The organism is Synechococcus sp. MU1642 (assembly GCF_020514115.1).
Lineage (GTDB): Bacteria > Cyanobacteriota > Cyanobacteriia > PCC-6307 > Cyanobiaceae > Parasynechococcus.
In genome coordinates, this window is sequence record NZ_VTKZ01000003.1 from 57,672 (window position 1) to 243,672 (window position 186,001).

Sequence of the window (186,001 nt, forward strand, 5' to 3'; positions counted from 1 at the left end):
TCGACCAACTGGTGGGCAAGGTGAAGGAGTTCATTTATTTGTTGGAAGACCTCACCCCCGAGCAGGTGCAGGGCCTTGGGATGGAAGAACTTAAGGCCTTCTTGCAGGAACAACTTCGCAATGCCTACGACCTCAAAGAAGGTCAGATCGAACAGCAGCGTCCAGGCTTGATGCGGGAAGCTGAACGCTTTTTCATCCTTCAGCAGATCGATACTCTCTGGCGAGAACATCTTCAGGCCATGGATGCCTTACGCGAATCGGTGGGTCTGCGTGGCTACGGACAGAAAGATCCTTTGATTGAATATAAGAATGAGGGCTACGATATGTTCCTGGAGATGATGACAAATATGCGACGAAATGTGATCTATTCAATGTTTATGTTCCAGCCTGCCACTTCGTCTGGAAAATCTGCTCCTAATGAACCTGCTAATTGATTTCTCTTATTTTTGAGTGCAAGTCATTTTTGTAGGTTGGCCTGATTTAAATGAAAAAAGAATTTACTGTTTTTTTTAGGACGTCGAGGCGATGCGGCAAAAATCCATTTGCAAGAATTGATAGTTCTTTAACTCTTAAATCATTACTCAAAAGCTTTAAGGATTCGGAAATAGTATGCATTTGTGATAATGTTAGCGATGCTCAGTATGGATATTTTGCATCAACTCTTCCATTTGTTTATAGAACATCTAGGGGCAATTGTGGCTCTTTTCGTCTCTCTCTGAGGCTTGCGTCCTTGCATCCCGCAAAAATATTTTATTTCGTTGAAGATGATCATCTGCATCTTCCTGGACAAAAAAAGTGGCTTCGGCAAGGTTTGAATCATTTTGATTTTGTAAGTCTTTATGATCATCCTGATAAGTATCTTGCGGAAATGTATGCTGGTCTAACCAGAAGAATCGTTCTTACCTCTGTAGGGCATTTTGCAAGTGTTCCAAGTACGGTAATGACTTTTGCGTGTCGTGAAAAGACCTTGGCTTCGTCTGCAAAAATTATGCTCAAAGAAAAGTTTACTGGAAATGCTTTGTCTTGGCCTAATGATCATGATTTGTTCTTGGAGCTGAAAAATAGGGGGTATACTCTTGGTACATCTATACCTGGACGCTCTACGCATTGCGAAGCTAAATTACTGTCTCCTGGGGTTGATTGGGATTCATACCTTGATGCGCTTCGTTAGTGCGTATTGAGAATTATCGCTAGCGCAAGATTTTTTCGAGTAAAAATTAAATAGTTTTAGCTTCGATTCGTTCGTTTGGTAGTTAAATAGGAGTTATTATTTTACCTTGAGAGTGATTTTTATCGTTGTCTTGTTTTATGTTCAGCTTTGCTCCCCTAAAAACTCAAGGATCTCCCGGTCTTTGAGGCTCTGGGCTTTGCCGCTGCGTGCTTCGCTCAGAGTGCTCCCGTTGGCGGCGGCCATGGTTCTGAGGTTGTCCTGAAGGCTGCGCACCTGGCCCTCCAATTGGTCGATGCGTTCCATCAAATTCCGGATCACATTGGCTTCGGTGTCAGGGAGTGCCGAATGGGCCAGAGGATTGATGCGCACTCCGCTCTGGTGAATCACGCGTCCTGGAATGCCCACTACCGTGCAGTCGGCTTCGACGTTGCGCACCACTACGGATCCCGCTCCCACACGGGTGTTGGCACCCACGTCAATTGCACCAAGCACCTTGGCACCAGCTCCGATGACCACATTTTTCGCGAGTGTGGGATGGCGTTTGCCGTAATCTTTTCCTGTTCCCCCCAAGGTGACGCCCTGGTAGAGCAGGCAGCGATCGCCCACTTCGGCCGTTTCACCGATTACGACACCCATGCCGTGGTCAATGAACACCCCTTGCCCGATCTTGGCGCCTGGGTGAATCTCTATGCCAGTCAGGCTCCGGCCCAGTTGGCTTAAAAGCCGGGCTGGCAGCTTCAGGGGGAGCCCTGAACGCCATAGCCGATGACTGAGGCGGTGCAGGGTCAACGCCTGGAAGCCCGGATAGCAGAGAAGAATTTCCAGCGGCCCACGGGCAGCAGGATCACGTTCGCGGATGATCGCGAGGTCAGCACGGATGTGAGCAAACATCGCAGAGAGGGTCAGCTGGCGGCCGCTGGGGTCTGCAGGCCAATTTCCTTACGGAGCAAATCGATCGTATCGGCGCTGAGGTAACTCTCGGCGCAATGAACCTGGGGCATGCGCATAAGTTGGGCCCGGTTCTGACGCAAGCTCTGCTCCACCAGGGGCAGGCTGGGCCGGTCGCAGAGCACGTGGCTGGAGGCCCGCAGCAGGGCCAGTAGCCGGCTGCCCACATCTGGTGTGGCGGTCATTAGCAGCATTTCATTGCCGCGCATCGAGTGGAGAATTACCTCCGCAGCTCGCAGAATGCCAGGGCTGATGCTCACCAGGCCCACGCAGCTGCCTGGTCGCAACTCTTTGAGCATGGCCAACTCTTGGCGGAAGTCGTTGAGGTCAACAGCTACGGCGCGAACGCTGTGCTTCTTGGCGAGATCCTCCACCGGTTGGAGGAAATAGCGGCTGGTCACCACCGTGCCGTTGCTTGAGTTCTCCAGAACGCTTTCCAACTCTTCCATCGGCACCACCTCTACCGGCACGTCGAGGCAGGGTTCCAGTTCCTCGGCGATCAACATCGAGGCGCCGATGTCTTCCCGGGGGGTGCTGACCAGCACGCGCGCGCCGCAGCGCAGGCGCCAGTCGATCTCTCGGGTCAGCAGCTCGCGGGTTTGCTGCAGGGTGCAGCCCGCATTAAGCAGGCCGTCAACGCATTTGCGGACTTCACGGTCGAGGTCGGTGACGCCCCGATTGCGGATGTGCGGCGGCGTCTTGATTTCCCGGGGTTTCTGCTGGTCGCGCACGTAGATGCCGGAGCCGGCCATGGCCTCCACTACGCCATCGGTTTCCAGCTGGCGGTACACCTTGCTGATCGTGTTGCGATGCAAGCCGGTCTGCATGGCCAACTGGCGCGTGCTTGGCAATCGATGCCCCGGTGGGTAATGACGCGCTGCGATGGCGAAACAGATCTGGTTGTAGAGCTGCGTCGATGCCGGTATGTCGCTTTCCTGTTGGATATGGAATCGCACGCCGGTGGGACAGGTTGGAATGCGGCCACCATAAGGAGCGAATTGCCTGGTGACAATTGGGGGTGTGTCCTGTGGACTTGTGACAATTTCCAACTCCCCCTCCTCTGACTGGGTTGAGCTCGCCAATGGTTATGTGCCACTGCGCTGCTGGTGCGCGGAGCCGCAGATCAACGCGAACGATATTGAATTGAAATCGTTAATAAAACGTGCATATATCGTGCTGCCTGAGGTCTTCGGTGTGAATGCCTGGGTGCGCAGCGTCGCCGATCGCTTGGCCGCCAAGGGTTATCCGGCTCTGGCTGTCCCCTTGTTTGCCCGCACGGCGCCAGATTTGGAGTTGGCTTACAAAACATCCGATCTGGCCCAAGGGCGACGCCATAAAGAGGCAACCACTGCCGATCAGATCCTTGCTGATGTCGCCGCAGCGCTCACATGGTTTCAAGCCTGTCACCCACAAGTGGCTATTCATGTGGTGGGGTTCTGCTTCGGTGGGCACGCCGCGTTTCTGGCAGCCACGTTGCCTGGGGTTGAGAAGGTCTTTGATTTTTACGGAGCAGGCCTTGTCCAGATGCGGCCCGGGGGCGGTCAGCCCTCTTTAAACCTGTTGCCTGAGGTCCAAGCGCAGCTCACCTGTGTGTTCGGCACGGCTGATCCCTTAATCCCAATAGAGGACCGAGAGGCGATTCGTGAAGCCCTGCGCAATGCCGATCCTGCTGGCCAGCGCTTGCGATTTGTGGAGTATGCCGGAGCCGACCATGGCTTCATGTGCGAAGCCCGTAGCAGCTTCGATCCTCAGGCCTCAGCCCAGGGATGGCGTCTGCTGCTTGGTGAAGCTCCTTTGGTTTAGCTGTGGGGGCTGGCCATCTTGTCGGCGGTAGGCCGCGGCGGTGAAGGGATTGTGCGCACAGCCTTGTTGGCGGCTTGTTCCTTTTCCTCCTTCTTCACCAACGGTGTTTTGCGCGGGGTGAGGAACATGATCATGTTGCGGCCCTCCCGCTTGGGCGCCTGCTGAATCTCGGCCTTTTCCTCTAGGTCCTTGGCCATCCGCCGCAGCAAGGTTTCCGCCAGCGCCGTGTGCTGAATCTCGCGGCCGCGGAAGATCACGGTGCACTTCACCTTGTCGCCCGCCTTGAGGAAGCGTTGAGCCTGACCGATACGCACGTCGTAGTCGTGCTGGTCGATCTTGTAGCGCATTTTGACCTCTTTAACTTCGGTCTGGTGCGACTTCTTTTTGGCTTCCTTCGCTTTCTTTTCCTGTTCGAACTTGAACTTGCCGTAGTCCATGATCCGGCAGACCGGCGGATCAGCCTTTTCGCTCACCAGCACCAGATCAAGTTCCCGGTCACTGGCCACATCCAGGGCTTCTTCGCGGCTGATCACGCCCAGCTGAGCGCCGTCTGAGTCGACCACCCGCAACTGGGGGTAGTTGATCCGGTCGTTGATGTTGGGCAGCTCCCGAACCGGGGCACGACGGTCAAAACGGGGACGTGGTGGCATTCAGGCGGTAACGGGGACAAGTACAGACAACTTCGATCAATACAACGTCTGCATCTTTCACATTAGATGTTGCTCGATCAACGTCATCGCATCCGTCAGCGTCGCCTGGTCGGCCAGCCAGTGGGGATTGTGCTGACGCCGGAACCAGGTGCGTTGGCGTTTGGCGAACTGACGGGTGCGTTGGCTGGTGACCCGCACTGCATCGGCTGGAGTGAGGCTGCCGGCCATCACCTGCAGCGCCTCGCCATAGCCGATGGTCTGGAGCAGAGGCAGATCAGCGCCATAGCGCTCGCTTAGGCGCCAGGTCTCCTCCACCAGCCCATCGCGGTAAAGCTGCTCGGTGCGTTGCTGGATTCGCTGGCGCAGGTTGGCAGGGTTGAGGCCTAATTCCAGCACCCGCCAGGGCGGAGGGTTGGCTGTGGCCTGGCGGCTCATCGGTTGCCCGGAGGCATAGAGCACCTCCAGGGCGCGCACGGTGCGCACCGCATCGGCTGGGGCGATTTTGGCGGCGGCTTTGGGGTCGGCGGCTTGCAGCAGAGGGTGGCAGATGCTCTGGCCCAGTGCCGTCAGCTGCTGGCGCAGTTGCGGTTGGGGCGACACGGCCGGAGGCTGCAGGCCACTGGTGAGGGCCTTGAGGTACAAACCGCTGCCGCCCACCAGCATGGCCACGCCCCGCTGCTCCAGAGCAGCGTTGATGCAGGGGGTGGCGATCGCCTGAAACTCCTGCAGCGTGATCGGTTCATCGGGCGTGCGCAGGTCCAGCAGATGGTGCGGCACCCGCGCCTGTTGCTCCGCCGTCGGCTTGGCGGTGCCCAGATTCATCTCCTTGTAAAGCTGGCGGGAATCCACGTTGATCACCGCTAGATCCAGTTGTTCAGCGATCTCAAGCGCCAGGGCGGTTTTGCCGCTGGCGGTGGGCCCGAGCAGGCTGATCACCAGGGGATTGGAACTGTTCAAAAGGGTGAGGGGGGGGTGCAGCCCGGCTTGGAATGGGCGCTGAGAGGCCACTGCGAGCCTCTATAGACAGCCAGTGGTAGATTGACATTGTCAGGTGTGGTTTAAGGCCGTTGCGCCCGCCAATGACCCGGTTTCCTGGCTTGAGACTTTCTGAATGAGCGACGCTTCCAAGGTCCAGAACGCCTACGGCGCCGAGCAGATTCAGGTGCTGGAGGGGCTTGAGCCCGTTCGCAAGCGCCCGGGCATGTACATCGGCTCCACCGGGCCGCGGGGCTTGCACCATCTGGTGTACGAAGTTGTTGATAACTCGGTTGATGAAGCCCTTGCGGGCCATTGCGACCGCATTGTTGTGATTCTCGGTGAAGACGGCTCCGCTTCGGTGAGCGACAACGGCCGCGGTATCCCCACCGATGTTCACCCCCGCACAGGTAAGAGCGCTCTAGAGACAGTGCTCACCGTGCTGCATGCCGGCGGCAAGTTTGGTGCCGGCGGTTACAAGGTGTCCGGCGGTCTGCACGGCGTTGGTGTCTCGGTGGTCAACGCCCTGAGCGAATGGGTGCAGGTGACGGTGCGCCGACAGGGCCAGGTGCATCGCCAGCGTTTTGAGCGCGGCGCGGCCATCGGTGCGCTGGCGTCGGAGTCGCAGCCCGCAGCGGAGTCCGGCGCGACCGGCACCACCGTCTGTTTTAAGCCCGACCTTGAAATTTTCACCGGCGGCATCGTTTTCGACTACGCCACCCTCTCGGCCCGTTTGAGGGAGCTGGCCTACCTCAACGGCGGCGTGCGCATCGTTTTTCGTGACGAGCGGCAGTCTGCCCGCGATGAGGAGGGGAACCCTCATGAAGAGACCTACTTCTATGAAGGCGGCATCAAGGAATATGTCGCTTACATGAACAAGGAGAAGGATGCCCTTCATCCAGAAATCATCTATGTGAATTCCGAGAAGGACGGCGTTCAGGTGGAGGCGGCCCTGCAGTGGTGCTCCGATACCTATTCCGACAGCATCCTTGGCTTCGCCAACAACATCCGCACCGTGGATGGCGGCACCCACATCGAAGGTCTGAAGACGGTGCTCACCCGTACCCTCAATGCTTTCGCTAAGAAGCTGGGCAAACGCAAGGAGTCCGATTCCAATCTGGCAGGGGAGAACATCCGCGAAGGCCTGACGGCGGTGCTCTCGGTGAAGGTGCCGGAACCGGAATTTGAGGGTCAGACCAAGACCAAGCTCGGTAACACTGAGGTGCGGGGCATCGTCGACAATCTGGTTGGTGAATCCCTCAGCCAGTTCCTCGAATTCAATCCCTCCGTGATTAGCCTGATACTGGAGAAGGCGATCCAGGCGTTCAACGCCGCTGAAGCCGCTCGCCGGGCCCGCGAACTGGTGCGACGCAAGAGCGTCCTGGAGAGTTCAACCTTGCCCGGAAAACTGGCTGACTGCAGCTCCCGCGACCCCGGCGAATCCGAGATCTACATCGTGGAGGGCGACTCCGCTGGTGGCTCTGCCAAGCAAGGCCGTGATCGTCGCTTCCAGGCGATTCTGCCGCTGCGAGGCAAGATCCTCAACATCGAGAAGACCGACGACGCCAAGATTTACAAGAACACGGAGATCCAGGCGTTAATCACCGCCTTGGGCCTGGGGATCAAGGGTGAGGACTTCGACGTGAAGAACCTCCGCTACCACCGGGTCGTGATCATGACCGACGCCGACGTGGATGGCGCCCATATCCGCACCCTGCTGCTCACCTTCTTCTATCGCTACCAGAAGGAGCTGGTGGAGGGCGGCTACATCTACATCGCCTGCCCGCCGCTCTACAAAGTGGAGCGCGGCAAGAACCACACCTATTGCTACAACGAGGGCGACCTGCAGAAAACACTGCAGGGCTTCGGCGAGAAGGCCAATTACACAATCCAGCGCTTCAAGGGCCTCGGCGAAATGATGCCCAAGCAGCTCTGGGAAACCACTATGGATCCCACCACCCGCACGATGAAGCGGGTGGAAATCGAAGATGCCCTCGAGGCCGATCGCATCTTCACGATCCTGATGGGTGACAAGGTGGCGCCTCGCAGGGAATTCATCGAGACCCACAGCGCTGAGCTGGATATGGCAGCCCTTGACATTTGATGGGGCCTGTTCTGCGGTGGAGTTGGCTGCTGGGGGTGGCGCTGATTGCTCCAGCCGCCCTGCCCGCCGGTGGAGCTGATCGACGTCAACCTCAGCCCCGTCGCCGTGTGGCCTCTGGGCCTTTGCACACTAGTTCCGAACAGCCCCTGCGCCTCAGTCCGCTGGCCGTGGCACCGAGGCTGAGGACCCTCAAGGCGGGCTCATCCTTGCGATTGTTGCGGCATTGGTCTGCTGCCGATGGTCAGGATTGGCTCCACGTGCAAACCCTTTCCGGAGAGCAACGCCGTGGCTGGCTCCGTGCCTGAAGCGATTTTGGTGGGTCTGGGGGCGATCCCCGGGGCTTGGTTGCGCTTAAAAGTGGTGAACCACTTTTATCCGATGGTGCCCAAGAAACATTGGGGCACCTTCCTTGTGAATGTGGTGGCCTGTTTCGCCCTGGGTCTGGTGTTGGGGCTCAATGAAACCTGTTCCTCCAGCACCGGCATTGCCTTGCTGATGGGGGTGGGCTTTTTCGGCAGCCTCAGCACCTTCTCCACCTTTGCTGTGGAGCTGCTGAACGAGTTGCGGGCTGGCCAGGTCCTGATGGCATTGGTGCTGGCGCTGGCCTCGATCGGGTCGGGTTTGCTGGCCTCTGCTGTGGGTTACGGACTGGGGACCCATGCTTGAAACCAAACCCAGCCTGCGTTTGGAATTTCAGGAGCTGTTGCTCGTTGGTGTGGGCGCCGTTTTCGGAGCTCTTTTGCGCTGGCAGCTGGCACTGCATCTGAGAGATCAGAACCTGTTGGTGAACGTTCTGGGGGCTGCCCTATTGGGCTTGCTGACCGGATTGCCCGCGGCTCCGCGGCGCCAGTTGCTTATAGGCATCGGCTTCTGTGGCTCGCTTACCACCTTCAGCAGCTGGATGCTGGCGGCAATGAAGCACCTGAGTTCAGGTGATTGGGCAGCTGCATTGGGCTTGATCGGGCTGACCCTCGGGCTGGGACTTGGTGCCGCAGGGCTTGGGCTCTGGTGCGGTCGCCGCCTCAGCAACTGAACCGTTCTGGATGTTCTTTTACGTCGATCACACGACGCGCTTTGCCCACAACACAGGGATTCAGCGCTGTGTGCGACTGACGGCTCGGGCCTTGCTCGAGCTGGGCATTCCGTTACGGCCGGTCTGCTGGCGGCCTGATCAGGGCTTTGTGCTGGCGACTCCAGCTCAACTCCGACATCTGGAACGTTGGAACGGTCCGCCTGCTCATGCATGGACTCTGGATCTCGACACGACCATTGAGCCTGCCTGGCTCCTTGTGGTCGAACTGGTTCGAAGCCGTGTCGGGCCATCCGTCGCTGAGTTGACCCGGTCAGCAAGGACGCTTGGTCTCAAGGTGGCATGGGTGTTTCATGACGCCATTCCCATTCGTTTGGCCCATCTCTATGGGGGTCAGAACTCAATCGCCGCACGCTCCCATGCGGACTACATGCGCGGCCTGGCAAGTGCTGATCGGGTTCTGGCCAATTCCCACACCACGGCTGAGCATCTCCGCAGCTTCCTCAACCAGGAGCAGCTGCCCTTCGCCCACGTTCAGGGGCTTCCTTTGGCCCAAGCCTGTCCAGGGACTCAGCGGGTTCGACATATGGACCCTCATCAATCGGAGCCTCCTCTGCGACTCCTTTGTGTTGGCTCCTTGGAGTCGCGCAAGAACCATCGCACGATGCTGAAGGGCTTGGCCTGGCTGCTGGCGTTCAAGGAAAGGGCTGTGGATTTGCGAATCGTTGGATGGGCGAACGACCCTTCTATCGCAGCGTTGGTGGAGCGTTCGATCTCCCTGGGGCTTCCTGTTGCCTGGATTCAAGATGCTGATGATGAGCGCCTCAATCAGCTCTATGCATGGGCGCAGTTCACGGTTTACCCCTCCATCGAAGAGGGTTTCGGTCTGCCCGTTGCTGAGAGCCTCTGGCATGGCCGCGGCTGCCTTTGCAGCGGTAATGGCGCCCTCGGAGAACTGGCCGTAGGGGGTGGATGCCTGACGGTCGACACCCGCAGCTGGCGATTGTTGGCGGAGGCCATCGGTTTCCTTGTGGCCTCTCCGGATCGCGTTGTCAATTTGAATGAAGCTGCTCAGCAACGAGTGCTTCGAACCTGGTCGGATTACGGCCAGCAGTTGCTGGCCGCATTGGATCTGTGCTGATCAGGCCGCCAGAGCTGCCTCAATTGCGGACTTGAGGTCTTCAGGGGTGACGCCGCTCTTGAAGCGTGCGATCACCGTGCCGTCCTTGCCCACCAGGAATTTCTCGAAGTTCCACTCCACATCACCGGCAGGGTCCATCTGATTGAGGGTGGTGTAGGGCTCGGTGGTGCTCCCCTTGGCATGCACCTTGTCGAACAGTTCGAAGTCAGCGCCGTAGGTGGTGGAGCAGAAGCCCTTGATCTCGTCCAGGCTGCCGGGTTCCTGTGCGCCGAAGTCGTTGCAGGGGAAACCCAGCACCGCCAGGCCTTTGGCGGCGTAAGTCTCATTCAGGGCCTGTAGGCCTGCGTACTGCTTGGTGAAGCCACAGCGGCTGGCCACGTTCACGATCAGCAGCACCTTGCCGGCGTAGTCGCCCAGGGATTTGCTGCTGCCGTCAGGGGTGGAGACGGAGACGGAGCTGACGCTGATCGCCATGTCTTAACAGGGAAGGAGCGCAGAGGTTAACCGGCTGTAACGGCCATACACTGGGCTCCCGGCCGGAGGGGGCATGACGGAGGCATCGGGGCTGAGCAGTGCTGGCGTAAGCGTGGAGCCCGACTTGCTAGCGGAAGCTGTCTCTCAGGAGCTCGCCGCGATGCTCCTGGTGGGCAACTACGACACCGTGAAAATGCTGCTGGAACCGGTGCAGCCGGTGGACATCGCAGAGGCGATCGGCAGTCTTCCCGCCAACCTGCAGGCGATTGCCTTTCGTCTGCTCAGCAAGGACGAGGCCATCAGTGTTTACGAATACCTCGACACCGCCACCCAACAGAGCCTGCTGAGCCTGCTGCGTTCCGGCGAAATGCGGGAGGTGATGGAGGAGATGTCCCCGGATGATCGGGCCCGTCTGTTTGAGGAGCTGCCCGCCAAGGTGGTGCGACAGCTGCTGAGCGAGCTCAGCCCTGATGAGCGCAAGGTGACCGCTGAGTTGCTGGGCTACCGCTCCGAGACGGCCGGTCGCTTGATGACGACCGAATACATCGCCTTCAAGGAAAACCAGACGGCGGCTGTGGCGTTGGAGATCGTGCGGCGGCGTGCCCGCGACACCGAGACGATTTATTCCTTGTATGTGACCGATGCGGAGCGACGCCTCACCGGCATCCTGTCGCTGCGGGATCTGGTTACAGCAGATCCTCAGGCCCGCATCGGCGATGTGATGACGGAGGAGGTGCTCAGCGTCAGCACCGACACCGATCAGGAGAAGGTGGCCCGCACGATCCAGCGCTACGACTTCCTCGCGGTTCCCGTGGTGGATCTGGAACAGCGTCTGGTGGGGATCGTCACCGTGGATGACGTAATCGATGTGATCGAACAGGAGGCCACCCGTGATCTCTACGCCGCAGGGGCTGTGCAGGCCGGTGACGACGACGATTACTTCAGCAGCAACCTGTTCACCGTTGCTCGCCGCCGCGTGGTCTGGCTGGCGGTGCTGGTGCTGGCCAGCTTTTTCACCTCAGAGGTGATCGCTGCCAATGAAGACGTGCTCCAGCAGGTGGTGCTGTTGGCGGCGTTCATTCCCTTGCTTGGTGGCACCGGCGGCAACGTGGGGGCCCAGAGCTCCACGGTGGTGATCCGTGGTTTGAGCACCCAGAGCATCTCCAGCCTCGGACCTATGCGGGCCATTGGCCGCGAAGCCATGGCGGGGGCGTTGCTGGGGGTGTTGATGATGCTGCTGGTGGTCCCCTTTGCCTGGTGGCGCGGCGAAAGCGCTTTGGTGGGCCTCTCAGTGGGGATGAGCTTGCTGGCGATCACCACCCTCGCGGCCACAGCGGGTGCAGCGTTTCCACTTCTGTTTGACCGCATGGGTCTGGATCCAGCCCTGATGTCCACGCCCTTCATCACCACCTGCACGGATGTTGCTGGCACCCTGATCTACTTGAAGACTGCAGGGTGGCTGCTGGTCCACCTGCCGCAGCTGGTGCAAGCCACAAGTATTTCTACCCATTTCTTTGTTTTAGGCGTTTTCTGAGAGTCCGTTTACGTTTCTTAGGAGTACGCTTCACATAACTCAAAGAAGCACTCCATGGCCCCGGCTGCGACCGCTGCTTCCAAGCCCAAAACTGCTGCGAAAGCAGTAAGAACCGTCACGGCAGACGTGGATCTGGTTCGTTCTTACCTGCGTGACATCGGTCGTGTGCCCCTGTTGACCCACGAGCAAGAGATCACCTTGGGGCGTCAGGTTCAGGATCTGATGGACCTCGAGACGCTCGAATCTGAGCTTGAGAGCAAGGTGGGTGAGAAACCCAGCCGTGATCAGCTAGCGAAGGCGTCAGGGCTGTCATCAATGCAGCTCAAGCGCAAGCTGCAGAACGGCCGTCGCGCAAAGGAGCGCATGGTGGCGGCAAACCTTCGCTTGGTGGTGAGTGTGGCCAAGAAATACACCAAGCGGAACATGGAACTCTTGGATCTGATCCAGGAAGGAACCATCGGTTTGGTGCGAGGTGTGGAGAAATTTGACCCCACCCGTGGCTACAAGTTCTCCACCTATGCCTACTGGTGGATTCGTCAGGGCATTACGAGGGCCATCGCCGAGAAGAGCCGCACGATCCGGCTGCCGATTCACATCACCGAGATGTTGAACAAACTCAAAAAGGGGCAGAGGGAGCTGAGCCAGGAACTGGGACGCACCCCCACCGTCACCGAGTTGGCCGAGTTCGTTGAGCTTCCGGAAGACGACGTCAAGGATCTGATGTGCCGTGCCCGTCAGCCGGTGAGCCTGGAGATGAAAGTCGGGGATGGTGATGACACCGAACTGCTGGAACTGCTTTCCGGCGATGGTGATCTGCCCAGCGATCAGGTGGAGGAAGATTGCCTTAAGGGAGATCTGCGCAGCCTCTTGGGCCAGCTGCCCCATCTGCAGGAGCAGGTTTTGCGGATGCGTTACGGCATGGATGGGGAAGACCCGATGAGCCTTACTGGCATCGGCCGAATTCTGGGCATGAGTCGTGACCGTGTTCGCAACCTGGAGCGGGACGGTCTCGCTGGTCTGCGTCGGGTGAGTGATCAGGTGGAGGCTTACGTCGCCTGTTGAGCTGTTTTTGTCTTAATTAGCCTTTGCAGCACTGGATTCACCTGATCTGGAGCTTCGTCGTGGGGGCAATGGCCTGCTTTTTCAATCACTGCTAGTGATCGAACGCAGCTCAGTGTTTGTTCCCAGCGCTCGGCCTCAGCGATTGGTTCCCATGGATCCTGTTTGCCCCAGATCAGATCAACTGGAAGATTTAGCTCTTCCATCAACTGTGGGGCCAAATAATCGTCGAATAGGTTGATGAAGCCTCTAAAGGCTTCGGGGGCACCGTCGCGTTGGGTGGGTTGGAACAGAAGTTCCACCAGTGGCTCATCGATGTTGGCACCGCTGGGGTAGGCCTGCTTCAGCACGCTACGGATCACCCCAGGGCGTGCTGCATTGCGGAACAGAGCGGTGCTGAGCCAGCGCTGCCGCACCATTGTTTTCAGCAGCGGCCGGATCCAGGCCATCCAGGCGGGTTGCTTGGCCAGTTGCTTGTCGTCCATCAAGCGCTGAGCGCAGTCGATCAGCACCACACCACTGCATCGTTCTCCCAGCAGTTGTGCGGCCCGCAGGGCCACAACACCACCGATCGAATTGCCCACCAACAGCACGGGCCGTTGCACCACCGCATCGCAGAAGTCAGCCACCTGCTGACCCCAGAGATCAAAGCCGTAATGAACGGAATCGTCTGCAGTGGGTTCATCCTTCAAGCGGGCCCGGGGTTGATCACTGCGCCCGAAGCCGAGCAGATCGATGGCGTAGGTGGGCAGCAGTTCGGCCAGCACCGGTTGGTTGAAACGCCAGTGGCTGGTGTTGGCCCCGAAGCCATGAATCAGCAGCACGGCCTCTTTGGCATTGGGGTCGCCCATCAGGCTCCAACCGATTAATCGCTCGTTCCAGCTCCAGAGGTTGTTGCTTGGGCTCACGCTTTGGCTTGCTGCGCCAGTGCATCCTGGCGAGCCACCCGCTTGGATGGACGGTAGTTGCCCGGGCCCCGTTCTGATGCCAATGGCGAACCCATGGACGCGTTGATCGAGACCGATGCAGCGGTTCTGTCGACAGCCTTGCTGGCCTGGTGGGAGCGCCATGGCCGCGGCGGTATCCCCTGGAAGCAGTTGCCTGGTGGTGTGCGTCCAGCGCCGGAGCAGGACCTCGATCCCTATGGCATCTGGATTGCCGAAGTAATGCTGCAGCAGACCCAGTTGGCCGTGGCGCTCCCCTATTGGATGCGATGGATGGAGGCATTTCCAACTGTGGAAGAGTTGGCCGCGGCGTCCCTGGATCAGGTCCGTCTGCAGTGGCAGGGCCTTGGCTATTACTCACGTGCCCGCCGGCTGCATGAGGCGGCGCAGCTGCTGGTGGGTCGAGCCTGGCCCCACACCTTGGGGGAGTGGATGGTGTTGCCGGGCATCGGCCGCACCACTGCTGGGAGCATTTTATCCAGTGCCTTCAATCTCCGCTTGCCGATTTTGGATGGCAACGTCAAACGGGTTCTGGCGCGATTGAAGGCTCATCCGCGCCCGCCGGCCCGCGACGACGCCTTGTTCTGGTGCTGGAGTGAGGCTCTGCTTGATTCGGTTCGGCCACGGGATATCAACCAGGCGTTGATGGATCTAGGGGCCACGCTTTGCACCCCCCGCCAGCCGGACTGCCACCGCTGCCCCTGGCAATCCCACTGCGCTGCTTACGCTGCCGGCGATCCTCGCCTTTGGCCCGTGACCGAAGCCCTCAAGCCCCTGCCCTTCCAGGCGATCGGTGTGGGAGTCGTGATCAACGCGGACGGGGAGGTGTTGATTGACCAGCGCCTGGAGGAAGGTCTGCTGGGGGGGATGTGGGAGTTCCCCGGTGGCAAACAAGAACAAGGCGAAACGATCGAAACCTGCATTGCCCGCGAGCTGAAGGAGGAGCTCGGCATTGCGGTGACGGTCGGCACTGAACTGATCACTGTGGATCACGCCTACAGCCACAAGAAGCTGCGCTTTGTGGTTCATCTCTGCGACTGGGTCTCGGGAGAGCCGCAGCCCCTTGCCAGTCAGCAGGTGCGTTGGGTGCGGCCGGATGACCTAGGGAACTACGCCTTCCCATCCGCCAATGCGCGAATCATTGAGGCGCTGCTTGGCAGCTTGGAAAGCTCTGCCCACTCTTAGGGAGTGTCAGGATGCGGTCGGATGGCGCTTGGTTCCGTTGTCGTCTGTCTCGGTGAAGCCTTGATCGATCGGCTTGGGCCGCCCGGAGGTAATCCCGAGGTGGATCGGCCGGTGGACGACCGTTTGGGAGGAGCGCCAGCGAATGTGGCCTGTGGATTGGCCCGCTTGGGGACCCCCGTGGCCTTTGTTGGTCGCTTGGGGCAGGACGCCATCGGCGAGGCCTTTTCCAGATTGTTTGCTGAGCGTGGTGTCGATACCGAGCTGCTGCAGCGGGATGCCGAGCGTCCCAGTCGAATCGTGTTGGTGCGCCGTGCGCTGGATGGGGAACGGCAGTTTCAGGGCTTTGCCGGGGATCAAGGGGCTGGTTTCGCCGACCAGGCTTTGGAGCCGGCTGCGTTGCCTCAGGTCCGATGGTTGCTGATTGGCACACTGCCTTTAGCAGCACCAACGTCGGCTTCGGGCTTGTTGTCGGCCGTGCGCCAGGCCCGGAGCCAAGGAACGGCGATGGCCCTTGATGTGAACTGGCGCCCCACTTTTTGGGATGTCACCGCTGATCCGGGGGCAGGGCCGTCCTCAGCAGCGAAGGCTGCGATTCAACCGCTTCTGGACCAGGCGGCTCTGATCAAGTTGGCGCGGGAGGAAGCGCTTTGGTTCTTCAACACTGACGATCCCGGCGCGATTCAGCAGGCTTTGCCCCAGCGGCCGGATGTGGTGGTGACCGATGGAGCGGCCCCCGTGCGCTGGCAATTGGGTGCTGACTCAGGTCAGCAGTGCGCCTTTCAGCCCTCCGCCGTGGTGGACACCACCGGTGCCGGCGATGCCTTCACGGCCGGGCTCTTGCACTGGTGGGCCGCCGCGCCCCCTGAGCGCATCCGTTTTGCTGCCGCCTGTGGTGCCTTGGTCTGCGGCGGTGCCGGTGCTATTGATCCGCAGCCCACGCAGGCTCAGGTGGAGGCCTTCCTGGGAGCGGTGAGCTGAGCGAGCCGGCCTTCGTCCTGGTGAATCAGCTCGAGCCTCCAGGCTTCCGGCAGATCAAGACCCAGCCGTTCCGGCCACTCCACGGCCATTAACGCTCCTGCCGCGCGCGCCTCTTCTTCTTCCTGCAGAAACAGCTCATCGGCGGCGGCCGGGTGCTCCAGGCGATAGAGATCGAGATGCACCAGCTGCGGTGTTCCCTGGGGATAGTGCTGCGCTAAGGCAAAGGTGGGGCTAGTGATCGGCTCGCTGATCCCGAGGCCTTCGGCCAGCCCCTGCACCAGCGATGTTTTGCCGGCCCCCAGGGGGCCACTGAGTAGAAGAATTGCTTCCCGTGGAAGTTCGCGAGCGAGGGATCGGCCTAGGGCCTGGGTCGTCTCAATGGTCTCAAGAGCCCAGACATGCCCTGTAGAGTCCGGCTCAAGCGAGCCCGAAGCCTCGGCGTCTCTGCAGAGATTCAACTCCACGTTTGCTTTAGGGAGCATTAAAACCATGGTGGCAGCGCCCACGTCCCCGGCTGAGCTGAAGCTCGGCGTCGATTGCGTCATTGCCGACATCAACCAAGCCGATTTCGGCCGTAAGGAGCTCGACATTGCCGAGACCGAGATGCCCGGTCTGATGGCGTTGCGCGAGAAGTACGGCAGCGAGAAGCCCCTGCAGGGTGCCCGCATCGCTGGCTCTCTGCACATGACGATTCAGACCGCGGTTCTGATCGAGACCCTGGTGGAGCTCGGAGCAGAAGTTCGCTGGGCCTCCTGCAACATCTTCTCCACCCAGGACCATGCCGCTGCGGCCATCGCCGCCAAGGGCATTCCGGTCTTCGCCGTCAAAGGCGAGACCCTGGAGGAGTACTGGGACTACACCCACCGCATCCTTGAGTGGGGTGACGGCGGTTCACCCAACATGATCCTGGACGACGGTGGCGATGCCACCGGTCTGGTGATGCTGGGCAGCAAGGCCGAGCAGGACATCACCGTTCTGGACAACCCCGGCAACGAAGAGGAGACCTTCCTTTTCGCTTCGATCAAGAAGAAGTTGGCCCAAGACCACAACTTCTACTCCCGCACCAAGGCCCAGATCCAGGGCGTGACCGAGGAGACCACAACTGGTGTAGCGCGTCTTTACAAGATGCAGAAAAGCGGTGAACTCCCCTTCCCTGCCATCAACGTCAACGACTCGGTCACTAAGAGCAAGTTCGACAACCTCTACGGCTGCCGAGAGTCATTGGTGGACAGCATCAAGCGCGCCACCGACGTGATGGTGGCGGGCAAGCAGGCCCTGGTGATCGGCTATGGCGATGTGGGCAAGGGGTCAGCCCAGTCCCTGCGTGGTCTCGGTGCCACTGTCTGCATTGCGGAAGTGGATCCGATCTGCGCGCTGCAGGCCGCCATGGAGGGCTACCGCGTGGTCCGTCTCGAGGACGTTGTTGAGGAGATGGACATATTCGTGACCGCCACCGGCAACTACCAGGTGATCCGAAACGAGCACCTGGTGAAGATGAAGGACGAGGCCATCGTCTGCAACATCGGCCATTTCGACAACGAGATCGATGTCGCCTCCCTCAAGGCCTACGAGTGGGAGAACATCAAGCCTCAGGTCGACCACATCACCCTGCCCAGCGGCAACAGGATCATCCTGTTGGCGGAAGGCCGCCTGGTGAACCTGGGCTGCGCCACCGGCCACCCCAGTTTTGTGATGAGCAATTCCTTCACCAACCAGGTGTTGGCCCAGATCGAGCTGTTCACCAAGGGCGACGAGTATGGCAAAGAGGTGTATGTGCTGCCCAAGCACCTCGATGAGATGGTGGCTCGCCTTCACCTCGGCCGCATCGGCGCCAAGCTCACCGAGCTAAGTAAGAATCAGGCCGACTACATCAATGTGCCCGTTGAAGGCCCCTACAAGCCCGACCACTACCGCTACTGATCACGATCCAGCGGATCGAAATCTGATCCTCACGGCCCCATGGAAGACTTGCGCCATCCAGCGCAGTCTCCATGGGGCTTTCTGATTTGATCACACAGCTGCCGGAGTTGATCGGCCAGGCGGTTGAGGCGAACCAGTGGCTGGGTTACACCGCGATTTTCGCGGCGATGTTTCTCGAGAATCTGTTCCCGCCGATCCCGTCTGAGCTGATCATGCCCCTGGGGGGCTTTTATGTGCAGCAGGGTCAGCTTGACCTTGTGCCTGTGGTCCTGGCCGGTTTGCTGGGCACGGTCCTCGGCGCCTTGCCCTGGTATGGCATCGGACGGTTAATCAACGAGGAACGGATCGAAGCTTGGTTGCAACGTCACGGTCGTTGGATTGGCATCAGTGCCGATGAGTTGGCCCGCAGCCGCCGCTGGTTCAGCCGCTATGGCACCGCGCTGGTGTTCTGGGGGCGTCTGGTTCCTGGCATTCGCACGCTGATCTCAGTGCCGGCAGGCATTGAAATGATGTCGATGGCGCCGTTCCTGGTCTGGACCACTGCCGGCAGCCTGATCTGGACGGTTCTGCTCACCGTGGCAGGCATGGTTCTCGGAGAGGGCTACAGCAACGTTGAGATCTGGATTGACCCTGTCTCCAAAGCAGTGAAGGTGCTGCTGGTGGTGTCGGTGCTGGCTGGCGCGATTTGGGTGGGCCTGCGCATCTGGCGCCGGCGTCAGTCCTCCGACTGATCACCGGCGTGGGGGCCTCCCTCTGGCCGGGGGCTCAGAAGGGGATGTCCTCATCGGAGGCCTGGCCGCCAAAGCTGCCGGCGGCCTCCTGGCTGTCGCGTTTGGAGCCGAGCAGTTCGAGCCGGTCAACACGCACCACAGGCTTGCTGCGCTCTTCACCGCTGGCACGGTCGGTCCAGCGATCAAGCTTGAAGCTGCCAATGATGCCGAGTAGGGATCCCTTCTTCACGTAGTCCGCGGCGACCTGAGCCTGCTTGCCCCAGATCTCAAGGTTGAACCAGTCGGGCTCATCGTCGCGGCTGCGACGGTTCACCGCCATGGTGAGGTTGGCCACCATGCTGCCTGATTCGAAGTAACGCACTTCGGGATCGCGGCCGGCACGGCCGACGAGGGTGACTGAATTAACGCCCATAGACAATTCATCTCCGGAATTTGGACTCATGATGCGGCACCGGTTGAGTGACTGCTTTTAATGAGTTCCACCCAAGCCGCTGGGTGTAACAGGCAAGTGCTCAGAACGCCCTTATGATCCGGCGACCTGACTGCGGTGTCTGTGTTCTTCCGTCGTTTCCAGCTGTCGCGCGACATCGGCATCGACCTGGGCACCGCCAACACTCTTATATACGTTTCAGGACGCGGCATCGTGTTGCAGGAGCCCTCCGTAGTGGCTCTCGACCTCGAGCGAGGCACCACCATGGCCGTGGGCGATGAAGCCAAGTTGATGCTTGGGCGTACCCCCGGAAACATCCGGGCTGTCCGTCCGCTGCGCGACGGGGTGATTGCGGATTTTGATGCCGCCGAACAGATGCTCAAAACCTTCATCACCAAGGGCAATGAGGGGCGCGGAATCATGGCGCCACGTCTGGTGGTGGGCATTCCCAGTGGCGTGACTGGCGTGGAGCGGCGCGCAGTGCGAGAAGCCGGTATGGCTGGTGCCCGTGAGGTACACCTGATCGATGAACCGGTAGCGGCAGCCATCGGTGCTGGTCTTCCGGTCACCGAGCCCGTCGGCACCATGATTGTGGATATCGGTGGCGGCACCACCGAGGTGGCTGTGTTGAGCCTTGGCGGAACGGTGCTGAGTGAATCCGTGCGTGTAGCCGGCGATGAAATCAGCGACTCCATCGGTGTGTACCTCAAAAAGGTGCACAACATGGTGGTTGGCGAGCGCACGGCTGAAGAGATCAAAATCCGCATTGGCTCCGCCTTTCCGGACGACGAATTCGATCAGCAGTCCATGGATGTGCGGGGTCTGCACTTGCTCTCTGGTTTGCCGCGCACCATCAATCTCAAGGCCGGTGATCTGCGGGAAGCGATTGCAGAACCTCTCAACGTGATCGTCGAAGCGGTGAAGCGCACCTTGGAGCGCACGCCCCCCGAGCTAGCGGCAGACATCGTTGATCGCGGCATCATGCTGGCCGGCGGTGGCGCCCTGGTACGGGGCATCAGCGACCTAATCAGCCATGAGACCGGCATCTTTGTACACATCGCCGAAGACCCCCTGCTCTGCGTGGTGAACGGTTGCGGCCAAGTGTTGGAGGACTGGAAGCGTCTGCAGCGGGTGGTTGATACCCCGGAATTCGTCCGCTCCGCAGCAGGCGCCTGAAGCCATGGCCCCAACGCTCCGTCCCGGCAAGAGCCGCTGGCGTGGATTGGGGCAACTCATCCCCTGGCTGCTGTTAGTGGTGGGACTGTTGTTGGTGCGCTTAAGCAAGGGCGCTGGTTTCAGCGATGCCTACGCCTTGCTCAGCCGACCCTTCTGGCCTGGCTCTGCCCAGCGGGAATGGGTCACGGCTGCGGCGGATCTGGAGGAGCGCTCCCGTCTGCAGCTGTTGGAAAGAGATAACCGGCGCCTGCGCGGTCTGCTGGAGCTGCAGCAAAAGGGATTGGCCGATGGCGAGGTGTCAGCTGCTGTGATCTCCCGCTCGCCGCGGGGATGGTGGCAGCAGCTGCAATTGGGCAAGGGTTCGCTGCAGGGGTTGGGCCCGGGCGATGCTGTTTTGGGCCCTGGAGGCTTGGTGGGTCGCATCGCCAGCGTCACCCCTGCTACCGCTCGGGTGAAGTTGCTCACCGCGCCCGGCCACGAAATCGGCGTTTGGCTTCCCCGCAGCCGTCGCCATGGATTACTTGTGGGCCGCGGCAGCAGTCGCCTGTCGCTCCGTTTCATCGACAAGGATCCCGATGTGCGTCCGGGGGATCTCGTCGCCACTTCGCCGGCCAGCACCCTGTTGCCCCCCAACGTGCCGGTAGGGGTGATTCAGTCGGTGGATGAGCAGGCGGTTCCTGCGCCTACGGCGGTGGTGCAACTGATCGCAGCACCGGAGGCGATCGACTGGGTGCAAGTGCAGACGCGTTGAGATGAGAACCACTGACATGCCTCGTCTGCACCGACAACCGATCTGTGTGGCCTCAGCCCTGGTAGTGCCGTTGCTGGCCTTGGCGTCGCCGCCTTGGTTGGCCATCGATGGGGTCGGTCCTGCCTGGGCCGTGCTTTGGCTGTTGCCCTGGGCTCTGGTCGACGGTCCTGTGTCGGGGGCATTGGCGGGTGTGACTTTGGGGCTGGTGCTGGATGGCCTCAACCTCGGTGGTTTGAGTCAGGTGCCGGCCTTGTTTCTGCTGGGCTGGTGGTGGGGCCGGCTGGGCCGGCGCGCAGCACCGATTCAACGCAGTCTGAATCTGGGTTTGTTGGCCTGGCTCGGTTCGGTTGGTCTTGGCTTGTCGTTGATCCTTCAGCTCTGGTTGCGTCAAGGCGGTGCATTGGATCCCCTCACCCAGAGCTGGGGTCTGCAGACTCTGTGTTGCCAGGCCCTGGTGACGGGTTTGTTGGCACCGTTGTTGGTGTCGTTGCAGTTGTTGCTCTGGCGAAGGAGGGTTCCCTCATGAGGCTCACCCGTCGGGATCTGCTGCTGGGGGCAGCGGCTCTGGGACTCACGGCCTGCGGTCCGAAGAACCCAAGGACCAGGGCATTGGAGTTGTGGACCCTGCAATTGGCTCCAAATTTCAACCCCTACTTCGCGGATGTTTTGGGGGATTGGAGCCGCCTCAATCCGGGTGCCCCTGTGCGCTGGACGGATCTGCCCTGGGGGTCGGTGGAACGCAAGTTGCTGGCGGCGGTGTTTGCCCGCACGGCCCCGGATGTGGTGAATCTCAATCCGCCTTTTGCGGCCAACCTGGCCAGCAAGGGTGGACTGGCCGACTTGACCCCGCTGCTGCCGGCGGACGCCGCTGGCAGCTATCTGCCATCTGTATGGCAGGCCTGCCATGACCCCAATGCTGGCCAGATCGCGGTGCCCTGGTATCTCACAGTTCGACTGAGTCTGGTGAACCGGGCCCTGTTGGATCAAGCCGGGATTGCGGCACCGCCCACCGGCTGGGACCAGGTTCCCGCTTTCGCCCGCCGCATCCGCGAGCGCACGGGCTGCTACGGCCTCTTCCTCACCACCGTTCCGGATGACTCGGCCGAGCTCCTGGAAACTTTGGTGCAGATGGGGGTGACCCTGCTGGATGACCAACGCAGGGCTGCCTTCGACAGCCCTGCGGGGCTTCGGGCCTTCCGTTTTTGGACTGATCTGTACCGGGAGGGGCTGTTGCCCCGCGAGGTGGTGAGCCAGGGGCAACGCCGGGCGATCGAGTTGTTCCAAAGCGGTGATCTGGCGCTGGCTGCTACTGGGGCGGAATTCCTGCGCAGCATTCAGACCAATGCGCCAGGGGTGGCCGTGGTGACGGAACCCCATCCCCCGGTGACCGGTGCAGATGGCACCGCCAATGTGGCCTTGATGACCTTGGCGGTGCCGCGTCAGAGCCAGCGCGCCCAAGAGGCCGTGGATCTGGCGCTTTTTCTCACCAATGCTGATCAACAGGCGCGCTTTGCAGCCGAGGCTCGGGTGTTGCCGTCGTCGCTGGAGGCCCTTGCCCGGGTGCGTGAGGCGTTGGAGCAGGAGGTTCCCGGTTCAGCCGCGGAGCGTCAGATTCGCCAGGCCCGTTTGTTGTCGGCCAGCACGTTGGACCGGGCCAGGGTGTTGGTGCCGGCGCTGCCGGGTATCAAGCGTCTGCAGAAAATCATCTACACCCAGCTGCAGCGGGCGATGTTGGCCCAGGTCAGCCCTCAGCAGGCTCTAGCAGCTGCCGCGTCGGAATGGAACAGATATGCCCGTTCTCGCTGGCCTGAGGTTGCCGGCAATTCTTAAAACAATCGGTAAACCACCTGCGCGCCATGGTGTTTGCGTCGATCTCCATGTCCTGACAGGTAAGGTTGCACCTCGTTAAAGATTTTATTCGGATGACGGGCAACCTGCCCTCACAACCGAAAGCGACCATTCTTGTCGTTGATGACGAGGCTGCGGTCCGACGCGTTCTGGTGATGCGCCTGCAGCTGTCGGGCTACCGCGTCATCTGCGCAGAAGATGGTGAGCAGGCTCTGGAGATGTTCCACAACGAGTCGCCCGATCTTGTGGTGCTCGATGTGATGCTGCCCAAGCTGGATGGCTTTGCGGTATGTCGGCGCCTGCGGGCAGAATCCTGCGTACCGATTATTTTCCTATCCGCTGTTGAAGCGATCTCCGAGCGAGTCGCTGGATTGGATCTTGGGGCTGACGACTATTTGCCCAAACCTTTTAGCCCCAAGGAACTGGAAGCTCGTATTTCAACAATTTTGCGCCGGGTGGGTCGGGGCAATGCTGTCGTTGAAAGCCGTGAATTGCCCACGGGGCAAGGTGTTTTGCGGCTGGGCGATCTGGTGGTGGATACCAACAGACGCCAAGTCACCCGAGGTTCAGAGCGGATCAACCTCACTTATACGGAATTCAGCCTTTTGGAGTTGCTGTTCCGCGATCCCGGTCACGTTGTGCCGCGGGCAGAGATTCTTGAGCAGCTTTGGGGCTATCCCCCCCGCCGTGCGGCAGACCTTCGCGTAGTGGATGTTTATGTGGCACGGTTGCGCGGAAAACTGGAGCCTGACCCCCGCAATCCCGAGTTAATCCTGACAGTGCGGGGTATTGGTTATGCCTCCCAACGTATGGGTGAAGCTTCGGCAGCAGGTTGATTAACCCGCGGGCGGGCAGGATGGCGCCCGACTGACCTGCTTCTGTGTCTGAGCTGCGCGACACCCGTCTGGAAAAGGCGAAGATATTGGAGGAGATGGGGCAGGGTCCCTATGCCCTCACCTTCAACCTCAGCCACCGCATGGCTGAACTGCAGGAGACCCACGCCGATCTACCCAAGGGGGAAGAGCGGGACGTGCGTGTTTCCGTGGCGGGACGGGTGATGACCCGCCGGGTGATGGGAAAGCTGGCCTTTTTCACCCTGGCTGATGAGACGGGCTCCATCCAGCTGTTTCTGGAGAAGGCGGGTCTGGAGGCCCAGCAGGAGGGATGGTTCAAACAGATCACCGCGTTGGTGGACAGCGGCGACTGGCTGGGGGTGAGCGGCACCTTGCGTCGCACCGATCGCGGTGAACTGTCGGTGAAGGTGAGCGACTGGCGCATGCTCACCAAGGCATTGCAGCCTCTTCCTGACAAGTGGCATGGTCTGGCCGACGTGGAGAAGCGCTACCGCCAGCGTTACTTGGATCTGGTGGTGTCTCCCGACAGCCGGGAAACGTTCCGGCGCCGGGCTCGCCTGGTGAGTGGCATTCGTCGCTGGCTCGATCAGCGCGATTTCCTCGAGATCGAGACCCCCGTGCTTCAGAGCGAACCTGGTGGTGCTGACGCTCGACCGTTTGAGACCCATCACAACGCCCTCGACCTGCCTCTCACCCTGCGGATTGCCACCGAGTTGCACTTGAAGCGCCTGGTGGTGGGTGGTTTTGAGCGCGTGTATGAGCTCGGCCGGATCTTCCGCAATGAAGGGGTCAGCACCCGCCATAACCCCGAGTTCACCTCGGTGGAGATCTATCAGGCCTACAGCGATTACCTCGGGATGATGGAGCTCACCGAGCAGATGGTCAGCGCGGTGTGCCAAGAGGTCTGCGGCATAACCACCATCACCTATCAGGGCACCGAGATCGATCTGGCACCCCCGTGGCGGCGAGCCACGATGCATGATCTCGTGCAGGACGTGACGGGGCTTGATTTCAACAGCTTCAGCAGCCGGGAGGCTGCGGCGGCGGCGATGGCCGCTAAAGGCTTGCACGCCCCTGAGCTGGCCGACTCGGTGGGCCGTCTGCTCAATGAGGCCTTTGAGCAAGCGGTGGAGACGACCTTGATTCAGCCCACCTTCGTCACCGATTACCCGGTGGAGATTTCGCCCCTGGCTCGCCCCCATCGCAGCAAGCCCGGCTTGGTGGAACGCTTTGAATTGTTCATCGTTGGCCGCGAGCACGCCAATGCCTTCAGTGAGCTCACCGATCCCGTGGATCAACGCCAGCGCCTTGAGGCCCAGCAGGCGCGCAAGGCGGCGGGTGACTTAGAGGCCCAGGGGTTGGACGAGGATTTCGTCACGGCCCTGGAGGTGGGCATGCCCCCCACCGGAGGTTTGGGGATCGGCATCGACCGGCTGGTGATGCTGCTCACCGATAGCCCTTCGATTCGGGACGTGATCGCCTTCCCGCTGCTGCGGCCGGAGTCCCGCAAGGGAGAACCACCCTCAGTGGAATAATGGGAGAAGTGGCATGGTTCTATCCCCATGAGTGGAGAACGCGTCGGGTTTCGCTTCAAGCACGCTGATGCCGTGGTCAAGCGGAATCCCCAGGGCCGTTCCCGCCGGGGATGGGTGATGGAGCCTGTGGAGCAGACCACCAGCCGTGGTACCAAAATGCCCGCCTACCGCATCCGCTGGCGCGACAGTGAGCGCCCGGAAATCGTGCTTCAGCACATGTTGATCGCTGATCCGGATCCCACACCTCCGCCCGAGGGGGTCAGTCTGGAGCCACCCGCGCCCAAGGCCTGACTTAACTCAGCCCAGCGTCGCGGCGTAGTTGTTCAAGCTCCTGTTCTGCTTCAAACAACGCCCAGTCTTTTTCCAGTGTTGAAGGGCTGGGCGTTTGCTTTTGCTGGTGAAGCTCCTGCAGCTGTCCCTCCACCTCGTTGAAGCGGCGTCCCAGATCCTCCAGGTCGGCCCAGAGGGCACGGCCCTGGTTCATCAGGCTGGTGAGATGTTGTTCGGCTCGCCCGGCTAGATCGGCTGCGCCGGCTGCCTTGGCACGCTCCACCCGGCTGCGCCAGGCCCGTACGTCCTCGGCCAGCCTCAGCAGCTGCTGGCGTTGCTGCATCGCTTCGCCCTGCAGTTGCTGACGTTGCCGTTGCAAGGCTGCCGCCCGATCATTCAGGTGCTGTTCGCTGAACAGGTGCTCCTGGACGGGATTGTTGCGCAGAAAGGCGGAGAGCCGGGCGTCCAGTTCTCGCTCCAACTGCTCCAGCCAGCTGCTCATGCCTCGCCTGGGGTGGTGATCACCGGTTTTTCGATCTCTTTCTCCAGGGGTTCGATCGCGGCCGTTTTGGAGTTGAGGATCATCTGGGTGAGTTGCGCTGCTTTCACTTCTCCCACTTCACCTTCCAGTTCTCCCAGGCGATCGAAGGCCGCCATGTAGACCGCCTCTAGGTCTTCGATTAGCTGCTCACGCTGTCCTTTGATGGCCTGACGCCGTTCGTCTGATTTCATGCCGCCTGAGCTCCTGGGAGCAATGTCTGGGCTCAGTTTGCCGGCAAAAGCAGATGCAGAGCGATCTGCTGGTGTGGATCGGTCCAGCGTCGTTGGATCCGCCAGCCGGCCTGGGCTGCGAGGGCGGCTGCTGCGTCCGGGGAGTATTTGACGCTGTGTTCGGTGATCCAGGTGTCGCCCTGGCGAAAGAACCAGGCCTCACCGCCCAGCTGCACGGTCTGGTCCTGCGTGCTCACCAGTGCCATTTCAATGCGCTGTTGCTTTGCCTGCCAGTGGGCCCGATAGCGGAATTGCGTGGGATCGGCATCGCCCTGGAGTTCGCGGTTAAGCCGCTGCAGCAGGTTGCGGGCGAAGGCGGCGGATACGCCTGCGGCATCGTCGTAGGCGGCCTCCATTAGGGCCGGCTCGCGGGGTTGATCCAGCCCCATTAGCAGCGGCCCTCCAGCCAGCAGCTGCCGGGCATTGCGCAGAAAGTCAACAGCCTCCTCTGGAGTGAAGTTGCCCAATGAGCTGCCAGGAAAGAAGCCGATGCGTCGTTGGCCGTCCAGGCCGGGATGCTGCGGTAGCTGCTCCAGCCGGGTGTGGTCACAGCAGATACCCACCATGGCGGTGTTGGGGTGCCGGGCCGCGAGGCCGGAGAGGGCCTCCTTCAGGGCGCTGAGGCTGATGTCCAAGGCGGCGAAGACGCTGCTGCCAAGAGCTGTGAGCAGCGGATCCACTTTGCGGGCGTTGCCGATGCCGAATTCCACCACCATCCCGGGGCCCGTGGCGGCGGCGATGGTGGCTGCGTTGTTTTCTAACAGGGCGATTTCGCGTTGGGTGAGCGTATATTCCGGCTGCCGGCAGATCTCGGCGAACAGCCGTGATCCCTCGGCGTCATAGAGCATCCAGGCCGGCAGTTGGCGAGGGCTGCGCTGCAAGCCATCCCGAACCAGGCGCTGTAGATCCGCCGGGGGCGGGTGGAGGTTGAGCAGGCTGATGCTCATCGGGCCAGACGGATGCCGGCCGCCATCCAGCGGCTCGCTGGCGGGAAAAAATTGCGGTAGCTGTTGCGCTCGTGGCCCGGGGGCGTGAGCCAGCTGCTGCCGCGTAGCACCATCTGGGAGCTCATGAATTTGCCGTTGTATTCGCCGATGGCCCCTTCCACTGGGCGAAAGCCGGGATAGGGGCTGTAGGCACTGGCGGTCCACTGCCACAGCACCCTGTGGGCGTGCTGCATGGCAGCGCCATGCAGGCCAAGGGCGTGTTCCCATTCCGCTTCGGTGGGGAGCCGGGCACCGCTCCAGCGGGCATAGGCGTCCGCTTCGAACCAGCTCAGATGGCGCACCGGTGCCTTGGGGTCGTGGCGGCGGCGGCCCGCCAGGGTGAATTCGTGGTTGTACCCCCGCCAGTAGCGCGGCGCCTGCCATCGGTGCTGTTGCACCAATGCCCAGCCTTCACTCATCCAAAGTTCGGGCCGTTGATAGCCCCCATCGGCGATGAAGCCGGCGTAGCCGGCGTTGCTTACCAGACAGCTGCTCAGCTCAAACGGCTCCATCCACACCCGGTGCCGCGGCGTCTCGTTGTCAAAGTGGAACCCCTCGCCCTGGTGGCCGATCTCCGTCAGCCCGCCGGGGCAGGCCAGCCACTGTTCCTCCTCCAGGGTCACAGTCAGCTCAGCTTCAAGGTTGTAGACGGGTTCCAAGGGCTGGCGGTTGAAGCCATCCAAGAGGTCCATCAGCAGCAGTTCCTGGTGCTGTTGCTCGTGCTGCAGGCCGAGCTGCACCAAGACCTCAACTTCTTTAGGCGGCTCCTGCAGCAGTACCTCCAGACCGGCATCGACTCTTTGGCGCCAGGCCAGCACCGCGCCGATGGCCGGACGGCTGAGCAGCCCTCGCTGCGGCCGGGGGTGACGCGCTCCGACGGCGTCGTAATAGGAGTTGAACTGATAGCTCCAGAGCGGGTCGCAGGCCTGATGTCCAGCTGCATGGGGGTGCAGCACGAAGGTGTCGAAGAACCAGTTGGTATGGCCCAGATGCCATTTGGGTGGGCTGGCATCGGCCATCCCCTGGAGCATCAGGTCTTCAGGTTCCAGAGGTGCGATCAGTGCTTCGCTGCGGCGCCGCACCGCCAGCAGAGTGTCCAGCAGCACGAGCCCGATCCATCCTTCGCGGACCCTAGGGGGTGCAGCAAACCATCGGTACCATCAGCCCTCCATTTATTTGCGCTCGTGCCTGAGCCCACAAATTCGCAGCGAACAAGCCGTGCGCAAGCTCGCGCGCAGGGAGCGGAGGGTCGTCTCTGGCCCGTGGTGATCGCTCTGGGTCTTTTGGCGCTGGTGGGTTCCGCGATTGGATGGTTCCTGCTTCCCCGCAGTTCACCCGTCGACACTGCGCCTGATCGTGCGGTTCAGCAGCCTGCCGTCAGATTGCCGTCAGAGGAGTTTGATCAACGTGAGCAGCTGTACAGCCGCTTGCGGATGCTGCAGGTGGATCGCAGTTGGTTTATTGAGCTTGTTGATGCCAGCCAGCTCAGCACGGAGTCGCAGCAGGATGCGCCGTTTCGCAGGGTCTGGACCGAGCTGGCCGAGCAATGGCTGGCTCGGATTGCCTTGCTGCCGCCGGCGATTCGGGCCCAGTTGGGGCGTCTGAGGGCAGGGGACTGGCAGCAGCCGCGTCAGGCGCTGTTGAAACAGGGCGTTCATCCGCGGGTCGTGGAGCATCTTGTGAGTGCTGGAGCCCAGGATCTGCTGCCGGTGACCATGCGCGGCCGGAAACCCGCCGACCCCTTCCTTCAGCTCTGGATTGCAGCGGCGCTTCAGAGCCTTGATGAAGTCGAGATCGTGCGGCTCAGTGCGCGCCCGCTGGAACCCACCAACACGTCGTTGCGTATCTCGGCCGGTGGCGCGCGTTTGGTCCTGGTGGAGGCTCCAGCAGGTAATGCCGTGGCCCTGGGCATCAACGGCACACCGCTGATGCAGATGATGGTGTTCGGCGTCAATGGGCAGGTGGCGGAGGAGAGTGGCCCCCTGCGGGTTGCTCGGATTGCGCCGGACGCGGGCTCGCCGCTGCAGGTGTTGGTCACCAACCAAGGGGTCTCTTCGAGTCTGTTCACCCTGTCTTGTCGAGCGGACCCGCTCGATCAGTAGCGCTCCATCGCCGCTTTCACATCCTTTTTGGATTGCTTTTCCTTTTCGGCGGCGCGCTTGTCGTGCAACTTGCGACCTTTGCCCAGACCAATGGTGAGTTTGATCCAGGACCCCTTTAGGTGAATGTTGAGGGGGATCAGCGTCAGGCCTTTCTGATCCACCAGGCCGCGCAGTTTGTCGATCTCACGGCGATGGGCCAGCAGTTTGCGGGTGCGCAGTGGGTCGTGGTTGAAGTAGCTCCCGGCGTGGGTGTGGGGTGAGATGTGCACGTTGTGCAGCTGAAGCTCTCCATTGCGGATCAGGCAGAAGCCATCGCGCAGGTTGGCTTTGCCGTTACGGATCGACTTCACCTCGGTGCCCACCAGCTCGATGCCGGTTTCCAGGGTTTCGAGAATCTCGTACTGGTGCCGTGCCTGTCGGTTGTCCGCCAGCATCCTATTGGCGGCGGCCCGTGCTGCGGCTGCGGCTGCTTTTTTCGCTCCTCCCTTGGCCATGGCTGCGGCTGCGTCTTCCGACCCTATCCAGGTCTGGGTACCCTGCCCGCATGGCGATTGTCTCTTCCAGTTCAGGTCGCAAGCCACCACGCCGCCCTGAAGCGCTGGTGGACTCCCAGCCGGCTCCTGAAGAGGCGGTGAGTCGGCCGGAAGATCAGTTGAGGCCTCAGCGCCTCGACGACTACATCGGTCAGAGCGAACTCAAGCAGGTGCTGGTTATTGCGGTGCAAGCGGCGCTTGGCCGCGGCGATGCTCTTGATCATGTTCTGCTCTATGGCCCGCCGGGTTTGGGCAAAACCACCATGGCCATGGTGTTGGCCGGGGAAATGGGGGTGCAGTGCAAGGTCACCAGTGCACCGGCCTTAGAACGCCCGCGCGACATCGTTGGTTTGTTGGTCAACCTGCAGCCACGTGATCTGCTGTTCATTGACGAGATTCATCGCCTGAGTCGCGTGGCGGAGGAGCTGCTCTACCCGGCGATGGAAGACCGTCGCCTTGATCTCACCGTGGGCAAGGGCAGCACAGCACGAACCCGTTCCCTCGACTTGCCGCCGTTCACGCTCGTAGGTGCCACCACCCGTGCCGGATCGCTGAGCTCCCCGTTGCGGGACAGGTTTGGCCTGATCCAGCGGTTGGAGTTTTACGGCCAGGATGATCTGGAAGCGATCGTGGAGCGTACCGCCGGGCTGATCGGGGTCACCCTCACACCGCAGGCCCGCAGCAGCATTGCGGCCTCCTGCCGCGGTACGCCCAGGATTGCCAACCGCCTGCTGCGCCGGGTGCGGGATGTGGCCAGCGTGCGCGGTGGTAGCCGTGGCGCCATTGATCAGGCACTGGTGGGAGAGGCCTTGAGCCTGCACCGTGTTGATCATCGGGGCCTCGATGCCAGCGATCGGCGCTTGCTGCAGCTGCTGATCGACCAACACGGTGGCGGCCCAGTGGGTCTGGAGACTCTGGCGGCTGCCCTTGGCGACGACCCCGTCACTTTGGAGACTGTGGTGGAGCCGTTTTTGCTGCAGCAGGGGTTGCTGATGCGCACTCCCCGCGGCCGGATGGTTACGGATGCGGCCCGCAGTCATCTGGCCGAGACAGCATGAACTGGTTTCTCGTCCTGGTGCTGAGTCTTGTGCTGGCCCTGCCGGTGCAGGCCCTCGACCTGCAGGGTCTCTATGAACAGGCGCTGACAGCAAGCCGTCAGGGGGATTTTGTGGAGGCGCTGCCCCTGTGGGACCGCTTTCTGGAGCAGGCCCCAGAGGACGCAGCAGCGCTGAGCAACCGCGGCAATGTGCGTCTGGCCCTGGGGGATGTGTCTGGGGCCATCAAAGATCAGAGCGCTTCGATTGATCTGGCGCCTGAGGAAAGCGACCCGCATCTGAACCGGGGCACGGCAGAGGAAGCGCTTCAGGACTGGTCTGCTGCCGCGGAGGACTATCTGTGGATCTTGGAGCGTGATCCGCAGGATGCCTCAGCCCTCTACAACCTGGCCAATGTGCGCGGCTCGCAAGGGGACTGGCCTGGGGCGCGAGAGCTTTATGGCCAAGCGGCCTTCGCTCGCCCCGGCTTCGCCATGGCTCGCTCAAGCGAGGCCCTGGCGGCCTGGCAAGGGGGAGACCTCGATTGGGCGGAGGCGGAATTGCGCAAACTGATTCGTCGCTATCCCTTGTTCGCCGACGCTCGGGCGGCCCTTAGCGGCCTGCTCTGGCGTGAAGGATCCAGTGGTGAAGCCGAAAGCCACTGGGCCGCGGCGGCCGGGCTGGATCAGCGTTACCGCCAGGCCGACTGGCTGCAGCAGGTGCGCCGCTGGCCACCGCAGCCGACGGCGGACCTGATGGCGTTCCTGGCCTTGGAGGCGTCTTGAGATGACCCAGGTGGCGGCCCTTTCCGATCGACTCAGCCGTGAGCTGCCTGAGCTGCTGGAGCTGCGCCGGCATCTGCATGCCCACCCTGAACTCAGCGGTGAAGAACACCAGACGGCTGCGCTGGTGGCCGGTGAATTGCGTCAGTTGGGTTGGCGTGTGCGCGAGGGTGTTGGCCGCACGGGGGTGCTGGCCGAATTGGGTCCTGACCACGGCCCCACGGTGGGCTTACGGGTGGACATGGATGCCTTGCCGGTGGAGGAGCGCACCGGTCTGCCCTATGCCTCCACCCGCCAGGGCTTGATGCATGCCTGCGGCCATGATTTGCACACCTGCACGGGCCTGGGGGTGGCGCGTTTGCTGGCCCAGGAGCCGAGTTTGTCGGCTCGGGTGCGCTTGCTGTTTCAACCCGCCGAAGAGCTGGCCCAGGGGGCGGTGTGGATGCGGGATGCGGGGGCGGTGGAGGGCCTCAATGCTTTGTATGGCGTGCATGTGGTCCCGAATCTTCCGGTGGGCACCGTGGGGATCCGGCGGGGCTGTCTCACGGCGGCGGCCGGCGAGCTGGAAATCCTGGTGCAGGGAGAGGGCGGCCATGGTGCCCGTCCCCATCAGTCGGTGGATGCTGTTTGGCTGGCTGCTCGGGTGATCACAGAGCTTCAGCAGACCATCGCCCGCCGCTTGGATGCATTGCATCCGGTGGTGATCAGTTTCGGCAAGGTGGAGGGTGGTCGTGCCTTCAACGTGATTGCCGATCAGGTGCGTTTGCTGGGCACGGTGCGCTGTCTGGATCTGCAGCAGCACGCCCTGCTGCCGGACTGGATCGATGAGACGGTGCAGGGAATCTGTGCCAGCGGCGGTGGTTCGGCTGTGGTCAATTACCGCTGCATTGCACCACCGGTGCACAACGACCCGGAGCTCACGACCTTGCTCGAACGTTGTGCAGTGGATTGTCTGGGCCGCGACAAGGTGCTCCCCGTAGAACAACCCTCCCTGGGGGCCGAAGACTTTGCTGAGCTGCTTCGGGATGTGCCGGGAATGATGGTGCGGCTGGGGGTGGCTGGGCCCGAAGGGTGTGCGCCGCTGCATAACGGAGCTTTCGCGCTGGAGGAAGACGCCCTCGGTGTTGGCATTGCGGTGCTCACAGCCACCGTGCTGGCGTGGATCAAGGAGAACACCTCGGCATGAACCAACGTCGTGCGCTGATTTGGGTTTCTCTTGGGGCTCCGTTGCTGGTCCTGCTCGCGTTGCTGGCCACAAACCAGCGTCAGGGTAAGGACCGGGTGCAGGTGCTCCCTGCGGTGCTTGTGGGTTCGGGTCTCATCATTAGCAGCGCCCTCGGTCGGCAGCGCCGCCGCGCCAGGCTGTTGGCCGATCTTCAGCGGGCGCGCATCCCCGGCGGCAACCCATGAGCGAGACCCATCCGCAAAGTCCTAATCTCGAAGAGGTTCGCCAGGCCATTGCCAGTGGTGATCCCGTGAAGGCGATGCCCGCGATCACTCAGCTGCGCCATTGTCCCGATGCTGAGGCGGTGCCGTTGTTGGTGTTGGGCACCGAGCAAAAGCCCTTTCTGGTGCGCTCCTTGAGTTGCAGCGGTCTTGGCTACAAGCGCACTGAGCAGGGCTGGAATGTTCTGAGTGCGTTGGTCAGGGCTGATGAGGACCCGAATGTGCGGGCTGAAGCGGCCAATGCCTTAGCCAGCTATGGGGTGGAGCGGGCCTGGCCCTTGCTGCGCTTGGCTTTTGAAGCTGATGCCGCCTGGTTGGTGCGCTGCAGCATCTTGTCGGCCCTGGCAGAACAGCCGGAGATCGATCTCACCTGGCTGCTGGAGCTGGCCACCATGGCCATTGTTGATGCTGACGCCATCGTGCGGGTCAGTGGAGCCGAGATCCTCAGTCGGATTGTCCGGGAAGGGGGCAGCGACCCCATCGCGGTGCAGGCCAGAGGCCTGTTGCACTCCCTGCAGCAGGACAGCGATCACCGCGTAGTGGCTGCCGTGCTCAATGGTTTGCAGGTCAGCTGAACGCGGCTGGGCAACGCTTGCTAGCGTTCAACCATCACTAGGGGTGTCCGGGTTTCATCATGAACTTGGACTGAGATCACACCCTCCGAACCTGATTCCGGGTCATGCCGGCGCAGGGAAGTGTCTGAGCGTGATCCACGGCCAAACGTCGACCCCTGGGCTGTCCGTCGCACCTCAGATCATGCGCGCTTCCTGGGTTGAGTCCCGTAAGGGTCAGGCCAACGTCTCTCAGATGCACTACGCCCGCCAGGGCGTGGTGACTGAAGAAATGGCCCATGTGGCGAAGCGGGAGAACCTGCCCGAGTCGCTGGTAATGGAAGAAGTGGCCCGGGGACGGATGATCATCCCGGCCAACATCAACCACACCAATCTGGAGCCGATGGCGATCGGCATTGCCAGCAAGTGCAAGGTGAACGCCAATATTGGCGCCTCTCCCAATGCGTCTGATGCTGCCGAGGAGGTGAAGAAGCTGAAGCTGGCGGTGAAGTATGGCGCCGACACCGTGATGGATCTCTCCACTGGCGGCGTCAACCTCGATGAAGTGCGCACCGCGATCATCGGTGCATCTCCAGTGCCGATCGGCACCGTGCCGGTCTATCAGGCCCTCGAGAGCGTCCACGGCTCGATCGAGAAGCTCGATGAAGACGACTTCCTCCACATCATCGAGAAGCACTGCCAGCAGGGCGTTGATTACCAGACCATCCACGCAGGCCTGCTGATTGAGCACCTACCCAAGGTGAAAGGCCGCATCACCGGCATCGTTAGCCGTGGCGGCGGCATCCTGGCCCAGTGGATGCTCTATCACCACCGTCAGAACCCCCTCTACACGCGGTTTGACGACATCTGCGAGATCTTCAAGCGCTACGACTGCACCTTCTCCCTCGGTGATTCGCTGCGCCCCGGTTGCCAGCACGATGCGTCTGACGCCGCTCAACTGGCTGAACTGCACACACTTGGCGAACTGACGCGTCGCGCCTGGAAACACGATGTTCAGGTGATGGTCGAAGGCCCTGGTCATGTGCCCCTCGATCAGATCGAGTTCAACGTGAAGAAGCAGATGGAGGAGTGCAGCGAAGCGCCTTTCTATGTGCTCGGTCCCCTGGTTACAGACATTGCCCCTGGTTACGACCACATCACCTCAGCCATCGGCGCGGCCATGGCTGGTTGGCATGGCACGGCGATGCTCTGTTATGTGACGCCGAAGGAGCACCTCGGTCTGCCCAACGCTGAGGATGTGCGAGAAGGCCTGATCGCCTACAAGATCGCTGCACATGCGGCCGACATTGCGCGACACCGTCCCGGCGCCCGTGATCGTGACGACGAGCTCAGCCGGGCCCGCTACAACTTCGACTGGAACAAGCAGTTTGAGCTGTCCTTGGACCCAGAGAGGGCCAAGGAATATCACGACGAAACCTTGCCTGCTGATATCTACAAGCAGGCTGAGTTCTGTTCCATGTGCGGACCGAAGCACTGTCCGATGCAGACCAAGATCACCGATGAGGATCTCGAAGGTCTGGAAAAGGTGCTCGAAACCAAATCTGGCGCTGCAGAGCTCACTCCGGTCAAGCTCGACAAAGCTGATTGATTGCGTTGTCTGAATTCAGCTGTTGGCCCGGCGTCCTCTTGGACGTCGGGTTTTTTGTGTAAGGCCATTGGCTTATGGCATAAAAAAAGACCCCCTGCCGAAGCAGGAGGCTTTGTCGTTGAAGTGTTCTGGTGATCAGCCGAGCAGAGCCTTGGCTTTGGCTACCACGTTCTCTACCGTGAAGCCAAATTCCTTGAGGCAGGTGCCGCCGGGAGCTGAAGCACCGAAGCGGTTCATGGTGACGCTGTCGCCATCGAGACCGATGAAACGGTGCCAGCCAAAGGATTCAGCCGCTTCCACCACCATGCGCTTGCGCACGGCGTTGGGGAGCACCTCTTCCTTGTAGGTGTCGGTTTGCTCGTCGAACAGTTCGACGCAGGGCATGGATACCACGCGCACTTTCTGGCCTTCGGCGGTGAGTTGCTTGGCGGCTTGGACGCAGAGGTCAAGCTCTGTGCCGGTGCCGATCAGGATCAGATCAGGGGTGCCTGCGCAGTCCTCGAGCACGTAACCGCCTAGTGCCACCTTTTCGATCGAGGAGTTGGCCTGGTTGGCCATGCCCTGACGGCTGAGGCAGAGGGAGCTGGGACGATTTCGGTTTTGGATCGCCACCTTGTATGCACCACTGGTTTCGTTGCCGTCGCCAGGGCGGAACACCAACATCCCTGGCATCGCGCGGAGCGATGGGATGGTTTCGATCGGCTGGTGGGTGGGGCCGTCTTCGCCGACGCCGATCGAGTCGTGGGTGAGCACGTAAATCACACCCAGCATGCTCAGGGCAGACAGGCGCATGGAGCCGCGCATGTAGTCGGCAAACACCAGGAAGGTGCCGCCGTAAGGGATCAAACCACTGTTGTGATACGCAATGCCGTTGAGGATGGCCGCCATGGCGTGTTCGCGCACACCGAAGTGCAGATAGCGCTTTTCGGGGCTGCTGGCCTGATAGGAGCCGGTCTCGCCCTTGATGTCCGTGTAATTGGAATGGGTGAGGTCAGCGGAGCCGCCAATGAGTTCGGGCAGGTTGGGACCCAATGCACCCAGGCAGATCTGGGAGTGCTTGCGGGTGGCCAGGCCACCATCTTCCGGGGTGTAGGTGGGCAGGTCCTTGTCCCAACCCTCGGGCAGCTCACCGCGCAGCATCCGCTCGAATTCGGCGGCTTCCGTGGGGTACTTGGTGCGGTAAGCAGCCAGGGTCTGGTTCCACTCAGCCTCGAGGCTGGCGCCGCGGTCGATTGCCTTGCGGAACTGGTCGTAGGCGTCCTGGGGGATTTCGAAGGGGGCGTAGTCCCAACCCAGTTGCTGACGGGTTAGTGCGGCTTCCTCTTCACCCAGAGCAGCACCGTGAACACCCGCGGTGTCGGCCTTGTTGGGGGAGCCGTAGCCGATGATGGTGGTCACCTTGATGATCGATGGCTTATCAGTGACGGCCTTAGCGGCTTCGATCGCCTTGGCGATGCCATCCACATCAGTGTTGCCCTCGGCCACGTGCTGCACGTGCCAGCCGTAGGCCTCGTAACGCTTCAGAACGTCCTCTGTGAAGGACACATCGGTGCGGCCATCGATGGTGATGCTGTTGTCGTCGTAAAGGGCGATCAGCTTGCCCAGCTTCAGGTGGCCGGCAAGGGAGGCTGCCTCTGAGGAGACGCCTTCTTGGTTACAGCCGTCACCCATCACCACGTAGGTGTAGTGATCCACCACGGTGGTATCGGCCTTGTTGAACTTGGCGGCTAGATGGGATTCAGCGATGGCCAGACCCACAGCGTTGGAGATGCCGGCACCCAGGGGGCCGGTGGTCACCTCAACCCCGGGGGTTTCAAAGGTTTCGGGGTGACCGGGAGTCTTGGAGCCCCACTGGCGGAACTGCTTGACGTCTTCGATCGTCACCGAGTCGTAGCCAGTGAGGTGCAGCAGCGCATAGAGCAGCATGCAGCCGTGGCCAGCCGAGAGCACGAAGCGGTCGCGGTTGAACCACTTGGGGTTCTTGGGGTTGTGCTTGAGGAACTTGTCCCAAAGCGCGTAACCCATGGGTGCGCAGCCCATTGGCAGGCCGGGGTGGCCGCTGTTGGACTTGTTGATGGCGTCGACAGCCAGCATCCGAATGCTGTTGATGCAGAGCGTGTCGAGTGACGCGGGCGCAGCGACCATGGTGTTAGAGGGAAAAGTTGGAGCGATTTTGACGCACGGCGTGAGCGCGGAGGCTCAGCTGGCGCGTTTGAAAGCCAGGCAGACGTTGTGGCCGCCGAAGCCGAAGGAGTTGGACAAGACGGTCCCGAGTGTCTGATCCCGCGCCGTATTCGGCACGACATCCAGATCACAGTCGGGATCCGGGGTGGTGTGGTTGCTCGTGGGGGGCACGACGCCGTGTTGCAGCGCCAGCACACAGGCCACGGCCTCGATGCCGCCGGAGCCACCCAGCAGGTGACCGGTCATTGATTTGGTGGAGCTCACTGGAATCTGTAGCGCTCGGTCGCCCAGGGCGCTCTTAATCGCCGAGGTTTCGTTCTTGTCGTTTGCCGGGGTGCTTGTGCCGTGGGCGTTGACGTAGTCAATTTCCGAAGGATCAATGCCGCCATCGGCCAGGGCCAGGCGCATGGCCTCGGCACCACCCACACCACCCGGTGTGGGTGAGGTGATGTGGTGGGCATCGCAAGTCATGCCGTAACCCACAACTTCGCCGAGGATCGTGGCGCCACGGGCCTGGGCGTGCTCGAGGGTTTCAAGCACCAGCACGCCGGCACCCTCCCCGATCACAAAGCCATCCCGCTCCTTATCGAACGGACGGCTGGCCGTCGCAGGATCGTCGTTGCGGAACGATAGGGCCTTGGCGCTGGCGAAGCCGGCCACCCCCAGGGGAGTTATCGCCGATTCGGCGCCACCGCACACCATCGCGTCAGCCTTTCCCAGCTGCAGCAGCCGGAAGGCATCGCCAATCGCATTGGAGCCGGCAGCGCATGCGGTAGCCACTGCGGAGCTGGGCCCCTTGGTGCCCAGTGCAATGGCAGCAAGGCCAGTGGCCATGTTGGGAATCATCATTGGAACCGTGAACGGGCTCACCCGTCCAGGTCCACGACCCTCAAGCACGTGGGCTTGGGTCTCCATCGTCAGCAGACCGCCGACACCGGAGCCGATGATCGTGCCGATTCGATTTGCGTTCGCATCGTTGATCTCAAGGCCGGCATGAGCCACAGCCTGTTTGGCCGCTACGACGCCGAACTTGCAGAACCGATCCCAGCGCTTGGCTTCCTTCGGTTCGATGAAGCCGGAAGGATCGAAATCCTTCACCTCCGCCGCAAAGCGACAGGCGTGCTCGGATGCATCGAACAGGGTGATGGCTTCAACTCCGTTCTTGCCGGAGGTGAGGCCGTTCCAGTAGTCCTGAACCGTGTTGCCGATCGGTGTGACCGCGCCGAGGCCGGTGATGACGACGCGATGGAGACCATCCACCATTGCGTTGCTCAGGCCTGCTTGTCTTCGATGTACTTGACGGCGTCCCCAACGGTGGTGATGCCTTCAGCGGCTTCGTCGGGAATCTCGATGTCGAAGGCCTCTTCCAGGGCCATCACGAGCTCCACGGTGTCCAGAGAATCAGCACCCAGATCGTTCTGGAAGTTGGATTCGGGCTTCACTTCGCCGGAGTCAACGCTCAGTTGCTCCGCAACGATCGAGCGCACCTTTTCGAGAATCGCTTCCTGGGACATAGCCGTGGCAACGGGACGCTGCATCCTACGGGCACGCCTTCAGTGTCTCCACACCAACGACTGCGCCGTTAACAACGGTGACGGCCTGGCCATGGACCCCCGAGGGACGGGTACGTTTGCCGCAAGCCTTCGTATGCATCGGGCACATGTCCCACGCCGTCAAGATCTACGACACCTGCATCGGCTGCACCCAATGTGTGCGTGCCTGCCCTCTCGACGTGCTTGAGATGGTGCCCTGGGACGGCTGCAAGGCCGGCCAGATCGCTTCATCCCCCCGCACCGAAGATTGCGTTGGTTGCAAGCGTTGTGAAACGGCCTGCCCCACCGACTTCCTCAGCATCCGCGTTTACCTGGGAGACGAAACAACTCGCTCCATGGGTCTGGCCTACTGATTTGCCCCGTTTCACCTCATAAGCTCGGCCCGGCTTCAGCCGGGCTTTTTTTGTATGTGCGGAATCGTTGCCCTGGTGGGTTCCCGAGAAGCGGCGCCTCAGCTTCTGGAGGGCCTGCGGCAGTTGGAGTACCGCGGTTACGACTCGGCTGGGATCGCCACGGTGGCAGCCCAGGGGCAGCTGACCTGCCTGCGGGCCAAAGGCAAGCTGCGCAACCTCACCGCCTCTTTTGAAGCAGAGGGGGCACCCGGCCGATGCGGAATCGGCCATACCCGTTGGGCCACCCACGGCAAACCGGAAGTGCGCAATGCCCACCCGCACCGCAGTACTGACGGGGCGGTGGCTGTGGTGCAGAACGGAATCATTGAAAATCATCGTGCCCTGCGGGAGCAGCTGGAAGCTGCCGGGGTGGTCTTCCAGTCGGAGACCGACACCGAGGTGATTCCTCACTTGCTGGCAGCGGAGCTGCAGCAACTACAAGCCGAAGCTGGAACACCCGGGGGTGGCTTGTTGCTGGAGGCTTTGCAGCGGGTATTGCCCCAGCTGCAGGGGGCCTATGCCCTGGCGGTCATCTGGGATCAGGCGCCGGGGGCTTTGGTGGTGGCCCGCAAGGCTGCACCGCTGTTGATCGGCTTGGGGGAAGGGGAGTTCCTCTGTGCCAGCGACACGCCGGCCCTGGCGGGCTTCACCCGCACGATCCTCCCGATGGAAGACGGCGAGGTGGCTTTGCTCTCACCCCTTGGCGTTGAGCTCTACGACGCGGCAGGAGCGCGCCAGCAACGCATGCCCACCCAGCTCAGCGGTGTGGACCACGTGGCGGACAAGAGGGAGTTCCGTCACTTCATGCTCAAGGAAATCCATGAGCAACCGGAGACCGCAGAACTTTGGGTGGCGCGCCATCTGCCCCAGGGCATATCAGCCGAGCAGCCGGTGGCGCTGCCGATGGATGAAGCCTTCTATGCCGGCATTGAGCAGATTCAGATCCTGGCCTGCGGCACCAGCCGCCATGCCGCGATGGTGGGTGCTTATTTGCTGGAGCAGTTCGCTGGGATACCCACGTCGGTGCACTACGCCAGTGAATTTCGCTATGCGCCGCCGCCGCTGGCCCCCCACACCCTCACCATCGGTGTGACGCAGTCTGGTGAAACGGCAGACACCCTGGCTGCTCTGGCCATGGAGGCGGAGCGGCGCTTGGCCAATGGGGATCCAGCGTTTGCTCCCCGTCAATTGGGAGTGACCAACCGTCCGGAAAGCTCCCTCTCACGTCAGGTTTCGCACATTCTCGATATCGGGGCCGGCATTGAAGTTGGCGTGGCGGCCACGAAGACGTTCCTCGGCCAGCTGCTGGCCTTCTATGGCCTAGCGATGGCGTTTGCCGCCCGTCGTGGGTCTCGCTCCGCAGCGGAGATCAAGGTTCTGGCGGATGAGTTGCGCAGCTTGCCCCGGCAGTTGCGGCAGTTGGTGGATTTGCACGATCAGCGTTCCGAGTCGCTAGCCCATCGCTTCGCCGACACCCAAGATGTCATTTTTCTCGGGCGGGGAATCAACTATCCGATCGCCCTCGAGGGGGCGTTGAAACTCAAGGAGATCAGTTACATACATGCCGAGGGCTACCCCGCCGGTGAGATGAAGCATGGTCCGATTGCCTTGCTGGATTCCCACGTGCCGGTGGTGTCGATCGCCGTGCCCGGTCTGGTTTTTGAGAAGGTACTCAGTAATGCGCAGGAGGCCAAGGCCCGCGATGCCCAATTAATCGGTATTGCTCCCCAGGGGCCCGACACCGATCTGTTTGATGAACTTTTGCCAGTGCCCTCGGTCAGCGAATGGATCAGCCCCTTGCTCACCGTGGTGCCTATGCAATTGCTTAGCTATCACATCGCCGCCCATCGAGGCCTGGATGTGGATCAACCCCGCAACCTGGCCAAAAGCGTGACAGTGGAGTGATCCTCAGCTCACATTAATTCTCATATCACTACGGCCATAACGGTCTTGGAAGCGCACGATGTCGTCTTCGCCGAGATACGTGCCGCTCTGGATCTCGATCAGTTCCACCGGGATCCGGCCTGGGTTAGATAGACGGTGTTTGCATCCCATTGGGATGTAGGTGCTCTGGTTTTCCCCCAACAGTTGCTCTTCGCCATCGCGTTCCACCAGGGCCGTGCCCTTCACCACAACCCAGTGTTCAGCACGATGGTGATGCATTTGCAATGAGAGGCTCGCGCCGGGTTTCACTGAAATTCGCTTCACCTGCCAGCGGTTGTCTTCAACGACACCGGTGTAGTGACCCCAGGGGCGATATATCTTTCGATGCGCCTTGCCCTCTGGACTGCCCGCGGCCTCCAGTTGCTTCACCACGGTCTTGATCTCTTGGGCTTTGGAGCGATCCGCAATTAAGACGGCATCGTCGGTTTCCACCACTACCAGGTTTTCAACCCCCAGCCCAACCACTAGACGGTGTTCGCTCCGCAGATAGCAGTCGCGGCTGCCCTCGGCGATCACGTGGCCCTGCAGCACATTTCCTTGGGAATCCCGTTGTTCTGAGGTTTCCCAGAGCGCGCTCCAGCTGCCGACGTCGCTCCAGCCTGCATCCAGCGGAAGCACACTGCCTAGTTTTGTTTTTTCCATCACAGCTACGTCTATGGCCACGTTGGGGCACTTCGCAAATGCTTCCCGCTCCAGCCGATGGAATTCCAGGTCAGCCGTGTCTTGCTCGAGAGCTGCTCGGCAGCAGCTCACCAAATCTGGAGCCAGCCGCTCTAATTCAGCCAGCATGGCGCTTGCGCGGAACAGGAACATGCCGCTGTTCCAAGTGAAGCGGCCGGTCGCCAAAAACTGTTCTGCTGTGGCCTGATCGGGCTTCTCTACAAAGCGCTTGATCGGTACATGCGAGGGTCCATCAAGGGAGAACGGTTCGCTGGCCTCGATGTAGCCGTAGCCGGTTTCCGGTGCCGTTGGAACGATTCCAAAGGTCACCAGGCGCCCTTCTTCGGCGGGCCTACGGCCGGCGTTGATGGCTTGTCGGAATTGGGCGGCATCGCGGATCAGGTGATCCGCCGCTAGCACAAGCATCAGAGGATCTTCGCCATCGGCAGTGGCCTGTAGTGCGGCCACCGTTACTGCCGGGGCAGTGTTGCGGCCCATCGGCTCAAGCAATATCGCGGTCGGTTCGATCCCGATCTGTCGCATCTGCTCGGCCACAATGAAACGGTGGTCTTCGTTGCAGATCAGTAGAGGAGACGCCAGGGCCTCCAGACCATGGAGCCGTTGCTGGGTCAGTTGCAGCAGAGTCGCGTCGCTGTCGCCACTCAATGGCCAGTATTGCTTGGGGTAACTAGCCCGTGAGAGCGGCCACAGCCGTGTGCCGGTTCCTCCGCAGAGGATCACAGGAATCAGCTGTGTGGCGGCCATCACGTCCTGAAAGCGGTGATCCAGATTCGCTTGCCCCAGGGGCTTCTGTCGATGGCCTGGGAGTGGAGGATTTTTTTAGAGCTCTAGCAGGCCAGGTGGTGGGGTGAGCAGCAGCCAGCCGTCCTCGAGCTTCACCTCCGGCACGATCGCCTCCACGAAAGGGATTAGCAGCTTGCGGCCGTCATTTGTGGTTACTTCCAGCAGGTCATTGCCGCCGCTGATTAGGTCGCTTACTGTGCCGATTGCAGGGCCATCGGTCGTGAGCCGTGCTTTCAGACCGACCAAATCGAGCAGGTGAAACTCTCCATCCTCGAGTTCGGGCCGGTCATCTACTGACACCAGCAGTTCCTGTCCCACAAGTGCTTCGGCGGCGCTTCGGTTGTCGATTCCCTCGAAGCGCACCACAAATAACGATTTGCCTGGCAGTTGCCGGCCTTTCTTCAGCTGGATCTCCGTAGGCTCACCCCCCCTGGGGCTGCGCAGCCAACGTGGCCCCGGTTCCGTAAAGCGCTCGGGGAAATCACTGGCGGGGTTGACTCGCAGTTCTCCCTGGAGCCCTTGAACCCCAACGATCTTCCCGACGCTTAGCCAGTCTTCGCTCTCCACCATGCCATCTGTCGCATACTCTGCCGATAATGACGCCAGATCTGTCCACGAACGAGCCATGGCGTCTACACCTGCTCCGATCCTTCCCGGCACCACCGTGACCGTGGCCGATGCCACCTCCATCTACAACGGCTACACAGGCTTCGTTCAGAGGATCAGCGGCGACTGTGCGGCAGTTTTATTTGAGGGTGGCAACTGGGACAAGTTGGTGACTATTCGTTTGAAAGACCTTCAGCCGGCCTAAGGAGACGGACAAGGCCTTCTTTGTAACAGCGCCGTCATATTCGGGTGTTTCTGCTGAGTGTTTTGGCGGTCTTGGGGGAGTCTGATCACATTGGCAATTCGCCTCTGCTCCAGATGAATGTTTTTTTGAATCGATCAGGCGCAAAACCTCCGCTTGGGGTTTTTGCTGCGGACTTCGTTCTCAATCTGGTCTTGGCGAAGAAGACGCGCCACTACCTCTTTGGCTTTACTGGATTGCTCGATATCTCGGCCGTGCTGTGCTTTTTTGCTTCGTAGCTGTGTAGCGATAGTCTGCTTTAAGTGTTCAATTCTGGCCAAATTCGACGGTTACTCAAGCTGCTCAAGTTCATTGGCTAAGCCCGCTTATTGTAACAGAGGCTGAGGAGCATTGACCGCACCATTGGTGTTATCCTCTTCTTTTTTCTTCGCCTCTAATTGTTCTCGGATACAGCAGTATTCTCGTGAAATAGCTCTTAGACTGAGATCTACCAATTTTGCTCTTGTGCCGGGGAAAGACTTATTTGGATCTTGTGATCAATCGGGTTTTGGTATTGGAATATGCGTCAGAGGCTAGACTGATAATTATGTCCCTGCTATGATAAATAAGAAGTAGGTGTGAAAATGATTACCCATTTTGCTGATTTGACTGAAATCGGAACTTGCTTGGCAAATTCTCTCGTTTGCAATGATCCACTGAATTCAGCTAAAAAAGTTAGTTATTTGATTGATAGAGCTGCATCCTCCTCGAAGGTTTCTATAAAATTCAAAGATATACAGGATTTGAATCGCTGGGAAGTAAGCCGCCAAGATATAAGCCATGAAACTGGTAAGTTTTTTCAGATTGTTGGAATTGATGTTGCATGTCCTGAGCTAAATCTTTCATGGCAGCAGCCAATTATTTATCAGCCTGAAATAGGGATTCTAGGCCTTTTGTGCACTAAGATAAGAAATACTCTTTACTTCCTTGTTCAATTAAAAGTAGAGCCTGGCAATATAAATTATATTCAATTGTCTCCCACAATTCAAGCTACACGTAGTAATTTTCTTGCAGCACATGGTGGAAAATCGGTACCATTTCTGAATTATTTTCGCTTCCCTGGTCAACAAGAATCATGTAAAATACTAGTAGATCAATTACAGTCAGAGCAAGGCAGTAGATTTCTGGCGAAGCGTAATCGCAATATAATTACTTACGTAGAAAATTTTGATAGCGATAAAATTCCGGAGAATTTTGTATGGCTTACATTGAGTCAAATTAAAGGCTTCTGCCTTCAGGACAACTGCGTAAATATGGATTTGCGAACAATTGTCTCGTGTATCAACTATTGCGACTTCATGGAAGGATGTGAATCTTTGAGTGAAATAATGCCTAACTCTAGAAATGCCGATGCTCTCAGATTTTATTTTAGTTGTTATAAACCAAATGATTCTGAGCGCAAAATTTTGCTATCACATTTAAGTACTTTAAAAAGCGAGCACAGTCTCTTTGTTTCAAAAATACCAATCAGTGAAACAGATAAGTGGGAATTAGTCAATGGAAAGCTAAGTCATCGCGACTCTCTTTATTTTGATGTTCTTGGAGTGAATATTAGTCTGATGGGCAGGGAGGTGAAAGATTGGGATCAACCTCTTGTTGCTCCATGCTCAGTAGGTGAAAACGTCTTATTTATTAAAAAAACTGCTGATAGCCTTCTTTGCCTTGTCCAATTTAAATTAGAATGCGGCACTAAAGACATTATAGAAATTGCGCCAACAATTCAAACAAGTTCACAAAACAAGAAAAGTCCTGTAGAGCAATATCTGTATGATATGTATCATGCAACAATGCTTGAAAAAACTTCCATTATATGCTCAACATTACAGTCAGAAGAAGGCGGTCGATTTTACAGAGAGGAGAATAAAAATATAGTTTTAGATGTTGCTGGAAAAGATATTGCGCTATCCAGTTCATATTATATGTGGATTTCAATAGGCACGCTTTCAGACTTGTTGAGATACAATAACTTTGTTAATATACAGCTCAGAAGCCTTTTGAGTTTATTGCAGCCTTCAATGTTATGAATATAGGTCTTATTGGGGCATCTAAAATAGCCAATAAAATAATGGCAAAGTCGCTTATTGATGCAGGCTTTAATATCGTCGCAGTAGCATCATCGAATCAATTGCGAGGAATAGAGCTTGCCGAAAAATATAACGCTAGATATTATCAAAATTATGCGGATTTAATATCTAGCGACGAAGTTAATTCATTGTACATATCGCTGCCAAATTCATTGCATTACTCTCTCGCGCGTTCGGCGTTGTCTGAGGGAAAAAATGTATTGATAGAAAAACCTATCACACTTACTTTATCGGAATCACAAGAGCTTGTCAAAACTGCTCGAAGTAATAATCTCTCAATCATGGAAAATTTTCAGTTTCAATATCATGATCAGTTCGAATTTATTGCAAAAGAGATTGAAGTCGGATCCCTTTCTAATATAAGGTCCATCTTCGTGAAGTTTGGATTTCCGCTATTTTCTGACAAAGGTAATATTCGCTATCAAAAAAGTCTTGGAGGCGGTGCGCTTTTAGACGCAGGTGCTTATATCTCGAAAGTCTCTTCGTTATTGATGAATGGTGATGACTATAAAGTCTTATCGAGCTTGTCTAGTCGGAAGAATTACGATGTTGATATGTTTGGCTCCTGTATCATAACCGAGAAAAATACAGACTTTTCTGTATTGGGTAGTTGGGGATTTTGCAATGAATATCAGTGCTCCTTAGAAGTTTGGTCAGAAGATTCCATTATGACATTTAATAGATTTTTCACTGCGCCCCCTGGCTTCCATGCACCAGTAAAAATTAAGTCGCTTGGACAAGAAAAAGATATTTTTTTTAGTGACGATTGCTACATTAAGTCAGCAAATCAATTTCGGCTTTCAATTACAGATTCCACAATACGTGAGCGAAGTTATTCAGCTAACATTAAACAGTCTCTCCTGTTAGAATTAATAAAATCGACGGCGATCTAATGCTCCAAGTAACATCTCCATCGCTCGCCCCGATCGAAGATTTTGCAAACATTCTATCTACCGCTTGGGAGAGTGGGGTGCTGACCCATAACGGTCCTCTCTTAAGGGATCTTGAGCATCAAATTAAAAACCGTCTGTCATTAGATAGATATATAGCCGTTGTCAATGGTACTTTGGCTCTTCAAATGGCTATTCGTGCTTTACATCTTAAGGGTACTATCATTGTTCCGGCATTTACATGGATAGCATCAGTATCATCAATACAATGGGAGGGCTGTAAAGTTAAATTCTGCGATATTGATGAAGAAACTCTAAATATTAGCCTTTCGTCACTCGAAAAAGAGATTAATGAAGATGTAGTTGCGGTAATGCCTGTTCATGCTTTTGGTAATCCTTGTCCCGTCAAAGAAATTGCTGCTTTTGCAAAGAGATATTCAATTAAAGTAATCTATGATGCTGCCCATGCCTTTGGAAGTACTTACAATGGTAAATCAGTTCTTTCTTATGGTGATATCAGTTGTACTAGTACTCACGCGACTAAAATATTTAATACAGGCGAGGGAGGGGGTTTGATCCCCAGCACAGATGCTTTAAGCAAAAGATTAGAGCGCCTTAGATTCTTTGGTTATAATTCAGATAAACAAATTGAGGATATTGGGACAAATGGCAAAATGACTGAAATACATGCTGCTTTGGGCTTGGCTAATTTGAAGTTCCTAGAAAAAACATTTCAACATCGCAGAATATTGAACGAACTTTATAGAGACGAGCTGCAGTCTTTTGGGAGAGTTAAATTCCAGCAAATTTCAGAAGGAAGTAACTATTCCTACTTTCCATTGATTTTTAATTCGGCCGATGACATGCTTGCTGCGCAGTCAGCATTGATTGGAGACCACTTTATACCAAGAAGGTATTTTTATCCTTCGCTAAATACAGTTCCGCAGTGCGCTGATGATTCAACAATGCCTGCTTCAGAGTCAATAGCTTCGAGAATATTATGCATCCCTTGCTCGAACAGTGTTAGTGTCGATGACGCTTGGAGAATTGCAAAATTAATTCGATCTAATTAATTTTTAAGGTATCTATATCTTGTCTTATTCGATAAAGCTCCTGCGATTATTTTGCATGAGGGTTTTTTGGAAGAGCAATACTCAATGTCGTGCATTGCATAATTTATGTGAATTAAATGACGGCGTTTATAGTATTTTTACGTCTCGTAGCCTTTGTCAAGAGCTTTAAGAGCAGCTGTAGCGGCATTTTGTTCGGCCTCCTTGCGTGAGCGGCCTTTTCCCTCCCCAAGTACCTGGTCTTGGATGCTCACCTGGCAGAGGAAGCGGTCTGGGTCACCGTGCTTGTGGCTGCATTCTTCTGTGAAGTAGTGAGGCAGTCCCAGCGCCTGACCTTGGCTCCACTCCTGCAGTGCTGTTTTGCCGTTGAACTGGTGGGGAGTGGCCAGCACCGCTCGGGCTGTGGAGTGCCAGTGGGGGGTTAGCCAGCGGTGAATGGCCTCAAGGTTCCCAAAGCTGGCGTAAATGGCACCTATGAGTGCTTCGGTGGCATCGGCCCGCAGCCTGGATTGGGCAGAACGATCCCCTTGGGCGTGCCGACCCAGCAACAGGTGTTTTTCGATGGCAAGCGTTGCGCCAACGTCCGCCAGCCAGCGGTCGCTGACCAATTGTGCCCGCAGGTTGGAGCAGGCACCCACCGCGAGATCGGAGTAGTAGCGGTCTATAAATTCGGTGGCGGCTAGCCGCAGCACTGCATCCCCCAGAAACTCAAGCCGTTCCAGGTTGCGGGTCCGGCCGGTCGATATGTGGGTGAGAGCCTGGTCCACTAGGACCAGCAGTTCCGTTTCGATCGGGATCTGACTGCCGAGGCGCTGGATCAGGTCGGTGATCTCTGTGGCGCGGGATGTATCCACATGAACTCCTTAGCAGCACTCATAGGGGTGAAAGCAGGACATAAGCCGGGTTCTGTTCACGCCTCCGCAGAGGGTGGGTGGCTATCTATCTGGGACCGCCGTTGCCGACGGCCTCAAGCGGCGCGTTTAAGCGGAACGGGGCCAATGGCCAGCCGTCGTTCCTTGGCCTTGCTCCCAGCCGGGGTTTACCGAGCCAGCACCTCTCGATGCTGCTGGTGCGCTCTTACCGCACCTTTGCACCCTTGCCTGTGCCAGCGAACCGGCCATCGGCGGTGTGTTTCTGTGGCACTCTCCTCACGGTCACCCGCACTGGGCGTTACCCAGCAAGCCTGGCCATCAGGGAGCCCGGACTTTCCTCAGCCGACACTCAAAGAGATCGGCCGCAACCACCTCGCCTGCTTTCAGATCTCATCATGCCTCGCGGGCATAATTCAGAGGTCTGGGGCTGTAGCTCAGCTGGATAGAGCGACGGTTTCCTAAACCGTAGGTCGTGGGTTCGAGTCCCGCCAGCCCCGTAGGAATTGCTCAAGAGGTAGTGAACGCTACATCTGGTGGGGTGTGCAGATCGTTCACCACCGCTAGGGTTGTTGTAATCGGCTTGGGGTGCAATGACCCTGCTTCACGATCTCCGTCTGAGGCTGTTGGTGCAGCAGGAAAGTGAGCGGATAGCGGAGTCCCAGCCCACTGACCCTGATCTGTCGGTGGTTCAGGCCCGTTGTCTCTGCTGGCTGGCTCTCTTGGCGGAAGCCCATGAAGATCAAGCCAGTGATGCCGAACGTCGCGGCGACACCGAACAGGCTATGGGTTGGTTCGCTGATTCGATGCGGCTGCGGGATGTGATCGGCGTGGTGTCCTCCATTGAGATCCCTTTGCCCGATACCGCTGGTGAGGATGGCCCCCAGGCTGAAGAGGATTTGGGCCCTCAGGCGGCTTAATGGATGGCATAGTGGGGAATGACCGCGAGGGACTGCATTGCCGGAAGAGCCCTGCCAGTGCCCGGATTGCCAACGGTTTTACCGGGAGCATGATCGGCTGATACGCGAATCGCCCACGCTTCGTCAGCAACAGGAGCTGAACTGGGCGGCACTCCAGTCTTTCCGCACATTGTCCGGTCGCGTGCTCGAGGATCTGCAAAAGCACAATGGGTCCCGTCAGACCGCCGATGCAGCTGCTTCGAAACCTGGAGCAGCCAGCGCGCTTGTGCCAGAGGAATCAGGTGATGCCATCCAGCAGGCGATTGCTGACCTGGAGAACATCAATGCTCATCTGTTCTCGATTGAGGCCTTGATGGAGCGGGTTTTTGATGTGCGTGTCCCCGAGGAAATCGAGAAGAAGTTCCGCGAACTGGCAGGTGAGTTGGCTCCTGACCCTCTAAATGTGGACCGTCTTCGACTCAACCGTTTGTTGCACCAGACTCCGGACCTACCCGACCGGAACTGAATAACTACGTATCTATTCTGAGCCCTGGAGAGGAATCCAAGGCTTTTTTGAGGCTGTTTTCAGCGCACGTCGCAGGTGATCTCTACGTTCAGTGGATCCACGGCCCAGATGTTCTTGCAGTACTCGCCGATGGAACGATCGGAGGAGAAGAACCCCGTGCGGGCTGTGTTAAGCAGCGACATTCGATTCCAGTGCATTGGGTCCCTCCAGGCACGGCTCACCGCCTCCTGTGCCTGCAGGTAGTCGGCGTAGTCGGCCATCACGTAAAAGGGGTCGTTCCCGGTGAGGTTGTCGAGTAGGGGTCGGAACAGTTCGCCGTCGCCGTTACTGAAGTGCCCCATCTCGATCAGCTTTAGGGCTTCCTGCAGTTCTGGCAGTGCAGCGATCACATCGCCGGGGCGGTAGCCGTTCTGCTGTAAGCCCGTTATCTCTTCTACGGTCTTGCCGAACAGAAAGAAGTTCTCGCTTCCCACCAGCTCGCGGATCTCCACATTGGCCCCATCAAGGGTGCCGATGGTGAGGGCACCATTCATAGCGAACTTCATGTTTCCGGTGCCGGAGGCTTCTTTGCCGGCGGTGGAGATCTGTTCGGAGAGGTCGGAGGCGGGATATACCTGTTCCCCAAGCTTCACGTTGTAATCCGGCAGGAACACCACTCGCAGTAGGCCATCCATGTCAGGATCAGCATTGATGGTGTCGGCGATGCCGTTGAGGAAGCGGATGATCAGCTTCGCCATGTAGTAGCCGGGAGCGGCCTTGCCGCCGAAGATCACGGTGCGGGGTGCCATGCCGTCGGTCTGGCCGTTCTTGATCCGCAGGTACTGGGTGATCACCTGCAGGGCGTTGAGGTGCTGGCGCTTGTACTCGTGAATGCGCTTCACCTGCACGTCGAAAAGGCTGGCGGGATCCACCAACACACCTGTGTTGCGATGGATGTAGGTGGCCAGCTTGCGCTTCACCGACAGCTTGGTGTTGCCCCAGAGCTCCAGGAAACCCTGGTCGTTCTGTCGTTCTTCCAGCTTGCGCAGGCTCTCCATGTTGGAGATCCAATCGAGCCCCACGTGCTCATCCAGTAAGGCGGACATCTCGGGGTTGGCCAGGGCGACCCAGCGGCGAGGGGTGACGCCATTGGTGACGTTGGTGAACTTCTCCGGCCAGAGCGCCGCGAATTCCGGCAGCAGGTCGGTTTTCACCAGATCGGAGTGCAGCGCTGCTACACCGTTGACGTGGTGGGCGCCGATGGTGGCCAAGTGGGCCATGCGCACGGCTTTGCTGCCCTCTTCATCAATGATTGAGAGCTTGCGCTGGATGGCATCGTTGCCGGGGTAGCGCAGTCGAACCTGCTGCAGGAATCGACGGTTGATCTCGTAGATCAGCTCAAGATGGCGAGGCAGCAGGCTGCTGAATAGGTTGAGGTCCCACTTCTCAAGGGCTTCCGGCAGCAGGGTGTGATTGGTGTAGGCCACGGAGCGGGACGTTATGTCCCAGGCCCGGTCCCACTCGAGATGCCGATCGTCTATCAGCAGGCGCATCAGCTCCGCCACGGCGATGGCGGGATGGGTGTCGTTGAGCTGAACCGTCCAGTAGTTGGGAAAGTCCTCGACGGCAAGCCCACGGTTGTCGAGGCTGCGCAGCATGTCCTGCAGCGAGCAGCTGACGAAGAAATGTTGCTGCTTTAGGCGCAGACGTCGGCCTTCGTCGGTTCCGTCATTCGGATACAGCACCTTGGAAAGGGTTTCGCTGCCCACCTTTTCCTCAACGGCGCCGTAGTAGTCGCCGATGTTGAACGCATAGAAGTCGAAGCTTTCGGTGGCATCGGCACGCCACAGCCGGAGCCGATCGCAGATGTTGACCCGGTAGCCCAGCACTGGCACGTCGTGGGGGATGCCGATGGCGTGTTCCGCTGGAATCCAGCGGGAGCGGTAATTGCCTTTGTCGTCGATGTAGCTCTCGGTGCGGCCACCGAAGCCCACAAAACAGGCCTCATCGGGTTGGGGCAGTTCCCAGGGCCAGCCTCCCTTGAGCCATTTGTCGGTGATCTCCACCTGCCAGCCATCGCGGATCAGCTGGTCGAAGATGCCGAATTCGTAGCGGATGCCGTAACCGGTGGCCGGGATTTTCAGGCTCGCTAGCGATTCCATGTAGCAAGCCGCCAGGCGACCGAGCCCGCCGTTGCCCAGACCCGGTTCTTCCTCCACGTCCAGGATCTGCTGCAACGACTCGATGCCGAAATTCTTCAGTGCCTCTTCGGCCTCCTTCTGGATCCCCAAGTTCAGCAGGTTGCTGTGGAGCTGCGGGCCGATCAGGAATTCCGCCGACAGGTAGGCCACCGATTTCTGCGGGCGGGCCCTCATCGCTTCGGTGGTAGCCAGATAGCGCATCATCAGCCGGTCACGCACTGCGTAACTCAGGGCCATGTAAAGGTCATGGCGACTGGCAGTGGGGGCGAGTTTGCCGAGCGTGAAGAACAGGTGCTCCGTCATGCCGTCGAACACGCTCTTGGCATCGAGGCCGGCGCGTTCGGGGTCGTTGTGACAGCCGGGGGTCGGCAGACGCAGATCGAACGGTTGGGACGTGGTCATGGGGGGTCAGCGAGCCAAGGAGCGTGTAATCACCGTCAGGCCAGGGGTGCTCGGAGCCCAACTCAATGAATTACTCGGACCGTAGCGATCACAACTGGGGCTGCCTGCAAAAAAGGCCGCTTCTACAGCATCTCCAGTTAATTGGGATCGTCCAGCGAACAGTTCAGCGGTGGAATCACCATTAAGGTTCGGCGTGAGACATGCCCGGCTTGATGCTGCTGCCCACCCTGCTGAGCGAAATCAGCAGCCATGACCTCGAATTGGCGGAAACGCTGATCGGCGTCCTTCGCTTCATGCTCATCTTCGTGGCGGCCCGCACCCTCGCCGAGGTGCTGGTGCGTTTCGAGCTGCCCACCATTCTTGGGGAGCTTCTGGCTGGCGTGCTGATCGGTGCCTCGGGTTTGCATCTCCTGGTGCCGCCGGAGACTCAGGTGCAGCTCTCTGGCGCTTTTTCCGAGGTTGTCTCCGGCTTGTCCCATGTGCCGGTGGACGAGATTCCGATTCTGTATGACGAGAGCTTCGGAGCTTTGCAGGCAGTGGCCACGTTGGGGCTCTACTCCCTGCTCTTTCTTACAGGTCTCGAGAGCGAGCTGGAGGAATTGATGGCGGTGGGGGCCCAGGCCTTCAGCGTCGCCGTCGTGGGTGTTGTGCTGCCCTTTGCCCTCGGCACCCTTGGCCTCATGGCCATCTTTCACGTTGATGCCATCCCAGCGATCTTTGCGGGTGCCTCGATGACGGCCACCAGCATCGGCATCACCGCCAGTGTTTTCGGTGAACTCGGTTATCTGCGCACCCGCGAGGGGCAGATCGTGATCGGTGCTGCCGTTCTCGACGACATTCTCGGGATCGTCATCTTGGCCATTGTGGTGTCTTTGGGAGCTGGCGGAAGTCTGGAGATTGGCCCCATCGTCCAGTTGGTGGTGGCGGCGGTGCTGTTCGTGGTAGTGGCCCTTTTGTTGAGCCAGAAGGCCGCACCAGCTTTTGATTGGATGATCGACCAACTCAAGGCCCCGGGCGCCAAGTTGATTGGTTCCTACCTGCTTCTGGCCCTCAGTTGTTTTGTTGCCTCAGCGATTGGTCTTGAGGCTGCTCTCGGGGCCTTTGCTGCTGGTTTGATCGCAAGCACTTCGAAGCACCGCCACGAGATTCAGGCGGCGGTCACCCCCATCGTTGGCCTGTTCGCCACCGTTTTCTTTGTTCTTGTGGGTGCCGGCATGGATCTGTCGGTGATCAATCCCTCCGACCCCAGTGCCCGTTCTGCTCTAGTGGTTGCGGCCTTCCTGTTCGTCGTGGCGATCATTGGCAAGGTTGCTGCAGGCTGGGCCATTTTCAGCAAGGAAAAGACCAATAAATTGGTGGTGGGTCTTGGCATGATGCCCCGAGGCGAAGTCGGCCTGATTTTCCTGGGCCTAGGAACCGCTTCAGGCTTGCTCAGCCCTGGCCTTGAAGCAGCGATTCTGCTGATGGTGATCGGCACCACCTTCCTCGCACCGGTGCTGCTGCGCATCGTTCTGAAAGACAAGCCGCCCGAGGACGGCAACCAGGTGCCCGACGAATTTGCAGCGGATCCCCTGGCGGGTGCCTCCTGAATCAGTCGTCTTTTCTGGTATCGGCGAAGATGAGCAAAACACTCCAGCCCACGGCCACAACGCCAAGGCTTGAGGCCCAGCCGGGACCCAAGGCCCAGCTGAATGCGAGTTGGGTGACGACGCCGGTAGCCAGGGCCAGCAGAAGGCTGCTGATCACCAAGGTCGGTTGCCGCACCGATTCCGGGAGGTCACTGTCCTCCAGGCTTGATTCCAGCTTGCTGAGGGGGGCGCTCAGCGGCCCGTAAAAGGCGATGGCCCAGACCAAAGCTCCGCGCCAGACGGATGCGTCCGCCAGCGGTCCGCCCATGACCTCGTAGCTCACCATCCAGGCTGCCTCAGTGATGCTTAGCATCGCGTCCCTCGCAGCAGGCTGTGGATCGCGTCACCTGGAGCCACCTAGGCCACGCCGTGCACACGGTGCAGCAGCATCCCGAGCAAGACACTGCCGATCGTCCAGCCCTTCTGTTGGTGCATGGGTTCGGGGCATCTACCGATCACTGGCGCCACAACATTCCCGTGTTGGCCCAGACCTATTCAGTGCATGCGATTGACCTGCTGGGCTTCGGCAGAAGTGCCAAGCCAGCAGGGCTGAACTATGGCGGTGCCCTGTGGCGCGATCAATTGGTGGGTTATGTGCGCGAGCGGATCGGCCGTCCGACGGTGATCGCCGGCAATTCCCTCGGTGGATTCGCGGCCCTTGCTGCCGGGGCCGCATTGGGATCGGACTGTGCGGGGGTTGTGTTGCTCAATGCCGCCGGTCCCTTCAGTGATGAGCAGAAACCGCCGCAAGGCTGGGGCGCCATCGCCCGCCAGAGCATCGGCACGGCCCTGCTGAAGAGCCCAGTACTGCAGCGCTTGCTGTTCGAGAACCTGCGACGGCCCGCCACGATCCGCCGCACCCTCAATCAGGTCTATGTCGACAAAACCAACGTCGATGACTGGTTGGTGGAGTCGATCCGGCGCCCCTCCCTCGATCCCGGCGCTTTCGGGGTGTTCCGCACCGTCTTTGACATCCCTCGCGGTCAGCCCCTTGACGAGCTCTTCGCGGAACTGACCGCGCCGCTGTTGCTGCTCTGGGGCATCCGTGATCCCTGGATCAATGCCCCCGGTCGTCGTTCCACCTTCCAGCGCCATGCCCCGAAGGCCACCACCGAGGTGGTTCTTGAGGCCGGGCACTGCCCCCACGATGAGGTTCCGCATCAGGTAAACATGGCTTTGCTGCAATGGCTGGAGGGTCTCAAGTCGGCTGTGGGACCGACAAATGCGGATCTGCTGGCTAAGGGAGTGAAGTAGCCACCCCGCATCGGCGGATGCCCATGACCCTCGCCCAGCTTTCGGCCCCCTATGCCCACTGGGATTTCGTGCATCCCAGCAGCGGTGATCGGTTGCGGATCATCCCCGAGCGGGGCGGTTTGGTCAGTGGTTGGTGTTGCGGAGGGCGGGAGATCCTGTATTTCGATCAGGAGCGCTACGCCGATCCCACCAAAAGCATTCGCGGCGGTATTCCGGTGCTGTTCCCGATCTGCGGCAACCTGCCCGGCGATGTGCTCCCGGTGGATGGTGTCGACTACCCCCTCAAGCAACACGGCTTCGCGCGGGATCTCCCCTGGCAGCTTCAGTTGCTGGAGGATCAGAGCGGCGTGCGCCTCAGCCTGTCCAGCACCGAGTCCACCCTGGCGGCCTATCCATTCTCCTTCCTGCTGGAGATGGAGCTGCGCCCAGTTGCATCTGCGTTGGAGATTTCCACCATCGTGCATAACTCCGGTGATGCCGCCATGCCCTTCAGCTTTGGCCTGCATCCCTACTTCAACGTCAGCGATCTGGCCCAGACCCGGCTCACCGGCTTGGCGGAGCGCTGCCTCAACCATCTGGAGATGGCGGATGCGTCCACGCTGGATCAGCTCAATCGGCTGCCGGAGGGGGTGGATTTCCTCTGCCGCCCAACGGGCCCAGTCAGCCTGATCGACGATGCCACCGGCCTGACGTTGGAACTGCAGCATCAGGCACCGCTGGATCTCAGCGTGGTTTGGACCGAGCCTCCGCGGCCGATGGTTTGTCTGGAACCCTGGACGGGGCCTAGGCAGGCCCTGGTGAGTGGTGATCGAAAACTGGTGCTGGAGCCAGGTGCCCAGCAGATCCTTCGTTGTTGCTATAGCATCTCCTGATTCACCCCCGGCAGCCGGCCGCGGCTGAGCTGCAGCTTGGGATCGAACTGGCGTTTCACCGCTTCGATCAGCGGCCGGGAGGGACGGTCAAGCCAGGCCGGCACAGTTGAAGTGGCCGTGCGTTTCAACAGCGTCATTTCGCCGCCAAGGCCTATCACGTCGCGGCGCAGCGCCTCGAGTTGGTGATCCGGTGTTGCCGCATCGCACCAGCCATCACCGCAGCCGGCTCCTGCGGCCAGCTCCCAGCACCACAACTTGAGGGCCCTCATCGCCTCATTCCGCAACAACCGCTGCAACTGGGCCGGCGGCAGCACCAGCCGTACCAGCTGCTTTGAGGGGCTGGCATCGAAGGTTGTGGTCAGGGCATTGGCGCAGGCCTGGCGTTCGGTGTTGAGCTGCTGTTCCGCCGCCATCGTCTCGAGCTGCTTCAGCTGGTCCTCCACCGCCTGCTCCGACACGCTGCTCACCACCAGCCGCAGCCGCCAGGCACCATCGCCGGTGTTGATCCAGTCACAGCGTTCCGGCGTCTGGCTGGAGCGCAGCAGTTCGCTGCGGAAGGCCTCCTGGGCTTTCAGGTCGCCGTCCACGAGCAGGCTGCTCCGGGCGGGACGCAGCGGTTGCAGCCGAAGGGTGAGTTCGGTGATCAGCGCCAGGCTCCCCCAGCTGCCGCAGAGCAGCCGCATCAGGTCGTAGCCCGCCACGTTCTTCACCACACGGCCACCGGCGTGGGCTTCGGTGCCATCCGCCCGCAACAGGCCGATGCCGATGATTTGATCGCGCACCCCAAGGTGGCGTTGACGTAGGCCCCCGGCCAGGCCCCGAGCCACCAGGCCACCGATGCTCCCGGGCGCGCCGGCCCGGGGCCAGTCAATCGGCAGCCATTGCCCCTGTTCCGCAAGCAGATCCTGCAGGTTCTGCAATGGCAGGCCGGCTTCCACCGTGATGGTCAGATCGTCCACGGCATGGTCGATCACCCGGTTGAGCTGACGGCAGGAGAGCACTTCATGGCGGGGATCCAGCGGTGGGCCCCAGTCCATGCGTGTGCCCATACCACTGGGGCTCCAGGGTGTGCCGTTCTGATGCCACTGGCGCACCAGGTCGATCAGAGCGCTTTGGTTGGAGGGGGAATGGATCACGGCACGATGGTGCCATGAAGGTTGTGGTCATTGACGACGATCCCACCGGCTCGCAGACGGTGCACAGCTGTCCGCTGCTGCTGCGTTGGGATGTCGACACCCTGCGCCGGGGGCTGCGCCATGCGTCGCCCTTGTTGTTTCTGCTGGCCGACACTCGGGCGCTGCCGCCAACGGATGCAGCGGAACGCAACCGCGATATTGCGGCGGCTTTGGATCAGGCGCTGCATCGGGAGGGGTTGGAGCGTGATCAGGTGTTGCTGGTGAGTCGTGGGGATTCGACCCTGCGCGGTCATGGGGTGCTGGAACCTGAGGTCTTGCAGGCGTCCTTTGGTCCCTTTGATGCCACCTTCCACGTTCCGGCGTTCTTGGAAGGGGGACGCACCACCGTGAACGGGGTGCATCTCCTCCACGGGGAACCGGTGCACACCACGCCGTTTGCCCAGGACCGGCTGTTTGGGTTCAGCAGCAGTGATCTGCCCCGCTGGCTGGAGGAGAAAAGCGATGGCGCCATTGCCGCGGCGTCAGTGCAGCGGATAAGTGGCCGCGACCTGGATGCCGCCTGTGATGCGGGGCTGCCGCTGTTGATCGATCGCCTGCGTGGTCTCCAGGGCAATGCAGCGGTGGTTGTGGATGCCGAGCGGCAGGAGCAACTCACCGCACTGGCCGCAGCGGTGCAGGCCCTGCAGAGGGAGAAACGGTTTCTGTTCCGCTCTGCCGCCAGCATGGTGAAGGCCCTGGCGGATCCGGGACCGCCGCCGCTTGATCCCGAGGGCTTGGCGGGGTTGCGGCGCTCGGCTGGCGATGGAACGCCTCTGCCTGGACTGGTGATGGTGGGCTCCCACGTGCCCTTGGCGGACCAACAGCTGGAGCTGCTGCTGGCGGAACCAGGATGCCAAGGGGTTGAGCTGCCGGTGCCGCGCATCGCCCGGGTGCTGGAGGGGCCGACACCTGATCTGCTGCTGGCCGATCTGGAGCGGGTCTGGCTGCAGCAGTTGCGAGCGCTGCTTGAGGCAGGCCTCACGCCGGTGTTATTCACCAGCCGTGGTGAGCTGCGCTGTGCTTCAGAGCAGGAGGGTCGGCGCTTGTCCTGCGCTCTGGCGGAGCTGATGGGGCGACTCGCGGCATCTCTCGTTCCTGATCTGGGTTATTTGATAAGCAAAGGCGGCATTACCACCCAGACACTGCTGGCCCGGGGCCTGGCCCTCGAGTCGGTGCAGCTGGAAGGCCAGCTGCTGTCAGGACTGTCTCTGGTGCGTCCGTCAGCGGGACCCTGCACTGGATTGTCGATTCTCACCTTCCCCGGCAATCTCGGCGTTGCTGGCACGCTGCGGGAAGCCTGGCAGCGGATGCAGGCCGGCTGAGGCGGCCAACAGTTCCATTGGGTGCTGCACATGGGCCCGATCGCCCAGATGGCGCCGCAGCTGCAGGGTGCAACCAATGTTGGCGCTGGCCACCCATTCAGCGCCGGTGCCGCTGAGATCGTCGGCCTTGATCCGGCCCAGTTCGGCGGCTTCCTCCGGTTGCACCAGGTTGTAAATGCCGGCGCTTCCGCAGCAGACCCCCGCTTCGGTCGCTTCCCGCAGCTGAATGTCGGGGATGGCGCGCAGCAGCTGGCGGGGCTGGGCCTGGATTCCCTGGCCGTGAATCATGTGGCAAGCGTCATGCATGGCCACCACGCCGGGGAGAGGTTGTAGTTGGGCGCGGAACGCATCGACGAGGCCGCGGTCAGCCAGGAATTCCTGCACATCCAGCACCGGGGCCCTGAACGCAGCTTTGCCGTTCAGCAGCTCCCCATAGGCTTTCATCGTGTGGCCACAGCCGGAGGCCGCCACCAGCACGGCATCCAGATGTCCCTGGATCTTGTTCATGCTGCGGACCAAATCCCTCGCCAGTTGGCGGGTGAGCTGCAGCTCACCCTGGTGATGGCTCACCGCCCCGCAGCATCCCTGGTCCTGTGGAATCACCACCTCAAAACCATTGGCCTGCAATACCTTCACCGTTGCGTTGCTCACGCTGGGGTCGAAGCAGCGCTGCACGCATCCCAGCAACAGCGCTACGCGGCCGCGGCGTTCCCCGCTGGCGGGATTGATCTGGGGCAGTTGGTCGCTGAAGCTTTCCGGCACCAGGGGGGGAAGTAGTTGCTCCATCGCTTCGATTTCCGGCCCGAATAGACGGGTGAGACCCGAGCGGCGGGCCAGGATTTGCAGCGGTGTGCCGGCATAAGCCCGTAAGGGTTGCAGCAGGGCCCGCAGGCGATTGGGGTAGGGCAGCACCTGCAGCAGCAGGTTGCGGAAGCTGATCTGCCAACTGCTGCGCTGGTTGGTCTGATTTAGCTTGGGCCGGGTTGCCTCGATCAGCTGGTCGTAGCGGACTCCCGAAGGACAGGCGGAAACACAGGCGTAACAGCCCAGGCAAGTGTCGAAGTGGCTTGCCACCGTGGCATCCAGCTCCAGTTCACCGGCTTCGATCGCCCGCAGTGCATGGATGCGGCCGCGGGGGGAGTCCATCTCACTGGCCAGAACGCGATAGCTGGCACAGGTTGGCAGGCAGAAGCCGCAGTGCACGCAGGGATCTGCAGCGCCAGGCGGTAGACCAGGAAGCTGGGTGGGAGAGGCCATCGCCTTAGTCTGGCGTGAATGGCAGCTCTGGTGATTAGAAGCGCTGGATGATCGCCTCGGCAAAACCGCTGCAGCTCACCGGATCCACCTGGGGTTCCATTAGTCGGGCCAGGTCGTAGGTGACCTGCTTGTCCGCAATGGCGGCACTGAGGCCCTTGGTCACCAGGTCGGCGGCCTCTTGCCAACCCAGGAACTCCAGCATCATCACGCCGCTGAGAATCACCGAGCCAGGGTTGATCCGATCGAGACCGGCGTGTTTCGGGGCAGTGCCGTGGGTGGCTTCGAAGATGGCGGCGTTCTCGCCGATGTTGGCGCCGGGGGCCATTCCCAGACCGCCCACCATCGCAGCTGCGGCGTCGGAGATGTAGTCGCCGTTGAGATTGAGAGTAGCGAGGATCGAATACTCCTGGGGGCGGGTCTGGATCTGCTGAAAGATGCTGTCGGCGATGCGGTCGTCTACCAGCACCATCTCCTTCCACTTGCCGCCGCCGTGGCTGCTGCAAATGGCATCGATCACCGCTTGCACCTCGGCATCGATGTCGGCCTTTTTCTCAGGAGTGAGGCTGTCGTAACCCGGCTCAATCATCCGGGCGTTGGCCTGTACGCTCAGATTGGGATCCTTCTCGAGGTTGCCGAGGATCCAGCTTTCCCGTTCGGTGATGCACACGTCGCGGAATTCGGTGGTGGCCAGCTCGTAGCCCCAGTCACGGAAGGCCCCTTCCGTGAACTTCATGATGTTGCCCTTATGCACCAGGGTTACGTGACGCTTGTCGCCCTGAAGGCGCAAGGCGTGCTGGATCGCCTTGCGGATGTGACGCTGGCTGCCGTATTTGCTCACGGGTTTGATGCCGATGCCGGATCCTTCGGGGATCTGGCGCTTGCCCAGCTTGCCGTTGGCGGGGATGACCACCTCGTTTAGATGCTTGCGCAGCTCCTGGCCGACGGCGTCATCGGCTTCCCATTCCACCCCCATATAGATGTCTTCGGTGTTCTCCCGGTAGACGATTACGTCCAGATCCTGGGGACGCTTGTGGGGGCTTGGGGTGCCCTCGTAGTAACGGCAGGGACGCACGCAGGAATACAGATCAAAGATCTGACGCAAGGCCACGTTCAGCGAACGGATGCCCCCACCCACCGGAGTGGTGAGGGGGCCTTTGATGGCCACGCCGTAGGCGCGGATCGCTTCGAGGGTGTCCTCAGGCAGGTATTGGTAGGTGCCGTAGAGGTCGCAGGCCTCATCGCCGGCGTACACCTTGAACCATTCGATGCTCTTGCTGCTGCCGTAGGCCTTAGCCACAGCTGCATCCAGCACCTTCTGCGTTGCGGGCCAGATGTCTACGCCAGTGCCATCACCTCGGATGAAGGGGATGATCGGGTTGTTGGCCACTATGGGATGTCCGTTCTCGAAGCGGATGGGTGTGCCCTGGCTGGGGGCGGTGAGCTTCTCGAACTGGGCCATGGCGGTTGGTCGGGCGTCAGCAGGCCGAGCCTATGACTGAGCCGGGAGCTCTACGGTTTCAAACAGTGCAGACCGCGCATCAATGGCTAGCGAGCAGGTGTGGGTGGTGGCGGCCTGCTTCAACGAAGCCGAGGTAATTACGCGATTTATCGATCGGGTGCTGGCGCTTGAGGAGGTGGATCGCCTCGTTTTGGTTGATGACGGTTCCTCAGATTCAACCCTTGGGGTGATTCGCAACTGGCAACGGAGCCATGCCGACCAGTCCGTCACCCTGTTGGAGCTCACCCGCAACTTCGGTAAGGAGGCCGCGATGCTGGCGGGGCTGGACTACTCCAACGGCCGCTGTGCCGCTGCGGTGCTGATCGATTCCGATCTGCAACACCCGCCGGAGCGGATTCCGGCGATGGTGCAGGCCTGGCGCAACGGCGCTGAGGTGGTCACCGCTGTGCGGGATGACCGCGATGCCGAAGGGCTAGTGAAGGTGGCCACGGCCTCCTGGTTCTATCGGGTGTTCAACCGCCTGGTGGATTCGATCCAGCTTCAGGAGGGGGCCAGCGATTTTCGACTCTTGAGTGCTCCAGTGGTGGAGGCGGTGACCCAGTTGCGTGAGGCCACGCGCTTCTCCAAAGGGTTGATGCCCTGGACCGGCTACCGCAGTGAGGAGATCCCCTACAGCCGTGTGGCCCGCGTTGGTGGCACCACCTCCTGGAGCTTCCTCAAGCTCTGGCGCTATGCCTTGGATGGAATCTTTTCGTTCACCGTAAAGCCCTTGAAGGTCTGGGGCGTGATCGGTGTGCTGATTTCGTTCTTGAGCTTTGTCTATGCCGCGCTGATCGTGCTGCGCACTCTGGTTTTTGGAGTGGACCTGCCGGGCTACGCCTCACTGATCGTGGCGGTTCTGTTCCTCGGTGGTATCCAACTAACCGGTATCGGCGTGTTGGGCGAGTACATCGGCCGGATCTATATCGATGTGAAACGGCGCCCGCATTATTTCGTCAGAGCCGTGCATCAGGCTTCAGAGCTGTTGCGCTGACGTCCACTCCTTTTGACGGTTGGTTGAGTTGAAAAAGGCCACAGACTGCTGAAATATCTCCTGATCTATGCCTGCTGAGGCATCGATCAGGGCTGGGTGGATCAGCACGACGGGCCGGGTATCTGGATGGATCGTGTTGGAGCTGTAGGCCGTTTCCCAGCTCCGGCGAAACGCTGTTCCGAACATCGACCCACTGAACAACACCCCGGCGAAGCGCAGGTTGGTTTCAAGGCCAGCCCGGCGCAGACGGGGGATCGCCAGTCCGCTCAGCAGCTGCAGAACCAGCCACTTGATCAGGCCGCCTGTCTGCAGGCTGCGCCACCAAAGCCTGAGCGACAGACCTTCCGGCAGGGGTTCCCGCGTCGTGCGCATCCAGGTGATCGATTCGGAAGGGGCCAGATCCAGCACGGCATCCAGCACCAGGGGTACAAGGTGGATGTGCTGGTGGCCATCGAGGCGGATGTGACTCAGGCCTGTGAGTTGGCGGTAGCGGCTGATCTGCTGCTGCAGAACCCTACGCAGCTGGGGGGCGATGCGTCGGCGCTGCCAGGGGAGGAGTGAGGCCAGCAGCAAGGTGCCGAATCCGCTCGGCAGATCCGGGCATTTGGCCAAACGATGCCCTTCGGTCAAGCAGAGGTGCAGGGTGAGTGGCGGTGGCTCGGCAAGGTTGCGCCAGGCCTCCATGGCATCGGCCGCACTGGGACCATTCGCCAGAAGGCTGGCGCCTTGAAGCCTTCCGCTTTGGGCGAGATCGATGATCGCCGCATCAACGCCTTCTGCTAAGCCGAGGTCGTCGGCGTGGAGCAGTGGGGGGTGGACGTTCTGTTGCTGACGGGCCTTGGCACTGAACTGAGCTGCTCGGCTCCAGATCAGGGCATTTAGCAGCGTGGGTGTGAACACCAGCACCAGGGTCGGGGCTTTGAGCAGCGGCAGCAGGGCGCAAATGCTGATGTTGACGATGTATTGCAGCAGAAGCCAGCGACGGGCGAACTGGCGACCCCCCGTCTCTTCGCGGAAGGTGAGTAGGGCATGACCGAGATACCCCGCCACTGAGGCGGCCAGGAAGGCGATGGGGTTGGCCAGGCTCAAGCTCATCCACTGGCCCAGCATCAGCAGCACGCCGACGTGTACAGCTGTGGCCGTGCCTCCCACCACGCCGTAGCGCAGCACGCGGTTCAGCACAGGCATTATTTGCAACGTTGGGGCGCGTCGTTGCAGCGCTGCAGCAGCCCCTCAATCAGCCGCCAGGCCTGCTGTTCGTAGCGCTTGACGAAGTCTTCGAAGCTCTGGGCGGCTGCCTCATCAGCACCATCGGAAATCACCCGCAGCACCAGCCAGGGGACGCCTTCCTGCTCGGCTACCTGTGCAACGGCGGCGCCTTCCATCTCAACGGCCCGTAGGTTAGGCAGGGCATCCCGCAGCGCTTTCAGCACTTCCGGATCGCCGATGAAGCGATCCCCCGTGGCGATCAGACCGCTGCTGGGCCGTGCGAACCCGTCCAGGTCGCCTGCGCTGTGGGCCTCTATCAGAGCGGTCTTGGCCCAGTCGAACCAGGCCGGCTTCGGTTGGAGTCGGTCTTGGTTCAGCGCTGGCAGCGTGAACCTTGGGAATAAGGGTCGGGCATCCATGTCGTGCTGCACCACGGCATCGGCCAACACCACATCCCATTGCTGCAGGGCCGGGTCCGCAGCGCCGGCAACGCCAGTGAACACCAGCAGATCGATGCTGGGATCACTGGCGAGCAGGCGTGTGGCGGCCCGTGCAGCGCTCACCTTGCCCCAGCCACTCCAGGCCAGGCTGAGGCGTACGGTGTCGCTCCACGAACCTGTGTGGATCCTTAGGTCGCCGTGCTCGCTGCAGCTCAGATTCTTGAGGTGGCTGAGGTCGGCGCCGATCTCCACCTGCATGGCGCCCAGCAGGCCGAGGTGCAGAGGTTGCGTCATGGTTTCGTAAACCTCGGGCAACCGTAACGGCGACCTCTTGCTTCGCCCTGCACACTGTGCGGAATCAGGAGGTTGCAGTGAACGCGGGCGAGTCGGTATACAGCGTGGACCGGATGCGAGCACTGGCTTCCACCATCGCGCTCGTGCGCCGTCAGTTTCCGGCTGCGCAGGCCAACCTCAGCCCCTGGCGGGACGACCCGCAGACCAGACAGTGGAGCGAAACCGAATCGCTCGACCTTTCCTTTCACTTCCCTGGCTGGAGTCCGCGGTTGGAATGCCGCAGTTTGCTGATGCAATTGCGGATCAGCGCGGATCGGGGAGATGACCAGCTGCGCCTGCTGGGGGTGTTGATGCGGGGCATGACCTACGACGGTGAACGTTGGCGCCTCGCCACGGTCGGTGAATGGTTGCCGGAAGGTCCACACCTGCCCCAGCAGCAGCAGGTGAAGCAGCTTAGGCAGATCTGTCGCGAGCTGTTCGAACTGTTCGACCGACATGCGTCATCTGAACCAGCGGCGTAACCCTTCGCAACGCTCGTGGCCACGCTTACGTGGACTGCTTATAGGGTCCTTCTATCGGTCCAATCACAAGCATTCATGTCCGTTGCACTGGCTGCCCAGATTCGTGAAGGCACGAAAAAATCCCACACCATGGCCGAAAACACCGGCTTCGTGAGCTGCTTCCTGAAGGGTGTCGTCGACAAATCCAGCTATCGCAAGCTGGTGGCTGATCTCTATTTCGTTTACTCCGCCATGGAGGACGAGATCAGCAAGCTGACGGATCATCCAGTTGTTGGGCCTGTGGCCATGGCCCAGCTGAACCGTCGTGAGGCTTTGGAGCAAGACCTTACCTACTACTTCGGTGAGAGCTGGAAGGAAGAAATCAAACCCTCCCCCTCGGCCGCGGCCTACGTGGAGCGTATTCACTCTGTGGCCCAGGAGTCTCCTGAGCTGTTGGTCGGTCATCACTACACCCGTTACCTAGGGGATCTCTCCGGTGGTCAGATCCTCAAGAACATCGCCCAGAAGGCGATGAATATGGAGGGGGATGCTGGCCTGCGTTTTTACGTCTTCGACGACATTGCCGATGAAAAGGCGTTCAAGGCGACCTATCGCTCCGCCATGGACACGCTGCCGATCGATCAGGCCATGGCAGATCGCATCGTGGAGGAGGCCAACCACGCCTTCCACCTCAACATGAACATGTTCAAGGAGCTGGAAGGCAACTTGGTGGCCGCCATCGGCAAGGTGTTGTTTGGTTTCCTCACTCGCCGTCAGCGTGCTGGCAGCACGGAAGCAGTTACTGCTTAATGGCATTGATTCATGAACCCGAAACGCCGTTTAAGGCGATTCGGGTTTTGGTACCTGGTCTTGGTTCACGTTTTCGTTGTGGCGGCTTAAGTGTGGCGAAGCAGACAGTTCGTTTGCTCGCAGAACTGCGGCCTACAACTCTTGTTACCTACAGAGAGCGGACTGCCCAATGCCCCTTTCTTAAAGATCTGCTGAAAGAAGAGTCCAAAGATGCTAACTCTCTTTGGATAATTAGTTGGGGTTTTGATGTTCCAAGGTTGCTTAAACTCCTCCGCGGAAAAAATCTTATTTACCACGCTCATAGTTCGGGATATGGTTTTAAACTTCCTCCCAATGTCCCGATTGTTGCGGTAAGTCGAAATACAATGGGTTATTGGGGCCATCATGCACCGAGAAATCCCTTATTTCTTGTATCTAATGCACTGGAATCTCAATGGATGGAGAGAGGAGATCTTGAGGGAGATTTTGAAGAGAGGCCTATAGATATTCTTGTTCAAAAAAGAAAGAGTAGTAATTACCTGTTATTTGAATTAGTACCGGCTTTGCGCGCCAAGGGTTTTCGTGTTGAAATTCAAAGCGATTGGGTGGAAGACATAGTTAATTTATTCAATAGTTCTAAGGTGTTTTTGTACGATTCTAGAGATCATTGGTCTTCAGCTGGAGTAAGCGAGGGGTTCGGCCTTCCTCCTTTAGAGGCAATGGCATGTGGCTGTATAGTTTTCAGTAGTTTAAATCACGCACTTTCAGACATTCTTACACCTGGGGAAATCGGACATCAAATTGGTTGCGCTTCAATATCTAATGATGTCGATAGAATTTCTGCTGCGCTCCTTAACCCAACTGAATGGAAGCCATCCGTGCAGAAATTAGGTTTTGCATTGCAAGACTTCACCGAAGAATTACACGTAAAACGGTGGAAATATGTTATCAAAAATCTTGAGCAATTTCTCCCCAATCTCAACCAATCTGATTTGATTAGAAGGCATTCTCGGTATCGCATTATTACCAGTAAATTGTTTAGCAAGTTTTTATATGTATAGGTAAGTTTTTTGATTCTTGCTTTAGATAATTCTTGCTCGTCTTTTCAAGTATATTTCGACAGAATATTGCTTAAGCTCTTTCGAATCGGGTTTTTCTGTTAATACCTACTATTTATGCTTACCTCGGAAAAATTTTTACGATATTTAAGGCCACGCGTGTATTTCAGGTTGAATTGGTTTCGAACTAACTTAATAGATTATCTAGAGGTGGTTTTTATCAGGCCTCTAGAGGTGAATATAGCTGAGCTAGTGGTCAATCAATTGAGTGGCTGTCTCCACTAGTCCGAAATTTGAGCTTAGGCATTTAAGTTGGACTTTATTAGCTGCTTAATGTGCAAAATCTTTTTGCAAGCAAGACAGTAGTCGGATTGAGGCAACTTATTAATTACATTGATTCAAATGTCTTGTTTAGACTTTGGTTTTTGCTGCCGGTCTCGATATTATCTGGATTTCTTGATTTTGCTGCAGTTGCAGTGATTGGAAGGCTAACCGGCAGCCTTGTTGGGAGTGATCTTGCAAATATTCTTCCTGGCATTAAAGTTTTCGGAGCTAGTATATATGAACAGTCTTTGTGGTTAATAGCAATCTTTATAATAGTCAATTGGCTTCAGTCAGTTGTCCGTCTAACGCTGCGTTTAATGCAAGAAAATCTCGCTGGTGAGTTATGGCTTGATTTATCTGGACGTATCTATAATCAGATTTTAGCGCAGCCATACGAAAGTCATCTTTCTGGGAATGTCACATCTCTAGCTTCTGATTTACTTTCTAATCTAGAGGCGCTACTTAGAGATATACTTACTCCCTCATTGAGAGCAGCAAGCTGTTTAATTAGCATTGTCATGTTAGTAACTGGAATATTGTATGTAGGTGGAGGTGCGTCTTTCGTTTTAATAGTATCGATGCTTTTGATGTATGTTGCATTATCATATTTAATAACCCCTACGCTGCGTGTTGCGTCAAAGCTTAAAATTATCGCCAGGGAAAGATATACAAAAAGCTTTTTTGAATCTCTTGGTTCGATTGCTGATCTTAAGCTTGGCTTGAATGAGCAATATTTTATTAGTCAATACATAGATGCGACACAAACTTATAAAAAGTCAGTTGTTAATGCGATTGTATTTCCGGAAATTCCAAGGTTGTTTATTGAACCTTTGGGTATTTCTGCTATATTTTTGGTGGGTGTGTTGCCACAAGTCCTTTCAGGACAGCAAGAGCGAATTATTGAAGTACTTCCATTTTTGTCAGTATTAGCTGTTGGTGCTTTAAGACTGGCAAAACCCCTTCAAGATCTTTTCGCTTCTGTTTCAATACTGAGGGGTGGACTTCCAGAAATAAATAATATCATATCTCTCGTCGATAAAACAAATACATTTAGACAATTCGATATTCGAAAAGATACTGTCTGTGCTGAAAGTATCTTCCCCCTGCGATCAATTCGTCTTGTAGACGTTCATTACACGTACCCTGGGTCATCAAAACCTGTACTGAATGGGATCAATATTGACATCCCTGTAGGCTCTAGAATTGCGTTTGTAGGTCCTTCTGGTAGCGGAAAAACTACTGCGGCCAATATTTTGCTTTCTTTGTTGCGTCCTCAGAAAGGCACTTTGTCTTTAGATGGAATCCCTCTTTTAGATAATGAAATTCCAGCATGGTATAAATGCTGTGCGAAAGTTCCTCAATCGATTCAGTTGTTGTCAGCTTCAGTAGTGGCTAACGTCGCGTTTGGAGAGATGGTACAACAAATTGATGAAGATAAAGTCTGGGAAGCGCTTAGAGCTGCTCAATTAGACGAAATTGTGTCTGAAATGCCATATGGAATATATTCACCTATTGGTGATAATGGTATTGGGCTCTCTGGAGGTCAGCGTCAAAGATTAGCTTTAGCGAGATCCTTTTACAGACAGGCCAAAGTATTGGTTTTGGATGAAGCCACAAGCGCATTGGATAATCAAACAGAGTCTGAAGTTATTCAATCTCTTGAAATAATAGGTCGACGATGTACTACATTAGTCATCGCTCATAGATTATCTACAATAATTAAATGTGATCGTATATATGAATTCTCTGATGGCAAGATCATCGCAAGCGGTAACTTTGATCAATTGCGTGAACTATCTCCTACCTTCCGCAATATGATCGAATTGCAATCTTTTAATGCATAGTCTTTCCCATCTTTCTTGTTATATGAAATTGTCGAGAAAAAATATGGCTAATGCTATTTCCATTCTTTCCAAGTATTTGCCGCCTTTGTATTTGGCTGCGATTTTGTTTGGCCAGGTATTTTTGTCTTCGATTGCCAATATCTTGAATGTTGAAAATAGAGCTGTAATGCTTATATTGAGATTTTTGATTATGGTATTGAGCTATGGATATATTCTCTCTCATTTTCGACGCCGGAAGGCTTATTATCTTCGGAGCCCGTGGATTGTTTGTCTCGTAACTTTTTGGATTATCTATTCATTTAGGCTTTTCTTTGATCAATATGTTTCTGGAGTTGCACTTGCCTTGCCTGCCTGGGAACTTTTTGCTTGGAGCTTAGGTAGCTCTCTGCCAATTGCTATTTGCTCCTTTTTATTTGCGGCAAAGAATCGACTTTTGTCTATATTGTTTGGCCAAGCAAAGCATGGTGTATTCTTACTTGGGTTCTCAATTGTCTGCTTTCTAGTTAATCCTGGGACCATTCAAGGAGCCTTTTACTTAGAGCACTTGAACGCTATTACATGTGCAAATGCAGGCTGCGCTTTATTTTTACTTTGCCTTGGAAATATTTTATTACCTAAATCTTCTTGCGATAATCTTCCTCCACCTCTATTTATCGAATGGGCTGGGATGGCAGTTGGATTATTTATAGTCGTATATAGTGCGACTAGGGGCGTACTTATTTCAACTTTTTTGATAACGGTTGCGTCTATTTTCTTTTTTCGCCAAAGCCTTCAAATTTTAGAATCATTTCAAAGAAAAAACTTTGTATTGTTGGTTCCTGTGTTTTTTGGTGTCATATTTGTGGCAACTCATTCGCCTCTTCTCTTAGAGAAGCTGTTCACGTCAAGAGCTCCTGAAAGTATTCTGACTCGATTGGAATTTTGGAGAGTTTCGGCTGAGCAATTTACAATCAATCCATTGCTGGGTACTGGATTTGGCTTACAAGAGTTGCTTGGGAGTCTTGAAATTGAAAAGGGAATTTACTACCCTCACAATTACTTGCTTGAATCTCTAGCTGTTGGCGGCATAGTCATGACCCTTCCTTTGATATATTGTACACTTTTTCCGTTAGTTAATTTTCATAAAAGAGCTAAATCTGACGCTTCTGTTTTTCCGTTATGGCTTTTAGGAGTGCAAGCTTTAGTCTATTCCATGCATAACGGTCACTTGGGTGATTTTCCTTTTTTCTGGATGATTTTTGGTTGTATGGCGGGAACGAAGTATCGACTTAATAATAGTGTTAACTCTGAATTATCCAACGCAAATGATTAGGCAGTCTGTACGTTAAATTTATAATTCCTGATCTGCCGAGCATAGTCGATATGCAAAGTAACAGGTTATAGGGCTTCGGGCTTTTAAAGTATCTAGCGATAGGCTGAAGAAGATTGATTAAATATATTTTTGTTCCCAATTGATTTTTTAAAATAACTTCAAATCTTCCCATTCCATATTTCAGGCTTTTAATTGGTGAGCCCTGCAGTGAGTGATGAGCAATTGCCAAATCTTTTAATTTGATAATTCTGGCTTCTTGCTTGAGGAGCCTAATCAAAAAATCTGTTTCTTCATTGGACGCCCATGGCGTATTAGCGCCTGGTCCAATATTTTCATCAAACACATATGAAAGTGTTTTAAGTATAGATTTTCTAGTGAATATGTTTGAGGTCTCAGCCTTGGCCTTGAAAAGGTCTAATATAGAGTTCACTAGTGAATAGTGTATTTTTCCTTTTTTTAGGCCGTTGTGAATTTCTGATGGCTCAATTTTTGATGCTAATATGACGTCAACTTCAGGGTGGCTCTGGAATAACTTTATTAATTCTTCTATCAAGATAGAGGGGTACAGGCAGTCATCATCTGGAAAGGCAATTAGTGAGGATTTAGCCTCGCTGGCCCCATAATTTCTTGATTTTGAAGCACCCTTGAAATTAACTCTTCTGTGCTTGATGGAAAGCTTCGCTTGCCATTCATTAATTAAGTCTTTTAAAATTTCTTTTTCGTTTTGGTCTACAATTATTATCTCGGCAGGCTTTATGCTTTGTGCATCAACTGATTCCAGAAAGTCGTTGACTTCATTTACTCTTCCGTATGTGCAGAGAACCAGGGAAAGGTCGGCGATCAATGTTTGATTTGCTTGGCTCATCTTTCCGAAGTCTCTCCTTTGAATGATAATCGATTCCAGTCTGATGCAGGACTTGAGTGGATAGTCAATTTTAGGCTTTGGGGTCTTCGTGACAATGCTTCTTGGTTGTTGCATTTTGATGATGCCCTTAAATGAGAAATGGATGCTGTTTTTACGCTTTTATTTGCTTCATTGCCTTGATTATTGAAAGTGTGTTGCGCTGATGGTTTTGGCCCTCAGCTCATGTTCTATCGAGTGCTTCCTTTAAGATAAAATCATGAGTTTTTTAGCTGGCCTAAATGACGCCCAGCGCAGGGCGGTGGATCACCACGAAGGTCCTCTGTTGGTGATTGCCGGCGCCGGTAGCGGCAAGACCCGTGCCCTCACCCATCGCATTGCCCACCTGATTGGGGAGCACGGTGCAGATCCGGCGCAGATTCTGGCCGTCACCTTCACCAACAAGGCTGCTCGGGAGATGAAGGAGCGGCTTGAGCTGCTCTTGGCCCAGAAGCTGGCGCAGAGTCAGTACGGCCAACCATGGAGCACCCTGCCGCCGGTGGAGCAGCGTCAGTTGCGTTCGCGCATCTACCGCGAAATAACCAAAGAACTCTGGATCGGCACCTTCCATGCGTTGTTTGCGCGGATGCTCCGCTACGACATCGACAAATTTCTGGACTCCGAAGGACTCACCTGGACCAAGCAGTTTTCGATCTACGACGAAGCTGATGCCAAGAGCCTGGTCAAGGAGATCGTCACCCAGGAACTGCAGCTGGATCCCAAGCGCTTTGACCCCAAGAAGACCCGTTGGGCGATCAGCAACGCCAAAAACCAGGGTTGGCTGCCCGACCAGCTCGAGGCCAACGCCGAAGGGCAGCGGGGCAAGCTCACCGCCGATGTCTACCGGCGTTACCGCATGGCACTGGCGGCAAACAATGCCCTCGACTTTGACGATTTGCTGCTCCTCCCGGTGCAGCTCTTGCAGCAAAACGAGCAGGTCCGTAGCTACTGGCACCGTCGTTTCCGTCACGTTCTGGTGGATGAGTATCAGGACACCAACCGCACCCAGTACGACCTGATCAAGCTGCTGGTGACTGATGGCAAGGAACCGCAGGATTACGACGACTGGGCCGGGCGTTCGGTGTTTGTGGTGGGTGACGCCGACCAGAGCATTTACAGCTTCCGGGCTGCAGATTTCACGATCCTGATGGGTTTTCAGGACGATTTCGGTGACCAGGCTCCGGATGAGGCCACTCGCACGATGGTGAAGCTGGAGGAGAATTACCGCTCCACCGCCACGATCCTGGAGGCGGCCAATGCGCTGATTTCCAATAACAGCGAACGGATCGACAAAGTGTTGCGCCCCACGCGTGGTGAGGGGGAATTGATCTCTCTCACTCGCTGTGATGACGAAATTGCTGAGGCGGAGGCAGTGGTGCACCGGTTGCGCACGATGGAAGCGGCCAATCCCGAGCTCAGCTGGGGTGACATGGCCGTGCTCTATCGCACCAATGCACAGTCCCGTGCGATCGAGGAATCGCTGGTGCGTTGGGGCATCCCTTACATAGTTGTGGGAGGACTGCGCTTCTACGACCGGCGTGAGATCAAAGATCTTCTGGCCTATCTGCGGCTGCTGATCAACCCGGCGGACACCGTCAGTCTGCTGCGGGTGATCAATGTGCCTAAGCGCGGCATCGGCAAGACCACGATCCAGCGGCTCACCGATGCGGCCAATCAACTGGGCATTCCGCTGTGGGATGTGGCGAGTGACCCTGAAGCGGTGCGTTCCCTGGGCGGTCGTTCCGCCAAGGGGCTGCTGCAGTTCTGTGATCTGGTTAACGATCTCCAGTCGCGCAGCCGTGAGGTGTCTCCCTCGGAACTGATTCAGCAGGTAATGGAGAAAAGCGGTTATGTCAGCGAGTTGATCGCTGATGGCACCGATGAGGCCGAGGAACGACGTCGCAACCTGCAGGAATTAGTGAACGCCGCTCTTCAATACCAGGAGGAGAACGAGGAGGGTGATCTTGAGGGATTCCTGGCCAGTGCAGCACTGGCCAGTGATGCCGACAGTAAGGACACCGCCGCAGACCGCGTCACCTTGATGACGCTGCACAGCAGCAAGGGACTCGAGTTCCCTGTGGTCTGCCTGGTGGGTCTGGAGCAGGGTCTTTTCCCTAGTTATCGCTCCCTCGATGACCCGGCATCTCTGGAGGAGGAGCGACGTCTCTGTTACGTGGGCATAACCCGGGCGAAAGAGCGTTTGTTCCTCTCCCACGCCAGTGAGCGACGTCTCTGGGGTGGGATGCGCGAGGCTGCGGTTCCTTCCGTGTTTCTTTCGGAGTTGCCGGAGGCCCTGGTGCAGGGGGACATTCCCCAGAGCGGTGGAGCGGCGCTACGGCGCGAGCGCCGCCTCGAGAGGCTCACCCGTATAGATCGGGATAAACCGTCATCGGCCCCTGCGAATGCAGTGCGGCGACGTCAGGCAGGACCAGCTCCCGGTCGGAGCTGGCAGGTGGGTGATCAGGTGATGCATGCCAGCTTTGGTGTTGGAGAGATCACCCATACCTTCGGAAGCGGTGAGAAGGTTTCAATCGCGGTCAAGTTCGCAGGTATGGGCCCCAAGATCCTGGATCCGCGCCTTGCCCCAATCGAGCCTGTTGGTTGAGGCGGTTGATCTCAGGGGGCAATCCGATTCACATGCGTGATGATTGATGTGCCTACCGAAGCGCCACGCATTGGATCTCCCAGGTGTGCCGCCATCATTAGTGTTTGAGCTCCGTTGTGCGGCTCAAGATGTAGGGGTGACACGGTTGGCTCTCGTGGGTGGCATGGTCAGAGATCTGCTGCTGCATCAGCTGCATGGTGTTCCATGGGCTGGTGTTCCAGATCTGGATTGGGTTGTCGAGGGAAATGCCCTGGCCCTCACGGAAGTGTTGTTGCAGCGCTGTGGTTCGCAAAGGATCACGGATGTTCAGCATTACGGGGATTACGGGACAGTCGCACTCCGCTTTGATGGAATCCTTGTCGATTTGGCGTCAGCCCGGCGGGAGATTTACCCGGTTCCTGCTCAGAATCCCAAAGTGGAACCCGGCACGTTGGAGCAGGATCTTCTCCGGCGGGATTTCACCATCAATGCCATGGCCATTGATCTCATGGCTGAGCAGTTGGTTGATTCCTTTTCAGGGCAACGCGGGTTGACTGAAAAGCAATTGACACTGCTGCACGATCACAGCATTCGGGATGACCCCACGCGCGTGATCAGGGCAGCGCGCTACGCCGCTCGACTGGGGTTCATGTTGGATGAAAAAACGGAGGATCAAATCACCCAAACCATTCAGGCTTGGCCCTGGGCTTGGTCCACCAGCACTCCCGCAGCAGCGGCCCCACCGGCGCTCTCGACCCGTCTGAGGATGGAGCTTGACCGCTTGTTCCAGCATGAACCTTGGGCACAGGCCATTGCTTGTCTGCAGCAATGGCGGGCTTTGTCGCTGATTGATCCGAGCCTCCAGGACGATCCGCTATTGATGCGCCGTTTGCACTGGGCTCAGCGGCTGGAGCTTCCCCTCCTGCTGGCTTTGGTGTCCGGTGCCAGGCATCCGTTGCGCGTTGCGCAGCGACTTCAGCTTCCTGGTCAGCAGCAGCAGTGGTTAAGCCAAATGGTGGATTTGAATCAATGGCTTCTGGCGGATGGCCCAAGGGTGTCGGCGCTCCCGTCGGTCTGGTCAGAGGCCCTGGAGGCGCGTGGTGCGAAGGCTGAAAGCGTGGCTCTGCTGATCTGCCTGATGCCTGTTCAATGGAAACCCCTGTTGCGCTGGTGGGGGCGCTGGCGGAAGATCAAATCGCCGAAGACCGCCCGTCAGCTCCTGGACTCCGGCTGGTGTCCTGGCCCTGCGTTGGGACAGGAGTTGAACAGGCTCCGCCGTAAGGCTCAGGACAAGTCGTGATGAACAACAAGAGGTTATTTATCCCCGCTTTGGTTTGCAGGGCCGCACTCGTTTTGCTTTGGCGGCTCTGATGGCGGCATTGCCTGGCCGGGATCATTTATGCCGCTGACTATTTGATCAGCTCCAGGGCAGCCAGCTCGTTCGGCCCCTTGGATTACGCCCTGTTGGAGGAGACCCTGGCCCAGGGACTTGGGCTTTTGCCGTTGCCCAAGTTGGGATTGATTCTTCTCCTTTTGGTGCTGGTGTTAGCGGTGGTTCTTGTTCTGGCGGTTCAGTTCGGTCCTCTGAACCTCAATCGCTTTGGCCGCTGCTGTGCCGTTGCGGTGCGGGGCCTGTTGTTGGCCAGTTGGTGGGGGGCGGGTTTTCCCGAACTGGATCCTGCTCTGGGGGGTGTGCGTGAACAGGATTAGTTCCGTCTGATCAGCCAGCGCAACAGTGGCCTCGTGGAGCGTTATAGCCCGTGTTCACGTCTGCTAATTCTGAGGAAGAGGTCATGGGTCGGATTCCCGAAGACCCTGTCCCTTGGGGGAATCGCCAAGCGTTGGAGCGACGTTTGGCCATGCCACCCTTGCCGCAGGAGCTGTGGCTGGCCAGCAGCGGGCCGTTGCCGAAATTGATCCGCAAGATGCAGCCGATGCAGGAACAGGTTGAACGCGAGGGGTACGCCTGTCGGGACCGCTCCAGTGATCTCAGCTATGCCCGCCTGCTGCAATGCCAATCTGCTGCCAGGGTCCTTCGCTGAGAAGAGATGCGGCTGTGCTTTCTGGGCAGGCCAAAAGGAGTGGACCACAGGTCTGCGGATCTACGAGCAGTTCCAGTAGGCCCTGGGATGGGGTTTGGTTGAGCTGCACCGTGGAGTCCAGCCAGTGCCAGCTGCGTCGATTGGCAGGGGCGAGGCTGCTGGCCAAGCCACTTTCCAGCAGCTCGAGAGCCTGGGGATAGGCAGGTATGGAGTCGGCAAATAGCTTGACCTGCAGGGGTGCGCTGCTCTGAAGCATTTCCCCTAGATGGCCCAACAGTCCGAAGCCTGTGATGTCCGTGCAGGCATGGATCTCGTCCCAGTGCGGCCGAAGCTGGTCCAGCAGCCGGTGTTGGCTGCAGGTCATCACCGCAAGGACGCTGTCGATTGCGGCTGGCGGCACCGCTCCCGCCATGGCAGCGGCAAACAGCACGCCGGTGCCCAGGGGGCGGCTCAAAAGCAGCGCATCCCCCTGTTGAATTCCCCCTTTCCGCCAGGATGTTCCATGGCTGCGTCCGTTGACACAAAGTGTTAGTTGGAGCCCCAGTTCCGCCGGTTTGGGCGGATCGCTGCGGGCCTCTAGCGTGTGGCCACCGATCAGAGCTGCCCCCTGCTCCTGCAGGACCGAGCGCACCCCGGCCAAGGTCTGGGCCAACAGCTCCTGCTGATCCCCACTCTCCAGAGCTGGGAGCGTCACGATGGCTTGGGCGCTGTCCACAGTGGCCCCGCAGGCCCACAGGTCGGAGCTGGCGTGCAAGGCAGTCAAGCGACCGTTCATCCAGGGATCGCTCAGCAAAGCTGGGAATCCATCCACGCTCTGTAGCAACGGCGGTTCTCCGGGAATCTGAGCAGCATCCTCCGGAGATCCACTGATTCCAACCTGTTGGAGCGCTGCTTCGAGAGGCTGGGCGGGGAGCTTGGCGGCGCAGCCACGGCAGGCCATCGGGGTGTTCGGGGCCATGGCTCCGGCGTCCCGAAATGCTTCGATAAAGCGTTGGTCGATCCGTCGCTTCCACCGCCAGAGCAGTGCTGATGGACCGAACTGCCAAGCACCCCAACGGGCCCAAGCCCGTCCATGCTGGTCTCCGATGAGCTGCAGGGCCAGACGCTGTGGATGCCAGGGGCGTAGGGCACGTTTGCGGCAACGGGCTTCGAGGTTTTGGGCCAGTGGTTGGGCAGCGCGAACGGCCCACACTCCTGATGCAGGCCGCGGCGCGTTGGAGATCACGGCGCAGTCGCCAGCTGCAAACACGTTGTCGTGTCCTTCCACCTGCAGGAATCGATTGGTGCGCACCCGGCCATCGGGGTCCACCGGCATCCCACTTGTTTCGATCCAACTGGGCGCCCGACTGCCGGTGCAGCGCAGGCTGGTGCAGCTGTTGCTGTCTCCGTAGGCTTCCACGAGTTCCACCCGTGCTGTGGCAAGCATCTGGCGCTCCAGAGCTCCCAGTCGCTGAGGGTGGCTCTGCAGTTGCAGTGGGCGTTGGGGCCAGCGGCGACGCAGGGCAAGCACCACTTCGAGGCCGGCAGACCCTGCCCCCACCACGCGAAAGGGAGTTTCGCTGCTGGGCTCTTGCTCTGCCAGAAAGGCCAGGGCCGGCTCTAGTGGTTTGATTGCCACTCCTTCAGCGTCGCTGCCGCGGCTGACCGCTCCTACGTCCAAGCTCAGCAGGGCGTAAGGCAGGTCAGGGCGGTCGCTCAACTGCAGCAACTGCCGTCGCAGATCAACCCCGCAGATCTCTGCCTCCACGAAAGCCACTCCGGCTCGATCGCAGAGGTGACGCAGGTCGATCTCAACGTTTTTCTGTTGTTCAAGGCCGGCGATCATGGCCGGCACCATTCCGGAGTAGAGCGATGACCCAAGGCGATTGACGAGCACGATGCGTCGATCAGGCCGGTGCTGGGGCCGCATGGCCCAGCGTTTGAGCAGAAGTGCGTGGCTGTGCCCCCCGCCGGCAAGCACCAGTGCCCTGGCTGATGTCATGCGGATTCCCTGTAGCCCATAGGGTTGGCCTGCTGCCAGGTCCAGCCATCACGGCAGATGTCACTCAGCGTGCGCTTTGTACGCCAGGAGAGGGTGTTGGCAGCGCGTGTGGGGTCAGCGATGGTGATCGCGGCGTCGCCAGGCCGTCGATCGACAAGGGCATAGGGGATGTTTTGGCCGCTGGCGGCGGCGTAGGCGTTGACCACGTCGAGGACACTTTTTCCAGCGCCGCTGCCGAGGTTGCAAATGAGGTGCTGTGGCCCCTCCTTCAGTAGGCTGTCGAGGGCTGCTTTGTGGCCGTCGGCAAGATCCATTACATGGATGTAGTCGCGCACCCCGGTGCCGTCATGGGTCGGCCAGTCGCTGCCAAACACCTGGAGCTGATCGCGACGTCCGACGGCGACCTGGGATACGAAGGGGAAGAGGTTGTTGGGGAAGCCGAGGGGGTCTTCCCCGATCTGGCCGCTGGGGTGGGCGCCTACGGGGTTGAAGTAGCGAAGGCAAGCGATCCGCCAGGTGTTGGGAGCACTGGCGTTGAGATCAGCGAGCATTTGTTCAACAGCGGCTTTGGAAAATCCGTAAGGGTTGATTGGTTGAATCGGCGCTGATTCAGGAATGGGGACGTCTTTAGGGAAGCCGTAGACCGTGGCGCTGCTGCTGAACACGAGGGTGCAGCAGGCATGGGCCTCCATGGCGGCGAGGAGGGTACGGGATCCGGAGACGTTGACATCCCAATAAAGCAGGGGTTTCTGGAAGGACTCGCCAACGGCTTTTAGTCCGGCGAAATGAATGACGGCATCGAAAGGACGATCGTTGGCAGCAGCATCTGAAAAGAGCTGGTCAAGGGTGTGGGGATTGCGGATGTCCCCGTGCTCGATCTGCAGCCGTGTGCTGTTCAGGGACACGCTGGAGATGGCGGCCACCCTGGTGAGGGCTTCTGGAGAGCTGTTGGAGAAGTTGTCGAGGACGAGCAGGTCGTAGCCAGCTTCCAGCAGCACAAGGCAGGTATGACTCCCAATGAAGCCGGCACCGCCGGTGATGAGGACGCGCCGGCCCATGTCGTCAACCCTTTTGATCTGATGATTCTGAATCAGCTTGCATGCAAAAGGCTGACGCCTTAAGCGATTCAACCTAGTTTTCGCCCATTGCACCGGGCTTGTGAACAGCGGAACAGTGGTTCCGGTGTTTCAGCTCTCTGCTTGCCACGCCTATCTCACTTACCCCTTTGTGATGAGCTGGAGCTTGCTCGAAGCTATGGGCTGTGGTGGTCTCTGACACGGCTCCAGTGCGGGAAGTCGTTCGTCACGGCCAGAACGGTTTGTTGCTGGATTTCTTCTCGCCAACCGATTTGCCGCGTCGGTGGTGGAGCTGCTCAACGATCTTCAGCGTGCTGCTGGCTTTGGACCGGCTGCACGTGAGAGCGTCGAACGCACCTATGAACTGAATGACTGCTTCACCCGACAGCTGGCCTTGATGGATCTGGTGGCGAGCCGCAGCATCGTGGCCTGAGGTCACCCGGCAGACTGGGCCGCTGTACCTGCATCCCGCACGTGAGTCAGCTCCAGAGCCTGAGGGGCATGGTGGATTTGCTGCCGGAGGCGCTTCAGCGTTGGCAGGCGGTGGAAGCCATGGCGCGGGAGCATTTCCAGCGGTCCGGGTTCGGCGAAATTCGAACGCCGCTCTTAGAGACGACGGATCTGTTTGGCCGTGGCATCGGTGAGGGCACCGATGTGGTGGGCAAGGAGATGTACAGCTTTCAGGACCGGGGCGATCGCTCCTGCACCTTGCGGCCTGAAGGCACTGCATCCGTGGTGCGTGCTGCCCTCCAGCACGGCTTGCTGAGTCAGGGTGCCCAGAAGCTTTGGTATGCCGGTCCGATGTTTCGCTACGAGCGCCCTCAGGCAGGGCGGCAGCGGCAGTTTCATCAGATCGGGGTTGAGTGGCTTGGGGCGGAGCGGGCTCGCAGCGATGTTGAGGTGATTGCGCTGGCCTGGGATCTTCTGGCCAGCCTTGGTGTGGGGGGCTTGCAGCTGGAACTGAACAGTCTTGGAACAGCGGAGGATCGTCACGACTACCGCAACGCTCTAGTTGCTTGGCTTGAGCAGCGGTCTGAGGCTCTCGATCCAGATTCCCAGGCGCGCCTGAGCACCAATCCGTTACGGATTTTGGATTCCAAAAACAAGGACACCCAGGCACTTTTGGAGGATGCTCCAACCCTGGCGGATGCCCTTGCTGATGCCAGCCGTGAGCGTTTTGAGGAGGTGCAGCGAGGTTTGACTACCCTGGGGATTCCTTTCCGGCTTAATCCGCGATTGGTGCGGGGTTTGGACTACTACAGCCATACAGCTTTTGAGATCACCAGCGATCAACTCGGAGCCCAGGCCACCGTTTGTGGTGGTGGTCGTTATGACGGTTTGATCAGCCAGCTGGGAGGCCCTCAGACCCCCGCCATTGGTTGGGCCTTGGGCATGGAGCGGTTGTTGCTGGTGTTGGAGGCCGCGGCGCAGGCAGATCCCAATGGACCGGCGGCACGCCTTGCTGTCATACCTATCCCTGATGCCTATCTGGTGAACCGTGGAGAACGGGCCGAAACCGTTGGGCTGTCTCTGGCCCGTTCGTTGCGGCAGCAAGGCCTGACGGTTGAGCTGGATGGTTCAGGCTCCGCCTTCGGCAAACAGTTCAAGCGGGCGGATCGCAGCTGTGCTCGCTGGGCTCTGGTGCTGGGGGATGAGGAGGTAGAGCGGGGTGAGGTGCGGTTGAAGCCATTGCAGCAGCAGGGAGAGGAGGTCACTGTTGCGCTGAGTGGAATCGCCGCAATCGTGGAGACACTGCGCACCTATTGAACATGCAGATCAATCTGGTTACTGGAGGTGCTGGGTTTCTTGGCTCCCATCTGATCGACCGGCTGATGGAGTCCGGAGAGGAAGTGATTTGCCTCGACAACTATTTCACCGGGCGCAAGGCCAACATCGCCCATTGGATCGGTCATCCCCGTTTTGAGCTGATCCGTCACGACGTCACGGAGCCGATCAAGTTGGAGGTGGATCGGATCTGGCACTTGGCCTGCCCGGCCTCTCCGGTGAACTACCAGTTCAATCCCGTCAAGACCGCTAAAACCAGTTTTCTCGGTACTTACAACATGCTGGGGCTGGCCCGGCGGGTGGGAGCGCGGTTGTTGCTTGCAAGCACCAGTGAGGTCTATGGCGATCCGGAGGTGCATCCCCAGCCGGAGAGCTACCGCGGCTGTGTGAACCCGATCGGCATCCGTAGTTGCTACGACGAGGGCAAGCGCATCGCCGAGACCCTCTGCTTTGACTACCAGCGTATGAGTGGTGTGGAAGTGCGGGTGATGCGGATTTTCAACACTTATGGACCGCGAATGCTGCCTGAAGATGGCCGCGTGGTGAGCAACTTCATCGTTCAAGCTTTGCGGGCTCAACCCTTGACGCTCTACGGGGATGGGTCCCAGACCCGATCGTTCTGCTATGTGAGCGACTTGATCGAGGGAATGATTCGCCTGATGAATGGAACCCATACGGGACCAATGAACATTGGCAATCCGGATGAATTCACCATCCGTCAGCTTGCTGAGCTGGTGCGCGCTCGGATCAACCCGGCTTTGCCGTTGATCGAGAAACCGTTGCCTGAGGATGATCCGATGCAGCGCAAGCCGAAGATCGATTTGGCTCGCGAGCAGTTGGAGTGGCAGCCGACTGTGTCACTGGAGCAGGGCTTAGACCCGACGATCGATTCGTTCCGTAGGGTCCTTGCACTACGAGATCAGCCTGAGGCGTGACGATTCAACGCATTTGCTGCATTGGTGCTGGCTACGTGGGCGGCCCAACCATGGCGGTGATTGCGGATCGTTGTCCTCAGGTGCAGGTCACGGTGGTGGATCTCAACCAGGCTCGGATTGATGCCTGGAACGATCCAGACTTGAGCCGACTGCCGGTGTATGAGCCTGGCCTGGATGACGTGGTGGGCCGCGCCCGTTGGCGCAATCTCAGCTTTTCCACGGCCGTGGAAGCCGCGATTGCGGATGCCGACATGGTGTTCATCTCGGTGAACACACCCACAAAGACGAAAGGACTGGGGGCGGGCCAGGCCAGTGACCTGCGCTGGGTGGAGGCCTGCGCACGCACCGTGGCCCAGGCGGCCAAAGGCCACACGATCGTGGTGGAGAAGAGCACCCTGCCGGTGCGCACGGCGGCTGCGATCAAAACCATCCTGGAAGCGGCATGTGACGGAGAGGATCAACGCACGTTCTCAGTGCTGTCCAATCCCGAGTTCTTGGCAGAGGGAACGGCCATTCGCGATCTGGAAGCCCCAGACCGTGTGTTGATCGGTGGTGACGATTCGACCTCCATTGATGCCCTTGCAGCGATCTACGCCCATTGGGTTCCGCAGCAGCAGATCCTGCGCACCAACCTTTGGAGCAGCGAGCTCTCCAAACTCACCGCCAATGCCTTCCTGGCTCAGCGGATCAGCTCGATCAACTCGATTGCTGCTTTTTGCGAGGCCAGCGGCGCAGACGTGCGTGAGGTGGCCCGGGCGATTGGCACCGACAGACGGATTGGCCCGAAATTCCTCAATGCCGGGCCAGGTTTCGGTGGCAGCTGTTTCCAGAAGGACATCCTCAATCTGGTGTATCTCTGCCGGCATTTCGGCTTGCCCGAGGTGGCGGATTACTGGGAGAGCGTGGTGGCGTTGAACACCTGGCAACAGCACCGCATTGCTCGATTGGTTGTGCAGAAGCTGTTCGGCACGGTGACAGGGAAGCGGTTGGCGATTCTTGGCTTTGCTTTCAAGGCTGACACCAACGACACTCGTGAGGCCCCGGCGATTTGCATCTGCCGCGATCTTCTCGAGGAGGGCGCACAACTCGTCATCCACGATCCCAAGGTGGCGGCCGATCAGATAGCTCGGGATCTGAATCAGGAGCCGGCCTCTGAGGTGGATCGGCTGAGTGGAACCGGCAGTTGGGCTGAGGCCGGAAGCGTTGAGGATGCCGTGATGGGTGCTGATGCCGTGCTGGTGCTCACGGAATGGCAGCACTACCGCGATCTCAATTGGCAGGCTCTGGCCGTTCGGATGCGTAAGCCGGCCTGGGTCTTTGATGCCAGGGCTGTCGCCGATCCTGTCCAGATCAAAGCCGCTGGCCTCAGCCTATGGCGCGTTGGCGATGGAGAGGGTTGATGGCACGCACCGTCCTGGTCACCGGAGCTGCTGGTTTCATCGGAGCTGCCTTGAGTCAGCGTTTGCTTCAGCAGGGAGACAGGGTTGTCGGTCTCGACAACCTGAACGACTATTACGATCCAACCTTGAAGCAAGCGAGGCTGCGTCAGATCGAGGCGATCGGCTCAGGAGATGCTTGGCGTTTCGCAGAAATGGCTCTGGAGGACGGCGAGGCCCTGATGGCGTTGTTCGCTGCTGAGAAGCCGGAGGTGGTTGTGAACCTCGCCGCTCAGGCCGGGGTTCGTTACTCCTTGGAGAACCCAGCGGCCTACATCCAAAGCAACCTGGTGGGCTTTGGCCATCTGCTGCAAGGTTGCCGCCACCACGGCACCCAAAACCTCGTCTATGCCTCGAGCAGTTCGGTGTATGGCGGAAACCGCAATCTGCCTTTTCATGAGCAGCAGCCGGTGAACCATCCGGTGAGCCTCTACGCCGCTAGCAAGAAGGCCAATGAGCTAATGGCGCACACTTACAGCCATCTATATGGCTTGCCGGCGACCGGCCTGAGGTTTTTCACGGTGTATGGCCCCTGGGGCCGCCCCGACATGGCCCCGATGCTCTTTGCACACGCCATTTTGTCGGGTGAACCGATCAAAGTGTTTAACCACGGCAAAATGCAGCGGGATTTCACCTACATCGATGACATCGTAGAAGGGGTGCTGCGTTGCTGTGACAAGCCAGCAACTGCAAATCCGGAGTTTGATCCACTTCAGCCTGACCCTGCGACTGCGGCAGCACGGCATCGGGTTTTCAACATTGGCAACAGCCAGCCAATTGAGCTTTTGCGCTTCATCGAAGTGATGGAACAGGCCCTTGGCCGAGAGGCAATCAAGGATTTTCAGTCGATGCAGCCTGGTGATATGGTCGCGACCGCTGCGGACACAACTGCTTTGGAGCAATGGGTGGGTTTCAAGCCATCCACCTCCATTGAGACAGGGGTGGATGCGTTTGCTCGCTGGTACCGCGACTACTTCTACGTTTGAACGAGGACGTCTGCACTCCACTTAGAGACAGATGGTATCGGCCACAGAAAAACCGGTCATGAAGACCGGTTTTTTGCTTCTTCTTTAAGAATCAATCAGGCGGAACCAACGCCAGTGTATGACCCGTAGAAGAACAAGCCCACAACGAACAGAACAGCCATCCCTCCTGCAGTGGCGACCAGCCAAAGAGGAAGAACGCCTTCAGTCCAGCGGCTTTTCCAGGGCACAGCCGGTGTGCCATCAGGATTGCGATCGGGAATGCGACCGTCGGGATATGGAGATTTTTTTCCGCTCATCGAATAATCCTCAGTTAAAGAAGTAGCTGGACATGAGAACGCCGGTAACGAAGACGAATAGCAGGCCCAAGTACAGGCTGGTGCGGTTGAGCTCAACCGGAAGGTTGTTGGGATTGGGATTGCGTTCCATGGGTCGGATCAGCGGCGGATGAACTGCATCGCGCCGAGGGCGCCAAGGAAAAACACCGTCGGGATGCCGAGGGTGTGCAAAGCCAGCCAACGCACCGTGAAGATCGGATAGTTGCGTGGCGTCGTGGCGACGGGAGGAGCTTGTGTCATGACTTATTTCAGACGGATGTCGAGATCAGACTTGCCTTCATAGCGCTGGCTCACCACGGGAGCCTTGCTCTCAGATGCTTGAAAATAAGCATCGGGGCGAGGGGTACCGAAAGCGTCGTAGGCGAGGCCGGTGGACACGAACAGGAAGCCTGCCAAAAAGATGGAAGGCAGTGTCACGGCGTGTATAACCCAGTAACGGATGCTCGTGATGATTTCGAAGAACGGGCGTTCTCCTGTTGAGCCGGCGGCCATAGCTTTGGGCGTGTCAGAACATAGATCTTAGGAGGTGGCTCTGGCGAGCTGAGGCTGAGGCGGTACCTCAGTTACACAGCGTTGCCGACCCAACGGAGCAGGTTGCCCCGCTCACCCAGCACAAAAGCATGCTCTCCGTCGAAGACCATACGGGTGAAATTGCTGGGTTGACGGTCGCCGACAGGGTCGTTTTCCCAGCTGTCGCCGCCGTCTTTGCTCACCAGAAGGGTGCCGTTGCCGCCGCCGGCCCAAATGGCTCCGTCGTCGTCCCACGCCAGATCCATGTAGCCGTAGCCATTGGTGATCGGAATGATCGCCTTGCTCCAGCTGTCGAAGTCCCCAGGCTCATCATTCAGCCGAATCTGCGCGCCGCGGGCCACCATCCAGAGATTGCCATCGGGCTGGAAGCCGATGCTCTGCAGCCGCTGGCTGCTCACCCGCTGGTGCACCTGCCAAACGGAATCACCCGGTTGCCACGTGGCATAGAAGTTGCCCAGGCCACTTACGCTCACGTAGCTGCCATCGTTGCTACGTCGCAAGTCGCGGACGGCACCTGCGGCATCGGTCACCTTGGCTTCCCAGCTGCTGCCGTCGTTGTGGGTCTCGTAGACCGCCCCTACGTTTGTGGCAAGTTCTGCCGAATGGCTGCTCAGGGCAGTGATCAGGTAGGGCTCACCGGGCAATTTGGTGTCGAGAAATAGGCGAGTCCAGTTCTGGCCGCCATCGTCGCTGTGCATCAGTAGCCCTGGCTGTCCTGCGATCCAGCCTTCATCGCCATTGAAGTCGATGCTGATCAGACGAAAGTTCTCTTCGTCGGGCAGGTCGAGACTGCGCTCGCTCCAGTGGGCGCCACCGTCATTGGTTTCCCGAATCATCCGGTTGCTGCCCACCAGATAGCCGTGGCGGCTGTCGGTGAAGGCAACATCCAGTGGGTTGGCCTGGGTGTCCAGATCCATGGCCTGCCAGGGGCTGGTGGTGGCCGTGGGGACGTGGGTCGTAACGCAGCCGCTGAGGCTGACCCCCAACACAAAAACCAGTATGAGCTGGGTCGCAGAGTTCAACAGACGTTTCATTGGTTGGCCTCAGCGCAGGGAATAAAGGGATAGGAAGAAGGCGAAGCCGAGGGCAAGGCCGCCAAAGATCAGAACATTCTTCTGTCCTGGGGTCATTCGATTGACACCAAGGCCGAAATTCAGATTTTCGTCGAAGCCGCTTGCTTTGGCGCGCGGGCCGATGTCACGGAAAGCGGCCACTCTGCTCCTGCAGACCGGACAACGAAACGACATCGGATCGAGATCTTCGAAAGCAGTGCCGGCTTCGATACCAACCTTTTTGACGCCTTCCTCAGGGTCGTAGACGTAGCCACAGCTGCGACATTCGAAACGGTGGGTCCGTGTGTCGCTCTCCGGGGCGGTTTCAAGCGCTGGCTCCACCGCTTCGGTCGATTCGACCGGCTGGACGGACAGTTGTTCGTCGCTCACCGCTGTGTTGCTGGGCGAGACGACTCTATCGGCGACAACTCCCGGCAGTGAATGCCAGACTGGCTCGGTCTTCGGGGACCTTCATGTTTGCCCTGCCCGGCTACGACGCCTTCCTGGGGTTTCTGCTAATTGCAGCAGCAGTGCCCGTGTTGGCTCTGGTTACCAACAAGTTGGTAGCACCGAAAAGCCGTGCCGGTGAGCGCCAGCTCACCTACGAATCCGGCATGGAACCCATCGGTGGTGCCTGGATCCAATTCAATATTCGGTATTACATGTTTGCGCTGGTTTTCGTCATTTTTGATGTCGAGACCGTGTTTCTTTATCCCTGGGCCGTTGCATTCAATCGTCTCGGCTTGTTGGCTTTCATTGAAGCCCTGATTTTTATCGCCATCCTCCTAGTGGCCTTGGCCTACGCCTGGCGTAAAGGCGCCCTTGAGTGGAGCTAGTCATGTCTGAAAACACATCCCCCTCCATTTCTGCTGTTCGCGATCTGCGCGAAGCCAGCTGCGGGCCGGTTGGTGCACCGACGATCACTAACGACCTCAGCGAGAACGTCATCCTTACCAGCCTGGATGACCTGCATAACTGGGCTCGTCTGAGCAGTCTCTGGCCCCTCCTTTATGGGACGGCCTGCTGCTTTATCGAGTTCGCAGCTTTGCTCGGCTCCCGCTTCGACTTCGACCGTTTTGGTCTTGTTCCTCGCAGTTCCCCGCGTCAGGCCGACCTTCTGATCGTGGCCGGCACGGTGACCATGAAAATGGCCCCAGCCCTGGTGCGGCTTTATGAGCAGATGCCAGAGCCGAAGTACGTGATCGCTATGGGTGCCTGCACCATCACCGGTGGCATGTTCAGTGCTGACTCCACCACCGCTGTGCGCGGCGTCGACAAGCTGATTCCGGTCGATCTTTATTTGCCTGGCTGTCCGCCTCGCCCTGAAGCCATTTTTGACGCCGTGATCAAGCTGCGTAAGAAAGTTGGGGATGAGTCGCTGGCGGAGCGGCGCAAGCATCAGCAGACCCATCGCTATGTGACGGTCTCCCATCAGATGAAGCGTGTTGAACCCGTCGTGACCGGCGCCTACCTCCGGGCTGAATCCCAAAAAGCTGCCCTGGCTGCAGCGCCGGCTGGTCAGACTTTGGCGACTGATGCCGCCGTGCTCACCCCTGCTGCTGAACCTGTCGAGTCATGAGCGAAACCCCTTCCAAAAAATCTTCTGCTTCCGATGAAGCGGGTGCTGTTGTTGCTCCCGAGCCTGGTCCGGTGAGCCAATGGCTGAACAAGCAAGGCTTTGATCACAACAGCCTCGAGCCTGATCATCTCGGCGTTGAACAGATCGGCGTTGAAGCTGCCGTTCTTCCCATGATCACTGCGGCACTCAAGAGCAACGGTTTCGACTATCTGCAGTGCCAAGGGGGCTACGACGAAGGCCCCGGTGAGCAACTGGTTTGCTTCTATCACCTGTTGGCGATGGCTGAACAGTTGGAAGCCATGGCGGCCGATCCTTCAGCCAAGTTGCGGGAAGTGAGGGTCAAAGTATTTCTTAGCCGTGAGGGAACCCCCTCACTGCCGTCGATCTATGGCTTGTTCCGTGGCGCGGATTGGCAGGAGCGTGAAACCTTCGACATGTATGGCATCCAATTCGAGGGGCACCCGCATCCCAAGCGTTTGCTTATGCCTGAAGACTGGAAAGGTTGGCCGCTGCGTAAGGACTACGTGCAGCCTGATTTCTACGAAATGCAGGACGCCTACTGAACGCCGTTCACGAGGCGTTCTGGGAGCGGTGGCTGCGGTAAAACCGCATCACCGCAAGCGCAAGGCCGCGCGAATCGTGGCGCAGTGTTGCCGTCGGCCGAACCCCCTGCAGTGGTGCCTGGGTGACGTCATAGCCGTCCGAGCGGAGCCCTTCCGCATCGCAACGCACCGGATCGGCTCCGCGGCTTTGGTAGTAGCGCACCAGATTTGAATCGGGCAGGTCGTCCTGGGCCAGGACGGCATTAAAAAGTCTGGGTTCAATACCAATGCTGGCAAGCTGTGCTTCGATCGCTCGGATGTGACCTCGCACATCAAGGCCATCGGTCTCGCCGGGCTGCGTCATCAGGTTGCAGATGTAGAGCCTGGGGGCCTTGCTGCGTTTGATGGCACTCACCAGTTCTGGTACCAGCAGATTGGGGAGCAGGGATGTGTAAAGGCTGCCGGGACCGAGCACGACCAGGTCGGCATTGGCGATCGCTTCGAGTGCCCGGGGCAGGGCAGGCGGTCGTTCAGGACTGCAGCCCAGACGAACAATGGGGCTGGTGGCGTGACCGATGTTGCTTTCCCCTTCGATCCGTTGGCCGTTTTCAAGTTCGGCCCAGAGCTGCACATCCACGTTGGTGGCCGGCACCACCTGACCTTGCACGGCCAGCACACGACTTGATGCGGTAATGGCTGTTTCCAGATTGCCCGTGATCGCTGAGAGGGCTGACAGAAACAAATTGCCGAAGCTGTGCCCCTCCAGACCGCTCCCGGCCGCAAAGCGGTATTGGAACAGGCGGGTGAGCAGTGGCTCTTCAGTGGACAGAGCGGCCAGACAATTGCGAATGTCGCCCGGGGGGAGCACCCCCAGTTCCCGCCGGAGAACACCGCTGCTGCCGCCGTCGTCAGCGACGGTGACGATGGCGGTGATGTGGCTGCTGTAACGCTTGAGGCCGCTCAGCAGGGTCGATAAGCCTGTTCCACCGCCGATGGCCACGATGTTGGGCCCCCGGTTCAAGCGGCTTTTGGCCCGCAGAGCATCCACCAGAACGGTGTCTTTGTCGGGGGCGAGAGCCTGTTGAATCGAGCCGAAGCTGCGGCTTTGCCCCCAAAGCAAAAGGCCACTGCCGATGAGCACCACCAGGGGGCCGGTGATCTCTCGGGGCAACACGGTGGTGAGGGTGCTCAGCAGCCAGCTGAGGGTTTCCAGAATCCAGTAGATCGGTTTCAGGTCGGCCCAGACGGCCGCCCCAAGCAGGGCCATCAACAGGCCCAGGCCGGAAGTCAGTAGCCAGCGTTTGACAACCAGGCCAGGTTGCAACCAGCGCACGGCCCTTTGGGATCGGGTCATCAGATCCCGTCGCCGTTGATCGCGCATCTTCCGGGCTTGGCGTCTGCTTGTTGGGGGCTTTCGCGCCAAAGAACGGCTTGATGAGCAAGTTCACCGAACTGTACGGAGCTTGCGGAAAGGCGGCAGGATGTTTGTGTTCTTCCGCCCAGACCGTGCCGCAGCTTCAACCCGTCGTGGAGATGCGGGACCTCACGATGCAGTGGGGACCTCGGCCTGTCCTGGATCGGGTCAACCTGACTCTGCGTGCCGGGGAGCGCTTGGCCGTGGTGGGTCCATCAGGGGCTGGCAAGTCAACCGTGTTGCGCCTGCTGGCTGGTTTGCAGTTGCCCACCTGCGGTGAGCTGCGCTTGTTCAACAAACCGCAGATCTACCTGCGGCTGGACCAGACCGATCCGCCGGACGTGCGGCTGGTGTTTCAAAACCCCGCTCTCTTGGCATCGTTAACCGTTGAGGAGAACGTCGGCTTCCTGTTGCGGGAACGCGCGCAGCTGTCGCGGCAAGAAATTCGCGACCGTGTGCATGGCTGCCTCGAGGCGGTCGGTCTCTACGACGTGGCCCACCTCTATGCCGGGGAATTGAGTGGTGGCATGCAGAAGCGGGTGAGCTTCGCCCGTGCCCTGATTGATGATCCTCAGCGGAGGGATCAGTCGATGCCCTTGCTGTTGTACGACGAGCCCACATCAGGGCTCGACCCCGTGGCTTGCACACGGATCGAAGACTTGATTGTGAAAACTACCACTGTGGCGCAGGGATGTTCGGTGGTTGTGAGTCACGTGCGCAGCACGATTGAACGCTCTGCGGAACGGGTGGTGATGCTCTACGACGGCAAGTTCCAGTGGGAAGGCTCGGTGGATGCGTTCCGCACCACAGACAACCCCTATGTCGTCCAGTTCAGGACGGGTAGCCTGCGCGGACCGATGCAACCGGCGGAGCACTGACCACCATGCGACGCAGCGTTCGTGATGCCATCGTCGGATTCACGGTGATTGGCGGCATCATCGGATTTGCTTCAACGGCCCTTTGGCTTCGGGGGATTCGTTTGGGGTCCAGCCACTGGTACTTGACTGCCCGTTTCAACGATGCGGCGGGCCTGGCAGAGCGTTCTCCTGTCACCTATCGGGGCATCCTGGTTGGTTCGGTGCGCACGATTGAGGTCACGCCTGAGGCTGTGGTGGCAGAGCTTGAGATCGACAAAGGTGATCTGCGCCTGCCTCTCCCCGTGACGGCCACGGTTGGGGCGGGCTCGCTGCTGGGGGGTGACGCCCAGGTGGCACTGGTCAGCGGTGCTACTCCCCTTCCCAATAACGCACCTCTCCCCCGCGGGGCCGATTGCCAGCCAACGCGTCAGCTCTGCAACGGTGGAACTGTTGTGGGACGAGAGACCCCGAGCCTCTCCACCGTGACAGCAACCATGCAGGAGCTGCTGGCACAGGTTCAGTACGAACGGGTGATCCCCAATGTGGCTGTCTCACTCGAGCAGATTGAGGCCACCACGAAGGAATTCCAGGCGCTGATGCTTCAGTTGCAGGACGAACTCTCCAAGGCCGCTCCCGTGATTCGCAATCTGGAGGCGGCTACGGCTCACGTGAACAACATCGTCTCCTCCCTCGACAATCCCCAGACGGTGAGTGAGCTCAAGCAGACGGCCGCCAATGCTGCCGAGTTCACCGCCAAGATCGATGCTGTGGGTGGCGATGTGGCGAAACTCACAGGTGATCCCGAGTTTATGAAGGGCGTGCGCAATCTCACCATCGGGTTGGGTGAATTGTTTGGCGAAATCTATCCGGCGCAAACCGCTCAATAAGTACGATGCCGGGTCGATATTGATGTGATTTCGACCCGATATCGTGCTGATCAGATGTTGCTGATGGCGTCCATCGCAACCGCTGCAATCGCCTGATCGCTGGCCTTGGGCAGCTGAACGTATTTGCCGCCTGCAGCTTCGGCGAGGTCTTTGCCCATGCCGCTACCGATGAACTTGCGCTCGGTGTCGATCACCAGCAGCTTGATGCCGAGCATCCGGTAGCGGGCGGCAACGTCCAGCACTTCTTGCTTGAGGTCGGGTTTCTCCTCTCCCTCCAGCTCGGGTTGGCCCAGGGAGGTGCTGAGCGGCACGTTCCCGCGTCCGTCGGTGATGGCCACCACCACCACCTGGCCGAGATCGCCAGTGGCCAGAGCATTGGCGCCAACGCGAGCGGCCTGGGTGAGGCCATGGGCCAGAGGTGAACCGCCGCCGCAGGGCATTGATTCCAGGCGTCGACGTGCTGCCGTGATCGAGCGGGTGGGGGGGAGCAGCACTTCGGCTTGATCGCCCCGGAAAGGGATCAGTGCCACCTCGTCGCGGTTTTCATAGGCCTCGGTGAGCAGTCGGATCACGGCACCTTTGGCACTTTGCATCCGGTTCAGGGCCATCGATCCACTGGCATCCACCAGGAACACCACCAAGGCACCGGCCTTGCGTTGCAGCAACTTGGCCCGCAAATCGCCTTCTTCCACGATCACAGAACGGCCTGGTTCTCGTTCGCGGCGGATCTTTTGGTACGGCGCCGCTGCCCGCAGGGTGGCGTCCACGGCGATCCGGCGGACCGGCCCGCGGGGCATCATCGGTTTCACGTAGCGACCACGACTGTCGCTGAGCACCACCGAACGGCTGCCGCTATTGCCACTTTTGGCTTTGGCAGCATTGAACAGCAGCAGATCGGGGTCAACCTCGATCGCTTCGGGATCGAGCATGAACTCCTCTGGCACCGCCGGTGGGGCCTGGTCTTCTTCGCCGTCACCCTCGTCATCATCGGCGTTGTCGTCCTCGCTGTTGTCTTCCGGAGGGTCGTTCTCCTCCTCGTCGGATCCCTCCGGTGGTGGGGGTGGGTTGTCCTGTTGCTGGTCGCCTTGGTCCTGGGGCGGCGGCGGCGGCTCCTGGTCCTGCGGTGGCGGTGGTTCCATCTGCTGGTCCGGTGGCGGCATCTGGGAGGCTCGGGGTGCAATCACCAAAGCCACGGCCACTTGCAAGTCTTCGGCTTCCACTTGATCCCTGCCGCTGAGTGCGGCATGGGCCTTGGCCACCCTCACCGCGTAAAGCTCGGAACGATGGCCCTCCACACCACCGCGGATGGCTTCGGTGACGAGGTATCCGATCTGTTCGCCGCTGATCTGCACATCTGGCAGCCACTGGCGAGCCAGCAGAAGTTGGGTGGCCAGGGCATCGGTTTCCTCGCCCCACTTCTCCGCAAAGCTGCGGCTGCATTGGCCATGGCTGATTACCGCATTGGTGATTTCCACCCGCTGCTCAGTGCTCACAAGCTGATTGGCCGAGAGTGCGATGGCAAAGCGATCCAGCAGGTGATCTCGGATGTTGCCCTCCTCTGGGTTGTAGGTGGCGATCAGCAGCGGCCGGCAGGGGTGGCTCAGGCTCAGACCTTCTCGCTCCACGCGGTTTTCGCCGCTGCCCACGGCCGCCAGCATCAAGTTGACGATGCCGTCATCCAGAAGGTTGAGTTCGTCGACGTAGAGAACACCACGGTGGGCATCCGCCAGCAGGCCGGGCTGAAATACGGCACTGCCACTGGACAGGGAGGCGGCGACATCCACGGCGCCCACCAGGCGGTCTTCAGTGATGCCGAGGGGGATCTGAACGAAGGGGGCAGGGATCACCGTTGATGGGGCTTCGCCACTGATCCGCTCACGGGTGGCGTCGTCCCATTCCTCCGGGTTCTGGGGATCGAGGTTGCGCCCCACACCCCCATCGCCATCGAGGATGTCGATGGGAGGCAGCAGGGCATGCAGGCCCCGAGCCAAAACTGATTTGCCGGTGCCGCGTCCCCCCGCGATCACCACCCCGCCCAACCCAGGGTCCACGGCTGCCAGCAGAAGGGCCAACTTCAACGTGCCATGGCCCGTGATCGCTGCCAGCGGAAAGGCACGGGTGGCCTGATCGTCCTTCACCGCTACTCCGCTTGCCACCATGGACGCGTTCAGCCCGTTCGTGCGCGCCAGTCTCGCTGATGCCCCCCATCGATGACCCTTTTGTTGCGGTGGCGCTGGGGGCGAACCAGCCCAGTGCGGCGGGCTCGCCGCAGGAGACGTTGCTAGCGGTGCAGCCTTTGTTGGAGGAGCTGTTCGCGCGTTGGTCCGCTCAACAGCTCCGCTTCTGCTGGTCGCAGCTCGTGGAGACCACGCCCGTCGGTCCGGTAGATCAGCCTGATTACCTCAATGCCGTGGTGCTGGTGGAGGGGCTGAAGGCCCCGCCGAGCGAGGCCGCCGCCTTGCAGCTGCTGGATGTGCTTCAGGGGTTGGAACAGCAATTCGGCCGCGACCGATCGCGGGAACAGCGCTGGGGGCCCCGCAGCCTCGATCTGGATCTGCTGTTCTGGGGGGAGCTAAGGCTGGATCACCCGAGGCTGGTGCTGCCGCACCCCCGCTTGCATCTCAGGACGTTTGTGCTGGCGCCGTTGTTGGAAGCGATGCAGGGTTCGGCTCCACCGTGATCACCTGATCGGCCTGGGCCAGGAGCTCCGGGTCGTGACTGCTAATCAGCATCAGCCGGTGCTGGGCGCGTTCGCGTATCACCGAACGAATCTGCTCAGCGGCCTTGGCATCCAGGAAAGCCGTCGGTTCATCGAGCACCTCGAGTGGCTTGTTGCGCAGCCAGGCCCGCAGCAGCCCCAGCCGATGAATCTCTCCGCCGGAGAAGGGATCCTGCGCCAGGGCGAGCGGTGCATCCAGCCCGCTCTGGCGCAGAAGCAGGTGGGCCAGTCCCAGCCGTTGCAGCCAGGTTTCGATGTCGTCTCGATGGAGATTCGCCCCCAGCAGCAGGTTGTCGCGCAGGCTCGCTTCAAAGAGCACCGCGTTCTGGGGGGCATAGGCGATCAGCTGATGCATCTGCCGCGCCCCGGCCAGTCCGCTTAGTTGCCAGGTGTCGTCAGCGCAGTTCAGCTGCCAGTGACTGTCTTCCTCGTTGAGCAGTCCACAGACGCGATCGATCAGGGTGGTTTTGCCGCTGCCGGAGGGGCCGGTGATCGCCACCAACCCACTGGCGCTCAGGTCAAGCGACCTCAGGCCGGTGGAGGCGTTAGCGCTGCTGCTCCAGTGCAGTTGGCTCCAGCGCGCAGTTGAGAGGCTGATCAAGCTTGCATCAGCAATCGTGCGGTCGCTGGCTTCGCCCTGGCGTCGGACCAGCTGGTCGCGCCGCCGGCACAGCGCCTCATAGCCCGGCAGGTTGCCCAGGCAAAGGCGGCGGGCCTGCACCACCATGCTCAGGGAAGCACTGGCGCGGTAAGCCAACACCAGGGTGGTGGTGAGCGTTTCGGCGGTCAGGGCCTCCCCTTGAAGCAGCATCCACAGACCGGCGACGGCCACCACCAGGGTGTCGCGCCAGGCGTTGTAGCTGGCCCGGCGGCGCACCCGTTCCCGCAGCAACCAGCGTCCTTCCGCCGTTTCCCTGGCGAATCGCTGAAGCAGCCAACCCTCCGCCGTTGCGGCGCGCAGGGCCTTGAGACCATGCAGCCCATCCCCGACGGTGCGCTGTAGAGCTGCATTCAGTCGACTCTGGATGCGGCCCAGACCCCAGCTGCCGGAGCGCTGCAGCAGGGCAGCTGCCGTGGTGGCCAGCAAGGCCAGCAACAGCGGCCAGGCCGTGGCCCTGCCGACCAGCACCACGCTGGCGAGGTAGATGCCCATGGCCAGCAGCGACTGCCCCATCCGCACTGCCTGGTCCAAGCTCAGTGCCGTGCGGTTGATGTCGGCCATCAGCAGGGCGAGCAGTTCGCCGCGCCCCAGCCGGTCCAGCTGAGCCGAGGAGGCCTCGAACACCTGGTGCAGCAGCTGCTGCCGCAGCCGATCGGTGAAGCCCGAGCGCAACCGCTCCCGCTGAATGGCCACCCGGGCCTGGATCAGACCGCGGAGCAGGATCAGACCCACAAGGATCCCCAGACTCCCGGCCACGGGCAGGCCCTGAATCAGCCCTCGTGAGCGGCTGCCCAGCAGCAGCGTCACCGCCAGACCGAGGCCGGCGATGTCGAGCAGGCTGCTGAGGCTGCTCAGCCCGCTCAGCCAGGCCAGGTGTCGCCATCCTGCTTCCCGGGCCAGGGCTTTGAGCAGCTGGATCTGCCGCAAGCGGGCCAGCGGTAGTGGACCTGGTCGGTTCAAGGCAGGCGGCACGGGGGGCTGGGCTCACCCGCCATGCTGGGCCACAGCAATGCCCGTGACCCATGGCACCCCTGCCGTCACCGGAACCGTTCGAGCTGCTGGACACCGTCGAGGTGGTGGATGCTCGCAAGCTCCGTTTCGAGCGCAACCGGATCAAATTGCCGATGGGGGTGGAGGCCACCTTCGGGATGATCCGCCACCCCGGCGCCTCCCTGGCGGTGCCGATCACCGAAGATGGCCAGGTGGTGCTGCTGCGGCAGTATCGCTTCGCGGTGCAGGCCCGTCTGCTGGAGTTTCCTGCGGGCACCCTGGAGGAGGGGGAAGATCCTCTGGAATCGATGCAGCGCGAGCTGGGGGAAGAGGCCGGTTACAGCGCAGCGAAGTGGGATGTGTTGGGGCCGATGCTTCCATGCCCGGGCTATTCCGATGAGGTGATCCACTGCTTCCTGGCTCGGCAGCTCACCCCACTGGAGAACCCGCCAGCCGGCGATGACGATGAAGACCTTGAGGTGGTGCTGATGAGCCCAGCGCAGCTGGATGCAGCACTGGCATCGGGCGATGAATGGCTGGATGGCAAAAGCGTCACCGCCTGGTTCCGTGCCAAACAGCTTCTCGACCTCTGATGACCAGCTCTCGCGTTCTGTTCTGGCACCGCCGCGATCTGCGCTTGGCGGACAACCTCGGATTGGTGGCTGCTGCGCAGATCAGTCCTGCGGTGACGGGCGTTTATGTGCTCGACCCCCAGGTGATCAACCCGCCGAAGCATTTGCCGCCGATGGCGCCGTCCCGCCTGTGGTTTCTGATCGAGAGCCTGGTGGAATTGCAGCAGCGCTGGCGTGAGGCCGGCAGTCGCCTGGTGGTGCTGGAGGGCGACCCGGTGGCGGTGTTGCCGCAGCTGGCGCAGCAGATCGGTGCTGAGGCTGTGGTGTGGAACCGCGATGTGGAGCCCTATGCCCGTGAGCGGGACCGCCAGGTGGCCAAAACCCTGCAGGCTGAGGGCTGCAAGGTGGTGGTGGATTGGGATCAGCTGCTCATCGCTCCGGAACTGCTCAAGACCGGCGCTGGCGATCCCTACCGCGTGTATGGCCCGTTCCTGCGCAACTGGCGCGGCCAGGTGCTGGATCAGAAGCCAGCCACCGTTGCTGCGCCCTCTGGCTTGCTGGATCTGCCGCCGGATCTGGTGTCGTCTGGTGATCCCCTGCCCGCCCTGCGGGACAGCCATGGGTTCCAAGGCACCGAGAGCTGCCCCTGTCGACCCGGAGAAGCCGCGGCCCTGGCACAACTCACCAGCTTCTGTGATGGTCCGCTGCTTGGCTACGAACCCGACCGCAATTTCCCTGGCACCGCCGGCACCTCGTATCTGAGTGCTGCCTTGAGCGTCGGTACGCTCAGCCCTCGCCAGGCCTGGTGTGCCGCCCAGGACTCTCGCGACCAAGCCCGCAGTGAGGAGCAGCTCCATGCCATCTCTGTATGGGAGCAGGAGCTGGGCTGGCGCGAGTTCTACCAGCAGGCGCTGTTTCATTTCCCTGAGTTGGCCGACGGCCCCTATCGCGAGCAGTGGCGGCGTTTTCCCTGGGAGAACAACGAGGACTGGTTCGACTTCTGGAAGGACGGTCAGACCGGCATTCCGATCATCGATGCAGCGATGCGGCAGCTCAATCAGACCGGCTGGATGCACAACCGCTGCCGCATGATCGTCGCCTCCTATCTGGTTAAAGACCTGATCTGCGACTGGCGCTGGGGCGAGCGCGCCTTCATGGAACTGGAGGTGGATGGCGACCTTGCTGCCAACAACGGGGGTTGGCAGTGGAGTGCCAGCAGCGGCATGGACCCCAAGCCTCTTCGCATCTTCAACCCCGCCACCCAAGCCTCCAAATTCGATTCAGCTGGCGACTACATCCGCCGGTGGGTGCCGGAGTTGCGTCATGTGAACACCAAGGATCTGCTCAGCGGTGAGATCGGTGCGCTGGAACGGCGCGACTATCCCGAACCGCTGGTTAATCACAAGAAGCAGCAGGCACGTTTTAAGGCGCTTTACGCCACCATTCGGTCTTGATCGCCTTCGTCGCCACGACGAAATTGGGCAGGCACATCAGATGTCAGCAAATGGCGCACCGTGTTGATCACAGCCTGTTGCTGCTCTTCACTTAACTCAGGGAAGATTGGCAGGCTCAGCACCTGGCCGCAGAGCTGTTCCGTCACCGGTAATGAACCCTGTTTCAAGCCCAGATGGGCATAGGCCGGCTGGCGGTGAATCGGAATCGGGTAGTAAATGATCGTGTTCACCCCACGCTCCTGCAGAGTCTGCTTGAACCAGTCGCGGCAGCAGCTTTCCGGGATCCCGTGGCGTGCACTGGTGCTGGAGGGAATGCAGCTTGCGTTGCAGAGCGGCTGGTTATTGGGGCAATTGCCGATGCGAACCACAAATTGGTTCCAGCTGTGGCCGTCCTCGGCCGTCGGCAAGGTGATGCCATCGAGATCCCCGAGGGCATCCAGATAACGCTTAGCGATGGCGCCTCGTTTGCTGATCCATGCCTCCAGCTTTGGTAACTTCACGTTCAGCACAGCCGCCTGGATCGCATCCAGGCGGCTGTTGTAGCCAAGGCTGGTGTGGAGGTAGCGCTCGGGCATGCCGTGAACGGCCAGCTCACGCATGATCTGGGCCAGTTGGGCATTGCTGGTGGTGACGGCACCACCGTCTCCTGCGGCGCCGAGGTTCTTGGTGGGGAAGAAGCTGAAGCAGCCCGCATCACCGAAGCTTCCCACCGCCTGCTTTTGCCAACGGGCTCCTGTCGCCTGCGCGCAGTCTTCGATCACCTTGAGCTGATGATGCTCGGCAATGGCCATCACTCGGGTCATGTTGACCGCACGCCCGAACAGGTGCACCGGCATCAGAGCCTTGGTGGCGGGGGTGATCGCGGCTTCGATCTGATCGAAATCGATCAGGTAGGTGCTGGGGTCGACATCCACGAACACTGGCGTGGCGCCGACGGCGCTGATGGCCTCAGCAGTGGCGAAAAAACTAAAGGAGGCAGTGATCACCTCATCCCCTGCCCCGATTCCCAGGCCGCGCAGGGCAAGGATCAACGCATCGGTGCCGCTGTTGCAGCCCACGGCGTGCTCGCAGCCAACGCTCGTGGCGAAGGCCTTCTCAAAGCGTTTGATTTGCGGTCCACCGATGTACTGGCCACTGCGCACCACCTCGAGCACCGCCTCCTCGAGGTCTACACCGAGATCATCGATCTGCTGGCTGAGGCTGAAGGGAGGTACCTGCATAAAGCAAATCTTAAGTGGCTCAGTCGAACCACTCCGGTTCGTGTCCAGGGTTCCACTTCACATTGCAGCCCACCGAGGCGGTCTGCTCTTGGTTCACCTGTGATCCCGTCAGCACGGCATCGAGGGCGGCCCGCAGGTCGCGGCCGTTGAGGGGTTGATTGTTGCCGGGACGGCTGCCGTCCAACTGGCCGCGGTAGCGCAGGCTCTGCAGGCCTTCACCATCGGCTGAGAACAGGTAGAACTCCGGCGTGCAAGCGGCCTTGAGGGCTCGGGCCAAGGTTTGTTGCTCATCCAGCAGGTAGGGGAAGCCCCAGTTCTGGCGCCTGGCCTGCTCTGCCAGTTGCTTCGGTCCGTCCTGGGGGTGAGTGATCAGGCTGTTGCTGCTCACGCCCACCAGCTGAACCGCGTCGCTGAAATCGTTGTCCAGCCGCTTGAGTTCGGGTTCCACGTGCTTCACAAACGGGCAATGGGCGCAAAGCACCATCAGCAGCACGGGTCGGTGGTCCAGAGAACTGCTGTTCAGCTGCCCGCCCGTGACCTGGGGCAAATCAAAACTGGGCAGGCCCGTGCCGAGCGCCAGCATCGTTGATGGTGTGAGGGCCATAGGGCTCAGGCAGATGCGGCGAATCTGCTTCAGGATGGCCACCTCCGCTGGTGATGGATGCGGCGCCTGCGTCTGCTTTGGGGAGTTGGCCTGCTGCTCGGGGCTTGCGCTGCGCCGAAGGAGCCGCCCAGCTGGCGGTTGTTCCCCCTGCAGCGCTACTCGCCCCATGACGGGGTAGCCGTGGTCAACCAGCCCGATGGCTACGGGTTGCACATCTACCTGGAGACAGACACCAGCTTCCCGGGGGTGTGTCGTCCTCGCTGGTTGCCGGATCCAGCACGCCTGTTCAACGGCAATGGATCCACACCGTTCAGTTCCGGTCTGGCGGCCCGTCAGGAGTTTTTCGATGCCGTGGCCCGGCGTGATGTGCGTAGCCTGTTGAAAAAGGAGCTCAAAGCTCTGTGCCAGGACCGCGCTCCGAACGACCGCTGGCAATGGACTGAGCCGCCCCGGAACGACAATCAGGTGGTGCCTCTGCAGCTTCCCTCCCTCGAAGAGAAAGACCTGCTCACCAATCCGGTGGACGAATTGAAGCGGGCCCTACAGCTGCTAGGAGATCAACGGGCTGCCGAGTAGCCCTCCCACACCACTGCTTCGGCTTCGCGCCAATAGCGGCTGAACCGCCCCAGCCGAGGTGGCCGTGGCAGCTCCACGAACGGTTCGGGATCCAGCAGCTCAAGCGGCAGTTCCGCGTCGATGGCCTCGCCGATCTGCTCCAGGCGTGGATCCACTGCGCTGCTGCTCACCACACCATCGGCCTGATGGCGACGGGCAAAGGCCAGCACCTCAGCGGCCACATCCCCCTTTCGCAGGGTGAGGGGAAGGTCGAGGGCGTTTTCGTAGAGGAAGCCGAGTCGTTTGCGGCTGATTCGTGCGTCTTGGATCCAGCAGGTGTCGAACACGAACACTGCTGGTGCCTCCGGCCAGGCCTGCAGCGCTGGGTTGTTGGCACCAAGGGCCTCCTCGTGAATCCAGAGGATGGGGCGTTGGAATGTCATGAGGAATCTGCTGCTTATCGCTTGGGACGGGCCAGGGCGGCACTGGCGCCTCCGCTGCTCCGGCGTTGGCGTTGCTGATTTCGGTTATTACCGGTCTCCCGAATGGCTGGCATTGGAGCGAACAGCCGGTTCTCCAGTTGGTCATAGCTGCCTTCCAATGGGCAGCTGTTCGCACTGGGGCAGCTGTCGCAGAAGTGACCGTCGCTGTAGCGCTCCAGGTTGCCGCGGTTGAAGAAGTAGGGCTTGTGGCTGAAGGTGCTGGCAACCCACTGCCAGCTCAGATGGTTGCTGGCCGGATCGCCATCCAGCAGGTGCTCAAGAAACCAGTCGGCTCCAGCCTTCCAGTGGACCCGTCGCCAATGCACAAGCCAGGCTGCCATCCACATGCGGGCGTGGTTGTGCAGCCAGCCGGTGCTCACCAGTTGATCGCGGAAGCCATCCATGCAGGCCAGCCCCGTGGTCCCTGCGCGAACATCGGCCGGCAGCTCTCGGGAGTAGGCACCAGCGTCATGCCCCGTTTTGAACGGTTCCTGATCGTGATGGATGCCATCCCCCAGATCGAGCCACATCCGTTGCCAGAAGTCGCGCCAACCGAGTTCGTTGATTAGTTTTCCGCCTTCATCTCGGTTGCGAATCCGGGCAAAGACGGCATCGCGCACCTCCGGGAGGCTCAGCACGCCGTGGCGGATGTAGGGCGACAGCCCGGTGACAGCACCATTGAGGTGATTACGGCTTTTGGCGTAGCTCCTTGCGTCAATGCGCCGCAGCTTGTTTTCGGCTGCCTCACGCCCACCGCGGATCGGGCTGAGCTCCCCTTCCGCTTCAGGGAACTCTTGCGCCAACAGGGTGTTTAAGGCATCGCGGGACGCGAATTGCCGCGGCAGGTCGCCGTTGATCGGGGGTGACGCAGCGCTGGGCACCGGCCTTTGTCGGTAAACGAGCGGTGATCTTGGCGGGGGATGGGGGAGAATCGCGCGAATTCATCCGTTCCGGTCTGTCCCGATGCTGCTTGATCTCACCGGCAAGAAGATTCTCGTCACCGGCATCGCCAACAACCGTTCGATCGCTTGGGGCATTGCTCAGCAGCTGAAGGCTGCCGGTGCTGAACTCGGCATCACATACCTGCCTGACGACAAAGGCCGTTTTGAGGCCAAGGTGCGCGAACTCACCACTCCCCTGGAGCCCAGCCTCTTCCTGCCTTTGAATGTGCAGGATGCCGACCAAATGGCTGAGGTCTTTGGCGAGATTAAGGAGAAGTGGGGCGTTCTCGATGGTCTGGTGCACTGCCTGGCCTTTGCCGGCAAGGAAGAGCTGATCGGTGACTACAGCGCCACCACCGCTGAAGGTTTTGCACGATCCCTCGATATCAGTGCCTATTCGCTGGCCCCTCTCTGTGCCCATGCCAAGCCGCTGTTCAGCGAAAAAGCTGGTGTGATCACGCTTTCGTACCTCGGCGCTGAGCGGGCCATCCCCAATTACAACGTGATGGGTGTCGCCAAAGCGGCTCTGGAGGCCTCCGTTCGCTATCTCGCGGCAGAGCTTGGTCCCGAGAAGCAGGTACGCGTCAATGCCATCAGCGCCGGCCCGATCCGCACCCTGGCCAGCTCCGCCATTGGCGGCATCCTCGAGATGATCCACAACGTGGAGGAGAAAGCCCCCCTGCGTCGCACCGTCACCCAGATGGAAGTGGGCGGCACCGCTGCCTTCCTGCTCAGCGATCTGGCCAGTGGCATCTCCGGTCAGACCATTTACGTGGATGCGGGCTACTGCGTCACCGGAATGTGAGGCACGATGAGGGCACTGAAGGTCGGGTGATGGCACGTCAGGGAACGATCCATCGGGTCACCGGTGAAACCGATGTGAAGGTGCGTCTGGATCTGGACGGTTCCGGCCAGTGTCACGCCAGTACCGGCGTGCCGTTTCTCGACCACATGCTTCATCAGATCAGCAGCCATGGCCTCATCGATTTGGAGATCAATGCGGTTGGAGACACCCACATCGACGATCACCACACCAATGAGGACGTCGGCATTGCTGTGGGGCAGGCCCTGGCCCAGGCCCTGGGGGATCGGCGCGGAATCCACCGCTTCGGTCACTTCGTGGCACCGCTGGATGAGGCCTTGGTTCAGGTGGCCCTGGATTGTTCCGGTCGCCCCCACCTCAGCTACAGCCTTGCGATCTCCAGTCAGAAGATCGGCACCTACGACACCGAGCTCGTGAAGGAGTTCTTCGTGGCGGTGGTCAACAACAGCGGATTGACTCTCCATATCCGTCAGCTGGATGGGGCCAACTCCCACCACATCGTGGAAGCCTGCTTCAAAGCTTTTGCCCGGGCCCTCCGCATGGCCACCGAGGTGGATCCACGCCGGGCCGGCGCCATACCCAGCAGCAAAGGAGTGCTTGAGCAGGCTGGCGCCAGCTGAGGTTGGCCGCGCGCTTCACAGTCCGTTACGAGAGGATGGGTGAACGTTGATCGTCTACCCGTGACCGTCGCCTCCGCCCGCAGATACGACCGCAGCGACTGGGCCAGCTCCTTTGTGAATGTGGAGGAGGAACTCACCGACGTGGCGCTGACGCCGGTGCGTGGAGCGGTACCGGCCGAACTTCAGGGCACCTTCTATCGCAATGGTCCTGGACGGCTTGAGCGGGATGGGCATCGGGTACATCACCCCTTCGATGGCGACGGCATGATCGCGGCGATGCGGTTTGAGAACGGTCGTGTCTCCCTAAGCAACCGTTATGTGCGCACCGAGGGTTGGCTGGCGGAGGAGAAGGCCGGCAAAATTCTCTACAGGGGGGTGTTCGGCAGCCAGAAGCCGGGTGGTCGGCTGGCCAACGCCTTTGATCTGCGTCTGAAGAACATCGCCAATACCAACGTGGTGCGTCTGGGGGATCAGCTGCTTGCCCTCTGGGAGGCGGCTGAACCCCATGCGCTTGATCCACGCAGCCTGGAGACCCGCGGCCTCTCACGCCTCGACGGTGTGTTGAAAAAGGGCGAGGCCTTCAGTGCTCACCCCCGCTTCGACCCCGGCCACAACGGCCGGCCCCGCATGGTCACCTTCGGGGTCAAGACCGGGCCCCGCAGCACCATCCGATTGATGGAGTTCGCCACCGATGGCCCGCAGGCAGGCACCCTGCTGCACGACCGTTCTGACAGCTTCCCCGGCTTTGCCTTCCTCCACGACTTCGCCATCACTCCCAACTGGGCGGTGTTCCTCCAGAACGCCATCGCCTTCAATCCCCTTCCCTTTGTGACCGGCGAAAAGGGTGCAGCTCAGTGCCTGGCCTCTCAACCCGGTGGCAAGGGGCGTTTTTGGTTGATTCCCCGCGATTCCGGCCGCTTCGCTGGTCAGAAGCCACGCATCCTGGAAGCCCCCGATGGTTTTGTCTTCCATCACCTCAACGCGTTCGAGGATGGCGATCACGTTGTGGTGGAGAGCATCGTCTACGACGACTTTCCGTCCATCGGACCCGACGAGGATTTCGCTGAGGTGGATTTCGACACGGTGCCGGAGGGCATCCTGCACCGTTGCCGTCTTGATCTCAGCCGTGAATCGGTGCAGACCGAGCGGATCAGCCAGCGCACCTGCGAGTTCGCCATGGTCAACCCCGAGCGTCAGGGCCTCAGCGCCCGCTTCGCCTGGATGGCGGTGGCGGAGCGGGAGACGGGCAACGATCCGTTGCAGGCAATTCAAAAGCTTGATCTTGACTCCGGTACAACCCACACCTGGAGTGCGGCACCCCGTGGCTTTGTGAGTGAGCCGTTGATGGTGTGTCGTCCCGGTGCTGAAGCCGAGGACGACGGCTGGGTGCTGGACCTGGTGTGGAATGGGGCCCGGGCTGCATCCGACCTGGTGATTCTCAGCGCCCGTGATTTGTCTGAGGTGGCGGTGCTGGAGCTGCCGTTGGCCGTTCCCCATGGCCTGCATGGGAGCTTTGCACCTATCAGCTGATCAGGTGAGTCCTTCGCGCTTGGCTTCCTTCCAGGCCAGCCTTGGCGCGCTCCAGAGGGTTGCCAGCACCAGCGGGGTGACCGGCACCGCGGTGATCACGATGAAGGCTTGAAGTGCATCGATGGAGGTGCTGTCCCCCAGGCCCGTGCCGATGCGCAGCAGCACCAAGGTGAGACTGCCGATCATCAAGGCCCAGAACAGGCGAAGCAAAGCAGGGGGCTCGTTGCGGCCGCTCACCACCATGGCCGCGGCGTAACTCATCGAGTCGGCGCTTGTGCACATAAACAGCACCACCAGCACCAGGCCGATCGGAATCAGCAGGCCGGCCAGGGGCAGCTGGCTGAGGATGGTCAGCAGTGCAGCGGCGGCTCCGTTTTGGGCGAGGGCTTCGCTGATGCCGCCTCCGGCCAATTCCAAATGCAATCCTGTGCCCCCCAGCAGGGTGAACCAAAGGTTGGTCACGATTGGACAAAGGATGGCTACTGCCAGCACAAGTTCACGGATGCTGCGACCTCGGCTGACGCCGGCGGTGAACAGCCCCATCAAGGGCGCATAGCCAAGGAACCAGCCCCAGTAGAACACCGTCCAGCCATTCACCCAGTTCGCCGGCACGGCATTGGGTGTCAGGGCCATCTGCGGCATATGGATCAGGTAAGTGATGAAGCCGCTGAAGAAGTGCTGAATCAGCCAGATGCCCGGGCCCAATAGCAGCAGGCCCGCCGCCATGGCCAGGGTGAGCCAAACATTGAGCTCCGAAAGCCACTTGATGCCTTTTTGGATGCCACTGACCGTGGATGTCGCAAAGACTGCCGTCAGCAGCACCACTACCAAGGATTGCAAGCCGGCACTGTCGGTGAGCCAGGGCAGTTGCCCTGCGGCATTGCTGAGCTGCAGCGAGAGGAAGCCCAAGGGTCCAACAGTGCCCGCGATTGCGGCCACCACAGACAATCCATCCGCCAGGTGACCGATCGGACCATCCACCCAGCTGCGCGGCACGATGTTCACCAGCAGGGTGCGGGGACGTAGGGGTTCACCGCGTCGCTCCAGGATCGAGAAGGTGATTGTGGTGGTGGTGGCTACTAGGGCCCAGGCGAGGAAGCCCCAGTGCAGAAAACTCACCGCCAGGGCGGGATTCACAGCTGCTGCCGTGCTGCCCTCGACCCCTTCAAACACTGGTGATGGGGTCTGGAAGTGATACAGCGGTTCGGCTGCTGACCAGAACACCCCCCCCCCCGCTAGCAGGGTGCAGATCAGCACTGCGCACCAATCAAAGAATTTGAAGCTCGGTTTGGCCTCCAAACCTCCAAGTCGGAGGTTGCCGACTGGACTGATGGCCAGGATCAGCGCGATCAGAAACAGCAGCACCACCATCCACTGCCAGACCCCGCCGAGGGCACCACTGATCACGGCTTTGCCGGTTTCAGTGAAATGCTTGGCCAGCGCCAGGTCGATCGCCGAGACCAACAGAAAAATCAGCAGGGGGATGGCGCCAACCCAGAGAGGGGGCTGTCGCCACCAGGAACGCTGGTTTGCGGGGTTGTCAGACATCGGATGAGGGGTGAAAGATCAGGCTCGGACGGCGTCGCGTTGGTGGCTCCAGCAGGAGAGATCCACTGCAGGTTGTTCGCCACTAGCGAGGCGTGCCAGAGAATCACCGATCAGGGGAGCGAACTTGAAGGCCTGGCCGGATCCCCCTGCAAACAGACTCAGCTTCGGGGTGAGCCGATCGAGCACGAAGTTCACATCGCTGGTCATGGAGTACGGGCTAATCACGGTCTCCACGCGCTCCTGAACTCCCTCCAATTCGTTGAATAGGAAGTTGTCGAGCAGCTCCACCAGTCGGGCGGGTGGCTCGGTGGCCATGGCGTTGGGTGCGGCGACTCGCAGTTCTCGTGGAGCCCAGTCGATACCGGCCTTGATCCGGGGTCGGCCATCCGCCGTTTGGCTCAACACGGGGAAGCCGTAGTACAGGCCACCATCGTCGCCTTTTTCTCGCTGGAAGCAGAACCACTGGGGGTAGCGATCAGCGAGTGCTGGATTGACGGTGTAGTGGGCCCAAAGCATCGGCCACACCTCCAGTTTCGGTGCCAAGCCAAGGGGGGCGAGCAACAGTTGGCTCCAGATCCCGCAGGCCACCACCAGTTGGTTTGCGGCGATGTGCTCGCCGCTCTGCAGGGTGACGCCTCCACCATCGGAATCGAGTCCGGCCACGGGGCAGTGCTCGATCAGCTGATGGCCGGCGTTACGGGCGGTATTGATCCAGTGGGTGACAACTTTGTCGCTGCGCACTGCACCGGCGGTGGGTTCGAACAGGCCAGTGAAACCCGCCTTCGGTTTCAGAGGGAAACGGGCAGCGATCTGTTCAGCATTGAGGGCCTCATAGGGGATTCCCTGATCGTCCATAACGCGGCGGGCTCCGGGAATCGATCCCTCGATCGTTTCCTCATCCCAGCTTTCGCCGTAGAAGAGCAGGCCGTGGGTCTCTCTCAGCTGCTCGCCGGCGTGAGTTTCCTCTTCCCGCCAGAGGCGATTGGCCTCCTGGGCCAGACGGCAGAGCACCGGGTCGGAGTACATCTCCCGGAACATCCGGGTTTCGCCGTAGCTGCTGGCCTTGGCGTGGGCCAGGGTCTGGGCCTCTAGCAGCACCACATCGCGTACGCCGCGGCGGGCCAGGGATGCAGCGCAGCTCAGGCCCGCCATGCCGCCACCGACGATAATGACTGCTGCGCGGCTGGGCAGTGAGGAGGGCGTGCTCATTCGCTCTCTCCAAAGCTGAGGCCGATGGGGTCGGTGGAGGGTGTCGCTGCCACCTCCTCAAGGGCGGCACCCACCGACAGACCCTGTTCGCGCTGATTGAGATAGTCACTGGCCCGCCGACGTACCTCATCGCGTACGAATGCATAGACGTCCGTGGCCCCTGCGCCCTTCCATGCATCGGGGGAGAACCGCTCGATCGAATCGGCGATCACGGCACCAGCATTCACCAGAGGGTCAGGCAGCACCCGCACACCGCGGCGACGCAGATCATCTGCTAACTGCGGTTGCTGGAAGGGGGCATTGGCTGCAGGAACCACGGCGGGGGCCTTCAAGGCCGTCGCCATTTCGGCATTGATCAACCCGGAGATGGAACAGGGCAGCAGCAGGTCAAGATCTAACTCCCACCATGCGCAGCTGTCCGTCAGCGGCGTCGCGCCGGGAAAACTGGCTCTTTCGCGATCCAGATCCACCGTGAACACGGTCCAACCGTGCTCGACGAGATGCCGGGCAACGGTGCCACCAACGGCACCGCAGCCATGCACGAGGGCCCGGCCGGGACGGGCGTCGTTGAGGCCCTTGTCCAGAACGGCCTCCACAGCACCAAGGGTGCCGTGGGCGGTGGCGGCACTGGCATCCACTGGGCTGCCGACTGCTGCCAGCACATGGGGGGTGAGCGCTGTCAGACGCTCCATGTCCTCCAGGTTGGTGTTGAGATCGCAGCCGGTGATCATGGCGCCATCAAGCGACTCGAGCAGCTCGGCGGTGACGCTGATTAACTCATCCTTGACGGCATCGGGTTCAGCGGCCCGGGCAACGATCTTGCCTCCAGCGAAACCGGTGCCGTAAAGATCGTGCTTGTGGGTCATCAACCCGGCCAGCCGCTGTCCATCAGCGATGCAGGCCTCGTCGCTCGGGTAATTAAGCAAGCGCAGCCCACCGTTGGCGGGGCGCTTGGCGTCGGTGTCTTCCGCTACGACAAACACCGAGAGGTGGTCGGAGACGTGTTCCGCCAATACCGACACGGTCGGCGCAGTTTTCTTGCCGCTGCTCATCAGGCCACTTTCTCCATCATCTGGTGGTGTTCGACGTAGTCGAGACTCCATTCGCTGGGGGTTTCGGCGATGCGCTGTTGCAGACGCTCGTACACCGTGTCTGCAGCAGCGTCCCCGGCAGCACTTGCGAAGCTGTGGCGACTCCAGCTGCGGATCGTCGCCATTAAGCCCACAGCGAAAGCGGTCGTGTCACCGTTGTCATTCCAGCGGCGTCTGTACGGGCACTTCACATAGACCGTGCGCTCGTCCACGAGGCGCAGTCCGTTGCGGTAAGCGGCGCTGCCCTCGTCCTTCAGCGGAGCCATGAACTCCTCGGGGGACTTGTAGAAATTCAGAACGGTGCCTTTCTTGTATTGCTCTGCGCTGATCAGACCTTCCTCGGCCATGCCGCGCCAGATCTGGTGCAATTGGTCGTGCACATTGCGGGTTTCGCCGCCGTTATGACCGAGATAGCGCCCTTCGTTATCGCGTGAGAGGTTCACGGTCAGCAGTCGCCCGCCCACCTTCAGCTCGCGGCTGCGCAGTTCGAGGATGTGGTTCCAGTCCTTCATCGCCTGGGCGGTGAAACGCTGCATTGCGTCGGCATCTCCGGAGGCCAGCACATGGGTATGGCTATCGAGTGGTCCAGGGGAGGTGCTCAGCCAGTGCATGGCCGTGGCGGAGAAGCCGAAGCTCACGCTGTCCGGTGCCACGGAGGGCTCGTAGAAGCTGCGGGCACTCACCAGCACTGTTGGCTTCGGATCCCGGGGAATCTGCAGGGCCAGGTTCTCTGCCAGAGCGAGGTTGTCGTTGCTTGGTAAGTCGTTACCGATCAGCGTCAGATGAGCATTCGCCTGGTTGGCATGCAGGCGATCCAGCACCTGATTCCAGAGCCCTACAGCAGTTCCACCATCGGCAGCTCCGTAATCGATCAGGACATGGCTGTCTGCGACAGCCAGTTGATTCACACAAGTCAAGGCCCAGTCCGAGGCGGCTTCGATGCAGAGAAGAGCGCCCTCGGTCTGCGCGCTGTAACCCGTGGTCATGGCGATGGCCATAGACCTCGTCAGCGGCAGGTCTCACCGTACAGACCATGTTCCAGGAGCCTTTGTATCCGTGGTTCTTCTTCAGGATGCACTCAGCAACTGGCGCAGCTTGGGTTCCAGGAGACTGAAGGCCTTGCCGCGGTGGCCGTGCTGCTTTTTCTCCGCCAAAGGCATCTCGGCGAAGGTCCGGCCGGTTCCAGCGACTTCGAAGATCGGGTCGTAGCCAAAACCCTGATCTCCCCGGGGTGCGGCCGTGATCAAGCCGTCGCAACGGCCTTCCACCTCCAGCAGGATGGCGCCGTCTGGAGCTGCGACACAGAGCGCGGCGCAGAAATAGGCCTGGCGTTGGTCTGAGCCGTTCAGGGCTTTCAGCAGCCGGGCAATCCGTTCTGGATCCGTGGGGGCGTAGCGGGCGGAATGAACCCCCGGAGCTCCATTGAGAGCATCCACGCTGAGGCCTGAATCATCGGCCAGAGACCATTCCCCTGTTGCGGCTGCAATCGCTTGAGCCTTGAGCCGGGCATTGGCGGCAAAGGTGGTGCCTGTCTCATCGACCTCCAAACCTTCAGGCTGGGGTCGCACGCTTACGGGCAGGGCCTGCAGCAAGCCCTGAAATTCTCGGATCTTCCCTGCGTTGCCGCTGGCGATCACAAGTGTCTTCATGCGGCCTCCGCGAACTGTCTGGCCCAGGCGAGCACCTTGTTCACCCGATCGGCATCAGGCCCTTCGCAGTAGAGCCGCAGTAGCGGTTCTGTGCCGGAAAAGCGCAGCATTAACCAGTGGTTTGGTCCCATCCTCAGTTTGATCCCATCGGTGCTGATCACCTCCAGAACCTCGGCTCCGGCGACGATCGAGGGCGTGTTCTGGTCCAGCAGCGTCTCGAGCCGTCGGCGCGCCTCCATGTCGGCTAAGCGCAGGTCGAGTCGGTCGTAGTGACTGCTGCCTCCGTGCCGTTGCTGGAGTGCGTCAAGACGCGCGCCCAGGGGTTGCTCTCCTTCCACCAGGGCTTCCAGCACAAGCATCGCTGCGAACAGGGCGTCCCGCTCGGGCAGGTGCATGCCGAAGCCGACCCCACCGGATTCCTCGCCGCCGATCAGCACATCCCCGGCCAGCATCTCTGTCGCGATGTATTTGAAGCCCACCGCGAGCTCCAGAACCTTGCGCCCCTGGGCCTCTGCCACCAGTCGCATCAGATCGGAGCCACTCACGGTTTTGACCACGGCGCCCGGCAGCTGGCGGGCCCGGGCTAGGTGATCGATCAACAGGGGCATCAGCAGCTGGGTGCTGCAGAACCGGCCGGTTTCATCCACGGCGGCGATGCGGTCACCATCCCCGTCGAACACCAGTCCCACAGCAGGAGTTCCGGCGGCGGTTGAGGCTTTCACCGCTGTGATCAATTCCCCGAGGTAGGGCGCCAGGGGTTCCGGCGGATGACCGCCAAACAAGGGATCGCGTTCGCTGCGGATTTCCTCCACAACGCCGGCGGCTTCAGGGCCGAGCAGCTGTGTCACACACCCGGCTGCTGATCCGTGCATCGGATCGACGATCACCTTCAGGTTGATGGCCTTGAGGCCATGCACCAGGGCGCTCAGATCCAGCTTGCGGCGCAGCCCTTCGAGATGCTCGCCGCGCCCATCAAACCGGGGGACTTCTGCCTTTATCGGTGCCGTGATGCCGCCGGCGGCCAGGCGTCGTTCGACGGCGGCCGTGAAGTCTCCTTCGACCGATCCACCAAAGGGTCCTTTGATCTTTAGCCCCAGCCATTCCGGCGGGTTGTGACTGGCGGTGATCACCAAGGCCCCCAGGGCTTTGCGCTCCACCACGGCCCAGCTGCAGGCCGGCGTGGGTACAGCGGTGTCGGTGAGCAGGGGTTCGAGTTCACAACCCCGCACCGCTGCCGCGATAGCTTCCGCCAGTTCTGGAGCCAGAAAGCGCCGGTCGTAACCGACCACCACCGTTCGGCTGTTGAGACCCTCGGGGGCGCGATGGGCGAGCTCCTGAGCCGCGGCAGCGGCAACGGGCAACAACCGCTCAACTGTGATGTCGACGCCGGTGATCCCGCGCCAGCCATCGGTGCCGAACTTGATCGGAGCTGGACTCAGAGGAAGGGGAGCCGATGCCATGGCGCAGCCTGCACTTCAGTGGATCTAGCAGCTGGCAGCCGTAGGGTCGGCGGATGGGTGACACCCCGCCTGCCGACAACGCCCTCACCGACCGGTTGCTGCGCAGTTGGCTGCGTTGCCGTCGCAAGGCCTGGCTTGACCGCCACGGGAATCCAGCCGAGCGGCGCTGGACGGCCCATCGCAATCTGCTGCTGGACGATCAGCAGCGCTGTTTTGTGGCTTTGCTGCCCCGCAAGCCTGGCCATGGCATCGACGCCTGTGCTGCCGGTGCTGAGGCCGTGGTGGGTCTGCGTCTGAAGGGGCTTGGCCCATCCTGTGAGCGGTTGGAGGCGCATCCTCCACTGCTGCGGCGGGTCAAAGGCCAGAGCCGCTGGGGTGACTTCGCCTATCAACCCGTGCTCGCCCGTCAGGGCCGCCGCACCACTCGGGAACATCAATTGCCTCTGGCGCTGATGGCTCTGCTGCTTGAGCAGGAGCAGCAGGGTGACGTTCCGTCGATGCTGGTGCTCGGCGGTGGCGGCCGGCGCTTGGAACAGGAACGGCTGAATCTCTCCAGTGGCCTGCGCCGACAGTTGTCGGAAGCGCTGCGGAAACTGTGTGTTGATCTCGAGCGGCCAGACCCGCCTCCTCTGGCCGCCGACCGGCGTAAGTGCTCACTTTGCAGCTGGCGGGTGGCTTGCAATGTCGTGGCGGCGGAGGAAGGGCATCTGAGCGAGGTCAGCGGCATCGGTGCAAAGCGGCGCGAGATGTTGCTGGAGCTTGGTATTCGCGGCCTGTCCGATCTGGCCGCGGCTGATCCGTTGCAGCTCGGCGAGCGGCTGCAACGCTTTGGGGATCAGCATGGTGAGGTGGCCGCATCCCTGGTGGCCCAGGCCCGGGCGCAGCGCGATGGACGGGTTGACCGTTTGGACGCCGCACCTGTGCTTCCGGAACTGCAGGACTGCCCGGGTGTGCTGCTTTACGACATCGAATCCGATCCCGACGCCCGTCACGATTTCCTTCACGGTTTTCTGGTGTTGCCCAGAAGCGAAAGCGGGCACTGGGATCTGAAGACAGTGGCGTACCACCCGATCCTGGCTTTGGCGGAGCACGGTGAAGCCAGATGCTGGCTTCGTTTGCAACGGTTGCTGAATCGCTATCGGGGTTGGCCGATCCTTCATTACGGGGAGACAGAAAGCCTGGCCTTGAGGCGTATGGCCGAGCGGCAGGGTGCGGCTGAGGCCGAGGTGCTGCAGCTTCGTCAGCGGTTGGTGGATGTGCATGCCCGGGTGCGGCATCACTGGCGCCTGCCCCTTGCCAGTTATGGACTCAAGGCCGTGGCCGGTTGGCGAGGGTTTCACTGGAGTCAGGCCGGTGTGGACGGGGCCCGCGCCTTGCTGTGGTGGCGGCAGTGGCAGGGCGAGGGACCTGGTCGACGCGGCAACAGGTTCGGCCTGCGCTGGATCTTCGATTACAACCGCGACGACTGCCTGGCTACCTGGGCCGTTGCCGCTTGGTTGCTTGAACAGGATCAGGCGTTGGGATCCTGAAACGCCTCAGGTTTGCGGATCTGGAGTTGTTCTCCGTTGGGTCCCTCCAGTGTTGGACTGGCCAGGCACTGGCGTCGCACCAGGGCCAGCCCAACCCAAGTGCCGTCGCATTCGAGAGCACTGGTAATCACACCGGCTCGCTTGGCATCCAGCGTGAGCTTGGCGGTGGCTGCTAGTGGACTGGGGCAGCTCCAATAGCGCAGCTGTTGCTTCACCCCTGCCTGACCGACGAGTTTGGCCATGGTCTCCTGCCCTAAGTAGCAGCCTTTCTCTGTGCTGATCTGAGCAAAGAGTCCCAGTTCCAGGGGGTTGGTCTCGCCATTGAGTTCACCGGGCCCTGGGGGAAATCCGCTTTGGAGCCGCCACTGCTCAAAAACCTCTGCGGTAGCTGGCTCTCCAGATGCCCAGGGTTTTGGCAGTGCCGCATCCGGATCGCACCACACGGCTGCAACGTCCTGCTCCAGCCACTGCAGTCGGCGCAACTGGGCCACGGGTTGGAGGCGAACCCGATCGGCTGGAAAGATCACCTGATCAAATCCATCGTGAACGGCAGAGGCCTCTCCAGCCAGAACGATCACATCGGCCCCCTCTGCATCGAAACGAAGTTCCAGCACGGCCCGCAAGCGTCCCGTTGCCGTCAGCCAGCAGGTCTGAAGCAGATCGCCGGATTCGAGTGCGTTGAGGTCAGCACTCGTCTGCCCTTGAAGAAACTGGCGTGCTCCGCTGCCGTTCAACCGCAGCCAGGGGACCTGGGCGTCCCAAAACAACTTGCTCATGCCGGCGTGAAGGCGGCGATCTCAGACAGCTTGTAAAGGCTGATCAACTCAAGACTGTCAGCCGTCATGGCTGCGTCACCCCCTTCCTCCCGGTCGACGATGGTGACGACTCGGTTCACTTGGTAACCGGCATCGCGCAGCTGCCGGACTGCCTTGAGGGAGGAACCTCCTGTGGTGACAACGTCTTCCAGCACGGTGATCAGGGTCCCGGGGGCTGGTAGCGGACCCTCCAGCCAGGCTCCGGTGCCGTGGCCTTTGGCTTCTTTGCGCACGATCAGCGCATCAAGCTCCCGACCTCGATCGGCTGCGGCCATGGCTACACCGCTGACCAGTGGGTCTGCTCCGAGGGTGAGACCAGCCACGGCCACCGCATCGGCTTCCACCTGGGTGAGCATCGCCCGGCTGATCAGGGCCAGGCCGGAGCCGCTCAGGCTTACGGGTTTGCAGTTCACGTAGTGCTCGCTCTTGCGGCCTGAGGCAAGGGTGAATTCTCCACGTCGGTAGGCCAGGGTGGCCAGACGGTTCAGCAGTTGCTCCCGCTCAGTCGGAACACTCGACGATTCAGACATGGGACTGGCCACGCTTCGCAGATGTTCTTAGTTTGCGCGTAGAGCTGTTTCATCCTGTGCTGCTGCGGTCGTTGCCGATGCGAACCCAGGACATTTCGAGCGGGTTCAAGGGCAGCCTGGCGGCCACCGAAGCCATCGAAGCCGTTCCGGACGCGCCCACGGCGGATCACTTCCCCGACGTGACTCCCCTGTGGTAACACTCTGTTTGAGGGGGTCTAGCAATCTGGTGAATGCAGCGAACTCATAATTCGCCTAAGGCGAGTTCGATCCTCGCGACCCCCATTCCCCCCTGTTGATGCGGCTTTTTCTGCTGGCTGTTCTGTTGGTTCTGCCGGCCTTCTTCGCGGCTGCAGAGGTGGCCCTGCTTCGGCTACGCCCCAGCCGCGTTGAAGTGCTGGTGGAGGAAAAGCAGGCCGGGGCCCGTTCCATTCAGCGTCTCCAGCGACGCCTGCGGCGCGCTTTGCTGGTGTCTCAACTGGGTGCGACACTCGCTCTGGTGGCTCTTGGCTGGGCTGGCCGCGGTTTAGGGGCGCGGCTCTGGTCGGATGGGTCTCTGGGTGTGGCTTGGCGCGACACAGCCTTGTTCCTCGGCATCGTGCTGCTGGCCACGTTGGTGGCTGGTTTGTTGCCCAAGGCCTGGGTGCTGAACCGTCCCGAATCCTCGGCGCTTCGACTGGTGCCGCTGCTGGAGGTGGTGATGCGCTGTCTGGCTCCGCTGCTTAACCTGCTCGAGGCGCTGGCCGGGCTGCTGATGCGCCTGCTCGGCCTTGCTCCCCAATGGGATGTGCTGGTGCCAGCCCTTTCAGCTGGAGAGCTGGAAACCCTGGTGGAATCCGGTCGGGTGACGGGATTGTTCCCCGACGAGAAAAACATCCTTGAAGGTGTCTTTGCCCTGCGGGACACCCAGGTGCGGGAGGTTATGGTGCCGCGCTCCGGGATGGTCACCCTGCCGTCCACGGTCCGTTTCGCGGAAATGATGGAGGCCGTCCATCACACCCGTCACGCCCGCTTCCCGGTGATCGGCCAGTCGCTGGATGACGTGCGCGGCGTGCTGGATCTCCGTCAGATGGCTGAACCGATCGCACGGGGGGAGCTCCAGGCCGATTCGCTGCTCGAGCCTTACCTCCTGCCTGCGGTGCCCGTTCTGGAGACATGCACGTTGGCGGAGCTGCTGCCGATGATCCGCAGCGGTCAGCCGCTTCTGCTGGTGGTGGATGAGCACGGCGGCACCGAGGGTCTGGTGACCGCAGCGGATCTCACTGGAGAAATCGTTGGTGATGAGGATCCCGGTGAGACCGACGAACCGGATCTGCTCGAAGAGAAGGACTGCCCCGGTGCCTGGCTGGTGGCCGGAGATCTGGAGATCTTCGAGCTCAACCGACAGCTCGATCTCGATCTGCCCGAGGCCGATGACCATCACACCCTGGCGGGCTTCCTACTGGAGCGGCTCCAGCACATTCCATCCGCAGGGGAAGGGCTGCATTTCAACGGCCTTCAGTTTGAGATCACAGCCATGGCAGGGCCGCGGATCGAGCGGGTCCGGCTTGTTCTCCCCAGCTCAGAGGATGAAACCGCCTGAAGGCCGATAGTCTTGCCCCAACCGACCGCCTGTGCTGATGTCCCCCGACCCCATGGCTCCAGTCAAGGTCGGGGTGATCGGCATCGGCAACATGGGTTGGCACCACGCTCGGGTGCTCAGTCTTCTGCGGGATGCCGATCTGGTGGGGGTCGCGGATCCGGATGCTGAGCGCGGAAAGCTGGCTACCGAGCAATTCGGTTGCCGCTGGTTCGCCGACTACAACACCATGCTCTCGGAGGTGGAAGCCGTATGCATCGCGGTTCCCACGCTGTTGCACCACCCTGTCGGTCTGGCCTGTCTGCGTGCGGGTGTGCACGTCTTAATCGAAAAGCCGATTGCGGCAAGTCAGGACGAAGCCACCGCGCTGATCGAGGCCGCTTCAGCGGCCGGGTGTCTGCTGCAGGTGGGCCACATCGAGCGGTTTAACCCTGCCTTCCGTGAGCTCACCAAAGTGGTGGCCAACGAAGAGGTGGTGGTTCTCGAGGCGCGTCGCCACAGCCCCCACTCCGATCGGGCCAATGACGTCTCCGTGGTGCTGGATCTGATGATCCACGACATTGACCTCGTGCTGGAGCTGGCCAAGGCCCCCGTGGTGCGGCTTGCCGCTGCCGGTGGTCGCAGTGCCGATGGCCCGATCGATTACGTCAACGCCACGTTGGGCTTCGAGAACGGTGTAGTAGCCAGCCTCACGGCCAGCAAGATGAGCCACCGCAAAATCCGCAGCCTCAGTGCCCACTGCCGTTCGAGCCTGGTGGAGACGGACTTCCTTAACCACACCCTGCACATCCATCGCCGGGCTCATGAGTGGTATTCCGCCGATCACGGTGAGCTGCTGTATCGAAATGACGGCTTCATCGAGGAGGTGAGCACGACCTCGATTGAACCGCTCTATGCCGAGCTCGAGCACTTCCTTCAGTGCGTGCATGGCCGGGAAACCCCTGCAGTGGATGGCCTTCAGGCCTCGCGTGCCCTCAAGCTGGCAGACCTGATCGAGCAGGCTGTTGAACATCCGGATACGGGAGCACCCCTGAGCGCACCTATCTGAGTGCAATTGCTCGGATCAGACCAGCCCTTGCTGTTCGGCCAGTTCTCGTAACGCCGTGACCTGCCAGCGGCGGCAGTCACCGGGTGAGGATCGATAGAACTGCCCCCAGGCCTGGGCCTTGTGTTGCGGGTAGTTCTCCGGTCGGAGGGAGGGATGGCTCTGTTGCCAGCCCACCCTGACGGCATGACCGATCACCACGTCGAGGGCCAGGTCATCCTCGAAGCGCACCTCCGGATTGGCTTCGACGAAGGCCATCAGCGAGAGCAGGCATTCGCTGCAGAGTTGGCGGTATTCCGGCGCCTTGATCCGACTGAGCAAATGGTCGACCTGGGCGGCGAAATTGCGCTCCCCCGGTGTTTTCTCGAGAATGAGGCGGCTGTTGAGGCGATTGCGCCGTTCCAGCTTGTCGCCGATCACCAGGCCGCGGCAGTGCTGCAGCAACGACCAGATCCCGGCATAGAAATCACGGGGGACTTTCTGGAAGGACCCCAGGCGGATGCGGTGCTGAAGCCAGTCCCCACCCCCTGGTGTTTCCTTCAACGGGTCAGGCACGGACCACTGCACCCGGCCGCTCACGTGCAGCTGTTCGCCGCGTTGCAAGGCTGCTCTGGCATGGTCCACATCGGCGAGTACGGCGCGCAAACGCTTGCGAATCGCATGGGGTGCTTCGCTGCAGAGGGCCTCAAAGGCTTCGTCCTGACTGAGCATGTTCTCCACGGCCAGCTCTGATGTCAGCAGCAGCAACAGCTGCCCCAGCTGCAGGGTGAGGCTGCCCTTCAGCAGAGCTGGCTCCCGCCGCGCCACGCTGTCGAGGGCGAGCAGGAGTTCCTGTTCGAGCATGCGTTCACGGCCGTCGATCCCGCTGGTGGTTTCAATCCGTTCGGCGATGGCGGCACTGTCCATCGGTTGACGCAGCCGGGAGTCGCCGGTGTAGTTGCGCCCCACGACCACCTGTTTCTGACGGACGAGAAGGTCGGTGAGGGCATCTTCCAACTGGGGATGCACCATCCCCATGGTGCCAGCACAGCGCCGCACCACATTCCAGTCTTCACAACGCAAGCCCCGTTTATAGACCTCCTCAAGCAGGGTGCGTAGGGCCACCGGATGGCCCTCTGGGCTGCGTTGAATCCCCTGGGGGCCCAGGCGTCGTTGCAGCAACTCGAGGACTTCGGCCTGTTCATACAGCAGCCCACTGCTCCAAAGGCGCTGGCTCAGTTGTTCGATTGGAGTGTCATCCAGCTCCTGTTCCTCTGCGGCGGTCAGATCCCGTAGATCAGTGGCGTCGCGCAGAAGCGGCTGGGGTGGCTCGGACCGTTGCACCGGCTTCTGTTGGAGCGGCGGCAGCTGCACCTCCTGCGCCTGATCCACCAGCTCACTGAGGCAGCCCAAGCGGACGGGGATGCTTTCAATGACGCCGCTGCCGAGTTGCCGGGCCAGTTTGAGGATGACGTCGCGATGCTGCTGGAGGGCCGCGTCGCGAATGGGGATCACCAGCAGGGGACGCCCCATGCCGCGCCAGTGCCGTTGCAGCAGATGCAGCTCGTCCACAACGGTCTCCAGCAGCTCCTCCGGGTCATCGGCCAGATAGCTGCTGACGTCTTCCAGCACCGACGGTGTGAACACACTGATGGCGCCGTCCTGGCGATAGACCCGAGCTGTGTCCTCGGTTTCCACCCGGTGCCCGGGGCGCCCAGTGAGCTCAAGCCGTGGATTGGTGCCAGCGGCTTTCAACCGTTGCTTCAGCTCGTCGGACGACTGCACGGAAATCACTGAGGTTGGATCGATCGGCACCTCTGCAGCCAGCAGCTCCTGGCGCACGGCATCCGTCTGAGCAGCCATCGCCACGAGAACGGTTTCGGCGCCAAGTGGCTGCGGCTCCCTGCGGCCACATGGGTCAATGTCCTCGGGACGGATCAGATCGTCGATCAGCATTTCCCCGAGCCACACCAGGCTCTGGGTCCAGATCAGCGGCAGGTTGGTGTTGGCAACCCGCTCTTGGCTGCCTGGATTCATCCGTTCCTGATCGACCGCACTGGCCGGGACCTGATAAAGCTCGGGATAGAGACATTCGCCGTCCTGTTCAACGGCCAGTGTTTTGAGCTGGCTGTGCAGGCGCCGGGCCTCGTCCCAGCGCCTTTCGCAGCATGCAGTGACCAGTTCGAAGGCCAGAAACAACGGCCATTCCGACTCGATCCCTTCAAAAGCAGCGAGCTCCTCCGGTTCGTAATGCAGGCGGTTGACGTCTTCCACCGCCGTCTGGTGACCATCCCGGAGGAAGCGTTTGTAGCCGTAGGCCCCACCGAGTTCCCGTCGAATCCGCCGACCGGTGCGCTCCACCAGGGCGGCATCCTCCACGGCCCAGGCGGGATAACCAATCACTGAGAGGCACGCACTGTCGGCTTCCTTGCTGGCGGATTCCCGTGGCAGGAGCCCTTGCAGGGCGCGACGGAGGCGCACGATGGCTCCCTGGGGAATCAGCAGGATGCAGCTGCCGTCGCCATGGGGGCCGTAGAGGTCGAGCCCGTCGAGTGCCTCCAGGGCGGCTTTGGCCATGCCGATTGAGCTGGCATTGCGCTCCGGCAGGCCATGGTTGCCTTTGTCGCCCCGTTCCCAGATCCCGTAGTCGGGAGTGCGGTAGGCCCTGGCGATGTAGTGCACCAGGTTTTGGAGGAAATCCACTTCGTCACGGCTTTGCACCACCGCGCAGCCGCCCTTGGTTAACTGCGCCAGCTGCAGCAGGAACAGTGAGGTGGCATCGAGTTGGAGATGCCCCCAGGCATCGTCAGCCACCACCGGTTCGCCAGTGCAGCTGTCGTACTTGGCGTGAAGGGCGTCGAGGGGGTTGAGACTCTCCTTGAAACGCTCCACCTTCGCGGCCTGCCGCATCATCGAGCGAATCAGACCGCGCATGAGGGCTACCACCCGCTGCTGCAATTCCCAGGAGCGCAGGCTGTTCTGCCCCTGCTGACGGCGGTGGGCCAGGGCCAGTCCCCAAACACATTGCACCGAATAGACGCAGTCCCGCACCCAGGCATCGCCATAGTTGCCATGGATGGTGTGTGCGGTGCTGGCGGGGAGCAGGCCGCTGATCGGGTCCTGCCGATCGAGAACCACCCGTTGGATGGATTGATCCAGACGCTGAAGGGTTGTGGCGTGGTTCTGCAGAAGGGTTCCCGTCGTCGTCACAACCATGCCCTCATGCATCACCGCCCCTAAATTCTCCATCGCAGCCCCACGGCCATGGACTCTGTCAGCACCGCTCCCGATGACCGTCGCCGCTGCCAGGTGCTCGGCGTACCGGTGGATGCCTGCCGTGATGTCTGCGCTGCAGCCTTAGGTCTGCATGCCCGGGGTGGCGGACGCATCGTCACCCTGAACGCTGAGATGACGATGTCGGCTCGGGCCGATGCCGCTCTGGGGCAGGCGATCGGAACGGCTGAGCTGGTGATCCCCGATGGAGCGGGAGTGGTTTGGGCCCTGGGCCGTCAGAAGATCCGGGTCGTCAAAACGGCGGGAATTGAGCTGGCCTGGACCTTGCTTGAGTACGCCGCAGTCCATCGATGGCGTGTGGCGTTGGTGGGCGCATCACCTGAGGTGATGGCAACGCTGAGTGCCGTGTTGCCGCAACGCATCCGTGGACTCACCCTGGCGCTTGCGGTGGATGGTTATCAAGCTCCTGAGGCTTGGCCGGGCATTGAGGATCAGCTCAAGGCTTTGAAGCCGGATCTCGTTTTGGTGGCACTGGGGGTTCCGCGGCAGGAAACCTGGTCGGAACGCGTGGCGTCCGGGCAGCCTGGGCTCTGGATGGGTGTTGGAGGCAGTTTTGACGTTTGGGCCGGCGTCAAAAAACGTGCCCCCGGATGGATGTGCCGGATGCAAGTTGAGTGGCTGTTTCGGCTCATTCAGGAGCCGTCACGCTGGCGACGCATGCTGTCGTTACCAGCGTTTGCTCTGAAGGTGATCCGGTTGGGCTAGAGGTTCAGCGGAAGCCCACTGAGGCCTGCCAAACGAAGGCCAGCAGCAGGAAGAAGACCGGGATCAACGGAAGAATGTCGATCAGCGGAGAGAAGGCCTGATAGGCCTCGGGCAGCTGTGCCAGCAGGTCGAGGGTGAAGGCGGCCATCCCTTGCATCAAAAAGGCGTTGGGCTGGACGCTACCACGTGTGATGGGCTGGTGAGTCTGGCTCCCAGGGAGCGAAATCCTCTGAAAAACAGCCGTCGCGAATGGCTTGTGCCATGGCCGAGGTGAAACGCACCAGATGGGTGATGTTGTGAATGCTCAACAAGGTGAGGCCCAGAAGCTCTTCGCTGCGAATCAGGTGATGCAGGTAGGCCCGGGTGTGACCGGTGCAGGCCACACAGGAGCAGCTCGGATCCAGGGGGGTGTGGTCGTGGCGGAAGCGGGCATTGCGCATGTTCCAGCGTTCGCCGCCCACTAGGGCGGTGCCGTGACGGCCGAGTCGGGTGGGCAAGACGCAGTCGAACAGGTCAATGCCGTTAGCTACGGCGATTGCCATCTCGCGCAAGGTGCCGATGCCCATCAGGTACCGCGGTTTTTGCGTGGGGAGCAGGGGTGTGACATCCCGCACGATGCGATGCATCTCTTCCACGGGCTCACCGACGCTGACGCCACCGACGGCGATGCCCGGCAGATCAAAGGAGGCGACGGCAATGGCACTCTCCCGTCGCAGATGCGGGAAACAACCGCCCTGAACAATGCCGAACAGCGCCTGATCCTCACGGGTATGGGCGGTGACGCAGCGCTCGAGCCAGGCATGGGTGCGGCGACAGGCATCGATGACGTCGTTTTCCGTCGCCGGATAGGGCGGGCATTGGTCGAAGGCCATGGCCACATCCGCCCCAAGGGCCATCTGGATTTGGGTGGCATGTTCCGGGGTCATGTCGATAGTGCGTCCATCGCGGGGGTTTCGGAACACCACGCCACGGTCATCGATCTTGTTCAGGTCCCCCAGGCTGAACACCTGAAAGCCGCCGGAGTCGGTGAGCATCGGGCCGTCCCAGCCCATGAACCGGTGCAGGCCTCCGGCCGCTGCCAAGATCTCCTCGCCCGGCTGCAAATGCAGGTGGTAGGTGTTCGAGAGCACCATCTGGGCTCCCGTGCGCCCCAGTTGCTCGGTGCTGATGCCCTTGACGGTGGCCAGGGTCCCCACCGGCATGAAGCGTGGTGTGTGCACCGGCCCATGCGGTGTCTCAAAGGTGCCGCACCGTGCTGATGTGTTGGCGCATTGCGCGTTGATCTCGAAGCCGAACACGACTGATCCGCCTCTGCAATGACCCTACGGTGAGGGCCGATTGCATCCATTGAGCCATTCCCAGGATCGTTCCGCCCTGGCTTTCTGATCTGGCGGGAGCCTGGATCTTCTACACAGTGCTGCCCGCATGGCCCTGGCCTCAGCCCTCTTTTCAGCGCATTGCCCGCTTCGCCCCCTGGATGGGGCTGCTAATTGGTGCGCTGCAGGGGCTGCTCTGGATCGGTTTGTCCAGGCTTGGTTGGCCTTTGGCTGCCTGTGCCCCCTGCGTGGTGGCTTTTGGTATCCAACTCAGTGGCGGGTTGCATTACGACGGCTTAATCGACACGGCAGATGGCCTCGGGGCTCCAGCGGAGCGGCGGCTTGAGGCGATGGAGGACAGCCGGGTGGGCGCCAGTGGCGTGCTGGCTCTTGTGATGGTGCTGCTGTTGCAGGTTGGGGCCTTAATCCAGCTGGGGGGGCAGGCCCCCCTCGGGCTCTGCCTGGCTGGGTTCTGGGCCCGGGTGGCACCGCTCTGGGCCATGGCACGTTTCGACTACCTCCGCGCTGATGGAACCGCTGCGTTTCATCGCGATCACGGCAGGCCGCTCTGGGACGCCTTGCCCGCGTTTTTGGTGGTGGTTGTGTTAATCGGTTGGGTGGGGCCCATGCCCCTTGTCCTGGGTGGTGTTGTGGCGATCCTGGTCGCCCAGAGCCTCGGACGACGCCTTGGGGGGTACACCGGTGACAGTTATGGAGCGGTGCTTGTGCTCACCGAGATGATCACGTTGTTGGGTTTGGCCTTGCTTCTGCCGGCCAGTTGAGGACGAACGCGTTGCCCTGAGTGGGCAGATCAGGAGCGATCGTTGAAGGCTCCACGCAGAGCGTGAGGTTGCGGCCCTGCTGCTCAGCCAGGGAGCGTGCAAGTGCGAGCCCAAGGCCGGTGCCCGCTCGGTCCTGTCCGGTGGACCCCCGCGCTCCCCGTTCGAAAATCAGGTCGCGCTCCTTCAGGGGGATCGGCGGCCCGTCGTCCCAGACGCAGAGCCCTTCGGGCAATAGGCACAGGCCCACGATGCATCCCGCTGGGCTATAGCGGAAGGCATTTTCAAGGAGGTTGGCGACGATCTCTGCGATCGTTCCGTCCTGGGATGGTTGATGAATCCACTGGGGCCACAGGTCCGGACCCCGCCAGGGGCGGCCCTGCAGGCTTGCCGTCGCTTCCGCCCGTTCCAGCAGAGGCTTCAGCATGGTTTGCATGGTTGCCTCACCTTCGGCAGGGCCGGGGGGCAACAAGGTGGGGCCAAGGGGCTCTTGTTGCGGGAGACGTTGCTGCCCGAGGCCATCGAGCACGTCGATGTACTGGCCGAGTTGGCGTTGCTCCGAGAGCATTCCCTCCACAAGTGCGCGGTGGGAGCTGTCTGCTTCAAGCCGCCGCAGCAGCAGTTGGGCATAGGTACGCAGGGCTGCCAGTGGATTGCGCAACTGATGCACGAGGGTGCGCAGTTGATCGTTTTGTTGGCTGAGTTCCTGGCGCAGTTGCAGGCATTCCAGGTCTCGCCCTAGGGCGTGGCTGATGGCGGCAGCACTGCGTCGCATCCGTTGGTCCAGGGTCAGCGTCCAACTCCGTCGCGGATCCAGATCGGCGCGCAGTGCTCCCAGGATCAGGCCGGCATCCTGGAGGGGGTACCAGCGCCGACTCTCATGCGGCAGGCGCAGGTTCGGGTCTGCGTCGGCAGGGGGAAGAGATCGATTATTGGCAGACCATTGCCGGATCAGCAGCAAAGGTGGACCTTGCTGATTGGGAGGCGCACTGACGTACAGCCCCAGATGCTGAATGCCTTCTTCGGCGGTCAGATCAGCCAGCTGTTGATCGGTGAAATCGAAGAATCGATCGGTGAGCTGCATCAGTTCCAGACGATCAATTCAGGTGCTTGGGCAAGCCTGCGCCAGGGGGACTTGAAAAATCTGGGAAAAGTCTTAAGATCCTCATATCGACCGAGACGTTGTTCACCATGAACAGACGTCCGCCAGCTCTCACAAAGGTTGCATTTGCTTGGCAACCAAAGCTACAGCAGAGGTTGCAGTGTCCTCCGTTGGTTCCCGCTTGGGTGTTGGTGTCCTGCCGGTGATTGTGGTGTGTCTGCAATTGCCTTGACGCTTCCCTTGCGTCTGGCGTTTTCGCGCCGACGGCACCTGTTTGTTCTGACGATCCACCCCGTTCTTCCTTTCGTACCGGAGCCCTTTCATGTCCAAGAAGCGCAAGCGCATTAGCCGTCGTCGTCTGGCAGGTCAGCGGGTCCTGGCCCATGTGCCAACCCATCACCTTGAGACCGGTGAGTACAAGCCTGTTACGGCCGCTCGCCGCTACATCGCAGAAGCGGCCATGGTCCCTCCGGCGCTGCTGAACGTGCGCCGCAACGAGCACACCACCGACCGTTTCTTTTGGGGTGAGAAGGGTCTGTTCAGCGCCCAATACGCCGAAGAGAATCACTTCCTCTTCCCTTCATTGCGCACGATTGTTGATTCCATCGGTGAAGACAAGCTCTTTGAAGGCCTCGAGCTTGGTGCTGATGATTGGGAGGAAATGGAGGAGTACGAATACGCCTTCGTTTGATCAGGCGTTCTTCAGAACACGTTCGATAAACAACAGGATCGGCTGCACCGTTTCATCCGGGATGGTGTGGCCGTTTTTGAATGGAAGCGTCTGACAGCGATCGGGCTGCAACTGCGAAGCGATCGCTGGCATGGCCTTGAACGGCACCACAGGATCGTCTGAACCATGCATCAGCAATACAGGGGGGTGTCGCAGGGGTGGAGCCCAGTTCGGGTGCGGATAGCCGCTGCAGCTGATCAGCCCTGCGATGGGCAGGACGCAGCCGCTCTCCAAGGCCATTGCCCCCCCCTGGGAAAAGCCGAACACCACCGTCCGTTCGAGTCCAAGGCCTGAACTGTTCAGGCTCTGAAGTTGAGCCTTGAGGTTCTCAACGGCCGCGGGTACGGCGTCCCACTGGGCCGGGAACAGGCCATACCACTGGCGTCCTCCAGGTTGGTCGGGATGGAGTTCAGGGGCCTCAAGGCACACCACATCAAGGGTTTTTGAGCACTCGCGCGCCAGGCGCTCGCCCAGGGGCTTGAGATCCTCTCCATTGGCTCCCCAGCCGTGGAGCAGTACAAGCCGGCCATCCATAGGGCATCAACATCACTGCTGCGTAGGTTGGCTCACGACCCAGTCACGACCCTTCGATGGCTCCTGTCGCTCTGTTGAGTGTTTCCGATAAGTCCGGGCTGGTGCCCCTGGCGGAGGCCCTACATCGGACCCATGGCTATCAGCTGCTCTCCAGTGGGGGCACGGCCAAGGTGCTCGAGCAGGCCGGTCTTCCAGTGACCCGTGTGTCGGAGCACACCGGGGCTCCAGAAATTCTTGGCGGTCGTGTGAAAACGCTCCATCCAAGGGTGCATGGCGGAATTTTGGCCAAGCGGGGTGAAGCGTCCCACCAAGCCGATCTTGAGCAGCAGAACATTGCCCCCATCGATGTGGTGGTGGTCAACCTTTATCCCTTCCGCGAAACGATTGCTCGGCCTGACGTCACCTGGGATCAGGCGATCGAGAACATCGACATCGGTGGCCCCGCCATGGTGCGGGCGGCCGCCAAAAACCATGCCGATGTGGCTGTGCTTACCAGCCCTGACCAATACGACCGTTTGTTAACCGCCATGGCGGAGTCGGGCGGGAGCGTGCCTTCGGAGCTGCGGCGTCAACTGGCTCTTGAAGCGTTCCAGCACACCGCGTCTTACGACACCGCGATCAGCCGCTGGATGGCCGAGCAAAACGCCGCGGACGACAGCCCCTGGTTGGAGGCGGTGCCATTGAGGCAGACCCTGCGGTACGGCGAAAATCCCCACCAAAAAGCGCGCTGGTTCAGCCATCCCAAACAGGGTTGGGGTGGTGCCATTCAGCTGCAGGGCAAGGAGCTGAGCACCAATAACCTGTTGGATCTCGAGGCGGCCCTCGCCACGGTTCGGGAGTTCGGCTATGGAGTCGACGGCTCTGCACCGGCTTTGCAACCTGCGGCCGTGGTCGTCAAGCACACCAATCCCTGTGGTGTGGCGATCGGAGCTTCGATCCCTGCAGCACTGACGCGGGCCCTGGATGCCGATCGGGTGAGTGCCTTTGGCGGCATCATCGCCATGAATGGTGTGGTGGAAGCAACGGCGGCCCGTGAGCTCACCAGCCTGTTCCTGGAATGTGTCGTTGCACCGGGCTTCACGCCCGAGGCGCGGGAGGTGCTGGCGGCCAAAGCCAATCTGCGCCTGTTGGAGCTGGCTCCGCAGGCCATTGATGCGGCAGGCCCCGATCACGTTCGGAGCATCCTTGGCGGTCTCTTGGTTCAGGATCTTGATGATCAGGTAATCACGCCGGCCGACTGGACCGTGGCCAGCCAGCGGCCGCCAACACTGCAGGAAAAGCTGGACCTCGAATTTGCGTGGCGTCTGGTGCGTCATGTTCGTTCCAACGCCATCGTTGTGGCCAGGGATGGGCAGAGCCTTGGCGTGGGTGCCGGGCAGATGAATCGCGTGGGCTCCGCGCGTATTGCCCTGGAGGCGGCAGGTGAGAAAGCCCAGGGAGCTGTTCTGGCCAGTGATGGCTTTTTCCCGTTTGACGACACGGTGCGTCTGGCTGCCAGCCACGGCATCACCGCCGTGATTCATCCCGGAGGGAGCATGCGCGATGGCGATTCGATCAAGGCCTGCGATGAGCATGGCCTGGCGATGCAGCTCACGGGGCGCCGCCATTTTCTGCACTGACGCTGGTGGGGGCCGCCGGCCCCCTAGCCTCGCGACACTGAAGAGTCCCCTTCAATGCTCGCCACCCTCCCCTTCAGCCTCAATTTCGCTCACCCCCTAGCGGAGTGGGGCCTGCTCGCCGTTGGTGGTTGGGCTCTGTACCTGGGGATCAAGGTCAAGAAAACCCGCACCGGCACCGCAGAACAGCGCAAAGAGCTGGTGCCGAAGAAGTTCGCCCAGCGCCATTACCTCTGGGGCAGCATCCTGCTGGCTGTTATGACCCTCGGCACGCTGGGTGGAATGGCGGTCACCTATCTGAACAATGGCAAGTTGTTCGTCGGTCCTCACCTTTTGGTGGGTCTGGCGATGACAGGAATGATCGCTGTTGCCGCGTCGCTCTCACCCCTGATGCAGCGGGGCAATGTGATCGCGCGTAAGGCTCATGTGGGCCTGAACATGGGCATGCTCACGCTGTTCCTCTGGCAGGCCTTCAGTGGCATGGAGATCGTCAACAAGATCTGGACCAATCGCTGAAGACGCTTCAGAAGGCTGCCCGCTGACGGGGTGGGCAGCTCAGGCCATGAGCGGCATGGAAATCTTCCTGGACCTTCCAGGTCAGCCGTCGCGAAATCTGGCGGACTATCTGCTTGAGCAGATGATCACCACTGCTCTGGACCAACTGATCCGGGAGCATGGTGATCACCTTGGGCAGACGGATCCAAACCTTGAGATCCAGGTCCCATTGCACGGAGGTGTTCTCCGATTCGGGGATGAGATGCATTCCCGCACGGAAGTCGACGTCGTAGTGATGGCGCAGGGCTAGTGACTGTGGCACTGTCCGCATGGTTTCGATCCGGTAAATCCCTTCCTGCTGCGGCAGCAGTCGTAAAGCGATCGTGGGTTCCACTTCGAAGCCAAAGTTGCCGAACCGCCCCAGGGTCAAGCTGTAGGACTGCCGATCGATGGCCTCGACCTGCATCGGGCTGGCGCAACGTTCAAACCAGCTCTGATGGTTATCCAGGTAGCGCGCTACCACCTCTTGGTGCGCCAGCATCTGCATCGAATCCTCGAAGTGGCTGCTGTAGCAGCGCACCTGCGGGTCTGCACCGTGAAGCTGATTGTCGGTTTCAGTGGGCGACAAGACCGTCACGGATGGGGAGCTGCCGGCGAAGGGCGGATTAAAGATGAACCAATGTAAAGCTCTCCGCGGTTCAGTTTTCGCTCAATTGCATCAGTTTTTCGATCACCTCTTCCACCGCCCGATCCGGCGTTGAGGCACCGGAGGTGATTCCCACCCGAACTGGTCCCTCAGGCAGGAAATCGCCTTCACGACAGAGTTCCGCCGCCAGTGGTTTGTGCTCGATCGAATTGCTGCCCACGTCAATGCGCTCGGGCGTGTCGATGTGGAAGGAGCGAATGCCGCGGCTGACAGCAATTTCCTGCAGGTGGGTGGTGTTGGACGAGTTGAAACCACCGATCACCACCATTAAGTCCAGCGGTTCATCCACCAGGGAGAACATGGCGTCCTGACGCTCCTGGGTGGCGTCGCAAATGGTGTTGAAGGCCAGGAAGTGGTCGTTGAGCTGAGTTGGACCGTATTTGCTCAACATCGTGCGTTCGAACAAGCGTCCGATTTCTTCCGTTTCGCTCTTCAGCATCGTGGTCTGGTTGGCCACGCCCAGACGTTCGAGGTCCCGATCGGGATCGAACCCTGGGGAGCACGCTTTGGCAAAGCGTTTGATGAACTCATCACGGTCACCTTTGCCGAGGATGTAATCCGCGACGTACTGGGCTTCCTCCAGATCGAGCACCACCAGATATGTACCGGCAAATGAGCTGGTGGCCAGTGTTTCCTCGTGTTTCACCTTGCCGTGAATGATCGAGCTGAAGGTGTGCTTTTTGTGTTTCTCCACGGTGTTCCACACCTTGGAGACCCAGGGACAGGTCGTATCAACGATGTGGCAGCCCCGTTCATTCAGCAGCTGCATTTCCTGAACGGTGGCACCAAAGGCCGGCAGGATCACCACATCACCGCAGGTGACACCTGAGAAGTCCTTCACCCCCTGTTCGACAGGGATGAACTGCACATCCATCTCCCTGAGGTGATCGTTCACTGAGGGGTTGTGGATGATCTCGTTCGTGATCCAGAGGCGCTCGCTTGGGTAGTGCTTGCGGGTTTCGTATGCCATCGCCACGGCCCGTTCAACACCCCAGCAGAACCCGAAGGCTTCCGCCAGGCGCACGTCGAGCCTGCCGTGTTCCAGTCGGTAGCCGTTGTCCCTGATCGTGCCGATCAGTCCGCTCTGGTAAGCCTGCTCAAGGCTTTCCGCCACTTCCTCGGCGCGCCCGAAGCCTCGCCGGTTGTAGCGCTCGGAATGGTGGAGGGAGCGCTTGAAGGCGTGGGTGTCCATGGAGGGCGCTGGAGTGGGGCAACTCTATGTGGCCTGAGGCGCTTCTTCAGGCAGTAAAAAAGCCCGGCCAACTGGCCGGGCTTGAGATCAGCAACTGAGCCGAAGAGGAATCAGTTGTTGGTGGTGGAGAAACCGGCGTAGGCCTCCATGCCGTGTTCGCCAATGTCCAGACCTTCGGACTCTTCCTGTTCGGTGACGCGGATGCCACCGAAGAGGGAGCCGATGATCTGCCAGGCGATGAAGCAGGTGACCACGGTCCAGATGGCGTAGGCAGCTGCACCCAGGGCTTGGATGCCGAGCTGGTCGATACCTCCGCCGACCAGAAGGCCGAGACCGGAGCCGTCGCCCTGGACGTCGTAGCCCCAAAGACCGATCACGATCGTGCCCCACACGCCGCACACACCGTGTACGGAGAAGGCTCCGACGGGGTCGTCAATGCCTGCGGCATCGAGAGCTGCAACGGAGAAGACGACGATGATGCCGCCGACCACGCCAGCAACCCAGGAACCCGTCAGGGTGAGGTTGCCGCAACCGGCAGTCACGCTCACCAGGCCGGCCAGGATGCCGTTGATGATCATGGTGAGGTCAGGCTTCTTGGATGTGATCGTGGAGATCACCGTGGCGCCGATGGCACCACCGGCTGCGCCGAGGGTGGTGGTGACGGCCACGTAGGGAACCCACTGGTCCATGGCCAGCTGGGAGCCTGGGTTGAAGCCGTACCAGCCGATCCAGAGGATCAGAGCGCCAAGGGTGGCAATGGACATGTTGTGGCCAGGAATGGCCTGAACCTTGCCATCGACGTACTTGCCGATGCGGGGTCCGAGCAACATGGCGCCGACGAGGCCGGCCCAAGCGCCGACGGAGTGCACGATCGAGGAACCAGCAAAGTCGATGAATTCGACACTGCCAACACTGTTGAGCCAGCCACCATTCCATTCCCAGCTGCCAGCAACTGGGTAGATAAAGGCGGTGAGGACCAGGGCGAAAATCACGAATTCGCCGAACTTGATCCGTTCAGCCACAAGACCGGAAACAATCGTGGCTGCTGTTCCGGCGAAGGCCGCCTGGAACAGGAAATCAACGGTGGGAACCAGGCCCGCATCGCTGATGGTCTCAGCGGTGACGGTTGGATCGAAGAAGAAGCCTGCGAAGTACAGCCAGCCGTCGATGACGGAATCGCCGTACATGAAGGAGTAGCCCACGAACCAGTAGGCGGTCACCGCGAGGGCGAACACAAACAGGTTCTTGGCGAGGATATTGACGGCATTTTTTTGCCGGCACATGCCTGCTTCGACCATGGCGAAGCCAGCATTCATAAAGATCACCAATATCGTGGCGACCAAAAGCCAGAGGTTGTTGGCCAGGAAAGCGGCGGAGAGCTCAGGCAGCTCTTCGGCTTTGGCCGACAGCGTGAAGATGCCGAGGCCCATGAGCGCCAGAGGCGCACAGGCGAGCCAGGTCATGGCGCGGTTGGAGCTGAATCCCCGGATGCCCTTCAGGAGCAACATCGGGCCTTCAAGGAGGCTTGCCTCCTGAAGAGTTTTGCGCCGCCTTTGCGGTGGCGCGTGGAATGCAGTTGTCATGAACGAGGGTGCAGAGCTGCGTGACACGCCTAGTTGTAACTAGGCGAACCAGCCCACGCTGCACGTCATTCTCGTCTTTCTATGTTCGATCTGCTACAAAAATCAATCTAGGTCGACTAGGCGTGTCCCCTGCCAGTGCACCGCATTGGCGGTGAAGCTGAAACAACAAGGTAGAACTTCCACGCCGCTCTTGGTGGCCTGGCGAAACAGCTCCCCGTAGCGTGGATCGGCGCTGTCGCCGGGTGCAAAGGCGTTCACATCCGGGCGGCTGAGGCAAGGCACGAGCACCGCCCGCGCGTCCGGAAGCACCCCCATCAGCTCAATCAGATGCTTCTGTCCCCGTTCAGTCACCGTGTCGGGGAACAGGGCCGTGCTGCCGTCGGTCCAGGTGGTGTTCTTCACCTCCAGGTAGATAGGTCGTTGATCGGGGTTCTGCTTGGCCGGCGTCAGCAGGAGGTCGATCCGGCTGCGCTTGTTGGTGCCATAGGCCACCTCAGCGCGGATTCCCGCAATGGCGCCGAGTTGGGCCTCCAGGCATCCCGCTTCGACCGTGGCGCGAATCAGTCGGTTGGGCAGGGCTGTGTTGATGCCAACCCAGCAAGGCTGGCCATCGACGCCTGGCACTTCGGCTTGCTCCCAGGTCCAGGCCAGCTTGCGTTTGGGGGAGGGTGCGTGGCGCAGACGCACCCGTTGGCCAGGGATCAAGACTCCGGTCATCGGGCCGGTGTTGGCGCAGTGGGCGGTGACGGTCTCGCCGCTGCTCAGCTCCACATCGGCCAGGAAGCGTTTGTAGCGCTTCAGCAGCACGCCCTCCGTCAGGGGTTCAAAGCGCAGCAGGGCATCGCCTGGAGAGGGAAGGCCAGTCATGGCAGCAGCCGAGATTGACCCATGGTCTCGTGTGGTGCCTCCACAATGCGCCCAATGCTGGGGGCCGAATGGCGCGTTCACTTAAGGGGATCGCACTGGTGGTGACCCTCGGCACTCTGCTGAGCAAGGTAGGTGGCCTGATTCGGCAGCTGGTGATTGCAGCGGCCTTTGGGGTGGGCGCGGCCTATGACGCCTACAACTACGCCTATGTGCTGCCTGGATTTCTGCTGATCCTGCTCGGGGGGATCAATGGCCCTTTCCACAGCGCCATGGTGAGTGTGCTGAGCCGGCGCCCCCGGGCCGAAGGAGCCCATATCCTTGCCGCGCTCAACACCAGCGTCAGCGCAGTGTTGCTGCTGGTCACCATCGTTTTGGTGCTGGCGGCGGATCCCCTGATCACCTTGGTGGGCCCTGGCCTCGCCCCCGAGCTGCACGCCATCGCTCGTGCTCAGCTGCAGGTGATGGCACCGATGGCGCTGCTCGCCGGGCTGATTGGGCTGGGCTTTGGATCCCTCAACGCCGCTAACGAATTCTGGATTCCGGCGATTTCCCCGCTGATGTCCAGCGGTGCCTTGATCGTTGGGGTGGGACTGCTCTGGTGGCAGCTTGGCGCTGACATCGCCCTGCCGTCCGCGGCCATGACCGGGGGTGTGGTGCTGGCCTTGGCCACGTTGGTTGGGGCCATGCTCCAGTGGTTGATCCAGCTGCCAGCGTTGATCCGTCAGGGGTTGGCCCGTTTTCAACTGGTCTGGGACTGGCGGCATCCGGGGGTGCGTGAGGTCTGGCGTGTGATGGGGCCGGCGACGCTGTCCTCCGGGATGCTTCAGATCAATGTGTTCACGGATCTGTTTTTCGCCTCCGGCATCGTCGGTGCGGCGGCGGGTCTGGGGTACGCCAATTTGCTGGTGCAAACGCCCCTGGGATTGATCTCGAATGCACTGCTGGTGCCCTTGCTGCCCACCTTCGCCAGGCTCACCGCGCCGTCGGATCGTCCGCAGCTGATCGATCGGATCCGTCAGGGGCTGATGCTTTCTGCGGCATCGATGATTCCTCTGGGGGGGCTGTTCATTGCTTTGGGTGCCCCCATCGTCGCCCTGGTGTACGAGCGTGGTGCCTTCGATGCGTCCGCCGCCCAGTTGGTGACGGGCTTGCTGATGGCCTACGGCCTGGGCATGCCTGCCTATCTCGGCCGGGATGTGCTGGTGCGTGTCTTCTACGCCCTCGGAGATGGAACGACGCCCTTTCGTCTCTCGTTGGCGGGGATTGGTCTGAACGTGGTTTTTGATTGGCTGCTGGTGGGTGGCCCGACACCTTGGGGGAATCAGTCGCCATTCAATTTCGGTGCACCTGGGCTGGTGCTCGCCACGGTTGCCATAAACCTGTTCACCTGCCTTGCCCTGTTGTTGGTTCTGCAGCAACGGATTTCAGGGCTGCCACTGCGCCGCTGGGGGATGGACCTGCTGCGGCTTGCCATCGCCGGTGTGCTGGCAGCGGGAGGCGCGGGAATCCTGGTGACCGTCGTGCCCTGGTCCGAGGGGCTGGGGGGCCTGTTGTTTCAGGTGTCTGCCCCTGGTCTGCTGGGTTTGGCGCTGTTCGCCTTGGTCGGTGCACAACTCCAGGTACCAGAGGTGCGTGAGATCACGCAGTTGGTTTTGGGCCGATTCAGGGCTCGCTGATACGAACATCTCGCTCTTCACGAACTTGGATGGGCAGTTCCAGCTGCTCGCGACCGACGAGTTGCGGGCCTTGAACTGACACAATTCGGGCCTCGATGCCGAACTCTTTAAAAGCGGTTTCCAGTTCCTGAATCAGGGCCTTTTCAACTTGAGCCTCTGCGTCCACAACCCGTCCGATTAGCCGTTCACCCAGCCTGCCGATGCGTTGGCGAACCACATCTCTCGAGTTGGTGACTTCAATGATCAGCACACCAACCGCGGCGGATGGATTGCAACCTTATCCGCAGTACGGCTCGAGGATGTCTTCAAGATCCCTCAGCTGGCCTGGGGGAATCAGCTTGGAGAGGGGTAGCTGACTGGCGCCTCCTGCGAGCGGCACCTTGACAGCGTCGAGAGCCTGCCGAGCTGCCACATCAGCACCTTGATTGATGCGGGCACTGCATTCGATCGCCAGGGCTGAAGCCAGGTCGGCATCGCCGAGGTACAGATGCCAGCCGCTGATCTGAACGTAAAGGCGGTCAGCCAAAGCACTCTGAAGGTCCTGTAGGTCGCTGGCGGAGAGGGACATCAGCCCAGGAGGATCGAGGGAAGGATTGCATCCATGCTGGCTTTATTCCTCCGGCTTGGGGCGTTGAAGAATCACCCAAATCAATTGGCCCAGCCAAAGGGTTGCCCAGAGGCTGGTGACCCAGGTCAGGCTCCCGCCGGGGAAGGGGTGGCGCATCTCCTGCAGAAACCAGCTGCCGCTGTTCACGGCGGCGAACACGCCGCCGTGCAGGCATAGGTTCACGATGCGCTCAAAATGCCGATAAGTCGGATCCTCAGGGTTAGCGGGGCCATACCAGCGGATCGGCATTGCTCGGGCTCAGAAACACCTGAATCCTGACGCGGCCCGCCCCCAGTTGACGAGCGGACCCTCGATGGGGTCTGATAGTCCAGCGCAAGCGCTTGTAGCTCAGCGGATTAGAGCATCTGACTACGGATCAGAGGGTCGGGAGTTCGAATCTCTCCAGGCGCGTTTCAACTGCCCCCACTTCAACTGCCCCCAAGGGCAGTTTTTTTTTGGTTAATTGGTCGGTCTGATCGATGCGATTTCTTACGATTGGGCAAAGCTTTACTGACATTTCATGGGCCAGGCTTCTGGGCGCGCCATCGACGCTGATCTGGCTCAGTCGGATCCGGACATCGCCGCGTTCATCAATCAAGAACGGCAGCGTCAGGAAACCCACCTGGAACTCATCGCATCTGAGAACTTTGCCTCCCGTGCGGTGATGCAGGCCCAGGGTTCCGTGCTCACCAACAAGTACGCGGAGGGTCTGCCCAGCAAGCGGTATTACGGCGGTTGTGAGCACGTTGACGCCATTGAGGAGTTGGCTATCGAGCGGGCCAAGCAGTTGTTCGGCGCCGCCTGGGCCAATGTGCAGCCCCACAGCGGTGCCCAGGCCAACTTCGCCGTTTTCCTGGCTCTGCTGCAGCCTGGCGACACGATCATGGGGCTTGATCTGTCCCATGGCGGGCATCTGACCCATGGTTCTCCAGTCAACGTCAGCGGCAAGTGGTTCAACGTCGTCCAGTACGGCGTCGACAAGGAGACCCAACGCTTGGACATGGAGGCGATCCGCCAGCTGGCGTTGGAGCACAAGCCGAAGTTGATTGTTTGTGGATATTCCGCGTATCCACGCACCATCGACTTCGCCGCCTTCCGCGCCATCGCTGATGAAGTGGGTGCCTATCTGCTGGCCGATATGGCCCACATCGCTGGCCTCGTTGCCGCTGGTGTGCACCCCAGCCCGGTGCCCCATTGCGATGTGGTGACAACCACCACCCACAAGACCCTGCGCGGCCCCCGCGGTGGCCTGATTCTCTGCCGCGATGCTGAGTTCGCCAAGAAATTCGACAAGGCGGTGTTCCCTGGCAGTCAGGGCGGCCCCTTGGAGCACGTGATTGCTGCCAAGGCCGTGGCCTTCGGTGAAGCGTTGCAGCCTTCGTTCAAGGCCTACAGCCGGCAGGTGGTTGCCAATGCAGCAGCCCTCGCCGAACAGCTGATCGCCCGCGGAATCGATGTTGTCAGCGGTGGCACCGACAACCATGTGGTGCTGATGGATCTCCGTGGCATCGGCATGACGGGAAAAGTGGCTGATCTGTTGGTGAGTGATGTGCACATCACTGCGAACAAGAACACCGTCCCCTTCGACCCCGAATCGCCCTTCGTCACAAGTGGCCTGCGGCTGGGAACAGCCGCACTCACCACCCGTGGTTTTGATGCACAGGCCTTCCGGGAGGTCGCTGATGTCATCGCCGATCGTCTTCTTAATCCTGAGGATGATGCGATTCGCCAGCGTTGCCTCGACCGGGTGGCCGCCCTCTGTGAGCGCTTCCCTCTCTATGCCGAGAGCAAGCAGCCGGTTCTGGCCTGAGGCTCGGCCTTTGCTCTCGAACGGGCCTTGACGGTGCCTGGTTGATCGGTTGCAGGCTCTTTAGGATTGAAACGACCCCTTCTGACCGGGGGATCGTCTCTTTTCTGGAGCCTGCGTGAATCTCTTGGCCAGCCCTATTGCGGTCGCCTCGGTCAGCTTTCTTCTGGCCGCGGTGACCACCATGGTGCTGGTGCCCCAAGTGCGCCGGCTGGGTTTGCGCTTCGGGTGGACCGATCAACCGGATGAGCGCAAGCAGCACATCACCCCCATGGTGAGGCTGGGGGGCATTGCCCTGGTTCTGGGTTTTGCCCTGGCTTTGGCGGCGGTGTGGTCCGTTGGGGGGTTTGGCTTGCTAGCCCCGGCCCGTGATCAACTGATCTGGAGCACCCTGGCCGGTTCGCTCTGCTTTTTTCTGATCGGCCTGGCGGACGACCTCTTCGCCCTCTCCCCCTGGCCGCGGCTGGCTGGACAGGTCGCCGTGGCTTGTGCGGTGTGGAGCCAGGGCCTTCGGATTGGAGCGATCGATCTTCCCTGGTTCACCGCTTCAGCCGGTCCGATTGCTCTGCCCGACACCCTCAGCCTGCTGGCAACTGTGGTTTGGCTGGTGGGAATCACCAACGCCATCAACTGGCTGGATGGCCTCGATGGCCTTGCTGCGGGAGTGGCTGGCATTGCCGCTGTTGGGCTTGTGTCCGTCAGCTTTTCGCTGCACCAGGTGGCCGCTGGATTCCTCGCCGCCGCGCTGGCGGGCTGCTGCCTCGGCTTCCTGCGGCACAACTTCAACCCCGCCCGCATCTTCATGGGTGATGGGGGCTCTTACTTCCTGGGATTCACCCTCGCTGCCGTGAGCATCGTGGGACCTGCCAAGGGGCTCACGACGGTGAGCCTTCTGCTGCCGCTGCTGATTCTCTCGCTGCCTCTGGCCGACATGTCGGCTGTGATCATGGGCCGTCTGCGGGAAGGCCGTTCCCCTTTCTACCCCGATCGCCGTCACCTCCATCATCGACTGTTGCGCGCTGGCTTCAGCCATCGGCGCACGGTTCTGTTGATCTACGTCTTCACCCAGTGGCTTGCTGCCCTGGCCCTGGTGGTGGCCAATGCTGAGATGCGCTTCCTCTGGCTGGCTTTGGCCACGGCCATCCTCGTGGCCACGGTAGTGATCAGCCGTCGCCAGTTGCAGCATGAGCGAGCGCTGATGAACACCCACCCCTGTTCCATCCCTGTTGATCCCGCTGTCCTTGGCGAACCACGTGGCTGAATCAGGTGTTGAAATCCTGTGCGTGGGCACAGAGCTGTTGTTGGGTGACATCCTCAACGGCAATGCCCGATGGATTGCAGAACAGTTGGCAGGTCTGGGGCTGCCGCATTACCGCCAAACCGTTGTTGGCGACAACAAAGACCGCTTGATCTCCGCTGTGCGCGAGGCATCGCAGCGCTGCAGGGTTCTGGTGACGACCGGAGGTTTGGGCCCGACCCCCGATGACCTCACCACAGAGGCCCTTGCCGCTGCTTTCGAGACTCCCTTGGAGGAGCGGCCTGAACTCTGGCTGGAGATTCAGCGGAAGTTATCGGCAGGTGGCCGGCCGGTTGCTTCAAGCAACCGCAGCCAGGCTTATCTGCCCCGTGGAGCGGAGGTTCTTCCTAATTCAAAGGGGTCGGCACCGGGAATGATCTGGTCGCCCCGACCTGATTTCACGATCCTCACCTTCCCGGGGGTGCCTGCGGAAATGCGGGCGATGTGGACGGAAACAGCCGCCCCCTGGCTTCAAGCCAATGGTGGGACTTCCGGTGTGTATGTGAGCCGTCAGCTTCGCTTCAGCGGCATTGGTGAATCTGATTTGGCTGAGCGCGTTGCCGATTTGTTGGCGTCCGCCAACCCAACTGTGGCTCCCTATGCCTCCCTCGGAGATGTGATGTTGCGGCTCACGGCCTGTGCGCCCACTGCCGATGCCGCCGCTCAGATATTGGTGCCGCTCGAAGCTGAGCTGCGCCGTCGCACGGGGAACCACTGCTACGGCGTCGATGAGGACAGCCTGGCGTCGGTGGTGATCGACCTGCTCAAGCAACAGCACCAGACGATGGCGGTGGCGGAGTCCTGCACCGGTGGTGGATTGGCGGCAGCCCTCACGGCTGTTCCAGGCTCCTCGTCGGTGTTCCAGGGTGGCGTCGTCGCCTACAGCAATGCGGTGAAACAGGCTTTGCTTGGGGTGTCGCAGGATCTGCTCGCGGCCCATGGTGCTGTTTCCCAGCCTGTGGTTGAGGCGATGGCTCGGGCAGCCCGGGAGCGCCTGAATTGCGACTGGGCGATCGCGGTCAGTGGTATCGCTGGCCCTGGCGGTGGCAGTGCCGAGAAGCCTGTGGGCTTGGTGCATCTGGCCTTGGCTGGTCCCGATGGCTGTGAGGCCTGGGTGCAGCATTTCGGTGAGCGGCGGGGTCGGGAGGCCATTCAGACGATGAGCGTGATCCGTGGCTTGGATCGTCTGCGTCTTCGCTTGCTCGCTCAGGTTTAGGGTCGACGATTCTTGCGGCTGAACTGTTGAGTTCCGGCACCCTCTACGACAAGGTGTGGGACCTGCATCGGGTGGCGGAGCTTCCCGGCGGATCCACCCAACTGTTTGTCGGTCTGCATCTGATCCATGAGGTCACCAGTCCTCAGGCCTTCTCGGCTTTGAAGGACAAAGGCCTGACGGTGCGTTGTCCTGAGCGCACGGTGGCCACGGTGGACCACATCGTGCCGACCACCTCGCAGCAACGGCCGTTCGCCGATCCGTTGGCGGAGGAGATGCTCAGCACCTTGGAACGGAACTGCCAGGAGCACAGCATCCCTCTGAACAACATCGGCAGCGGCCGGCAGGGCATCGTTCACGTGATTGCCCCGGAGCTGGGCTTGACCCAGCCAGGCATGACGGTGGCTTGCGGTGATTCCCATACATCCACCCATGGCGCTTTCGGGGCGATCGCCTTTGGGATCGGCACGAGTCAGGTGCGCGATGTGTTGGCCAGCCAGAGCCTGGCCATGAACAAGCTCAAGGTGCGCCGGATTCAGGTGAATGGCCTTCTTGCAGAGGGCGTGTCGGCGAAGGATCTGATCCTGCATGTGATTCGCCACCTTGGTGTGAAGGGCGGCGTTGGCTACGCCTACGAGTTCGCAGGCTCTGCCATCGAGGCGTTGTCGATGGAAGAGCGGATGACCCTCTGCAACATGGCGATCGAGGGGGGAGCCCGATGCGGTTACGTCAATCCCGATCAGGTCACCTTTGAGTATCTGAAAGGTCGCCCCCATGCTCCAGAAGGTGACGCCTGGAGCCGCGCTGTCGCCTGGTGGAGCTCCCTGGCCACTGATCCCGACGCAACGGTCGACGACGAGGTGGTATTTGATGCCGCTGCGATTCCACCCACGGTGACCTGGGGCATTACCCCCGGGCAGGGACTGGGGATCGATGAAACGGTGCCCAGCCTCGATCAACTGGATCCAGGCGAGCGCCCGATTGCGGAGGAGGCCTACCGCTACATGGATCTCCAGCCGGGAACGGCCATCGCTGGGGTGCATGTGGATGTTTGTTTCATCGGCAGCTGCACCAATGGCCGTCTCAGTGATCTGCGTGCGGCTGCCGACGTGGCCCGTGGCCGCCAGGTGGCTGAAGGCATCAAGGCGTTTGTGGTTCCCGGCTCGGAGCAGGTGGCGAAGGCTGCTGAAGCCGAAGGGCTGGATGCGGTGTTCCGTGCCGCAGGCTTTGAGTGGCGGGAGCCCGGCTGCTCGATGTGTTTGGCCATGAATCCGGATCGGCTGGAGGGTCGTCAGATCAGCGCCAGCTCCAGCAACCGCAATTTCAAGGGTCGGCAGGGATCGGCCAGTGGCCGGACGTTGTTGATGAGTCCAGCAATGGTGGCCGCAGCTGCCGTTAACGGTCGTGTGACCGATGTCCGTACTTTGATTTCTCCGTCCGCATCGTGATGGCTCTCTTCCCCACTGGTCCGGTTCAACAGGTGAGTGGAACGGCGATTGCCGTCCCCGGTGAAGACATCGACACGGATCGGATCATTCCGGCACGATTCCTTAAATGCGTAAGTTTCGATGCGTTGGGCGACCAGGTGTTTGCCGATGACCGTCTCGAACTCTCCGGTGAGCATCCCTTTGATCAGGCCCGTTATCAGGGGGCCTCGATCCTGGTAGTTAACGGCAATTTCGGCTGCGGTTCCAGCCGTGAGCATGCACCTCAGGCGTTGATGCGCTGGGGAATTCGCGCGGTGGTTGGGGTCAGTTTTGCCGAAATCTTCTACGGCAACTGCCTCGCTCTTGGCATTCCCTGTGCAACGGCAACCCCGGAGCAGATCAAGGCGATTCAGGCGCAGGTGGATCGTGAGCCGGGAAGCTCCTGGAGCCTGGATCTCGCTGGTTTGCAACTGACCTCAGCGAAGTCCAGCTGGCCTGTGTCGATCGATCCCGGTCCTCTAGACATGTTGCGCAGCGGTCGTTGGGATGCGACGTCCCAGCTCTTGGACCATGGGCCCCAGGTTGCGGAATTGATGCAAACACTGCCCTACATCAACCAGTTCGCCTCCAAGTAACAGCCAAGTGCGACTCCTGTGTCTATGAAAGAGACGGGAGGTTTCGTTCGGAGGTTGGACCTCAATGGCCCATTCGCTTTCGCGGTTGTTGTTGCCCTTGTTGCCGCTCTTTGTTGTTGCCGGTGTGGTTCCTGCTGGGGCCGTCCCGCTTCAGGTGCAGCTCCATGATCCGTTGGATCGCAGCTGTCCTGGCTGTGATCTCCGCCAGGCGGATTTCCGGCAGGCCCATCTCATCGGTGCGGATTTTCGCGGCAGTGATTTGCGCGGCGCCGATCTGAGGGAGGCGAATTTGGAAGGTGCTGACCTAACGGGATCGTTGCTAGAAGGTGCTGATCTGCGGGGAGCCAACCTCACCAATGCTGAGCTGTCTGATGTGGACCTGCGCAATGCCGATCTGCGGGGGGCTCAGGTGATCAATGCCTATGCACCGAACGTGCGGACCTCCGGTATGCGCTACGCCGGAGCTTCACTGTTTGGTAGCGATCTGATCATCGGGGGTGCTGATTGATCAGAAGGGTCGATTAGTGTCGGTGGTTTCCATCCAGTCCGTTGAGGTGTAGGGCACAAACGGCACGCCTGTCCCCTTGAAGTCAAAGTCGTTGAGCCGGAAGCGAAAGCCGCCGATGCCTTCGTAGGGATCAAAGTAAAAGCCGAAGTCATAACTACGCTTTTGCCAGCTCAGTTCGAAGTTTGAGTCGATCACATCGCCGTAGTACTCCGAAGCTGGATCCACATTGACGCCGATACCTGCATTGAGGACTACAGGGCCTGCAATCTGCTGGGTGATGCCAATGCCAACGGTGCCTAGGTCAATTGCCTGGTCGAACGCAAAGGGGCTGGCCCCTTGCTTGAGGGTGACGCCACCGCTGATCGCAAGCTGGGTGTAGTCCAGGAAGGGTTTGCTGAAGGTCCCCAGTGTGAGTGTTGGACCTGCCGACAAGTTGATTGTGTTTTGACGAGTGCCATTGCCGTAGGCCGCAAGAACGGTGTTGACATTGGTGTTGAACCTGAGGCCAGGAACGATCGCTCTCGGTGAGTAGCGGTAAGCCTTTCCCGGGGTCAGAGGGGCAGGTTTTCCGCTCCAGATCGGATAGCTGCTGTTGATCGAGCCGTAGAAGTTGGCACGTAGGTTCTCGCTGAGGGTTGTGTTGGTGAAACTCTCGGCCTGGTAATTGCCTATACCAATGCGCCAGATGTAGGAGTTGCTCAACTTGCCCCAGTTGAAGGCCTCCTCCTGCTCAATAAAACCACCCAAGGCGGAGTAAACATCAGTTTTCCCCAGTGACCCATTCCAGGTCCGGTAGCGATAGGCGCCAAACAAGCGGGCCGTGATGTCCCCGATCCACGGCAGTTTGAAGTTGTTTTTGATGCTGCCCCAGTAGCGGCTGCCGTTGGTGAAATCCTGAGGGTTGAAGGTGCTGATGTCGGCTTCCAGCGTCGTATCCCAACCCCAAAGTTGGCCTTTGAGTTCAGCTTCAAGGCCGAATATGTCGGAGATCGTGTTAGCTCGGCTCACGCTTTTGCTGTCGGCCGATTGGCCCTCTGCCGGATAGCTGTTGGTTTGGCCATCGATGGAGCGTTGCACCAGGAACTGTGGCTCCAGGCTCAGGGTGTGATTACGACCTAGTTCAATCGGTTTGAGATTGCGACCAACGAAGAGTCCGTCGCGATCCTTGTTGTCAATGCCAAAGACCCAACGGTTCTCCACTTCCTCCTCTTTCTGAATGAGCTGCCGACGGGTGACCGGGATGGGCAATTCTTCTTCGACAATCAAGCGGTTGCGCCGCGCGGAGATCAGCACGTCGCCATTGGCTTGTTCCCGGGCGACAACATCTTCTGAATCGATCCTGGTTTGTGCCGGTGTGAAGGGGTCGTTGCTGAATCCCATACGGTCGGCTTTCCATCCATCAGGCGTGATCCAGATCGTCGAAGCCTGAACTCTCCAGCGACTGATCGTGCCGTTGAGAAGTTGGACTCTCCGCTTGTGCTGCAGTTGAGGAGGCTTGATTGCATCGAAGCGAGTTTCGGCAGAATTTGGACGTTGGATGGGAATGCCAATGCGCCGCTCGATGCTGAAGCTGCCCTGGAAATTGACGTTGGAGATCCGCTGATCGATCTGGGCTATCGCCTCGTTACGCATGGCCTGTTGCTGGGCCGGGGGGATCGATTGATGCTTGATAGTCTCAACGCTGGAGACATGCCTCTGAGGATCACCTCCGTCGCCGAGCGCAATCGAGTCGAGGCGGTCGGAGAGCGAAGAGGGGTTGACGCGCTGGTCGCGATCGGGGTCTTCACATTTCGGTAGGGGAGGCATAACCGTGCTCTCCCGTTTGGGTGTGTCCTGCCCCCAGCGGTAGCGGAGGCCGAGCAAGTAACCATTACTTCCTTCGGAGACCCCTCCATAGGTGCCGAAGGCTCCGGAGCGGTGGTGAATCCGGCCAACGAGCGACAGGTCGGAGGACACCGCTGCTTCCACCTCGAAGGCGAGGTAGTTCAACAGCTGGGTGTGATTCTCTCGGAACGTTTTCTCGTAGAGGCTGTCTTCGGTGTTGTAGCTGACGCCCTCAACAACGCTGAAGCTCAGCCAAGGCTGCACCCAGACCCGTGCTCCGATGCCGATCACAGCTTCGCCGAATTTCTGGGGGGGCAGGTCGGCGTAGGGCGTCCTCTGGTTGTATTCGCCGCCCTTTTGTTGCTTGGCGATGTGACTGAACAGGTCAGCCTCAAGTTCAATGGCGAATGGACCAGCGCGCATGATCCGTTTCTGCACGCCGACGCCCAACACTGCTTCGGGACGCATTCGACCGTTGATCAGGAAGGTGTCACCGAAGGCGGAATCAATCATCTGACCGCCCCAGGCCGTTACAGCCCAAGGTTGCGGATGCCAGTCGGGAACTGGAGGAAGCAGCGGTGGACATGCCACATCAGTTATGTCTTCAACGCTTGCTGGCGTGGGTGAATGAGACAGGGCTGATGTCGCTCGAGAGTTTGTTAACGGATTGGTGAGGGGCTCTTCAAGTTCGATCGCCCCGTAAACATCGTTGAGCTGACCTTCGTTTTGGACGAGGTTGTAGCGGAAGCTCGACGCTTGAAAAAATTGCTTGCCACGTCTGAAACGGACGGCGCCGCGGGCGTAAAGCGTGCGGTAAGCAGCATCAAATTCGATGCGATCGGCGCGAAGTTCAGCGTTCCCGAGCTGAACCAAAACGTTGCCTTCAGCGATCGTCGCCTTGGACTTGATGTCGGTGTACTGGCGGTCAGCCCGGACTTTTAGACGTGCCGGTAGAAAAGTTGCCGAGCTCTGCTCAGCAGATGCAGCAGAAGCGGGTAATACAGAAACGGAACCCGTGATCAGGGCTCCGGTCAATGCAAATAAAAGGCGGTGCGCCGCCAAGGCATTCCAGCTGCGGCCAATGAGCTTGCCAGCTCATTTCGAAAATCACGGTCTGATCAGACCAGTGTGTGGCGCGGTCTGATTGAAAGGGTGAATCAATCTTCCAGGTCTTTGCGGCTGGGGGTGCGGCTTGGATCGCTCGCAAGAAACCCGAACACAAAGATGCCGAGGAAGAAGAAGACAACCGAGTAGACGGAGATCTTGAGGGCGAGCATGGAGACCGACCGGCGTCTGTGACAAGGGCATCATCTTATGGGGCATGACAGCGTCAGCAGGGGAATGAACCCTGATCAGGTCGGTCGATCGGAGTGGATTGAAACGTTTCGCAGTCGCTCGCGTCGTGATCTGCGCGTCGGGTGGCGCCGCTCAGGCGCCGCCCAGCCTGGGTTTTTCCTTGATGAAAGTTGGGGATCAACGCACCGTCCCGACTGGGCCAAGCGTGGTCTGCTGATCTGGCCAAGGGGGCGACAGTGGCTGCGGCTTGAGCAGCGGTTGAGCTGGCCTGATGGTTGGTGTGCCAGTGATTCCTGTCGTGCCCGGCTGGTGCTGAGCTGGTGGGCAGAGCAGATGCGGCTCTGGGTGGATGGTGTGCTGGTTCATGAGGGAGATCTGTTCGATACCGCCTGTCGCTGGCCGTTGCCTGAGGGTTGTCGTGAGGGGGCGGCGCTGGATCTTGTCCTGGAGCTCTGCAGCCCGTTACATGACGACGGAGCTCTGATTAGCAGCCATCTCGACCTGGAGCCGCAGGCCGCTGGCCCTGATCCCGAGGGCACCTTGTTGCCTTCTGCCTTGGAACTGCATTTGGCGGCGGATGGAGACCTGCCATCGCATTGGGCGGATCTGAATCCCAGCGGTGTTGAGGCTCAGGCCGCTGTTGCAACGCACCTGGATCAGGTGGACCCTCCACGAGGGTCGATGCATTGGATGGGTCATGCCCATCTCGATCTGGCCTGGCTCTGGCCGGTCGCCGACACCTGGCAGGCCGCTGAACGCACCTTCCGATCAGCGTTGGCTCTGATGCGTCGCTGGCCCGAGCTGCGCTTTGCCCATTCCACGCCGGCTCTCTACGCCTGGATGGAGCAACATCGCCCGGCTCTGTTTGCGGAGATCCAGGTGGCCAGCCGCGCCGGTCGCTGGGAACCGATCAATGGCCCTTGGGTGGAGACGGACTGTGTGCTGGTCAGCACGGCGTCGTTGTGGAATCAGTTTGTGGTCGGTCAGGACTACAGCCGGCGCCGCTTCCCGGAATGGACCCATGAGCTGGCCTGGTTGCCGGACAGCTTTGGCTTCGCTGCTGGCCTGCCTGCGGTGGCGGCAGCCACTGGTGTGCGCTGGTTCTGCACCCACAAGCTGGCCTGGAATGCTGAGAACCCTTTCCCCCATCGTTTGTTCCGCTGGCGCGGACGGGGACGGTCTGAACTGCGCAGCCTGATGCTGCCGCCGATTGGCCGTCGAGCCGATCCTGTGGAGATGCTGGGAGAGCAGCGGGCATGGCATCAGGCCACGGGGCTGGAGGCGGCGCTCTGGATTCCTGGTGTTGGTGATCACGGTGGTGGTCCCACCGAGGAGTTGCTGGAGCAGATTGAGCTCTGGGAGGGCCAAACGGCCGCTCTGCCCACCCGTGCCGGCACGGTGAGGGAGTTTCTGACAAACCTGCAGCAGGACGATCAGGCCTGGCCGGTGTGGCGCGATGAGCTCTTCCTGGAGTTGCACCGCGGTTGCGCCACCAGCCGTCCCGACCAGAAGCGCCATAACCGAACGCTTGAGCGGCTTTTGCGGGAAGCCGACACTGCTTCGGCCCTGTTGGCCATGGCCGGCCGCGATGGCGGTGCCAGCGATTGGCGTCCGCTGTTGTTTCAGCAGTTTCACGACATTCTTCCGGGAACTTCGATCCCGGAGGTGTTTGAACAGGCGGAACCGGTTTGGCGCTCGGCCCGGCGCCAGGCCCGCCGCGAGCGCGACCGGCGGCTGGCAAGGCTGCCTCGGCTGAAGTGCACAGCGGCGGAATGGAGTTGGTGGGGTCTGCAGCCCTTGGCCTCCTGGTCGCCTCTGGTTCGTCTTCCGGTGGGGTCGTGGTCAGCCAATGCCGTTTCACTGCCGCAGCAAGCGGCTGCCGGTGGTGGCACCTGGGTGCAGTTACCGCGTCAGCACGGGATTTGTTCTGTGCCGCTGCGGCGTAAACCAGGCTTGGCGTCCGGCGCTGCTCAACCCCGTCAGCCTGTGGTCATCTCGTCGCTTGGGTCGGGAGTTTGGCGCGTGGGTAATGGTCTGATCGACATTGATGTCTCCGCGGCAGGACTGCTGGCTCTGCGGGATCACGATGGACGAAATCAGTTGTCGTCCCCCCTGCAGTTGGAGCGATATCGGGACCGGGGCGAATTCTGGGACGCCTGGGATCTGGCGGCGGACTACCGATCCCAGCCCTTGGGTGTCATGTCAATGGATGTCGTGGAATGGCTCGACCAGGGCCCCCTGGTGGCTCATCTGGTGCTGCGGCGCCAGCTCGGCGCCAGTTGCATGCGTCTGGACCTGCGGCTGAAGGCCGACACGCCCTGGTTGGAGCTGATCTGCAGTGTCGACTGGTGTCAGACCCATGAGCTGCTGCGCCTGGACCTGCCATTGGCAACCCCTGCTGTCCGTATCGCTGCCGACACCAGCGGAGGGGTGATCGAACGGCCCGCTGAACCGGTGACGGCTCGGGAAAAAGCCCGCTGGGAAGTCCCTGTGATCTCATGGTTCGCTTCGCAGTCGCCAGCTCCCGGAGGCGGGATGGCTGTGTTGATGGACGGCCCCCAGGGTGTTGATTGGTCTTCAGACCGACTCGGCATTTCGCTGCTGCGCGGTCCAACCTGGCCTGACCCCAGCGCTGATCAGGGCTGGCATCGCCAGCGTTTGGCCCTTATGCCGTTCTCCGGCTCCTGGAGTGATGCCGGTGTGCCGCAGGCGGCCATTGCGTTTCGCGAGCCCGGGTGGAGTGCGGCTTTGCCTGCGGAGCTGCGTCAGTGGTTCCCATCGCTGCCGCTTCAACTCATGCCGGTGGCCTTGGAGCGCCATGTCGACGCTTGCCTGCTGAAGCTGCTCAATGCGGGGTCAGCGCGCTGCTGTTGGACCCCCGGTGCGGGGTGGAGTGTCCGCAGGCAAGCTGACTCAGATGCTTCTGATGCCGTGCTGATCGCCCCGGGAGAACTCGTCTCCCTGGTGGTTGATCAGTCCTCGTGATCGTCGAACGGGTCGTCGAGTGCTTTTGATGGAGGTCCAAAGGCCTGGTACACGCCAAATCCGGTGAGTCCGAACAAAACAGCGAGTACGCCAATGGCGACGGACAGGGCTGGGGACGACGTTTCCATCACATCTCTCGACAGGATCAACCCCGAACCGGAGTCGGCCCCTACAGTATCGAGACTTCAAACCACCCGAGACCCGGCGTCGCCATGGCACAACGCACCCGTCTGGGAGACCTTCTCCGCCCACTGAACTCCGAGTACGGCAAGGTGGTTCCCGGTTGGGGCACCACTCCGGTGATGGGCATCTTCATGGTGCTGTTCCTGGTGTTTCTGCTGGTGATTCTTCAGCTGTACAACAAGTCCCTCATCCTCGACGGCATCAACGTGAACTGGAACGGCCTCGGCTGATCAGCACCCATGAACATCTTCGGCGTCGGTCTCCCCGAAATGGCGGTTATCGGCGCCGTTGCTCTTTTGGTTTTTGGGCCGAAACGCTTGCCAGAACTTGGCCGGACACTCGGAAAAACCCTGAAGGGCTTCCAATCCGCATCCAAGGAATTCGAGCGCGAGATCAACAAAGCAATGGCTGAACCGGAGGTGTCCGGTGACGCTGCGAAGCCGGCCGAAGAACTCCCCCCCAGCGACTGAGTTGTTCCAGCGCTATGAGCACCGATCTCAAGCTGGTGGTGGGACTTGGCAATCCGGGGGCGAAATATGCAGGCACTCGCCACAACGTCGGCTTCATGGCCCTAGAGCTTTTAGGTGAGCGTTCTGGATTCAGTTTTCGTCAGCAAGCCAAGTTGCATGGTCTTGCAGCAGATACAGGGATCGGTGAGCAGAGGCTGCGCTTGCTGATGCCCCAGACCTACATGAATGACAGTGGTCGTGCGATTCGTGCTGCCCTCGATTGGTTCGGCCTGGAACCCCACCAACTGCTTGTGCTGGTGGACGACATGGATCTTCCGCTCGGTCGTTTGAGATTGCGGGCCCAGGGCAGCGCCGGTGGCCATAACGGCTTACGCAGCACCATTCAGCATCTCGGGACTCAGGCGTTTCCCAGGCTGCGGATCGGCATTGGTGCGCCGGCTGAGAATCCTGCTGAGCGTCGCGCTCGAACGGTGTCCCATGTTCTTGGCCCGTTCAGCAAGGTCGAACAACCTTGTGTCGGCGCTGTTCTTGATGCTGTTCTGGACGGGATTCAACGTCTTCAGCGCCAGAGCTTTGAGCGTGCTGGAACCTGGATCAACGGCTTTCGCTATGACCTGGAGCCGGTCGACTGATGCCGGCTCTCCCGGCGACAACGGCCCATTTGCGGGTGCTCCGCCAGTGTTTTCAGGCCAAGTGTGTGGAGGGTGAAGTCTCAGCTGGAGGCTTCGAGTGGCAGTTCTCCTGGGCCTTTGACCGCGGCGAATTGATGGTGGAGCCGTCCTTGGGACGAGCCCTGATCGAGGATGCCCTTCGGCGGTTTCTGGTGCGTTCTGATTACAGGCTGGAACCGGGTGGTGACTACACCTTCATGGTTAGGGCCAGGTTCTGAGCGGGAACGTGGGAGCAGGCTCCGGCCATTTCAGGCGGCACTCCAAGTGCTCCTCGAGCATGACCAAAGCGGCCACAGCATCCAGATCCACCGGTGGAATGCGCAGTCCTGCTGGCAGCATCCGTTGCCAACCTCGAGCCGGCCATAAGGTCCAGTAACGCTGTCTTGCCCTCAGCGTTGTTCCCTGTTCCGGAATCACGGTGAGATGGCCCAGCCGTTCCAGTCGCTTGATCCAGGCTCGGCTGCCCGTGCCGTCGCCGATCAGGATGCGGTCGAGAGCTTGGTCGTGATTCCACTGCTCCAGCCAGGGTTCCACAGCATCCGGGGCCAGCACATGCCCTTCGCGCACGAGGCCGAGCTGAAGATCAGCCAGCACAAGACCACATTTGCAGCGGCCTGGATCGAGAACGGCCACCCGTTTCATGGGGATGCCTGAATTGTGACGACGACAGGATCGGCGCTGTTGCTGACTCCTGCAGAAATCACTTCCAAGCCCATGCTTTGGCTGGGTCCTTCCATCAGGGTCTGGGCCAGTCGGGAGAGAGCTGATCCATCGAACTGAAGGCCCTCGCTCAGCGATCCCCGTCGCTGCACCTCTGCATAGGCCGAGGCCAAGAGAAGGTTCAGTCGTGTGCGAATACCCTCTGGCGTGCGTTCATTCGGTTGCAGTGTGGTGGTGGCCAGCACGTCTCCGCGTTCGGCCACTGGCCGGTTGGGACGCACCTCGGGGAAGGCGTAAACCGCTGTTTCACCCCGCAGCACATTGGTGGCGGAGCGCAGCGAGATTACCCAGGTCTCAGGTTTGCGGATGATGCTTTGTAGGCGTTCCACATCGCTGCGCGGAACGCGGATCAACTGGCGTTCGGGGGCTTCGCCAGGCCGCACTTTCCCGTAGGCGTTGAGATTGGCCTCCTGCAAAAGCCTGTCTACAGCCTGTTTTGCCTGGTCCGGGGCATCGAGTCGAACCGTTGCTCTCGCCAAGGTCTGTCCGCTGCTGATCACCACCGATCCACGCCTCAGGGCGACCAGATTGCGTTCCAGTTCCTTGAGTTCCTGCTCACCGGCACGGATGCGGCTGCGAACGCTGTTGAGTTCGGCTTCCGTGCGCTGGATGTCCGCATCGCGGGAGGCGATGTCCTGGCTGAGGCGTTCACGTTCAGCTTCGAGTTGGGCCCGCTCTTTCTGAAGAGGAGCCAGTTCAAGGCGCAGGGTGTTGGCCAGTTGCTGCGATTGCTTGAGTTCTGTGGCGATTCGCTTGGTGTCCGTTTGGGTCTTGTCCCGTTGCCACTCGGCTGCCTCCAGCTGTTGCCGGCTGTCCTGGAGTTTCTCCTGCAGGGCATCCAGTTCAAACAGGCCCACCCGCAACTGCCGGCTCACCAGCAGCATCAGGCCGAGCGAGAGTGCGCTGATCAGGCTGCCGGTCAGCACCGTGATTAAAACTGCGGTGCGCCTTGGGCGCATCCTGAACAAACTCAGTCGCGCTTTGCCGACGCGGCTGCCCAACCGGTCGCCCAGGGTCGACAGCACGCCCCCTAGCACTAGTAGAACAAGGATCAGTGCCCAGCCGCTCATGGCTGCAACCGTCGGGCAATGGCCGGACTAGCTGAAACGTTTGGCCAGTGCGATTGGATCCAGAACGGTGATTTTCTTGCGGTCAATCTGAACTAGACCGGATTGACGCAAGTCTCCCAGCAGACGTGTGATTGTGACGCGTGTTGAGCCAATCGCTTCGGCGATGGCTTGATGGGATAGGCGCAGGTCGATGGTGATGCCCAGCTCATCCGCCACTCCGAAATCCCTGCATAGCACCAGCAAGAAGCTCACCAGCCGCGAAGACATGTCCCTGTGGGTCAGGGTTTCAATCATCGTTTCGGTCTGCAGAATCCGGCTGGAAAGACCCTGCAGCAAGCGGAGCCCAACGCTGGTGTCGGCTTCGATGGCGGCCTTCACGGAGGTCGCCGGTGCCGTCACCATTTCGACGCGAGTGAAGGCCACAGCATGGTAGAAACGATCGGATCTTTGACCGGTCAGCAGCGACAGCACTCCGAAAAGGCTGTTCTCGCGGAGCAGGGCGACGGTGATCTCTTCCCCCGATTCGTAGACGCGGGATAAACGCACGGCTCCCCGGCGGATCAGATATACCCGTTCTGCGGGATCTCCGGGAAAGAAGATGGTCTTGTTGCGGTCTACCAGTTCACTGCTGGCGCCATCGAGATCCCGGATGATCTCCAGGAGAGAACGGTTGGCCGGTTCTGCGCTGGGAGATGGAGCCACCATCTGCGGGGCGTATCGGCTGAAACCTCGGCTACTGGTCATGACAACCCCCTGATGAAGCGAAGTTACGGAGCTGGCGGTGGCCGCCATGTAGCGGTTATTACGTAACGCTGCTGTGGTCGTTGAAGGCCTGGCGTTGCGCCTGCATCAGGGATGACAATCCCGGCTCCGCTAAATCCAGCAGCTCATTGAGTTGGCTGCGGCTGAAGGGCGCTCCCTCAGCAGTTCCTTGGATTTCCAACAGACGTCCATCCCCGGCCTGCACAACATTTAGGTCCACCTGAGCTCGGCTGTCTTCGCTGTAGTTCAGATCCAGTAAGGCCTGGCCATCCACCAAGCCGACGGACACGGCCGCCACCTGGTCGACCAGGGGCGATTGCTCTAGGACTCCTTGTTCCACCAGTGATCGGCAGGCCTGCTCCAGGGCGAGCCAAGCCCCGGTGATCGAGGCCGTCCGGGTGCCGGCGTCCGCTTGGATCACGTCGCAGTCGATCAGCAAGGTGCGCTCACCAAGGCGCTCCATATCGATCACGGCGCGCAGGCTGCGGCCGATCAATCGCTGAATCTCCTGGGTGCGACCCGAGAGTTTCATTAGCTCCCGTGATTGCCGCTGTGGGGTGGATCCGGGCAGCAGCCGGTATTCGGCGCTGAGCCATCCCAACCCTTCCCCCTTGCGCCAGCGGGGAACCTTGTCCTCCAAGCAGACGCTGCAGAGCACAGCGGTTCGGCCGGTGTGAACCACAAGGGAGCTCAAGGCAAACCCCATGGGATTCCATGTCACCGAGAACGGTCGCAACTGTTGCGGGCGACGGCCATCAGCGCGGTGTTCAGGGGATTGGCTCATCAGTGGTGTGCAGTTCCTCAAGCCTCGCAGGCGGTTGGTTCTCGCCCTGTCCAAACACCATGGGTGGTGTCAATCCTCTTGTTGAATGTGATCTCGCCGCTAGATTCAAGTTCTCGCCGGGTTCCCCCGGACAGATGCTTACGTGATGACCACAAGCCTCGCCGACCCCCAAGCCTTCCAGAACCTCCTGGATCGGGATCAGCAGGCTTTGCAGCGGGCGGGCCTCAGGCCCTTGCCTCCTCTCTCTGATCCGCCACCCCTACATCTGGTGGCTCCAGAAGGGCAGCTGCAAGTTCATACAGCGCCCTACCGAGGCAGCTTCGCCAATGTTCTGAGTCAAGCCATGCGTGCTGCCGGCTTGGGTAGTCGTGTTCTGATCAGTCAGTTCCTCAAAGGGGGCGTTCAGCAGGGACCGGCCGGACGGGTGCAGCTTTGTGGAGGCCTTGTCTGGCTGCGGCCAGAAGTGCCCCTCTGCCTCTCCTCGCCGGGCCATCCCGGTGGAGCGGAGGCGGTGGCTGCGGTTTGGTCCATCTGCAGCCAGCATCTGATCCAGGGAGATCTCGACCAGCTGGTTTTGGATGAAATCGGCCTTGCAGTGGCCTTCGGATACCTGGATGAAGCGGACGTTATTGCAGCCCTTGAGCAGCGGCCCGCTTCGATGGATGTGATCATCACTGGACCTGCAATCCCCGCCGGCGTGGTGGAGATGGCAGATCAAGTCACGGAGTTGCGCCGAGGTTTCTGATGCTCAAGTGCGATCGCTGGATCACTGAACAGGCTGGGCAGGGAATGATCGAGCCATTCCAGAGGGGTTTGGTCCGTCATCTTGAGCCGGAACAGAAGCTGCGACCGGTACTGAGTTTCGGTTGCTCGTCCTACGGCTACGACCTGCGCCTGTCTTCTCAGGAATTTCTGATCTTCCGGCATGTTCCTGGCACGGTGATGAACCCCAAGCGGTTCAACCCGGCCAACCTCGAGCCCACCCCCCTTCATGAGGATGAAGACGGGCGCTACTTCATTCTTCCGGCGCATTCTTACGGCCTCGGTGTGGCGTTAGAGAAGCTGCGGGTTCCCCCCAACATCACAGTGATCTGTTTGGGCAAGAGCACCTATGCCCGACTTGGAATCATCGTGAACACCACCCCTGCTGAAGCGAGCTGGGAGGGTCACCTCACCCTTGAATTCAGCAACAGTTCCGGCGCTGACTGCCGGATTTATGCCGATGAAGGCATCTGTCAGCTGCTGTTTTTCGAGGGTGATCCCTGCTCGACCACCTACAGCGATCGACAAGGCAAGTACCAGCACCAGCCCGAGAGAGTGACGCTGGCTAAGGTCTAGATCTCTATTGATTAGGGTGCTAAACGAGCCCGGTGCAGCCTGCTTTTTTCGTACCAGGCTGCGAATTCAGGGGCCCACTCCATCATGTGGGGCCACATCAGATCGCAGAGCTGGCGGATCTCCAACTGGGCATCAAGCTTGGCCCGCAGATCCATGAAGTGCAGGAACGCCCGCAGGCTGAAGCTCACCACAAAGTGCTGGCGGTAGTCGAAGGGAAGGATGCCGCGGGCATGCTCTTCGGAGAAGCCGGCCTTGAGCAGATCCCTGTAGCGCTCGGCAGCGCTTCGGCACAGATCGAGGTCCTTTTCACGTAGCTCTTCGGTGTAGGCGTATTTCTTGCCTTGCCGATCGCTGTACTCGCCGACAGGCCGCAGATAAAACACTTCTTCTAGGTCCAGGGCTCCATCCGCTGCACGGCAGATGCGTTCACCGGTGTAACGCATCGATTGCACATCGAAGCTCACCCCAACCCGATGGGTGCGGGCCTGCTGCATCACCGAGTGCGGGAACCAGCCCACGTTCAGCACGATCTGCGCATGCTCCATCGGGCCGTAGTGGCCGCGTTCTCCAGACAGCAGACGTTTTACACAGATCTCTCCAGCTCGCTGCTCATCGGGCCAGTTGGCACGATCTCCTGCCACGAACCCTTCGCTGTAGTCCTGATGCATGGCGGCATACACGCATTGCTGCGGGTTCGGCGTAGCTGCGATCAGATCGACCCGAAAGCGGTCCATGGGGGCGTCAGAGTGACGAGTTGTGGTGATCATGGCGAGGCGTGTCAACCATGGCTGCGGGGCCCGGCGGTGGATTGGCTCGATGCTCCAGCCAATGTGTTGTCAGCGGAGGTGGAGGTTGGCAGCTGGCTGACGGTGCCGACGCCTGGCAGAGCGGGCAGCGGCTCATCCTCAAGCAGTGCTGTGGTGATCAGCTGGAGTTCCTCAGGGCTGCGCAGACCAAGGGATCGCCCCCTCGGCTCTCCTTCAGCGTTAAACAGATTCAGCTGAGGGATGCCGTTGACGTCGTAGCTATCAACGAGATCTTGCCAACGGGGGTTGTCGACGTTTACCAGAACAACATCGAGTCGATCCCGCGATTTCTTCTCCAACTCCAGCATCGAGGGCGCCATCTCCCTGCAGACCTGGCACCAATCGGCGTAGAACTCGATCAGCGTTGGGCGTCCATTCGTAAACGCCGTTTGCGGGTCGAGGGATCGTCTCGCCAGCTGCTCCATCGGGCTTTCGCTCTGAATGCCGCCGCGCAGGATGACTAAGCCAAATGCCAGAGCCACCGCGATAATCACCAGCACCCATCGCTGTGCCGTGCCCAGGGGCGAAGACTCCGGGGTGCCTGTCATCGCACTTCAACCGCAGCGATCACTCTGGCAGCTCCTTCGAAAGGCCGCCGCTAACTTGAATGCATGCCAATTGTGCGACTGCTGAGCCTTCCGGTTCGGGCGCCGTTGCTGACGGTGCTGTTTTTCGTTGCGGTTTTGCTCGGCAACCATTGGCAGATTGTTCAGCCCACCTTCACGTCTCTTTACGGCGTGAGTGCGGTCTGGTTCTGGTGTTTCGTGCTGCTGCAGACCCAGGTGGTGGTCGTCTTCTGCACGATGCCGGATCTGCTGTTGCGACAGGTGTCGTTGCTCATGGCATCAAGCCGGGTGATGACGTTGGTTGTCACGCTGCTGGTGGTGATCACCGGTGGCATCTACCTGTTGAAGCTCAATGTGCTAACCGACGTGCTCATCCTGGCTTCAACCTTGTTGTTGGCCCGGCTTGATCTCATTCGGATCGGGGTGCTGCCCGCTGCTGGGATCTGCCTGGTTTTGATGAGTTTGATCGTGATCGCTGGCATCGTCGCCGGCACGCTGCTGCCGCACCCCAGCATCAGCCTCTCCGCAGAAGGATTGATTGCCGCCTAGATAACCAAGCAAATTATCGAGCACTTTCTTAGCGTAGAAGCGTGTTTCCGGGTAGGGGATGCGTTCCACCCACAGCGCGTCGTCGTCCGCATCCGTGGGTTGCGTCCAAGCCGCCACAGCACCTGGCCCGGCGTTGTAGCTGGCAATGCTGCGAAAGGGGTCGTTTTCCCATTGCTCCAGCAATTGGTTGAGGTAGCGCGCGCCCAGTTTGAAGTTGTTGGCGGGATCCTTCAGCATCGGCGTACTGGTGGGTATGCCAGCCATCTCTGTGGCCGTGGAAGGCAGCAATTGCATCACGCCAACGGCCCCGGCAGGGGAGACGACTCCAGGTGCGAAGCGAGACTCCTGTTTGGCGATTGCTCGCAGCAAATTGGCTTGAAGGCTTTCTTGCTTGGCCGCTGTCTTTATCTCGGCTTCGAAGAGGCGAGGGAATTGGCTGCGATGGAGAAGACTGCGTTGCTGGCAGCTCGGATCACGCCAGCGGAGGCTGAGCCGCCAGAGCTGATCCAGTCCCATCCAGGTGTCCCCGACGGCCAGGCGCAGCCTGCCCTCGACGAGACGTTCCTCGGGTGGCGGCGGGATCGCAGGATCTCTAAGTGCCTGCCAGGCCTCCCAGGCGGCGTGCACCTGGCTCAGGCGCCAGAGCTCGTTCACCAGGCTGTGATGGCTGTTGAGCGGTTGCCAGGTTGGTGACTCTTGCTGCGGGTCTGGGGATCGCAAATCCAGGGGCTCGGCCAGGCCCAGCTGCTCCATGGCACGCCATCGGTAGTAGCCCCCTGGGAAGACCCTGATCAGGCGGCGCCACGTGCGTTTCGCCTCTGCCACATCACCGAGTTCCTGATAGCTGCGCCCCAGCCAGAACAGCCGCCGCGCTTCCAACGGAGGAGGCAGGGGCCCATCCTCTTGGTTGCGTTGCAGCAGTTCGCGGACACGGTTCCAATCCCCAGCGAGAAAGGCCTCGCGGGCCAGGTCCCATTGGAGTTGCCATATGTCGGGGTCGTTGGGCCATCGGCTCAGGGCGGTATCCGCCCCATCGCCATCGGCGAGTCGCACGCGGGCCGCGGTAACAGCGGCTGAGCGTTCCTCAAGGGCAGCCGGTAGACGATCCAGAACACCAGGGTCGGGATAGAGCGGTTCGCTCAAGATCCGCGCCGCTTCAAGGCTGGCGGGGTGGTTTGGATGGGTCTGCGCCAGCGTTAGAAGTTGAGCAGTGCCCGTGTCAGGGTCGCCATTCAGCAGCCGTGAACGACCGATGGCCAACTGGGTCTCGGGGGCAGCATCGAGCTCTTGAAGGCAGGTCAGTGCGGTATCGGCATGGCCTCGTTTTGCCAGTGCTTGCGCCAAGGTTTGGCGTTGTTCGGGCTGCGGTGCCTGCGCCCCTTTCGCTTGGCAGGCTTCAAGCATCAGCTCCAGGGCGCCGGCTCGGTTCGCATCCCAACGGGCCAGGTGCAGGGCGCCTCGATGGTTCTCCAGCGCTTCGTACCCATCCCCAGCCGCCATGGTCAGTGCTGCTGGGTGGGCCGGGTGCTGCTGGAGCAGCTGCCCATGAAGGATGGGGTTGTTGTTGCCAAGCGCCAACCGAGCCCAGGCGGAGCCGGGCGCTTCGGGAAAGCGATCCAACAGGAGCTGCCAGGTCTGAGCGGCTTTCGATGTCTTGCCTTGGGTGGCGGCGGTGAGGGCTGCCCGTTCGAGCACCACGGCTGCCATCGGATTGCGCCCCCAGCCTTGGCCATGGAGCAGTTCCTGTGCCCCATCCCTGGCCACCATCAACAAGGCGGCTTCGCGACGGGTCTGTGGATCGATGGCCCAGCGATAGTGCTGCCACAGCTTTGTCTGTGAGATCTGAGGTGTGAGGCGCTGCTGCTGTCTTTTCAGCAGTTGCTGCCCGCCCCAAGCAGTCAACCCACTTAGACAAGCAACGGACAGCAGCAGCAGCGTTCCTATTCGCGGCCTTTCCTGCACACCCAACTTGGAGCTGGTTGCATTCTGATGCTCCAAAAACAGTTGGCGAGCCTTTGATCAGCTGAGGGCCGTGGAGGGCAGAGTTGCACCTGTCACGTCCCTGGGAATCACCGTCAGAGGTGCTTCCTATGGTGCTGTCCACGATTGAGACCCATGGTTCAAAAGGCGTGTTCCCCGATCGGCCCCGCTCTCGGTGACGCTGCGCCAGGTTTTGGAACCGATGGGATCCGTGGGCTCGCCGGCACCGTTCTCACCCCCGCCTTGTGTCTTCAGGTGGGCTATTGGGTTGGCAGGGTTCTGCAGGTGGAGGGCCCTGTTCTGATCGGGATGGACTCCCGGACCAGCGGCAGCATGGTGGTGTCTGCCCTGACTGCCGGTTTAACGGCGGCCGGTCGTGATGTGTGGACCCTTGGTCTTTGTCCGACGCCCGCGGTTCCTTTGTTGATCCGCCAGCTGGGGGCTGCTGGTGGCCTGATGGTGTCTGCGAGCCACAACCCTCCTGCCGACAACGGCATCAAAGTGTTTGGGGCCGACGGAGCAAAACTCAGCGCCCTACGTCAGGCCCAGGTGGAAGCCGGTCTAAAGGGGCAGACGTCAATAGCTGAGCAAGGAGAGTTCCGCTGCGGTGTGGCGCGCTCCAGCGCCGATCTCCTTGATGGCTACGCGGAGGTGTTGCAGCAATCGGTGGCTGAACGGCGACTGGACGGCGTTCCCATCGTTTTGGACCTTTGCTGGGGATCAGCGACAGCCTGTGGTGCGGATGCTTTCCGTGCCTTGGGGGCTGATCTCACCGTGCTCCATGGGGAACCCGATGGCTCCCGCATCAACGTGGCTTGCGGGTCAACCCATCTGGAACCGCTGCAGCGGGCTGTGATCGAGCGCGGCGCGGCGATGGGCTTTGCCTTTGACGGTGATGCTGACCGGATGCTGGCGGTTGATAGCCGCGGTCGCATCATCGATGGGGATCATGTGCTTTTCCTGTGGGGATCCGTGCTGCAGGAGCAGCAGGCGCTCCCCGAGCAGCGTCTCGTGGCCACCGTGATGTCGAACCTCGGCTTTGAGCGGGCTTGGCAGCAGAGGGACGGCATCCTTGATCGCACTCCGGTGGGAGATCAGCATGTCCATGCCGCGATGGTGGCCAGTGGCGCGGCCCTCGGTGGAGAACAATCCGGCCACATCCTCTCGGCCTCCCATGGGCTATGCGGCGATGGTGTTCTGACCGCTGTCCAGCTGGCCACCTTGTGCCATGCCCAAGGCATCAGCCTCAGCGATTGGTTGGACCGCAGTTTTCAGGCCTACCCCCAGAAATTGGTCAATGTGCGGGTGATAGACCGTTCACGTCGCAAGAACTGGACCGCGTGTACTGCTCTCACCGACGCAATTACTTCCGCTGAGCAGTCGATGGGCGAGACCGGTCGCATCCTGGTGCGCGCCAGCGGCACGGAGCCTGTGCTGCGGGTGATGGTGGAAGCCGAGCAGTCCGATGCTGTTGAGCATTGGACAGGGCATCTGGCCGCCGTTGCCGAGCAACATCTCAACGTGGCCTGACGGTTAAGGCCTCGGCCATCAGGAGCGCGCCATCACAGGCATCTCCCTCGGCCTTGCCCCATCGGGCCTCAGGGATCGACTGAATGATGGCCTGTCGCACGGCTGTTCGGAACCCCGGGATATGGGTAACGGCTCCCCCATGGCAGACCACTACGGGGGAAAGCATTGATAGCTGCTGGGCCACGGTGCTGATGCAGTTGGAGAGGGCTGCTGCTGATCGCTGAACGATTTCCTCTGCGCCCGAGCAGCCCTGGGCTGCTGCCTCCACCACCAGTGGAGCCAAGGCTGCGAATTTCGCCGTGTCGAAGTCGTTCTGCACCACCCGGGCTTTCACCGCTGCGTGGCTGTCGCATCCCATCTGATTCCAGATCTGCAGGCGCAGAGGATGGTCGGCCATGCGCCCATCGGCCATACGCAGGGTCAGTTGCAATCCCTGGTGCCCGAGGTCAAAGGCCGAGCCGGCTCCATCGAGCAGCCATCCCCAGCCGCCACAGCGGTGTTCATGGCCGTTCTCGTCTCGGCCCAGCACGATCATTCCCGTACCGCTGATCGCCAGGATTCCTGCACCTTCAGGAATCGCACCTCGCAAGGCCGTGCGTTCGTCCCCGGTGACGAGCACCTTGGACAACCATGTGTCATCACCGGTGGCAAGGGCTTGACCTACCAAACGTTCAGCACGCTGTTGCAATGCTGTTCCTTCTTCGATGCCGCTGGCTCCGACAACGGCCGCCTTGATCACGCCAGCGGGGTGATCTTTCAGGGCGTGATGTGCACTGGTGCGGATCGCCTCGATGAAACTTCGTTCACCCTGGGGGGCATCCAAATGACTGACGCCGGGCCCCTCGCCTTCGCCAACAGTCTGGTGCAAGCCCTTTTGGACCAGGCTGAGGCGGCAGCGGGTGTGCGTCTGTCCAGCATCGAATCCAGCGAGCAGCCTCATGATTCCCTGGGTCGACTCACCAGGCTGGCCAGAGCAAACCAGCCGATCAGTTGAACTTCGGGGCGGAAGAAGATCGTGTCGGTGGTGCCTTGCATCAGCAGGCCAGCGATGGCAGCAAGGCTGGCGATGGCTGCCAAGGCGCTTGGACCATCGGCATTGAGCTGCTCCAGCCCCTTCCTCAGGCTGCTTGCCAGTAATCCCAGGCAGGCTAGTAGCCCAGGAATGCCTGTTTCCACCAGGATTTCCAAGGGAACGGAGTAGGCACTGAGGGCGTTGAACTTCGGTTGCTGATACAGGGGATAGATGCTGTTAAAAGCCGCATTGCCTGGGCCGATGCCCAGCCAGGGACGGTCTTGCACCATCTGAATGGCCGCCATCCAGACGTTGATGCGGAAATTGTTGGAACTATCCCCCCGTCCTGCCAGCAGGCTGGTGATGCGCGTGCGGATTGGATCGATCTGGGTGGCCGCCACCACCAGGCAAGCGGCTCCAACCAGCAGCACGGCGAGGGGTACCAGACGTCTCCAGAGCGGGGGCCAGTGGCGTGTCCAGCGCAGCAGTAGCAACAGCAGTAGTACGGCACCGGCAGCAACCATGCCTAGCCAGCCGCCACGGCTGTAGGTGAACAGCGTGGCTGTTCCGGCCAACACCAGTGTGGTGCCGGCAAACAGTTGGGCTCCCACACCACTCCAGCGCATCAGTGCAATCGCTGCAATGGGAATCAGCGGCAGCAAGTAACCCGCCAGGAGGTTGGGGTTCCCCAGGGGGCCATAGATCCGAATGGTGCCGGCGCTGATGGAATTCGGATCGGCCCAGCCGGCCAGGTCCTCGCTGGAGGCATAGAGCTGTCGCAAAGCCAGCACACTGCTGAGCAGGCCGCTACTCAGCAGTCCGGCGACCAGCCGGTCCCACCATCGTTCGTTGCTCAGCAGCAGCTTGCAGAGCAAGGCATAAACGCTCAGGTAGCTGAGCAGTTTGATCAGGCCTTTGCTGGCGGTGATTGGAACTGGAGAACATCCCGTGGCCACAATCGCGAAGGCCAGAAAAAGCATCAACCAGCGCGAGATGCTTCCGATGCGCTGTGGTGGCGGACTGCAGAGGCACCACAGCAGCCAAAGTGCTCCGCAGGCTGCAATCACCAGGGCCAGGCCTGTGCGTGTGAACAGGGGAAGACCCGTGAGCAAGACCAGCAGGAGCAGTCCCGCCAGCCTTTCAAGGCGTTTCAGCACCGCCTGATCCGTAGCTATCAGCCCCTGCCAGCGTCCCAAGAGTGGACCACCGCTTGCCGTCTGGGTTGCGTCCGCAGAGGCCATCTTGGGGTTTCAGGTGGTGAGTGCTTCCGCAGGATTATCGATCTCCTGCCAGCGCTGTTTTAGATCTGACACGGAAGGAAGTGGATTCTGGTTTCGGCGGTAGAGCACCCGGTAGACGGGGAGGTTTTGCTCGAGTACATAGCGCTCCCGTTCCGTGGGAACTGAAAGCGGGTTGCTGGCGCGCCAGGGCCGTTGATCCTCTGCGGGGCGGTCAAAACATGCGCTGAGTTCGGTGAGAGCCACCATCGGCTCAATCACTTCCAGAACATCGCTCTGTAGAAATAGCTCACGGCCGGGCTGGAGGGCCGTTGCGATGGCCAAGAGCAGCGCTGGTTGCAGGACCCTGCGCTTGCGGTGCCTTCGTTTGAACCAGGGATCGGGAAACTGGATGGAGACCCGTTGCAGCCGGTCTTGCTCCAGGGCCTTCATCCAGCTTTCCAGGCTGATATTGGCGTTGCAGAACAGGATCCGAACATTGCCGTGCTCCGAGCCGAGCGCCTCTCGATCGGCGGAGGTCACCAAGGGCCGGCGGATTTCAACGCCGAGATGGTTCCAGTGGGGATCACGTTCGGCCAGGCCAAGCAGGCAACGTCCACGGGCACAGCCGATATCCAGGTGGATCGGATGATCAGGAACGCGAAACAGCTCCTTGGGTGGAGGGAGTTCCAGCGGCAACTGGAAGAAGCTGCTGAGGGGATTGACGTGCTGACGCAAGGTTTCGAGGCAGTGCGAACCGGTTCAACCGAGATTGTCAGAGCCACAGCCAGAGGAGCTGTTGGGGTCCTGGCGCAGCAAGCCCCAGCAGGCGGTGTAGCCATGAAGATGCGTCGTCCCGCTGACGGGTCCGATCTCACCGTTGCAGAACGCTCCCGCCACAGGCAGGCCAGGCATCAGTTGGCGCGCCAGGCTGATGTCACCATCGGCACGACCGAATAATCCCTGGCCCCGTCCCAGGCAGGCCATGAGCAGTCCGAAATGGACCGTCTCCCCTGAATCAGCCGTCGCTGCTTTGAGCATGGCAGAGGCTTCGTCCTGGGAGGCGGCGGCTTCGCGCAGGTGAAATTGCACGTTTTGGCCGGCACGCACCCGCTCAGCTACGGCCACAGCGCCATTGTTGGGATCGACTCCGATCAGGTTGCGGATCAGGAAGGCACTCGCTTCTGATGCTGCTCCTTTGGCGTTCAGCCGCAGGCTGCTGCGTTCGACGCCGAGGAACAACGAGTGACGCACTAGCTCGCGCTCCCGTTCGCTGAGGTCGGCCAGAACCCGTTGTAGGCAATTGATGGGGCTGGCCTTGGTGTTGCCATCACTAAGTTCCAGCAGCACGTTGCGCTCCACCTGCTCGATGGAGAAGACAGGGCCGATGGGGCGACAGCCCTGTGCCACCACCGTTTCGAGTCGCCAGCTCCCCCCGATCGAACAGACCACCGCGCCGGTGACGACGTGGTCATCCAGCAGCAGCGATCCGTGCGGACTGTTATGGGGTGCTGCTATGCCCCCAATCTTTTCTGCACCCGGATAGGCGTAGTCCAAGCCGCTGATGAGGTCATTGATTCCATTGCTGGTGGGGTCGATCAGCAGGATTTGGCTCCGGGCAGTCTCGGGGCTGATGCCAACCCAGTCTTGCCATTGCTGGGCGGCTCCATCCAGATCAGGCAGCTCCTCTGTGCTCAGGTGTTTGGTGGCGATCGAGGCCCCCGGCAGGGAGAGCACCGTCACGCTCAAGGCAGGCGTCTGCTCGAGTTCCGAGGCGGTGCCGTCGCCGCGGGTACCCACCACACCTCCCCCGGTGCATCCGATCCAATGCTTCGCGCTGATCTGGGCGCGCAGCATCGGCAGCAGCCGTGGCAGGTCGGTGGAGTAACCCGTTGAGGTGAAGACGAGGGCGAGATCGGCTTCGCCCCTGGATCGGCCCAGTTGGTCGACCACATCCCGCACGGCTTCATCCAGGGATGGTTTCGTGGAAAGTCCTGTCCGGCACCTGGCTTCAGCGCCCCCGGAACGGAACCAGCTGAATGGTGCGATCGGTGCCATGAAGCGGACCCTATCAACCCTGGAGGTCAGCTCGGGACGTTGATAATGGCGGCACTGTGACAGTCCCCGGTGAACGAGCTCACGTACCGCGCTCTGGTGTGGCTGACCTATCGCTTGGCCGCCACCTTTGCCGTTGGTGTGCCTTTGGTCCTTTTGATCTGGTCGGCCTGGCGTCGCGAGCCTTTGGTGCTGAGGCTGCTCGGCATTTACTGGAAGGTGGCCAGCCTGATGGCGATCAGCCTGCTGCTGCTGACGGACCAGCGCCCCCTGGGCTACGCCATGGCGGTTGTCGCACCGGTGTTGATGGTGATCAGCCTGTGGTTCTGGGTCGACATCAATGAAGAGCTGGCCGACCAGCCGTCCTGGCGTCCGCTGCCCCTGGCGGTGAAGGTTTGGCGTTGGGCGTTCAGTGGTTTTGGTCTCCTCAGCCTGGGCATGGGTGTTACGGGTTTGGGCTGCATGCAACAGCTTGAGTCCGCGGCCTGCCTCACCTGGCTGGAGGCCCCTCAGGGCATCCATGGCCTGGCGGCAACGGTGTTCAAGTTTCTCTTCGGTGGTCTGTGGACCGAAGCCGTTGCCGCCTTTGTGGGTTACGTCGCCCTGGTGGCTTATCTGGCAGGCTTTCTGCAGTGGCTGTTGGTTCGTTTGCTCCGTTACGGGCGCGTGGCCGGCGATTTTTGATGAACGATCAGGCGGTGGTTCAGGCACTGGAGGAGCGAACGCGTGTTCATCCTCAGCGGGTTGTTCGTCTGCGGGGTCAAGTAAGGGATGAGCCGTTTGAGTTGCTGATCTTCAGAGGGTTCAGCAGCAGCACCACCCATCCAACCGCGTTTGACCCCGATGCCTCTGTTCTCCCTGAGGGAACAAGCCTGGATCAGGCTGAGCTGCTGCAGGGGCCCTTGTCGCCCAGCAAAGAGGTTGTGCTTGCTGGACCGATGCCAACGAACGACCTCCTGGTTCAGGCCAACTGGTGAGTCCGGCGTTCCAGAACGCCTACACAACGTCCGCAAATGTGGGGATGCTCCGGGTGCTGACCCACATCCCCCTCGTAGTGCCAGCAGCGCTCGCATTTGGTTCCCCGCGCTCGGCTCACCTCGATCGATGCGAGCTCGTCGTCCTGGCTGGCCAGCAATTCGGCCCAGGGCTCGCCGCCAATCTGCAGTTGTGAGACCAGGAGCCAGTCCTGCAGACCATCCACCTCGACATTCCCCCTCTCACTCAGCCAACAGAGAGCGGTCTGGAGTTCCGGACGGCGGGCGTCAATTCGCACGGCTGCCTCCAGCGATGCGCCGAGTTCCTGACGGCCGCGGCAGTCTTCCAACACTTTGTTGACGGCGGCGCGGAGCTCCCGCAGCTCTTGAACCGGAGCGCTGAGAGCAGCATCACGCCACTCGGCTGGAACCGTCGGCCAGCCGCGGTGGAAGACCGAGGTCTCCTCCACGGGGTAGGGGAGGTTCTGCCAGATGTCTTCGGCCATGTGGCACAACACTGGAGCGATCAGTCCGGCCAGGCTTTCGATGATCAGGGCCATCACGGTCTGGCAGCTGCGCCGGCGCTGGTCCTGGGGGGCGCTCACGTAGAGCCTGTCCTTGGCGATGTCGAGGTAGAAGTTCGACAGATCGGTGACGCAGAAGTTCTGCAGCAGCTGGAAGAAGCGGAAGAACTCGAAGCTTTCGAAGGCTTCTGTGATGTCGTCCATCACCTCGGCCGTGCGCTGCAGCATCCAGCGGTCCAGCAATGGCAGTTCCGCAATGTGGATCGCGTCGGTTGCCGGATTGAAGTCGTGCAGGTTGCCCAGCAAATAGCGGCTGGTGTTGCGCACCTTGCGGTACACATCAGCCAGCTGGCGCAGAATCCCGGCCCCGATCGGCACATCGGCGGAGTAATCCACCGAGCTCACCCAGAGCCGCAGCACATCGGCGCCATAGGGCGGTTCCTGTTTTTGGTTCTTGCCCCCCTCGATGATCACCATTGGGTCGACCACATTGCCGAGGGATTTGCTCATCTTTCGGCCCTTCTCATCCAAGGCGAAACCATGGGTGAGCACCCGCTTGTAGGGGGCGTGGCCATTCACGGCGACCGAGGTGAGCAGTGAACTCTGGAACCAGCCGCGGTGCTGGTCAGACCCTTCCAGGTACAGGTCGGCGGGATAGCTCAGGTTGTCTCGCTGATTGGCGACGGCAGCCCAGCTTGAGCCGGAGTCGAACCACACATCCATTGTGTCGGTGCCCTTGCGCCACTGGTCGGTCTGGTCGGCGTAGGCGGGAGGCAGTAGATCCGCTTCGTTTTTCTCCCACCAGACGTCGGCACCGTGCTCGGCGATCAACGCTTGGATGTGATCGAGGGTGTCGGCGTTCAGCAGCACCTCGCCGTTGCTGCGGTGATAAAAGACTGGAATCGGCACCCCCCAGGTGCGCTGACGGGAGATGCACCAGTCGCCCCGTTCCTTGACCATTGATTCGATCCGGTTTCGACCGGAGGCAGGGGTCCACTCCACTGCGGCGATCGCATCAAGGGCCTGTTGACGGAACCCTTCCACGGAGGCGAACCACTGTTCAGTGGCCCGGAAGATGGTGGGTTTCTTGGTGCGCCAGTCGTAGGGGTAGCGGTGGCCGTAGGCCTCCTGCTTGAGCAGGGCCCCGGCGGACTCCAGCGCCTCGATGATCTTGGGGTTGGCATCCTTGAGCACATTCAGGCCCGCGAACGGCCCGGCTTCGTTGGTGAGGTCGCCGGCTTCGTCTACAGGGCAGAGCACCGGCAGCCCGTTCTTCTGGCCGGTGTGGAAGTCGTCGACGCCGTGACCAGGCGCGGTGTGCACGAGGCCTGTGCCCGATTCGGTGGTGATGTAATCGCCCCCGATCACCACCGGACTGGTGCGGTCCAGGAGCGGGTGGCGGTACGTCAGACCGGCGAGCAGGGCGCCTTTTACCGTGGCGCGCCGGCTCAGCGGGAGCCCCAGGGTGCCGCTCAGAGTCTCGATCAGATCGGCAGCCACAAGCAGCAGTCGGCCTTCCCCGTCGTCGGCCAGGGCGTAATCGAGCCGTTCATTGACCGACACCGCCAGGTTGGCTGGCAACGTCCAAGGGGTGGTTGTCCAGATCGCCACCTGCAGGGCCTGCCCCAGGGCGTCCGTCTCGGTGGGCAGGTCGAGGCCTTCTGCCTTGAGTGCATCCTGCAGTGCTGCCGGCAGCTTCACAGCTGGGAAGGCGGCGTAGACGCTGGGACTGGTGTGTCCTTCGGGGTACTCCAGTTCGGCTTCGGCCAAAGCTGTGCGTGAGCTCGGGCTCCAGTGCACCGGTTTCAGACCGCGGTAGATGTGCCCTTTGAGCACCATCTGGCCAAACACCCGAATCTGAGCCGATTCGTACTCCTTTTGCAGGGTCAGATAGGGCTGCTCCCAGTCCGCCCAGATGCCCCAGCGCTGAAAGCCTTTCATCTGGCCATCCACTTGTTTGCGGGCGTAGGCGGCAGCTTTTTTACGCAGCTTGATTGGTGTCAGCGCCTTGCGCTGCTCCTGATCCATCGACTGCAGCACCTTGAGCTCGATCGGCAGGCCGTGGCAGTCCCAGCCAGGCACGTAGCGCACCCGCCGCCCGTTCAACACCGAATATTTGTTGATGACGTCCTTCAATATTTTGTTGAGGGCATGCCCCATGTGCAGAGCGCCGTTGGCATAGGGCGGGCCGTCATGGAGGGTGAAGGTTGGACCGCTGTTGTTCAGGCCCAGCTCGCCGTCGATGCCATGGTTTTTCCAGAAGGCCTGCAGTTCAGGTTCCCTTTGGACGGCATTGGCGCGCATGCCGAATCTCGTCTGCAGCAGGTTGAGCGTGGGTTTATAGGAGGGACGTTCCTCAGCGGCGGCGTCGCGCGTCTCCTTGCTCACGGGGTCCCTGCTCTTGCCTCGGGATTATCAGTCTTCGCCCTCCGGAGATGTGACCTCGTCTGCTTCAGCTGATGCGGTGTCGCTTGCGTCAGTGGTTTCAGGGGACTCGGGACGTACCCATTTTTTGCCTGTAACCCCTGATTTCCCGCCCGGTTTGAGTTGTTTGGCAATGCCGCCAATGCCTTCGCCCACCCGGCCTGTGGTGATCAAAAGTTGTTGAAGGCTTGTGCGCCAATGATCGAGTGAGGTGAACCGCTGCTGCTCGGTTTCGCTGAGGCTGTTCCAGCGGGCCTGTCCGACCTCGGAGCCCAAGCGTGTGATCAACAGGCCGGCGCAGAGAACTGCAAGCATTGGCGCTCCCCGCAGTCGGTCCGTGCTGGTGATCAGAACGAGACCCAGCAGCAACACCACCGCGCCCCAGACACCATCGCGGGGGCGGCTGAGTTCAACGGCTATAAGGGGAAGCAGCAGGAGTGCCAGGCCGAGCAGGAGGCAGAGGTCGCCGCTGAGGGTCGCAAGCATCCTTGGTGTGGAGTTCTGCTTCCATTCTGATGCGATCTCTAAAGTCAGGGTGTTGCCCACCTGGCGGAATTGGTAGACGCGCTGGTTTTAGGTACCAGTGGCTTTGGTCGTGGGGGTTCAAGTCCCCCGGTGGGCATTCATTTCTCTACCGTGGTTCGGGATCCTTACAGACTTGTTGCCTGACCTCCGGATGCACCAGAGCACTGCTCAACAACAGCAGCCTCGTCCGGTTGGTGAGGGCTACCGATCGGTTCCGCGCGAATTCGTTGACCCGCCGGCCTTCTGGAACCCCACCGTTGGGCTCTTCCTTGGCGGTTATGCCCTGGCGGTCCTGACCATCTGGGGCTGGTTTGTGGCGGCTTTGCCTCTGCCGGTGCTGCTGAGCACGGGCTTTTTGGCGCTACACCTAGAAGGGACGGTGATTCATGACGCTTGCCATAACGCGGCCCATCCCAATCGATGGATCAATCAGGCCATGGGCCATGGCTCTGCGCTGTTGCTCGGGTTCAGCTTTCCCGTCTTCACGCGGGTGCATCTTGAGCATCACGCCCATGTGAATGACCCGAAGAACGACCCAGATCACATCGTCAGCACGTTCGGGCCGCTCTGGCTGATCGCTCCAAGATTTTTCTATCACGAGTGGTTTTTCTTTCAGCGTCGTCTCTGGCGCCGCTGGGAGTTGATGCAGTGGGGGCTGGAGCGCAGCATTTTTGTGGTGATCGTTCTGGCGGCGGCACGGTTTGATTTCCTGCCGTTCATCTTCAACTGCTGGTTTGCGCCTGCCTTGATGGTCGGCGTGACGCTGGGTTTGTTCTTCGACTACCTCCCGCATCGGCCGTTCACCTCTCGCAACCGCTGGACGAACGCCCGCATCTACCCAGGCAGGTTGATGAATTGGCTGATCATGGGGCAGAACTATCACCTGGTTCATCACCTCTGGCCATCCATTCCCTGGTTCGAATACAAACCTGCCTATGAGGCCACCAAGCCTCTGCTCGATTCCAAGGGATCTCCCCAACGGTTGGGCATTTTTGAGACCCGCCGGGATGGGTACAACTTCCTCTACGACATCCTTGTGGGAGTGCGCAGCCACAAGCACCGCAGCGGAAAGATGAGGCGAGCAGCCCGTTTCATGCCGGGACGGGGGCTGCGCCGCCACTGGCTCGGTTTTGTTGACCGCATCGCGATCAAAACTGAGCCCAAGCGTTGGGTGTCCCGCTGACTCGCGTTCAGTCGGCCAGTATTTTCGGAACCCGAAAAAAGTCACCCTCCCTTTGGGGTGCCTGATTGAGGATGTCCTCCCGAACGGGGGTCGGTTGCACTCCATCGGCACGGGTGACGTTGGTCACCTCCACGGCTCGGGTGGTTTCCGGAACGTCTTCGGTGTCCACCTGCTGGAGTTGACTCACGTATTCGAGGATTGACTCGAGCTGTTTGGTGTAGGTCGCGATCTTGTCCTCGGGCAGATCAAGACGGGCGAGATGGGCCACCTTGCGGACGTCGTCGCTGGAAATCTGGCTCATGACTAGCCGAGGAACGTGCGCAGATCCTCGCTCAACGCGGTGGCGGCTGTCTCCAGTAAGGCGTCACCATGCTGGGCGGTGGCCAAGGAGGGGTGGGATCCCATGCGTCCATCGGGGTGTCGGCGACGGAAGTCGTCCGGTCCATGAATGGGACCTGCCGGTGCGGGGTCGGGCAGCGGTCGCTGCTTGGTCTGCAGGCTCGGCTCCACGGCGAGGGTGACAGCGATTTCGCTAGGCGTAGCGTGATGGCCTTCTTTGTCGCCATATAGATCGCGCGCCTGGCGCATCACGGGGCCGGCCATGAACCAGTTGGCCAGCCGACAACGCAGCTGCGGGGCAATGGGGAGATTGCGGGTGGTGGCGGTGCCGTAGGCCTGGGCAAAGGCGGCTTTGGCCGTCGCAATGTTGCCGCCGTGGCCATTGATCACGAACACCCGTTCGAATCCATGCTGGCCCAGGGACAAAACCAGGTCGTGCAGAACGGCCAAAAGCGTTGCAGGCTGCAGGCTCATCGTTCCCGCGAAACCAAGGTGGTGTTCCGCCATGCCGAAGGCCTGGGCTGGGGTGACCAAAACGCCGGTGCGACGTCCCACTTCAAGGGCCACCGCTTCGGCGGTGAGGGCGTCGGTGCCGATGGCGCCCGTGGGTCCGTGTTGCTCGGTGGATCCCAAGGGAATGATTACTCCCTTGCAGCCTTGGAGGTAGCTCTCCACCTCAGGCCAACTGCGCAGGGCGAGGCGAATGGCGTCCGTGCTGTCGACAGGGCCGGGAGTTGCAGCGGTCATTCATGCTGAACTAATGCCCTGATGATCGCTCAACTCCGGCCGATCAGTGGGCGGTGCCGTTGCCGTCGTACTGATCAGTGTTGTAGTAGCCGCCGCGGGTTCCGAAGAACAGGCAGGCCAATGGGAACAGCGCAATGCTGGCGAGCAGCACCGTGCCGAGGTTGAAGCTGGAGGTGGCTGCGTCCATCAACTGGCCTGAAGTGAGCTCAGCTTGGCGTGGATGCACCGCTAATGCATCGGTGTTGTGGGTTCTGTTGTGAGTTCGCGTCCTTCTCCGGGAATCTCCAGCCACTCCCTCAGCCATTTTGTGAGCCAGATGAAGGGAAGTGTGTCGGTCAGCGCTGCCAGCACTTTGAACAGGTAGCCGCTGCCGATGAAGCTGAGCAGTTGCGTCAGCACGGACCGTTCTGGCTGTACAGGAAGCACATGGGCGCCGTAATGGCTGATCAGCACCACTGCACTGGTGTCCACCAGCTGGCTCACCAGGGTGGAGCCGTTATTGCGCAGCCAGAGGGCTTTCCCTTTGGTGAGCCGTTTCCAGAAATGAAACAGCCGCACATCCACAAATTGCGCTGTGAGATAAGCCACCATCGAGGCGCCAATCGAACCGAAGCTGAGCTGCTGAATCGTGCGAAAGGTGCTGTCATCACTGCCGTCCATGGCGGGCAGTACGCCCCCAAGCCAAAGGATCAGCAGCACCCAGCCGTTGAGCAGCAGCCCGACCCACACCACTTGATTGGCTCTCTGTTCTCCCCAGATCTCACTTATTAAGTCAGTGCAGAGGAATGTGATTGGGTAGGGCAGTGCGCCAACGGCCACGACGATCGGCCAGCCGCCAATGCTGCCCAGTTGAAGGAAGCGCGTCAGGCCCAGGATGTTGAGCATGCCGAGAGTCCCGAGGAACAAACCCGCCAGCACCAGAAACACCCCATCACGCCGAGCCTGGAGGTTGCTGTCCACAGCCTGCAAAGTTCAAGCTAGATCAAGCGTGGCTGCCAGCCGGCAGCCTGTCATCGATTTCGTTTCGCTTCCGCTCAATTTTTTTGCCCGTCCGGCTCGGATCGTGGGTCCTGATCTGGTGGGTCGCAGGTTGGTGAAACGCCATGACGAAAGCAGCCTGCTTTAGGGCGTGATCGTTGAAATAGAGGCCTATTCCCAGGACGACCCCGCCTGCCAGGGTTATCGGCGCAGGACGCCCCAGAACGAAACCCTGTTTGGTGAGCCAGGGCGGTTTTATGTGTATGTCACCTACGGCATCCACCACTCCGTGAAGCGAGCCGCGATGCAGTAGCCAGTCTTGTCTAGAGGTTTCAGAGATTCTCCTGTCTCTCCCAGCCAACCTCCAAGTCACCCCCAAAAAAAATCCCGATTTTTTGCCGAGCGACTCCCTCGGCTACGAAGAGCTAATGGTGGACTCGGCTCCCTTGGCTTGGAGTTGGAGGCGGCTCTAGCCCAGGAATCAGACGCGGATTTCCCGTGAAGAAGCCACCCTCCCTACGCAACAACAACTGCACTCTCCAGGTCCGTGTGCGGATTGTTAGGAGGGTGCCTTCATCAATCGTCTGGGTGGCTGGAGTGAGCCTGTGGCGGTCGCTAGAGCCCACGCCATCGCCGCCCAAATATGGAGCGACTACCAACCTGGAGCTGATCGCCCTTGACCCTTTCAATAGCGATTTGTCACCCCATGAGAAATGAGAAGAAATCAAATCACTTTCACTTGCCCAGAAAGTGACTCTCAGCAACTTCATCAGGCACTGCTCTTGCTGAAAAGAAGTCAGCATCTAAGTGTGTCGGCATTCTGTCGTGCAGCGATTACAGACAAGCTGGAGCGATTAAAGAAACTAGAGACCAGGGAGGTGTGTCAGTGAAAACCATCACAATTCGCGTTTCAGCACCAGAAGTGGCGATGTTGATAGAGGTCCAGAAGCGTAATAAGGACTGCAGAGATATTCAGGCATTCGTTCTTTTCCAAATTCGCGAGGAATACAGGGAATTCCTTGGATTGGCATAAGCAAGATGTGTCTGCGTGTCGATCAACTTTATATATTAAATATTCCACTCTCTATCAGAGACTCTTCTGCTGGCTTTAGGAGTTCTCTGTAGTTTTTCCAGCCTCCCAGGGATTTGCTGTTGATGGGTTGTCGGGCTTCTATGACACTGGCGGTATTTATGAGTCTATCATTCGCTTCTGGACGTAAATATCGTTCGTTCCACTTGAGCCCAAGCCAGTCGATGAGTGGAGAAATAGTCTTTTTGGGGTTGCTGGTGAATGCATCATAGTCAAAGGTGAAAATATGCTTCTCATATTTGCGTTTGGATCTATTCATTGTCTTCTCTTGGTGTATCAAGAACTTTGCGGCATCTGTGAGGTCCGAGGTATAGTTATTGCCGTTTTCTAGGTTGCTTCGCAGCATCGAAAGAATGTTGTCCAGTGGATGTCTTCGGCAGTGAATGACTTTTGCTGCAGGCATTGCTCTTGCAATGGCTGCAACGAATCTAAAATTGTATAGATTTTTGTCGACGCTATGAGTGCATTTTTCTGGAATCTCTCCGGCTTGTTTTGTATACAAAGCTAACAAGGAGGGCGCTATTTCTTTGGAATTGATAGCGGCTTTGACTTGATAAAAAGCCTCTGTTAGTGCATTTGACTCCCCTAGTTCTCTGACATATGGATTTGTCACTAATACTGATTCAAGTAGTGTTGATCCACACCTGGGTGCTCCAACGATGAATATTCTTCCTTTTCCGTTATTCGGGTTGCCTTTGTCGATTTGCCTTGCCAGATCGGCTGCTTGTTCTGTGCGAAGTAATTGGGACCTAAGATCTGATGGGTGGAGCGATAGTTTTAGTTTGTTTGCGTTCATAAGGTGCCGCATGGCGTTAATGTAATCCTTAGACTCATGGTAAAAGTTCGCAAGAGCGAATTCTAGATAGGATTTATCTATAAGATTGAGATTGTTGCTGGTGACCCCATTTAGTTGCGTGAGCAGCTTTTGAGAATCGCCATCTGTTGAAATGTTTTTGCTTAGCTCGAAAAGTGCTGCAGTATTATTTGGATCTAGATCATTCGCCTTGTAAAAAGAGTTCTTGCTGCCTTTCAGATCTCCTTTGGCTGCTTGGATGCGCCCAATACCGTAAAAAGAATTTGAGTTTTTTGGGTCTATCAAAACTGCTCTTTTGTGATTGGATAAGGAAGCATTTAGATCGCCCTTCTTTTGAAGGGCATTGCCAAGATTGTAGTGAGCTTCTGGGTAGTTGGGCTTGAGTTGAAGAGCAGCGTTATAGGAACTGATCGCATTGTTTAGATCGCCCTTCTTTTGGAGGGCATTGCCAAGATTGTAGTGAGTTTCTGGGTGGTTAGGCTTGAGTTGAAGAGCAATATTGTAGGAGCTAATAGCAGCATTTAGGTCACCCTTTTCTAGGAGAGAATTGCCCAGGTTGATGTGAGCTTCTAGGTAGTTGGGTTTGAGTTGAAGAGCAATGTTATAGGAATTGATTGCATTATTTAGATCGCCTTGCTTTTGGAGAGCATTGCCAAGGTTGTAGTGTGTTTCTGGGTGGTTAGGCTTGAGTTGAAGGGCAATATTGTAGGAGCTAATTGCAGCATTTAGGTCACCCTTTTCCAGGAGAGAATTGCCTAGGTTGTATTGAGCTTCTGCGTCGTTGGGTTTGAGCTGAAGTGCAATGTTGTAGGAGCTAATAGCAGCGTTTAGTTTGCCCTTCTTTTTCAAGGCAATGCCCAGGCTGATAAGTGCTTTTGGAAAGTTTGGTTCAAGCTTTAGGGCATTGTGTAGGAGTTTTATGGGTTCCTCGCAACCGTCTTGCATGACGCAGAGTGCTGCAAGATTTCCGTAAATAATGTGATTGCTTATCCCTGCAGAAATTAGTTCTCTGTAAATCGCTTCTGCTTCCTTAAGTTTTCCCTGATTGATTAGCTCAATAGCCAGTTTCCCCTTTGTAATGTTAGTCGGAGAGTTTTGGACAGGTTTTTCATTTGTTTCTTTGTTCTTATGAGTGTTGGAGAACCCAGATTTCTGCTGTCTGGGCTTGCTCATGTTTGCTCAAGGGAGTAGAGCCAAGGTAATGCAGGATTTCCATCCACTTCTATAGCCGCCAGCTCTATTACCCAACATCTCCCTGCCCTACCCAAGTCCTTCTTCTGTCGCACCGCAGAAGTTGTAGGACCTGATCTGGTGGGCTGCAGGTTGGTGAAACGACAAGACAACGGCAGCCTGCTCTGGGGCGTGATCGTTGAAACTGAGGCTTATTCCCAGGACGATCCCGCTTGTCACGGTTACCGCCGCCGTTCACGGCAAAACGAAACCCTGTTCGGTGAACCTGGGCGCTTTTATGTGTATGTGAGCTATGGCATCCACCACTGCGTGAACGTGGTTACCGATAGGGGTGACTGGGCCAATGGTGTGTTGCTGCGTGCCGTGGCTCTGCCCTGTGAACCCGAGAGGGTTGCGGCAGGGCCCGGCTTGCTGGCTCGTCGTTTCGGGCTTGATCGCCGTGATGACAGCCGTCCGGTGACGGGCGAACATGAGGTGTGGATGGCCCCAAGGTCATACACGTTTGCCAGCCAGGATCTTGTGACAACCACGCGGATCGGCATCACCCAGGGCGCTGCTACCCCATGGCGCTGGTATCTGCGGAGCAGTCGCAGTGTCAGCAGGCGAGCTCGGGGTGATCGCATGCCACCCAGGTCACAGTGCTGGTCGCCATCGCAGGAGCCGTCGTCATGAGTGGCTGGTCGCATCGCCACGTTCTTGATCTCGCGTCGTTTTCGCGAGAAGACTTTGCGGCGGTGCTTGATCTGGCCCAGCAGTTTCGTTCGCTTCCGATCACCGGTGCCCGGAAACTTCCCGCCTTGCAGGGACGTTTGGTGGCAACGCTTTTCTTTGAACCCAGCACCCGAACCCGCAGCAGTTTTGAGTTGGCGGCCAAGCGTCTGTCGGCAGACGTGATGAGCTTTTCACCCTCCAGCAGCTCACTCAGCAAAGGTGAAAGCGTTCTCGACACGGCGCGCACTTACGTGGCCATGGGGGCTGACGTGTTGGTGGTGCGCCACCGTTCCACCGGTGTGCCACAGCAGCTGGCGCTGGACCTGCAGCAGATGGGTGAGCGCACCGTGGTGCTCAATGGGGGCGATGGACTTCATAGCCATCCCAGTCAGGGGCTGCTGGATCTGCTCACGCTTACCCGCTTTTTCTCTCCTCAGCACCCCATGCCGGAGGCCCTGCAAGGACGCCGGATTGTGATTGTTGGAGACATCCTTCACTCACGGGTGGCCCGTTCGAATCTCTGGGCTTTGACGGCCTGTGGAGCGGATGTGGTGTTGTGCGGTCCTCCCAGCCTGGTTCCGGAGGATTTTGCAGCCTTCGTGGATGCGCCGCCCCCAGGCCTGCTGAAGGACCCGGTCCCGCAACGGGGCAAGATCAGCGTGGTGCGACGCCTGGAGCATGCACTGCCGGGTGCCGATGCCGTGATGACCCTGCGGCTTCAGAAGGAACGGATGGGCCAGCAGTTGTTGACCAGCCTGAAGCGCTACCACCGCGATTTCGGATTAAGCCATGAGCGCATGCAGCTCTGCGGTGAGGACGTTCCCGTTTTGCATCCCGGCCCGGTCAATCGCGGCATCGAATTGAGTGGGTCGCTCTTGGATGACCCGCGCGTCAGCCTTGTGGAAGAGCAGGTCAGGAATGGTGTTCCCACTCGGATGGCCTTGCTCTATTTGATGGCAGCTTCTGAATCCGCGACTGAGGCTTCGTTGGTGTCGAGCAGCTCTTGAGTTTGAGGGAGGCCACTGAGTTGATGGGCGTGGTTATCAATCGCTGCCTTGAGGGGGGCATCGGGTTCGGCGATGGAGGGACCTTTGCCGCTGGCCATCGGGAAGCGGGCATGCCAAGCCAGCATCAAGTGCCAGATGCTGGCATGGCATGCCCGTTAGCAGAATCGAGGCCCGTTGCCGGGTCGCCAGGGCGTACAGCCATTTGATGCTCAAGGTGATCCGTTTCTCTCGGTTGGGGATCAAGGCCAGGTGAACGATGGCCCAGAGCAGCAAGACCAGGCGTCTGGAAACTTTGAAGCCATCCAGGTCGGCGACCGCACTGGCGTGCAACCCACCAGATTCTTCCCGAAGGGTATGAATCCATTTTTGATTGGCTGTTTTTAACGGTTCTGCTTCAGATCAGCTTGAACCCTTCCAGAAAGAGGCCGTACAGAAAGCCGATGCGACCAAGATCCAACAGTTGTTGGGGCAACTTCAGGGATGGTTCCGAACTGCGTCGTCGCCGAATCGAGAATTCAGTGCCAAGCACCACCAGCAGTGCAGCGACGGGGTCTATCTGCCCGAGAACGCCTGCAACCGAGGTGATGGCGCTGCCGATCAAAAAGCCAATCAACCCGGCAAGGGCTAGTAAGGACAAACGACGCCAGGGATTGCGCGCCCAGTGATCCAGCCTCTGAAGTGCTGCACCAACGTTGGTTTGCAGCCGGGTGGATTGAAGCCGTCGCACGGCACAGGTTTCGGGTGGGGGGAAGAGGCAGGGTCGAAGCCAGTGATCCCCATCACCCGGCTATACCCCCGCCATCACCTGTCTACACCACCCCTGGACAATCTGCAGGCATCAGACACTACGGATAGGAGATTTCAGTAAAAAAACCCGGGGCAAGCCCGAGCCAGGTGATGGGGAGTGGCGCAGCAAGAGTTGCGGGCTTTGACAACGGCTTGCGCCGGAATTTATTTGGACTCAGCTTTCGCTTTTCTGGAAGCTTTGCCTTCGAGGAGTTCCAGCAGCGCTTCCATTTGTGCCATTACACCCCGGACTTCGCCTGCTTCGGGAAGAAGGCCGTCTTCCATCACTCCCTGGTGCATCTCACGTAGCTCCTGGCGGATGTAGCGCAGGTGGCTCACGACCTGCTCGCGCTTCGATTGCGACATCGGCTACGGGGGAGTTCAATAACCCCCTTTTACCTCATGGTGGGTCAAGTGCGGCGTGATCGTGCGCGACTTATCGCACCGGCTGCAGCGAGCAGCGTGAACGTGAGCAGCGCTGATGGTCGTGCCACGGTGCTGAATACCACTAGGGCAAATAAGCCAATCAGTGGCAGGCGACGCCGCAAAAGGGCAATGGAGAATAGGGGATTCGAACCCCTGACCTCTGCGGTGCGATCGCAGCGCTCTACCAACTGAGCTAAATCCCCGGTGAGCCAACGCTAGCCGGCACGGCCTACGTCAAAATGCAAGCAATGGCGTCTGAGGACGGCTCGATGCTCACGCAGGAACGGCTGGAGGCTTTTGACGAGGCGTCGACAGCTGAGCTCGCCCGCCGGCTCGAAGAGGACGACTATCCCTCTCCTTTCGACAGCCTTTCGGATTGGCACCTGCTTCGGGCGCTGGCCATCCACAGGCCCGAACTGATCCTTCCGTACCACCATTTGGTGGATCAAGAACCTTTTGATGAAGACTGAGCAGGCATCGCCACTCCGAGGGCGGCGTGTGCTGGTGGCCGTCAGCGGCAGCATTGCTGCTGTTAAGACGCCTTTGCTCGTCAGTGCGCTGATCAAGGCCGGCGCTGAGGTGCGCTGTCTTGTGACCACAAGTGGTGCTGCCTTGGTGAGCCCCGTCGCGCTTGCCAGCCTTAGTCGTCATCGCTGTTACCTCGAAGCAGACCAGTGGAATCCGGCTGCGTCGAGGCCGCTGCACATCGAGTTGGCGGAGTGGGCGGAGTTGACCATCGTCGCGCCCCTAAGTGCCAGCAGCCTGGCCCGCTGGAGCCAGGGTTCGGCGGACGGGCTGCTCGCCAGCGTTCTGTTGGCAACGGAAGCTCCGGTCATAGCGGCTCCGGCGATGAACACAGCCATGTGGCGCCACCCTGCGGTGCAAAGCAACTGGCTGCAGATCCAATCCTTCCCTGGGGTGGTCCCCCTGTTGCCGGCGTCCGGTCTGTTGGCCTGCGATCGCGTCGGCGATGGGCGCATGGCCGATCCGCTGTTGATTGAGTTAGCGGCAGCGTCCGTGTTCAGCCGCGGCTTGGGCACTCTCGACGTGCCCCTTGATTGGTCGGGGATGTCTGTTCTTATTTCGGCTGGACCGACCCAAGAGTCCATTGATCCGGTCCGTTTCCTGAGCAACCGCAGCAGCGGTCGAATGGGGGTGCTGCTGGCACAGGCGGCACGCTTCCGGGGTGCCACCGTTCATTTGGTGCATGGCCCATTGGGTATCCCCGACGCTTGGCTTGAGGGCCTGCAGTGCACTGCGGTGGAGAGTGCCGCTGAACTGGGTACAGCTTTGCAATTGGCTCAGCCCCGATCGGATGTGCTTGTGATGGCTGCTGCCGTCGCTGACCTGCGGCGGGATGTTGCTCCTCCAGGCAAACTGACCAAGTTGGAGCTTCAGCAGGCTCTGACCTCCGGTTGGACCGAGGTGCCTGACCTGCTGTCGAACCTGATCCGCCAACGCCATCCTGGACTGTTGGTTCTCGGCTTTTCAGCGCTCACAGGCAGTGATGCCCATTTGCTGGAGCTGGCTGAAAGCAAGCGGCTGGCGAAGGGCTGCGATCTATTGATGGTGAATCCCGTAGACCGTGACGGTCAGGGTTTTGGGGACCAACCCAATGGGGGCTGGTTGCTGGGAGACGGCTGGAGACGGGAGCTGCCTGTGACTGCAAAGCTCTCTCTGGCCCATCAATTGCTTGATGCTCTGTTGAAGGCTCGGGATCAGGCCGCGGCGTCGATGGAGTCCTGACCGAGCAGGTCGATGAAGGTGCGCAGCTGAAGCCTGGGGATGTAGGGCCAACCACCGTTTTTCTCCATCCCCTGCAGAAGTGTGAACAATTTCTGGCGGTTTTCAGGAAGGCTTTGGCGGAACGGACCGTCCTGAACGTCCCGATGCAGGGCTTCAAGCTCACGCAGCAGGGTGAGGAGTGCTTCTGGATTTCCCCTCAATTCCTCTGCTATCTCGCCCAGGGTGGCCAGTGCCGGAGCCATCCGTGCCTGGGTCGAATCGGGATCGTTGGATGTCACGCGCCTTCGACAAGTTGTTGAGAGCTGCAAAAGGCTAGCCCTGACGTCATTTTTCGCCCTGTAGGATCCGGATCTGACGGCATCCCGTCCCCATTAGCGTTCAGCCGATTGGCTCCTTCCATGCGCATCCGTCCTCTGCTGGCCGTCGTGCTGGCGCTCTGCCTCGCGTTCTTCACCACGGCCTGTAGTGGCGACAGTGAAGCCGTTCAGCGTGGTGGATCCAACGTCACCTACGACGACATCCATAACACCGGCAAAGCCAACGATTGCCCCACGATTGGGGACTCAGCTCGTGGCTCGATTCCTTTGACGATCGGTGGCAGCTACGAGCTGCGTGAGATCTGCATGCACCCAGTTCAGGTTTATGCGAAGGAGGAGCCCAAGAACATTCGTCAGCAGGCGGAGTTTGTTGAGGGCAAGATCCTGACCCGCTACACCTCCAGCCTCGATTCAGTCTTTGGGGATCTGAAGGTGACGGAATCTGGACTGCAATTCCAGGAGAAAGGCGGCATCGACTTCCAGCCGATCACCGTTTTGGTGCCCGGTGGCGAGGAGTTCCCCTTCACCTTCTCCAGCAAGTCTCTCAATGCAACTGCTGATGGCTCGGCGTTGACCACCAGCACCGACTTTGAAGGCACCTATCGCACCCCCAGCTACCGCACCAGCAACTTCATCGATCCCAAGGGCAGGGCTCTGACCACCGGTGTTCAGTACGCCCAAGGCCTTGTGGCACTTGGCGGTGATGACGAGCAACTCGAGAAGGACAACAACAAGCGCTACATCGATGGCGTGGGAACCATGAGTCTTTCCGTCACCAAGGTGGATCCTGAAACCGGAGAATTCGCTGGTGTGTTCAGCGCTATCCAACCCTCCGACTCCGATATGGGTGGTCGTGAAGTGGTCGACATCAAGATCACTGGTGATCTCTACGGCCGCCTTGAAGAGGCCTGATCAGGCTCATCACAACAGGTTGCAAGGGGGCTCAGGCCCCCTTTTTTGTGGCCCATTGCAATCCTCCGGCGATCTGGGAGAATCGCGCGATCTTTCCATGAAGTCATGACCGCCAGTGCTTCTGCTCCCGCCCAGCGATCCGGTGTGATTGCCCCCTATTGCGGAACGCTGGTCGATCTGATGGTGGGCGAGGCGGATCGTGCCGCTGTGAAAGCCACCGCGACTAAAACGATCGAGTGTTCTGATCGCAATGCCTGTGATGTGGAGCTGCTGTGCGTTGGTGGCTTCTCTCCTCTGCGTGGCTTCATGCACCAGGAGGACTACGACGCTGTGGTCAGTGGTCATCGTCTGGCTGCGGGCCAGCTGTTTGGTCTGCCGATCGTGATGGACACCGATCGCGATGACGTGGTGGTGGGTGACAAGGTGATGCTGACTTACAAGGGCCAGGAACTGGCGGTCCTCGAGGTGGAGGACAAGTGGGAACCCAACAAAGTTGCTGAAGCCAAGGGCTGCTACGGCACCACCTCCATCGAGCACCCTGCGGTTCGGATGATCACGATTGAGCGCAAGTGTTTCTACTTGGGTGGAAGCCTCAAGGGTCTTGCTCTGCCCGAGCGGGTGTTCCCCTGCAAGACCCCGGCTGAGGTGCGTGCAGGCCTGCCCGAAGGCGAGGACGTGGTGGCGTTCCAGTGCCGCAACCCCATTCACCGCGCTCACTACGAACTTTTCACCCGTGCCCTGCATGCACAGAACGTGAGTGATAACGCCGTGGTCCTCGTCCATCCCACCTGTGGTCCCACCCAGCAGGACGACATCCCTGGTGCTGTTCGCTTCCAGACCTATGAACGTCTGGCGGCCGAGGTGAACAACGACAGCATTCGCTGGGCCTACCTGCCTTACGCCATGCACATGGCTGGTCCGCGTGAAGCGCTCCAGCACATGATTATCCGCCGCAACTACGGATGCACCCACTTCATCATTGGCCGCGATATGGCCGGCTGCAAATCGTCTCTGACTGGTGACGACTTCTACGGTCCTTACGACGCGCAGAACTTCGCTAAGGAATGCGCTCCCGAGCTCATGATGGAAACGGTTCCTTCCCTGAACCTCGTCTACACCCAGGAAGAGGGCTATGTGACGGCGGAACATGCCGAAGCCCGTGGCCTGCACGTGAAGAAGCTCAGCGGCACTCAGTTCCGCAAGATGCTTCGTGGTGGTGAGGAAATTCCCGAATGGTTCGCTTTTAAGAGTGTGGTTGAGGTGCTCCGCGCCTCCTGAATGCAGAGAACCGGTTTAACATTCCTTCATCTACGAGGCGACCTGTGAACAAGCGTTGGCGAAATATCGGCCTCGGGGCCCTTTTGGTCTTGGCGATCGTTGTGATTGCACCGGCGTTCGTTGGTGGCGGAGGTGGTAGCCAGCCCCAGGTGAACACCATCCGCTACAGCGAGTTCGTTGAGGCGGTGAAGGATGACCAAATCAGCCGTGTGCTGATTTCTCCGGATCAGGGCACCGCTCAGGTTGTTGAAAACGACGGTCGTCGTGCCCAGGTCAACCTGGCCCCCGATCGTGAGCTGCTCGGTTTGCTGACCGAACACAGCGTCGATATCGCTGTGCAGCCCTCCCGTCAGACCCCTGGCTGGCAGCAGGCTGCTGGAAGTCTTATCTTCCCGATCCTTCTGTTGGGCGGACTGTTCTTCCTATTCCGGCGTGCGCAAGGCGGCGGCGGTGGTAATCCCGCGATGCAGTTCGGCAAGAGCAAGGCACGGGTTCAGATGGAGCCTTCCACTCAGGTGACCTTCACCGATGTTGCCGGCATTGAAGGAGCAAAACTTGAGCTGACCGAGGTGGTCGACTTCCTCAAGAACCCTGATCGCTTCACGGCCGTCGGCGCCAAGATCCCCAAAGGGGTTCTGCTTGTGGGGCCTCCCGGCACCGGCAAGACCCTGCTCGCCAAGGCAGTTGCTGGTGAAGCAGGTGTTCCCTTCTTTTCCATCTCTGGCTCAGAGTTCGTTGAGATGTTTGTTGGCGTTGGTGCCAGCCGTGTTCGCGACCTGTTCGAGCAAGCCAAGAAAAATGCTCCCTGCATCGTCTTTATCGATGAGATTGACGCCGTTGGTCGTCAACGTGGTGCAGGCCTTGGCGGTGGCAACGACGAGCGCGAGCAAACGCTGAACCAGCTCCTGACGGAGATGGATGGTTTCGAGGGCAATACCGGCATCATCATCGTGGCGGCCACCAACCGCCCGGACGTGCTCGATGCCGCTCTAATGCGCCCCGGTCGTTTTGATCGTCAGGTCACAGTTGATCGCCCTGACTACTCCGGACGCCTACAGATTCTCGGAGTTCACGCTCGCGGTAAGACCCTCGCTAAGGACGTCGATCTCGACAAGGTTGCCCGTCGGACACCGGGTTACACCGGCGCTGATTTGGCCAACCTTCTCAACGAAGCCGCCATCCTTGCGGCCCGTCGCGAACTCACCGAAGTGAGCAACGACGAGATCAGTGATGCCATTGAACGTGTGATGGCGGGTCCCGAGAAGAAGGACCGCGTGATGAGCGAGCGTCGCGCCCGCTTGGTTGCTTTTCACGAGGCTGGTCATGCCCTCGTGGGAGCTCTGATGCCGGATTACGACCCTGTTCAGAAGATCTCCATCATTCCCCGTGGTAACGCTGGCGGTCTGACCTTCTTCACCCCCAGTGAAGAGAGGATGGAATCGGGCTTGTATTCACGGGCCTACCTCCAGAACCAGATGGCCGTTGCACTTGGCGGCCGGGTGGCTGAAGAGATTGTCTATGGCGAAGACGAGGTCACCACAGGTGCCTCCAACGATCTTCAGCAGGTTGCTTCAACGGCGCGTCAGATGATCACTCGCTTCGGAATGAGCGACGAACTGGGTCCCGTTGCTCTTGGGCGTGCGCAAGGTGGCATGTTCCTCGGACGCGACATCGCTGCGGAGCGTGACTTCTCTGAGGAAACCGCCGCGATGATCGACAAAGAGGTGTCAGAGCTGGTGGATGTTGCTTACAAGCGCGCTACCAAGGTTCTTGTTGACAACCGAGCCGTTCTGGATGAATTGGCTGAAATGCTCGTTGAGCAGGAGACTGTTGATGCTGAAGAGCTTCAGGAGCTTCTGATCAAACGTGACGTCCGGGTCGCCGAATACGTCTGATTTCGATTCGTCTTCCAACCCTTGGCTGGTGCGGCAGGAGCTCTTTGTGGCTTCCCTGCAGCATCAGCCTCTTTTGTTGGTGATTCGTCCTGAGCCAGACGACCTCGAGGCTTCAGGCTCGGGGTCTGGCTTGTTGGAGCAAGTGCAGCAGCTTCATGCTGCAGGACTGCGACATCTCGAGGTGGCCTGGCTTGACCAGCCAGGCTGGATAGGGTTCATGCAACGAGTGCAGGACCATTGCCCTGAATTGAATCTGGGAGCGGCCTCGGTGACGGTTACCAAGGCGCTCAATGACCTATCGCGGCTGGATCTCAGCTATGCGATGGCTCCTTGCTGGTGCCCGGAGCTTGTTGAGCAGGCCCGAGGGTTTGGGGTCTTGCTGGTGCCTGGGGTCTTCAGTCCCACGGAGGTGCATCAAGCCATGCGGTTCGGCTGTCGTGTCGTCAAACTGTTTCCTGCCGTCAACCTCGGGCCGGGGTATTGGGGCAGCTTGCAGGCACCCCTCGGCCCACTGCCCTTTGTGATTGCCGCTGGTGGTCTTGAGGTGGGCGATCTCCCTGTATGGCTGGAGGCTGGGCATGGCGCTGTGGCTTTGGGCCGCAGAGTGGTGGGATCGCCGCCTGCCTTCAAGGCAATTCTCGACTGGTTGCATCAATCGACAAGCCAGCGCTGATGCCAACGACTGGTCGACATGCGTCCAAGGTGCTACAGATGAGATAGCTATCTAACTGCGTCATGTCGCAGCTCACGATCAAGCTCAGCGACAAGGCCGATGCCCTGATCGCTCAGCTTCAGAAGGAGATTTTCAATCGCCGGCGCAAGAAGGTTTCGGCCGCAGGGGTTGTGGAGACTCTGGTGGAAAGCGGTGCGAAATCGCAGTCCGACAAGCGTTTTGCCACGTCTTGGACGAATCTGATCAAGGACATCGAGAAGGCGGCCAAGCTGTCCTATGCCCACGGCAGCAAGCCATCCACCCTCAGTGACGAGGAGTGGGCCCTGGTGTTGAGTCATCGCAGCCGTGGGGCGACCGGTCGTGCTCGCCGGACAGTGAAGAAAACGATGGCTGCCAAGAAACCAGTCTCAGCCAAGGCTCAGGCCAGCAAAAAGCCCGCTCGACGCATCCGGACCCGCAGCGCGGCAAAGACGAAAGCGGCCGCAGCGGCGGTGAGCTCCAACGCCAGCACAGCGGTGGGTTCCGTTTGATCTGACTTGAGGGTGGTGCTCACCAAAGGCTGCATTGCCCCTGCTGCCTCAGCAGGTGATCAGCCAGAACGAGTGCCACCATCGCTTCAACCATCGGCACGGCCCGAGGCAGAACGCATGGATCGTGCCGTCCTTTCCCTGCGAGTGTGATGGCCTTGCCATCGGAATCGACGGTCTGCTGCTCTTTGCGGATTGTGGCCGTTGGCTTGAAGGCCACCCGGACCACAATTGGCTCACCATTGCTGATCCCCCCCTGGATGCCACCGGAGTTGTTGGTGGCGGTCTTCAGCCGGCCATCGTCGCTTGGCATAAAGGCATCGTTGTGTTCGCTGCCCTTCAACAGCGTTCCATCGAAACCGGAACCAATTTCAAATCCCTTGGTGGCCGGCAACGACATCACAGCTTTGGCGAGGTCGGCTTCGAGTTTGTCGAACACCGGCATGCCCAGGCCAATCGAGGGATGGCGCACCACGCACTCGATCACCCCGCCGCAGGAATCACCCTCGCGGCCAATTGCTTCGATGCGCTCAATCATTCGCTCAGCGATCGCTGGCTCCGGACACCGAACGATGTTGGCCTCCACATCGCTCAGCTGAACCTGCTGCGGGTCGATGCCTGAGGCTTCAATGGTGTGGATCCGCTTCACCCAGGCCAGGATTTCAGTTCCTGCTGCTTGTTTCAGCAGCTGCTTGGCGATCGCACCAGCAGCGACACGGCCGATGGTTTCCCGCGCTGACGCACGTCCCCCACCGCTGCGCGCCTGGATTCCATATTTCGCCTGGTAAGTGGCATCGGCATGGGATGGCCGGAAGGCGACCGCCATGTCCTTGTAATCCCCGGGTCGTTGGTCCTTGTTCCGCACGACCATGGCGATCGGGGTGCCAAGCGTGGTTTTGCCATCCAGCAGGCCACTGAGAATTTCCACCTGGTCCGCTTCCTTGCGCGGGGTGGTGATGTGGCTTTGGCCTGGCTTGCGTCGATCCAGTTCGGCCTGAATCGACTCGACGCTGAGGTTTAGCCGTGGTGGACAGCCCTCAACAATCACACCCACCCCTCCTCCGTGGGATTCACCGAAGGTGCTGATCCGGAAGAGGTCGCCGAAGCTGCTGCCCATGGCCATTGATCGATGTGGTGAGGCTACGAAGCCATCGGTTCAGATCAACTCCGGATGGGGCAATTTCGGACGTTCTGTCGTGGGTTGCTGCCGCGCCATCTCGAAATCACAGAAGTCAAACCCCGGCCCCACACAACAGCTCACCAGGGAGTAATCACCCAGACTCCTTGCCGCCTGCCAGGCGTTGGCAGGAACCACCTTGACGGGGTTGGATGCATGCAAAGCATCACGTTGCAGCCCTGTGCCGTCGGCCTGGCACTGAAAGAGCTCCAGCGTTCCCCCATCAATGTGTGTCCAGACTTCTTCTCCACCTATCACCCGATGCCAGCAACTGGTGGCACCGCCGGGCAGCAAAAACAGAATGACCGTCAAGACAGATCGCTCGGCACCGTCCTGTCGTTGAACTTGGTCTGGGCTGCGATGCAACTCCCGGTACCAGCCCCCCTCCGGATGGGGCATCAAGCCGAGGCGCTGGATCAGTATTTGTGTCTGATTCATTGCAGCCCTGCACGCCTGCGCATGTTCTGCATGTGCTGCCATATCTGGGCTACCCACAGGAAGATCCAGCTCATGCCGATCAGCCAAAACAGTTGAATCTTGGATTAATTCTGGCAAAAGCTCCTTCAGTGAGCGGTCAGCACCTGATTAGCGGTTCAACGTTGCAATAGTTCCCTTTTGCTGAGTCGACTCAAAGCGTTGTTGAGGGGTTGGCAAGCTCTATCTGCACGTCAACTCTGGGACGTGCAATGACGACCTCAGACGGCTCCTCAGTGAAGAGATCGGAAGATAAGAGCTGCATGCACAACAAAAAGCCCCCTCCGAGGAGGGGGCTTTCCGATTCAGTTGATCTGAATCGTTAGTTGATTCCAGATCAACCGATGGCAGGAGCCTGCAGAGCCACAGGAGTGGACTCAGCAGCAGCCAGGTCGAGGGGGAAGTTGTGAGCGTTGCGCTCGTGCATCACTTCCATGCCGAGGCCGGCACGG

General features: G+C 60.0%; 191 protein-coding genes, 5 tRNA genes, 1 other RNA gene, 3 pseudogenes and 1 riboswitch (1 of these 201 running past the window's edge). Of the genes and pseudogenes, 108 read left to right on the forward strand and 92 right to left on the reverse strand.

What is annotated here, in order from left to right; all coding sequences use genetic code 11:
- Together secA and FZZ85_RS04295 are read left to right on the forward strand one after the other, a co-directional pair.
- On the forward strand, positions 1–434 hold the 3' end of the coding sequence (gene secA / locus FZZ85_RS04290; protein ID WP_226412589.1) for a preprotein translocase subunit SecA. It extends 2,401 nt beyond the left edge of the window; only the last 434 of its 2,835 coding nucleotides appear in the window; its start codon lies beyond the left edge, outside the window; its stop codon occupies positions 432–434.
- A 50-nt stretch (positions 435–484) separates the two neighbouring features.
- Positions 485–1,171, forward strand: coding sequence for a hypothetical protein (locus tag FZZ85_RS04295; RefSeq protein WP_226412591.1), 687 nt, complete (start codon positions 485–487; stop codon positions 1,169–1,171).
- Positions 1,172–1,312: 141 nt separating this feature from the next.
- Here the strand turns inward: FZZ85_RS04295 and cysE are convergent, their stop codons facing one another.
- A complete protein-coding gene (gene cysE, locus FZZ85_RS04300; protein ID WP_226412593.1) occupies positions 1,313–2,062 on the reverse strand; it encodes a serine O-acetyltransferase in 750 nt (249 codons plus the stop codon).
- Positions 2,063–2,073: 11 nt separating this feature from the next.
- A complete protein-coding gene (locus FZZ85_RS04305) occupies positions 2,074–3,075 on the reverse strand; it encodes a GntR family transcriptional regulator (RefSeq protein WP_226412595.1) in 1,002 nt (333 codons plus the stop codon).
- A gap of 217 nt (positions 3,076–3,292) precedes the next feature.
- On the opposite strand from FZZ85_RS04305, the gene FZZ85_RS04310 reads away from it, so the two are divergent.
- Complete coding sequence (locus FZZ85_RS04310) at positions 3,293–3,922, forward strand: dienelactone hydrolase family protein (protein ID WP_370631132.1); 630 nt, start codon at positions 3,293–3,295, stop codon at positions 3,920–3,922.
- Here the strand turns inward: FZZ85_RS04310 and infC are convergent.
- The gene (gene infC, locus FZZ85_RS04315) at positions 3,919–4,572 is read right to left on the reverse strand and encodes a translation initiation factor IF-3 (RefSeq protein ID WP_226412598.1); all 654 of its coding nucleotides are present in this window, start codon (positions 4,570–4,572) and stop codon (positions 3,919–3,921) included. The genes FZZ85_RS04310 and infC overlap by 4 nt on opposite strands.
- A gap of 57 nt (positions 4,573–4,629) precedes the next feature.
- On the reverse strand, positions 4,630–5,529 hold the full coding sequence (miaA, locus tag FZZ85_RS04320) for a tRNA (adenosine(37)-N6)-dimethylallyltransferase MiaA (protein ID WP_226412908.1): 900 nt from the start codon (positions 5,527–5,529) through the stop codon (positions 4,630–4,632).
- A 154-nt stretch (positions 5,530–5,683) separates the two neighbouring features.
- On the opposite strand from miaA, the gene gyrB reads away from it, so the two are divergent.
- Genes gyrB through FZZ85_RS12175 form a run of 5 tightly spaced genes read left to right on the forward strand, consistent with a single transcriptional unit; the run spans position 5,684 to position 9,822 of the window.
- Positions 5,684–7,651 (forward strand): DNA topoisomerase (ATP-hydrolyzing) subunit B, encoded by a 1,968-nt coding sequence (gene gyrB, locus FZZ85_RS04325; protein WP_226412600.1) that lies wholly within the window; start codon positions 5,684–5,686, stop codon positions 7,649–7,651.
- Positions 7,651–7,956: an SH3 domain-containing protein gene (locus FZZ85_RS04330; protein WP_226412602.1), complete on the forward strand. Its 306-nt coding sequence runs from the start codon at positions 7,651–7,653 to the stop codon at positions 7,954–7,956. Before gyrB ends, FZZ85_RS04330 begins: the two co-directional genes overlap by 1 nt.
- The gene (locus FZZ85_RS04335; RefSeq protein WP_226412604.1) at positions 7,937–8,317 is read left to right on the forward strand and encodes a CrcB family protein; all 381 of its coding nucleotides are present in this window, start codon (positions 7,937–7,939) and stop codon (positions 8,315–8,317) included. The genes FZZ85_RS04330 and FZZ85_RS04335 overlap by 20 nt, the downstream gene beginning before the upstream one ends.
- The gene (locus tag FZZ85_RS04340) at positions 8,310–8,684 is read left to right on the forward strand and encodes a CrcB family protein (protein WP_226412606.1); all 375 of its coding nucleotides are present in this window, start codon (positions 8,310–8,312) and stop codon (positions 8,682–8,684) included. The genes FZZ85_RS04335 and FZZ85_RS04340 overlap by 8 nt, the downstream gene beginning before the upstream one ends.
- Complete coding sequence (locus FZZ85_RS12175) at positions 8,638–9,822, forward strand: glycosyltransferase family 4 protein (RefSeq protein ID WP_226412608.1); 1,185 nt, start codon at positions 8,638–8,640, stop codon at positions 9,820–9,822. Before FZZ85_RS04340 ends, FZZ85_RS12175 begins: the two co-directional genes overlap by 47 nt.
- Here FZZ85_RS12175 and FZZ85_RS04350 read toward each other — a convergent pair whose 3' ends face one another.
- Positions 9,823–10,296 (reverse strand): glutathione peroxidase, encoded by a 474-nt coding sequence (locus tag FZZ85_RS04350; RefSeq protein WP_226412610.1) that lies wholly within the window; start codon positions 10,294–10,296, stop codon positions 9,823–9,825. It lies immediately after the preceding gene.
- Positions 10,297–10,369: 73 nt separating this feature from the next.
- Between FZZ85_RS04350 and mgtE the strand changes: the two genes are divergently transcribed.
- The gene (mgtE, locus tag FZZ85_RS04355; protein ID WP_226412612.1) at positions 10,370–11,830 is read left to right on the forward strand and encodes a magnesium transporter; all 1,461 of its coding nucleotides are present in this window, start codon (positions 10,370–10,372) and stop codon (positions 11,828–11,830) included.
- Positions 11,831–11,884: 54 nt separating this feature from the next.
- On the forward strand, positions 11,885–12,892 hold the full coding sequence (locus tag FZZ85_RS04360; protein ID WP_226412614.1) for an RpoD/SigA family RNA polymerase sigma factor: 1,008 nt from the start codon (positions 11,885–11,887) through the stop codon (positions 12,890–12,892).
- On the opposite strand, the gene FZZ85_RS04365 is transcribed toward FZZ85_RS04360, so the two are convergent.
- Positions 12,877–13,740, reverse strand: coding sequence for an alpha/beta fold hydrolase (locus tag FZZ85_RS04365; RefSeq protein WP_226412910.1), 864 nt, complete (start codon positions 13,738–13,740; stop codon positions 12,877–12,879). The genes FZZ85_RS04360 and FZZ85_RS04365 overlap by 16 nt on opposite strands.
- Before the next feature lie 150 nt (positions 13,741–13,890).
- Here FZZ85_RS04365 and mutT point away from each other — a divergent pair, with 150 nt between their 5' ends.
- Positions 13,891–15,018 (forward strand): 8-oxo-dGTP diphosphatase MutT, encoded by a 1,128-nt coding sequence (gene mutT, locus FZZ85_RS04370; protein WP_226412912.1) that lies wholly within the window; start codon positions 13,891–13,893, stop codon positions 15,016–15,018.
- A 21-nt stretch (positions 15,019–15,039) separates the two neighbouring features.
- On the forward strand, positions 15,040–15,996 hold the full coding sequence (locus FZZ85_RS04375; protein ID WP_226412616.1) for a carbohydrate kinase: 957 nt from the start codon (positions 15,040–15,042) through the stop codon (positions 15,994–15,996).
- Here the strand turns inward: FZZ85_RS04375 and tsaE are convergent.
- Positions 15,963–16,478, reverse strand: a complete 516-nt coding sequence (gene tsaE, locus FZZ85_RS04380) for a tRNA (adenosine(37)-N6)-threonylcarbamoyltransferase complex ATPase subunit type 1 TsaE (RefSeq protein WP_226412914.1) — start codon at positions 16,476–16,478, stop codon at positions 15,963–15,965. The genes FZZ85_RS04375 and tsaE overlap by 34 nt on opposite strands.
- A gap of 7 nt (positions 16,479–16,485) precedes the next feature.
- On the opposite strand from tsaE, the gene ahcY reads away from it, so the two are divergent.
- Both ahcY and FZZ85_RS04390 read left to right on the forward strand, forming a co-directional pair.
- A complete protein-coding gene (ahcY, locus tag FZZ85_RS04385) occupies positions 16,486–17,916 on the forward strand; it encodes an adenosylhomocysteinase (RefSeq protein ID WP_226412618.1) in 1,431 nt (476 codons plus the stop codon).
- A 71-nt stretch (positions 17,917–17,987) separates the two neighbouring features.
- The gene (locus FZZ85_RS04390) at positions 17,988–18,647 is read left to right on the forward strand and encodes a DedA family protein (protein ID WP_226412620.1); all 660 of its coding nucleotides are present in this window, start codon (positions 17,988–17,990) and stop codon (positions 18,645–18,647) included.
- 34 nt (positions 18,648–18,681) lie between these two features.
- On the opposite strand, the gene FZZ85_RS04395 is transcribed toward FZZ85_RS04390, so the two are convergent.
- Positions 18,682–19,059: a single-stranded DNA-binding protein gene (locus tag FZZ85_RS04395; RefSeq protein ID WP_226412916.1), complete on the reverse strand. Its 378-nt coding sequence runs from the start codon at positions 19,057–19,059 to the stop codon at positions 18,682–18,684.
- A 141-nt stretch (positions 19,060–19,200) separates the two neighbouring features.
- Between FZZ85_RS04395 and FZZ85_RS04400 the strand changes: the two genes are divergently transcribed.
- From FZZ85_RS04400 to FZZ85_RS04430, 7 genes are all read left to right on the forward strand, one after another.
- Positions 19,201–20,253: a rod shape-determining protein gene (locus tag FZZ85_RS04400; RefSeq protein ID WP_011363141.1), complete on the forward strand. Its 1,053-nt coding sequence runs from the start codon at positions 19,201–19,203 to the stop codon at positions 20,251–20,253.
- Between the two features lie 4 nt (positions 20,254–20,257).
- Positions 20,258–21,004 carry a rod shape-determining protein MreC gene (mreC, locus tag FZZ85_RS04405; protein WP_226412622.1) on the forward strand — a complete coding sequence of 249 codons (747 nt, stop codon included), beginning with the start codon at positions 20,258–20,260 and terminating at the stop codon, positions 21,002–21,004.
- A gap of 16 nt (positions 21,005–21,020) precedes the next feature.
- A complete protein-coding gene (locus tag FZZ85_RS04410; protein ID WP_226412624.1) occupies positions 21,021–21,530 on the forward strand; it encodes a rod shape-determining protein MreD in 510 nt (169 codons plus the stop codon).
- Positions 21,527–22,834 (forward strand): sugar ABC transporter substrate-binding protein, encoded by a 1,308-nt coding sequence (locus tag FZZ85_RS04415; RefSeq protein WP_226412626.1) that lies wholly within the window; start codon positions 21,527–21,529, stop codon positions 22,832–22,834. The genes FZZ85_RS04410 and FZZ85_RS04415 overlap by 4 nt, the downstream gene beginning before the upstream one ends.
- A gap of 92 nt (positions 22,835–22,926) precedes the next feature.
- Complete coding sequence (rpaB, locus tag FZZ85_RS04420; RefSeq protein WP_186572165.1) at positions 22,927–23,688, forward strand: response regulator transcription factor RpaB; 762 nt, start codon at positions 22,927–22,929, stop codon at positions 23,686–23,688.
- 44 nt (positions 23,689–23,732) lie between these two features.
- Positions 23,733–25,241, forward strand: a complete 1,509-nt coding sequence (gene lysS / locus FZZ85_RS04425; RefSeq protein ID WP_226412628.1) for a lysine--tRNA ligase — start codon at positions 23,733–23,735, stop codon at positions 25,239–25,241.
- 27 nt (positions 25,242–25,268) lie between these two features.
- Positions 25,269–25,532 (forward strand): hypothetical protein, encoded by a 264-nt coding sequence (locus FZZ85_RS04430; RefSeq protein ID WP_006851112.1) that lies wholly within the window; start codon positions 25,269–25,271, stop codon positions 25,530–25,532.
- A gap of 1 nt (position 25,533) precedes the next feature.
- Here FZZ85_RS04430 and FZZ85_RS04435 read toward each other — a convergent pair whose 3' ends face one another.
- Genes FZZ85_RS04435 through egtB form a run of 4 tightly spaced genes read right to left on the reverse strand, consistent with a single transcriptional unit; the run spans position 25,534 to position 28,374 of the window.
- Positions 25,534–26,013 (reverse strand): hercynine metabolism protein, encoded by a 480-nt coding sequence (locus FZZ85_RS04435; protein WP_226412630.1) that lies wholly within the window; start codon positions 26,011–26,013, stop codon positions 25,534–25,536.
- Positions 26,010–26,243: a hercynine metabolism small protein gene (locus FZZ85_RS04440; RefSeq protein WP_226412632.1), complete on the reverse strand. Its 234-nt coding sequence runs from the start codon at positions 26,241–26,243 to the stop codon at positions 26,010–26,012. The genes FZZ85_RS04435 and FZZ85_RS04440 overlap by 4 nt, the downstream gene beginning before the upstream one ends.
- A 32-nt stretch (positions 26,244–26,275) precedes the next feature.
- The gene (egtD, locus tag FZZ85_RS04445; protein ID WP_226412634.1) at positions 26,276–27,229 is read right to left on the reverse strand and encodes an L-histidine N(alpha)-methyltransferase; all 954 of its coding nucleotides are present in this window, start codon (positions 27,227–27,229) and stop codon (positions 26,276–26,278) included.
- Positions 27,226–28,374 (reverse strand): ergothioneine biosynthesis protein EgtB, encoded by a 1,149-nt coding sequence (gene egtB, locus FZZ85_RS04450; protein ID WP_226412636.1) that lies wholly within the window; start codon positions 28,372–28,374, stop codon positions 27,226–27,228. Before egtB ends, egtD begins: the two co-directional genes overlap by 4 nt.
- A 78-nt stretch (positions 28,375–28,452) precedes the next feature.
- Here egtB and FZZ85_RS04455 point away from each other — a divergent pair, with 78 nt between their 5' ends.
- A complete protein-coding gene (locus FZZ85_RS04455; RefSeq protein ID WP_370631133.1) occupies positions 28,453–29,370 on the forward strand; it encodes a hypothetical protein in 918 nt (305 codons plus the stop codon).
- Here the strand turns inward: FZZ85_RS04455 and smpB are convergent.
- On the reverse strand, positions 29,364–29,864 hold the full coding sequence (gene smpB, locus FZZ85_RS04460) for an SsrA-binding protein SmpB (protein ID WP_115009647.1): 501 nt from the start codon (positions 29,862–29,864) through the stop codon (positions 29,364–29,366). The genes FZZ85_RS04455 and smpB overlap by 7 nt on opposite strands.
- Positions 29,865–29,914: 50 nt before the next feature.
- On the opposite strand from smpB, the gene ruvB reads away from it, so the two are divergent.
- From ruvB to thiC, 6 genes are all read left to right on the forward strand, one after another.
- The gene (gene ruvB, locus FZZ85_RS04465; RefSeq protein WP_226412638.1) at positions 29,915–30,961 is read left to right on the forward strand and encodes a Holliday junction branch migration DNA helicase RuvB; all 1,047 of its coding nucleotides are present in this window, start codon (positions 29,915–29,917) and stop codon (positions 30,959–30,961) included.
- Complete coding sequence (locus FZZ85_RS04470; RefSeq protein WP_226412640.1) at positions 30,958–31,722, forward strand: tetratricopeptide repeat protein; 765 nt, start codon at positions 30,958–30,960, stop codon at positions 31,720–31,722. Before ruvB ends, FZZ85_RS04470 begins: the two co-directional genes overlap by 4 nt.
- A gap of 1 nt (position 31,723) precedes the next feature.
- A complete protein-coding gene (locus FZZ85_RS04475) occupies positions 31,724–32,905 on the forward strand; it encodes an amidohydrolase (RefSeq protein WP_226412642.1) in 1,182 nt (393 codons plus the stop codon).
- Entirely contained in the window at positions 32,902–33,129 is a 228-nt protein-coding gene (locus FZZ85_RS04480) for a DUF3188 domain-containing protein (protein ID WP_226412644.1), read from the forward strand. The genes FZZ85_RS04475 and FZZ85_RS04480 overlap by 4 nt, the downstream gene beginning before the upstream one ends.
- Positions 33,126–33,740: a HEAT repeat domain-containing protein gene (locus FZZ85_RS04485; RefSeq protein ID WP_226412646.1), complete on the forward strand. Its 615-nt coding sequence runs from the start codon at positions 33,126–33,128 to the stop codon at positions 33,738–33,740. Before FZZ85_RS04480 ends, FZZ85_RS04485 begins: the two co-directional genes overlap by 4 nt.
- Positions 33,741–33,769: 29 nt before the next feature.
- Positions 33,770–33,876: riboswitch (TPP riboswitch) on the forward strand.
- Between the two features lie 45 nt (positions 33,877–33,921).
- A complete protein-coding gene (thiC, locus tag FZZ85_RS04490) occupies positions 33,922–35,325 on the forward strand; it encodes a phosphomethylpyrimidine synthase ThiC (RefSeq protein WP_186494270.1) in 1,404 nt (467 codons plus the stop codon).
- A 135-nt stretch (positions 35,326–35,460) separates the two neighbouring features.
- Here the strand turns inward: thiC and tkt are convergent, their stop codons facing one another.
- From tkt to acpP, 3 genes are read right to left on the reverse strand one after another with little or no spacing between them, the layout of a single operon-like run.
- The gene (gene tkt / locus FZZ85_RS04495; RefSeq protein ID WP_226412648.1) at positions 35,461–37,470 is read right to left on the reverse strand and encodes a transketolase; all 2,010 of its coding nucleotides are present in this window, start codon (positions 37,468–37,470) and stop codon (positions 35,461–35,463) included.
- A 54-nt stretch (positions 37,471–37,524) separates the two neighbouring features.
- The gene (fabF, locus tag FZZ85_RS04500; protein WP_226412650.1) at positions 37,525–38,772 is read right to left on the reverse strand and encodes a beta-ketoacyl-ACP synthase II; all 1,248 of its coding nucleotides are present in this window, start codon (positions 38,770–38,772) and stop codon (positions 37,525–37,527) included.
- Between the two features lie 8 nt (positions 38,773–38,780).
- Positions 38,781–39,023: an acyl carrier protein gene (gene acpP / locus FZZ85_RS04505; protein WP_011363161.1), complete on the reverse strand. Its 243-nt coding sequence runs from the start codon at positions 39,021–39,023 to the stop codon at positions 38,781–38,783.
- Positions 39,024–39,169: 146 nt separating this feature from the next.
- On the opposite strand from acpP, the gene psaC reads away from it, so the two are divergent.
- The gene (gene psaC / locus FZZ85_RS04510) at positions 39,170–39,415 is read left to right on the forward strand and encodes a photosystem I iron-sulfur center protein PsaC (RefSeq protein ID WP_006850103.1); all 246 of its coding nucleotides are present in this window, start codon (positions 39,170–39,172) and stop codon (positions 39,413–39,415) included.
- Between the two features lie 54 nt (positions 39,416–39,469).
- Positions 39,470–41,359, forward strand: a complete 1,890-nt coding sequence (gene glmS / locus FZZ85_RS04515; protein WP_226412652.1) for a glutamine--fructose-6-phosphate transaminase (isomerizing) — start codon at positions 39,470–39,472, stop codon at positions 41,357–41,359.
- Between the two features lie 3 nt (positions 41,360–41,362).
- On the opposite strand, the gene FZZ85_RS04520 is transcribed toward glmS, so the two are convergent.
- Positions 41,363–42,823 (reverse strand): mannose-1-phosphate guanylyltransferase/mannose-6-phosphate isomerase, encoded by a 1,461-nt coding sequence (locus FZZ85_RS04520; RefSeq protein ID WP_226412654.1) that lies wholly within the window; start codon positions 42,821–42,823, stop codon positions 41,363–41,365.
- Positions 42,824–42,898: 75 nt separating this feature from the next.
- On the reverse strand, positions 42,899–43,432 hold the full coding sequence (gene rimM / locus FZZ85_RS04525) for a ribosome maturation factor RimM (RefSeq protein ID WP_226412918.1): 534 nt from the start codon (positions 43,430–43,432) through the stop codon (positions 42,899–42,901).
- Between the two features lie 55 nt (positions 43,433–43,487).
- Here rimM and FZZ85_RS04530 point away from each other — a divergent pair, with 55 nt between their 5' ends.
- The 4 genes from FZZ85_RS04530 (at position 43,488) to FZZ85_RS04545 (ending at position 47,756) form a co-directional block, all read left to right on the forward strand.
- Complete coding sequence (locus tag FZZ85_RS04530) at positions 43,488–43,673, forward strand: NAD(P)H dehydrogenase subunit NdhS (protein ID WP_226412656.1); 186 nt, start codon at positions 43,488–43,490, stop codon at positions 43,671–43,673.
- A 641-nt stretch (positions 43,674–44,314) separates the two neighbouring features.
- The gene (locus tag FZZ85_RS04535) at positions 44,315–45,733 is read left to right on the forward strand and encodes an NDP-hexose 2,3-dehydratase family protein (RefSeq protein WP_226412658.1); all 1,419 of its coding nucleotides are present in this window, start codon (positions 44,315–44,317) and stop codon (positions 45,731–45,733) included.
- Positions 45,734–45,774: 41 nt separating this feature from the next.
- Positions 45,775–46,686, forward strand: coding sequence for a Gfo/Idh/MocA family protein (locus FZZ85_RS04540; protein ID WP_255615991.1), 912 nt, complete (start codon positions 45,775–45,777; stop codon positions 46,684–46,686).
- Complete coding sequence (locus tag FZZ85_RS04545; RefSeq protein WP_226412662.1) at positions 46,686–47,756, forward strand: DegT/DnrJ/EryC1/StrS aminotransferase family protein; 1,071 nt, start codon at positions 46,686–46,688, stop codon at positions 47,754–47,756. Before FZZ85_RS04540 ends, FZZ85_RS04545 begins: the two co-directional genes overlap by 1 nt.
- 137 nt (positions 47,757–47,893) lie before the next feature.
- Here the strand turns inward: FZZ85_RS04545 and rnc are convergent, their stop codons facing one another.
- Together rnc and rnpB are read right to left on the reverse strand one after the other, a co-directional pair.
- The gene (rnc, locus tag FZZ85_RS04550; protein ID WP_226412664.1) at positions 47,894–48,607 is read right to left on the reverse strand and encodes a ribonuclease III; all 714 of its coding nucleotides are present in this window, start codon (positions 48,605–48,607) and stop codon (positions 47,894–47,896) included.
- 25 nt (positions 48,608–48,632) lie between these two features.
- Positions 48,633–49,010: RNase P RNA component class A (gene rnpB, locus FZZ85_RS04555), an RNA gene on the reverse strand.
- 38 nt (positions 49,011–49,048) lie between these two features.
- Here rnpB and FZZ85_RS04560 point away from each other — a divergent pair.
- The 3 genes from FZZ85_RS04560 to FZZ85_RS04570 all read left to right on the forward strand — a co-directional run bounded on the left by FZZ85_RS04560 (position 49,049) and on the right by FZZ85_RS04570 (position 50,047).
- Positions 49,049–49,122 (forward strand) — tRNA-Arg (locus FZZ85_RS04560).
- 93 nt (positions 49,123–49,215) lie between these two features.
- Entirely contained in the window at positions 49,216–49,542 is a 327-nt protein-coding gene (locus FZZ85_RS04565) for a hypothetical protein (RefSeq protein WP_226412666.1), read from the forward strand.
- Positions 49,543–49,579: 37 nt separating this feature from the next.
- A complete protein-coding gene (locus tag FZZ85_RS04570; protein ID WP_226412668.1) occupies positions 49,580–50,047 on the forward strand; it encodes a hypothetical protein in 468 nt (155 codons plus the stop codon).
- A gap of 59 nt (positions 50,048–50,106) precedes the next feature.
- Here the strand turns inward: FZZ85_RS04570 and FZZ85_RS04575 are convergent, their stop codons facing one another.
- A complete protein-coding gene (locus FZZ85_RS04575) occupies positions 50,107–52,629 on the reverse strand; it encodes a glycogen/starch/alpha-glucan phosphorylase (RefSeq protein WP_226412670.1) in 2,523 nt (840 codons plus the stop codon).
- A gap of 212 nt (positions 52,630–52,841) precedes the next feature.
- On the opposite strand from FZZ85_RS04575, the gene FZZ85_RS04580 reads away from it, so the two are divergent.
- Complete coding sequence (locus FZZ85_RS04580) at positions 52,842–54,218, forward strand: cation:proton antiporter (protein ID WP_226412672.1); 1,377 nt, start codon at positions 52,842–52,844, stop codon at positions 54,216–54,218.
- 1 nt (position 54,219) lies between these two features.
- Here the strand turns inward: FZZ85_RS04580 and FZZ85_RS04585 are convergent, their stop codons facing one another.
- A complete protein-coding gene (locus tag FZZ85_RS04585; RefSeq protein ID WP_226412674.1) occupies positions 54,220–54,570 on the reverse strand; it encodes a hypothetical protein in 351 nt (116 codons plus the stop codon).
- Positions 54,571–54,590: 20 nt separating this feature from the next.
- Between FZZ85_RS04585 and FZZ85_RS04590 the strand changes: the two genes are divergently transcribed.
- The gene (locus FZZ85_RS04590; protein ID WP_226412676.1) at positions 54,591–55,511 is read left to right on the forward strand and encodes an alpha/beta fold hydrolase; all 921 of its coding nucleotides are present in this window, start codon (positions 54,591–54,593) and stop codon (positions 55,509–55,511) included.
- 17 nt (positions 55,512–55,528) lie between these two features.
- Positions 55,529–56,383: a galactose mutarotase gene (locus FZZ85_RS04595; protein WP_226412678.1), complete on the forward strand. Its 855-nt coding sequence runs from the start codon at positions 55,529–55,531 to the stop codon at positions 56,381–56,383.
- On the opposite strand, the gene FZZ85_RS04600 is transcribed toward FZZ85_RS04595, so the two are convergent.
- On the reverse strand, positions 56,368–57,519 hold the full coding sequence (locus FZZ85_RS04600) for an FAD-binding oxidoreductase (RefSeq protein ID WP_226412680.1): 1,152 nt from the start codon (positions 57,517–57,519) through the stop codon (positions 56,368–56,370). The two genes, FZZ85_RS04595 and FZZ85_RS04600, sit on opposite strands and share 16 nt — an antisense overlap.
- A gap of 14 nt (positions 57,520–57,533) precedes the next feature.
- Here FZZ85_RS04600 and FZZ85_RS04605 point away from each other — a divergent pair, with 14 nt between their 5' ends.
- A complete protein-coding gene (locus tag FZZ85_RS04605) occupies positions 57,534–58,880 on the forward strand; it encodes a four-carbon acid sugar kinase family protein (protein WP_226412682.1) in 1,347 nt (448 codons plus the stop codon).
- Here the strand turns inward: FZZ85_RS04605 and FZZ85_RS04610 are convergent.
- Both FZZ85_RS04610 and FZZ85_RS04615 read right to left on the reverse strand, forming a co-directional pair.
- Entirely contained in the window at positions 58,779–60,137 is a 1,359-nt protein-coding gene (locus FZZ85_RS04610; RefSeq protein WP_226412684.1) for a (Fe-S)-binding protein, read from the reverse strand. The genes FZZ85_RS04605 and FZZ85_RS04610 overlap by 102 nt on opposite strands.
- A 34-nt stretch (positions 60,138–60,171) precedes the next feature.
- Positions 60,172–61,596: an NADP-dependent isocitrate dehydrogenase gene (locus FZZ85_RS04615; RefSeq protein WP_226412686.1), complete on the reverse strand. Its 1,425-nt coding sequence runs from the start codon at positions 61,594–61,596 to the stop codon at positions 60,172–60,174.
- Positions 61,597–61,678: 82 nt separating this feature from the next.
- Between FZZ85_RS04615 and FZZ85_RS04620 the strand changes: the two genes are divergently transcribed.
- On the forward strand, positions 61,679–62,629 hold the full coding sequence (locus FZZ85_RS04620) for a glycosyltransferase family 2 protein (RefSeq protein ID WP_226412688.1): 951 nt from the start codon (positions 61,679–61,681) through the stop codon (positions 62,627–62,629).
- Here the strand turns inward: FZZ85_RS04620 and FZZ85_RS04625 are convergent.
- A complete protein-coding gene (locus FZZ85_RS04625; protein ID WP_226412690.1) occupies positions 62,612–63,817 on the reverse strand; it encodes a ChbG/HpnK family deacetylase in 1,206 nt (401 codons plus the stop codon). The genes FZZ85_RS04620 and FZZ85_RS04625 overlap by 18 nt on opposite strands.
- A complete protein-coding gene (locus FZZ85_RS04630) occupies positions 63,817–64,572 on the reverse strand; it encodes a 5'-methylthioadenosine/adenosylhomocysteine nucleosidase (RefSeq protein WP_226412692.1) in 756 nt (251 codons plus the stop codon). Before FZZ85_RS04630 ends, FZZ85_RS04625 begins: the two co-directional genes overlap by 1 nt.
- 113 nt (positions 64,573–64,685) lie before the next feature.
- Here FZZ85_RS04630 and FZZ85_RS04635 point away from each other — a divergent pair, with 113 nt between their 5' ends.
- From FZZ85_RS04635 to FZZ85_RS04655, 5 genes are all read left to right on the forward strand, one after another.
- Positions 64,686–65,093 carry a hypothetical protein gene (locus tag FZZ85_RS04635; protein ID WP_226412694.1) on the forward strand — a complete coding sequence of 136 codons (408 nt, stop codon included), beginning with the start codon at positions 64,686–64,688 and terminating at the stop codon, positions 65,091–65,093.
- 75 nt (positions 65,094–65,168) lie between these two features.
- Positions 65,169–65,882: a heme oxygenase (biliverdin-producing) gene (locus tag FZZ85_RS04640; RefSeq protein ID WP_226412696.1), complete on the forward strand. Its 714-nt coding sequence runs from the start codon at positions 65,169–65,171 to the stop codon at positions 65,880–65,882.
- Positions 65,882–66,922 (forward strand): glycosyltransferase, encoded by a 1,041-nt coding sequence (locus tag FZZ85_RS04645; RefSeq protein WP_226412698.1) that lies wholly within the window; start codon positions 65,882–65,884, stop codon positions 66,920–66,922. The genes FZZ85_RS04640 and FZZ85_RS04645 overlap by 1 nt, the downstream gene beginning before the upstream one ends.
- A gap of 332 nt (positions 66,923–67,254) precedes the next feature.
- Positions 67,255–69,087, forward strand: coding sequence for an ABC transporter ATP-binding protein (locus FZZ85_RS04650; RefSeq protein ID WP_226412700.1), 1,833 nt, complete (start codon positions 67,255–67,257; stop codon positions 69,085–69,087).
- A gap of 43 nt (positions 69,088–69,130) precedes the next feature.
- Positions 69,131–70,399, forward strand: coding sequence for an O-antigen ligase (locus FZZ85_RS04655; RefSeq protein WP_226412702.1), 1,269 nt, complete (start codon positions 69,131–69,133; stop codon positions 70,397–70,399).
- Here the strand turns inward: FZZ85_RS04655 and FZZ85_RS04660 are convergent.
- On the reverse strand, positions 70,368–71,264 hold the full coding sequence (locus FZZ85_RS04660; RefSeq protein WP_226412704.1) for a glycosyltransferase family 2 protein: 897 nt from the start codon (positions 71,262–71,264) through the stop codon (positions 70,368–70,370). The genes FZZ85_RS04655 and FZZ85_RS04660 overlap by 32 nt on opposite strands.
- 256 nt (positions 71,265–71,520) lie before the next feature.
- Between FZZ85_RS04660 and FZZ85_RS04665 the strand changes: the two genes are divergently transcribed.
- From FZZ85_RS04665 to FZZ85_RS04680, 4 genes are all read left to right on the forward strand, one after another.
- Positions 71,521–73,905: a UvrD-helicase domain-containing protein gene (locus FZZ85_RS04665; RefSeq protein ID WP_226412706.1), complete on the forward strand. Its 2,385-nt coding sequence runs from the start codon at positions 71,521–71,523 to the stop codon at positions 73,903–73,905.
- Between the two features lie 136 nt (positions 73,906–74,041).
- Positions 74,042–75,184: a CCA tRNA nucleotidyltransferase gene (locus tag FZZ85_RS04670; protein ID WP_370631134.1), complete on the forward strand. Its 1,143-nt coding sequence runs from the start codon at positions 74,042–74,044 to the stop codon at positions 75,182–75,184.
- A gap of 113 nt (positions 75,185–75,297) precedes the next feature.
- A complete protein-coding gene (locus FZZ85_RS04675) occupies positions 75,298–75,594 on the forward strand; it encodes a hypothetical protein (RefSeq protein WP_226412708.1) in 297 nt (98 codons plus the stop codon).
- An 83-nt stretch (positions 75,595–75,677) separates the two neighbouring features.
- Positions 75,678–75,926 (forward strand): hypothetical protein, encoded by a 249-nt coding sequence (locus FZZ85_RS04680; protein WP_226412710.1) that lies wholly within the window; start codon positions 75,678–75,680, stop codon positions 75,924–75,926.
- Here FZZ85_RS04680 and selD read toward each other — a convergent pair.
- Together selD and galE are read right to left on the reverse strand one after the other, a co-directional pair.
- The gene (gene selD, locus FZZ85_RS04685; RefSeq protein ID WP_226412712.1) at positions 75,874–77,907 is read right to left on the reverse strand and encodes a selenide, water dikinase SelD; all 2,034 of its coding nucleotides are present in this window, start codon (positions 77,905–77,907) and stop codon (positions 75,874–75,876) included. The two genes, FZZ85_RS04680 and selD, sit on opposite strands and share 53 nt — an antisense overlap.
- Positions 77,904–78,965, reverse strand: a complete 1,062-nt coding sequence (gene galE / locus FZZ85_RS04690) for a UDP-glucose 4-epimerase GalE (protein WP_226412714.1) — start codon at positions 78,963–78,965, stop codon at positions 77,904–77,906. The genes selD and galE overlap by 4 nt, the downstream gene beginning before the upstream one ends.
- 301 nt (positions 78,966–79,266) lie before the next feature.
- Here galE and FZZ85_RS12180 point away from each other — a divergent pair, with 301 nt between their 5' ends.
- From FZZ85_RS12180 to FZZ85_RS04715, 5 genes are read left to right on the forward strand one after another with little or no spacing between them, the layout of a single operon-like run.
- Positions 79,267–79,416 carry a hypothetical protein gene (locus tag FZZ85_RS12180; protein WP_370631135.1) on the forward strand — a complete coding sequence of 50 codons (150 nt, stop codon included), beginning with the start codon at positions 79,267–79,269 and terminating at the stop codon, positions 79,414–79,416.
- A gap of 41 nt (positions 79,417–79,457) precedes the next feature.
- Positions 79,458–80,750 carry a histidine--tRNA ligase gene (gene hisS, locus FZZ85_RS04700; protein WP_226412716.1) on the forward strand — a complete coding sequence of 431 codons (1,293 nt, stop codon included), beginning with the start codon at positions 79,458–79,460 and terminating at the stop codon, positions 80,748–80,750.
- A 2-nt stretch (positions 80,751–80,752) separates the two neighbouring features.
- Positions 80,753–81,703: a UDP-glucuronic acid decarboxylase family protein gene (locus FZZ85_RS04705; protein WP_226412718.1), complete on the forward strand. Its 951-nt coding sequence runs from the start codon at positions 80,753–80,755 to the stop codon at positions 81,701–81,703.
- Positions 81,700–83,103, forward strand: a complete 1,404-nt coding sequence (locus FZZ85_RS04710; protein ID WP_226412720.1) for a nucleotide sugar dehydrogenase — start codon at positions 81,700–81,702, stop codon at positions 83,101–83,103. The genes FZZ85_RS04705 and FZZ85_RS04710 overlap by 4 nt, the downstream gene beginning before the upstream one ends.
- Positions 83,103–84,125 (forward strand): NAD-dependent epimerase, encoded by a 1,023-nt coding sequence (locus FZZ85_RS04715; RefSeq protein ID WP_226412722.1) that lies wholly within the window; start codon positions 83,103–83,105, stop codon positions 84,123–84,125. Before FZZ85_RS04710 ends, FZZ85_RS04715 begins: the two co-directional genes overlap by 1 nt.
- A 95-nt stretch (positions 84,126–84,220) precedes the next feature.
- On the opposite strand, the gene FZZ85_RS04720 is transcribed toward FZZ85_RS04715, so the two are convergent.
- The 6 genes from FZZ85_RS04720 to FZZ85_RS04745 all read right to left on the reverse strand — a co-directional run bounded on the left by FZZ85_RS04720 (position 84,221) and on the right by FZZ85_RS04745 (position 86,433).
- Complete coding sequence (locus tag FZZ85_RS04720; protein WP_226412724.1) at positions 84,221–84,421, reverse strand: photosystem II reaction center protein J; 201 nt, start codon at positions 84,419–84,421, stop codon at positions 84,221–84,223.
- 10 nt (positions 84,422–84,431) lie between these two features.
- Positions 84,432–84,551: a photosystem II reaction center protein L gene (locus FZZ85_RS04725; protein ID WP_006852026.1), complete on the reverse strand. Its 120-nt coding sequence runs from the start codon at positions 84,549–84,551 to the stop codon at positions 84,432–84,434.
- Between the two features lie 8 nt (positions 84,552–84,559).
- The gene (gene psbF / locus FZZ85_RS04730; protein ID WP_166015669.1) at positions 84,560–84,700 is read right to left on the reverse strand and encodes a cytochrome b559 subunit beta; all 141 of its coding nucleotides are present in this window, start codon (positions 84,698–84,700) and stop codon (positions 84,560–84,562) included.
- A gap of 3 nt (positions 84,701–84,703) precedes the next feature.
- Positions 84,704–84,952, reverse strand: coding sequence for a cytochrome b559 subunit alpha (psbE, locus tag FZZ85_RS04735; RefSeq protein ID WP_166015668.1), 249 nt, complete (start codon positions 84,950–84,952; stop codon positions 84,704–84,706).
- 71 nt (positions 84,953–85,023) lie between these two features.
- A complete protein-coding gene (locus tag FZZ85_RS04740) occupies positions 85,024–86,025 on the reverse strand; it encodes a photosynthesis system II assembly factor Ycf48 (RefSeq protein ID WP_226412726.1) in 1,002 nt (333 codons plus the stop codon).
- A gap of 9 nt (positions 86,026–86,034) precedes the next feature.
- Positions 86,035–86,433 carry a rubredoxin gene (locus FZZ85_RS04745; RefSeq protein WP_226412728.1) on the reverse strand — a complete coding sequence of 133 codons (399 nt, stop codon included), beginning with the start codon at positions 86,431–86,433 and terminating at the stop codon, positions 86,035–86,037.
- 83 nt (positions 86,434–86,516) lie between these two features.
- On the opposite strand from FZZ85_RS04745, the gene FZZ85_RS04750 reads away from it, so the two are divergent.
- From FZZ85_RS04750 to FZZ85_RS04760, 3 genes are read left to right on the forward strand one after another with little or no spacing between them, the layout of a single operon-like run.
- Entirely contained in the window at positions 86,517–86,879 is a 363-nt protein-coding gene (locus FZZ85_RS04750) for an NAD(P)H-quinone oxidoreductase subunit 3 (protein WP_011363234.1), read from the forward strand.
- Positions 86,880–86,881: 2 nt separating this feature from the next.
- Positions 86,882–87,622, forward strand: coding sequence for an NADH-quinone oxidoreductase subunit NuoB (gene nuoB / locus FZZ85_RS04755; RefSeq protein ID WP_226412730.1), 741 nt, complete (start codon positions 86,882–86,884; stop codon positions 87,620–87,622).
- On the forward strand, positions 87,619–88,185 hold the full coding sequence (locus FZZ85_RS04760; RefSeq protein ID WP_226412732.1) for an NAD(P)H-quinone oxidoreductase subunit J: 567 nt from the start codon (positions 87,619–87,621) through the stop codon (positions 88,183–88,185). The genes nuoB and FZZ85_RS04760 overlap by 4 nt, the downstream gene beginning before the upstream one ends.
- 7 nt (positions 88,186–88,192) lie before the next feature.
- On the opposite strand, the gene yvcK is transcribed toward FZZ85_RS04760, so the two are convergent.
- On the reverse strand, positions 88,193–89,545 hold the full coding sequence (yvcK, locus tag FZZ85_RS04765) for a uridine diphosphate-N-acetylglucosamine-binding protein YvcK (RefSeq protein ID WP_370631137.1): 1,353 nt from the start codon (positions 89,543–89,545) through the stop codon (positions 88,193–88,195).
- Between the two features lie 152 nt (positions 89,546–89,697).
- On the opposite strand from yvcK, the gene FZZ85_RS04770 reads away from it, so the two are divergent.
- Both FZZ85_RS04770 and FZZ85_RS04775 read left to right on the forward strand, forming a co-directional pair.
- Positions 89,698–90,456, forward strand: a complete 759-nt coding sequence (locus FZZ85_RS04770) for an ABC transporter ATP-binding protein (protein ID WP_226412922.1) — start codon at positions 89,698–89,700, stop codon at positions 90,454–90,456.
- 5 nt (positions 90,457–90,461) lie between these two features.
- Entirely contained in the window at positions 90,462–91,322 is an 861-nt protein-coding gene (locus FZZ85_RS04775) for an MlaD family protein (RefSeq protein WP_226412736.1), read from the forward strand.
- A 50-nt stretch (positions 91,323–91,372) separates the two neighbouring features.
- On the opposite strand, the gene bchD is transcribed toward FZZ85_RS04775, so the two are convergent.
- Positions 91,373–93,481, reverse strand: coding sequence for a magnesium chelatase ATPase subunit D (gene bchD / locus FZZ85_RS04780; protein ID WP_226412738.1), 2,109 nt, complete (start codon positions 93,479–93,481; stop codon positions 91,373–91,375).
- A 38-nt stretch (positions 93,482–93,519) separates the two neighbouring features.
- Here bchD and folK point away from each other — a divergent pair, with 38 nt between their 5' ends.
- Positions 93,520–94,002, forward strand: coding sequence for a 2-amino-4-hydroxy-6-hydroxymethyldihydropteridine diphosphokinase (gene folK / locus FZZ85_RS04785; RefSeq protein WP_226412740.1), 483 nt, complete (start codon positions 93,520–93,522; stop codon positions 94,000–94,002).
- Here the strand turns inward: folK and FZZ85_RS04790 are convergent.
- Positions 93,944–95,674, reverse strand: coding sequence for an ATP-binding cassette domain-containing protein (locus tag FZZ85_RS04790; RefSeq protein ID WP_226412742.1), 1,731 nt, complete (start codon positions 95,672–95,674; stop codon positions 93,944–93,946). The genes folK and FZZ85_RS04790 overlap by 59 nt on opposite strands.
- A gap of 50 nt (positions 95,675–95,724) precedes the next feature.
- On the opposite strand from FZZ85_RS04790, the gene FZZ85_RS04795 reads away from it, so the two are divergent.
- Together FZZ85_RS04795 and FZZ85_RS04800 are read left to right on the forward strand one after the other, a co-directional pair.
- Positions 95,725–96,285, forward strand: coding sequence for an NUDIX hydrolase (locus tag FZZ85_RS04795; RefSeq protein ID WP_226412744.1), 561 nt, complete (start codon positions 95,725–95,727; stop codon positions 96,283–96,285).
- Positions 96,285–97,718 carry an FAD-binding domain-containing protein gene (locus FZZ85_RS04800; RefSeq protein ID WP_226412746.1) on the forward strand — a complete coding sequence of 478 codons (1,434 nt, stop codon included), beginning with the start codon at positions 96,285–96,287 and terminating at the stop codon, positions 97,716–97,718. The genes FZZ85_RS04795 and FZZ85_RS04800 overlap by 1 nt, the downstream gene beginning before the upstream one ends.
- On the opposite strand, the gene FZZ85_RS04805 is transcribed toward FZZ85_RS04800, so the two are convergent.
- A complete protein-coding gene (locus FZZ85_RS04805; protein ID WP_226412748.1) occupies positions 97,697–98,938 on the reverse strand; it encodes a DegT/DnrJ/EryC1/StrS aminotransferase family protein in 1,242 nt (413 codons plus the stop codon). The genes FZZ85_RS04800 and FZZ85_RS04805 overlap by 22 nt on opposite strands.
- 19 nt (positions 98,939–98,957) lie before the next feature.
- Positions 98,958–99,542 carry a thioredoxin family protein gene (locus FZZ85_RS04810; RefSeq protein WP_226412924.1) on the reverse strand — a complete coding sequence of 195 codons (585 nt, stop codon included), beginning with the start codon at positions 99,540–99,542 and terminating at the stop codon, positions 98,958–98,960.
- 57 nt (positions 99,543–99,599) lie between these two features.
- Between FZZ85_RS04810 and FZZ85_RS04815 the strand changes: the two genes are divergently transcribed.
- Positions 99,600–100,118: a hypothetical protein gene (locus tag FZZ85_RS04815; protein WP_226412750.1), complete on the forward strand. Its 519-nt coding sequence runs from the start codon at positions 99,600–99,602 to the stop codon at positions 100,116–100,118.
- Here the strand turns inward: FZZ85_RS04815 and FZZ85_RS04820 are convergent.
- Together FZZ85_RS04820 and FZZ85_RS04825 are read right to left on the reverse strand one after the other, a co-directional pair.
- On the reverse strand, positions 100,100–100,540 hold the full coding sequence (locus tag FZZ85_RS04820; RefSeq protein WP_226412752.1) for a hypothetical protein: 441 nt from the start codon (positions 100,538–100,540) through the stop codon (positions 100,100–100,102). The two genes, FZZ85_RS04815 and FZZ85_RS04820, sit on opposite strands and share 19 nt — an antisense overlap.
- Before the next feature lie 14 nt (positions 100,541–100,554).
- Positions 100,555–101,460, reverse strand: a complete 906-nt coding sequence (locus tag FZZ85_RS04825) for an FAD-binding domain-containing protein (RefSeq protein WP_226412754.1) — start codon at positions 101,458–101,460, stop codon at positions 100,555–100,557.
- 82 nt (positions 101,461–101,542) lie between these two features.
- On the opposite strand from FZZ85_RS04825, the gene fabI reads away from it, so the two are divergent.
- From fabI to FZZ85_RS04840, 3 genes are read left to right on the forward strand one after another with little or no spacing between them, the layout of a single operon-like run.
- Positions 101,543–102,325 carry an enoyl-ACP reductase FabI gene (gene fabI, locus FZZ85_RS04830; RefSeq protein ID WP_226412756.1) on the forward strand — a complete coding sequence of 261 codons (783 nt, stop codon included), beginning with the start codon at positions 101,543–101,545 and terminating at the stop codon, positions 102,323–102,325.
- A 29-nt stretch (positions 102,326–102,354) separates the two neighbouring features.
- Positions 102,355–102,963, forward strand: a complete 609-nt coding sequence (hisB, locus tag FZZ85_RS04835) for an imidazoleglycerol-phosphate dehydratase HisB (RefSeq protein WP_226412758.1) — start codon at positions 102,355–102,357, stop codon at positions 102,961–102,963.
- A 60-nt stretch (positions 102,964–103,023) separates the two neighbouring features.
- Positions 103,024–104,493 (forward strand): carotenoid oxygenase family protein, encoded by a 1,470-nt coding sequence (locus tag FZZ85_RS04840; RefSeq protein WP_226412760.1) that lies wholly within the window; start codon positions 103,024–103,026, stop codon positions 104,491–104,493.
- Here the strand turns inward: FZZ85_RS04840 and FZZ85_RS04845 are convergent, their stop codons facing one another.
- From FZZ85_RS04845 to FZZ85_RS04870, 6 genes are all read right to left on the reverse strand, one after another.
- Positions 104,494–106,041, reverse strand: a complete 1,548-nt coding sequence (locus FZZ85_RS04845) for a BCCT family transporter (RefSeq protein ID WP_226412762.1) — start codon at positions 106,039–106,041, stop codon at positions 104,494–104,496.
- An 18-nt stretch (positions 106,042–106,059) separates the two neighbouring features.
- On the reverse strand, positions 106,060–107,250 hold the full coding sequence (locus FZZ85_RS04850; RefSeq protein WP_226412764.1) for an FAD-dependent oxidoreductase: 1,191 nt from the start codon (positions 107,248–107,250) through the stop codon (positions 106,060–106,062).
- Entirely contained in the window at positions 107,247–108,302 is a 1,056-nt protein-coding gene (locus tag FZZ85_RS04855) for a Glu/Leu/Phe/Val dehydrogenase dimerization domain-containing protein (RefSeq protein WP_226412766.1), read from the reverse strand. Before FZZ85_RS04855 ends, FZZ85_RS04850 begins: the two co-directional genes overlap by 4 nt.
- Positions 108,302–109,339, reverse strand: a complete 1,038-nt coding sequence (locus FZZ85_RS04860; protein WP_226412768.1) for a class I SAM-dependent methyltransferase — start codon at positions 109,337–109,339, stop codon at positions 108,302–108,304. Before FZZ85_RS04860 ends, FZZ85_RS04855 begins: the two co-directional genes overlap by 1 nt.
- Before the next feature lie 69 nt (positions 109,340–109,408).
- A complete protein-coding gene (rdgB, locus tag FZZ85_RS04865) occupies positions 109,409–109,990 on the reverse strand; it encodes an RdgB/HAM1 family non-canonical purine NTP pyrophosphatase (RefSeq protein ID WP_226412770.1) in 582 nt (193 codons plus the stop codon).
- Positions 109,987–111,450, reverse strand: coding sequence for a phosphoglucomutase/phosphomannomutase family protein (locus FZZ85_RS04870; protein ID WP_226412772.1), 1,464 nt, complete (start codon positions 111,448–111,450; stop codon positions 109,987–109,989). Before FZZ85_RS04870 ends, rdgB begins: the two co-directional genes overlap by 4 nt.
- A 53-nt stretch (positions 111,451–111,503) precedes the next feature.
- Between FZZ85_RS04870 and FZZ85_RS04875 the strand changes: the two genes are divergently transcribed.
- Positions 111,504–112,979 (forward strand): TM0106 family RecB-like putative nuclease, encoded by a 1,476-nt coding sequence (locus tag FZZ85_RS04875; protein WP_226412774.1) that lies wholly within the window; start codon positions 111,504–111,506, stop codon positions 112,977–112,979.
- Here FZZ85_RS04875 and FZZ85_RS04880 read toward each other — a convergent pair.
- Complete coding sequence (locus FZZ85_RS04880) at positions 112,961–113,755, reverse strand: folate-binding protein YgfZ (protein WP_226412776.1); 795 nt, start codon at positions 113,753–113,755, stop codon at positions 112,961–112,963. The two genes, FZZ85_RS04875 and FZZ85_RS04880, sit on opposite strands and share 19 nt — an antisense overlap.
- Complete coding sequence (pyrE, locus tag FZZ85_RS04885) at positions 113,752–114,324, reverse strand: orotate phosphoribosyltransferase (protein WP_226412778.1); 573 nt, start codon at positions 114,322–114,324, stop codon at positions 113,752–113,754. Before pyrE ends, FZZ85_RS04880 begins: the two co-directional genes overlap by 4 nt.
- Positions 114,325–114,533: 209 nt before the next feature.
- Here pyrE and FZZ85_RS04890 point away from each other — a divergent pair.
- From FZZ85_RS04890 to FZZ85_RS04900, 3 genes are all read left to right on the forward strand, one after another.
- A tRNA-Ile gene (locus tag FZZ85_RS04890) sits at positions 114,534–114,606 on the forward strand.
- A 13-nt stretch (positions 114,607–114,619) separates the two neighbouring features.
- Entirely contained in the window at positions 114,620–115,903 is a 1,284-nt protein-coding gene (locus tag FZZ85_RS04895) for a hemolysin family protein (RefSeq protein ID WP_226412780.1), read from the forward strand.
- A gap of 37 nt (positions 115,904–115,940) precedes the next feature.
- Positions 115,941–116,948 (forward strand): Gfo/Idh/MocA family protein, encoded by a 1,008-nt coding sequence (locus FZZ85_RS04900; protein WP_226412782.1) that lies wholly within the window; start codon positions 115,941–115,943, stop codon positions 116,946–116,948.
- A gap of 15 nt (positions 116,949–116,963) precedes the next feature.
- Here the strand turns inward: FZZ85_RS04900 and FZZ85_RS04905 are convergent, their stop codons facing one another.
- Positions 116,964–120,140: a glycoside hydrolase family 15 protein gene (locus FZZ85_RS04905; RefSeq protein WP_226412926.1), complete on the reverse strand. Its 3,177-nt coding sequence runs from the start codon at positions 120,138–120,140 to the stop codon at positions 116,964–116,966.
- 48 nt (positions 120,141–120,188) lie between these two features.
- Between FZZ85_RS04905 and FZZ85_RS04910 the strand changes: the two genes are divergently transcribed.
- Entirely contained in the window at positions 120,189–120,923 is a 735-nt protein-coding gene (locus FZZ85_RS04910) for a WecB/TagA/CpsF family glycosyltransferase (protein WP_226412784.1), read from the forward strand.
- 4 nt (positions 120,924–120,927) lie between these two features.
- Here FZZ85_RS04910 and FZZ85_RS04915 read toward each other — a convergent pair whose 3' ends face one another.
- Both FZZ85_RS04915 and tgt read right to left on the reverse strand, forming a co-directional pair.
- Positions 120,928–121,071, reverse strand: coding sequence for a photosystem II reaction center protein K (locus tag FZZ85_RS04915; RefSeq protein WP_025362038.1), 144 nt, complete (start codon positions 121,069–121,071; stop codon positions 120,928–120,930).
- 31 nt (positions 121,072–121,102) lie between these two features.
- A complete protein-coding gene (gene tgt / locus FZZ85_RS04920) occupies positions 121,103–122,221 on the reverse strand; it encodes a tRNA guanosine(34) transglycosylase Tgt (protein WP_226412786.1) in 1,119 nt (372 codons plus the stop codon).
- 116 nt (positions 122,222–122,337) lie between these two features.
- On the opposite strand from tgt, the gene FZZ85_RS04925 reads away from it, so the two are divergent.
- Complete coding sequence (locus FZZ85_RS04925) at positions 122,338–123,021, forward strand: adenosylcobinamide-GDP ribazoletransferase (protein WP_370631139.1); 684 nt, start codon at positions 122,338–122,340, stop codon at positions 123,019–123,021.
- Here the strand turns inward: FZZ85_RS04925 and FZZ85_RS04930 are convergent.
- Positions 122,981–124,102 (reverse strand): sensor histidine kinase KdpD, encoded by a 1,122-nt coding sequence (locus FZZ85_RS04930; protein ID WP_226412788.1) that lies wholly within the window; start codon positions 124,100–124,102, stop codon positions 122,981–122,983. The genes FZZ85_RS04925 and FZZ85_RS04930 overlap by 41 nt on opposite strands.
- Before the next feature lie 340 nt (positions 124,103–124,442).
- Between FZZ85_RS04930 and FZZ85_RS04935 the strand changes: the two genes are divergently transcribed.
- Positions 124,443–124,811 (forward strand): DUF3155 domain-containing protein, encoded by a 369-nt coding sequence (locus tag FZZ85_RS04935; protein WP_186494443.1) that lies wholly within the window; start codon positions 124,443–124,445, stop codon positions 124,809–124,811.
- Here FZZ85_RS04935 and FZZ85_RS04940 read toward each other — a convergent pair whose 3' ends face one another.
- Positions 124,812–125,384: an alpha/beta hydrolase gene (locus FZZ85_RS04940; protein WP_226412790.1), complete on the reverse strand. Its 573-nt coding sequence runs from the start codon at positions 125,382–125,384 to the stop codon at positions 124,812–124,814.
- A gap of 56 nt (positions 125,385–125,440) precedes the next feature.
- Between FZZ85_RS04940 and purH the strand changes: the two genes are divergently transcribed.
- Together purH and FZZ85_RS04950 are read left to right on the forward strand one after the other, a co-directional pair.
- Positions 125,441–127,003 carry a bifunctional phosphoribosylaminoimidazolecarboxamide formyltransferase/IMP cyclohydrolase gene (purH, locus tag FZZ85_RS04945; protein ID WP_226412792.1) on the forward strand — a complete coding sequence of 521 codons (1,563 nt, stop codon included), beginning with the start codon at positions 125,441–125,443 and terminating at the stop codon, positions 127,001–127,003.
- A gap of 54 nt (positions 127,004–127,057) precedes the next feature.
- Positions 127,058–127,516, forward strand: coding sequence for a DUF4079 domain-containing protein (locus FZZ85_RS04950; RefSeq protein ID WP_226412794.1), 459 nt, complete (start codon positions 127,058–127,060; stop codon positions 127,514–127,516).
- A gap of 7 nt (positions 127,517–127,523) precedes the next feature.
- Here FZZ85_RS04950 and FZZ85_RS04955 read toward each other — a convergent pair whose 3' ends face one another.
- The 4 genes from FZZ85_RS04955 to sfsA all read right to left on the reverse strand — a co-directional run bounded on the left by FZZ85_RS04955 (position 127,524) and on the right by sfsA (position 131,843).
- Entirely contained in the window at positions 127,524–128,132 is a 609-nt protein-coding gene (locus FZZ85_RS04955) for a DUF1997 domain-containing protein (protein ID WP_226412796.1), read from the reverse strand.
- Positions 128,133–128,193: 61 nt separating this feature from the next.
- Positions 128,194–129,393, reverse strand: a complete 1,200-nt coding sequence (locus FZZ85_RS04960) for a 4-hydroxy-3-methylbut-2-enyl diphosphate reductase (protein ID WP_226412798.1) — start codon at positions 129,391–129,393, stop codon at positions 128,194–128,196.
- 110 nt (positions 129,394–129,503) lie between these two features.
- Positions 129,504–130,976 carry an ammonium transporter gene (locus tag FZZ85_RS04965; protein WP_226412801.1) on the reverse strand — a complete coding sequence of 491 codons (1,473 nt, stop codon included), beginning with the start codon at positions 130,974–130,976 and terminating at the stop codon, positions 129,504–129,506.
- A 102-nt stretch (positions 130,977–131,078) separates the two neighbouring features.
- Positions 131,079–131,843 (reverse strand): DNA/RNA nuclease SfsA, encoded by a 765-nt coding sequence (sfsA, locus tag FZZ85_RS04970; protein ID WP_226412803.1) that lies wholly within the window; start codon positions 131,841–131,843, stop codon positions 131,079–131,081.
- 68 nt (positions 131,844–131,911) lie between these two features.
- On the opposite strand from sfsA, the gene murJ reads away from it, so the two are divergent.
- On the forward strand, positions 131,912–133,519 hold the full coding sequence (gene murJ / locus FZZ85_RS04975) for a murein biosynthesis integral membrane protein MurJ (protein WP_226412805.1): 1,608 nt from the start codon (positions 131,912–131,914) through the stop codon (positions 133,517–133,519).
- On the opposite strand, the gene FZZ85_RS04980 is transcribed toward murJ, so the two are convergent.
- From FZZ85_RS04980 to FZZ85_RS04990, 3 genes are read right to left on the reverse strand one after another with little or no spacing between them, the layout of a single operon-like run.
- Positions 133,506–133,769, reverse strand: a complete 264-nt coding sequence (locus FZZ85_RS04980) for a cytochrome-c oxidase (protein ID WP_226412807.1) — start codon at positions 133,767–133,769, stop codon at positions 133,506–133,508. The two genes, murJ and FZZ85_RS04980, sit on opposite strands and share 14 nt — an antisense overlap.
- A 27-nt stretch (positions 133,770–133,796) precedes the next feature.
- Positions 133,797–134,087 (reverse strand): DUF3181 family protein, encoded by a 291-nt coding sequence (locus FZZ85_RS04985; RefSeq protein WP_226412809.1) that lies wholly within the window; start codon positions 134,085–134,087, stop codon positions 133,797–133,799.
- Positions 134,088–134,129: 42 nt separating this feature from the next.
- Entirely contained in the window at positions 134,130–134,375 is a 246-nt protein-coding gene (locus FZZ85_RS04990; RefSeq protein WP_226412811.1) for a hypothetical protein, read from the reverse strand.
- Between the two features lie 88 nt (positions 134,376–134,463).
- Between FZZ85_RS04990 and FZZ85_RS04995 the strand changes: the two genes are divergently transcribed.
- From FZZ85_RS04995 to FZZ85_RS05025, 7 genes are all read left to right on the forward strand, one after another.
- Positions 134,464–134,537 (forward strand) — tRNA-Arg (locus tag FZZ85_RS04995).
- Between the two features lie 109 nt (positions 134,538–134,646).
- Positions 134,647–135,936, forward strand: a complete 1,290-nt coding sequence (gene glyA, locus FZZ85_RS05000; RefSeq protein WP_226412813.1) for a serine hydroxymethyltransferase — start codon at positions 134,647–134,649, stop codon at positions 135,934–135,936.
- 115 nt (positions 135,937–136,051) lie between these two features.
- The gene (locus FZZ85_RS05005) at positions 136,052–137,194 is read left to right on the forward strand and encodes an MraY family glycosyltransferase (RefSeq protein ID WP_226412815.1); all 1,143 of its coding nucleotides are present in this window, start codon (positions 136,052–136,054) and stop codon (positions 137,192–137,194) included.
- The gene (locus tag FZZ85_RS05010; RefSeq protein ID WP_226412817.1) at positions 137,187–138,446 is read left to right on the forward strand and encodes a competence/damage-inducible protein A; all 1,260 of its coding nucleotides are present in this window, start codon (positions 137,187–137,189) and stop codon (positions 138,444–138,446) included. The genes FZZ85_RS05005 and FZZ85_RS05010 overlap by 8 nt, the downstream gene beginning before the upstream one ends.
- Positions 138,447–138,472: 26 nt before the next feature.
- Positions 138,473–139,891 carry a 3-isopropylmalate dehydratase large subunit gene (leuC, locus tag FZZ85_RS05015; RefSeq protein ID WP_226412819.1) on the forward strand — a complete coding sequence of 473 codons (1,419 nt, stop codon included), beginning with the start codon at positions 138,473–138,475 and terminating at the stop codon, positions 139,889–139,891.
- A complete protein-coding gene (locus FZZ85_RS05020; RefSeq protein ID WP_226412821.1) occupies positions 139,891–140,505 on the forward strand; it encodes a 3-isopropylmalate dehydratase small subunit 2 in 615 nt (204 codons plus the stop codon). Before leuC ends, FZZ85_RS05020 begins: the two co-directional genes overlap by 1 nt.
- Before the next feature lie 64 nt (positions 140,506–140,569).
- Positions 140,570–141,013, forward strand: coding sequence for a pentapeptide repeat-containing protein (locus FZZ85_RS05025; protein WP_226412823.1), 444 nt, complete (start codon positions 140,570–140,572; stop codon positions 141,011–141,013).
- Here FZZ85_RS05025 and FZZ85_RS05030 read toward each other — a convergent pair whose 3' ends face one another.
- Together FZZ85_RS05030 and FZZ85_RS05035 are read right to left on the reverse strand one after the other, a co-directional pair.
- Positions 141,014–143,872, reverse strand: coding sequence for a DUF3769 domain-containing protein (locus FZZ85_RS05030; RefSeq protein WP_226412825.1), 2,859 nt, complete (start codon positions 143,870–143,872; stop codon positions 141,014–141,016). It lies immediately after the preceding gene.
- Between the two features lie 122 nt (positions 143,873–143,994).
- On the reverse strand, positions 143,995–144,114 hold the full coding sequence (locus tag FZZ85_RS05035; RefSeq protein ID WP_006042333.1) for a photosystem II reaction center protein I: 120 nt from the start codon (positions 144,112–144,114) through the stop codon (positions 143,995–143,997).
- Positions 144,115–144,178: 64 nt separating this feature from the next.
- On the opposite strand from FZZ85_RS05035, the gene FZZ85_RS05040 reads away from it, so the two are divergent.
- Entirely contained in the window at positions 144,179–147,118 is a 2,940-nt protein-coding gene (locus FZZ85_RS05040; RefSeq protein WP_226412827.1) for a glycoside hydrolase family 38 C-terminal domain-containing protein, read from the forward strand.
- Here the strand turns inward: FZZ85_RS05040 and psbN are convergent.
- On the reverse strand, positions 147,106–147,246 hold the full coding sequence (psbN, locus tag FZZ85_RS05045) for a photosystem II reaction center protein PsbN (protein ID WP_011363291.1): 141 nt from the start codon (positions 147,244–147,246) through the stop codon (positions 147,106–147,108). The two genes, FZZ85_RS05040 and psbN, sit on opposite strands and share 13 nt — an antisense overlap.
- Positions 147,247–147,330: 84 nt before the next feature.
- Between psbN and psbH the strand changes: the two genes are divergently transcribed.
- The 4 genes from psbH to FZZ85_RS05065 are packed head-to-tail and all read left to right on the forward strand — an operon-like array spanning position 147,331 to position 148,660.
- On the forward strand, positions 147,331–147,531 hold the full coding sequence (psbH, locus tag FZZ85_RS05050) for a photosystem II reaction center phosphoprotein PsbH (RefSeq protein ID WP_226402308.1): 201 nt from the start codon (positions 147,331–147,333) through the stop codon (positions 147,529–147,531).
- Between the two features lie 9 nt (positions 147,532–147,540).
- Positions 147,541–147,771 carry a TatA/E family twin arginine-targeting protein translocase gene (locus tag FZZ85_RS05055; RefSeq protein ID WP_226412829.1) on the forward strand — a complete coding sequence of 77 codons (231 nt, stop codon included), beginning with the start codon at positions 147,541–147,543 and terminating at the stop codon, positions 147,769–147,771.
- Positions 147,772–147,785: 14 nt separating this feature from the next.
- Positions 147,786–148,403, forward strand: a complete 618-nt coding sequence (pth, locus tag FZZ85_RS05060; RefSeq protein ID WP_226412831.1) for an aminoacyl-tRNA hydrolase — start codon at positions 147,786–147,788, stop codon at positions 148,401–148,403.
- A complete protein-coding gene (locus tag FZZ85_RS05065) occupies positions 148,403–148,660 on the forward strand; it encodes a DUF3146 family protein (protein WP_226402302.1) in 258 nt (85 codons plus the stop codon). The genes pth and FZZ85_RS05065 overlap by 1 nt, the downstream gene beginning before the upstream one ends.
- Here FZZ85_RS05065 and FZZ85_RS05070 read toward each other — a convergent pair.
- The 4 genes from FZZ85_RS05070 to rph are packed head-to-tail and all read right to left on the reverse strand — an operon-like array spanning position 148,644 to position 151,778.
- Positions 148,644–149,084: a resolvase gene (locus FZZ85_RS05070; protein ID WP_226412833.1), complete on the reverse strand. Its 441-nt coding sequence runs from the start codon at positions 149,082–149,084 to the stop codon at positions 148,644–148,646. The two genes, FZZ85_RS05065 and FZZ85_RS05070, sit on opposite strands and share 17 nt — an antisense overlap.
- Positions 149,081–150,232, reverse strand: a complete 1,152-nt coding sequence (locus FZZ85_RS05075) for a DUF3084 domain-containing protein (RefSeq protein WP_226412834.1) — start codon at positions 150,230–150,232, stop codon at positions 149,081–149,083. The genes FZZ85_RS05070 and FZZ85_RS05075 overlap by 4 nt, the downstream gene beginning before the upstream one ends.
- A 27-nt stretch (positions 150,233–150,259) precedes the next feature.
- Positions 150,260–150,976 (reverse strand): global nitrogen regulator NtcA, encoded by a 717-nt coding sequence (gene ntcA / locus FZZ85_RS05080; protein ID WP_011363297.1) that lies wholly within the window; start codon positions 150,974–150,976, stop codon positions 150,260–150,262.
- Between the two features lie 58 nt (positions 150,977–151,034).
- Positions 151,035–151,778, reverse strand: a complete 744-nt coding sequence (rph, locus tag FZZ85_RS05085; protein WP_226412836.1) for a ribonuclease PH — start codon at positions 151,776–151,778, stop codon at positions 151,035–151,037.
- A gap of 145 nt (positions 151,779–151,923) precedes the next feature.
- On the opposite strand from rph, the gene FZZ85_RS05090 reads away from it, so the two are divergent.
- A complete protein-coding gene (locus tag FZZ85_RS05090; RefSeq protein WP_226412838.1) occupies positions 151,924–152,523 on the forward strand; it encodes a cob(I)yrinic acid a,c-diamide adenosyltransferase in 600 nt (199 codons plus the stop codon).
- Positions 152,523–153,116 (forward strand): dCTP deaminase, encoded by a 594-nt coding sequence (gene dcd / locus FZZ85_RS05095; RefSeq protein WP_226412840.1) that lies wholly within the window; start codon positions 152,523–152,525, stop codon positions 153,114–153,116. Before FZZ85_RS05090 ends, dcd begins: the two co-directional genes overlap by 1 nt.
- Before the next feature lie 11 nt (positions 153,117–153,127).
- On the opposite strand, the gene thyX is transcribed toward dcd, so the two are convergent.
- On the reverse strand, positions 153,128–153,850 hold the full coding sequence (gene thyX, locus FZZ85_RS05100; RefSeq protein WP_226412930.1) for an FAD-dependent thymidylate synthase: 723 nt from the start codon (positions 153,848–153,850) through the stop codon (positions 153,128–153,130).
- Between the two features lie 44 nt (positions 153,851–153,894).
- The gene (locus tag FZZ85_RS05105; RefSeq protein ID WP_226412842.1) at positions 153,895–154,470 is read right to left on the reverse strand and encodes a thioredoxin domain-containing protein; all 576 of its coding nucleotides are present in this window, start codon (positions 154,468–154,470) and stop codon (positions 153,895–153,897) included.
- A 63-nt stretch (positions 154,471–154,533) separates the two neighbouring features.
- Here FZZ85_RS05105 and FZZ85_RS05110 point away from each other — a divergent pair, with 63 nt between their 5' ends.
- Positions 154,534–155,037 carry a hypothetical protein gene (locus tag FZZ85_RS05110; protein WP_226412844.1) on the forward strand — a complete coding sequence of 168 codons (504 nt, stop codon included), beginning with the start codon at positions 154,534–154,536 and terminating at the stop codon, positions 155,035–155,037.
- Between the two features lie 87 nt (positions 155,038–155,124).
- Here FZZ85_RS05110 and FZZ85_RS05115 read toward each other — a convergent pair.
- Positions 155,125–156,804 (reverse strand): annotated as a pseudogene (locus tag FZZ85_RS05115) (transglycosylase SLT domain-containing protein); the annotation flags it as partial.
- Positions 156,805–157,152: 348 nt separating this feature from the next.
- On the opposite strand from FZZ85_RS05115, the gene glmM reads away from it, so the two are divergent.
- On the forward strand, positions 157,153–158,547 hold the full coding sequence (glmM, locus tag FZZ85_RS05120; RefSeq protein WP_226412846.1) for a phosphoglucosamine mutase: 1,395 nt from the start codon (positions 157,153–157,155) through the stop codon (positions 158,545–158,547).
- On the opposite strand, the gene FZZ85_RS05125 is transcribed toward glmM, so the two are convergent.
- The 4 genes from FZZ85_RS05125 to FZZ85_RS05140 are packed head-to-tail and all read right to left on the reverse strand — an operon-like array spanning position 158,534 to position 162,834.
- Positions 158,534–159,487 (reverse strand): BadF/BadG/BcrA/BcrD ATPase family protein, encoded by a 954-nt coding sequence (locus FZZ85_RS05125; protein ID WP_226412848.1) that lies wholly within the window; start codon positions 159,485–159,487, stop codon positions 158,534–158,536. The genes glmM and FZZ85_RS05125 overlap by 14 nt on opposite strands.
- Positions 159,484–160,800: an IctB family putative bicarbonate transporter gene (locus tag FZZ85_RS05130; RefSeq protein WP_226412850.1), complete on the reverse strand. Its 1,317-nt coding sequence runs from the start codon at positions 160,798–160,800 to the stop codon at positions 159,484–159,486. Before FZZ85_RS05130 ends, FZZ85_RS05125 begins: the two co-directional genes overlap by 4 nt.
- Positions 160,801–160,809: 9 nt before the next feature.
- Positions 160,810–161,514: a tRNA (guanosine(46)-N7)-methyltransferase TrmB gene (gene trmB / locus FZZ85_RS05135; protein ID WP_226412852.1), complete on the reverse strand. Its 705-nt coding sequence runs from the start codon at positions 161,512–161,514 to the stop codon at positions 160,810–160,812.
- Positions 161,515–161,538: 24 nt separating this feature from the next.
- On the reverse strand, positions 161,539–162,834 hold the full coding sequence (locus tag FZZ85_RS05140; RefSeq protein ID WP_226412854.1) for an FIST N-terminal domain-containing protein: 1,296 nt from the start codon (positions 162,832–162,834) through the stop codon (positions 161,539–161,541).
- Positions 162,835–162,903: 69 nt separating this feature from the next.
- Here FZZ85_RS05140 and FZZ85_RS05145 point away from each other — a divergent pair, with 69 nt between their 5' ends.
- Entirely contained in the window at positions 162,904–163,515 is a 612-nt protein-coding gene (locus FZZ85_RS05145; protein WP_226412856.1) for a DUF3177 family protein, read from the forward strand.
- On the forward strand, positions 163,515–163,808 hold the full coding sequence (locus tag FZZ85_RS05150; protein WP_226412858.1) for a hypothetical protein: 294 nt from the start codon (positions 163,515–163,517) through the stop codon (positions 163,806–163,808). Before FZZ85_RS05145 ends, FZZ85_RS05150 begins: the two co-directional genes overlap by 1 nt.
- Here FZZ85_RS05150 and ileS read toward each other — a convergent pair.
- Together ileS and FZZ85_RS05160 are read right to left on the reverse strand one after the other, a co-directional pair.
- Entirely contained in the window at positions 163,793–166,717 is a 2,925-nt protein-coding gene (gene ileS / locus FZZ85_RS05155) for an isoleucine--tRNA ligase (RefSeq protein WP_226412860.1), read from the reverse strand. The genes FZZ85_RS05150 and ileS overlap by 16 nt on opposite strands.
- Positions 166,718–166,744: 27 nt before the next feature.
- Positions 166,745–167,239 (reverse strand): Ycf66 family protein, encoded by a 495-nt coding sequence (locus FZZ85_RS05160; RefSeq protein ID WP_226412862.1) that lies wholly within the window; start codon positions 167,237–167,239, stop codon positions 166,745–166,747.
- 54 nt (positions 167,240–167,293) lie between these two features.
- Between FZZ85_RS05160 and FZZ85_RS05165 the strand changes: the two genes are divergently transcribed.
- Both FZZ85_RS05165 and crtR read left to right on the forward strand, forming a co-directional pair.
- Positions 167,294–167,375: transfer RNA gene (locus tag FZZ85_RS05165), tRNA-Leu, on the forward strand.
- Between the two features lie 54 nt (positions 167,376–167,429).
- Positions 167,430–168,461, forward strand: coding sequence for a beta-carotene hydroxylase (gene crtR, locus FZZ85_RS05170; RefSeq protein ID WP_226412864.1), 1,032 nt, complete (start codon positions 167,430–167,432; stop codon positions 168,459–168,461).
- Between the two features lie 7 nt (positions 168,462–168,468).
- Here crtR and gatC read toward each other — a convergent pair whose 3' ends face one another.
- The 4 genes from gatC to FZZ85_RS05190 are packed head-to-tail and all read right to left on the reverse strand — an operon-like array spanning position 168,469 to position 170,507.
- A complete protein-coding gene (gatC, locus tag FZZ85_RS05175) occupies positions 168,469–168,762 on the reverse strand; it encodes an Asp-tRNA(Asn)/Glu-tRNA(Gln) amidotransferase subunit GatC (RefSeq protein WP_226412866.1) in 294 nt (97 codons plus the stop codon).
- Positions 168,763–168,764: 2 nt separating this feature from the next.
- Positions 168,765–169,547 (reverse strand): creatininase family protein, encoded by a 783-nt coding sequence (locus FZZ85_RS05180; protein ID WP_226412868.1) that lies wholly within the window; start codon positions 169,545–169,547, stop codon positions 168,765–168,767.
- A 43-nt stretch (positions 169,548–169,590) separates the two neighbouring features.
- Positions 169,591–169,734 carry a hypothetical protein gene (locus FZZ85_RS05185; protein WP_226412870.1) on the reverse strand — a complete coding sequence of 48 codons (144 nt, stop codon included), beginning with the start codon at positions 169,732–169,734 and terminating at the stop codon, positions 169,591–169,593.
- A gap of 41 nt (positions 169,735–169,775) precedes the next feature.
- Complete coding sequence (locus FZZ85_RS05190) at positions 169,776–170,507, reverse strand: queuosine precursor transporter (protein ID WP_226412872.1); 732 nt, start codon at positions 170,505–170,507, stop codon at positions 169,776–169,778.
- A 28-nt stretch (positions 170,508–170,535) separates the two neighbouring features.
- Between FZZ85_RS05190 and FZZ85_RS05195 the strand changes: the two are divergent.
- Positions 170,536–170,817, forward strand: a pseudogene (locus tag FZZ85_RS05195) (DNA-3-methyladenine glycosylase); the annotation flags it as partial.
- Positions 170,818–171,586: 769 nt separating this feature from the next.
- Here the strand turns inward: FZZ85_RS05195 and FZZ85_RS05200 are convergent.
- Positions 171,587–173,602: a tetratricopeptide repeat-containing sulfotransferase family protein gene (locus FZZ85_RS05200; protein ID WP_226412874.1), complete on the reverse strand. Its 2,016-nt coding sequence runs from the start codon at positions 173,600–173,602 to the stop codon at positions 171,587–171,589.
- A gap of 51 nt (positions 173,603–173,653) precedes the next feature.
- Between FZZ85_RS05200 and FZZ85_RS05205 the strand changes: the two genes are divergently transcribed.
- Together FZZ85_RS05205 and FZZ85_RS05210 are read left to right on the forward strand one after the other, a co-directional pair.
- Positions 173,654–174,292, forward strand: a complete 639-nt coding sequence (locus FZZ85_RS05205) for a DNA-3-methyladenine glycosylase (RefSeq protein WP_226412932.1) — start codon at positions 173,654–173,656, stop codon at positions 174,290–174,292.
- On the forward strand, positions 174,289–175,338 hold the full coding sequence (locus FZZ85_RS05210; protein ID WP_226412934.1) for an aspartate carbamoyltransferase catalytic subunit: 1,050 nt from the start codon (positions 174,289–174,291) through the stop codon (positions 175,336–175,338). The genes FZZ85_RS05205 and FZZ85_RS05210 overlap by 4 nt, the downstream gene beginning before the upstream one ends.
- 36 nt (positions 175,339–175,374) lie before the next feature.
- On the opposite strand, the gene FZZ85_RS05215 is transcribed toward FZZ85_RS05210, so the two are convergent.
- The 4 genes from FZZ85_RS05215 to FZZ85_RS05230 all read right to left on the reverse strand — a co-directional run bounded on the left by FZZ85_RS05215 (position 175,375) and on the right by FZZ85_RS05230 (position 176,753).
- The gene (locus tag FZZ85_RS05215; protein ID WP_226412876.1) at positions 175,375–175,668 is read right to left on the reverse strand and encodes a hypothetical protein; all 294 of its coding nucleotides are present in this window, start codon (positions 175,666–175,668) and stop codon (positions 175,375–175,377) included.
- A 64-nt stretch (positions 175,669–175,732) separates the two neighbouring features.
- Positions 175,733–176,065: a DUF565 domain-containing protein gene (locus tag FZZ85_RS05220; protein WP_226412878.1), complete on the reverse strand. Its 333-nt coding sequence runs from the start codon at positions 176,063–176,065 to the stop codon at positions 175,733–175,735.
- Positions 176,066–176,289: 224 nt separating this feature from the next.
- Positions 176,290–176,490: a hypothetical protein gene (locus FZZ85_RS05225; protein WP_011363323.1), complete on the reverse strand. Its 201-nt coding sequence runs from the start codon at positions 176,488–176,490 to the stop codon at positions 176,290–176,292.
- 190 nt (positions 176,491–176,680) lie between these two features.
- Positions 176,681–176,753, reverse strand: a tRNA-Ala gene (locus FZZ85_RS05230).
- 45 nt (positions 176,754–176,798) lie between these two features.
- On the opposite strand from FZZ85_RS05230, the gene FZZ85_RS05235 reads away from it, so the two are divergent.
- Together FZZ85_RS05235 and coaBC are read left to right on the forward strand one after the other, a co-directional pair.
- Complete coding sequence (locus FZZ85_RS05235) at positions 176,799–177,020, forward strand: DUF2555 domain-containing protein (RefSeq protein WP_038551345.1); 222 nt, start codon at positions 176,799–176,801, stop codon at positions 177,018–177,020.
- On the forward strand, positions 177,010–178,296 hold the full coding sequence (gene coaBC, locus FZZ85_RS05240) for a bifunctional phosphopantothenoylcysteine decarboxylase/phosphopantothenate--cysteine ligase CoaBC (RefSeq protein ID WP_226412880.1): 1,287 nt from the start codon (positions 177,010–177,012) through the stop codon (positions 178,294–178,296). Before FZZ85_RS05235 ends, coaBC begins: the two co-directional genes overlap by 11 nt.
- Here coaBC and FZZ85_RS05245 read toward each other — a convergent pair.
- Positions 178,269–178,574, reverse strand: a complete 306-nt coding sequence (locus FZZ85_RS05245) for a hypothetical protein (protein ID WP_226412882.1) — start codon at positions 178,572–178,574, stop codon at positions 178,269–178,271. The genes coaBC and FZZ85_RS05245 overlap by 28 nt on opposite strands.
- Positions 178,575–178,694: 120 nt before the next feature.
- On the opposite strand from FZZ85_RS05245, the gene FZZ85_RS05250 reads away from it, so the two are divergent.
- The 5 genes from FZZ85_RS05250 (at position 178,695) to FZZ85_RS05270 (ending at position 183,901) form a co-directional block, all read left to right on the forward strand.
- A complete protein-coding gene (locus tag FZZ85_RS05250) occupies positions 178,695–179,525 on the forward strand; it encodes a photosystem II manganese-stabilizing polypeptide (RefSeq protein WP_226412884.1) in 831 nt (276 codons plus the stop codon).
- Positions 179,526–179,630: 105 nt separating this feature from the next.
- Positions 179,631–180,803, forward strand: coding sequence for a sulfate adenylyltransferase (gene sat, locus FZZ85_RS05255; protein WP_226412886.1), 1,173 nt, complete (start codon positions 179,631–179,633; stop codon positions 180,801–180,803).
- A gap of 44 nt (positions 180,804–180,847) precedes the next feature.
- Positions 180,848–182,698 carry an ATP-dependent zinc metalloprotease FtsH gene (gene ftsH, locus FZZ85_RS05260; protein ID WP_226412888.1) on the forward strand — a complete coding sequence of 617 codons (1,851 nt, stop codon included), beginning with the start codon at positions 180,848–180,850 and terminating at the stop codon, positions 182,696–182,698.
- Between the two features lie 28 nt (positions 182,699–182,726).
- Positions 182,727–183,371, forward strand: coding sequence for a bifunctional 4-hydroxy-2-oxoglutarate aldolase/2-dehydro-3-deoxy-phosphogluconate aldolase (locus tag FZZ85_RS05265; protein ID WP_226412890.1), 645 nt, complete (start codon positions 182,727–182,729; stop codon positions 183,369–183,371).
- 62 nt (positions 183,372–183,433) lie between these two features.
- Positions 183,434–183,901 carry a hypothetical protein gene (locus FZZ85_RS05270; protein ID WP_226412892.1) on the forward strand — a complete coding sequence of 156 codons (468 nt, stop codon included), beginning with the start codon at positions 183,434–183,436 and terminating at the stop codon, positions 183,899–183,901.
- 19 nt (positions 183,902–183,920) lie between these two features.
- Here the strand turns inward: FZZ85_RS05270 and aroC are convergent, their stop codons facing one another.
- The 3 genes and pseudogenes from aroC to FZZ85_RS05285 all read right to left on the reverse strand — a co-directional run.
- Complete coding sequence (gene aroC / locus FZZ85_RS05275; protein ID WP_226412894.1) at positions 183,921–185,015, reverse strand: chorismate synthase; 1,095 nt, start codon at positions 185,013–185,015, stop codon at positions 183,921–183,923.
- A 39-nt stretch (positions 185,016–185,054) separates the two neighbouring features.
- Positions 185,055–185,513 carry a cupin domain-containing protein gene (locus FZZ85_RS05280; protein ID WP_226412896.1) on the reverse strand — a complete coding sequence of 153 codons (459 nt, stop codon included), beginning with the start codon at positions 185,511–185,513 and terminating at the stop codon, positions 185,055–185,057.
- 373 nt (positions 185,514–185,886) lie between these two features.
- Positions 185,887–186,001 (reverse strand): annotated as a pseudogene (locus FZZ85_RS05285) (photosystem II q(b) protein); the annotation flags it as partial.

Bases quoted from the DNA above. Each gene is read 5' to 3' on its own strand.
- FZZ85_RS05110 (WP_226412844.1), top strand. From the start codon at position 154,534: ATGCCAATTGTGCGACTGCTGAGCCTTCCGGTTCGGGCGCCGTTGCTG.
- smpB (WP_115009647.1), bottom strand. From the start codon at position 29,864: ATGGCCAAGGGAGGAGCGAAAAAAGCAGCCGCAGCCGCAGCACGGGCC.
- FZZ85_RS04965 (WP_226412801.1), bottom strand. From the start codon at position 130,976: ATGACAACTGCATTCCACGCGCCACCGCAAAGGCGGCGCAAAACTCTT.
- cysE (WP_226412593.1), bottom strand. From the start codon at position 2,062: ATGTTTGCTCACATCCGTGCTGACCTCGCGATCATCCGCGAACGTGAT.
- FZZ85_RS04740 (WP_226412726.1), bottom strand. From the start codon at position 86,025: ATGAAACGTCTGTTGAACTCTGCGACCCAGCTCATACTGGTTTTTGTG.
- ahcY (WP_226412618.1), top strand. From the start codon at position 16,486: ATGGTGGCAGCGCCCACGTCCCCGGCTGAGCTGAAGCTCGGCGTCGAT.
- FZZ85_RS05070 (WP_226412833.1), bottom strand. From the start codon at position 149,084: ATGAAACGGGTGGCCGTTCTCGATCCAGGCCGCTGCAAATGTGGTCTT.
- mreC (WP_226412622.1), top strand. From the start codon at position 20,258: ATGGCCCCAACGCTCCGTCCCGGCAAGAGCCGCTGGCGTGGATTGGGG.
- yvcK (WP_370631137.1), bottom strand. From the start codon at position 89,545: ATGCGCGATCAACGGCGACGGGATCTGATGACCCGATCCCAAAGGGCC.
- FZZ85_RS05035 (WP_006042333.1), bottom strand. From the start codon at position 144,114: ATGCTCGCCCTCAAGATCTCCGTCTACTCGGTTGTCTTCTTCTTCCTC.
- FZZ85_RS05105 (WP_226412842.1), bottom strand. From the start codon at position 154,470: ATGACAGGCACCCCGGAGTCTTCGCCCCTGGGCACGGCACAGCGATGG.
- bchD (WP_226412738.1), bottom strand. From the start codon at position 93,481: ATGGTGGCAAGCGGAGTAGCGGTGAAGGACGATCAGGCCACCCGTGCC.
- FZZ85_RS04475 (WP_226412642.1), top strand. From the start codon at position 31,724: ATGACCCAGGTGGCGGCCCTTTCCGATCGACTCAGCCGTGAGCTGCCT.
- FZZ85_RS04485 (WP_226412646.1), top strand. From the start codon at position 33,126: ATGAGCGAGACCCATCCGCAAAGTCCTAATCTCGAAGAGGTTCGCCAG.
- FZZ85_RS05140 (WP_226412854.1), bottom strand. From the start codon at position 162,834: ATGGCACCGATCGCACCATTCAGCTGGTTCCGTTCCGGGGGCGCTGAA.
- FZZ85_RS04330 (WP_226412602.1), top strand. From the start codon at position 7,651: ATGGGGCCTGTTCTGCGGTGGAGTTGGCTGCTGGGGGTGGCGCTGATT.
- FZZ85_RS05270 (WP_226412892.1), top strand. From the start codon at position 183,434: ATGTCGCAGCTCACGATCAAGCTCAGCGACAAGGCCGATGCCCTGATC.
- rimM (WP_226412918.1), bottom strand. From the start codon at position 43,432: ATGGTGGAGAGCGAAGACTGGCTAAGCGTCGGGAAGATCGTTGGGGTT.
- galE (WP_226412714.1), bottom strand. From the start codon at position 78,965: ATGGGCCGGCGCGTCCTCATCACCGGCGGTGCCGGCTTCATTGGGAGT.
- FZZ85_RS04805 (WP_226412748.1), bottom strand. From the start codon at position 98,938: ATGCAGGTACCTCCCTTCAGCCTCAGCCAGCAGATCGATGATCTCGGT.
- murJ (WP_226412805.1), top strand. From the start codon at position 131,912: ATGGCGCGTTCACTTAAGGGGATCGCACTGGTGGTGACCCTCGGCACT.
- FZZ85_RS04480 (WP_226412644.1), top strand. From the start codon at position 32,902: ATGAACCAACGTCGTGCGCTGATTTGGGTTTCTCTTGGGGCTCCGTTG.
- FZZ85_RS04395 (WP_226412916.1), bottom strand. From the start codon at position 19,059: ATGGGCGTTAATTCAGTCACCCTCGTCGGCCGTGCCGGCCGCGATCCC.
- FZZ85_RS05210 (WP_226412934.1), top strand. From the start codon at position 174,289: ATGAGTGGCTGGTCGCATCGCCACGTTCTTGATCTCGCGTCGTTTTCG.
- folK (WP_226412740.1), top strand. From the start codon at position 93,520: ATGCCCCCCATCGATGACCCTTTTGTTGCGGTGGCGCTGGGGGCGAAC.
- FZZ85_RS04760 (WP_226412732.1), top strand. From the start codon at position 87,619: ATGAGCGAAACCCCTTCCAAAAAATCTTCTGCTTCCGATGAAGCGGGT.
- FZZ85_RS04850 (WP_226412764.1), bottom strand. From the start codon at position 107,250: ATGAGCACGCCCTCCTCACTGCCCAGCCGCGCAGCAGTCATTATCGTC.
- FZZ85_RS04770 (WP_226412922.1), top strand. From the start codon at position 89,698: ATGCGGGACCTCACGATGCAGTGGGGACCTCGGCCTGTCCTGGATCGG.
- FZZ85_RS04635 (WP_226412694.1), top strand. From the start codon at position 64,686: ATGCGAGCACTGGCTTCCACCATCGCGCTCGTGCGCCGTCAGTTTCCG.
- psbF (WP_166015669.1), bottom strand. From the start codon at position 84,700: ATGACACAAGCTCCTCCCGTCGCCACGACGCCACGCAACTATCCGATC.
- FZZ85_RS04530 (WP_226412656.1), top strand. From the start codon at position 43,488: ATGGCGTCTACACCTGCTCCGATCCTTCCCGGCACCACCGTGACCGTG.
- purH (WP_226412792.1), top strand. From the start codon at position 125,441: ATGGCTCCTGTCGCTCTGTTGAGTGTTTCCGATAAGTCCGGGCTGGTG.
- FZZ85_RS04365 (WP_226412910.1), bottom strand. From the start codon at position 13,740: ATGGGCGACCCCAATGCCAAAGAGGCCGTGCTGCTGATTCATGGCTTC.
- pyrE (WP_226412778.1), bottom strand. From the start codon at position 114,324: ATGTCTGAATCGTCGAGTGTTCCGACTGAGCGGGAGCAACTGCTGAAC.
- FZZ85_RS04435 (WP_226412630.1), bottom strand. From the start codon at position 26,013: ATGAGCAGCTGGCTGGAGCAGTTGGAGCGAGAACTGGACGCCCGGCTC.
- FZZ85_RS04575 (WP_226412670.1), bottom strand. From the start codon at position 52,629: ATGACCACGTCCCAACCGTTCGATCTGCGTCTGCCGACCCCCGGCTGT.
- psbE (WP_166015668.1), bottom strand. From the start codon at position 84,952: ATGGCCGCCGGCTCAACAGGAGAACGCCCGTTCTTCGAAATCATCACG.
- FZZ85_RS05250 (WP_226412884.1), top strand. From the start codon at position 178,695: ATGCGCATCCGTCCTCTGCTGGCCGTCGTGCTGGCGCTCTGCCTCGCG.
- FZZ85_RS04520 (WP_226412654.1), bottom strand. From the start codon at position 42,823: ATGGCCGCCACACAGCTGATTCCTGTGATCCTCTGCGGAGGAACCGGC.
- FZZ85_RS04915 (WP_025362038.1), bottom strand. From the start codon at position 121,071: ATGGCCGCCTTCACCCTCGACCTGCTGGCACAGCTGCCCGAGGCCTAT.
- FZZ85_RS04775 (WP_226412736.1), top strand. From the start codon at position 90,462: ATGCGACGCAGCGTTCGTGATGCCATCGTCGGATTCACGGTGATTGGC.
- FZZ85_RS04630 (WP_226412692.1), bottom strand. From the start codon at position 64,572: ATGACGCAACCTCTGCACCTCGGCCTGCTGGGCGCCATGCAGGTGGAG.
- FZZ85_RS05020 (WP_226412821.1), top strand. From the start codon at position 139,891: ATGGCTCTCTTCCCCACTGGTCCGGTTCAACAGGTGAGTGGAACGGCG.
- ruvB (WP_226412638.1), top strand. From the start codon at position 29,915: ATGGCGATTGTCTCTTCCAGTTCAGGTCGCAAGCCACCACGCCGCCCT.
- FZZ85_RS05125 (WP_226412848.1), bottom strand. From the start codon at position 159,487: ATGAGGCTGCTCGCTGGATTCGATGCTGGACAGACGCACACCCGCTGC.
- FZZ85_RS04795 (WP_226412744.1), top strand. From the start codon at position 95,725: ATGGCACCCCTGCCGTCACCGGAACCGTTCGAGCTGCTGGACACCGTC.
- FZZ85_RS04910 (WP_226412784.1), top strand. From the start codon at position 120,189: ATGGACTCTGTCAGCACCGCTCCCGATGACCGTCGCCGCTGCCAGGTG.
- coaBC (WP_226412880.1), top strand. From the start codon at position 177,010: ATGAAGACTGAGCAGGCATCGCCACTCCGAGGGCGGCGTGTGCTGGTG.
- FZZ85_RS05225 (WP_011363323.1), bottom strand. From the start codon at position 176,490: ATGTCGCAATCGAAGCGCGAGCAGGTCGTGAGCCACCTGCGCTACATC.
- FZZ85_RS05180 (WP_226412868.1), bottom strand. From the start codon at position 169,547: ATGACCGCTGCAACTCCCGGCCCTGTCGACAGCACGGACGCCATTCGC.
- FZZ85_RS04800 (WP_226412746.1), top strand. From the start codon at position 96,285: ATGACCAGCTCTCGCGTTCTGTTCTGGCACCGCCGCGATCTGCGCTTG.
- FZZ85_RS04440 (WP_226412632.1), bottom strand. From the start codon at position 26,243: ATGAAATCAGACGAACGGCGTCAGGCCATCAAAGGACAGCGTGAGCAG.
- FZZ85_RS05075 (WP_226412834.1), bottom strand. From the start codon at position 150,232: ATGAGCGGCTGGGCACTGATCCTTGTTCTACTAGTGCTAGGGGGCGTG.
- FZZ85_RS05160 (WP_226412862.1), bottom strand. From the start codon at position 167,239: ATGCTTGCGACCCTCAGCGGCGACCTCTGCCTCCTGCTCGGCCTGGCA.
- FZZ85_RS05040 (WP_226412827.1), top strand. From the start codon at position 144,179: ATGAACCCTGATCAGGTCGGTCGATCGGAGTGGATTGAAACGTTTCGC.
- rdgB (WP_226412770.1), bottom strand. From the start codon at position 109,990: ATGAAGACACTTGTGATCGCCAGCGGCAACGCAGGGAAGATCCGAGAA.
- FZZ85_RS05280 (WP_226412896.1), bottom strand. From the start codon at position 185,513: ATGAATCAGACACAAATACTGATCCAGCGCCTCGGCTTGATGCCCCAT.
- dcd (WP_226412840.1), top strand. From the start codon at position 152,523: ATGCTCAAGTGCGATCGCTGGATCACTGAACAGGCTGGGCAGGGAATG.
- sfsA (WP_226412803.1), bottom strand. From the start codon at position 131,843: ATGACTGGCCTTCCCTCTCCAGGCGATGCCCTGCTGCGCTTTGAACCC.
- FZZ85_RS04610 (WP_226412684.1), bottom strand. From the start codon at position 60,137: ATGGCCTCTCCCACCCAGCTTCCTGGTCTACCGCCTGGCGCTGCAGAT.
- FZZ85_RS04990 (WP_226412811.1), bottom strand. From the start codon at position 134,375: ATGCCGATCCGCTGGTATGGCCCCGCTAACCCTGAGGATCCGACTTAT.
- FZZ85_RS04870 (WP_226412772.1), bottom strand. From the start codon at position 111,450: ATGGCATCGGCTCCCCTTCCTCTGAGTCCAGCTCCGATCAAGTTCGGC.
- FZZ85_RS04585 (WP_226412674.1), bottom strand. From the start codon at position 54,570: ATGCTAAGCATCACTGAGGCAGCCTGGATGGTGAGCTACGAGGTCATG.
- FZZ85_RS04540 (WP_255615991.1), top strand. From the start codon at position 45,775: ATGGCAAAGTCGCTTATTGATGCAGGCTTTAATATCGTCGCAGTAGCA.
- FZZ85_RS04580 (WP_226412672.1), top strand. From the start codon at position 52,842: ATGCTGCTGCCCACCCTGCTGAGCGAAATCAGCAGCCATGACCTCGAA.
- FZZ85_RS04645 (WP_226412698.1), top strand. From the start codon at position 65,882: ATGGCATTGATTCATGAACCCGAAACGCCGTTTAAGGCGATTCGGGTT.
- infC (WP_226412598.1), bottom strand. From the start codon at position 4,572: ATGCCACCACGTCCCCGTTTTGACCGTCGTGCCCCGGTTCGGGAGCTG.
- FZZ85_RS04390 (WP_226412620.1), top strand. From the start codon at position 17,988: ATGGGGCTTTCTGATTTGATCACACAGCTGCCGGAGTTGATCGGCCAG.
- FZZ85_RS05090 (WP_226412838.1), top strand. From the start codon at position 151,924: ATGACCACAAGCCTCGCCGACCCCCAAGCCTTCCAGAACCTCCTGGAT.
- FZZ85_RS04625 (WP_226412690.1), bottom strand. From the start codon at position 63,817: ATGCCTGTGCTGAACCGCGTGCTGCGCTACGGCGTGGTGGGAGGCACG.
- FZZ85_RS04715 (WP_226412722.1), top strand. From the start codon at position 83,103: ATGGCACGCACCGTCCTGGTCACCGGAGCTGCTGGTTTCATCGGAGCT.
- FZZ85_RS04410 (WP_226412624.1), top strand. From the start codon at position 21,021: ATGCCTCGTCTGCACCGACAACCGATCTGTGTGGCCTCAGCCCTGGTA.
- thiC (WP_186494270.1), top strand. From the start codon at position 33,922: ATGCGCGCTTCCTGGGTTGAGTCCCGTAAGGGTCAGGCCAACGTCTCT.
- FZZ85_RS04415 (WP_226412626.1), top strand. From the start codon at position 21,527: ATGAGGCTCACCCGTCGGGATCTGCTGCTGGGGGCAGCGGCTCTGGGA.
- FZZ85_RS04430 (WP_006851112.1), top strand. From the start codon at position 25,269: ATGAGTGGAGAACGCGTCGGGTTTCGCTTCAAGCACGCTGATGCCGTG.
- FZZ85_RS04855 (WP_226412766.1), bottom strand. From the start codon at position 108,302: ATGAGCAGCGGCAAGAAAACTGCGCCGACCGTGTCGGTATTGGCGGAA.
- tsaE (WP_226412914.1), bottom strand. From the start codon at position 16,478: ATGCTCCCTAAAGCAAACGTGGAGTTGAATCTCTGCAGAGACGCCGAG.
- FZZ85_RS04845 (WP_226412762.1), bottom strand. From the start codon at position 106,041: ATGTCTGACAACCCCGCAAACCAGCGTTCCTGGTGGCGACAGCCCCCT.
- nuoB (WP_226412730.1), top strand. From the start codon at position 86,882: ATGTCTGAAAACACATCCCCCTCCATTTCTGCTGTTCGCGATCTGCGC.
- FZZ85_RS04595 (WP_226412678.1), top strand. From the start codon at position 55,529: ATGCCCATGACCCTCGCCCAGCTTTCGGCCCCCTATGCCCACTGGGAT.
- FZZ85_RS04605 (WP_226412682.1), top strand. From the start codon at position 57,534: ATGAAGGTTGTGGTCATTGACGACGATCCCACCGGCTCGCAGACGGTG.
- hisB (WP_226412758.1), top strand. From the start codon at position 102,355: ATGGCACGTCAGGGAACGATCCATCGGGTCACCGGTGAAACCGATGTG.
- FZZ85_RS04810 (WP_226412924.1), bottom strand. From the start codon at position 99,542: ATGGCCCTCACACCATCAACGATGCTGGCGCTCGGCACGGGCCTGCCC.
- FZZ85_RS04860 (WP_226412768.1), bottom strand. From the start codon at position 109,339: ATGGCCATCGCCATGACCACGGGTTACAGCGCGCAGACCGAGGGCGCT.
- gatC (WP_226412866.1), bottom strand. From the start codon at position 168,762: ATGAGCCAGATTTCCAGCGACGACGTCCGCAAGGTGGCCCATCTCGCC.
- thyX (WP_226412930.1), bottom strand. From the start codon at position 153,850: ATGGACCGCTTTCGGGTCGATCTGATCGCAGCTACGCCGAACCCGCAG.
- FZZ85_RS04985 (WP_226412809.1), bottom strand. From the start codon at position 134,087: ATGTCCCTCTCCGCCAGCGACCTACAGGACCTTCAGAGTGCTTTGGCT.
- crtR (WP_226412864.1), top strand. From the start codon at position 167,430: ATGCACCAGAGCACTGCTCAACAACAGCAGCCTCGTCCGGTTGGTGAG.
- gyrB (WP_226412600.1), top strand. From the start codon at position 5,684: ATGAGCGACGCTTCCAAGGTCCAGAACGCCTACGGCGCCGAGCAGATT.
- FZZ85_RS04930 (WP_226412788.1), bottom strand. From the start codon at position 124,102: ATGCAGCTCACCGATCGATTCTTCGATTTCACCGATCAACAGCTGGCT.
- rpaB (WP_186572165.1), top strand. From the start codon at position 22,927: ATGACGGGCAACCTGCCCTCACAACCGAAAGCGACCATTCTTGTCGTT.
- ntcA (WP_011363297.1), bottom strand. From the start codon at position 150,976: ATGACCAGTAGCCGAGGTTTCAGCCGATACGCCCCGCAGATGGTGGCT.
- tkt (WP_226412648.1), bottom strand. From the start codon at position 37,470: ATGGTCGCTGCGCCCGCGTCACTCGACACGCTCTGCATCAACAGCATT.
- rph (WP_226412836.1), bottom strand. From the start codon at position 151,778: ATGAGCCAATCCCCTGAACACCGCGCTGATGGCCGTCGCCCGCAACAG.
- FZZ85_RS04680 (WP_226412710.1), top strand. From the start codon at position 75,678: ATGGGTCGGATTCCCGAAGACCCTGTCCCTTGGGGGAATCGCCAAGCG.
- FZZ85_RS04880 (WP_226412776.1), bottom strand. From the start codon at position 113,755: ATGAGCAAGTTGTTTTGGGACGCCCAGGTCCCCTGGCTGCGGTTGAAC.
- FZZ85_RS04655 (WP_226412702.1), top strand. From the start codon at position 69,131: ATGGCTAATGCTATTTCCATTCTTTCCAAGTATTTGCCGCCTTTGTAT.
- FZZ85_RS04375 (WP_226412616.1), top strand. From the start codon at position 15,040: ATGGCGCTTGGTTCCGTTGTCGTCTGTCTCGGTGAAGCCTTGATCGAT.
- FZZ85_RS04815 (WP_226412750.1), top strand. From the start codon at position 99,600: ATGCGGCGCCTGCGTCTGCTTTGGGGAGTTGGCCTGCTGCTCGGGGCT.
- FZZ85_RS05025 (WP_226412823.1), top strand. From the start codon at position 140,570: ATGGCCCATTCGCTTTCGCGGTTGTTGTTGCCCTTGTTGCCGCTCTTT.
- egtD (WP_226412634.1), bottom strand. From the start codon at position 27,229: ATGAGCATCAGCCTGCTCAACCTCCACCCGCCCCCGGCGGATCTACAG.
- selD (WP_226412712.1), bottom strand. From the start codon at position 77,907: ATGACATCAGCCAGGGCACTGGTGCTTGCCGGCGGGGGGCACAGCCAC.
- glmS (WP_226412652.1), top strand. From the start codon at position 39,470: ATGTGCGGAATCGTTGCCCTGGTGGGTTCCCGAGAAGCGGCGCCTCAG.
- FZZ85_RS04640 (WP_226412696.1), top strand. From the start codon at position 65,169: ATGTCCGTTGCACTGGCTGCCCAGATTCGTGAAGGCACGAAAAAATCC.
- FZZ85_RS04705 (WP_226412718.1), top strand. From the start codon at position 80,753: ATGCAGATCAATCTGGTTACTGGAGGTGCTGGGTTTCTTGGCTCCCAT.
- FZZ85_RS04895 (WP_226412780.1), top strand. From the start codon at position 114,620: ATGCGGCTTTTTCTGCTGGCTGTTCTGTTGGTTCTGCCGGCCTTCTTC.
- FZZ85_RS04900 (WP_226412782.1), top strand. From the start codon at position 115,941: ATGTCCCCCGACCCCATGGCTCCAGTCAAGGTCGGGGTGATCGGCATC.
- FZZ85_RS05065 (WP_226402302.1), top strand. From the start codon at position 148,403: ATGCCGGCTCTCCCGGCGACAACGGCCCATTTGCGGGTGCTCCGCCAG.
- FZZ85_RS04295 (WP_226412591.1), top strand. From the start codon at position 485: ATGAAAAAAGAATTTACTGTTTTTTTTAGGACGTCGAGGCGATGCGGC.
- FZZ85_RS05200 (WP_226412874.1), bottom strand. From the start codon at position 173,602: ATGAGCAAGCCCAGACAGCAGAAATCTGGGTTCTCCAACACTCATAAG.
- FZZ85_RS05055 (WP_226412829.1), top strand. From the start codon at position 147,541: ATGAACATCTTCGGCGTCGGTCTCCCCGAAATGGCGGTTATCGGCGCC.
- mutT (WP_226412912.1), top strand. From the start codon at position 13,891: ATGGACGCGTTGATCGAGACCGATGCAGCGGTTCTGTCGACAGCCTTG.
- FZZ85_RS04935 (WP_186494443.1), top strand. From the start codon at position 124,443: ATGTCCAAGAAGCGCAAGCGCATTAGCCGTCGTCGTCTGGCAGGTCAG.
- psbH (WP_226402308.1), top strand. From the start codon at position 147,331: ATGGCACAACGCACCCGTCTGGGAGACCTTCTCCGCCCACTGAACTCC.
- FZZ85_RS04725 (WP_006852026.1), bottom strand. From the start codon at position 84,551: ATGGAACGCAATCCCAATCCCAACAACCTTCCGGTTGAGCTCAACCGC.
- psbN (WP_011363291.1), bottom strand. From the start codon at position 147,246: ATGGAAACGTCGTCCCCAGCCCTGTCCGTCGCCATTGGCGTACTCGCT.
- FZZ85_RS04620 (WP_226412688.1), top strand. From the start codon at position 61,679: ATGGCTAGCGAGCAGGTGTGGGTGGTGGCGGCCTGCTTCAACGAAGCC.
- FZZ85_RS04875 (WP_226412774.1), top strand. From the start codon at position 111,504: ATGGGTGACACCCCGCCTGCCGACAACGCCCTCACCGACCGGTTGCTG.
- FZZ85_RS04615 (WP_226412686.1), bottom strand. From the start codon at position 61,596: ATGGCCCAGTTCGAGAAGCTCACCGCCCCCAGCCAGGGCACACCCATC.
- FZZ85_RS04750 (WP_011363234.1), top strand. From the start codon at position 86,517: ATGTTTGCCCTGCCCGGCTACGACGCCTTCCTGGGGTTTCTGCTAATT.
- aroC (WP_226412894.1), bottom strand. From the start codon at position 185,015: ATGGGCAGCAGCTTCGGCGACCTCTTCCGGATCAGCACCTTCGGTGAA.
- acpP (WP_011363161.1), bottom strand. From the start codon at position 39,023: ATGTCCCAGGAAGCGATTCTCGAAAAGGTGCGCTCGATCGTTGCGGAG.
- FZZ85_RS04665 (WP_226412706.1), top strand. From the start codon at position 71,521: ATGAGTTTTTTAGCTGGCCTAAATGACGCCCAGCGCAGGGCGGTGGAT.
- glyA (WP_226412813.1), top strand. From the start codon at position 134,647: ATGGGCCAGGCTTCTGGGCGCGCCATCGACGCTGATCTGGCTCAGTCG.
- sat (WP_226412886.1), top strand. From the start codon at position 179,631: ATGACCGCCAGTGCTTCTGCTCCCGCCCAGCGATCCGGTGTGATTGCC.
- FZZ85_RS04350 (WP_226412610.1), bottom strand. From the start codon at position 10,296: ATGGCGATCAGCGTCAGCTCCGTCTCCGTCTCCACCCCTGACGGCAGC.
- FZZ85_RS05150 (WP_226412858.1), top strand. From the start codon at position 163,515: ATGAACGATCAGGCGGTGGTTCAGGCACTGGAGGAGCGAACGCGTGTT.
- FZZ85_RS04950 (WP_226412794.1), top strand. From the start codon at position 127,058: ATGCTCGCCACCCTCCCCTTCAGCCTCAATTTCGCTCACCCCCTAGCG.
- fabF (WP_226412650.1), bottom strand. From the start codon at position 38,772: ATGGTGGATGGTCTCCATCGCGTCGTCATCACCGGCCTCGGCGCGGTC.
- FZZ85_RS05185 (WP_226412870.1), bottom strand. From the start codon at position 169,734: ATGGACGCAGCCACCTCCAGCTTCAACCTCGGCACGGTGCTGCTCGCC.
- FZZ85_RS04545 (WP_226412662.1), top strand. From the start codon at position 46,686: ATGCTCCAAGTAACATCTCCATCGCTCGCCCCGATCGAAGATTTTGCA.
- FZZ85_RS04565 (WP_226412666.1), top strand. From the start codon at position 49,216: ATGACCCTGCTTCACGATCTCCGTCTGAGGCTGTTGGTGCAGCAGGAA.
- glmM (WP_226412846.1), top strand. From the start codon at position 157,153: ATGGTTCAAAAGGCGTGTTCCCCGATCGGCCCCGCTCTCGGTGACGCT.
- FZZ85_RS05235 (WP_038551345.1), top strand. From the start codon at position 176,799: ATGGCGTCTGAGGACGGCTCGATGCTCACGCAGGAACGGCTGGAGGCT.
- FZZ85_RS04340 (WP_226412606.1), top strand. From the start codon at position 8,310: ATGCTTGAAACCAAACCCAGCCTGCGTTTGGAATTTCAGGAGCTGTTG.
- FZZ85_RS04470 (WP_226412640.1), top strand. From the start codon at position 30,958: ATGAACTGGTTTCTCGTCCTGGTGCTGAGTCTTGTGCTGGCCCTGCCG.
- mgtE (WP_226412612.1), top strand. From the start codon at position 10,370: ATGACGGAGGCATCGGGGCTGAGCAGTGCTGGCGTAAGCGTGGAGCCC.
- FZZ85_RS05130 (WP_226412850.1), bottom strand. From the start codon at position 160,800: ATGGCCTCTGCGGACGCAACCCAGACGGCAAGCGGTGGTCCACTCTTG.
- FZZ85_RS04820 (WP_226412752.1), bottom strand. From the start codon at position 100,540: ATGACATTCCAACGCCCCATCCTCTGGATTCACGAGGAGGCCCTTGGT.
- FZZ85_RS04660 (WP_226412704.1), bottom strand. From the start codon at position 71,264: ATGAGCCAAGCAAATCAAACATTGATCGCCGACCTTTCCCTGGTTCTC.
- FZZ85_RS04905 (WP_226412926.1), bottom strand. From the start codon at position 120,140: ATGGTTGTGACGACGACGGGAACCCTTCTGCAGAACCACGCCACAACC.
- FZZ85_RS04360 (WP_226412614.1), top strand. From the start codon at position 11,885: ATGGCCCCGGCTGCGACCGCTGCTTCCAAGCCCAAAACTGCTGCGAAA.
- FZZ85_RS04960 (WP_226412798.1), bottom strand. From the start codon at position 129,393: ATGGACACCCACGCCTTCAAGCGCTCCCTCCACCATTCCGAGCGCTAC.
- psaC (WP_006850103.1), top strand. From the start codon at position 39,170: ATGTCCCACGCCGTCAAGATCTACGACACCTGCATCGGCTGCACCCAA.
- FZZ85_RS04720 (WP_226412724.1), bottom strand. From the start codon at position 84,421: ATGAGCGGAAAAAAATCTCCATATCCCGACGGTCGCATTCCCGATCGC.
- pth (WP_226412831.1), top strand. From the start codon at position 147,786: ATGAGCACCGATCTCAAGCTGGTGGTGGGACTTGGCAATCCGGGGGCG.
- FZZ85_RS04940 (WP_226412790.1), bottom strand. From the start codon at position 125,384: ATGGATGGCCGGCTTGTACTGCTCCACGGCTGGGGAGCCAATGGAGAG.
- fabI (WP_226412756.1), top strand. From the start codon at position 101,543: ATGCTGCTTGATCTCACCGGCAAGAAGATTCTCGTCACCGGCATCGCC.